Source organism: Acinetobacter sp. YH12140, from assembly GCF_013418475.1.
Classification (GTDB): domain Bacteria; phylum Pseudomonadota; class Gammaproteobacteria; order Pseudomonadales; family Moraxellaceae; genus Acinetobacter; species Acinetobacter amyesii.
Genome location: NZ_VPBZ01000002.1, coordinates 230,686 through 429,561, shown reverse-complemented (window position 1 = coordinate 429,561; position 198,876 = coordinate 230,686). Strand labels below are relative to the sequence as shown.

The following is a 198,876-nucleotide window of genomic DNA, read 5'->3' as shown; positions in this document are numbered from 1 at the left end:
TTACGTTCCGCTTCGTATTTACGCTTAGCATCACAACAATCAAGACAGCGGCATTTATGGTGCTGATAACCACTATTTGTGCCGTGAGTTAATCCTCTCATGCCGCCACCCCTTCACTCACTAGCTTAAGTTCACTTGCTTTTGCGTAAACAGAAGTGTCAGGCTCACCAATAGGTTGTAGTTCAATTGGATAAGGATCTGGATGAATAGAAATATCAAACCCAACAACCTTGTAGCGATGCCCTTTAATAAGTGTTTTGTAGGTTGTGCCATTGTGAGTAAAAGTGTCGTCAATTAAAGACTCGACAATGTCACCAAACTTTAAAGCTCTCATGCCGCTGCTCCTTTCTCTAACCATTTCGCAATGCGAGTAATAAGCTTCTGAGTCAACTTCACTTGCGTAAATACCTTTTCACCCGATTCAAATAATCGAGGTGCAGAAGTCACAACATGCACAAGCTTTTGATCAATAGACTTTTGATAGGCCTGAATTTTCGAAAAGTTGTCGCGATATACGACTTTGTGGTCCAGTAGGTATTGCGTTAATTGATTTTGACCAACCTTGAGAACTTTAGCGGCCTCACGAATCCCTAAAACATTAGTGCAGTCAGCAATGCGATCTAGGCCTTTTGCTTTTGGTTCGAGGATTGCGACTTGTCCCCGCAACTCAATATTTTCCTGCTCAGCTTGTAGGGCTAATTGGATTAGATCCATGCGGGATAATTCAGTTGGTTTTTGTGGTTGGTAAGCTTGAGCTTCAAGCTCCTGCCAACGATCAACAAGACGTGCAGTGAACTCTGGGCAGAGTTGAGCAACAACGATAATTGAATCGCGCTTGCCTTTTTCACCTGAAAAGATGTAAAAGCTGCTTGGACGGCCTGCTGTAGGCTTTTCCCCCATTGGGGGTAAAGTAATAACTCCACGCTCAGCTAGTCTTTCGATAGATTGCTTAACTTTGTCATGGCGCGAATCAACAAGTTCAGCTATTTCTTGGCTGTCCATGCTTTGATTTTGTGTTAAAATTTCCATGTATTTAATCCCCTAGATTATTTACACAAAGGCTCAGTAGTTCGCGCTACTGGGCTTTTTTCGTTTTCACACGATGTATTCACTGTATTCGTGGTATTACCGAATGCCTTGCTGAGATACTCATGTTGTTTCTTGAATTTCATGAGCTTTTCTATGGCAGCATCACGAATCCACTCTGAACGCTTTACATCATCCATGGCAGCCAAAGCGTCAATGGCTTGCAGTGCTTCATGTGTCATTCGCACCGATGTAGAATCGGTTTTCTTCCCGTTTATATCTAGAAAACCTAAATTTAAGGCTTCTTGCATTTCGTCGACTCCCACTGGTAAGACTCCCCTAGTCCTTGGTGCTTTTATTGGTTATGCCGTTAAGGCTTGTGGCTTCGTTTCAGAATCACGAAACGTTTTAAATCGTAAATTCAAGGCTGAACGATCTGCTTTAAGCACACCATTTGTTTGCACCTCGAAAGTTGCTTGTATTTGCGGAGGGATTCCGTTGTCTTCCCATTCAGTCATTGTTGAGCGGCCCACCTTTAGCTTTATCGCTAATTGGGATTTGTTTTTAACTCCGTAATGACTAATGAGATCTTGGATATTCATATTCAAAACCTTGAACAATTTCATTCAATTTATTGAACAACATGTTCAAGTAATTGTCGAATTAATTGTTCATAATTCTGAACATCAACAATAGAGTACTCCGCCATGCAGCAAACCGTTTTTGAAAGGATTCAACAGCGCATGCTTGAATTAAATTTATCTCAAGCTGATTTAATGCGAGCTACTGGGGCTGCAAGAGGCACAGTATCAGGATGGATTAATGGACCTAATAGCCCAAGCGCCAAATATTTAGACTCACTTGCAACTGCGTTAAGAACAACTTCAACATGGATATTGACAGGTAAAGATGACGACAAATCAGGTCGCCTAGATGGAAATGTATCATTAAGTCCAATTGCATCAGTAGGTTATGCACCATTAATATCGTGGGTGCAGGCAGGTAGTTGGACAGATATGGATTCTATTAATAATATCGAAGATTGTGAAATGCTTCCCCTTGTGCCGGGCGCAGGTAAAAGAAGTTTTTATTTAGAAGTTAGAGGTTTAAGCAACGCACCACACTTTGAAGAGGGTGAGAAAATTTGTATAGATCCTGATTGGGAGTTGGGAAATATTCAAACAGGTGAGATGGTTGTAGTTAAATGTGACGGTGAGGCAACATTTAAAGCTCTTATAGTTGAAACTAATGGTTATTACCTAAAACCATTAAACCCAAATTGGAGCGAGCAAGTCATCCCGCTCAAAGAAAATTGTGTATTAGTTGGTAAATATGTTGGATCGTTCAGACCCGCTAAGAAATTCAATCTAGTTTAATAAAATCATAATTTTAGCCCGCCATTGCGCGGGCTTTTTTATTCAAAAAAATAAATACATGTTCAGTTTTCTGAATTATTTTTTACTTTTTAGTGTTCAAAGTATTGACATTATAGTTCAATTATCTGAACATAAACCTCGTAATCAATAAAAAGCCCCGAACAATCTTGGCGGATGCGGGGCATGAACTACGGGGACCATTATGGATAGTAACAAGAAACAAATCAAGTTTGCTGGTAGTGCTCTTGCACTTGCAGCATTCATTGTTGGTGCATTTTCAATATCACCTGCCTCCACAACCGCACCGATTGACGACAATCAAGTTGTCGTTACAGGCGAAGTAAAGCTTAAGCAAAAACTTAAATTTTGTGCTGAGCAATGCCCTGCGCTAATTACTATCGGTGATTACGAAGTATTTGTTGAATATGGGCTTGATGGTGAGTCAATTCGCTACATGGAACCAATGAGCGTTTCCAAAGACGGTATCGAAGTAAATGCATACATCGATCAGGTGGATATTCAAAATATTAACGCTGCGATTTTGCGAGGTGATCAATGAACATCAAAGCAAATTTTGACTCTTTTTGTGTCGCTGCTGTTTTCCAAGATATGAAAGTGGTTTCTGGCATCGCAATTAAAGACGGCAAAGTGCAATTTTCTCTAATGCACAAGTCACATGCTTATAGCGATGCATTAATCGAATGTTCAATGCCAGTTTTGGCTTGCGACACATCTTTCAATGTGAATCAGACAACTGACCCACAGCAAGATCATTGGATTGACATTCCATCATGGAAAGCTATCGAAGGAGCCACTGCCACCATTATTAATGTTGAAAGTGTGTCAGCAATTGAAGGTCAGCCTTTTCACTTAACACCAGATCAACAACACCAGCTAAACACGCTTATCGAAGAATGGGCAGAAGAACATTTCAAAGATGAGTGTGAACAGCAAGCCACTTATGTTGCTGAGGATATGGCAGAGGAGATTTACGGATGAATAATCAAACTAACGAGTCGTTCTCTTTTCAAAAAGCTGAACGTAAAAAAGCAAAACTAAAGCTGAACTTAAACGGCCCAAGCGGTTCAGGCAAAACTTACTCGGCACTCCTAATGGCAAGCGGAATATCCTCTAAAATTGCTTTGATTGACACGGAAAATGAGTCAGCAAGTTTGTACGCAAACGATTTTAAGTTTGACACCTTGCCTTTGCGCCCCCCTTACACTCCTGAGCGTTTTGCAGGTGCTATTTTGGCAGCTTACAACATGGGGTATGAGGTTTTGATTATAGATAGCGCCTCGCATGAATGGATTGGTACCGGTGGATGCTTGGAAATTAATGACATGGCTGCCCGCACTAAATTTAAAGGCAATATATGGTCTGCTTGGTCAGATACCACCCCGCGGCACCGTCGTTTTATTGATGCAATCCTACAGACCGATATGCACATCATCACAACCACCCGTGCAAAAACCGAAACCGTACAAGGTGAAGGCAAAAAGATTGTGAAATTAGGGATGAAGGCTGAACAGCGTGATGGTTACGAGTATGAATTAACTGTTGCTCTTGATGTTGTTCATGACAATCACTTTGTTACACCAACCAAAGATCGAACCAAGCTATTCAACACCGATGGTGAAATTATCACGCGCGAAACTGGTGAAAAGCTTGTTGCTTGGCTAAATGATGGCAAGAGCCAAGAAGAGGCTCTGCAAGAGGCTTTTTCTGAAGCTCTATCTCGAATCAATTCAACAAACGACATTTCCGAACTTGGAATTATTTACTCGCAATTCAAGGGCACTGAGTGCGAGGCTGAAATCATAAGTGCTTGCAGCTCTCGTAAAACCAATCTCACTCAGCAACAAGGAACAGCATAATGACTACTTTATATGACTTCGGCTCTGCTCTTGGTGACACTGTTGAAAAAATCCAAGATCTATTGGATGAGGGTATTAGTGCTGATGATGAGCGTGTGCAAGAGCTTCTTGAGCAAATGGTTGCTCAAGAAGAAGATTGGGAGAACAAGGCAGTTAATGTTGCCAAGTACCTCAATCAATTGTCTAAAGATGAGGTGATGATTGACTCGGAAATTCTGCGCCTAACCAATAAGCGGAAAAATATTAGCAACGCCTATGCAAATCTATCTGGCTTATTGATGTGGCAGATGGAGAATTTTGGGAAGCTAGAAATTAAAGACTCTTTATTATCTGTAAAAATTCGTGAAAACCCTATCTCGGTTGTTGTTAAGGATGAGGATGCTATTCCTTCTCAATTCAAGGCCACGAAAACCACCATCACTGTGAATAAGAATGCGCTGAAATTAGCTTTTAAAGAAGGTGCAAAAATTGAAGGTGTGGAGTTTGTGCGCACTAAAAAGCTTGCGATTAAGTGAGGTGGCAGCATGAAATTCTTAAAAATTGGCAACACGATTCTTAATGTTTCACGGATTGAGTGCGTCACTGAAAACAAAGTGATTGTTGGTTATTCGGGTGCTGATGACTTGCCATTTGGTGATGAAATCAGGGAAGTGAAAGGCATTTCAGTTTTTATGATTGATGCAGCTAGTCATGGTGGTTGCTTTGTTTTTGAAAGCGAAACCATTGAATCATTTTATGAAAAAGTGGTGGCAGCATGAAACTACCAAACAGCATTTCACCCGCCTTTATCGAATGGCTAGATCGTGGCGGTCACAAAATTGAACTCAAGAAAAACGCCATGATTGTGAAAAAGCAATTTAGCGATGGTGTGAAACGCAGCGTGATTCCTTTCGAGCGTCACGAAATTAAAGAGTTTTACGAATTGGACGAATACCTATCTCAGCGTTATGAGCTTTTTCTAAAGCAGTATTTCAACAATGGGAAAGGTTTTATTCAGGATTTAAGACTAGCTATGGCGAGCAAGTATCGCAAGGCTGTGATGATGAACAATTTGGCAAAGGTGGCGTGATGAATATTAAAAAAGAAAGAGAAGCGTTTGAAAAACATGCCAGTAAATTTTTTACTGATTCTAAAGAAGCCTTCAAAACTAATGGTGATCAGTATTTGTATGATGAAGTTACCTGGATGTGGGATTGTTGGATAGAAAGAGCCAAAGCCCAAGCGGTGCCGGAAGTAGCACAACGTCAAGGTGGTTATTACATCCGCGACTTACGCAGTCAACTAGGTAACTGTATGAAGTTCTGGTATCAAGCAGGCTATGGTGCGAAACATAAAAACTTTTTTTGGTGTGCGACGCTAGAAGAAGCAAAAAAATACAAAGGTAGCTGTGACTGGTTTGAAATTTGGCATGCACCTTATATTGACTCGCTTGTTGAATACACTGTTGATTTTCAATTAGCAGATCGAGGTATCGGCTTAGTTGATTTAAAAGCACAGGAGCCAGCCAATGACTAATCTAATCAGTGGCAAAGAAGCGTTGATTGCTTTGGAGAATGGTGAGGATGTTGAATATCTTGAGGACGATAACAAGTGGAATTTGATAGATAAAGAGTTTGTTGTTATATCTGCTTTGATAGATTGTAAGCTTCGCCTAAAACCTCAAACAATCACGATTAATGGGATTGAGGTGCCTGCGCCTTTTGAGCCAAAAGATGGTGATGAAATATGGTTTTTGAATCCTGATTATGGCTGCGGATATGTATATGGAGATTACGATCCAGCGGAGTCTGTAATTCAATTTGGAGCATGGCGCACCGAAGAAGAAATCAGGCAAGTAGTCGCAGCGTTGCGTCAAATATTTGGGGGTGTGTGATGACTGAAATTCAATTAACAAAACCTCAATTCGCTCAGATCCAAATTGACAACTTAACTTCTAAAGACATGCCCTACTTTGAAAATTGGGATGCGCAGGAAGTTGAATTATTTAATGCGATTGTGAATGCAGTCGATTACGACAATGAGTTTACTTTTAATATGCGCGGTTGGTCACGTCAGTGTGTAATAAGCGGTACAGGCGGCATGATCGAAGTTAATGAAATGAATGCGGATGAGCTTTACCACTTGTTTAGTTGTTATTTGAGCGGGTTGCCTAGAAATGTTGTTGTAGCTTTGGGAGAGATTGCATGACAGCTAAAGTTTTAGATCCGTGTTGTGGTTCTCGCATGTTTCATTTTGATCGTGCGAATCTGAATGTGGTTTTTGGGGATATTCGCTCAGAAAGCCATATTTTATGTGATGGTCGATCGCTTGAAGTCTCGCCTGACATTGAGATGGATTTTCGCGATATGCCATTTAACGATGGCCAATTTAACTTAGTGGTATTTGATCCACCCCATTTGGTAAAGGCTGGCCCACTGAGTTGGTTGGCTTTGAAGTACGGAAAGTTGCATGAGAATTGGCGCGATGATATTCGCCAAGGTTTTTCAGAGTGTTTTCGCGTGTTGGCCAACAATGGTGTTTTAATTTTCAAATGGAATGAGACACAAATTAAGGTTGGTGAAATATTAGAATTCACAGATCAAAAGCCAGTGTTTGGTCATATTAGTGGTAAGCGTGCCAATACACATTGGATCACTTTTATGAAAGTGGAAAGTTTGAAGGAGGTGTCATGAATCTAATTGAACAGTTGGGTGGTTATTCACAAGCAAAAAACTGGCTAGATAAGAATGAGATTCATGTTAAGCATGGATATTTAGAGAAGTATAGACTGGAATTATTAGAACACCGCCGCGCCAATAATATTTTTGAAATGGGTGATTATATAATCCATGAAGATGAATTGATGGTTTTTGCAATGTGGTCTGAAAAAGTGAGTAATTGCGCTTACATTGGCTACGCTTATGCCGAAGATGGATTTTTAGTTAAGAATGATGAGTTTAGACACGCCACACCCGAAGAAATCAAAGCGGGTAAAAGATCGGAGGTGAAAAGTGAAAATTAAGCTAAATGAAATGTCGCAGCAAGATAAAGATATGCGTTTAGATCGCTTCCTTGCTGCATCAGACCAGCAGTTATTTCCGCAGGAAGATGTAGCAATTTACCTCTCCTGCTCTGTCCACACCTTGCAGCGCCTGCGCTGTGTGGGTGGTGGAATCCCTTACACTAAGGTAGGCCGATGTGTAACTTACAAGAAGTCGGATGTGCTGACCTACCAAGAGCGACAGACAGTAATGAATACAGCCCAACTTGCCTCTTAATCGAAGCAGTTGAGCTTACCTTGATACACGGCTTCAATGTCATTCATTGCAAGCCGTAATTTTTTGAGTGATACCTGCACATACCCACCAGTCACATCATTTTTAGCGCCGGAACGGTGGTTTAAAAGTCGCTTAATGGTGTATGGACCATAATCCAAATTGTTGCAGATCGTCGCAAAGGTTCGACGCAAATCATGCAATGAAATTTGAATACCGGTCTGCTCACCAATAGTTCTGAGCAAGCCCTGAGCGCCTGCAATATGTTTCGCATTTGATGTCATATTGGAGCCCGGAAAAACATAGTCATTTCTTCGCAGCTCGTAACGCTGTTTGATAATCTCAAAAAGATGGTCACCCATTGGTAATAAGTGGTCATCACCGTTCTTTGGATCCTTAAAGACAAATAAGCCCTTCTCAATATCTACATTTTCCCACTTCAGGGTTTGTGCTTCATTTCTGCGGCACCCGGTATACATGATGAATAGCACCAGATCACGTGTGGCATTCTTGGAGGCATCTTCATATAAAGAGCGCTCAGTGAAGTAATTCAGGACTGCATTGTAAAAAGTATGGATATTGCTTTCATCCAGGTGGCGTGTACGTGCTTTAGTTTTATTCCAGCCACGTTTTGCAGGAATCACATCAACCGGGTTTTGTTTGAGAATGGGATTTTCATCAGTTGAGCAATGGATTTGGGCGAAGCGCCAGATGGACCCAAGCATTTTTAAAGTAAGGTTGGCTTGAGTGGGGCTATATTCGGTCAGCTTAATGAACCGGTCAAATACATCCTTTTTATTGATTTCAAATATAGGCCGTTCTTTCCAGTCTGGAAGAAAGGTATTAATGCAGTGATTGTAGGTATTCACAGAAAGCGGTTTTAATTTTCTTTGCTTTAAGTACAGGTCGAACGCCTGACTTAATGTGATCTCATTATTTAAGGCATCTTTCTTTTTCTCAAAAACACCATTAGCAATATCAGCCAAAATGGACTGAGCCTTTTTTCTGGCTTCTGCAGGTGTAATCTCATTAGTCTTGCCTAGCGTCACACGGAACAGCTTCCCGGCATGTCTCCGCTCGACAATATAAGATTTGCTTTTTGTTGTAGCTCGGACTGCAAAACCAATCAAATCTGAGTCACGATAGATGGCTTGCCCTTTTTCAGTCAATGCAATAGCATCAACATTAGATTTGTTGAGTTTCATTTCAAGCTTAATTTACAAATTCGACACTTGCATTTTAAGCCTGAAATTACTCAACAGTCTACATATAGTCTACACGTTATTTTTTAGTGTAGATGTGATGTATAATAAATTAATATATAACAACAACTTAAATCACACTATATTTTCTGGCTACTAGAAGCGCCAGTTATAGAATAAGTCAATTGCACGCTCTAAAGACTGACTCGCTTCCAAGTACAAACGTTGATTCATTTGATAACGTAAGGTCAGTTTATTCACTGGTGTAAATACCCCGACGCCATAACGAATGAATAAGTCAGGTGTGATATAACCCGTCACAGAAACCTGAGTATCATCCCCTGTTCCTTGAGCATCCAATGCCAAACCACTCAAACCAAATGTACGACCAATTTGATTGGTCAATGCACGTGTACCACCCAAGCCCATACTAATACCGGCTGCAGCAATCGTGTTGTTCACATCAGAACGGAAACCTTCCGCCTGACTTAAACCTGAACTTCCTTCATTAATACGACCTGTAATTAAGGCATTTAAGGCTTCTTGTTCAGACAGACCTGCATCGTTATACACCTGAATTGCAGGACTTGATGCTGTACCCGTCACACGAACACCAACGGTACTGCCTTGTACGGCTTTATTGGCATCAATATCTAAAGTTGGGTTCGCCAATGGCCCATTAAAACGAGCAATCGCACGGTTCAAGTCCAGACTTTGACCATAAGCTTCGATTTTCACACGCTGAGAAACACCGATTGCACCATTGGCACGCATTGCTGTTTCTAATCCACGTTGTGTCAAATTCAAACGACCAATCAACGGAATTCGGCTATCAAAACCTTGGAAAATCACTTGATTACCAATATTTACCTGCACGTCAGCGCGAATATCCCAAGGACGTGCCGATTTTAAGATTTCAAGTTGGTTATCACCTTCATGTACCACACGTACATCTGAAGATACCCCAACCACTGTTGCAGAAGATTCCGGCATCGAAATCAATGCACGCGGCACATCAATTTTACCTTTTAAGGTTAATTTCTTACTGAAAGGCAGCACATCTAAAGATAAATCAGGCGTTACAACAGCGGTGATCAATGGTGCTTGACGGACCAACATTTCCTTACCCGTTAAATTCAACTGGATACGTGGATCATTTTTCCAGTCAATATTTCCGGTTAATTTGCCCACACCACGACCACTATTAAATGCACCATCAATCGTCGCGTGGTTTTGACGTACAGCAGAATACAACTGAATATTGGTCAAGTTCACAGGTAATGAAATCATGCTAATCGAGCCATTTTTCACTCGAATCTCACCATCCATTAAAGGCTGAGACAATGTTCCACTAATTTTTGCCGCATAAGACAACGTGCCGCCCATTGAACGGACATCTTGTATAAATGGTTTTAAGATTTTCAATTGAACTTGGTTAAAGGCCACTTCACCGCGAATCGGTTTATTGGCTTTATATGGATCAATAATAATATTGGCATAACCTGTACCAATATCAGGAGCTTTGGTATCGAGTCGAATTTGTAGCCCTTCAGCGACACTTTTCGCAATCAAACCTACTTCATCATATTTTAAAGTGGATGCTAAATACTGTGGATCTTCCGCTGCTAAACCGAGTAAACCGTCACGAGTCACTAATCGTGCATCAATTTTAGGTTTTGCACCTTTCGCCCAAGACGCTTTCGCATAACCATTCACTTTACCCGTAATCGCCAGGCCTTCAGGCATAAATGCTGCAAAATCATTTAAGTCTAGGTTCTTTGTCACAAAAGATACATTGCCGCGGTTTTTATTCACACGAATCGGCTGATCAAAACATAATTCACTTTGCTGACTCATCCAACAATGTGCGCCAACAAATAAGTCAGACTGTGCAGTGTTGTAAATAATCGATGCATTTTGACGCTGCACAAGACGTGTACGCAAGGAGTCAAAATCGCCTTTTTGAATCTGACCAAGCCAATTATTTTGTGCGTTAAAACCACCAGCTAACTGCACATAAAATTTTGTTAATTTATTTTCAGCACTGACTTTTAATAAATGCGCATTACGTGTACCGGCCAGTGAAATTTGACCTTTCACAATCTCACGGTTGTTACTGCGTAAATTATCCATCGTTGCCGTTAATAAACTTGGTGAAGTCGCAGAAGTTGGCAACTCGCCTTGCACCCGTATTTTTTTCACACTGAATAAATTATTAAAAGCAAAATCATCTATTGCGATATTGGCAGATGCTTGCAGTCGTGGCTGTGCTTGAACATTTAAGTAGCCATAAGCACGTCCACGTAGGCCTGCATAAATTTCATATAACGCTGGTGCATTAATTTTCAATTGTAAATTTTGTGCATTACCAGTGGCTTGAATTTGGTTATTGGCATAAGCCAACAGCAAATTATTCGCTTCAAACTGTTTTGGCATAAAGCCGGATTGATTTGAATTAATCACCATCGCCAAGTTACCTTGACCACGGACAGGTTTGTTATTGATCATACCTGCCAAATTCAGACGTTCAATTTGAATACGTTTTAGCGCATCTGACCACACACCACTGGTTTTTAAATTTCCAGATAATTCACCCCGTACATTTGAGGCAAAATAATGCGGCTTAAAATGCACCAGTGATGCATTGATATCCCAACCAATGGCTTTTTGCAGTAAAACCTGTCCATTGGCTGAAATCTTACCTGCCACGCCATCATGACGCAGTTCGGCTATTTTAATTAATTCAGGTGTGCCAGATACTTTGAAAATCAAACTGCCTTTACTTGCGGCAACTTGGCTTGCATTGAGGCCACCATCATAATTCACAGCAAAAGCTTTAAAGCCTCCACCTTGTTTCTCATCATGGAAAGTCAGCGCAGCAGTAGATTGACCTGTTAAATGAACCGTTTCATTTTGCTGTGCTAGTCGGCCTAATAAATCAATATTATTCAGCTGAATAATCTGTTGATTTGGTTTTGCATAACCATTGGCTTTTAATGACCCTGTAATTTGATCGACAGGCGCAGCAGCCACGATGGTTTGCGGATTGAACTGCTGTGCTTGTACATTGGCTTGCCATTTCAGCATGCGTTTTTGATCAGGTAATTCTACAACCGCGTTACCCTTGAGCTGACCTTTGTCGGCCACATAACTAAAGGCAGGGACATTAAGATTGTTATTTTTCAGATTCAGTTTGGCTTGATATTGGCCAGCAGGCAGAGCACCTTTTTCATGTCGTGACACGGTGGTCGCCACATTAATGTTTTGCTGACCTTCTGTAAGCGCCAATTGCACATTGCCCGAATCACTACTCAACCATCCAACATATGGCACTGCACGGTCTATATTTTTCCAAGACACATCCATCAGCATCGGCTGAGCTTTATTATTTTTAGCAGGCGCTTGATCGAGTTTTAAATTCCAAGTTTCATATTGATCAAAATCCACCAACGCCGTCAGGTGCATGCCTTTTTCAAGGGTACCTTTGGACGCAATATTACTATTTAAACTCACAGGTAGAAAATCTTGAACCACCTGCGGGATCAGCTTATGTTTTGGATTAATTTTATCTAAACGACCACTTACATCCCAAGTGACCTGATCTTTCCAACTCACCACGCCACCCAAGTTGACAGCGCCGCCCATCACTTGACCATTTAGGTTAGTAATATCGAGTTGGTTGACCAAGTCCGTACTCATGAGCGCAGTATATTTCCCCTCAGGAATATTGGCCCCGCTCAGGTCCGTGTCTAAATCTAAATTGAGACGCTGAATATCCCCTTTGAATTTTGCCAGACCATTTTTAGCAAAAAGCTTTTGCTCAGTCAGTAACGGTAAATGATAGTTTTTAAATTTGAGTGCACCAAACATTGGAACATGTGGACGCATTGGATGAACCACAGCCCAACCAGTTAAAAGATCTGGGGTATGAGTTGCCACACCAGCTTGAATCGTATCAAGAGATCCTTTAGCCACCACTTGAATATCATGAATGTTCAAGCTTTCACGTAGTGAAGGTAAATTGACAATACCCACAGCATTTAGCGGATACTTGCCTTCAAATTTCATATTCCCAGACGCTTGGCGCACAGATAAATAGCCCATATCCATACGGGTATCTTCAAATTTTAATTCCGTCCCTGACCAAAGCGCTTCATTTAATTCAATGTCATAAAAATCCACACCTGAACTATGGGTTTTAATCAGCATATGATCTAGATCTGCATGATCGACACGAAGTACGAACGGCAGACGGATTTCACTAAATGCAAAAGGTTTATCGCTAGGTGGGGTCTTGGTAATAATTTGCAGATTTTTAACATCTGCCTTATTTAAGTGAATTTCTTTATTAATAATGGCACGCCAACCGAGTGTAATATCGGCACGGTCAATCTTTACATCGACAGGTTTTAGCGTAACGAGAACATTTCGTAAAATAATGCCCCGCCACAGGTTACCACCTTCATATTCATAGTAAATGATTTGCTGACGTTCCAGAACACGGTCAAGTAAAAACTTACTGCCTTTGTCTGTAGAGAACATGACCGCTAATGCAGCCACCAAAAAGATAAGCACGAACACGAAGGTCAAAATGACACTTCGAAGAATACGACGCTTCTTCGGCAGTTGCTCTACCGGCGTTTCGTTTTCTGGTTCTTGCTGTTCTTGTTCAGTCATAAAAAACACATCACCTAAAAATTATAATTGTGAACCAATAAAGAAATGTAAACGAATTGGTTTGCTGTCGTCAGAAAGTCCGGTAGCGACATCTAAACGAATTGGGCCAATTGGAGAAGCCCAACGTATCCCCACACCTGCGCTATATGCAGTCGGTGTATTGAAGTCTTTATCGTACGCATTACCAAAGTCACTAAAGACCGCAGCACGCCAGCCTTCTTTAAATTGGTAGTTATATTCTAATGAACCCGTTGCCAAGACTTGACCACCAATTTTATAGCCATTTTCTTCGGCAGCTAAACTCTTATAGTCAAAGCCACGAATGGTTTGGTCACCACCGGTAAAGTAGCGTAAGTTATAAGGAACTTTATCAAAGTTCTCTGTCAGAATATAACCTACATCACTGCGCCCCACGAACTGGTGATTATCATTTTCACCCAATGAATAAATAAAGCGCCAGCCCGCATTCAAGATCGCCATATCAACATCCGAAAGTAAGCTTTCACTTCCGACTTCAACTTTATAGGTTTGCTTTATCCCTTTACTTGGATTCACACGTTTATCTGAGTCGGTTCGAGAAATTTCATAGCCAAACATCAAGGACTGCTGTTCATTATTGGTATTCACTAAGAACGCATCTGGAATATCATCACTAGGATTAAGTCCGTCATCAGTAATACGGTCCAAACGATAACGTAAACCAAAGGTATGCTGCCAACTACCACGGGGGTTTTTAATAATCCGGTCCACACCCGCTACAGCAGATTCAATGGAAAGATTAACACCTTGACCGACATCGTCACGTTCTTCACGTTCATAACCACCGACTAAGCTGACATAGTCATTTAATGGATGGTTATATGGAATGTTATAGCGACCATCAATCGATTGACGGATTTTGGATACTTCCATGTTGGCGTCAAAAGAATGACCACGTTTGTTTACAATGGCACGACGATACTGGCCACGAACACGTGTACCGGTGTCGGTACCAAAACCAGCACCAATTTCTGCACTATTCAACTTATCTGCATTTAGTGTCACGATCACAGGGACTTTTTTATCTTCACGTGCTTGCGCTTTTAAACGTTCTTGTTCTGCTTGTTTAGCATCTTGCGTATCTTGCAAACTGCGTAATTTAGAGGATTGCTCTGCATCATTCACCCCCGCAAATTGGTCTTCATCAACCACTTTTTGCGTGACTTCCTTATTCGACATCACTTCCGTTTTGTCTTTCACCACTTGTGAACTTTCAGACAACTGATTTTGATCGACCAAGGTCTGAATATCTGGTGGCAGTTCAAGCGGCTTTTCAATTGGGTCTGGACGAATCGCATCAACTAAGGTGTAGTTAAAATAGCGAGAGTTGGTCAGGTTATTGGCTAAACCATTTACACGCCAGAAAGTATAATCAGCACCGTCTTTCCACGTCACCAAACTTTCTAAAATATCGCGATCCAATGGAAATTCTGCATTAGGATCACTCATTCGAAATTCGACTTCGCCAAGCTTATAACGCTCACCCGTTTCAAATCGCAAATTTATATCGGCTGTATTTTGTGGTTGAGCCACTCTTACATCGTGCAAACGCCAGTACGAGTCGAAATAACCGTTATTAGTTGCTGCATCATTGATTCGGCTTTTCGTGGTTTCGTATTCACCATGATTAAGAATGTCACCTTCTTCCTGATCTGGTAATACACCAATCACCTGAAACTGAGCTTGGTTCGCCCCAGCCCCAGAAAATTCAACATTCTGTTTTTCAATTTGCACAGGCGTATTTGGTGTAACCAATACACGAACTTTACTATCAGACACTTTTTCAAACTTGAATTCTGACTGATAGAAACCCACAGCTTGTGCGGCTTGATTGGACAAGCTACGTAATTGAGGTAAAGCCGATGAAAAATCGCTAAAGGATTCTTGGGTAAAACTTGAAAGCTTGCCTTTAATATTGGCTTTGAGATCTTCCAGTGCCGCACCGTAGGCTTTACTCGACGTTTGACTGGTATTATGTGCTGATGTAATTTCAACATCCGCACTAATTCGTGGCACTTTTGCCGTGTTCATCTGACGTGGCGGACGTACTTTATATAATAAGCGCTTGAAAATACCCGGCTCTGCATCATCCTCAACTGTTGGGTTATGCAGCTCTTGCAGAGTATTGGCATTTTCATTTCGTGTCGCGGTAATTTCATTATCCGAACGAATTTCACCCATGAGCTGATCAATATTGACTGGCGCTTGGTTAATTTCCGTTAACTCTTTTTGGGTAATATCTGCAACAGCAACTTCTGTTTGCTGTGTTGCACGGTACTCCTGCGCTTGACGTTTGGCTTCTTCAGCAACTTGGAAGATTTCATTCGCCATGTTTTGATCAACAGGTGTCACGGGTAAGTTTTCTAAATCTTCAAACTCAATGGGTTTAAATTCTTGTAGTTGAGTTCCTGCTTGCTGCTGTTCTTGCAGCATTTTCATGCTATCAACAGATTCTTCTGGTTCATTTATATTTTCAATTTTTTCAATTGCTTCAGGCGTCGATAGCCCTTGCTTTACAGCCTCATCCTTGATTTCAGCAACAATCTCTGCTTTTGTATCGGTAGATGTTGGAACCGTTTCTGCGGGAGTTTGGGCGAAACTATGCTGAGCACACAAGGTCAAAAAGATGCTCATATATAGACTTTTATTGCTATGATGCTGTCGTATGCAGTGAGCCATACTGTGATGAAGCATTGTTTTTTTAAACTTGATTTTTGCAGGCATAGCAAACTCTAACAAATTTCATTATGTAATGGACTTAGTCAATCAGATGTAGAGCTAAAGATCTTATATCTATTGGTTTTTCGCCATCCCCAAACTCAAAAACATATTACATGATTTTTTTAGAGATTTTACCAATCACTCACATTTCTTAATAAAACTTAATGTAGCAAGACGCTTATGAATAACAACGAACATCTGCTAGGTACACGCCGTTTCCTGCCTATGTTTTTGACCCAATTTTTTGGGGCGCTCAATGACAATGTCTATAAACAGGCTTTACTACTCGTTATCACTTATGGACTAATTCAACAGCAAGCATTTCAAGTAAGTACGCTTACAAATCTAGCTCAACTACTTTTTATTTTACCCTACTTTATATTTTCAGCGACAGCGGGACAGATCGCAGATCGGTTTGAACGTTCACAACTTATCCGTGGTATCAAAATTTTAGAAATTATCATCATGATGATTGGGAGTTTGGGCTTCATTACAGGACATATTTGGTTATTGTTATTGGCACTCTTTATGATGGGAATCCATTCCACCTTCTTTGGTCCAATCAAATATGCCATTTTGCCTGAAATTTTAAAGCCAAATGAACTCATGTCTGGAAATGCCTTATTCCAATCTGGTACATCCATGGCAATTTTGATCGGTATGATTTTAGGTGGAACTGTCATTGCATCTTCAAATGGCAATCTCACTTGGATCAGCCTGACAGTCTTAAGCATTGCTATTTTGGGTTATATCTCAAGTCGTTTTATCCTTAAGCAAAATGTGACTGCCCCAGATTTAAAGATCGACTGGAATTTTTTTCGAACAAGTTATCAAACCATCAAATACGCTAAAAGCTTGCCTTTAGTCTTCACAATTTTACTCGGTAATTCATGGTATTGGTTTTATGGTGCGGCTTATCTAACTCAAATTCCTCAAATGACCCAGCAATACCTGCATGCTTCAGAAAATGTTGTGAGTCTGTTACTCACTTTCTTTTCTGTGGGTGTTGGCGTCGGCTCATTGCTATGTCGCAGACTTGGTGGAAGTCAGGTCAATATTAAAATGGTGCCGATTGGTGCTGTGGGTTTAACTGTTTTTGCACTTTATTTGGCTGCAAGCTTAAGTTTTGTACCCGAACATACAGGTCCATTAATCACCCTTTCTGAAGTTTTCAGTCAAGGTTGGAGTTATTACCATGTCATGATTGCAGTGACGCTATTGGGAATCAGTGGTGGTTTTTATATCGTTCCGCTCTATGCGATGATGCAAGCTTATTCACCTCGCTCACATCGTGCGCGAGTCGTTGCCGCTAATAACATCTTAAATGCGGTATTTATGGTATCTTCTGCTTTATTCTGTATTATTATTTTGAGCATATTACAGATTGATATTAAAATACTTTTCTGCACGACTGCTGTACTTAGCGCCATTTTCTGTATTTGGCTGTTAAAACGAATCAAACCTTTGCTTCAAACTACGCAAGTCTCTCTGGAGGATTAATCCATGCGTCAATTTACAGGTGTCGACAAACTTATTCACTCATTTGATCAAGCCTTACGTAGTTTAGTACCTGGGGCGACTGCCGCACATCGAGAAAACCCTGCTAACATTGAAGAAACACAATTAGCAGTGAGTGAAGCGCGTCATGTTGCAGGTTTAATGCGGGTCAATCATAGTGGTGAAGTATGTGCACAAGCGCTCTATCATGGGCAAGCACTGACAGCAAAACTACCGAATGTACGCCGTGAAATGGAACAAGCAGCGATTGAAGAACAAGACCATTTAGCATGGTGTGAAGACCGCTTAAAAGAATTAGACAGCCATACCAGTCTGCTCAACCCTGTTTGGTACGGCCTTTCTTTTGGGATGGGTGCATTAGCAGGTATTGCCGGTGATAAATACAGCCTAGGTTTTGTCGCTGAAACTGAGCGTCAAGTGAGCCTGCATTTAGAAGATCACATCCGCCAACTTCCAGAACAAGACGAACGTTCACGTAAAATCTTAGTGCAAATGAATGAAGATGAACTGCATCACCGTGATACAGCACTCAATGCAGGTGGTGTAGACCTTCCTGTTCCAGTTCGTATTGCCATGACTGGTATTTCAAAGCTGATGACCAAAACCAGTTATTACATTTAATGATTTTCTAATGATTGTCGCTAAGTTTTATAAATAGTGAACAAAAAGCCTGCAATGATGCAGGCTTTTTCATAAGTAATGTTTTGACTCTAATACAATAATTCCTTCGCCATCAAAACAGTTTATAGGCTGCCATCGACTTGGTGTAAACCAATCAAAATTCAAACTATAAAGTTGCTCAGTGGACGGATAACCTGATCCACCTAATTCAAGCAGCCATCCTGCCGGACAAATTTCCTTTTGGTTATTAATCACAACAGAATGATCATGTGCCAATTCCAGCAATAAATGACGATCCAGCTCAAATGCAATAACATCAAATCCAGCTATTTGAATAAGCTCTGGAAAACGAGCCGAAGTCAGACCTTGACGAATATCAGTCATCTGTTCAAGAGAATAGTTGGTTTCAAATGATCGGTTAATCCACGTGCCTTCAGGCAGTACAACCTCTCCAAAGTTTAAAGGTTCCTGCAACTGTATATGAATTTTCTTTTGATGCTGCAACTCTGCATAGTCAGAAATTAGATCTGAAATCACGAACAATCCAAGCGTTACTGCAACAAATAAAGGGAAAAACAATACGCCAGATAAACCAATTTTAAGTGCCGCATTTACTTTATATGGTCGATTTTTTTGCTTTTTATACCAATTATTCCAACTCAACCAAATCGCAATGACGATAAATAGCACCAAAATCGCAAAGCAAATAATAAGGAAACCTCCCGCACCCGCACCATAACCTAAGCCCATATTGCTCTCACTAAATATCCCTTTAAATCTTTTAATTATGTTTTGACGACTTTATCAGATCAAACACTTGCACTTTATCAATGTTGATGATGCTTACGCCACCACCTCAACACCGTATAGAGCACACGGAAGAATACGATACATAAAATAACGGCAATAACGATGTAAATATCTTGATGATAAGGCAGCATTTTCGCCCAAAATAGATGTAAATAATGACTGATTTGGAAGCCAATCGTTGCGACCAACATCGCCCAAATAAAACAGGCAACCAAATTAATCAGCACATATTTCCAAACAGGATAAGCACGCACACCGACTGCAATAGGTAAAATAGTTCTAAAACCCCAAGCAAAGCGCATAAATAAAATGGTCAAAATAGGATAACATTCAATAAACTGGCTCGCACGATCGAATTTTTGTGCAAATTCTGCATTCGACTGGATAAGTTTTTGCCCATAGCGAGCGCCCATTTGATAATAAAACTGATCGCCAATAAAACTGCCTAACATCGCCACCGCAATCAACATTGGAAAATGAAGTATGTGTTGATGTACGGCATAGGCGCCAATCAGCAGCACTGTTTTCCCCTCAAACAATGTGCCAATAAAATCGCAATATAGCCATAGTGCTGAATCAGATCCGTCCAGTTCATATCATTATTTTGAAACTAAAAAGATAATGTAATCCTGCGACAGCCTATACGCTAGCTCATACCATGACAAGATTTGAATATTTTTGTTATTGTTTATCTAGCGTATTTAGGTCAGTTTGAAATATCACTCATGTGCATTGAAAACATTTCGTTTCATTCGCTCAATCCACTAAAACTTTTTGGCAACTCACCATAGGAAATTGATGTGCTGGATGTTCAAACATCTCATTTTTCCAAATGTCCAACATTGGTATTTTAACATCGAGTGCTAAAGGCAGTTTTTTCGGATTAAACTGCATGTGCGCTAAGCTTTCGCCCCACGCGATCAGATCCAGATCCAAAGCGATATTATGAGACGGACGAACACGACCTGAGTCTGCTTCCATTTTTTTCAGTAAGGTGCTGATTTCATCTACAGATAAACTGCTTTTCACCAAACAAGCTGCATTCCAATAATCCGCCCCAATGCCATCACGACAAGGAATCACATAAATTTTGGAAAATTCAGCATGACCCAAAGCCTGAATTTGACGTAAAGCCTGTTGAAAATGCGGTTTGGGATTGAAATTACTCGCCAGAGCTAGGGCGAAAATCGTTTCGGTGGCGTTCAAGACGAATTCCTACAGAATTGGCTTGCGCGATAATGGCAGGCTTCCGGATGGTAATCATAATAGATTCAATGCTGTCATAGGTAGCAAAAAGTGCATCAATCACCAGTTTTGCTGCATGTTCGATCAATTTAGGTTGAGCAGTTTGAATGACTTTGGCTGATATTTCGCAAATTTCAGCATAATTCAAGGTATCTTCAAGCTCATCTGACTGAGCCGCCTGCGCTAAACTGGTTTGAATATTGAGGTCGAGCATCAAAGGCTGAATAATCTGACGCTCCCAATTGAAACAGCCGACGACAGTCTCAACTTTCAAACCTTCAATGATAATTGCGTCCATTCTTACACTCAAAATAAAATCTTAAACATCAATAAAATCCTCCTGTTTAAGCAAGAGGATTTTATTTATATCTTGCGGCTAAATTATTGCTTCAACAATAAATTAGGGTCCATAGTCTGCACCATTTGAATGCGCTGGTCTGCATAAATATCAGTATACGGCGCAAGGATGCGCATAAAGCGATCGAAGTACAACATTTGTTTGAATAATAAAGCGAAGTCACGTGGGAAGCGAATACCATGACGCTCTCCGACTTGTACCATATCCATCATAATGTCATTCAAATCGGCAGGATTTGAGGTTAATAATTCCTGTGGATCAGCCAAAAGCACACCGCTAAATAAGCGCTCTAAGTCGGCAGCTAAGACTTGTGTGTCAATTTTGACAGCCGTCATGCCCATTTTCAGCATATTTTCAGCCATCAAGTTGTAGTCAGTTTTTTGTAGGGCATCCATAAACGCAATACATGCTGTCCACACTTCAGGTTTCAACTGGCCCACGATACCAAAATCGATGAAGCCAACTCGACCATCTTCAAGCAGCATCAGGTTGCCTGCATGTAAGTCTGCATGGAAACTATTACATAACATCAAGCTGCCAAACCATGTATTCATCGCTGTTACCAAAACTTGCGATGGATCTTTAGCGACTTTCTTGACCACATCAAAATCAGTCAATGGTACGCCGTATAAACGTTCCATCGTTAAGACTCGACGTGTTGAATATTGGTGATAAACCTTTGGTGCTGTTGCGGCTTTGTTTTGAGTTACATTCAGATAATTCACAAAGTCGTCAAGATTTTGAGCTTCTTCAATAAAGTCCACCTCACGTACCATGCGAACTTTAATTTCTTCAACAATATCTGCAAGTGAGGCAAATTTAACTTTGGGTACAGCTTTTTCAACCAATTTAGTAGCCCAATGTAAGACGTTTAAATCTGTATAGAGAATCGTCTCGACACCCGGTTTTTGCACCTTAATAACAACATTTTCACCAGTGACCAATTTAGCGGCATGCACCTGTGCAATCGATGCAGAAGCTAAAGGCTTTTCATCAATTGAAGCAAATATTTCATCTAAATTACGACCAGCAAATTCTGAAGCCAATACCTGCTGCACATAACTAAACGGCAATGAAGGTGTCTGATCTAAACAGCCTTGGAACTCTTCGACATATTCACGTGGAAATAAAGAAGGTGTACTTGCAATAAATTGACCCAATTTAATATAGGTTGAACCCAGTGATTCAAAAGTTTCACGCATGAGTTTTGCGTTACTTGGTTTTTCAGTTGCATATTTAAAGCCGGCTTTTGCAGCAACGACTGCGGTCTCACCCATTCGGGCAACCGAGCGAATTCCATCTAACCAGATATTGTTTTTCATAATGTCTTAGAAAAAAATAATTAACGTGAGTGTAGCAAAAAAATAAGGGCTTGCTGCTTTATCTTGCCTGACAGATTGGACAATCGGGATCTATTTCAAAAGCGAGAATTTTTTGTTTCATTGACAGACCATCCCACAACAAAAGTTTTTGTTTCAATACTGTCTTTCCTAAACCCAAATAAAGCAAAGCATGATGAGCTTGCAAACTTGCCATAACATTTGGTGTGGTTGCAAGCACACCCGAGTCTGCACAGCGCAAACTTTCATTGGCTTGTTGTTCTTTTGGAAATAGACATTCATAACATGCCGCGTTTCCTTCGACCATAAACAGTTGCCCTTGGAAACCAATCGCTGAAGCACTAATCAGCGCCACATTATTTTCTACGCAGCTCACATTGACCAAATAACGCGTGCTGAAATTATCACAACCGTCGAGAACCAAATCTTGCTGTGAAATCAATGCCTTTGCGTTGCTTTCATCTAATTTTGTGGTATAGCTTTGCACTCGGATATGAGGGTTAATCGCTTGTAAGCGTTTAGCCAAAATTTCCGATTTATAAAAACCTACGTCATTTTTGGTATACGCGATTTGTCGTTGCAAATTACTGATTTCAATTCGATCTGCATCGATTAAAGTAATTTGTCCGACGCCTGCACGTGCCAATAATTCGGCTGTGATACACCCAATTCCACCACACCCTACGATGAGTACATTTGCAAGTTTTAGCTTCTCTTGTGCATCGATGTCCCATCCATCAAGCAATATTTGACGGCTGTATAAATGCATTTCATCATCACTTAATTCAAATTCAGATGTTGATTCATTCGATTTAAACGTAGACAAAGTATTTCCTTATTAAAATTCGTCAAGCATAAAAAATGGGCGAGTTTATATCGCAGGCAAAAGATTAAAAACACCGATATCCATCAAATGTTGTTCGAGTACAAACCCGAAACAGTGTAAAAACACCCTGCTATTTGAGCAAGACAATATACAGCTTAAAGTTAAAATAAATGCTCTGTAGACATGGTATTTTTCTTAGTTAGCGTATCTTCAATTACACTATTTAAAATACAGTATCTCAGACACCTTAGTATGTAGAAACATCATAGAGGTATAGCGTATACATGTTTTAAAAATAATAAATAAAAAATATAGTTATATTTTTAAACATATTTAGTTGCACTAGAGCTGCTTACATTAAATTCATTTTAATGATTCTTTTCTACCTTAGCCTCAAAAAATAAAACTTAATTCAAGACATTTTAAGCGTTTATGTATGCAAAGAGATTTAATCCGTAGGTATATGTATGAATTCAGTGAGAATTAAATTGCTGACATAATATGTTCGATAAACTTATGAGCTAACACACATTATTCAAATACTTTGTGCTCAGTCATATTTACCCCTTTACCCCAAAGTGATTACTTAAAAGTGGAGAATAAAAATGTCACAAGAATACGTTGAACAAGATCAGCGACAAAAATTATGGGAACTCATTAAAGACGTGCGTTTCACCATGATTAGCCATGTCACTGACAAGCAAGAAATTCATTCTCAACCTATGACCATGCTTAATTCTGATAAGATGAATGAGCATGAAAATATCTATTTTCTTATGAAAGAAAACAATGACCTTGTAGAGGCAGTCAATGCAGGTCGTAATCATCTTGGATTAGCATTCGCTAAACCTTCAGACGATATTTATGTATCAATTAGTGCTCATGGAGAAATCAGTACAGATGCGGCCCTAATCGATAAATTATGGAATCCTTGGGCTGAAAACTGGTTCGATGGCAAGACTGATCCTACTGTTCGCGTTTTGATAGCTAATGCTATTAGTGCAGAATTCTGGAATGTCAAAGACAATAAAGTCACCCATTTATTCAAAGTTTTGAAGGGCAATTTAACGGGTAAAACTCAAGAACTTGATACTGAACATAATACCCTGAACTTAGAATAAATGATTTTATTGATTCGAATTAATGCTTTAATTTTAGGTTAATTTGGATTGTCCCATAGTTAGTCAAGTGCATATATGATCTCGAATGAATGGTTTCACCAGCTCAAACATCAATTTAAAAAAGGCTGCATCAAGCAGCCTTTTTTGCGTATATAAATTGACTCAACTGACCTTTTGAATTAATTGCGCTTTGGCCACTTCTTGTTGCTTTAACAAGTTACGTTGGATTTTTCCACTCGATGTTTTAGGCAACCCATCTACAAATTCAATTTCTTTTGGATAAGCATGCTTGGATAAACGAGATCGTACATAGGCTTGTAGTTTATCCATGAGTTCTGAACTTGCTTGATATTGTGGTTTCAATACCACAAAAGCTTTAACCAATTCAGTTCGCTCAGGATCAGGCTTACCGACAACTGCCGACTCTAAAACCTCTTCACACTCTAATAATGTGCTTTCCACATCGAAAGGCCCTACACGATAGCCTGACGTTGTAATGACATCGTCTGCACGACCAACAAAATCAATGCCGCCTTCTTCGTTTAAACGAACGGTATCACCGGTTAAATAGTAGTTCCCGACAAAGGCTTTACGGTTATTGCCACCATAGCCTGTAAACCACATGAGTGGAGATTGCGACCAATCTAATGCCAATGTTCCAATGCCACCGCGTTCAATTTCTTGATAGTCTTTATTAAGCACCGCGAAACGATGGCCCGGTATAGCAAAACCGGCTGAACCCACTTTTTTGTAGTGTTCTAAAGCGTGATGATTTGCAATCACCATACCGAGTTCTGTTTGCCCATATTGGTCATAAATATTGACGTTTAAATCGTGATTAAACCATTGAATCACTTCGGGCGTTAGTGGCTCTCCTGCACTACTCACAACCCGTAAATGTGATTTTATGGATGCGTCAAATTTTTCTTTGAAGCCAAAGAACATACGAAAAGCCGTTGGAGAACCGGTCAAATTACTGACTTTATATTTTTTGATGACTTGAAGTGCATGATCAACACTAAAAGCCCGTTCATCCATAATAATGCTGTGTCCTAAACTTAATGGCCCTGCAATTCCATAGTACAAACCATAAGCCCAACCCGGATCTGCCAAATTCCAAAATGAATCTTCATCACGCAAATCAACCGCATGTGTCATATACCCTTTAAATGCCAACAACGCTTTGTGCGGCACAGGTACAGACTTGGCTAAACCGGTCGTTCCTGAGGTAAACATCATTAAAAATTCATCATCAAATGAACGAGGTACTGAGTTAAATGTGGTGTCATGCAGTTGCAGCTCTGACCAAAAGTCAGGATCTGTCTGAATCGCTTGATCAGCATGTACAGTTAAAATATGCGGTAAATCAATATAATTGAGTTTTGAGCGTTGCTCAGTGTTGGTTACAATCAGCTTTGTTCCCGCAGTTTGCACCCGATGTTCAATCGCTTTGGATTCAAATGCCGTAAACAACGGTTGATAAATTGCCCCTATACGCCATGTTGCCAATACGGTGATCAATAACTCTGCTGTGCGGGGTAATAGACCTGCAATGCAATCACCTGCTTTCAATCCAATGCGTTGATAATAATTTGCCAATTGTGCAGAAGCTAAATCTAATTGCTCAAAAGTCCATTGCTCAGATTCACCATTCTTGCCTTCCCAAATCAGCGCAGTTCGATTTTGCCCAACATAGCGCCCACAACATTCATCATAAGCATTGATTGAACTTGGCGTACCGACCAATTGTTCTGCAACCATTTTTTCAAAATTAAAATCACGATATGCTTGTTCTAGTGTCTTCATGACGACAATTCCTATCCTGTTCTCTATGATTCAAAGTGCAAGACTTTGAGGTTTATTGATCTTGTTGTTGTACCGCTGCGTACTAGTGACGATTCCTTTGCCACATCCGCTTTTACTGCTTTTCTATACACCGATTGCAATGTCGGTTTTTTAGTTTTGAAACATTTACTTTGTTAAACAATCTATTCTTAGACTGTCTATACCTAGATAACCATGTTTGGATATCCCCTGCAATTTCCATAACCATCAATACCATTGCAGGGTTTGAACATCGACCAAAGTCTATTTTTTAATCAATCATCCTTTGGTGACTTCACGTGCAATCACCAGACGTTGAATGTCCGATGCACCTTCATAGATTTGGCTGACACGTACATCACGATAAATACGTTCAACTGGGAAATCAGATACATAACCGTAGCCTCCATGGATTTGAATAGCATCTGAACACACCCGTTCAGCCATCGTCGATGCAAAAAGTTTAGCCATCGAGGCTTCTTTTAAGCATGGAAAACCTGCATCTTTTAACGTTGCTGCATGGAAAATTAACTGGCGTGCTGCCTCAATTTGGGTAGCCATATCCGCGAGGCGAAATGCCACGGCCTGATGCTGAACAATCTCCACCCCAAATGCCTTGCGTTCATTGGCATATTCAACGGCTGCATCTAATGCTGCTCGTGCCATACCCACAGACTGCGCTGCAATACCAATTCGACCTGACTCTAGGTTTGATAAGGCAATTTTATAGCCTTCACCCTCTTGGCCTAAAAGACTATCCGCAGGAATACGACAGTCATCTAAAACAATCGTTGCAGTATCGGAACAATGCTGACCCATTTTGTCTTCTAATCGCGATACGATATAACCCGGTGCATCCGTCGGTACTAAAAAGCACGAAATCCCTTTTTTACCTGCAGATTTATCCGTTACCGCAAAAACCAAGGCTACTTGTGCATGTTTTCCTGTAGTAATAAATTGCTTGGTGCCATTTAACACCCACTCATCACCATCACGCTCCGCTTTGCATTCCAACGCACTCGCATCTGAACCCACTTGTGGTTCTGTTAGGCAAAAACAACCTAACCATTCGCCAGTGGCTAATTTTTTTAAGTATTTTTCTTTTTGTGCTTCTGTACCATAACGTTGCGTAATGCCACATGGCAGTGAGTTTTGTACGCTGACAATCGTCGAAATCGCACCATCGCCAGCAGCAATTTCTTCTAAGGCAACAACCAAAGACACATAGTCTAAACCTGCACCACCCCATTCATCCGAAACCGTCATGCCTAAAGCACCTAGCTCACCCAGTTCCTTAAGTTCTTGTTCAGGAAATGCTGCCGTTTTGTCACGCTCAGCTGCCGTTGGTTTCAGTTTTTCTTGCGAATAGCTTCGCATCATGTCCTGAACCATTTTTTGTTCATCATTTAAAATCATGAGACTTCCTTTTCTAAATCTTTTATAGCGCGTATAGCTTTAAATTTTGGATAACTGCGGAATTAAAAATACTTTGGCTGTATAAAGCAAAGTTGGATACACGACGACGTCATTTGCAACTGTCTGAGGCAAGACGCCATTAATCTCTAATGTTTCTGTAACCTGTAAATCAATAAATATTTGATGACGAGTTTTGCAAATGACAATAGTTTGGTTACTTTTGCCGAAACAAAAGTAACGAGATGAACTACTGTCAACGAAGTTATTCTCGATATGACTCCGTCGTAGAAGCCTGAATAAGCAGTTTTAATAAATAACTATTTAGGCTGCATACGAATCGCGCCATCAAGACGAATCACTTCGCCATTGAGATAAGCATTTTCAAAAATATGCGTCACTAATTTTGCAAACTCTTGTGGTTTTGCTAAACGTGGAGGGAATGGCACCATTTGCCCCAAAGCATCTTGTACATTTTGTGCTAAGCCTTTGAGCATCGGCGTTTCCATAATGCCCGGAGCAATGGTCATCACACGGATTGATTCACGTGCAAGCTCACGTGCAAGAGGTAATGTCATTGCAACCACTGCCCCTTTGGATGCTGCATAAGCCGACTGACCAATTTGACCATCGAAAGCCGCAACCGACGCCGTATTCACAATCACCCCACGCTCTTCTTCACCCGCTTTTAATTCATATTTAGCAATCAGTTGTGCCGCATAGCGCAGCATATTGAATGTACCTGAAACATTAATATTTAATACTTTTTGGAACATCGCCAAATCATGTAATCCGTCACGACCTAAAACTTTTGCAGAGGGTGCGATACCTGCGCAGTTCACTAAGCCATTAAGTTGACCAAATTCCGCTTCAACTTGTGCAAAGAAAGCGCCTACCGCTTGTTCATCGGTAACATCCAATTGAACAAATTTAGCATGATCACCCAGTTGATGTTGCATTGCTTCGCCATGCTCATGATTCATATCCACAATAATCACTTTGGCACCCAAGCCAATCAGATGTGTTGCTGTCGCAGCGCCTAGTCCTGATGCACCACCTGTCACAACAAAAACTTTTCCTTTAATGTCCATAGCATTTCCCTATTTACGATATCTTGTTTTAAATTCGACTTAAGATGCAGAGTAAACAGAGAATTTATTCAGTACAATTTCCAAATGTTGCATCTTTTCTGATGTATTTGGACAATTCTGAACAAGGACCTATCCGCACATATGCCGAAGCATGGACTCGAATACAGTAAAGGGACGATTTCTATCGACTTGGTGCATGAAGCATTACACGATGCGCAAAAAAAGCACTTTGATATTTCTTCTATTTTACAAAAGTCTGGTATACCCTCAGAGTTACTGCTATCAAGTAAGACCAGAGTTTCCGTTTCACAATATGCGGCTTTATGGACTCATCTTGCAGATGTGATGGATGATGAATTTTTTGGCATGGATCGGCATGCCATGCGACGTGGTAGTTTTAAGCTACTGTCGAAAATGGTCATGCATAACAGTACCTTGGGTGATGCACTCAAGCAAATCCTACAATTTTTAAATCTGGTTTTAGATGACTTGCATAGTGATTTAATCATTGAAGATCACTTTGCTTATATCGTGATCTATGACCAACATGCGCCTAAACGCATGTTCAGCTATGCCACATATTTAATGCTTATCCATACGCTACTGTGCTGGCTAAGTGGTCAACGGATTTTATTAAACCAAATCCAATTTAAATGCGATGCACCACTTGATGATCACGACTATAAAGTCCGCTTCTGTGAAAATATTCATTACCAAGCCAGTCAAAACTATATACAGCTCGATGCCAGTTATTTAAGTCTACCAATCAAACAAGACACACGTTCGTGGTATCAATTCTTACAACAAACACCTGAAAACCTTTTGGTACGCTTTAAAAACCCGTATGCGCTCAGCAGCCAAATTCGTAAACAACTGTTAGACGTTTCTCCTGCTGAATGGTTAGAGTTTTATGAGTTGGCGGTCAAAATGAATATGTCGGAAGCCACGATGCATCGCCGTCTTAAAAGTGAAGGTGTGAGTTATCAACAACTCAAAAATGATATCCGACGAGATACCGCCATCGATTTTTTAACCCATACCGATAAAAGCTTACAAGATATCAGTGAAGAACTAAATTTTCATGATCCGAGTGCTTTCCATCGGGCTTTTAAAAAATGGACAGGCGTCAGTCCTGGTGCATATCGACAAAATAATGCGCCTGAATTCAAGGCCTAGAATTTGATATTCGCTATTTATAAATTGAATATTCATCTAATTAATAGAAAATCAATAACTTAAAAATATTCAATAAATAGACTGACCATTCATCCTTGAATGATTGCTACTTTAGTCTAATTAGGTTATTTTTCACTCAATTTAAAGCGTTTTGCTTATTTATTTTCCAATTCTCCTGCATCTCCTTGAAAGGCTTTCCTATGCTTAAGATGATTGATGTTCTTGAACAACAACTTGTTCAAAACTTTTCAGATTCTCTTTTCACTCAGATTGACGCAATTGATGACCTGTTTCATGAACAGCTTAAAACTGTCGCAGATATCGATTTGCAAAATTTAATCTCACAATTTTTTAGCACTGAAAATGCAGTTGAAGTTGCTCATGCGCTGGATATTCAAGCGGATGACATTGAAGCAATTCAAGCGGGTGCAAATCTAAAAGATGAAAATTTAGTGAGTGCAACTGCAAAAATTATTGCTTACTGTCTTGCAGTAGAAACAGCAGCTTTAGAACAAGTTGAAGTTTTCGATAGCTTACAAGATTACCCAATGTAAGTATTGATCACATATAAAAAGCAGCGAAAGCTGCTTTTTTATTGGAAAAGTTATTTTAAGTCTGTAATTCACTATAATTTTTGAATATTCTTTACACTAAAATATCTAAGCATTTTTCATGCAAGTTTACACATTAATTTATATAACGAAATTTCATCATAATTAAATCCAATAAAGTATTTTAAATCAAATACCTATATTTGATTTATACGCTTATCTCGATTTCTATTATTCTTAGCATTTATTCTGTTTTGTTTCTGAAATATTTCCGTCGTATCTATGTGCTCATAATTCAACACTTGATTGTGAACGATATAACTTCCCTATTTAAAAGCTCAAAACTAATTTTTTTCTACGCTGACATTCAGCCTATTCAGTAGCTCTATCTTTGCTGCTATTCCTTCGACACTCAAACTGGATTATGCCTACTATGCACCGACCAGTTTAGTGGTGAAGGAACAAAAACTCTTAGAAAAAGCTTTACCCAAGACACAAATTAAATGGGTCTTTAGCCAAGGCAGTAATCGCTCACTCGAATATCTCAATAGTGGCAGTGTGGATTTTGCCTCAACAGCAGGACTTGCAGCCGTTTTGAGTCGTGCCAATGGCAGTCCGATTAAAACCGTATATATACAGTCACAGCCTGAATGGACGGCATTGCTTGTGGCAAAAAACTCTCCGATTAAAAGTCTGAAAGACCTCAAAGGCAAAAAAATTGCAGCGACCAAAGGAACCGATCCATTCATGTTTACATTGCAGTCGTTGGAAACAGTCGGCCTCAATAAACGTGATGTGCAATTGGTACATTTACAACATCCTGATGGAAAAACAGCTTTAGAACGTGGTCAAGTCGATGCATGGGCGGGATTAGATCCACTCATGGCATCTGCACAGGTACAATCAGGCGCACGTTTGCTGTATAGAAATGTGGGTTTTAACAGCTATAGTGTTTTAAGTACCAAACAACAATTTAGCCAGCAAAGTCCTGAAGCCGTTGAAGCTGTGATTAAAGCCTATGAACAAGCACGACAATGGGCCAAAGCCAATCCAGATAAATTAGCCGAATTATTGGCACGTGAGTCTAAGCTTCCATTGGCTGTTGCCAAGCTCCAGTTAAGTCGTACCAACTTTGAGCAAAATATCCCAACAGCTAAACACATTGCGGCCTTAAAGAAATCTGGCACGATTTTGACTGAGGAAGATTTAGTTCGTAAAGGTACCAATGTCAATCAAGTCATTGACCATCTTTTTGATGCACGTTATGCGAAAAAGGTTGTGAAATAACATGTCATCATCAGTGACTCAACCCAAAATCGATACAGCGGTTTCGACCGCTTCCGATTCATCAAACCACATAAAACCCAAGTTGATCTTGATTTTAAAAGGTCTTGCTCTACCTGTGGTTTTATTGCTGCTATGTGAAATCTTGGTCAAAAATGGTGTTATCGAACCGTATCTACTCCCCGCTCCGAGTAGTCTTTGGCAGTCATTTATAGCGTTATCTGAAGGTGAACTTTGGCAGCATATCTGGACCAGTACTTGGCGGGTATTTTTAGGCTTTTTTATTGGTAGCGGACTTGCTCTGATTTTTGCACTCTTAGTCGGTTTGAACAAACAAACCGAAGCATTTTTGGAACCTACATTTTCAGCAATTAAATCTATCCCTAGTTTGGCATGGATTCCCTTACTGCTCTTATGGTTAGGTATTGATGAATCCTCAAAAATCACCCTCATTGCCATAGGTGCTTTTTTCCCGACCTATACCAATACCGTTGCAGCGATTCAAGGTGTAGACCGAAAACTCATTGAAGTTGCACAAGTTTATCGTTTGAAATATTTCAGGCAGATTCGTGAGATTATTTTACCTGCTGCATCGCCGGGTATACTTACAGGCTTACGCAATAGTTTAAGTTTGGCATGGATGTTTATGATTGCAGCAGAGCTGATTGCAGCCACGCAAGGTATTGGCTATTTGCTCAGTGATGGTCGTGAAACCTCACGTCCAGATATCGTAATTATTGCCATTATTCTATTGGCGTTCTTAGGGAAAATCACCGATAGCCTGATGAAATATCTAGAACAATATCTATTGCGTTGGCGTGATGTTGTGAAGTAACGTATTTTCCATACTTGCAAATGCACACATGCAAATATTCACATGTGAATTGAAAAACAAAAAAATAAAGCGCATTCAATGCGCTTTATTTTTGACTATTTCTCTAATACCAAATCAATGTTGCCACTGACCTAAGCTGACACGGTCATTGCCACCATAATCTTTTACAGTCCGAACATTTCGATACCCAGCTTGTAAGAACAAATGTCTGACCGCTTCACCTTGGTCATAACCATGTTCGAGCACCACCCAACCATTCACGGTTAAATGTTTTTTGGCTTGAAGAATGATTTGCTCAAGATCTGCAAGCCCATGATTGTCTGCAACCAAAGCACGTTCAGGCTCTGTCGCCAAATCCTTCATGTGTACATCATCAGCATCGATATACGGCGGATTTGACACAATTACATCAAAGAAAGCACGACCAAAGGGTTTCAACCAAGAACCTAAGACAAACTGCACATGTTCAAGATCATGCTTTTTGGCATTAAATTCAGCAACTTCCAATGTAGGTTCATAAATATCCGAAGCCACAATTGACCAATCTGGACGTTCACTGGCTAATGACAAGGCTACAGCACCAGTTCCTGTTCCTAAATCGACCACACGAGCATCTTCAGGAAGTTCTAAACGCAGTACAGTTTCAACAAGTACTTCCGTATCAGGACGTGGCACCAAAGTATCTTTAGTCACTTTTAAGTCTAGCGTCCAAAATGGCTGAGAACCTGTGACATAAGCCAAAGGCTCACCTGCTGCAATACGTGCAAGACTTTCAACATAGAGTTGTTCTTGCTCAGCTGTTAATTCTTGATCCTTTTTCATGATTAAATCAAAAGAATCAATCTTGGTGATATGCTCTAACAACCACGCATTTTCCTGACGTTCATAACTTTCAGGTTCCCCACGATAGGCCAAAGCCTGTGCAATATTCATTAGCCACCATTCTGCTGTGCTAATAACGCCAACTGATCGGCTTGATATTCACGATGCAAACTATCTAGCAATTCAGTCAAATCACCTTCCATCACTGCATCCAACTTATACAGTGTTAGGTTAATACGATGATCAGTCATACGGCCTTGTGGATAGTTATAGGTACGAATACGCTCAGAACGGTCACCAGAACCCACCAAGTCACGACGCATTTCAGACGTCGCGGCATCTGCCGCCGCACGTTTGGCATTTTCTAAACGAGAAACCAACAGCGCCATCGCTTTGGCTTTGTTTTTATGCTGTGAACGTTCATCCTGACATTCTACAACTGTACCCGTTGGAATATGGGTAATACGCACAGCAGAGTCAGTTTTGTTAATGTGCTGACCACCCGCACCAGATGCACGATAGGTATCGATACGTAATTCTGAAGGATTAATTTCAACACTAGTGTCTACATCAACTTCCGGCAAAATCGCAACAGTACATGCCGAAGTATGAACACGACCTTGTGACTCAGTTGCAGGCACACGCTGTACACGATGCGCGCCACTTTCAAATTTTAAGCGACCATATACACCTTCACCATTGATGAGGCAAATCACTTCTTTATAACCGCCGTGTTCGCCGTCATTTTCAGACAACACTTCAATACGCCAACCTTGTGATTCAGCATATTTACTGTACATGCGATACAAGTCACCCGAGAAAATTGCAGCTTCGTCACCACCTGTTCCGGCACGGATTTCTAAATAAGCAGAGTTCGCATCATTCGGATCTTTTGGAATCATCAGAATGTTTAAGTCTGCTTCAAGCTGACCGATCAAAGCTTTATTTTCTTTGATTTCCTCAACGGCCATCTCTTTAAAATCTGGATCCGTCATCATTACTTCAGCAGTCTCAATATCTTCTTCAGCTTGACGGTATTTTTTCCAAACTTCAGTGATTTCAGATAAATCACTATGCTCACGTGACAACTGACGGAAACGTTTGTTGTCTGAAATGACTTCTACATCTGCGAGTAATGCATTTAATTCTTCGTGACGGTCAGAGAGCTGATCTAATCGTAAACGTAACGATTCTTTCATTTTTCAAAAAATCTCAATACACAGGCTCTACCGCTAAACTTTCACGGATATGCCAAAATTCAAAATAATGGCGCTAGTGTACCGATAATGGGTCTGAAATGACATATATATTGTTTTCTGGCCTATCAATGACCCTAAATATCAAAGTGTGAACTTCATCACTCCTACCTTTCTCCACAAAGTCGTACAGATTTTCTGCATTCGACCATTTTTTTCACAATATTAATAAAACTTATACAAACTAGACACTCAAATCACCAAATAAAGAGAAAGCTCTCCATATTTATAGCGAATAGTTTTGTTACATTTACTGCCATCGAAATGATTAAGAAAAGTCCTCGCGTTTATGAAGGACATGGAGTGAACTATGAAACTGAATACTCTTTTAATGACAGCCACTCTAGCAACTGCTTCTATGTTCACTGTGTCTGCAAATGCAGATAGTACAACACGCGTTGCTGCAGCTAGTGCATTAGGTAGTGTTGCAGGTACTGCAATTGGTAAAAACATGGGCGGTAATACCGGCGCTACAATTGGTGCCGCTCTTGGTGGTGCTGGTGGTGCTGCGGTAGCAAGTAATAAACGCAACCGTACAGAATCTGCTATCGGCGGTGCTTTAGGTGGTGGTACAGGTTATACTGTTGGTAAAAGCATGGGCGGTACAAACGGTGGTTACATCGGCTCTGCACTAGGTGCTGCTGGTGGTGCTGCTCTAGGTAATAAAATCTCTAAAGATAAAGCTTACGACAAACACCAAGAACGTAAATACAAAAAACGTTACCGTCGTCGTCACTAATTCAAAATTAGTGAGTCCTTATTGAATAGTGAAAATAGCACCTTCGGGTGCTTTTTTTATGTATCGCCTTTTTTCAAATGATAAATACAACTTTATTTATTGCTCCTGATAAATATTTAGATTTGCCTTCCCTCCAACCAAGTCATCAATCATGTAGAAATAAAGTGCAAAATTTACATTGCAGCAACGGAACACGTATTTTATTTCACATCACGCTCCAAATATTCGCTATGTGTTTTCATATATTGATATCAACAGATAAACATCATGCTTCGTAAGGAGTTTAAAAATGAAAATTAATAAAATTCTATTCAGTGCAGCAATTGCCGCTTCAGCACTTACTATGACTGCAACACATGCAGGTAATAGCACCAATACTGCATTAACATCTGCTTTAGGTGGTGTTGTTGGTGCAGCAATCGGTAACCAAGTTGGCGGCCAAACTGGCGCAATGATTGGTTCAGCAATTGGTGGCGGTGCAGGTGCAGCAGTATCGGCAAACAAACGTGACCGTAATGGTGCCATCATTGGTGGCGCACTTGGTGGCGCGGGTGGTTATACCGTAGGTAAAAACATGGGCGGCACAAACGGTGGTTATATCGGTGCTGCACTTGGTTCAGCTGGTGGTTCTGCACTAGGTAAAAAAGTGTCTGAAGACCGTCGCTATGATGACCGCTATGATGATCGCTATGATCGTCGTTATAACAACCGTGGCTATCGTACCAATAATTATAGCTACAATGACCGAGGCTACCGTGGAGACAATGGTCGTCACTTAGGTTGGTACAAAAACGGTAAACGTTAATCGATATATTTCAATGGAAAAAAATCAGCACCTTCGGGTGCTTTTTTTGTATATAAAAAAAGTTTAGATATATCTAAAGTTGTCTTTTTACACCGCCCCACACCATATCGAATTTATTCGATATACATTCAGCTTTTTATATCGTATTATTTCGATATAAAGATCTCTGAGAGAAAACATGCGTACTCTAGCCGATACAAAATTTTCAATACTTGAACTCGCACCTGTTCGAGATGATAAAACCATCGAATTTTCACTCAAACATGCACTCCAGTTAGCACAAAAAGCGGAACAACTTGGCTATGAGCGTCTATGGTTAGCTGAACACCATAATATGGACGGCATAGCAAGTTCTGCAACTGCGGTTTTACTCGGTTATCTCTTAGCAAATACACAATCTATCAAGCTCGGTTCAGGTGGGATTATGTTGCCCAACCATGCGCCTTTAGTTGTCGCTGAACAATTTGGCACACTTGAAACGCTATATCCTGGCCGCATTGAACTCGGCTTAGGTCGGGCACCAGGTACTGACCAAACCACCATGCGCGCTTTACGCCGTGGCCGTCAGGAAACCGAAGATCAATTTCCACAAGATGTCCTTGAGATATTGCAATACTTTAAAGCACCTGAGCCACAGCAGCGCATCATTGCTACACCGGGACAAAATACACATGTTCCTGTATGGCTTTTAGGTTCAAGTCTGTTCAGTGCACAACTCGCTGCACGTTTAGGTCTACCCTATTCTTTTGCTTCACATTTCGCACCACGCATGCTTGGACAAGCGATTCAGCTCTATCGTGAGACTTTCCAAGCATCCGAATATTTAGATCAACCTTATGTGTCTATGGGCGTACCAACGGTTGTCGCCGAAACAAATGAAGAAGCAGAATATCTGGCAACGAGTGCTTATCAACGAGTTTTAGGTTTAATGCGCGGTCAAAGTTTAAAACTCAAGGCTCCAGTCGACAGTATGCAAGGCTTATGGTCTGCTGCAGAAAAAATGTCTGTTGATAATTTCTACGCTATGGGACAAGTCGGTTCAAATGCAACCGTTCGAGCAGGTTTAGAAAACCTACTCACTAAATATGACGTTGATGAATTTATTTTCACCTGCGACATTTACGATACCGATAAGCGCATTGAAAATTTCGAACGTTTAATGCAAATCAAAAATGATCTAGCTTAAGACTCTAAGCTTAATGATTTAATCCAAGCGTTTGATCCGTCTAAAGCCAGAATTGCGATTACGTCTTTTGTGGCTCTTTTAGACGGATACAACCGAGAACAATGCTTTGGCTAACATTTACTAAAGCTACACTTAAAAACCATCATTGCCTCAACGAAATAATTGCTTTACTCATTTTTATTGCTGTATAAATATTAAACATAAGCAAAACAAAGAGAAAAATAAGCAGATGAGCCAATATATTAATAAACCCACACCCGCATTTATCGCAGCAAGTTGGTGTGCACTGATCTTAGGCGCTGTGGTGTTTTGCATAGGTTTATTCAATGCAAATATAATGCTGAATGAAAAAGGCTTTTATCTCATTTTATTGCTCTATGGATTATTTTCATCGGTTTCACTACAAAAAATCATTCGTGACCGTTTAGAAGGAATGCATGTCACTGCAATCTACTTTGGACTCTGCTGGGCATCCGTCATTATTTGCCTCGTACTTCTTGCCATTGGCCTATGGAATGCTGAACTGGCATTAAGTGAAAAAGGGTTTTACATGATGGCTTTCCTAATGAGTTTGTTTGGTGCAGTTGCGGTACAAAAAAATATTCGTGATATGGACTATTTACGTACACATACCGACCAACCCGAACTTAAGCATTCAACCCCGAGTCAGCTTGACTATAACTCATCAGATGATGAACCACTTTAAAACTCACAAAATTTATAGATCTCAAAAGCTGTTCATGCAGGTCGCTCATTGTTTTATCGATCTGCTTGAGCGGTTAATGAACTACAACGCATAAAAAAATCAGTTCACTCCTAGAAATGTATAAATGACAAGGGCCAAGCAAATCAATTCTAGACAAATTGTATGACTCATCAGACTGAAAAAACGCTTTACCCCGACTGGCCCATCACAGAATATATTCCTATCTAAGACTCAACTAAAAAAACAAAAGACAAGGAATAAATATGGCCAACAAGCAGGATGCAACCCACCATATTTTTAATAATCATCTAGAGGATTTTGAACACTTTCGTGGAACGATCATCAGTTCAGAACAGATCAAAGATTATGACTTTAAGAAGCAAAAAATCGCAATTATTGGGATAGATCAGCATGTGGTTTCTGAACTACATCATCTATGTCAGGTTGCAGATAACATCATGGTCTATCAAATCAAACCGCAATTTGTCTTACCACGCACCGAACGTCTACTGAATAAATTAATCCAGCACCCACTGATTGCAAAAAATCGACGTTTATTTAGCAATCGTATTAAGAGTATTTTGGCGATTCGCTTTTTAGAAGATCAAGTGCCGAACCATTGGTTAAGACATTTACTCAGTCCAAATACCGCAATTCAAAATAAAACTTTTCTAAAATCTGATCATTATTATGCTGCATTACAGCAGCCCAACTGCATCTTAAACACTTGGCCGATTGCTAAAATTCAGAGTAATTCAATCACGGCTTTAGATGAACATGCGTTTGAGTGTGATGTCATTGTTCGCAGTGAATCTAACCAATCCAAAGAAAAGTAATGACATTGCAATTATTTTCACATGACATCTATTAAATTTTTGTGATTGATCAAAAATCACAATACCAAAAGCCATCTCTGGCGGCTTTTGGTAGCTCCCCTACTATATTGGATACTTCAATTCGATAAGGCTAAAAATTCTTATAAACTCATAAATGAAAAATAGCTTTATCAGCTCTATTGCATAAATCATGCATCAGCATTACGCCTGTAGATAGAGCGAGTTTATAGAGGTGTAACTTTGAAATAATTATGATCAATATAGCTATAAGAAGATTAGTCAAACCAATAATTTTTTCAGTGCTTATTTTTTTACACAGCTCTATTTACTCTTTAACTGTAAGTTGAAAAATTTATATTGATGCTTATGTTCAACCGATATTTACCTATATTGTTATCTATATTTAATAGGAAAATAACAGATTGAAATCCAGTTTAAATATCAATTTATATCGGAGTTTAGAGCCTGAATGTTATTAATTTGACTATTTTTCACCCACATCAATTAAATAAATGGTGCCATTTCTTTATATTTAGTATCCAAAAGCAACTGTTTGATTATTTTTTATTCTATTTTTTGCATATTTTTTTAGCAGTTAAATCAGTATTTTTTGAAAAGTTGATTAAATATTAAACTAAATCAGCTAAATCTTGTATTTACACAACTCATATCAAGTGGATTATTCAGGCTTAATTCATAGATAAAAATACAACAAAACACGGATTCTTTTAAAAGATTCATGCTGTCAATTTGGCGATATTTTATAAATTTTCATCCAAAGAAATTTATCGAATTGGTACACAAATGAATGCAAAAATTGCTTAAAATTTAAGTCTAAATATTGAGGAAAATTTTCATCAATATCTTAAATATTTATCATTCATTAAAAGTATGACAAACCAGAAATTAATACTATTTTTATATAATTTATACGGTAATTTATTATTATCAGAAGAGCCACCAAAGTGGCTCAATTTACACTTAACCAATGCGACGCTTCAGTCCGGTCATTTGTAAAACACGTGTTGAAATTTCTTCAATCGACATTTCTGACACGTTTAAGTATTTGATTCCTTCAGAAATATAAATACCTTCAATCGCACGTAGTTCCATTTGGCACTGACTAAAACTTGCATAACGACTATTGGCCTTACGCTCTGAACGAATTGCTACAAGGCGCTCTGCATCAATCATCAAGCCAAACAACTTATGTTTGTGCTCACGTAAAACTGCAGGTAAACGATTGTCATCCAAATCTTCTTCTGTCAAAGGATAGTTCGCTACACGAATACCAAATTGTAAAGAGAGATAGATTGAAGTTGGTGTTTTACCCGAACGTGATACTCCAATTAAAATCAAATCTGCTTTATCATAATGACGAGTACGTGCCCCATCATCGTTATCTAAAGCAAAATGCACCGCATCAATACGTGCTTTATAAGACTCAGAATCTGTTACTGCATGGGTTTGACCGACTAAAGTCGTAGGAGCCGTACCCAACTCGTCAGATAATTTACTAATAAGCCCTTCAAAAACATCAAGATTTATTGCATTTGCAGTATTAATAATGTCACGTACATACGGGTCTACAAGGGTATCAAACACCAAAGGCTTTTGACCGTCTTGCTGCGCTCTAAGATTGATCTCTGCAACCACATTTGTAGCCGCTTCTTCAGAGGTAATATAAGGAATAATATGAATGTCAAAATCTACATGAGGGAACTGGGCTAACAGTGAGTGACCAAGCGTTTCTGCGGTAATCGCGGTACCATCCGAAACAAAGAAAACACTACGCTGAATCTGTTTACCTTCTGACATTAAAATTCTCCTCCAAAATTTGTCTTAGTGCTATATAATCTTTATAGTAAACCATCTTACATGACTGTCACTTAGTAAATTTAGAATGCTAAGTAATTTGTTATAATTTCATGCCAAGATAGTGATTAATACTGCAAAAGTGGAGTAACAACTTTGGAAGCGCGCGTAATTGGTCTAGAAAAATTAGGGAAACACGACGTAGAACTCGTGGGCGGTAAAAACTCATCATTAGGTGAAATGATCAGCCATCTCGCAAATGCTGGTGTATCTGTTCCTGGTGGTTTTGCTACTACAGCTCAAGCATATCGTGAATTCCTCGAGCAAAGTGGCCTAAACGCTAAAATTAACGCTGAACTTGCTGCACTCAATGTTGACGATGTAAATGCACTTGCTGAAACTGGTGCAAAAATCCGTCAATGGATTGTAGACACTCCGCTGACTGCTGAACTTGAAAAAGAAATTCGTGAGGCTTTCACAGCTCTTTCAAACGGCAACCCTGATATCGCGGTTGCCGTTCGCTCATCTGCAACAGCAGAAGACTTACCAGATGCTTCATTTGCTGGCCAACAAGAAACTTTCTTGAACATCCGTGGTATCGACAACGTCCTTATTGCGATTAAAGAAGTATTTGCTTCACTTTATAACGACCGCGCAATTTCTTACCGTGTACACCAAAACTTCGCACATGACGTCGTTGCGTTATCTGCAGGTGTTCAACGCATGGTTCGCTCTGAAACAGGTGCAGCTGGTGTAATGTTTACACTAGATACAGAATCTGGTTTCCGCGACGCAGTTTTCATCACAGCTTCTTATGGCTTAGGTGAAATGGTTGTACAAGGTGCTGTAAACCCTGACGAATTCTATGTATCTAAACCACTTTTAAATGCAGGCAAACACGCTGTATTACGTCGTAACCTTGGTTCTAAACACCAAAAAATGATTTATGGTGAAGAAGGTGCTGCAGGTAAGTCAGTGGTTGTTGTAGACGTTGAAAAAGCAGATCGTCAACAATTCGCTTTAAATGACCACGAACTTCAAGAACTTGCTAAACAAGCATTGATCATTGAAAACCATTACGGTTCAGCAATGGACATCGAATGGGCGAAAGATGGCGATGATGGCCAAATCTATATCGTTCAAGCACGTCCTGAAACTGTGAAGAGCCGCCAAAACGTGGGCACAATGGAGCGTTACCTGCTTAAGCAAAAAGGTAATGTGATTTGTGAAGGTCGTTCAATCGGTCAACGTATTGGTTCTGGTCGCGTTCGTATCGTGACTTCGATCAAAGAAATGGACAAAGTTCAAGACGGCGACGTACTTGTATCTGACATGACTGACCCAGATTGGGAACCAGTAATGAAACGTGCAGCTGCGATTGTCACTAACCGTGGTGGCCGTACTTGTCACGCTGCGATTATTGCACGTGAGCTTGGTGTTCCTGCAATCGTAGGTTGTGGTAATGCGACTGAAGTATTGACTGACGGTCAAGAAGTGACTGTTTCTTGTGCTGAAGGTGACACAGGCTTTATTTACGAAGGTGCTTTGGACTTTGAAATCCAACGTAATTCTATCGAATCTATGCCTAAACTTCCGTTCAAAATTATGATGAACGTAGGTAACCCTGACCGCGCATTTGACTTTGCTCAAATTCCTAACGAAGGTGTTGGTCTTGCTCGTCTTGAGTTCATCATCAACCGTATGATCGGCGTACATCCTAAAGCATTGCTTAATATTGACAGCCTACCACGTGAAACTCGTGCTGCTGTAATGTCACGTACTGCGGGTTATGCATCTCCTATCGAATTCTATGTTGAAAAACTAGTTGAAGGTATTTCTACACTTGCTGCAGCGTTTGCTGACAAACCAGTGATTGTTCGTATGTCTGACTTTAAGTCAAACGAATATGCAAACTTAATCGGTGGTAAGTTATACGAACCTGAAGAAGAAAACCCAATGCTTGGCTTCCGTGGTGCAAGCCGTTATGTGTCTGACAATTTCCGTGACTGCTTCGAACTTGAATGCCGCGCACTGAAAAAAGCACGTGACGAAATGGGCTTAACTAACATTCAAATCATGATTCCTTTCGTACGTACTGTTGCTGAAGCGAAACGTGTTATTGAATTGTTAGCACTTAACGGCCTCAAACGTGGTGAAAACGGTCTTAAAGTGATCATGATGTGTGAACTTCCAACTAACGCATTATTGGCTGAACAGTTCCTTGAACACTTCGACGGTTTCTCTATCGGTTCTAACGACTTAACTCAGTTAACACTCGGTCTAGACCGTGACTCTGGTATCGTTTCTCACCTATTTGATGAACGTGATCCAGCCGTTAAAGCACTTCTTTCTATGGCAATCCATGCTTGTCGTAAAGCTGGCAAATACGTAGGTATTTGTGGTCAAGGCCCTTCAGATCACCCTGACCTAGCTAAATGGTTAATGGAACAAGGCATTGAGTCTGTTTCGCTTAACCCAGACTCAGTATTAGACACTTGGTTCTTCCTTTCTGAAGAAAAAGCTCAACAAGCTTAATAAACTGTGTTAAAAAAAGACCCACATGTGGGTCTTTTTTTTTATTTATACTTTTACAGACGTTTTTTGAGATTTTAGTTTTATGCAGATTTACTTGGCACGAAATAACCAACAAGCTGGTCCCTATACCTTAGAACAACTTAACCAAATGCTCGCGAGCCAACAAGTGTTACTCACGGACTTGGTTTGGCACCAAGGTATGACCGAATGGAAAGCTTTGGGTGAACTCACTCAAGGTCAGTTGGTTTATATGCCTGCAGGTTATATAGCACCGACAGCATTCGAATCAAATCAAACTACAACTACGCCATCAAATACCTACACACAACCTCAGGCTGTACAATTGCAAACTAGCCTAGCAAGTATTCCTAAACGTGTTTTGGCTAAGATCGTCGATTTACTGCTTTGGATACCGGCAACTTTTATCTTAACGGCATTTTTTAATCCAGGTGAAAAGACACAATTTGCCAATCTAAATGAACAGTTTATGGAAGCTGTGATGACCCCAAATGCTGACCCTAATGTTTTACAAGCACTACAAACACAAATGGTTGAGATGTTTCCCAACCAAGCTTGGATTGCAATGTTTGCTTACCTCTTCATTATGCTTTTCATTCAAGCGTATTTGATTGCTAAATCTGGTCAAAGTATTGGTAAAAAAATCACCAAAATTAAAATCGTAGATGCCGAAACCAGCCAACCTGTAAACCTCATGCGTGGCTTCACTTTACGTAGTGTTTTATTTATTTTTTTGAACTTTTTATCGATGCCTTTAAGCGCAATCATTGATTCCGTTTTTATTTTCGGTAAAAAGCGTCAAACTTTGCATGACAAGTTAGCAAAAACCAAGGTAATAAACCAATAACTTTCACTTTTATTGAGGGATGAATTTTTCATCCCTTTTTTGTGCATTACATTGAAATTAAAATAAAATTCAGATAAAAAAAACACAATCCCGACCAACAAAATAGGGTTTTAATACAGTCATTTAAAGCATCTTTATGTATAGCTTAGTTTGCCGATATCAGGCATAATGCCCTACAACGTAGCGGTGTCACATCATTGTGAACTTTTTTTCATATCTGAAAAATCACAATCATGCGACACTTTATTCGCTATCCCAATTTTAAAAATTAGGGAATGGGACTCTTCACCGAGGTTGTAAAATGAGACAAACAATTTTAGCTGTATTGTCTTTATCTGCGATCGCTGCACTCTTAACTGGGTGTGGTGGTGATATGGTACTTCTAAACTCAAAAGGTCCAGTTGCTGAAGGTCAGTCAAACCTCATGCTTACTGCGATCTACCTAATGTTGTTGGTAGTTATTCCATCAGCACTTATGGCTCTTTGGTTTGGTTGGAAATATCGCGCGTCAAATAAAGATGCAGACTATGCACCTACATGGGCACACTCGACTGCAATTGAAGTTGTAGTTTGGGGTATTCCCGTAATTATTATCGCTATTTTAGCTTGGTTAACTTGGTGGGGTTCCCACAAGTATGACCCTTACCGTCCACTCGAGTCAGATAAAGCTCCTTTAACTGTTCAAGTTATTGCTGAACAATTTAAATGGATCTTCATCTACCCTGAACAAGGCATCGCGACTGTAAACGAGATCCGCTTCCCTGAGAAAACTCCTGTAAGCCTTCGTTTAACATCTAACTTCACAATGAACTCATTTTTCATTCCGGCGTTAGGTGGTCAGATTTATGCTATGGCAGGTATGCAAACTCACTTGAACTTATTAGCTGATGAAACTAGTCCTGCTGAAGGCTTCCGTGGTTTCTCTTCTAACTATTCAGGTTATGGCTTCTCACAAATGCGCTTCCGTGCACATGCTGTGACTGATGCTCAGTTTGCTGAATGGGTTTCTGCTGTTAAAGCTGGTAATGGTTCTTCAGTTAATCCTGAAGCGGTTCAAAAAACTGTTTTAGACCAAGCTGAATTTGCAACCTTACGTGACGGCAACCGTTCTAAACACCAGATCGAAGTTTTAGTTGCCAAAGCAACTACTCCTGAAGAGAAGGCTCTAGCTGAAGCAATGAAGCCTTACCCTACTAAGCCACACCCAGTGACTTACTATTCTTCAGTTGAACCTAAATTGTTCGAATCAGTGATTAACAAATACATGAGCAACTACCATGGTGCTGATCATACAGCTACTGTTGGACACGAAGCTGCTGCTTCTGAAGCTCATGCAGGCGTTGAACATGCGACTGTTGCAGGGGAATAAGACATGAGCTTATTAGGTAAGTTAGGACCAGATGCAATTCCACACGACCCAATCGTGTTGGTTACTGTTGCAATGATGATCCTTGGCGGTATCGCAATTGTTGCTGGTATCACCTACTTTAAAAAATGGGGCTACTTGTGGAACGAATGGTTCACATCTGTAGACCATAAAAAAATTGGTATCATGTATATCCTCGTGTCAATTGTCATGCTTGTGCGTGGTTTTGCCGATGCGATTATGATGCGTCTTCAACTGTTCCTTGCAAAAGGTGGCGGTGAAGGTTACTTACACCCAGAACACTATGACCAGATCTTTACTGCCCATGGCGTAATCATGATCTTCTTCGTAGCAATGGGTCTAGTTGTTGGTTTAATGAACGTTGCTGTACCACTTCAAATTGGTGCACGTGACGTAGCATTCCCATTATTAAACTCTCTTAGCTTCTGGTTATTCGCCGGCGCTGCGGGCTTGATGATGGCTTCTCTTGCAATTGGTGAATTCGCTGCAACAGGTTGGATGGCTTACCCTCCACTTTCTGGCATCGAATACTCTCCAGGTGTAGGTGTAGACTACTATATCTGGGCACTTCAGGTTTCTGGTCTAGGTACGCTTCTTACTGGTGTTAACTTCTTCGTTACCATCATCAAAATGCGTGCGCCTGGCATGAAACTTATGGACATGCCTATTTTCACTTGGACTGCATTAGTTACTGTAGTGCTTATCGTTGCAACATTCCCAGTTTTGACTGCGACTATTGCAATGCTTTCACTTGACCGTTACTTCGGCTTCCATTTCTTTACAAATGACATGGGTGGTAGCCCAATGTTGTATGTAAACTTGATTTGGACTTGGGGTCACCCAGAAGTTTACATTTTGGTATTACCTGCTTTTGGTATTTACTCAGAAGTTACTGCTGTGTTCTCACGTAAAGCGTTGTTCGGCTATAAATCTATGGTGTACGCAACTGTAGCAATTGGTGTTCTTTCACTAGTTGTATGGGTTCACCACTTCTTTACAATGGGTGCTGGTGCCAACGTTAACGCTTTCTTCGGTATCATGACCATGATCATTGCGATCCCTACTGGTGTGAAAATCTTCTCTTGGTTATTCACCATGTACAAGGGCCGCATCACCTATACAACTCCAATGCTTTGGACACTTGGCTTCCTTGTGACTTTCGGTATTGGTGGTTTAACAGGCGTATTAATGGCAGTTCCACCAGCGGACTTCTTAGTACACAACTCTTTATTCCTTATTGCTCACTTCCATAACGTAATTATTGGTGGTGTAGTGTTCGCGATGTTCGCGGGTATCATTTTCTACTGGCCAAAAATGTTTGGTTGGAAATTGAATGAAACTTGGGGTAAAGCAGCGTTCTGGTTCTGGTTCTTCGGTTTCTACTTTGCATTCATGCCACTTTATATCCTTGGTTTCATGGGTATGACTCGTCGTTTGAATACATATGACAACCCTGAATGGGATCCGTACTTAGCGATCGCTTTATTTGGTTCTGTATTGGTTGCTATCGGTATCTTCTGTTTTGTTATGCAAATCGTTGTTGGTTTCCTTCAACGCAAAGACAACATGGACGTTACTGGCGATATCTGGGATGGTCGTACTCTTGAGTGGGCTACTTCATCTCCTTCACCATTCTATAACTTTGCTTATCTTCCAAAGATCAATGGTATTGATACTTTCTGGACTGACAAAGAAAATGGTGTTGCTTACGCTAAGCCAACTACATACGAAGACATCCATATGCCTACAAACCGTGCGGCAGGTTTCGTAATTGCAATGTTTATTACAGTTATGGGCTTCGCATTAATCTGGCATATCTGGTGGTTAGTCGTTGTAACTTTCATTGCTTCAATTATCAGCTTCATCGTTTCTTCTTTCACTAAGAAAGTTGACTACTATGTTCCAGCTGCAGAAGTTGAACGTATTGAAAATGAACGCTACGCGCTTCTTGAAAAACATTTGAAGAAGGACTAAGACAATGGCTGAAGTACTTCATCACGACAACCACGGACATGACGAACATCATCATCACGATGATACTGACATCACTGTCTTTGGTTTCTGGACTTACTTGATGAGTGACTTGGTTCTTTTCGGGACACTCTTCATCGCGTTCGCTGTATTAAGTAGCCACGTTCCAGTGGGTACGCCAAGTGCACAAGAGCTGTTTGGTGAATCTTTAGGTTTCGTTTTAACTGAAACTTTCGCCCTTCTTATCTCTTCTGTAACTTTTGGTTTTGCTGTTCTTGCAGCATACAAGAAAAATGTTGGTCAAGTTTTAACTTGGTTAGCAGTTACTTGGGTATTTGGTGCAGCCTTCATTGGCATGGAACTTTATGAGTTCAATCATTTAGTTCATGCTGGTCATGGCCCAAGCACAAGTGCGTTCTTATCTGCGTTCTTTACTTTAGTTGGTACGCACGGTATTCACGTAACTTCTGGTTTGGTATGGATGCTTGTGTTGATGTTCCAAATCAAGAAATATGGTTTGACACTTCCAAACACTCGTCGTCTTGCTTGCCTAAGCTTGTTCTGGCACTTCCTTGACATCGTTTGGATCTGTGTATTCAGCGTTGTTTACTTGATGGGAGTTATCTAATGAGTCACGATCATAACTCTGCTGGTGCAGCTCACGGTAACGTTAAACAATATACAATCGGTTTTATCCTTTCTGTTCTACTTACCGTAATTCCATTCGGTATGGTAATGGCAGGTGGTTTTAGCCGTGGTCTATTGGTTGCCGTAATCGCGATTACTGCGGTTGCTCAGGTTCTTATTCAGTTAGTTTACTTCCTGCATATGAACTCTTCTTCAGAGCAACGCTGGAACGTGATTGCATTTGTTTATACAATCCTCACAATTGCTATCCTTTTAGTAGGTTCTGTGTGGATTATGAACTACCTTCACTTCAACATGATGATCTAAACTGGTCGTCATGCTGAAAAAGTATTTATTCCTGACTAAACCAGGAATTCTCTTTGGTAACTTTGTTACCGCTTTGGGTGGCTACTTTGTAGCTGCCCAAGGTTCTGTAGATTTCCTTCTGTTGCTTCTTACCCTCTTAGGCACCCTCTTTGTGGTCGCTTCTGGATGTGTTGTCAATAACGTTATTGACCAAGACATCGACTCAAAAATGCAACGCACACAAAATCGTGCGATGGTTAAAAAATCAATCTCGATTCCTGTTGCTTTAGTTTTTGCTTTAGTTTTAGGTGTATTTGGTTTTAGCATTTTATGGTTCTGGGTAAATGCTTACGCTTTTCTTTTTGCTGTTATTGGTTTTGTCGTATACGTTGGTTTTTACAGCTTATGGACAAAACGAACAACAATTCATCAAACCATTATCGGCAGTCTTTCTGGCGCAGCGCCACCTGTAATCGGGTATACGGCTGTTGCAAACCAGTTTGATTTAGGTGCATTGCTGATTTTTATTGGTTATGCATTTTGGCAAATGCCTCATTCTTGGGGAATTGCAGTTTACCGATTTGATGACTACAAAAATGCAGGAATTCCAATTTTACCTGTAGCACGTTCAATTCACCGTACCAAGGTTGAATCTTTGGTTTACGTGATTTTGTTCTGCATCACCATGAACGGTTTATTCTTTTTTGGTTATGCGAATTGGATTTATATGATTGTCCTGAATGCCTTAAGTCTGTATTGGATTTATCTGACCATTCAAGGATTCAAAGCTGAAGATGATCAAATTTGGGCAAAACAATATTTCATGTTTTCAGTCAAATTGATCACAGTGATTAGTTTAATTTTTAGTTTCACTTCCACTGCTCCTCTAAAGCCAATTGTATTTTTTTAAAAAAGATAGAGTTTTACTCTATCTTTTTTTATTTCCAGGCATCTTCAATGCAAAGCAAAAATTTAAATCGAAATACTACTATACACACTAAAACTGTTTTAACGCTGATTCTCCCAATATCTACCCATGTACAATAGATTTCAGACAAGTACAAAAATATTTCATATTTGTATTAGGATTCAAATCGATATTTACAATCAAATATGACAAAAGATCTTTAAGTTAAATCAAATTTATATCATTACAACGTCTATATGATCGTAACTCATCAAATACAAGATAAGCTCCCCGCAATTAAAAACATATCTCCTATTTTACAATCTGCATCCGATTCTAGCTGTGTATTAAAGATAGTCATTAAACCACAAAATAATTAAGCCTTTTTAGGTGTATGCCTTGTATTTCAAACCTAAACGTTCTAAAATTCACGCTTCGCAATTATTGCGACACAACTTTGGTTGTGACTCCTTGCTTCAATCAATTAATGATTGGGGCTGCCTAAACCGTAAGGAGCTGACAATGCGTCACTACGAAATCGTACTATTGGTACATCCAGACCAAAGCGATCAAGTTGTGGGTATGGTAGAACGTTACCTAACTCACATCAAAGAAGCTGAAGGTCAAATCCACCGTCTTGAAGACTGGGGTCGTCGTCAATTGGCTTACCCAATCAACAAGATCCACAAAGCTCACTACATTCTTATGAATGTTGAGTGTGGTCAAACTACTCTTGATGAGCTAGAAGAATTGTTCCGTTATAACGATGCAATCATTCGTAGCCTTATCATCCGTCGTGAAAACGCTATCACTGAAGAGTCACTATTGGCTAAGAGTGCTGAAGAAAAACGTGCGCGTAAAGCTCAACGTGAAGAAGCACAACAAGCTCAAGACTCTGCTGAAGCATAAGGAGAACATAACATGGCACGTTTTTACCGTCGTCGCAAGTTCTGCCGCTTTACAGCTGAGAACGTTACGTACATCGACTACAAAGATATCGACACTTTAAAACAGTACATCACTGAAAACGGCAAGATTGTTCCTAGCCGTATTACAGGTACTAAAGCTCGTTACCAACGTCAATTAGCGCTTGCTATCAAACAAGCTCGCTACTTGTCTTTGATCCCTTACACTGACAATCATAAGTGAGGTTGAGCTGTGGATATTATCTTATTACAACGCATTAAAAACCTTGGTAAATTAGGCGATAAAGTTTCAGTTAAAGCTGGTTACGGCCGTAACTTCCTTATCCCTCAAGGTAAAGCAGTTGCTGCTACTGAAGCTAACACTGCTGCATTTGAAGCTCGTCGTGCTGAACTTGAGAAACAAGAAGCTGAAGTATTAGCTGCTGCTCAAGCACGTGCTGACCAATTGAACGAAGTTAACATCGTGATCACTGCTAAAGCTGGTGACGAAGGTAAACTATTCGGTTCTATCGGTACTCGTGACATCGCTGACGCGTTAACTAATGCTGGTCTTGTTGTAGACCGTGCAGAAGTTCGTTTACCAAATGGTGCGCTTCGCAACACTGGTGAATTCAACATCGCAATCCAATTGCATCATGATGTTGTTGCAGAAGTTCTAGTTACTATCGTAGCTGAGTAATTTCTTGCAAAGAAAAGAGCATGCTTACGCATGCTCTTTTTTTATCTGTAAAAAATAGTGCTCCAACTTTTTTATATTTTTAACTCTTCATTCAATTCAATGTATGACGAATTAATCGGAAATACTTGTTCGCATTTCTGTAGAAAACGCCTATCATTTCAGTTCAATGAAGAGTTGAAAAAACTGTAATTAGCACCCATTTCCATCACATTAAATGGTTTCAGCATCAGGGATTTTTATGTCACAGGCGAATGCCAGCAAGCCAAACTCTACGCCAACAGCAAAAACCACAGAACAAAGTTCGTTGAAAGAGTTTCGTACCCCACCCCATAACCTTGCGATTGAACAAGCCGTGCTTGCTGCACTGATGACCGTTGCAGAATCTTTTGAGCAAGTGGGTGATGTACTGACTGAAGCTGATTTTTATGCGACCCGTCATAAATATATTTTCCGTGCCATCGATCAACTGTCAAAAGATAGCTCACCTTATGATGCGGTCTTGGTCAATGACTGGCTGATTAAACAAAACTTGCTCGATGCTGCTGGTGGCGAAGAATATCTGATGCAACTCATGTCAGATTCACCTTCAAGTTTCTATAACCTTGAAACGTATGCTGCAAAAATTAAAGAATTTTCCACTTTACGCAGCATGATTAAAGTCAGCTCAGAAATTTTACAAAATGCCTATGACACCAAAGGTCGTACGGTCAGTGAAATTTTAGATCTCGCAGAAACCAATATTTTCTCGATTGCCGAGCAACACAACAACAACGCCAAAGCACAAGGCCCTAAAGCTATTAACTCTGTCGTTGCTAGTGTTTTTGATAAGTTGAATGAACTTTCACAAACTGAAGGCAGTATCACGGGTTTAACCACTGGATTTGTTGAACTAGATAATAAAACCTCAGGTATGCAAGCAGGCGATTTGATTATTGTGGCGGCCCGTCCATCGATGGGTAAAACCACTTTTGCCATGAACTTGGTTGAAAGTGTGCTGTTTAATAATAACCTGCCCGCTCTAGTTTACTCTATGGAGATGCCCGCGGACTCGATTGCGATGCGTTTGATATCCTCGTTCGGTCGTGTACATCAAGGGCATTTGCGTGCAGGTAAAATGGATGCTGATGAATGGTCAAAAGTGACCAGTACTATTGTGCATCTACAAGAAAAGAATTTGTATATCGATGACTCATCTGCACTACCGCCAACGGAAGTACGTGCCCGTGCTCGACGAATTGCCAAAATGCACGGCGGTAAACTTGGCTGTATCATGGTCGATTACTTGCAGCTTATGAAAGTACCCGGTATGGGCGATAACCGTGTTGGCGAGATCTCGGAAATTTCCCGAAGCTTAAAAGCACTGGCTAAAGAAATGCACTGCCCAGTAATTGCACTGTCACAGTTGAACCGATCACTGGAAAACCGTCCTAATAAACGCCCAGTGATGTCCGACTTACGTGAATCGGGTGCGATCGAGCAGGATGCCGATTTGATCATGTTTATTTACCGCGACGAGGTTTATAACAAAGAGTCTAAAGAAGCAGGTACTGCAGAAATTATTATTGGTAAACAGCGTAACGGTCCAATTGGTACTGTGCGTCTTGCCTTCGAAGGTCAATACACCAAATTTAGCAACCTCTCCCCTGAGTTTTATGCTCAGTATGATGATGAAGAGTAAAGACTCTTTATCATCCATTAATTCATCGACCCTGTAGGAGTATTTAGGGTGCGCCAAGCTACAGTTTATATTGATCAACAAGCACTTCAATATAATTTAAACCGTGTCAAACAACTTGCCCCAACCGCTAAAATTGTAAGTATGGTGAAAGCTAATGCTTATGGACATGGAGTTAAAGACTGCTTAGCAGCCTTAAAAGACAGCGATGCCTTTGGTGTTGCCTGCCTAGAAGAAGCATTAGAAATTCGCGAACTGGGTTATGAACAGCCAATTACACTCATTGAAGGGATTTTTTCAGATGATGAAATGCAAATTATCATCGATAAAAAAATTGAATGTGTGGTGCATCATCAGCAACAACTAGATTGGTTACGTGAGCATAAAGATGCCTATATCGCTCAAGGTCTGAAAGTTTGGGTTAAACTCAACAGCGGTATGAACCGTTTAGGCTTTAAAGTACCTGAAATTATTGATGTCATCAATGCATTAAAGGCGGAAGGTTTTACTTGCGTACTGGCTATGCATTTTGCCAATGCTGACGCAGAAAATCATCCACTAAATGACCAACAACGTGAACAATTTTTACACGTAAAAGAAGCTTGTGCGCCAATCATGGGTTCGTGCTGTAACTCAGCAGCGATTTTCAAATGGCCAGAACTGAATTTTGATTTTGTTCGTCCAGGCATCATGCTATATGGCGCTACACCTTTCGCAGACCGTTCTGTAGAAGCATTAGATCTTAAACCAGTGATGACCTTTACCGCTGAAGTGATTGCTCTAAATACCATTCAAGCTGGTGAATCTGTGGGTTATGGATCAACTTTCGTTGCAGAACAAGAAATGAATCTTGCGATTGTGTCGATTGGTTATGGTGACGGTTATCCACGTGCCTTTCCTAAACAAAACTATGTATCTATTCAAGGACAGAAAACACGTGTGATTGGTCGTGTTGCCATGGATATGATTGCGATTGATATCACTGGTATGAATGCACCAATAGGCACTGAAGTTGAGCTTTGGGGTAAAGACCGTTTAGTTGATGACGTTGCAGAAGCGAACGGAACCATTGGCTATGAATTATTATGCCGTATGAGCGGGCGCCCTGTACGTAAATTAGCTTAATTAGCCAAATCAAGAAGCCCAGATCAAATCTGGGCTTTTTTTATTCGCTTTTTAAATTGATCTATTCGTTGATCAAATCGTTATTGAAAATAGTCAGCTGTTGGTTTTGCCAATTCGACTAAGCCCTGACGCAATGCTTCTGACCAGCCTTTACTGATCATGGTGAAGTATGGGTCTTCTTCATAAATGCGCTTACCATTTGGTATTTCTAAACTGTCCTTTTTATAAACCAAAGCATCTAAAGGCATACCTACAGACACATTCGAACGTATCGTTGAATCAAAAGAAATTAAGCTACAACGCATTGCTTCATCGAGTGGCATATCGTAACGCAAAGTTCGGTCAAGTATCGGCTTACCATATTTACTTTCTCCAATTTGAAAATATGGGGTATCCGGTGTCGCACAAATAAAATTACCTTGCGGATAGATATTATATAGCTGCATATCAGCGCTACCAATTTGACCACCTACTAATAAACTACAGTAATAATTACTTTGTTCTAAAATATCAGAGGTGACATCAGAGATAACTTTTTTTAAGGTATGCCCGACCAATTCAGCCACTTCGAACATCGTATTTACACTATATAAATTCGGCTCTTGTTTGACTTCTAGTTTATTTTGTAAATGCCCGATGACCGCTTGTGTAGTAGCTAAATTCCCAGAGGTTTGGATGGTAATAAATCGCTCACCCGCAACACCAAAGGTATAAAGTTTACGAAAAACTGAAATATGGTCAACTCCTGCATTTGTACGTGTATCACTGACAAATACCATGCCATCTTTTAATCGTAATGCACAACAATAGGTCATTTTTATCCCTCTAAGATTAACAACTCAACACTTGTACAATTGAGCTCATAGACTCAATACCACCTTTATCACGAACACCTCGAACAGGAGCTACATCCCAGTAATCCCGCCCAATCGCGACATAAATATGTGATTGTGGTGTAAATAGCTGATTACTTACATCAAAACAATACCATTTATTTTCGATATAGACTTCTACCCAAGCGTGACTAGCAAGATGGCTACTATTCGGTACAAATAAATACCCAGAAATATATCGTGCAGGAATACCCAAATAGCGACACATTGCGATCATGACATGAGTATGATCCTGACATACCCCCTGCTTATAATGAAAAGCATCTATTGCAGAAGTATGTACAGATGTCTGATTCGAAACATAGGGAATATGCGCCAAGATCGCTTCAGCCAAACGAATTAGATTGACACGATTGATACGAGGGACATAACAATCGGCAAAACTTTTCATGTAAATGTCGCATGGCGTACTCGGCGTTGGCTGTAAAAATAGTTTCGGGTTTAAATCATCCGCATTTGAATCATTTGAACTCAAATTCATCTCTACGATGCCCTGCGCCATAATGGTCATTTGAAGATAAGGTTCGCTCTGCGTTGTGGTCAACCACACATTACCAAAAGTATCCAATTGCATATCACGTTGCCCCGGCACACTCACATCCCAATTTTGCACCTGTTGATGCGCATTAGTGGATGGGGTCATTTTGATATATTGAATGCTTCTGTTTACCACATCAGTGTAAACATAATGGGTCTGATGGTTGATCATGAGCCTCATACAGCCACCTCAAACATATTTTGGATATGATCACTGAAATGGTAGAAGTTTTGGCTATTCGGCTGCTGTTTAAGTGCCAACCATGCCTCTTGCACGCTTTCCCAGCCAAACTGAACCAAAGCGATTACGATATGTTCAATCTTCGCTAGGGTGTATTGAATCTCCTGCTGCATGCGCAACTGGCGATCAAGCTGCTCTATAGCTTGTCCTAAACTAAAAAATAAAAATACATCTTCAGATTCGGACTCTAAAACATCTTGGCAATCTGTTACCACGTCACAGATATAACCCGGGTTATCACTCGCATTACGAATTAAACGGCTGAGTTCCGCATAACTTTTTGCTGAAAGTACACCCCTTAAGTCCTGTATATTACTTTGCGCATATTTAAATTGGCTGTAAAATGACGCCGGTTGCTCTGCATTTAAAACCAATTCATTCATTGAGTCGACATCGAAGGCTGGTAAACAAAAAGCATGTGCATAGTTCAATGCCATATCGACATCTTGAAATGGAAAAATACTGCATAAATATTGAGTGCGTGCTAAATAACGTCCCAACCAAAAAATATGTTCTGCATTACTGTTTAATAAAATCATGTTTTGCTCCTTCACTGAAGTGCTATGAGCGTAAATCATCTACTACCCACGTATCTTTAATACCGCCGCCTTGCGAAGAATTCACTACCAATGAACCTGCTTGCATCGCGACACGAGTTAAGCCACCCGGTACAATTTCAGTTCGATATGGAGAACTCAGTATAAATGGACGCAAATCGATATGGCGTTCCGAAACACCGGCCTCACTTAGGGTTGGGCTGACAGATAATTTTAAAGTCGGCTGTGCAATATATAGATGTGGTGCTGCGGCCACTTTATCTTTAAAGCTATTTAATTCTTGTAAAGAGGCTTGCGGACCGATCAACATGCCGTATCCACCTGAACCCTGTGCTTCTTTTACCACCAATTTTTCGATAGTCGACAGCACATAGTCTAAGTCGTTCTGCTCACGACATTGATAGGTCGGCACATTTTTCAGAATCGCTTGTTCGCCTAAGTAGAAATGAATCATTTTATCCACATAAGGATAAATCGATTTATCATCTGCTACGCCTGTTCCCGGTGCATTTGCAATGACCACATTATGTTGCATATACGCTGACATGAGCCCTGCTACACCCAAAGTACTGTCAGGTTTGAAACATAATGGATCGAGGAAAGCATCATCCACACGACGATAAATTACATCAACCTGTTGTCGACCTTTGATGGTTTTCACATAAACCTTATCGTTTTCTACATAAAGGTCACGCGATGTCACTAAGGGTACATCCATCTCCCTTGCCAAAAAGGCATGTTCATAATACGCACTGTTAAAACGCCCTGGGGTTAAAACCACGATAAACGGGTTATCGACGTAGGCATTTTCTGCAAGAATTTCACGTAAAAGCTGCGGATACTGCTCAATCCCCATAATGTTGCTTTGCTGGCAAAGTTCAGGCATCAGTTTTTGACTGATCTTACGGCTTTCTAGCATATATGACACACCCGACGGTGTTCTAAGATTATCCTCAAGGACGTAAAATTCGCCTGATTGATCACGTATGATATCAATGCCACTGATTTGGCTATAAATTTTACCTTTTAGCCCATGCATATACATTTGTGGCAAATAGGCTTCATGCGTTAAGACTTGCAGTTCAGGAATAATTCCTGCTTTTAAAATATCTTGTTGATGGTAGACATCATGTAAAAACAGATTGAGAGCTTTCACGCGCTGTGCACAGCCCAGTGATAAATTATTCCATTCCTTTCGTGCAATCACACGAGGAATAAGATCATAAGGAATAGTGCGTTCAATGCCCTCATCTTCGCCATACACTGTAAAGGTAATACCCTCATAGATAAAATGTTGTTTTGCCACCTGATTTAGTTGTTTTAATTCATCAAGTGTATGCTGTGATAACCACTGCTCTATCCGTTGGCATGATTCTTTAGCTACCGTTTTACTGTCGCGCATTTCATTAAAAAAATTCGAATTAAATTGATTAAACAGCGCATGTCCTCGAGTAAGAGGTAAATTTTTTAATGTAGAGACAGAAGTATTGACCAACTTTGCCTCATAACCCTCAATTCCATTTGAAGTTGTATTACGATTTTCTTTCAGCATAGCAACTCCATGTTTTTGTTTTATATGAATTAGATAAAGCAATATATATACCATCAATACATATGTTGCTTCTCTTTGATTATTTATGCATCATTTTTGCAAAGCGGTACAGCATCTAACTGCTCAAGTTGTGTCAAATTGCGTTATTAAAATCATCTTAGTTTTTTTCAGATGAAGACTTGCTTAACGCAGGAAGATTTCTTATTGTGTCCCACAGCATCATTTTTATTTATTTAAGTTCAAGTTCAAGCACTAGATTATGTCTTCACAAGAAAAAGAAACGTCGAACAGCCTCTATCGTCAGTGGCAAATTCTTTCACGACTGTCCACAGGTAAGTGGATGGGTACGCGTGAATTACAAGAAATACTGAACCGTGAAGGCATTGATATCAGCCTACGCACCATTCAGCGTGACTTAAATCAAATTTCTCTGCGTTTCCCAATTGAGAGTAGTAAAACAACTCCACAAGGCTGGCGTTGGCGTTCTGATGCACCGATTCAAAGCTTGCCTCATATGACTAGCTCACAAGCGGTCACCTTTATGATGGTTGAGGAGCACTTAAAACATTTGCTTCCACCGAGCTTAATTGAAGAAATGAATCCTTGGTTTGATCTCGCACGTCGAAGTTTGTCGTCGCAAAATAATGTCCGTCAGTGGATTAACCGCGTGCGAATCGTGCCAGCTACTCAGCCATTGATTCCTCCTGTGGTTGAAAAAGCAGCACAGCAATCGATTTATGAAGGCTTACTACAAGACAAACAACTCGAATGTCTTTATCAAGGTCGTGGACAACAAAGTGAAGAAAAGACCTATATTTTAAATCCACTGGCTTTGGTCCAAAAAGGTGCTATTATCTATTTGGTTTGCACACGTCATGACAAAACAGACATCCAAACCTTTGCTTTACATCGTTTTAAATCTGCTACGGTCTTAAATTCACGTGCATTACACCCTGTCGATTTTGATATTGATGCCTATATTGACTCTGGAGCGCTTGGCTTCCGTGTGGACTTCAATAAGCCGACTGAAATGATTCAGCTCAAATTAACCATGTCTGAAGCAGAGGCGGTTTATTTTGAAGAAAGTCAGCTAAGTAAAGATCAAGTGATTCAAAAAACCGAAGATGGCTGGGTTGAAGTTAGTGCAACAGTACCTTTTACCTCTCAATTAACATGGTGGCTGCGTAGTTTTGGTAAAAAGATTCAGAAAATCGAACCAGAAGAAGTCGCTGTCGTTGTACAACAACGTAATGACTAAACTATTCTAAGGTTTCCTGCTACCTGAAATGTTAAATTTGAGGTAGCAACTTTTATTTCATAATAAATATTTAGCACTTAATTTTTTGCTTAGATTTTCACTTAAATTATCAACACATAAAAAAGTCCCAACGCTGGGACTGGATAATTTCTTAGAATATTTTTGTAATTTTAGTCGTTTAGGTCAAAGGAACTACAGCATAAGTATCTGCTGAATACCTTATGCCATAGCGCTAATTTCTCATGACTATAATCAATTACTGACATAGGCAGGCTAGGTCGGCATTATTATAACGAATAGATTTCATAGTCATATTCAGCACCTCATGTTTAGAAAGTAAAATCACTTTAACCTCCATTTTGCGTACTGTGAAATAACAAGAACCGCGCTACTTTTCACAAATTTTCTTAAAGAACATTCCTGCTTTTCTTATCTGATTTGGCTTTAAATGAAAAATTCATCCAACTTCAATGTTGTTTTTTATAAATGCTACACTGAATCAACAAATTAAAGCTTGAGCATTGTGCATAAACTCGGCAAATTATGAGCAAATGAGCTGAATAAGATTTTTCAAAATATGGCCAGTCCAGCGCAAACTATTCGCCACAAGCTACTAAATACTTTTTTTTCTCGGCATTCAATTTGGTTTGCTTGTATTTTTATCTTCCTACTCATTTCGAGTTTTCATTTAGGTTATTCCCCTCGTTATATTCAATATTTTATTCCACAAACCTTATTGAATAGTATCTGGGTCATTACTGGGCTTTTAAGCTTATTGGGTTTGTATGACGTCATACAAAACAAACATTCGATTTTAAAAAATTACCCTATCATGGGGCACTTTCGTTTTTTATTTGAAGAATTTCGACCTGAAATTCGCCAATATTTTATTGAATCTGATCAAGATGCATTGCCCTTTTCTCGTATGCAACGCAGCTTAGTCTATCAACGGGCAAAAAATCAAAATGCAGATAAACCATTTGGTTCAATTGTTGATGTTTACCAAAATGATTACCGCTTTATCAATCACTCTTTGTCGCCTTGTATTCCGGCCATTCCTGAAACTTTCCGCATCAATATCGGCAATGAGCAATGCAAGCAGCCGTATAGCGCATCGATATTAAACATCTCTGCGATGAGTTTTGGTAGCTTAAGTGCCAATGCCATTCGTGCCTTAAATTTAGGTGCAAAAATGGGCAAGTTCTACCATGACACTGGTGAAGGCAGTATCAGTCCTTATCACTTAGAAAATGGTGGTGATATTGTTTGGGAACTCGGTAGTGGTTACTTTGGCTGTCGTACCATTGATGGTCAATTCGACCCTGTACGTTTTGCTGAACAAGCCAAGCACCCTCAAGTCAAAATGATTGAGATCAAATTATCTCAAGGTGCAAAACCAGGCCATGGTGGCATTTTACCTAAAGACAAAATTTCCGAAGAGATTGCTCAAATCCGTGGTGTCAGCCGTGAACATGACTGTATCTCTCCATCTAGCCATCCTGCCTTTAGCACCCCTATTGAAATGATGCAATTTATTCAGCAATTGCGCGAACTGTCAGAAGGCAAACCTGTGGGTTTTAAACTGTGTATCGGGCAACCATGGCAATTTATGAGTATCGTAAAAGCCATGTTACATACAGGGATTACACCTGATTTTATCGTAGTGGATGGTTCTGAAGGTGGGACTGGCGCTGCGCCGATTGAATTGATCGATAATATGGGTACGCCACTGCGTGAAGGCCTACTCTTTGTTAATAACACCCTGATTGGTGCAGGCTTACGTTCAAAAATTAAAGTCGGTGCCAGTGGTAAAATTATTAGTGCTTTTGATATTGCCAGTACCATGGCAATTGGCGCAGATTGGGTCAACTCAGCTCGTGGCTTTATGTTTGCAGTTGGGTGTATTCAAGCTCAAAGCTGTCATACCAACCAATGTCCAGTTGGCGTTGCGACACAAGACAAAGACCGTCAAAAAGCCATCCATGTTCCGACCAAAGCAGAACGTGTTTTTAATTTCCACAAAAATACCTTGCATGGCTTATCTGAACTTATTGCCTCAGCAGGTTTACAACATCCATCCGATATCCGTGCGCACCATCTAGCGCAGCGGATTAATAACCGTGAAATTAAAAACTATGCACAGCTACATTTTTGGTTAAAAGATGGGGAGTTACTCAGCTGTGAAAATAAAGATGAGGAAAACTTCTATTTCCGTATGTGGAATATGGCTCATCTAGAAAAGTTCTGATTCCTCCACCCAAAAAAAAGAGGCGACTACGCCTCTTTTTTTTCGTCTAGATCCATCACACTGATTAAGGTAAGCTGTGCTCAATCGTCAATTAGTAACTGATGTTACGCGCGTAAAAGTAAATACGCATTTTTAAAATAATTTTTAAGCCTATTCGACGGAGTCTTACATCTAGGGCTTAAATAACGGGATTAGCCTTCGGCTGGAGGTACTCTTACGAAACGTTGTTTCTCATTTGGTAAAATGAGAAGCGTGCTTCGCAAGGAAACCATCTTGCGGTGCAATGCACCTCACCAACAAAACTCGTTCACTAGCGTCAAATTATTCAAAGTATTGCAAAAACATTTTTGATTAGGAGTAGTCCAGTCTCAAACACTTGCGGATGACCTTCCCGCGTATCGTACTTTTATTTGAATCAAATTACGCTCCTGATGTTAGTGCGTAACATCAGTTAGTAATAAGACTTGCTATTCGATTGAGCATGCAAGAATGCCGGGATCAAACCTGTTAATGCAGCACGAATATCGGCACGTTCATTAATCAGCTGATGCGAACCTTCTTCAAGCATGAGAAGCGTCTGTAAACGAAATTTACGACGTATAAACTCAATGTTATAACGCCAATCTACAGTTTGATCCTGTGCGCCTTGCGCTAACCACACCGGAATACGACACGCTGGGCGTTCCTCCATCTCCTGCATCCATTTTGACATGGCCAAAATCCAATCCATCCCCATCATTCGTGGTTGTAGAGGATCTTTTAAGCGGACAAAACGTAAAAACTCAGGATTATGATTATTCCGTCTAAAATGACGTGGCACTTCACGTTTAATACGACGAATAATGCCTAACCCTACCGAATTATGCCACCATGCCGTTTTTGCAGGGCGAATCAGCGGAGATAATAATAAAACCCGTTCGACATAAGGGTTTTTGCGATGTTCAGCAAAATCTAACAGATGATGCAGCCAAATCGCACCACCCGTGCTCTGTCCAATCCCTAACCATGGCGTCGGTAATTGAGCCGCATGTTTAACATAACGATATACCGCTTCCAAAACTTGTTGGTAATGGTCAAAGTTTTGAATACTGGCTGGCGATCCATTACTTAGACCATGCCCCGGTAAATCATAGGTTAAAACACTAAAACCTTGATCTAAGAGTTCACGAATAATCGGCTGATATATTCCACTATGCTCTAAATAACCATGCAATAAAAATACAGTGCCTTTAATGACATCCGTTTCAGTTTTCAGTTTCGGTTGAAATACTTGTACATGTAATTTGAACAAAGGCATTTCTACATAGCCTTGCCAATGTTCACAGTTCAAGGCATCTAAACCATAAAGTCGTCTATAAGACTGTATTTCAACACTAGGCTCAAAAGGTCGATTTAAATTTAGCGGTTCTAATACTTGTGGGGTTAATTCTCGACTTGGAACAGGAAGATCTAATTGTTTAAGGATCGAAGGATTAAGAAATGGGATATCTGACATTATGGGACCTCCCGACAGTCACTTGAGCCAAACCAAACATCACGTAAGGTGGCTAATAATTCATAATTAGCACGACGACTATGGTCATAATTTTTTTCACTTGGTCGCCATGTAGTTAATGTTGTTGGCATAGGTGCAACAACAGGAATGGTTTCGATACCATTTAATGCAAATAAACGACGTGTTCGAGGCATATGATATTGGTCAGTGATTAAAATAACCGTCGGTGCGCCGCCTTTTTTCTGTAAAAGCAACGAACTAAAACGCGAATTTTCGCATGTATTCATACTGCGGTCTTCAAGCAATTTCGCATCGACATCATATTGCTTTAACCATGCTTGCATATACGGTGCTTCTACACCACTCAGTACAATCGGTAACTTATTGGCTCGTTCAACATCGAGTGTTTTTTCCAGTCGAAGTCGTGTGTAGTCATTTACTACAATATCTTTATCATTTTTATCTAAGGTTAAACCACCACCTAACACCACAATCGCATACGGCTCTGCGGTTGGCTGCTTTAATGTTTTATCTTTCATTTTGGCAAGATCAAGATAAGTTTCATTATCGATCGGTTCCGCTTCTGAAGCCGCTTGCTCAATTTCATGGGTTTTTAAGAACTCTGTATATTGAGTCATCAGTCCTTTATTTTCCGCACTATTCAGCTCAAGCAGCTCTTTCATTTTTTGAGCAGGATTTTCCGCCAATGCTTCAGAAGAAGCCGCCTCGGACGCAGAAGGATTCAGCAGAGGTACTTTCGGTATGTCCTTTTGACTATCATTCTTTTCTTTTTCATGTTCTTCTTCAATGAGCTGCTGTAACGCCTTATAACGTGCTTGTATAAGGGTTAAATCTTGAGGCTCATCAGACTGTATGGCTTGCTCCATGAGTTTTAAATACGCTTGGCGCGCTATCCATAAGTCAGAACCCGGCTCATAGTTATCATCATCACTCAAGGCGCCGAGTTTTTGACTTTGCGCTGCGAGCTGATTGACTTCTACAGGAACGAAATAATTTAAACTTTTAACGATCAATTTAGAATAAAACGGCGTATAGATAAAAATCATTAGACAGCCCAAAAGTACAAATAGCACTGCGGCAATTTGTACTAAGCGAACCATCCAATGTGTTTTATGCATAAATCTAAAACCTATGTGTTTTTATTGATCTGCGTGAGATCGAATCAAGCCATTTGTATCAAATAATACAGGCTCAGGATGTAGTTCAATATTAAATTTTTCAAAAACATCATGTTGTACAGCTTTGTAAGTTGTACGTACATCTTGCAGCGTGGCGTCCTGATAATTGACCAACACCAAAGCTTGCTTATGGAACATACCCACTGAACCCACAGATTTCCCTTTCCAACCTGCTTGGTCAATTAACCAGCCCGCTGCCAGTTTTACCGCATTATTCGGTTGTGGGTAATGGGGTAAATTGGGAAATTGCAGCGCAATTTGGTCAAAGGCTTGCTGGCTAATCACAGGATTTTTAAAGAAACTTCCGACATTTGGAAATTCTTTTGGATCTGGGAGTTTGGTTTGACGAATATGAATGACTTGTTGTTGTAGGTTTTCTGCACTTAAGTCTTCACCCACTGCCTGCTTTAAATCACCATAATTTAATTTTAAATCTGCATGTTTTAAAAGTTTAAACGTGACATGCGTAATAATAAAACGCTCTGTCTCATCTTTAAAAATACTATGGCGATATGAAAAATGACAATCGGCAGCGCTAATACTACTTTGCTGTTCTGTTACTCGGTCATAGACCTGTACAGATTCAATAAACTCACCCGCTTCAACACCATAAGCTCCAATATTTTGCACAGGTGAAGCACCGACTAAACCGGGTATCAATGCTAAATTTTGTAAGCCATAAAACTGGTGTGCCGTCGTCCATAGCACAAAGTCATGCCACACTTGCCCAGCACCCACTTTTAAAGTCTGTGTATCGGCATCGTCTTGTACATATTCAATACCTTGAATATCCATGTGCATCACTAAAGCATGTATTTGCTCAGGCAACAGCATATTACTGCCTCCTGAAAGTACCAATACATTTAATTGCTCAGCTTTGGCAAAGTCGAGCGCTGCTTGGATATCTTCTACCGATTGAACACGTACATAATGAGATGCTACAGCATCGAGGCTTAATGTATTAAATGGCTTAAGCTGAACCTGTGTTTGAATTTGCATTCTTAAACCTTAATTTTTTTGCTGTGCTTGTAACTGAGTTTTTAAATAATTGACCCAAGCCTGACTGCTAGATTCGCATTGATCTAATACATGTTCAAACCCTGCATCACCACCATAGTACGGATCTGGTACTTCTTGTTGCGGATATTGGTGATCATGTTGACTCATCAAAGACACTTGTGCACGTAGTTGACCGAATTGTTGCTGCGCCTTTTGCATGAGGTTTTGAATATTGTCTAAATTTTCGTAGTCCATGGCCAAAATCAAATCAAATTCAATAAAATCATGAACCGTTAACTGACGTGCGCGTAATGCAGATAAGTTATAGCCACGTAATTTTGCATGCTGTTGGCTACGTAGATCAGGCGCTTTGCCCGGATGATAATTGCTCGTACCCGCAGAATCGACGTGAATATTGAGTTGCGCTTCATCACAAAAATGTCTGAGAACCACTTCAGCCGTAGGTGAACGGCAAATATTTCCTAAACAAACACACAACACCTTATATGGCGTGCTGGATGACATAACAACCTCAAGACTACTTTTATTTCAAGCGTCTTATGTTAAGTTATTTACAGGATGAATCCTATATCAACACTCAAGAATAATGTTTATTTGGATATAAAAAATTAGGGATAAGCCAATGAGTCAATTTCAGTTTCAAACCGTCAGCAATATTATTTCAGGCTTAGGCTCTATTTCCCAACTGAGAGAGGTCCTAGGCGACTTTCAAGCCAAACGTGTCATGCTTGTGACCGACCCCGGTATGTTGCAACAACAATTACATTTACCCATTTTGGATATTTTAGAAAGTATCCATCAAGACTATGTAATTTATTCCAGTATTCAAGCTGACCCTGCAGAACATATAGTTTTGGATGCAGTTCAATTTGCCAAGAATGAAAAAGTAGATTTGATTATTGGTTTTGGCGGTGGCAGTTCAATGGATGTGGCTAAAATTATCGCGATCTTGGCTCATCCTAAGCAAACACAACAGATCAGTGATTTATATGGTGTTGCTAATGCAAAACGACCACGCTTACCGCTCATTTTGATCCCGACAACGGCAGGGACCGGCTCTGAAGTCACACCAATCTCTATCGTCACTACAGGTGAAACCACCAAAACAGGTATCGTCTCCCCTGTACTGTATGCCGATGTCTGTATCCTCGATGCGAACTTTACATTAAATCTTCCCGCACACATTACCGCAGCAACCGGTATCGATGCCATGGTGCATGCCATTGAAGCCTATACATCAAAAATTAAAAAAAATCCGTATGCGGATATGCTTGCTAAACAAGCTTTGCGTTTATTAAATAAAAATTTAGCGCTGGTTTTACACGACGGACATAACCTCGAAGCGCGTCAGCACATGCTGGTCGGTTCAATGCTTGCAGGTCAGGCCTTTGCTAATGCGCCAGTTGCAGCGGTGCATGCACTCGCCTATCCACTCGGTGGACACTTTCATCTCTCGCATGGTCATACCAATGCACTGGTTCTCGCTGAAGTGTTAAAGTTTAATGCACCTCAGGCCAAGCAGCATTATGCAGAACTCATGAGTTGGCTAGACCCATACAGTACGGGCTGTACCGATGGTTTATGTGATTTATTTATTGATCATATGCAAAATCATTTAGATCAGAGCGGTTTGGTGCTTAAACTCAGTCAACTCAATGTGCCTGAAAATATGCTCGATCGTTTAGCAGAAGATGCGCTATTACAAACACGACTATTACAAAATAATCCGCGAGAACTGCAGTTTGAAGACGCTCGCCAGATTTATCAATCGATCTATGCCTAAAGTTTACTCATTTTGAAATAAAGAAAATACCAACGATGAAACCTGAAACTAAACGCCGCCAAAACTATCGATTTTTATTTCCAATCCAAACCCGTTGGGCAGACAACGATATGTATGGTCATGTCAATAATGTCACCTATTACAGCTATTTTGATACCGCTGCAAATGCACTCTTGATTCAACATGTCGGTTTTGATTTGCAAAATACCCCGATCATTGGTTTAGTGGTCGATTCAGCCTGCAGCTTTTTACAAGAACTGTCCTATCCTGAAATCATTGAAGTTGGAGTTGCGATTGAAAAAATTGGTAATTCTTCACTGCGCTATGACTTAGCCATTTTTAAACAAGGACAAAATGAGGCTGCAGCTCAAGGACATTTCGTGCATGTATTTGTTGACCGCCAAACACGAAAAAGCACCTCGATACCCGAAGATATGCGAGATGCTTTAACTCAGTTTTTACTTTAATTTTTATATCCAGCTTAAAACTTATTTGAGCTGGATATTTTGCAACTCACCATCAAAGCTTTTGAGTAAGTCTTTCACAACAGGCTCAGCATGTAATAACTCATTTGCACGTGCAAACGCTTTTTCTTTGCGGACATGTTGTAAAGCATACGGTGTAGTTTCTTCGACATCTTCAAAGCTGATATGGAAACGACATTTTGACCATTGCGTATGAATGGCTTGTTCCAATACATGCTGTAATTGAGTCACTAAAGCTTCGTATCGCTTTGGAATATGGAAAGTCGATTCACCGTCAATCGTACCGCGCATAATGCCATGCTGCGCCAACTCTTGTACCGCAGGTGAAAGTTGGCTATTTCGGAACCAATACTCCCACTTTTCGACCGTCCACTCACCTTCAAGGGTTTGAGGCTGTAAAGTCAAAATATCTTGTGGCATCAAGGTAGAAGATGAACCCGTTTGAATAGCATCCGAAGAAACGGAACTTTGCGTAACTTGTGGTGATGCTAGATCAAAACCATTGTCGCCTTGAGCACCCGAAACTGATTCATTCACCACATGTTGTGGTTCAATGGCATTGATCAAATGTGGCTGAGCTGTTTCAGGCTCTACACTTTTTGACTCTAAAGCTGTTGGTTCTAAAGGTGCAATATCTTCAAAATTTATAGCGCTCACATCAACTTCTTCAGTTTCAGTACTCGGCGTCGGATCTAAATCAAATAATGTATCTTCTGCCACGGCATCCATAACAAGCGTGTCATTTTGCTGTGTCGATACAGATTCAACCGGTGCAACCTCTTGCGTATCTAGAGTGCCATTTGCTGTAGATGCTGTAGATGCTGTAGAAGTTTGGCTTATTGCGTCTTCTTCAGGATCATCTAAAAAATCATCAGATGAAGGTTCATCGACTGTAGGTGCAGAAACATAGCCATCATCGTCATCATAATGTGAATCATCAAAATCATCGAAAGCTGGCGATGTGTCTACAGCGGGTACAGCTTCAGGCTGCTCAACAGTGGCAACCTGTGCAGCAGACTCAACAACGGTATTGGGTTGCTGCAAAGACTGTGTTTGAGTCGGCTGAACTGTTTCGGCCTGATTTTGAGCGAGCTGTGGCTGTGCGGCTGACTCTTGCTGTACGGCAGAGACCAACATTTCGTTTGGCTGTAATGGTCGGAATGCTAATAGACGCAGCACACACATCTCAAAACCTTGCTCTTGCGTGACTGCCAACTGCAAGTCTGCCCGACCTTTGCATGCGACTTGATAATACAACTGCAAATCTTGAGCTGAAATCAACTGCGACAATTGCATAATTTTTTGATTGATCTCAGCGCTATATTTCAACGCTAAGTCTGGCAAGTATTGTAATAATGCCAGTTCATGTAACGTTGAAATCAACTGATCTAATACCAGCGAAACATCCAGCGCTTGTTGACGGAATTGCATGAGTAAAGCACTCACGCGTTCACGCTGATTTTGATGAATGGCTAAAATCAAATCATAAATGATCGTACGGTCAATTAGGCCCAACATGTCTTTAACATCTTGGTGCTGAATTGAACCCTGACCATAGGCAATCGCTTGATCAGTTAGTGACAATGCATCACGCAGTGAACCTTGAGCCGATTCAGCAATTTGCCAAATCGCATCTTGCTCCGCTTGAATTTGTTCTTTTTGTAAGATATCTGTCAAATGCGATGTGATTTCATCCACCGCTAAAGGACGCAAAGTAAATTGCAGACAACGTGAAATTACAGTAATCGGTAATTTTTGTGGATCTGTAGTAGCAAATAAGAACTTCACATGCTCTGGCGGTTCTTCCAACGTCTTTAATAACGCATTAAATGAATGCGTAGAGAGCATATGCACTTCATCGATCAGATAAACCTTGAAGCGACCTTGGGTTGGTGCATAAGGAACGTTGTCGAGAAGTTCTCGGGTATCTTCAACTTTGGTCCGTGATGCCGCATCGATTTCAATTAAATCAATAAAACGACCTTCATTTACCGCTTTACACGTTGGGCAGACTTCACACGGCGTTGAGGTTACACCTGTTTCACAGTTCAGACATTTTGCCAAAATACGGGCAATGGTGGTTTTACCCACGCCACGAGTACCTGTAAATAAATACGCATGATGTAACCGACCACGTTCTAAGGCACTGGTAAGTGCGCGTGACACATGGTTTTGTCCCACGAGTTCAATAAAATTTCGTGGACGGTATTTTCGTGCAAGTACTTGATACATGTATGCTCCTTTTTACAGGTGTAAGCATACTGTTTTTTTGTCTAATAGTGAAATAAATGGCAGAGTTTGGACAATAAAAATCCGATCTTGAGCTATCACAATGATCAGGCAAATTTAATATAAATTACGAATGCTTAAACTGCTTTATTTAAAAGGAAATCACTCTGCATTTGATAGCGTTTCGCCGTCTGGTCTTCACGAATTTCTAGCAATTGCTGATCCAAATCTACATACAAAAGATTGCGCGTTTGCACATTCATGAGTTCTAGCTGCTGCTTTGATTCATCTTTAAAACGAATTACACCTTTTAGCACTTCTACTTCGTTATGACCACTTAGACTTTCACGAGTAAGTGTATAGGTTTGGTCTTCATGTAGCTCAAGAGCCACAGCCATACCGGGACAATCTTCACAACGAGAAAGACAGCCCATACACGGCGTTGTACCTTTAAAATCACCCACCCATGCAGCTTGCTGTTTTTCGGCAGTAATCGCTTCTATCTCTTTTGCTTTCGTTTGAGTTGAATCCTGACAACCCAACATTGCCGATGTTGCGACTAAGGGAATCAAAACAACTTTTTTCATAGGGATATCACAGCAGTCTAAAGCTGCGAGGGAAAATAGCATATTTTTCACATTTCCCCAATTTCTGTTCTATTCCGAAGTATCTTAAATCCAGCCTTTACGCCCTTTTAATACTTTATCTGCACAGCGTAAGGTTTCTTGAGTTAGGCCCCATAAGCGATAATCGCCGGTGATTGAACCCGTCGCAAAGTTATGTGTATAAGCAAAACTTAAATCACGCTGCGGATCACACCAAGCCCCAGAACCATTAAAACCAATATGTCCAAAACCTTGACTCGATTTGCCTAAAGTTAAAATTCGATGATATCCCAAACGCCAATTCATCGGTAAAGGCATAATACGATCACGCTTTTTATATTGAATTTTACTTAAAGATTCAAAAACTTGTGGTGTGATTAAGGTCTGTCCTTGCCACTGACCATGATTGGCTAGCATTGCATAGATTTTCGCTAAACTATTGGCACTAAATACGCCTGTTGCCGCAGGAATAATGGCTTGCAAACCCTCATCACTAAAAAATGAAAACTTGCGCATTCCTTTTGGAATCATACCATCTTGAAAGTCTTGCAAATTTTGTCCCGAAAGTTGCAGAAGCTGATCAAAGATTGATGGTTTTCGTGTCTCTGTCTTTTTTTTCGTTGTCTGCACTTGGGTATTCTCTTGTACAGTTGTATCTACAGCACGTTCTAATTTTTTCTTTTTCGGAATCAAGCGGGCAACCTCACTGAGTTGATGCTCTGGTACACCAAAAAAAGCATGATCCAACTCTAAAGGTTCAACCAAATACTGTTGCATCAATTCTGTAAGCGGTCGACCTGTAGCGTTTTCAAGTACACCACCGACTTGCCAACCAAAGGTTAACGGTTGATATGCTGCATCAGTTAATGGCTCAAAACGTGGCTTAGCTTGTGCGATGACTTTAAGCATATGTGGCCAATCAGCCATTTCAGATGCTGTTTCGATGATATTACGGATATCGTATAAACCACTCTGATGACTCAGCATGTGCCTTAATGTGATATCCGACTTACCATTTTGAGCAAACTCCGGCCAATATGTTGCAACGGGAGTATCGTAATCAAGAAAGCCTTCGCTCACTAAAATATGTGCAAGCGTTGCAAGTACGCCTTTACCCGTGGAATAACAGACTGAGGGTGTATTGGCCTGCCAAGCTTCTTCGGCTGACTTTTTACCAGTCCAAATATCCACGACTTTTTGACCTTTAAAATACACCACTAAGGCGGCTCCGCCTAAGTGAGTTCGAGCATCCTGCATACGGCTAAATTGCGCCGCCAAATCTTGAAACGCCTCGTCAACCGTACCTTGATAATTATTCTTCTGTGCAAATAGATATTCTTTGAGCGCCTGCATCATCATTCCTTTGAATATGAATCGCTTGAGATTAAAACAAAAAAGCCTAAACCGATATCGATTTAGGCTTAAGTCTTACAGTGCTTTCACACTTCCCGCGACATGCGGTTTTTTGTTTTTGCTATTTCGAATTGCAAACTCGGTATCTTGTCCAGTTTGAGCCGTTAAAAACTCAACTTGTGATGGGAGATACATCGGCAGTTTAAACCAGACATCTGCTTCATAGGCATCTGGCAAAGTTAAGCTCGACAAGGCTTTGGCTTTACTCCACATACCATGTGCAATGGCTTGTTTAAAACCAAACGCTTTAGCGGTTACAGCATGAATATGAATCAAGTTAAAGTCACCAGAAGTCAACGCATAACGGCGACCGGTATTTTCAGAAACATTCCATTCAGCTTGAACTTGCAACTCTGCTGGCTTTGTTTCGGTAGATTTTGCCGCAGCTTTGTTCTCAGTTTTTTGACGTGCTAAATACGTGGTTAATGATTCTACAACCACTTCATCGCCCACTTTTGCAGTGGTAATAAAGTCAAATTGCACGCCTTTATCATGTGGCTGTAATTCACCAAATTTGCATGACAATGACAGTGTTTCATTCACACCAACTTTGCGATATTGCTTCACTTGGTTACGAATATGTACCAAACCTAAGATCGCAAATGGAAAAGCTTCCGTAGTCATCATATGCATTTGCAAACTTTGAGAAAGCACAGCCAAATAAATCGCTGGGATATAACCATTGTTTTTAAAGCCACAGACTTCGTTATAAGCTTTTAAATGTTTTTGATCGACCTTAAATGAATCCACCACATATTCAACTTGCGGCAGCACTTTTTCAGCTTTAGGCTTTTTAAAAATCAAGCCTTGAATCACTTTTGGATAGGCTAAATAAGGTTTTGGAAGTTGACTAAAATGGTGAGTATTCATACTAAACCTTTGGAAGTTTTTATTTCAATGTTTTAAAAGCATCTTCTCTTGCGCCATATATAGCTCAAGGAGAAGGCTAGAATGAGGGTTAGACCCATTCATTTATAGCAAATTTTTACCTCTCCCTAGCCCTCTCCTAAAAGGAGAGGAAATTTTAAGAGGAATGTATTAAGCCCCTAACAAGCTTTGACCACACACACGTACCACGTTACCGTTCAAGCCAGTCGACGCAGTTGAAGCAAACATCGCAATCGTTTCTGCAACATCTACAGGTAAACCGCCTTGACTCATCGAGTTCATGCGACGACCTGCTTCACGGATTGCAAATGGAATCGCAGCAGTCATTTGCGTTTCAATAAAGCCTGGAGCAACCGCATTAATGGTTACACCATTTTTCAATAATGGAGCAGTAAATTTAACCACACCAATTACACCTGCTTTAGAAGCAGCATAGTTGGTTTGACCTAAGTTACCTGCAATACCTGAAATAGAAGATACGCAAACAATACGACCATTTGCATTGAAGCCATCATTTTCAAGAAGGTAATCATTTACACGCTCAATCGCAGACAAGTTAATGTTAATCACCAAATCCCAAAGCTCAGGCTTCATATTGGCCAAAGTTTTGTCACGGGTAATTCCGGCATTGTGCACGATGATATCCAAACCACCTTGAGCAGCTGCCGCAGCTTTGATTTTTTCACCGGCATCGCTTGCAGTAATATCAATCGCGAGCGTAGAACCGCCAATTTCACCTGCAACACGGTCAAGGTCAGCTTGCTGCTGTGGAACGTCTAAACAAATGACATGCGCGCCATCACGTGACAATACATGTGCAATTGCTTCACCAATACCACGGCTTGCACCTGTTACTACAGCTGTTTTGCCTGCAAGCGGTTTATTCCAGTCAACATCCACAACATCTGCTTTCGAAACACGAATCACCTGACCCGATACATAAGCTGAACGTGGTGAAATCACAAAACGTAATGCAGATTCTAAGTTTGCTTCAGCACCTTCGTCCACATAGACTAACTGTGCAGCAATCCCTTTCTTAAACTCTTTACCGACTGATTTTACAAAACCTTCTAGTGCACGTTGTGCAATGGCTTGTTTTACAGTTTTCGCAGTTTCTGGTGTTGTACCAACAACGACAACGCGACCAGACGCCTGAATTTGACGCGCGATTGGGTTAAAAAATGCATATAAGGCATGCAGTTGTTCTGAGTTTTGAATACCGGAAGCATCAAATACCACAACTTTAAACTTAGACTCTTTATCGCCTTCGTTAAATGCGCTTAAGTTTAGACCTGATTTTGCCGCAGCTTGTTGTAATTCAGCATTATTGCCTGCATAGCTATTGGCATGAATATTTGCCAAAACTTGTGCAATAGCACCAGACAATGTTGAAGCAGGCGCTGCACCGAATAAAACCGCACCTTTAACTACAGGTGTTGCAGACTCAAAACGCTCTAAAAAAGTCGGTGATGGTAAACCTAAATTTTTGATGACAAATTTACCAATAGGAGATTTTGCAAATGTTTGGTATTGATCAGTCATGTTTATTATCTCTCATACAGATTAATTTTTGATGGATTTGAAGATATCCCTTTAACTTCAAGATGATGTCAGATACTTATATTTCAATAGTTCCATCAGTTTCCATGGAATCATACTTGAGTTAAACCGCAGATGGCTTGACCTGAATGCTTTAGCGAATGTCATTTTAGTCAATTTACCCCTTTGGTGAATATGCTAATGTAGCCGTCAAGAAGATCATCAACATGCTTGGAAAAGCCTTATGAGCAAAACAACTCAAGAAAATCCAGCAGTCCAAAGTCCGACTACGGGAACTGTGTCAAATACATCAAAGAGTACGCCACGTACCGCTAAAAGTACGGGCACAGCAACCAAGTCTACAAGTGATGCCGCTAAAACGAGCCGTCCTCGTCGTGCATCTACGCGTACTAAAACACCCGCTTTAAACCCTAAAACAGCTTCAAAATCAACAACTCAAACGTCTGTTCAACAGGATAATACCATGAGTCAAAACACAGTTCGCCGCGTTGCTATTATCGGTGGTAATCGTATTCCTTTCGCTCGTTCTAACGGCGCTTACTTCACTGCATCAAACAGCGATATGTTCACCGCTGCATTAAATGGTCTTGTTGAACGTTTCAACCTTCAAGGTCAACGCCTTGGTGAAGTTGTTGCTGGTGCCGTGTTAAAACATAGTCGTGACTTTAACATGACCCGTGAGTGTGTACTCAATACCGAACTTGCTCCTGAAACACCTGCTTACGATATTCAACAAGCATGTGGTACAGGTTTACAAGCAGCTTTCTTGGTTGCTAATAAAATCGCATTGGGTCAAATCGAAGTGGGTGTTGCTGGTGGTGTAGATACAACCTCTGATGCACCTATCGCTTTTGGTGATGGTTTACGTAAAGCTTTACTTGAGTTGAACATTGCTAAAACGGGTAAAGACCGCCTAAAAGCATTAACTAAAATTAATGTTAAAGATTTGATGGATGCACCGAAGAACGGTGAACCACGTACAGGTCTTTCTATGGGTGACCATCAAGCGATTACGACACTTGAATGGGGTATCTCTCGTGAAGCGCAAGATGAACTTGCGGCATCTTCACATCAAAAAATGGCAGCTGCATATGAAGAAGGTTTCTTCGATGACCTGATTACGCCATTCCTAGGTTTAGAACGTGACAACAACTTACGTGCAGACTCTTCTGTAGAAAAACTTGCGAAGTTAAAACCAGCGTTTGGTAAAGGCGATGCGCGTACGATGACTGCGGGTAACTCGACTCCACTGACTGATGGTGCGTCATGTGTCCTTCTTGCCTCTGAAGAATGGGCAAAAGCAAACGGTCACGAAGTTCTTGCTTATTTAACTTTCCAAGAAACTGCGGCAGTTGACTTTGTAGAGAAAAAAGAAGGCTTATTGATGGCGCCTGCTTATGCAGTGCCTCGTATGCTTGAACGTGCAGGTATTACGCTTCAAGATTTCGATTACTATGAAATTCATGAAGCGTTTGCATCTCAAGTATTGTCTACACTAAAAGCATGGGAAGATCCTAAATTCTGTAAAGAACGTTTAGGCTTAGATGCACCATTGGGTTCAATTGATCGTTCTAAATTGAACGTGAAAGGTTCATCTCTTGCTGCAGGTCACCCATTTGCTGCAACTGGCGGTCGTATTATCGCAACTGCTGCAAAACTATTGAACCAAAAAGGTTCAGGCCGTGTACTTGTATCGATCTGTGCTGCGGGTGGTCAAGGCGTAACAGCGATTATTGAAAAATAAGTTTCTCAGATTTAAAAAAAGCACCTCAAATGAGGTGCTTTTTTTAATGCTTCAATGCTAAACATTATTTCGGTAATGGATTATTTTTAAAGTATTCATCCACCTTATTCCAAGGTGTTTTTGAAGCTATACCATTCAAAATGTTTTGGCTAATCCCTTGGCATAACTCTGAATCTGGACGTGTATGGAAGCTGTTTAAATTCGGATCCATATAAGGTAAAGAACCTGGCTGACGCTGGAAATAGAAATTTAAATTATCCATCATTGCTTCAAAGCCCCAGCCTTCCATTGCCCAAGCGCTATTATGTCCGCCCCAATGATGCCCGAATTCATGTGCAACAATTCGATAGCCAGATTGTCTATAATGACCGTAGTAAATCCATCCATCTACACCAAGTACCTGACCACCGCCAAGCCCACCACCCATGTTGGTAACACCGAGGCTAATCTGCCCACGGTTTAAAATACTATTATAAATATTTTTATAATCTTCTGCTTTGAAGTAGCCATTGGCCCCTTCTACACGGCCTGCATTACCAAAGAAGTCATGCCCCATTGCAGCCTTATGATTAAACCACAGTGTTTCAAACTCTGGGGTACTGATCATATAGGCAAAGTTAGTCATCATGATGACCCATTCACGCGCATACAACGGTGTAATACGGCACCACTTCGAATCGCTTTCAGGATTGTACGTACCAAAGGTCAGTTTCCACTGTGCTTTAATCGTATTTAGCTTCTGAACGTGTGTATCTGAATCTGAGGTGATTTTAACTTCTTCAAAGAGTTCAACAGGCACTTCACTAAAATTGCTTAGACCTTCAATACGTGCCGAACCAATTTTATTAACCAAATTAAATCCAGCATTTTTATCAATCGTCAAATTGAGTTTACTTGTAGAGAACGGTGTTAAACGATCCAGTGTCGCAATTTCAACCCATTGCTCACTTTGACGCAGCTTGCCAACAATTTTTAAATTATTCACTTCTGCAGCACTGTAGCTCTGCAAATGAATACCGCTACCTGTAAATGAAGCCGATAATATTTTATTGACAGGGATATTGCGCAAAGTGGTATTGGTTAATGTTGCCCAGCTTTCGCCGTCTTGCAGCATACGGGTTTGTTCAGTCGCTTTCGACTCGAGCAAGTTAGTTGATGCGACTGGTGTATCTGAGATCACTTGCTTAATTTTACGTAGCGGCAATGCAATTATTTTTTGATTAGACAGCGTATAAATCACATCGCCATATACCGTTATATCTAAAGATTTAGGTAAATTTTGACCATTCTGTCCCGCCAAACGGTACTGCTGTACATTATCTACTACGCTACTTGGCAACGCAGTCGTCAAGCTTGCTAGATTATTTTTTGAATAGCTGACAATTTTTCCACTCGGCTGCGCTGCATAAAGCAAGTTGTCCGTTGCACTGTGTACCACGGTTGCGACGGAGTTTTGCGTTTTATCTGGCTGAACAAGTGATTCTGTATCTAGGGCTTCATGAATATTTTTAATGTTATAGACATAGGTATGACCATTCGTTGTTGTGGCATATAACTGATCACCAATAATTTCTAAACGCGGTACACAACCTGAGCCACAGCTTGGCAATGCAAGGCGGCTAAACTTTCTTAAAGCAGCACTAGATTTGCCATTCACCGTTTCCTGAGTCCAGACATTGATACGGTTTAAGTTATACGCGATAAAAACATATTGATCATTTGCGATGACTGCACTTGGATAAGTCATCGCATAAAATGGCTGACCACCGCTTGTAGACCCTGTACCTACAGACCAGAAATAGGCAGGTGCAGTTCCTGAAATATCAAAAATATCTGCGCGATGGCTGCCTGATGACGATACATAAAGACGATTGCCTGCGATGTATATATCGCTAATATCCGCCCATAATTTTCCTGTATTGCCAAAAGCACTTGCTGCGGAAATTGAACTGAGCACTGTCATATTTTTTAAATCATAACGCAGAATTTCTACTGTCGGCTGATTGTTTGCAATATATAAAATGTCGCCGCCGCGCTGAATGGCTGTTGGACTCCATGATGCTAAAGAAAATGTTGAAGCATTTAACTCTGAAGCCACATCAGCTAAACGGATGCCGTTAGCTAAATTAATTTGACCTTGATTTTGTGTAGATTCTGTTAGAGCAGTTGATTGTCCAGACTCACCACCACCTCCACCACACCCCGTCATTATGAGTGCAACCACTACTGCTAATGCACGTGATTTCACCCAAACACCGCTAAAAAATAAAATACGAATAATCAATATCTTATAATTCAAAAAACAATATTTACCTAATCATTAAACTGGGATCAGCATCAATATAGCGTGATGCTATTAGTATATTTTTCACATTAACAACGCAGAGATGGTCATGTAATACATTTTTTATAGATAAAATTTTATTTATTTTCCCGATAATTAAACTTAAATAGAAATAATTCCTCAATGGAAGTAATACACCCACTGAAAAACAAAGACTAAAAGATTTTTTAACCTTTCCGACATAGGTTGCTGTACCTCAGTCCAAAGCAGAACTTATAAAAGGTTCTGGCCGCATACACATCTTGATCTGTATTGCTGATGGTCATGGACGAACAAGGATGATTAAATAATAAATACTTAAAGAAAAAAACCGCTCTTAAGAGCGGGTTTTTACGATTCAATCATTTTTTAGAAACGATACCCTACGCCTAAGTAAGTAATGATAGGATCAATATCGATCTTGGTCGTTGCATGAATTAATTGTTCACCCGTCGTTTGGTTAATCACATCAATCTTGGTTTTATTATTTAACTTTGCATAAGACACCGAAGCAACCGTAAACCAACTTGGGTTGAAGTCATAAGTAAATCCAAGTGTGACAATTGGAGCAATCGCATCATCCGCATCGACATCGACCACCATTTTTCCTGATGATTCTTTACCATCGAGTGCTGCACCCGCATTATTATCTTTAATGTTTTGAATCATATGACCTGCAGCAATTAAGTCAGATTCAATTCCTTTATTGAGTTCAATATCATTAAAATAAGCATACATGATCCCTGCACCCACATAAGGTCTAAACTTATTTACACCCGACTGACCAAATTGGTACTGTGCCTGAAATACCGGCGTCCAAGCTCTTGCACTCGCCGCTTTACCATAAGATGATAGATCCGTAATGGGTACTGCGTAATCTAGTGGTAAACCATCTGGGAATAACATACCGCCCAGACCACCTGGCTCTGCAAGACCAGATAATGGCGCGGTAATCATACCCTTACCTTTAATGTCCACCTTAGGTGGGATACCGCCAATTACTTGCAAAGAAACATTATCATTAATATGGTAGTTAAATGTTAAACCTAAAGTATCGACATCTTCTGCTTCAAGCCCCGTGCCTTCAGCTGACCAATTATCTAGTCCATTGATCGTTGCGATCCCTGCAATCTCTGACTTGATGTTGCCATCCTTATCTTTAATTAATCCTCCCAAAGGGCCATTCACAAGGTCGGTTAAAGTGTCCTTAAGATTCGCAGAATTACTCCCTTCATTATAAATTGCATTCGGATCAATCGCTTTTAGAAAACCTTCAGCACTAATTGTGCCTACTTTAGCCTGTGTGCCATTTGCCACAGCGGTATTAATATTAAAAGGATTCGCCTTACCTTGCGGCATCACATGCATCCAACCCGCAGATACAGAAAAACGTTTAAAGTTACCATCTGCAAATGTAAATTGTGTAAGCCCAAGTAAAACAACAGGTGTGACAATTTTTATCAATTTCATATGCTAACTCCTTGTCTTGCATATTTTTTTAATTAAATCCTAAAAACATTCTTTGTTCTTATATTTAAAAGTTATGTAATTAGTATAATTTTTTATAGTTATATTATGTTTTTATATATTGTTATTTGTAAATTTTTGCACTATTTTAATGCAAAAAAGGCCTGTACTTATCAATACAGGCCAATGTGATTTTCTTATTGAAATTTAACGATATTGTGGTTGGTAACCTAGGTACGCTTCGATCTGGTCATAGCACCATTGGAAAATAAATGTGTAGACTAAAATACACATGGTCATACTAAAATCGAGCAAAATCGCCTGCCATAAGGTCATATGCATGGCATAAGCCACCATTGGGATGGTTGCAAGCATTAAACCGCCCTCAAATCCAATTGCATGTAAAACACGTACACCAAAGGTTCTTTTTAACTTTCTTTTTGCTTCAAATTTTTCAAAATAATGATTAAAAATCATGTTCCAAATCACAGAAGTGACCGCCATTGCAATACCGAGCGTACCTGTCACCTCCATCGGAACTTTAAAAATAAAACTTAAAGCAATAGCAATGATCACCAATAGGATGATCTCATAGCTTAGCGCATGAATAATCCTTCTCTTGGAAATCGTCATTTTGAAACACTCTATTATTTGTAAAAAACTTATTTTATTTTTATATTATTGATTAATCGAGTTAGGTTCTTTCAATATTATTGAAAGGTTGTATTCCTTTTTTTTCTGTATGCACATGAATATTAATCAAGAACAACTGATGATTTTTAAAACAGTCATGGAAACAGGATCATTTTCCGCAGCTGCCAGACAACTCGGCAAAGTACCTTCGGCTGTCAGCATGTCCATTGCCAACTTCGAAATTGATCTCAACCTTAAACTGTTTGAGCGGGTTGGTCGTGAACCTGTGCCCACAGCTCAAGCGCTAAACCTGTATGAAAAAACTGAACAATTATTGATAGAAATCAATCAATGGAAACAGCATGCAATTGCACTGAGTCATGGTTTAGAGTCTTCACTGAATATCGTGGTGGTATCAGAACTGCTACATACACAGTGGACCGACTATATCTCTTTGCTAGAAACTCATTTTCCATCTTTGCAAATCAATATTTTTTCTGCGCCTCAAGAAGATGCCCAAAAGATGCTATTACAAGGTCAAGCACAGCTTGCTCTAATGTTTGAACGTGAACAGCTTGAGAGTTATGAACAATTTGTTGAATTAAAGCGTGAAGCACTGGTTCCAGTTGCGGCGAAAAAACATACCCTGTCGAAATTTAAGCAAGTCAGTTTTGAGCAAATTTTGCAAAATCGGCAAATCGTGGTCGCAAGTCGTGATAAAAGCATCAAACCAGAGTTGTTATTTTCCAAACACAGTTGGCGTACAGATAATCACCACTCTGCCTGTTCCATGATTATTCAACGTTTGGGGTGGGGTGTGCTTCCATTAGAGATGTTTAATGAAAATCCGACACTCAAAGATCAACTCAAAATCTTAAGCTTTCAAGATTTCACACCCAAATTTGAATATTTCGTCGACTTGGTCTGGAACCGTGAAAAACCACTCGGCTCGGCTGCTCATTTTTTGATTAATCACATCCGAAATTCACGAAAAACTACGATTTAGACCGCCTAATTGGGCAGTTTTTGGTTGGGTTCTAAACAGATTGTGTTATAAAAGTATGTACACCAAGAACATTAAGAACTAGATTTCAAATGACTCAAAATGCGTTAAACCAATTAAAAAGCCTAACAACGATTGTTGCTGACAGCAGTGATTTAGCTGCGATTAATACATTCCGTCCATTGGATGCGACTACAAATCCATCTTTAATTACAGCAGCGGCAAATCAACCTGAAAATAAAGAACTGATTGAAAGTGCTTTTGAACAAGCGCGTAAAGAAGGTTATCAAAACGATGAGCTGGTTGAGCGCACCATCGATATTCTTACGGTCAAATTTGGTGTTGAAATTTTAAAATTGATCGAAGGACGTGTATCTACAGAAGTCGATGCAGCCTTGTCTTATGATACTGATGCCACCATTGCAAAAGCTAAAGAGTTACTGGCTTTATATGCACAGTATGGTATCGATCAAAATCGTATCTTAATTAAAATTGCCTCAACGTGGGAAGGCATTCAAGCTGCTAAAGCCCTTGAAGCTGAAGGCATTCACTGTAATCTGACTCTGTTGTTTGGTTTGCATCAAGCTCAAGCCTGTGCAGATGCTCAAGTCACACTGATTTCACCATTTGTCGGCCGTATTTTAGATTGGTACAAAAAAGCTGAAAATGTGGATAGCTACCCGATTGAGAAAGATCCAGGCGTTTTATCAGTTAAGCAGATTTACCACTACTACAAACAACATGACATCAAAACTGAAATTATGGGTGCTAGCTTCCGTAGTATTGATCAAGTGCTTGGTTTAGCAGGATGTGATTTATTGACAGTTTCACCAAATTTATTGGCAGAACTGGAAAAAGATCTGCGTACCGTGGAAGTGCAACTGTCTAATCATCATGCGCATGCACACTGTCAACACGATGTACAAGTGCTCGACAAGCAAACTTTCAAAGCTGAAGTTGAAAAAGACTTAATGTCTTTCCAACTATTACAAGGCGGTATTGATGGTTTTATTAAAGCCCGTGAGCAATTAAGTAGCTTACTGCGTCAAACTTTTGGCTTAGATGCTGAAATAAAAGCATAAATTAGAAATTTTCAGTTTCATCTAGAACCGAAGTTGTATACTACAGCTTCGGTTTTTTATTTGAGTGTCTTCAGTGTTTGGAATCACAGACTTAACGACCTTTATTATTGGTACGATATTAATTGTGATTTTACCCGGGCCAAATTCACTTTATGTCATGTCTGTTGCTTCTCGCTATGGCATTAAGGTCGGCTATTTAGGTGCTTTTGGCGTTTATACTGGCGATTTGATCTTAATCTTACTCACTGCTCTCGGCGCTGCATCCTTACTTCATGCCTTCCCTTGGTTATTCTTATTATTAAAAATTGTGGGTGCGCTGTATTTAAGTTATTTAGGTATCAAACTTTTCAAGGCTGCCTACCAAACTTGGAATGCCGTTCAAACGCCAGAACAACTCGACACCAAACAACTGAGTTTGAGCGAACTGAAACCGTTTAAGACTGCATTAACCATCAGTATTTTAAACCCTAAAGCCATTCTTTTTTACTTATCGTTCTTTGTACAATTCGTCGATCCTGCATATCCATATCCTGCGATTACATTCACCGTACTCGCGATCGTATTGCAAATTATCAGTATGAGCTATTTAACGATTTTGATCTTTTCGGGTGCAAAACTGGCTACCTATTTTAGCCATCGCTATAAATTTACGGCATGCTGTGTAGCAGCAGTTGGTCTTCTATTTTGTGGATTTGGTCTAAAGCTTGCGACATCTACCATGTAACCGACATGGGCAAAGTATTTCTGTTTTTTTACTTAAAAATCTATATGCCTTTAAACTTTTGAATGGATGAAACATCCACAATGTTTTCGGTTCGTACTATTAAAGTGCCTTTTATTAAAGTGTCGTTCTTGAATAAATAAAGTATTTCCCTAACATCTTGTTAAGCACTTTTACTGTACAAGACTTGAGCGTATCATCCTGAAAAATGTCATCCTAAATCTGCGCCAACAATAGTCATAGCTCGATCATTATGCAAAAACTACTCCAAGACTTCTCCATTCCAGCTGCTTTTGCAGGTTTTATTACGTTCTTAGTCGGGATCAGTGTCTCGGCTGTTTTGGTGATCCAATCTGCACAAATGCTCGGTGCCAACACTGCAGAAATAACCTCTTGGTTTTGGGCTCTAGGTTTGGGTATCGGCTTAAGCGGGCTGATTCTGTCTTGGAAATTTAAATATCCCGTTGCGACTTCATGGTCCACTGCAGGACTGGCACTGATTTTAGCGACTGCGAATGGTTACAGCATGAATGCCGCCCTAGGTGCTTTCTTGGTCTGTGGCTTATTGACAGCAGTACTCGGATTTTTAGGCATTTTTGAAAAAATACTGCGCTATATCCCGCAATGTCTAACTAGTGCAATGTTGGCGGGTGTACTCCTTAAATTTGGTATTGAGCTATTTGTCAGTTTACAAAATGAATGGGCATTCGTTCTGGGTTTACTCGCGGCTTATGTCATCAGTAAACGACTGTTACCACGTTATAGCATTGTCATTACGGTGATCATTGGCATTATGCTTTGTCCATTGTTACTTGGCTTTCAATTACCGGCGCTTAATTTAGAACTCGCACAGCCGGTTTGGGTCACACCTGAATTTTCGATCTCAGCAATACTGGGTTTGGCGCTGCCCCTCTTTGTAATCAATATGGCCTCTCAGTACTTACCAGGTTTAGCCATGATTAAAAGTTATGGCTATCAACCCCACGTTAATCAACTGATCGGTTGGACTGGGACAGCCCAAACGCTACTCGCGCCATTTGGATGTTTTAGTGTCAATATTGCTGCGATTAGTGCTGCCATCAGTCTAGATGACCAAGCCCACCCCGATGAGAAAAAGCGCTATATCGCAGGTATGACCTGTGGCTTCTTTTATATTTTGATGGGCCTGTTTGCAGCCACTTTAGTGAGTTTCTTAACCGCTTTCCCATTGGTATTTATTACCGCTTTAGCAGGCATTGCCCTACTAGGCACCATTGGACACAACATCGTCATTGCTTTCCAAGAAGCGAGTGAACGTGACGCTGCTTTACTCACCTTCTTGTTTAGTGCATCGGGCGTACAGTTTTTTGGTATTGGCTCTGCATTTTGGGGTTTGGTCTTTGGTTTAGTCGTACATGCTATTTTCAAATATAAGAAAAATTAAGCCCTCAGTTAAATAATTTGCTTCAAATAAAAGAATGATACGCGGTAACGTCATCCGCATGTGTTTGAGATAGGACTATTTCTAATCAAAAATGTTTTTGCGGTGAGGAGCAATGCTCCGCAAGATGGTTTCCTTACGTAGCACGCTTCTCATTTTGCCGAATGAGAAACAACATTTCAAGAGTACCTCCAGCCGAAGGCTAATCCCTTTATTCAATCCCTAGATGTAAGACTCTGTCGAATAGACTTAAAAATCATTTTAAAAATGCGTAATTACTTTTACGTATGTAAAATCAGTTATTTAATCTATTTCACTCGATACGTTCGGGCGATTAATTCTTGTTTTAATAATTGGGTTTCGCTCTCATCTTCCACTTCTGTAAAAGCGGTGAGCCAAATACCATCGGCTGCATAACGAACAATTTTCAGTTCTATATCCGAATCTGTCTGATGATGACGCTCTAAACGTGAGTTCATCCATTCAATCCAATATTCATTAAAAGTTTTATCGGTCAGCATGGTCATCGAAATCGCGGACCATGACTGTTGCAAACCCATGATTTGTTTTTCTAAGGTAATTTCAATATAGGCTCGGGTAAAACGACCGTATGGCTCAGGGTCTTCGTCAATCAATCGGTCAACAACCTCGTCTAATTGAGCTAAAAGCATGACGATCATGGACTCTAAGAGCTTTTGCTTATTTGAGAAATGATGAAATACACCACCTTTTGTGACCCCCACTAAATCCGCAACGGCTTGAATCGACACTCCATTAACACCTTTATCTGCAGCAAGACGGATCGCATGCTGCAAAATACTTTGGCGTATCAGTTGAGGTTCTTTCTTGCGCTGATGCGGATTATCCATATTAGTGTCCAGCTGAAGTTGAAAACAGGTTGATCACGACCACACCTGAAACAATCAGGCCTATCCCTAACATGGCTGGGAGGTCTAAACTTTGACGAAAGATAAAGTAGCCAATTAGTGCAGTTAAAACAATACCAACGCCTGCCCAAATGGCATAAGCAATACCAAGTGGTATGACTTTAATCACCTGAGACAATAAATAAAATGCCAAACAGAATAAAACTGCGACAGCCAATGAAGGCGCAAGTTTGGTAAAGCCTTCTGACTTCACCAAAAATGTCGAACCAATTACTTCTGAGATAATCGCTAGTGACAGTAAGCCATAGGCCAATGTTACCGAATTCATTAATCATTCCAAAACAAACATACCAACTGGTAGGTATGTTATTAAGTTAAAGATTATTCTGCAAGCCTTTTAAGTCTGTTTTTAATTTTTGACGGTCTGTGTGTGTTGTTGCAAAAATTCTAAAGTACGATCAAAGGTCTGCTGGCTGGCCTTTTTACTCATCATAAATTGATATTCATGTACCAAAAATTCTTTCGAATCTGGATAAAATATCCGCTGTCACAGGTACATTATTTGCCTTCAATTTTTCTACAAAAGGCTCAGATTGCGTTTTGGTTAAAAAATCTTTATTACCACCGCTGATAAATACTGGCGGATAATTTACATTAATATTTGAGGCCGTTGAAATACGCGTTAAAAACTCGGCATCATCTTTTTTGTCTCCGGTATACGCCTGAACCAAGTTATAGACGCCCCACTCGATCAATCCAATCTCGTCGGGTGCTGTATTTACAAAGCTGTTTAAATCATAAATACCACAATGTAAAATCAGCCCTTTAAGCTGTGAAGGCTTTAATACTGGCTGAATCTTTGACGCTTGCGCAAAATCAGGATTCGTAACCAAGGCGGCATAATGACTGGCCATATTTGCACCTGCAGAATCCCCGGCCAAATACATATTTTGCGAATCAATGCCATATTGTGCCGCATGTAGATTCAAAAACGTCAGTGCTGTATCTATTTGGTTGAGCTGTGCAGGATAAATGGCTTCAGATGCAAACTGATATTGAACAGAAACCACGTTATAGCCTTGGGCTGCGAGCCGTTTAAAATATCCACCTGCATGCTCTTTTGAACCTGAGACCCAACCGCCCCCGTGGATCCAAACAATCGTTGGTCTTGGTGCAATCGCCATACTAGTTTCAGGTTGATAGATATCCAAGTTTAAATTTGGATTTTGTAGATATTGAATATTTGACTGCACAATAACATTGTCAGGTGCATGTAAGTTGATAAAGGTCTTTTGAACTTGTGTCGATAAGTTAAATGCGCCTGCAATCACTTTAGTACTGCTTTGTGTGTTTTGACAACCAGACAAATGCAACACTGAACACATGCTGAGTACAACCACCCCTACTTTATATGACATATCTAACTATCCAATCGCATCAATTCTGTTATAAATCTTAGATTTAAAACTGTATATAGTTTAGGCTTATTTTTATAAAGTTCAAATTGATCTTTTAGGCTAAAAACCCGAGAAAATTAGTCGATTTTATTTTAATAATTTTTGAGCAAAGTCCGAGTTTTCCCCTCAGATTTATTTGACGACTTATCGACATTAATTTATGTAATTTTATGAATTTACAATATTTTTTAGATTAATAAATTGAACCATGCACGACAATGTGTTATCAATAATCTATAGGGTTTAAAAGCAAAATTACAGGAGATTGTTCCATGTCATATCAAAACATTTTAGTACCTGTCGATGGTTCAGAAATCTCGTTTTCTGCAGTTAAAAAAGCTGCAATTATTGCCAAGGCGTTTAACAGCCAACTCACTTTAATCAGCCTTGTTGCTGAAGACCCATTTACCGATGCAGACTTTTATTATTCTTCATCAATCATGAAAGAATATTTCGTACAAGCTTATGCAAATGCAGAATCTGCATTAAAAGAAGCTGTACAAATTACAACTGAAGTGGGTGTAGAAGCACAAAGTAAGATTATTAAAGGTCAAGTTTCTGCTGAAGGTGTCGTAGAAGCAGCCAATGAAGTCAAAGCCGATTTGATTGTGATGGGTTCACATGGTCGCAAAGGATTTAAGAAAATGCTACTCGGCAGCTTCGCACAAGATGTACTCAGCAATACTGAATTACCCGTGTTGGTTGTAAAAGCTTAAAAATGACTAAGCCCACATGATGTGGGCTTTTTTGTATTCAGCACACCCTTCACCAAAAAGCTTACCCTTTTGTCTAATTCATACAATATCGTGAATAGAGCAAGATTAGATTGATAACATTTAAAATATTAAGGAAGCAGATATGAGTCAATATCAACAAATTTTAGTCCCTGTGGATGAATCTCCAATTTCATATTCTGCTGTTGAACATGCCCTCAGCTTGGCTAAAAGTCAAAATGCACAAGTGACCATTGTCAGTGTTGTTGCTGTTGATCCATTCGTTGGTGTCGATTTCTATGCTGTTGCACCTGCAATCACTGAATATTTTATGCAAGCTGAAAAAAGTGCTCAGCTGCGTTTAGAAGATATCAAACAAACCTTTGTACGTGATGGTATCGAAGTTAAAACTCGTTTGATTCATGGTGTATCGCCAACTGAAGGGATTTTACAAGTGGCTGATGAAATCTCTGCGGATTTAATCATCATGGGTTCACATGGACGCACAGGTTTGAAAAAAGCCATGCTAGGCAGCGTAGCACAAAATATTTTAACGCAGTGCCCAATTCCTGTTTTGATCATCAAGCAATAAACTAAGATTCAAAAAAAAGCCCTCAATTGAGGGCTTTTCTTCTTTTAGATCAATTAAAAACGTTGTTTAAATATACAATTCGTTCTGTAGTTTTCTGATTAAAGCATTTGGTATATTGCAACTCTTGATTTTGCGTATTCATCGCCTCATCCCAGTATTGCGAATGCTTTTGATAAGTCTCTTTTTCACTTTCATTTAATGAATAAACACTTTTTTGCGCAAGCACTTTACAATCGATATCACGCTTTTCAAACCAGTCTGCTTGATCTTGCTGTAACTGCGCCTTTTGTTCATCACTAAAACGATCCCAAGTCTGATTGAGACGGTCCACCACTTTGGCATTATCCTGATCAAGCTCTTTCTTACGAATATCCATCGCCTTTTGTGCAAGGCTCATTTGTTGAGATTGACTCTCCATCCCTTGCTGATAGGATTCTTCGTTTCGCTTATTTTGAGCACTATATGCCGCATATAGCACCGCATGACGTGTCACTGTTACAACGCTATCAATTACGTCATTTTGACTTGGGACACTTAAACTTAAACCATCTTTGTCCGTTTTAGTGATGCTATAGCTAAAGTTCCCTTTAAGCTGATCATTGTCCGTGCTTAAGCCTGACTCACCATCTTCGAGTGAATCATTCAAAGTATAATTACCACGTTCTTCACAGCCTTCATCACATGGTCGTTCAGCAAAGGCGTTTTCAGCACGCTTTTGTAATCCTTTCGGGAAAACCACCAACAATTGACTGCTACATTCCAATGTTTTGGCTTTATTAGGGTCTTCAGTTAAAGTCGTGACATTTTGAATGTTAAATTTTAGATTTTTTACAATCAGATCCATGAGTTGCTGATCGGCTTCATAATCTGACTGACGTATTTCTTTGTTTAATTCTTTGAGATATTCTTTTTTTAAATGATCTTGCAATTGGTCAATATTGGCTTGTGCAGTACAACTCCAATCTTCCAAAGCAGGCGCTTCCGTTTTGGCTTCTGTATCTTTTTTATTTTTAAAATTATCACAGCCGGATATTAATGCCGCAGACAACATGAGGCTCGTGATGACTATTTTTTTCATTGTATAAGTACCATTATGATTTTATTCTTCGGGCGTATTTTACTCAAAATTACAGCGCTTTGACGAGAAAAATCCCCGCATGTGCAGGGATTTTTTATATATCATCTCATTTAGTACGGTTTTAATTGGTCTTTTCAGTTACGCCTTCGCTGGTGACATCTCGTACTTTGCCATTCTCAGTATTTAAAACTTCAAACTCAATACGACGGTTTTTGAATTGACCTTCTTTGGTGCTGTTTTCTGCTACCGGTTTTTCTTGACCATAACCCACCGCTTGAAGCTGTGCAGGATCAACGCCTTTCGACACCAAATAATCCACCACAGCTTGTGCACGCTCTTGCGATAAAGCTTTATTCGCTTCCGCATTACCCACAGCGTCGGTATGACCTTGTACAGTCAGATGTACCTGTGTAGCGCGCTGCAGCAATGCTGCCGCCTGATCCAAAATCGATTTATTTACGTCAGGAATATCAGATGAACCTGTCGCAAAATTAATAATTTGTAAGTTCAGCGCAGTCGCAACATCTAGAGCACGAACTTGTTCAGGGTTAATACTCGCTAATGCTTTTTGTGCATCAGTAATACTGTTATCTACTGCAGTTTGTTCACTCACACCTTCTTGAACCAATACCGTCATATTTTTTGCTAAAGGCTTAATTTGATTGGCAAGGTTTTGAGCATCCGCAGGATTTTGCGACAAAATCGATAACTGATTTTCTGTCCAGGTTAAAGTGGTATTTGGCACACCTTTAAGTTTTTGCAGAACCGTTGGAATGGTATCTTGATCAATAAATTGCGTATGGTAACTGGCATCAGATGAAGCACCACAACCCGTATTAAAGTTAAAGATCTGTTTGACTTGTTGCTGCAAAATTTCAAGATAGTTTGAATCGCCTGTTTGAATTTGACAGTTGGTTAACTGCCCATCTGTACCGGTGCTAAATTGCAAATGTGCTGGCTGAGATGCAGCAGGCTGTGCAACCGTTGTTGCAGAGATGGTTGGTTCTTCTTTATTAGTACAAGACTTAAACCAAAATGCGATCAGACCCAATAATATAAGCAGCGCAATAATTGGCAATAACCAATTCGAGCGTTTTTCTTCAACGATAACAGGTGTTGGTTCAACAACAGGCGCTTGGTGTAATGTACGGCCAGCTGCAGTGTTTACCCCTAAACCTGCGAGTAAAGGCACTGCCCATTGTGGTAGTGCCGCCAAAATGCTATCTGCATGATTATCAAGTAAATGCGTGATTGCGACGGGATCAGATGAACCCGCTTCATTTTCAAGTGCCCCTAAAGTTGGAGCTATAGAGTGGTTTAAGGTTTGCTCTATTTCTGACGTTGGGGCCGTACCGCCACCGAGATGTTGCAAAAATTGTTCTTTTAATGTGGGATTTGCTGAAAATATATCACTAATACGAGGGTTTAACTGTTTTTGAAAGGCATCAATAAATTCAGGTTTGGATCGAAAAATATTCAACAGGACTGGAATAAACTGGCTAATGGCTGAATTTTTTTCAGCTAAGTGTTGTGTATCACCGTCCAGCACAATCGAGGAGACGTGCTGCTTAATCAGCGCTAATAAATCTATATTCATATTTGTACTCCATGCAGTTGTCATTATTTTCATGTGTACTTTAGTTTATATGCTTATTTTTTGATCAAATGTAATAATTTGTTCAGACTTGTCAGCGCGTTAATCTCTTTTTATTTTCAATTTATTAATTTCAATCCTCATAAAAAAAGCCAGCCGAAGCTGACTTTTAGATATCAAATTAAAATGCTAAGACTTAACATTTTCCATGTTGAGCTTCAGCTTAAACGGCATAAAAAGCTTGAAGCACTTTACCTTTAACGGTGTGCTGAATTAATGGTGTGTTCTTACCATTTGACACAATCGTGTCTTTATTAATGGTCCACTCAAGTTCTGGATCAACAAGCACCCAACCCGCTTCATCTTCCCAACGTTGTTGCATATTGGCTACTTTAGCAGGTGCGAGTGTGACTTTCTCAACCCATTCCAGTGGGCTTAATAGGCCTTCTTGAATCAGTTGAATACCAAAAGGCACATAAGTATCAAATGCGGTAAAACCGGGCTGTGTTTCAGCAAATGGCGCCATTTTCGCAGAGCTGCTTAATGGCTCATGATGCGTACAGATCGCGTCAATCACACCGTCTTTTACCGCTTGTCTGAGCAAGTCTCTATCTTGCTCAGAACGCAGCGGCGGACGCACATGCGCAAGTGAATTAAAGCCGTCGATCAACTGATCAGTTAAATGCAATTGGTGCATGGCTACATCGCAAGTCACCGGTAAGCCTTTCGCTTTAGCATGTTTAATCAATTCAACAGATGCGCCTGATGACAACAAACCAAAATGCGCACGCACTTTAGTGGCTTCAATCATCAGTAAATATTTTGCAATGGCTACGGTTTCCGCTAATGCAGGGATCATCGGTAAACCTTGACGAGATGCGACAAAGCCTTCATGCACACAGCCATCTTTGGCAATCTGCGGTTCTTCGGCATAGAATACAACGGTCATGTTCAGACCCGCAGCATATTCCAAGGTACGAATCACCACATCATCGTCCATAAATGGCGCATTAGCATTCGATACCGCAGTACAGCCACCTTTTTTCAAACCCGCCATATTCGCAGGCTGCTTGCCTAACAAGCCTAGAGTTTGCGCGCCAATCACCTGCAGATAAATACCGCCGTCCAGCATGGCTTTTTCTACAAGACCATGAATTAATGCACCATTGTCTTGCACAATCGGTTTAGAGTCAGGCGGGGTAAACACATGCAAAATACCATTCGCACGCGCAGCCTTACCTTCTGACTTTAAAGTGCCGTGCTGCTGCTGACCCGGCTCTCGTAAACGCGCGCAAAGGTCAACCATACTTGGCATCAGCCATTTGCCTTGACCATCAATGGTTTCAGCGGCATTGCTTTCGGCAACCAATCGGCCATTTTCAATATAAACTGTCTGTACGCTGTCAGTTTGATTGATTGGATCTAAGACACGTACATTTTCAACTTTAACAATACTCATGACTATCCCTTAAACCGCAATCGCTTCAATTAAACCTTTTTCTTGCAACTGACCTTGCATTGCCAAAGCCAGTACCGCCATACGTACCGCAATACCATTGGTCACCTGATGTAAAATCACTGACTGAGTGCCATCGGCAATACTTGAGTCAATTTCAACACCACGGTTCATTGGTCCCGGATGCATCACGATGCAGTCAGGTTTAGCCAAAGCCAAGCGCTCTTTATTCAAACCGTACATTTTGTAGAATTCAGCTTGAGATGACAGCGCAGGAGAATCAATACGTTCATTTTGAATACGCAAGGTAATAATCACGTCGCAGTCTTGAATACCGGCTTCCATGTTGTTGAACAGACGAACGCCTTCGCCATAGTCATCAAAACCGTAAGGCAGCAAGGTATTTGGCGCAATGACACGAATATCTTTACAGCCTAATGTTTGTAATGCAGCGACATCTGAGCGGGCAACACGCGAATGCTTAATATCGCCAATGATGGCAATGGAAATGTCTTCAAAATTCTTTTTGGTTTCACGGCGAATCGTCAACATATCCAACATGGCTTGCGTAGGATGCGCATGACGGCCATCGCCTGCATTGATGATTGCCACATGCGGACAAACATCTTTGGCAATAAAGTGCGGCGCGCCTGACGATGAATGACGAACCACAAAAATATCGGTCGCCATCGCTTCTAAATTCCACAAGGTATCACGCAGTGTCTCGCCTTTTGATGTACTTGAACGTGCAATATCAATGTTCAATACGTTTGCAGACAGACGTTTTGCTGCCGCTTCAAAAGTGGTACGGGTACGTGTTGAATTTTCAAAAAACAGGTTCATTACCGTACGACCTTCTAAAAGGTTGTTGGTAATCAGCTGATTTTGGTCATTAAAAAAGGACTGTGCAGTGTCCAATATTTTTGTGAGAGTTTCTTTAGAAAGGCCTTCGATGGTGAGGAAATGTTTTAAGTTACCATCTTGGTTGAGTTGAATCTGGCTCGGTGTATGCAATGCCGCCAAGTGCATGAGAGATTCCTTATCGTTAAGTTAACGCATTATACAGAGAATCTTGGCAAATGGCAGTTGAAGTTTTCAACGTTCAATGCAAACGCATGATGTTATTCAAAATGAATTTTCAAATTCCTATCTATCATTTCAATTAGATAAATTAAACGTTTTAAATTAAACTTCACCTTTCCCCTTTCAAAAAGCCTTCAAACAGGACTTCTATCTGTCCTTATTTTTGATTGAATTGAATACTTTCAAACAGATAAAGTTCAGCTATAAACAGCCGCCTTCTGCGCAGTTAAATAACTTGTGAAATAAAGAAAGAGAGTTGATACGTCAGGCTGCGTGCAGCAGGAAATTTATGCTGCTGCTCACAGCGGGATTGAATTAACGCAATGCGCCAATATAACGATGTGCAACCTGTGCTTTACAGATGTCTTCCGCAGTCGGTTCGCTCATTAATATTTCTGCCGTTTCAGGCTGTACTGAACTGTCCGTCAATTCCTCTGCTTCAGAAACGGCAGCTTCATGCAAATTCAACTCACTATATAAACGTGCAACTAAACGAGATAATTCAGGATCAGCCGTTTCCAAAGCCAAGTTAGAAACAAAGCGTGCATATTCGACATTCTCAACCACATATAATGCGTCAATAACCCGACCTGACACACGACGTAAACGCGCGTAAATTAAAGTGGCGATTGAAAATGCGTTTGATTGACTATTGATTGCCAGCCCTGTCATAAATACCCCTAATGATATCAATATTATAAAGATCGAATTTTGATCAGGGTTATAGCAATTTTTGTACCATTAAGTGATATTTCTCACAATGTACACAGAATAAATTTGATAAAGTCATTCAAATCTACCGATATTTCTCCCGTTTCAGCGCAATATCGTCCGCCCAAATCCCCGAAAATACGTTAAAATATGCGATTGCTTTTTTGCCTTTGGAAATTTACATGAATTCGAAACCGCGTCTTTCTACATATTGGGTTACCTGTGCAGATGGACTGGAAACCTTACTCCGCGAGGAAATTGAAGGTTTAGGTGTTCAAAATATTGAACAGTTCCCGGGTCGTCTTGTATTCAAAGGCACACTTGAAGATGCGTACCGTATTTGCATGTGGTCACGTTTGGCTTCACGTGTACTCACCCCCATTCATACACATGAATTAGAGTTCACACATGATGCACGCGATGTAGCGGAAGAGCTCTATGAAGGTGCAATAAACTTTGACTGGTCACTTATTTTTGCACCACAAAGTACATTTGCCGTTCGTTTACATATTGAACGTGACATCAAAGTCAATTCTCAGTTCGCAACTTTACGTGTCAAAGATGGTGTGGTCGATTCCTTTATGGAAGCTGTGGGCAAACGTCCAAGCATTGACATTAAGCAACCTGAAATTACGTTGTATGTATTAGCTGGCAAAACTGAACATACTTATTGCTTAGATTTATCAGGTGATTCTCTGCATAAACGCGGCTACCGTCGCTACATGACAGATGCGCCGATTAAAGAAAATCTAGCGGCTGCCATCTTACAGAAAGCCAAACTTAAACAGCATCAACCCGATATTATTTTGGACCCAATGTGTGGTTCAGGGACATTTATCATTGAATCATTAATGATTTTGACTGACCGCGCGCCAGGCCTTGTTCGTCGTTTTGGTTTTAATGGTTGGAATGGTCATGACCATGAACTTTGGATGTCAATTAAAGGCGAAGCGGCTGAGCGTCATAAAGCTGCACTTGAAAATCCTCTCCCACAATTCTATGCATTTGATGCAGACTGGGAAGCGGTAAAAGCGACCAAACAAAATATTATTGCTGCAGGTTTCGAATCTGTACTTGATCAAATTAAAATTGAAGAACGTACACTTGCAGACTGGCCAGAATTCCAAGCAACAGGTAAGAAAAGCTTTGTTGTCACTAATCCTCCATACGGCGAGCGTTTAGGTGATAAAGCCTCTAACCGCGCACTGTATTTAGGTCTATCGGCATTATTACAAAAGAACTTCCCAAATCAGCCTGCTGCAATTATTGCAGCACAAGTTGAACAGGCCGATGTCCTTGCCTTTAATGATCCGCAAATTTTGCGTTTGATGAATGGTAAGCTGCCAATTTACGTCCGTTTTGGTACAGTCAAACCTGCAGCAGTTCAAAAGCCTTTCCTCGAGCATTGGGAACCTCAACAATTTGAAAAAATTGAAGGTGCAGAAGACTTTACTAACCGTCTGCAAAAAAACATGCAGAATCTTAAAAAATGGGCAGTTAAAGAAAATATTTTCTGCCTACGTTTATATGATGCCGATTTGCCAGACTTTAATGTCGCGGTAGATTTGTATGGTGATCGTTTACACGTACAAGAATACGCACCACCGAAAAAAATTGACCCTGAAAAAGCAAAAAAACGCTTTAACTTAGCACTTCAAGCGATTCGTGCAGTGACAGGCTTAGGTCGTGATGCGATTTTCATTAAAACACGTGCTCGCCAAGAAGGTAAAAATCAGTACACCAAACAAAGTACTGCGTCTAAACGTTTTATCGTGCAAGAGGGCAAAGCAAAGATTTTGGTGAACCTAACAGACTACCTCGATACAGGTCTGTTCCTTGACCATCGTCAAATGCGTCTACGGATTGCCAAAGAAGCCAAAGGTAAACACTTCCTGAACTTATACAGCTATACCTCTACAGCGAGCTTACATGCAGCGCTTGGCGGTGCAGCAAGTACGACCAGTGTCGATTTGTCAAATACCTACCTAAACTGGTCTAAAGAGAACTTTGTACTGAATGGTTTGACTGTAGATCATGCAGATGAACAACATCAGTTCTTCTCTAGTGACTGTTTTGAATGGTTAAAAGAAGGTCACGAGCAATATGACCTGATCTTTATTGACCCACCAACCTTCTCAAACTCTAAAAAGTTCTATGGTACTTTTGATGTCCAACGCGACCATATGTCTTTACTTAAACGTGCCATGAACCGTTTAACCACTGACGGTACGCTTTACTTCTCAAACAACTACCGTGGTTTTGAGATGGACGATGTGATCATGGCAATGTTTGATGTTGAAGAAATCAGCAATGAAACCATTGGTCTAGACTTTAAACGTAACAGCAAAATTCATCGTGCATGGAAAATCACCCATCCACAAATCTAAGGTTTAACTTTAGCAATTCCTGATCTATGAAATGAAGCACGTCAGTGCTTCATTTCAACCACGACTCCATCTGGATACGTTACTCGAATATTTTCATGTCGCTCTTGCAGCACAATACGGTTAATCGGTGCGACTTCTGGAGATTGTATTAACCCGACCTGATCCGCTGCCCTTTTCTTTTGAAGCAAATAATCACTCATGGTTGAGCCTTCAAGCTGGGTTTCTTGAATGATCTTATTATTACGATTAGATTTATGATTTGAATTTTTCTGCTGCTCTTCTTTGGGTTTAGCTGCTTCACTCTCAATAATATCTAAGGTTTCTTCACTAAACTGTTTTTTACCTTGCGTTTCATTCGACAAACGTTGATCTGAAATTGACGTCCCCGCAAAAGCTATAGACTGAACAGCGATTAAAAAAATGCTACTAATAAGACTGTGTTTTACCCAAGAACATTTAGGCATGGATGAATGAATAAGTTTCCGTCTAAAAAAATAATCGTGTGACATGGTGTCTTTCCTATTGTTGTTTTGATTGGCTAGTTGCCCATTGACGCTAGCAACTTTTCAACTATTCAACAATGGCTAGGCCGCTGTGTTCCGATAAACTGAAAATCATAATTCTGTAGCCAAAAATACAAAACCGCCAATCTATGACGGTTTTATATTTTTTAAACTTAACTACTCACTACTGGTTGCTTATTTCTTTTGTATAGCTTGACCAAAAAGCTTTTGACCAAACTTATATTGCATACTCATGACCATATTATTGCCATCGCGCTTGCCTTGCCCTGATGTTTCAAAGCCTGCAAACATGACTTCGGCTTCCTGTCCTGACAAACTTTTGCCCTGTAATTGCAAAAAGTTATTCATGATTGCAGTCATCATATTTTTATCAAAACTTAAGTCTGCTTGAAAATCTAGTAAGCTCGGCACCATTTTAATAAAAGACTCCATTGAGGCATGGTGACCCGGCATGACTTTCCCCACGACATTTGCAGAGGCTTTACCTCCACCAATACTGATCGAGTTATCTTTAGATTCAAAATCAAAACCTTGGCTTGCGATTGCTAAGAATGCTTGAGTCATTTCTTCACTTGATTCACCCACTGCATCGCATGAATTTTCCACCTGATGCAAAAGTTCACTAAATGCACGAACTTTATCTAAATTAACTTTATGCAATGCCAAATTCAGTGCGAAATCTTTAGTGACCGGTGAACCAGGGAAATCCATTTCATCAGCTTTTAAGTAGCCTTCAAAGTCCACATCATGTTTATTTAGTTCGGTCTCCCAACGCAGTTGCATACCACGCATACCGCCTGAGAACTTTTGATCTAAACGTTTGATAGAACCCGCTTGAATTTCAACAAAACCATTTTCAAGATTTTTCTGATTTAGACCTTGATTGGTCTTCATCGAAAAATTTTGCACCAAGGTTTGCATTGGACCTTCACTCAACCGAACCACAGGTAAATGGATTGAAAGCTCAGAGACCTTAGTGGCCTGCCCCGGTAAACTATTAATTCGAATTTGCAATTGGCTTGCATCAGCTTGTACTGTTGCACCTTGTGCAGTCGTTTTAAATGCAGGAATCTTTAGATCTGTTTTACTTTGACCAATCCAATTGACCAAAGTTTTTGCCGTTAAGTCCGTATCAAAAAGCTTGGCATATTCGGACGTACTTTGTTGTTGAACAATCTTAAAGTTCGAGTTGATGTTATAACCTTTCAACCCACGTTGAATCTGATCGGTACCCTTCAATACGATCACTTCTTTGGGTTTACACGGGTCTGTTTTCAGAGTTAATACCCAATCGACCGTTCCGCCCATCAAGCCCATTTGATAATTGCTGTACTTCACATCAACATCTTGTACAGCAGCTGACCAATTATTCTGTGTATAAAATTGGGCAAGAGATTTATCTGCATATAAATTCCCTCCCACCACAGCTGCTGAAAGCACCACTAAACTGCCAATTCCCCACATCAATTTTGACATGTCTTTCTCATTCTGATTATTCTTTGCGCAGTATACTGAAGAACTCAGTTACATAAGTACACAATTAGAATGATTTTAAATGATTGATTTGGCAGTTTTAATTGATTTTTTGATGGCTATCACTTTAACTATATACGCCCAGCTTCAAAATAACTTATACGTTTACGATCAAAAGCTGCATATGGATTGCCTTTAAAACTATGAAAATAGTGCTTGGCTTTTAACACGTGAGAGGTGGTATTTTTCATCCATCCTATACGAGGGTCCTTCTCTGCCAGAGTGATGCAATAGGTTTCTTTGCCACGTCGCTTGGTCTGTTGCTTGGCATGAAAAACTAAACTTGCAAATACATCTAGATATTCAGGATGACATAGTGGACTATGCAGCATTAAATAATCGAAAGTTCCCTGAATTTTTGGCAGTGATAATACACCACGCACACTCGCATAGGCATTATAAAAAGGCTTCATCAACTTTAATGGACGTGAATAGTCGATCACACGAGTTTGTTTGAAACTCTTTTGATTCCATAATCCGTAGAGTCCAACCAACAGATTATGCTGATCATAAATCAAATAAAAATCGTCCAGATTTAAGCCTGCCCAAAATGGATTTTGACCATCAACCAACGCATTAAAATCATAGCTAGGTAAAAAATTATAATGGTCTTTCATTTTTAAAATGAAATCATTTGCTTCATCTACACGTTCAGCAGTCAGGGTTTTAAATTGATATTGATTGAAAGCTTTTGGTTTCACTGCTTGTGAAACAGTAAAGGTTCGGATTTCGTCATAAAAATATGGCAACGGAAAACCTGATCTTTCATGATGTAAAATACTAGCTGCGACAATATTGGCGTTTAAAACTACACTTTCAAAAATCGTATCTTGGGGGATTTCATCATGGACATAGTCCATTAATAATCGCATGACTTTAGCACCACGATACGCCGGATTCATTCTTAAATCGGCAACATAACGTATTAGGTCAGGCTGACCATTGATATAACAATAACGCCATCCCAAATTCATCATCGCAATCACAATAGATGGATCATTCACAGGGACAACCACTTTTAAATCTGGTCGATTATACTGGGCATGGCTAGCAGCCAAATAACTCGGGTGACGCTCATAAGATAAGGTAATGCCATTACTTGGCACACTCTCAGCACTAATTTTCATTAGTTGCTCATCATCTTCTACAGTCGCATTTCGAACCGCAAACTTAGTTTCATTCTTTGAATGATATAGCGCCGTTTCATCGAACGGTGCATCTAACACATCGATATCCATCTCAATACTCAATTATTTTTGTTTTCATTTTCTTAAGCGGCTCAGGCTTAATATTCCCTTCAATCATGCCATTGTTCATGGCTAGTGTTTTGTAGTAGTCCCAAGCATCTTGTACATGTACCACTTCAGGTTCATCCAACTGCCCTAGATCGCGTGCCAATTCATAATGAAAATTATGTTTAAGCAAACGGTCTAGTGCTTGAGCGGATGGTTGTTTATCTACATTGCCTTCACTGAGTAAAATATAGTGCGGTTTTTTAACAGAACATTGTTCGATACCCAAGATACTAATCGGCAAATAATCCGCTTGTTTAAACTCTGCAAGAACTTTAACTGCAGAATTGTGGTCGAGCTTTTCTCCGACCAAATCTACCGTCATTTTACGACCTAAAAATTTGAAACATGGCACTTGCTGATAAAAGTCGGTGACTTCTAATTCATCATCAATCACATAACGAATTAATCCTGAACCTGTCGTGATCACAGGACTAACGATATCGCCTATTTTCAGTTGCCACGATGGCACCACTTTTTGGCTGTCTTGCAAAATAAATTCATAAAAATGTGACTGATAACTTAAGGTAAAACGGTTTGCAAATGGAATCGTCACTACGCCTTCAGTTGCCCATAAACCTTTACCTTCAAATGCTACACCTGCAATTCGTTGCTGGAGTTGTACTGCCCACTGCTCTGCGCTCGCTGTATCCCAACTCGAAACCAGACTGAGTTTAGGCCACAGTTTTTTCCACGCCGATGCTTGGGTCAAATCCAAGTCTTGTAAGCGATAGCATTGTTGACAAGATTTAGGAACTTGCAGAAAACTCAATCCCTCACGTTGCCATTGTCCAGTTTTTAAGACCTGCACAATTTCAGCTTGATGTTCTTGAATGATATCCAACAATTGCAAAGCAAATGTAGGACTCCATACCGAAATCATGCCTAAATGCTTATCTGCAACGAGATACACCGCGGTTGCAAACATGGCATCTTCGGCTGAATTCGCCATCGCAATTTCAGTCGGTACCGACTGGGTAATTTTACTCAACACTCGCTTCGACAGATTAAGGAGCGCACTATCATCATTCAAATTACTATTTTCTAAAAGCTTTCGCTGGCTTTCAGGCAACCATGAAACCGACCAATAATGCGTTGAATTCTTCAGTTGTGGATGAGTTCGGTATAAATTGGTGAGCCATAACCCAATAGCTTCATCCAATTCATCTAAAAAAGCCTGAGTATAGGGAATGAATTTAATTGCTTCACTCGACCCACTGGTGGGTTGAAAACGGACAATTTTTTCAGGCCCCAAACAATTTTTGCCACTTTGTCTGGATTGTTCAATTTGGCTTTTCCAATTGCTATAACGCGATAGCGGATATTTTTTGGCAAATTGCTCATAGCTTAAATTTTGTGAAATGTGCTTCTTTAAAAAATAGCTTAATTTTTTACGTTGCACATTTTCCAGCTGATTTGCCTGCTGTGTATAGCGTTGAAATGCTTTACGGCAGGCAATATTCAAAACTTGATGTGCTGTAGTGAGAAGCAATCCCATTAGGCCACCTTCGAGTCTGAACCTGTCGCAATATGCAATGTACGTGACTTATAACGTAACTTGCTGTCATGTTTACTCACACTGGTGGTCTTGGTTAAGAATCGATTTACATAACGGTATAAATCGCTCCAACGTAATTCACCAATGCACGGTAGTTCAGTTCCATCGACCCACGTTGGGTTCTTATCTTCAAAAAAAGCAATCTTGGTATTGTTTTCGCGCATCTCATGGGTGATTGGCGCAACATCTGCTTTGAGTGGCTGGTAGTCTTCGCCAAAATTCAGAAGACCTGTTTCATGGTTATAGTATTCTGAGTAATATTCTTTACAGTACGATTCGACAAAGTCTTTGAGATGGGCATTTTTCTCACCATAATGTGGATAGTAGCTGTAGTAGTTATTGGCTAAGAGCAGATAAGTTTTAAAGCCTTTAGAGATTAAAATCCAATATACAGGGGTTCTTGGATGACGAAATTTAAAACTAATAATATAACGGAACATTGCTCGGGTTAATGCACGATTCCCCCAATACTCTTTCTCAATAATGGTATCACCACTGAAAAAAGCATGTCGGGCTTTACCATCAACAATAAAGTCACGCTCCATAACCGTCGAGAATCCGACAATTTGATTATTTTTCGGTTCAATAATGAAAAAAACACCGGTTTTTTCTAAGAAGTCGCGTTCAAAAATTTCATAACGGGTATTGGCATAATATTTTTGGTAAATACCATACATGCGTTTGAGTTCTTGAACAGTGATGTCATCTGTACGTTTATATAAACTATAAGGTTCTTTTTTGATCTGCCTAAGCAGTTTAAATTCCATCATAATCATAATTCCCTGTTGCCATTCATTCATGATGAACGAGCGATATTGTTTTTGTTTTACAGAACACAGTCATCTCGTTGGATGTGTGCGGACGTCATATTAGTGGGTGAAAATGATGAAATGCAATGAACTTTACGTATTTAAACGAAAATTACGACAAGCGTAAAATTAAAAAACCCGGCCTAAACCGGGTTTCTGTTTTTACAACTAGATGTAGCAGATTTGTGCTTTTTAGTTGAGTTTTAACTTTTCAAAAGTTAGGTGATCTCCTTCCGCTTGAACGACAATCGTATCGCCCGGTTGGAAAGCACCTGATAAGATTTTCTGTGCCAATGTATTTTCAACTTGTTGTTGGATAGCACGTTTCAGAGGACGTGCGCCATACACAGGGTCAAAACCAGCATCGATAAGTAATTCAAAGGCACTATCTTCAACCGCCAAACTCATATCTTTATCTGCCAAACGTGAACGTAAGCGATCCAACTGAATATCCGCAATGCCACGAATTTGCGCTTTTTGTAAAGAGTGGAAAACCACCAACTCATCAATACGGTTCACAAATTCAGGTCGGAAATGTTCAGATACCGCAGCCATAACCACAGCGCGAACTTCGTCTTTCGACGGGTTTTCACCTAATTCACGAACATCGGTTGAACCTAAGTTCGAGGTCATCACGATCACGGTGTTTTTGAAATCAATCACACGGCCTTGTGAGTCTGTTAATCGACCATCATCCAACACTTGAAGCAAGATGTTAAACACGTCTGGATGTGCTTTTTCAACCTCATCAAACAACACTACACTATAAGGTTTACGACGAACAGCCTCGGTTAACACACCACCTTCTTCATAACCCACATAGCCCGGAGGCGCACCTACTAAACGGCTCACAGAATGCTTTTCCATAAACTCTGACATGTCGATACGAATAATCGCATCATCACTGTCAAATAAGAAATTACCTAAAGCTTTGGTTAACTCAGTTTTACCTACACCTGTAGGCCCAAGGAATAAGAATGAACCGCTTGGGCGGTTTGGATCGGATAATCCTGCACGAGAACGACGCACCGCATTCGACACTGCTACGACAGCTTCATCTTGACCAACTACACGGTTATGTAAGAACTCCTCCATGTGTAAGAGTTTTTCACGTTCACCTTGCAGCATTTTCGCAACAGGAATACCTGTAGCCGCACTTACCACTTCAGCGATTTCATTTTCTGTGACTTTAGTACGAATCAATTTCGGTTCTTCGTTCACCTCGGCGACTTCTTCTTCATTCAAGCGTTTTTGCAACTCAGGAATAACACCATATTGCAAGCGGCTGGCTTCTGCTAAATCACCTTCACGTTGTGCTTTTTCAAAGGCAGTACGTGCTTTATCTAGCTCGATTTGAGCCTGATTCGTGCCGTCAACCAAACGTTTTTCCGCAATCCACACTTCTTCCAAATCACTATATTCTTTTTGAACTTCAGCAATTTGTTTCTCTAGGTGCTCAACTTCAGCTTTTGAGACTGAATCTGCATCTTTTTTCACCGCTTCTAACTGCATTTTCAATTGAATTAGGCGACGATCTAAACGGTCTAATGGCTCAGGTTTTGAGTCAATTTCCATTTTGATACGTGATGCAGCTTCATCAATCAAATCAATGGCTTTGTCTGGCAACTGACGGTCTGTGATGTAACGATGCGACATTTTTGCCGCAGCAATAATCGCAGAATCTAAAATTTGCACACCATGATGGGTTGCATATTTGTCTTTTAGACCACGTAAAATCGCAATGGTATCTTCCACACTCGGTTCATCAACGATCACTTTTTGGAAACGACGCTCTAGAGCCGCATCTTTCTCGATATATTGGCGGTACTCATCTAAAGTGGTTGCACCTACACAGCGTAGCTCACCACGCGCTAATGCAGGTTTAAGCATATTCCCTGCATCCATTGCACCATCACCTTTACCTGCGCCAACAAGCGTATGTAATTCGTCAATGAAGAGAATGATCTCGCCATCATATTTGGCCAAATCTTTTAGAACGGCTTTAAGACGTTCTTCAAATTCACCACGGTATTTTGCACCTGCAAGCAATGAACCAAGGTCGAGTGAAAGTACACGTTTACCTTTCAGACTTTCAGGAACTTCGCCATTGACGATACGCTGTGCTAAGCCCTCAACGATTGCAGTTTTACCCACACCCGGCTCACCAATCAGTACGGGGTTGTTTTTACTACGGCGTGATAAAACCTGAATGGTACGGCGAATCTCTTCGTCACGACCAATGACCGGATCTAGCTTACCTTCTAATGCACGTGCATTGAGGTCTAAGGTATATTTGTTGAGTGAATCACGTTGATCTTCGTGGTTATTACTCATGACTTGTTCACCGCCTCGTATTTGTTCAATTGCACTACGTAATTTATCTGTCGTTACGCCTACACTATTTAATAAGGTTTTGGTTTTACCCGTTTCAGCTAAACCGAGAATCACCCAATCTGTAGAAAGAAACTCATCTCCAGCTTTTTGCGCAAAACTATCGGCTAAATTTAGCGCTTTGACTGCTTCAGGATTTAGGTTGATGTCCCCTGTAGGCGTCGCAATGGTGGCGGTATCCTGTAGGGCTTGCTGAAGTTTGGTTTTTAACTCAGGAAGATTAGCACCTGCCTGTTGTAACAAGCTTTGGTTCGAAGGCTCTTCAAGCAATGTCGAAAGAATATGGATTCCTTCAATGGCTGTATGGTCTTTCCCCATTGCTAAAGATTGGGCATCGGATAATGCTTGCTGCAAACGGTTTGTGAATTTTTCGAATCGCATTCTTGTTATTCCTCACAACAAATTCTGTACTTGAAGCATATATGGGAGTCATATTTAAAATTTCAAATACATTTTTCAAATATTTTTCAATGAGTTAATTTTAAGATAAAGATAAATCTCAATTATAATATTGGTATAAATAGAATACTTTTCAAGTCATTTATTGAAGAATTTAGTACTTTATTATATTGTTTAAATACATATGTATTTTTAGGCAATTTTCTTGTCAACTCAACTGACTTTCTGACAATAAAATTCAATGATTTTCCATTTGCTTAAATAATACAAATGTCAAAAAAGCCCACATTTACATGCAGGCTTTTGCTTAATCCACTGAAAAGTTCAGCTTAAGGTGCAGGATTTGGCTGTTGGCGATGAATAGCTTCAATCCCTTTTAAAATGTCTTCTGATAAATTCACCTCAAAAGCATCAATATTTTCTTTCAACTGATCTAGATTTGTCGCACCAATAATTGTACTGGTGACAAAAAATTGCTGCTTAATAAATGCTAGTGCTAACTGTGTCAACGTTAAACCATGCTGTTCAGCCAATTGTGCATATTGTTCTGTTGCCCATTCACTCTCCGCATTTGAATAGCGGCTGAAGCGTGAAAATAGTGTCACTCGAGCATTGGCAGGACGTGCACCATGACGGAATTTACCTGTTAGATAACCAAATGCTAAAGGTGAATATGCCAATAAGCCCACGCCTTCGTAGTGTGCAATTTCAGATAAACCGATTTCATAAGTACGGTTCAATAAACTATATGGATTTTGCACACTGACAATTTTTTCTAAACCATGCTTTTCTGCAAGTTGTAGGAATTTTAAAGTTCCCCATGGCGTTTCATTAGATAGTCCAATTGAGCGAATTCGACCTTTTTTCACTTCATGACTTAAAGCAACCAATGTTTCTTCTAAATTGGTAATAGTTTGCGTATTGTTCGCTTCGGCATTGCCATAACCCAATTTACCAAAAAAGTTAGTTGGACGTTGCGGCCAATGAAGTTGGTATAAGTCAAGATAATCTGTCTGTAAGCGAAGAAGAGATTGATCTAGAGCAGACTCAATTTCCGAAGCAATAAATTTGGTTTGCCCGTCACGAATATGACTACCGCCTTGTGACGGTCCTGCAATTTTTGAAGCTAAGATTAATTTATCACGTCCACCGCGAGCTGCAATCCAGTTACCTATAATAGTTTCAGTTGAACCTTGGGTTTCAGGTTTCGGTGGGACAGGATACATTTCTGCAGTATCCCAAAAGTTAAGACCACGCTCTAAAGCATAATCCAGTTGCTCGAAAGCTTCTGCTTGGGTGTTTTGTTCACCAAACGTCATAGTGCCTAAACAAATTTCTGGAACTAAAATTCCGCTATGTGCCAATGGTTTAAATTGCATGCCACAAATTCCCTCTTTATTTTAAATATCAATATATAAGTCACGAAGTAGCTTACCTAAGATATCGGCTTTGTTTAAATCATAATTTTCTGTTTATTTGTCAAAAAATGTGAGAAAAGCTTGTTCAGATATAATAGTGAGAAATGAATAGACATAAAAAAAGCAAACCCCTGAGTTTGCTTTTTTTTATTTAGAAGAATGATTATTCTTCGTCGTCAAATTCGTCAGAAGCCAATTGACTTTTATCTTCAAGCGATGCATCAAAAATTAGAATCGCTTTACCATCAGTTTCGATCATGCCTTGCTCTTCAAGTGTTTTTAGAACACGACCAACCATTTCACGGGAACAACCCACGATACGACCAATCTCTTGACGAGTAATACGAATCTGACGACCATTCGGCAAAATCATTGCTTCAGGTTGTGAAGATAAATCAATTAAGCAACGTGCAATTCGACCTGACACGTCAATAAACGCAAGGTCAGTTACTTTACGCGTCGTATTTTTAAGACGGCGTACAAGCTGTGCAAATACCGCATAACTTAAGTCTGGGTATTGTTTGCTTAATTCATGAAAGTTTTCATAGGTAATCTCAGCAATTTCACATACATCACGCGTACGCACTTCTGCAGTACGCTGTGCATTTGCTTCGAATAGACCCATTTCCCCAAAAAAGTCACCCGCATTTAAGTACGCAACCACAATTTCACGCTCATCATCTTCGCGTAAAATGATAGATACTGAACCCTTAAGAATTAAATACAAAGATTTAGATTCTGAGCCCGCATCAACGATTGTTGTACGTTTTGGGTAACGATTGATATATGCACGTTTTAATAATGCCTTCACCGACTCAGGTAACTGCCCCGGAGATAGCGCATCTGTGCTAAGTTGTGAAAAGTTTGAAGTCATGCTAACAGTTTCCGAATATGGATAATTTATAGATCGCACAAGACCTAAAGTGAACTTGTCACACGTAAGAGTTGAAATTCCTTATCAACTCAATTTATGTTAGTGTACAGGTACTGCGTAAATTTATAGCTTTTTTTAGGGACTTGCAATGCAAACTAGTGTTCATTGGCTAGAGAATGTTGCTTTTGAAGCAAAAACTCAAAGTGGTCACACTGTTATGATGGATGGATCACAAGAATATGGCGGTGAAAACCGTGGTCCGCGCCCAATGGAACTGATTTTAACAGGACTTGGTGGTTGTGCATCTTTCGATATTGTGACGATTTTAAAGAAAGCACGCCAAGACATTACTGATGTTCGTTGTGAATTAAATGCAGAACGTGCCGACACTATTCCTGCTGTATTCACTAAAATTCATTTGCACTTTGTAGTCACTGGTCATGGCGTGAAGGAAAAGCAAGTTGCAAAAGCGGTTGAACTTTCTGCTGAAAAATACTGTTCTGCTAGTAAAATGCTGATGGATGGTGGTGTAGAAATTACCCATGACTTTGAAATTTTAGAAGCTGAAGCGGCATAATATATTTGCTCAATTAAAAGCCGCATAGAATGCGGCTCTTTTGTTTCAAACAATCCGCTAAAGCACACATTGTATAAAGCACTGCTATATAGTCATAAACGCAGAAATATGAGCCAAAGAAGTTTGGCTTAATCACTTAAACAATCAATATCCAAATTGATGTATTTGCACATAGATGCATTTACACCCAATTCCATCTCATGATGATTTTACGACTCAATCCATATGAATCTATTCAAGCCAAATACGATTGAAAACGATTGCGAAGAACACCTTACATATAAGTAGATTTGATTTAACTATAGTCTTAATAACACTTTAATTAGGGTGTGTTGACACTTTTAGCTTAAAAAAATAGCGAAGTAGTAAAATCAAATCGCCAAACCCAATTTTACTATTCGCTATGCCTCGTACCATGCTGACAGATCAACACTGGCAAAAGTTGAAAGTTATTCTGCGTAATTTATCCATTCACCACAACTCAAATTTACGCAATTTTATTGAAGCTATTCTCTATAGAATTAGAACAGGCTGTCCGTGGCGAGATATTCCTTCTTGTTTTGGTCATTCAAACTCTATTTTCAAACGTTTTAATCGTTGGTCAAGCAGCGGTAAGTTACTTAGATTATTCAAATTACTAGCCTCATGCCCCGATATGGAGTGGATTTTTATTGATGGCTCTCATGTACGTGCTCATCAACATTCTGCCGGCATAGCGAATCAATCTATTTCTAAAAGTGTAGGAGGAAACTCCTCAAAAATACATTTGATTGTTGATGCACATGGCAATCCTATTGATTTCATGATTACCGATGGAACCACACATGATGTTAAAGTTGCACATGATTTAATATCAACATTAGATTTAAAAGAGACAAAAGTGGTATGCGCAGATAAAGGCTATGATTCAGAATCACTGCGTGAACAGATCAGGAAAACAAGGACTAAAGCGAATATACCAAGGAAAACGAATAGCCAATCGAACAATGACCATATGGACTGGTATTTATATAAAATCAGGCATTTAGTTGAAAATATGTTTTGCAGATTAAAGGAATTTAGAGGAATAGCTACTCGATATGACAAGCTCAAAAGGAATTATCAAAGTTCTGTTGCTTTAGCCTGTATATTTTTATGGCTACCTTTATAGGGTTAATTATGAACAGTAAATGTCAACAGACCCTAATAATTTCAGATAAAAAAAAGCAGAATAATTTTGATTCTGCTTTTTGAATTTGGTAGGTTTAACCAGATTCGAACTGGTGACCTCTACGATGTCAAGGACAAGCTAATATATTAAATATCAATATTTTAATTTAATACTGACGCTAATTTGTCGCATATTCCATTTAATCCATTTATGCATTTTACTTCATACTTATAGTTTGTTCAGGATGATATTCACATTACATAATCATATACTCACATCATCTTAAGATACGGATGCTAACAATGATTGTCATGAAGAAAAATAAAAAGTATCTCTCCTATGTTAAACAAGAAGATGATTTGGATTATTGGGAATTATCAGAAGTGAATTTTGTAGATCAATCGGGTTGGCATTGGACCAATGATTATGAGAAAGCTAAATATTTTATGAGCGTTCGAGATGCTGATATTTTTTTAGCTAAGAAGAAAGGTGAATTCTGGGAGGGTGTGGAGATAGTTAATGAGTGATTTAGAGTAAATATCAGACTAGCAAAGTATGCAGCTTGGCATGTTCCTCTGCTAGCAACTTACGATAGCATTAATCCGATTTTAAAAATGCAATTACCGTTAATCGGTGGGTGGTAATATCCAATGATCTTCATTAAAAAAAGTGTTTTTTTGATGGAAATTATGATAAAACCCCAAAATCCAACTAATGTATGAACAATACAATTTCCTTTAAGATGAAGATTTTAAAATGTTTTTAGTTAAAAGTTGCTCTGCAAAATACAATGTCTGTAACTCTAAAACACTAAAAATAGGTACATTGCATGAGTATAGGGAGACTGAAAGCGAGCAGATTGCCGATAAGGAAGAAGGTTTTTTTAATATTATTTTTGATATTAATGATAAGTTTGTTGATAGAGACCTATTCAATCACTTAAATTACTCCCACAACAGTAATTTAAAGGCGTATATAGAAAATCTAACGATAAAATATCCATTTGAAAATTTTATAAGAATTGATTATAAAGCGAGATACAATTGGGTTAATAATAATCGATTCATATTCTGCATATCCAAGCTTGAGAATCATGAAGATTCTGTTTCTATTTTTCCAGATTATGATGATTACTGGTATGTGAGTCTATTTAAGAAGGAGCTATTTGTTAAAGCTCTTGAGGAGGCTTTATTTAATAAAATTGTAGAAGATTTAGTAGATGGTAAGCAGGTATTTCATAAGCCTATTGTTGATATAAGTAAGCTCAAAATCAAAAGTCACTATCAAGACATTTTATATAAAGATAGAGATCTATATTTAGATAATCATAATATAGACACAATGAAGAATGATTTAATCGGAATATTTAATGATATTAAATATATAAAGCCCGATATATTTAAAGATGAATATGAGTTTAGAATTGTATTTGATTTTTATGAAGACGGTTGTTTGTTAAATCCAATCGTAAAAAGTATCATAATCCCTGACAATATTTCACACATTATAAAACAACCTAATGTCTGTCTTTGATTTAAAAAAATCCCCCCTATTTGAGAGCCTCTAATTCACACACTGTACGCATACAGTGACATGAAGTTTTGTAGAGATTGAATGTGCTGTGCCGCCTGAAGCAGGATGCACAGCAATAAAATATTAAGCGCCTTTTTCATGTTCAATAATAACTTGAGCTACTGCTTTGGCTGCTGACCAATACTTTGAGTTAAATGCAGCGAGTTCCGTATCATTCGAAATAAATCCGAGTTCTACGATCAAGCCACCAGCATTGATAAATCCAAGTTTTCCACGGGCTGACTGTGATTGATCAATCCAACCCTTATCACCACGTAAGCGACTGCCAAACACATCAGCAACGGCTTTAGATAACTTTTGCGCTAAGATTTTATCTTTGGGTAGCGCAATTGTCTCAATGCCGTTTGCTTGTTTCGATGCAGCAGCATTCATATGGAATTCAATTGCGATCGATGCACCTTTTGCCAACGCGATAGCATTTGTAAGCGGGAGATTAATTGTTCCTGCCCCATCGGTTTTATAAGACAGACCTGCAGCTGCAAGATAGTGAGCGACAGCATTTCGGAATTGTCGCACTAATTCAGCCTCTTTGTATTTGCCGTTTACAGCTCCTGGATCTGAATTACTATGCCCTGCTGTAATCGTCACAAATTGATTTACATCGTGTAGTTCAGGTTGCTTTTTCAGGCGGGCAAGAACCATGGCCACACCAACAAACATACCAACCCACTCTACAATGTTTTCAGGAATCTTGTTTTTTAGTTCCTGTGGAATAACATTCCAAATATTTAAAAACTGCTCTGAGAATAAAATCAAGGCATAAAAAAAGGCGCTTAATGCGCCCACTTGTATTGACTTGAGTTTCCAAGCCTGTTTCCAGTTATCGATTAGTTTCATTTACCACCTCTGTTTTACACTCGTTATTTAATTTTCGCTTTGTGAGCTCGTGAATTTCTTTTTCGCGCTGATTTCGTTGCCATGAGAAATAAACATTAATGAGCAAGCCCAGCACAGCAACACCTATACCTACCCATCCCATCCAATCAATGCCCATAAAAAAACCGGCAAAGCTTGCTGCTCCACCGGTCACTGTTGCTTTTGAACCCAAAGCTGCAGCTGATGTTTCTGCCACCGCTGCTGTCGTTTCAGACATGTTGCCCCCTATTTTTGGCAATAAAAAAGCACCTTTCGGTGTATTAAATAGCTTGTATCTGCGATGCGTATGCCGACCAGTTATCCGCTGCTTGATATGCAGCAACAGAAGCTGCGGGAACTTTAAAAATGCATCCTGTTTTTAAACCGGTGAATGTTGTGGTAGTAATTGTTGGTGGTTCGATTGAATGCATAATAATTTGATTACAAGCAGACCATCCCCCGCATCCACTACTCCCAATACTTGTCACTGTAGAGCTGAATTCAGCTGTCAATAATTGAGTCCATCCAAAAAAGCAGTTCCCAGGTATTGCTGCCACATTCGATAAAACTTTAAGATATTTAGCTGTAGACCACCCCTGAAATGCAGAATTTCCTAGTGTTAAATTAACCCCAGCATTAAGTTCCAAGCCAGCCGCAGCTGTCCAGTTATTGAAGCAAAATGCACCAACATCTATAGCCGCACCTTTGATAACTAATGATTGAGCAAGAGTCCAACTATTACAGGCACTGTAACCAAGAGCGGTTACCTCTGCATTGATTACCAATCCTGTTGCACGTTTCCAAATTGAATTTGCATTCCCATGTGGTGAAAATGCGTAATCACCGATCGCCCCATTAATTTCGTTAAGTGTGACAACACCAATATTTGCTGGAAAATTTTCTAAAGTTCCAGAAAACTGTATTACACCACCGCCTGTTGTATCGCTCGGAGCAAAAAGTTCAATAGACTGTGAAGCACCATCCTTTTCAGCAGTCACTGTCACTTTTTGCCCGCTTGTGTACGAAGCTGAAAAAGGGACTATAAAGTCCCCATTTGCATCCGCTGTGCCAGTATATATTGTCATTTTCAATCCTCAATTTCGATGGTAATAACTGAGCCAGCTTGAGCTTTGCCGTTAATCCGAGTTCCGTCGAACCTCATATTTGCTTTTAGTGACTCATCAAGATTTACTGAAATGTTTGCTGCTGGCAATGTTGAGCCGATAACTTTATCTTTTGATGCTGTGGCTGTAAGAGCCAAACTCACAGATTCAACAAAGAAGTTGTGTTCAAAGATTTGGTAGCTTTCAAACCCGTCACGTACAGACCAAAGCTTTAATTTGTGCGCTTTATTCTGCAGAAGTGCTGACGCTGGGATGGTGTAATTATCCAAACCAATATTGATTTCACTGTGAATAATTCCATCTTGAACTGTTGATAATTCAAGCGAATATGTAACCCCATTTTCTAGAGTCACACTGCCATCAAACCAACCAATAATTTCTCCGCCAGTTTGCTGTAAACGATTTCGATGCGCCCAAGTCAACAAAATATCGTTAGAAATAACGTGAGTTTCTGGAAAATAATTTCCATTAAATCTCACATTTGCGGGCGGGTATGGTTTGAATGCGCGTGCATTCATTTCAATAGCAATTGAGCCTTCCTGTTCCAACATGCCTGACGGGGTTGTAGTTAGTGCTGAGACAAAAACTTCTTCGCCAGAAATGTACTCAGTTTGATCGTATGCAACATCATTTCCACAGAAATAAAGTTTTGTTCCTACTCCCCAAGCCTGCGGCAATGAATCCAGCACACCACGTTTTACATTCACAACACCTGTATGTGGATCAACACCCTGAAAGACCATCCATTCGCCTGGAGTTCCAATCCAGTCACTACCACACTTAATTAGAGTACCGATTGACACACTTGCGATAACAGTGCTGTCTTTAACAACAAAACTTGTTGAGGTTCTTGAAATAATCTGATCAAGTTCAGCAGCAGGCTCGTAGTTAATTGTCGCAGCACGAAGCCATTCCTCACCTTCTGTGCCGTCGTGCGTCATCATCACAGCATAAAGAGAATTGGATTGTGGCTGTTGAGCTACAACACCAACTATGCCAAAGTTATTTTCATAATTTAACTCTTCATCAACTTGACGTTGACCGAGTGCCATCACTGCCAAATAATATGGCATTTCAAATGGTTCGTATGGACATGCTAAAGGCGGCTGTACACCAACATCAATTGGCTCATCAATAGTCACATCAGACCACAACTGACTTGAATAAGGCACTACCTCAATAAAATCAATCAACACCTCAGCACCCGTACCAAGATTAATTTTCATAATCCGAACTGTAATTTCGCCCTGCCATTTTCGCGGCCAAGCCAATTTTAGAAGATCATAACGATTCCACTTTCGCGCATTGTACTCAGCTGTTGTGAAAGAGCCTTTCCACACTGGCGCTGACATCTGCTTCAATTTCCATTGAGCAACAACAGCAGCATTGCGCTGATTCATAAAATATGGAAAATCAACATCCTCAGCATTTACGCGCCCGTTTAAATTGCGAATTGATGCATTTTCAGCGATTGAAAAGGATGAATCTTTAATTGCATCGCGGTTGTAATAACTCACATTGAGCTGATTAATCGCCTCATCTGCATTTGCAACTTCAAGCGACATGCTTTTGATTTTATTGACTGCAAGCGTATGAATTTCATCATCACTAAACCAATCGTCACGAAATAAAACCACTTCATACAATCCAGTTTGACGGTTTACACGCACACCAGCCTCAATGTGTCCGCATAATTCCTCAATTGCTTCTAAGCATGATTTTTCAGTAATTGACCATGAGATTCCTAGCCCTTCATCCCAAATTCGATCTGCCGCTTTCATAAAGTTTATGTCATTTACATCGGACTCAGGCTTATTCATCGCTGTATCGTCTGTGAGAATTTCACGAATTTTGTGGATTGGATTGATATCACCGCTATCACTTATATAACGCGAAGAAACTCTTGCATTTTCGAGAACTACAGACACAACAAGAGATGTATCCCCTGTGTTGTATTGTCCATACGTGCTTGCTTTTATTTGAAGACTTGGGTTTACATAAACATCCCATGTGCCACTATATGTTTTAATCAGGCGGCTTTCACTTCTTTCAATAGAAATTAAACGCCCCACATTAAATTCAATACCTAGACCTTCCTCTGTATTTGTTCTAATGCTAAAAGTTAGATCAAACTCCAGATTATTCTTACTGCACGTGATCAATTGTTGAGTAAAACTAAGTTTTTTCCCACTTCCATTTGTTCCTGCTCCTGGACTATGGCTAAAACTATAGATTGTTTCTTTTTCATCTATTTTTGTTTTACATGGAATTGTATATTTTTGAGGTGGATGTGCGTTTGCTCTAAACATCGACTCTTGGTCGCGGTAGAAATTAAACTCAATGTTTTTTTGAATTTGCTCTAAATACGCGATTGAGGATGCTGTTGGAATCTCAGCTTTCTCGTCATACCACTGCTCACGACCATCATTTCGCACATGAATACGCTTTGGCCAAAGCAACATCTCTTTCATGTAGCCAGAGTTGCCGAGGTAAAAATCTTTAAATGCTAGGTATGATTGATACGGATACGCAAGCGCTGGCAGATCATTTTTAGCTAAATGGTTGCTGTAGAAATCTACAGGCTGAGGGTTTTCAGTGCCATAACGCGCATGAATTTTCCCCGCAACACCGCCTTCATTTTCGCCATATAGGTTTGGTAGTTTAACTTCGCCAATGCTTAATGGATTTTTTTGCTCATCAATGAGTGGAGTTTGCCAGCCACGTTTATCAAAATTAATACCGAGAACTTTTTCAATTGGATTGCCAATAAATAAAAGAAAATTGGCAAAATAGCGATACCCTGTTACTTGCTTACTGCTTCCGCCCATTTGCCACCTCTACAACCTGCATTGCCATTGCGTCATTCGTATTAATAAAGTCCTGAGCATCACGCCCATTCTTCAGAAAATCCTGCCAATCCCAACCCCGAGCCAAAAAAAATGCCCGCGATCCGCGAGCACACATTTTGGCCTTTCGTAAATCCGAGATATAAATTTTCATTTCTTCCCGCCTTTGCTTTTAATCGCAGTGGTTTTTTTACCCCAAATGTGTGTGATGTTCCCATACATGTGAGGGCTCCCTGCGATATCACTAAATGAAGTACCTTCATCTGCAATTGTTCCATCCAGTTGATTTGGTTTTTGCTGGTTTTTTTTCTGCTGCTTTCGCATTTGCAGATATGTGTAAACGCCGACCGCAATTGATACTACTGCTGAAACAATCATCCCAATAATTAGCGGCGCCAGGGCTTTTGTGTGCTGAATCTGGGAAACATCGTAATGAGCAATAATCTGTTGTATTTCCATACTCAACTCACTTAATCAATTGGGTTTCTAACGGGTTTTCTGCAGGCATGTTTGGATGCCCGGCAAAGCGAATATGGTTGTTAAACTTTTCATGGCAGGTTTTTAACGATTGATCGCAACCAGGTGCTACACGCACCACATCACCGACTTTTAAACCGACGTGCTGACGATAAAGGTTTAGAGAACTCCCACCGCCCGACGTAATTGTGGTGTAAACACCATCTTTCACTAACAGGCCTAAATTCAACCATCCAGCAGGATATGCTTTAGTTTCCATGACTGGTGCACCATCTTCATAAGTCGGATTGCCTTGACCATCTAAAACAGGTTGACCCAGCTCATCCACAACAGGGATTTGCTCAAAAATCGGATTACCTTCTTCATCAATCATTTGTGTAGGCACAACAGCAAAGCTCACTGTCAAGCCATTGATCGCAGTCACTGTGACTTCAAAAGACCATTTATTAAAATTCAGGCCACACCAACGGTCATAGATTGAATTCGGACACGAAGACTGAAATTTGCGCGTCAAAATATTGCGGTTTAAGTACGATTCACCTGTTTCACATACCAGTGTCAGCGTGTCTGCATCTTCATCAAATTTCGGCTGCGTCACACGGCCTTTATGTAATACCAAGGTTTCGTTTTGATACAATTCAAGGATTGTGACAGTTACCCCGCCATAGAAGATTTTCCCCGCAAATACTGCAGCAAGGTTGTCACCTTCAGCATTTAATAAGCTCATTTGCGGAAGTGTCACTTCCGTATCACATTTATCAATACTTTCATCTTCAATAGCGGTCCGTTGTAGGCCACGGATCGGTAGATACTCAATTCCTGCATGTGTGATTGCTTTACGCTGATTGGTGAAATACCACGTGCGAGTACCGTGCTTAAATTGATAGAGTTCCGCTCTCGTTTTCATGATGAAAGCTCCACGATTGGCACAGTGACTTGCGTTTTATGTGCACCTAAAAATTGAAATTCAATCTGGTCAGCATCAAGCCGATGCAAGCCTAAATAGCAAATGGTTTGGATGTTGCTGCGTTGAGCATTGATTGCTGGCGATACAGTGAGTGAACCGCCTGTTTTCGCAGTAATCGTGTGCGCTGTCCAAGTGCCATCTTTGCGTTTCACAGCAATGTGTTTACGATCCGCTTCAAGCAGATACTTTGTATTTGTACTGAGTGAAGTTGTGATGTTTCCAGTATTGAGAATATTCAAATGCTTCTCATACAATGGCATCCAAAAGGCTTGAAATCGTCCCATACGACGAAACAAAAACTTGCGATACTCCGTGTATTGGTTCCAGTCACTCAGTAACGACTTAAATGGTTTTAAATATCGTGGCTTGGCCCAATGCGTAAAATCTTGAAAGCCACCAACATCACCATCGACAATGTTTTGATGCTGCGTCAGTGTCATTTCTAATGAGCTACCATCCAACAACAAAGGCCTGAAGTAAATATCATCACCAAGGAATTGCTCAGGCACATCAGCTTCAAATTCAGGCGAATCCTCTGCAATCACGCGAAAAACTACACTTGAGTTGGACCAAAATCCTCCAGTATTGATTGATGCATCGCCATCAATAATGCAGATCCGTAGCGGCATGATTGCTGCATTGGTTGCTGTCACATTGGCTGCAAGTCGGAAGCCATCCTGATACTCGGTAATCAATTCTTGAATGATTTCTTGCGTTTCAGGATCTTGAATTTCTTCTTGCACAATGATGTAACGACCTATGCTCACGATCTCAACTACTTGAGAGCCTTCAGAACTTTCAAGCAAAATAAAACCGACTCTAAGGTCGGCTTGATGTGCTGTCGTGTCCATTACAATGAAATCACTATCTTCTAGATCTGGAATGAGCTGTCGAAATTGCGGCAGTGGAATACCCCACTGTTTACGCAAATTTGCATAGAGCATGTGGAACATATCACCCATGGCTTTACGCATATTCACATAGTTGAAGCTCAAGACTTGACGTGGTGCATCACGCTGAATGTATCGAATTTCACTACCATCAAACGATTCATGCACCTCGGTTTTAAACTCAAGTCGTTCAGTAGAATCAAGCAGAGGGCAATTTGTTAATACGTGCACTTCGCCATATTTGGTTTGTATTTTCATTTTGTCCTCTAGTGTTTTGCTATAAATCAGGTCGATTTTTCTTAAAGAACTTCACAAAAGCTTTTGTGCCATCAGGACTGAATAAGTAATCACTCAGACTTTCACGCTCATCTACGAGCACGAATTTTGGCTCACTTTGGACTTTGGGCTTTTTCAAAAAGCAGCCCAACGCAACACCTGCACTAAATATCAGTAATTTTTTCATTTCTCTAATTCCTAAAAATAACTCTGAGTTATACACCCAAGGCTGAACGGTTTCGTTTAAAGAATTTCACAAAAGCTTTGGTTCCATCTGGACTGAATAAATAGTCACTCAGACTTTCACGCTCATCAACAATTACAAAGTTCGGGCTTAGATTGACGTTTGCCTGAGCCACCTGAGGTGAACCCAAATATTTCGGTGTTGCTGCCATTCTAGGACTTTCCAATTTGGGAGCATCAAGCACCAAACCACCATCTGCAAAGCCATTTTTAATAGACTGACGTAAAGCATAAAAGCCAGCTGGACCACCCAAAGCAGCAATCTCCTCTTGAGTTAAAACACCTTCACCACGGTGAACGATACCCGCTGGATCATACTTACCACCATGCCCTGTATAACCGCCAGATGCGTAGCCTACTGGGCTTAATGCAGATACTGCAGCCTGAAGTAAACCCGTCTCCATGGTGGCAATACCGACTGCAGGCAAGTTATACGGAAATGGTGCAGATGCCCAAGCAGCTGAAATAGCTGCGTAGCTATTCATGGCAGTTGAAAATAAAGCTGCGCCTTTTTGGATACCACCAAGAATGGCATAAGCTGAGCTTGAAGAATCGACTAAGCCCATCATCATGCCCGCAAAATCAGCACCATACTGAGCACCATAAGCCATTTGCATTCCTAAGCGCTGCTGCTGATATTCTTCTTCAGTAATCAACATTTGTGCACGTGCTTCTGCAAGCAAATCTATATCTTGCTGATATGGAGACTTTTCAAGCCCCATCATGGACTGATAATCACCCCAAACCTGTTCACGCTTGGAGTTTTCTTCTACACCTTGCTGAATATTCGCCTGCTTTACCAGCGCATTTTTCATCTCTGGTGAATATTCTGCTGTATTGAGAATTTCTTCACGCACTAAAGCATAATATTCACGGGCATAGTCTTCAGCAGACATATATGCCTTCTTGGTTTCAAGAAGCTGCTTTTGCTCTTTGAGCTGGGCTTCCTTCTTCTCCAAAGCATATTGTTGATTAAGCGAAGCTATTTTCAATTTTCTTTGATCATCACTAAGCTTCTTGTCTGCAATAATTTCTTGACGTTTGATTTTAAACGTGTTTTCAAGCTTCTGTTGATCCGTTAAATTATGCTGAACAAGGTCATAATCATTCTGCATGGAAATGAGCTTTTTCTCTTGCTCAAAGCGGGTTTTAGCTGCAGTAAAATATTCCTGACTTACACCTGCCTTAGTTAGCCTCTGAACCTCTTTTTGATAATCGAGCAGACGCTGATCATCACTAGAAGCGTAGTCATATTTAATCCGCTCACGCTCTTCTAGAACCTTGTTATATTCACGTTCAGCTTTTGATAACGCTGATGTTGCTTTAGAACTTTTTTCTTTAGCTTTAGCATTATCTTCAGCCTGTTTAGTATTTACTTTCAAGCCTGCACTATTTTGCTGAGATGTTGCTGTGGTTTTCAAAATCGCTTGCGTCAGTTTATTTTGCGCACTTGCAGTTCCAGCAAAAGCATCTATCGCTTTTTTCCCGCTGTCTAAAGCAGTATCTGCAATAGCTGACCATGACTGCTTTACAACACCCGCACCATTTTTAAGAGCATCAACTGCCCCACTAAATGAACCTGCTGTCACTACACCATATAGTGTTGAACCAACATTAATCAGTTGGACCATAGACTCGCGAGAAATCACAAACAATGTTTTTAATACACCCGCAGCAGTAACTACAACTCCAGCAAATGCATTCATGCCAATGCTTACAATAGATACCCCACTATCCAAGCCAACCGCTGAATTTGTGGTATCAACAAACAATCCCATTAAGTTAGATACTGCTGGCATCACAGCACTTACAAGTTGATTTTTCATACCTTGGAATTGAATATCAAGAACTTGCGTTTGTGCTGCTAACAGTCGTGATTGCTCAATACTTTCTTTTGTTTTAAGTACGCCAGCCTCTTCAAGTGCTCTTCCGTACTCTTCTAATAATTGCCCATTTTCGGCAAACAAAGGAGCCAGGTTTCCCAAATCAGACGCCAAACTTTCAAAAACAAAGCGACGTTCTTGGCTTGTTACACCCAATTCATCCATTTTATTATTTAGAAGCTGGATAGCTTCAACACCATCTTTGCCTTGTAATGTTTTTGCAAATGATCTGATTTGATCCTCAGTCATCTTGGTATTATTTTTCAATGCATCAAAAAAGTCCGCAGCACCACCACCTTCTGTTGCACTAAACTCACCTAATTTTTCCTGAACATCTGCAAGAATAGAGCCGAGCTGATCTTGTGAAACACCAAAACCTAAAGATGCTTGTTCTAAAATTTGAAAATTTTGCACACTGGTGTTAGCACGGTCTGCCAGCATTTGTAACTGTGCATCTGCTTTGGCTGTCTCTATCGACATCTGTATCAATGCACCGGCACCAATTAAAGCTCCACCAACAGCCATACCAGCCAATGCACCACTTGCAGCAACAACCCCACCACGCAAGCCATTTACTTTACCCAATACACTATCAAGGGCAGAACCAAATTGAGTGCCACCCAATGATTGATTCATTTGATCTTTAAAGTTAGAGAAGGCCTTGCCCATTTTATCTGTCGATTCTTTGGCTTTACGCTCAGCTCTGTTCATCGGCTCGACAAACTGACCGATCTGCGCTACTAAATCTAAGGTTAATCGACCCAATGAAGCTGTAGCCATATTTTTCTCCAGACATAAAAAAACCGCCCGAAGGCGGATCGTGTTTTGATAATCTATTTTGTGCAGTACTTGTTCCACTTTTCAGCGAATGACTTTGCATTCACTCCGCCTTCAATGTACAACGTTTGGTCTTTTTCTACAGCTACGAATCCTTTAAACCCAGTATATGCACCAAAAGAATTTTTTGCATTGTATTCTCCGCAAGCAACTGCACCAGAATCGGTGTTTTCATGGATTTGTTCACCCCTAAACTGTACCGATTCAGGATCTTTTGCATTTTGCTTAATTTGCTGTTGTGAATAAAACAACAAAACACCTGCTTTATTTTCTTTTTCAGTGACTGGCTGTGTATTTTCAGAATTATCTTCACCTGAAAGCAGCCCGATGATTACCATAAATAGCATTAAGCCTGCAAAAATAAGCGCTATTTTTGATGTTTTCTTTGGCTGTTTTGCACCACATTGTGGACAAGTAGGCGCTTTATCACTTACTGGAGAACCGCATTCTTTACAAGGTTTAATCGCCATTCTAACCCCCTATACTTATAAGAGGTTAGAATATAAACAGTTTAACTCTCTTAGTTCAAGTGACTTTGCATGAGCTGTTTAAGCCAAATAGAGCCTTTCATCAATCAGCTTCATTCGATTATTTAAGCTTTTTTGCAAAACTATTCCCCACTATACTGCTGCATTGCCTCTTCAAAACTAATTTCAGGCGCATCATGGTTCGGTAAAAAGTCATATTCATCTTCCACCTGAAAGCCTTTTGCCTTGGCATACATAAATTTCAATCCTGCCAAGGCCTCTTCAAACCTCAGTCCAAAGTTTAAGCTTCCTCTGCGCTTTCTGTACTGCCACCAGTAGATGTATTCTCTGTGACTAAGGCTTCGCTTGGCTTCGGCAATGGTTCTGCCTCCAATGCCGTTGAGGACAAGCTCTGCCCAGAATTCTTCTCCTTCAAATTCGGCTTCGCTGTAGCCTTTCCCAAGAAGTTCTTCTTCAGAATTTCTTCCCAAACTGCATCAATCAATGGCTTGCTAAAGTGCTGACGAATTTCATCTTCTGTAAATTCAGGTTCACCTTTTTCACTCACAATACAATCCGCTAGAATACTGGCCAAAGCCTCTTTCTTTTCCTGATTGGCTTGCATCTGTGCGATGGCAGTTGAATAGTCCATAATTTTAATATGGGTTTCAAATTCGCAAGGTTCACCATTCACCATAATTTCTACGGTTATCTTTTCGGGTGTATCTATTAAAATGCCTGCTTTAATATCGGCTAAGCTCAATTTTTTTTTCATGGTTTAATCCAAAAAATTAGCCCCTTTCGGGGCTAGGGTTTAAGCAGTTTCACGAATCCATTCAACTTTGGTGCTACGCTGAATAGTGACTGTAGTTTTCACTACGGTATTGGCATCAATATCCATCGGGAAAGAATCGATATAACCCGTGAATTTATTCCAACTACGACCATCAGGTAAGGTCACTGCACCTGTTGCAGCTTCCACTGTTGGTACAATACTTTTTGCCTCACCTTTATTTTTACCGGCCCATCCCACAATAAAAGTACGCTCCTTGCCTGAAACTTCTAAATCGTATAAACGACCATGTGAAGCCTCTTTCGGATCTGCATTTAACTCAAAAGTTGCTTGGCCGGTATCTTTTAAGCCACCTCCTTCCATGTATTTCTTACTTTCTTCTTCATCCAAAGGTGTTACTTCGATACGTTCCTTTGAATCAGTACCAGGCTTAAAATTCAAAGCCCCAACAACTTTTACAAGCTCAAATTCGCCTGGTGTGGATTTAGATTCATCAACTACCCAGATGTCGGTACCCTGTGTACGTCGTGCCATAATTTTCTCCATAAAAAAACCACCTATTTGGTGGCTTTCATTTAGTTAAGGTTCTTCTAACCATCGGCTTTCAATCCGAATACGGTACAAATTGACTTCTGGCTCCAACTCGCAGCCAGTAAAATCCTCAATAGAACAATTTTCTTCAATAACTTTGCGTACTAACTTGGCAATTTTCCGTGTAGTACCTTTATCTTTGGCATAAATATCAATTTGCACATATAACGCATCCATATCTGATACCCCAGATAAATACTGCTCTGGATCTGCACTGATAATCTGCCAACATACATAAGGTGCATCATTCATGTTGATGGCATCAAACTCACCAACTTTTAAGCCAACACCATCAGAAAGCAATGTTGCCAATTCCGTATCGACTGCACATAAATCATATAGCGGGATAATAAGCATTATTTAATATCCCTCATCAAATCAGCTTGTAACTTTTCAGCAAAGGCATCTGTCGCATTTTGAATATTAGATTCCAATGCTGGGCGCATATATGGCTGTGCTTTGGTTTTCGATGTCCCAACCTCCACTAGCCAAAAATGTTTGGTGTCATTTTCCACAGGGGTGTAATGCGGATTTGGCTGTCGTGGCTTGCCTTTACGTTGCACATTTTCATTACTACGCCAAAACTCACCACCGCCCTTTACACCAATACGCACTTTGGCAGAATTTTTATCACTGGTTTTACCTGCACGTACTACCAAATTTTTAGAAATATCAGCACTGGTTTTAGGATCATCAATTTTTTTAGCATTGTCCTTGGCAGATTGTAAAACTGGCTTTGCAGCTGCTCGAAGTGCTTTTTTTACATGTTTTTTGGCTACATTTTTGGTCATTTCATCCATTTTTTTAAGGGCATCTTCTAAACCCTCAATTACAAATCCTGCCATGTATATGCCCCTAATTCACATGCCAAAGTGATATATTCACGCCCAGTTTTATTATCACGTAATGGTGCAATAATGCGGTAATACAACCCATCACAAAGCAAACGACACTTGGTCCAGTCGGTATTCGGCTCAATATCATCCTGACGTAACACAACGCGAGTTGCTATAACCTTTTGTTCTTTACGTGCAGAAATAAAATCGCGAACTGAAGCATCTGCAATACGGCCATAAATAGGAAAGATGGTAGTCCATACTGTTTCACGGTCACCACTACCATCGGTTTTTAAAACGAGTTGTTGACTTTGGACTTCAATGTATTGGTTTAAGCTTCCTGATTGCATGTCATTCCCCTATTTCATGGATGCCAGCTGTCCAATCAAGTGATTCTTTAAGATGATGCTCAATCTCTGCGAGAAGTTCTTTAATACAGTTCGTTGAAACAGGAACCGTGCCTTCTTTCATCTTTTCTTGAAAAACTAAAACCTTTTTCAGAGCATCTTCTTGAGCAATAATTGAAAGCATCGCTGCTTTTTTTATTAAACGTTTTGACATTTAGACCCCCATTTTTCGGTATGGCAACATGTACATTTCAACTGCTTGGTTAACGTATAAATTGACTTCAGTTTGAGCTGCTCGGTTCTCGTACATATCTGTAATGATCAACAAGGCTGCAATCGTCAAATCTTCATGCAATTCACCATTGACCGTCACTTCTTCAAGTGGTCGATCTAAGAAATTTTGAATATGTTTGAGAGCTGCTTTTGTGAGTAATCCGATGTAATCATCATCACGATCATGTAGAACACGTAACTGTTTTTTGACAATGTTGGGGTCAATTAAATCACTCATAAAAATAGCCTTTTTGCGACACGAAAAGAGTTAAAAAAAGCCCCTGAATAGGGGCTCTCTTTTAAAGTTTTATTATGCTGGACCGACCACATCCACAGCTTCAGAAACCGCTGCGCCAAGTACTGCAATGACCTTCGCTTCCTCAGCTGCGGCCAATGGATTTGGTTCGATACTCCAATCACCAGTGGCATCAGCAACTGTTGATGCTTTTGCTATGCTGCCAACACGTACAATAATGACGCTATTTGGTTCAGCGGTACCGCTGAGTTCTGCAACAGTATTCACAACAATCACAGGCGCATCAATTTCTTCAATTGCTGGCAGATATCCAGCAACGCAAGCATCAGGAATTGAAACACCTGAAGCTGCACGCATTTCTGCACGTACCGTACACAAGTTTTTACGGAAGTTATCACCATCTTCAGTGGATAGCTCAACTGCGACTTCTTCACGAATGTATGCTGAAACACCTAAGGTAATATTACCCGTCCAGTAACCACCCACTGGCATTGCAGCAGTCAAAATCACAGGCAAATTCCAAAGCACTGGCTGAACTGCTGCACCTGGTGCACCAAATACATAGTGACCGTCAGTGCCTTTAATACGTTCAATTGCACCCCATGATTCAGGATTCAATAAAATGTATTCTGGCAGAATCCCGGCTGCACCCGCTTTATATTTACTGCGGTTTAGTACATCAATTGCCGTGTCCGTATCCTTTACAGCAACAGTTAAATGCGTACCATCTTCGATTAGACCAATGAATGAACGAGCACCGGACACACGACCATCACCGCGAACAATTTTCGCTTCAAGTTTAAGGCGTACACCGTAAGCCATACGGCCTTCAATATATGCTGCAAGCGCTGGCATATCAGAAATAAGCTGAATCGATACTTTGATCCAGTGTGCAATCGTACCTGTTTTAAGGTCAACTACACCAAATTCCAAATTTGATTCTGGCTTTTCTGCAGCTTCAGCAACTTCATCCGCCATGATGTCAAATGCCGATTCACGGAATAGCGGTACAAGCTCATTTTGAACCGGGGTAAACGCGATGAGATCCAATAAAGTCAGAGCACGCTCTGGTGTCGGAATGGAGGTCTGTGCAAATTGTGCTGTATCACCTAGCCCCGCCAAAGTTACGATATTTCGTGCATGCAGATCATCAAACTGGAATTTGCCTTTGGCGCGGGTAATTGCTTGAGCTTGGTCTACAATATTCTTATTGCGAATTAGAATACCCGCAACAGAATCTGGATTTGCACCACGCTGTTGCACACCATCTACCAATTTTTGTTGTAGATCTTCAATTTCACCAGATAACTTCTTAATGTCATTAGAGCGTGCTTCTAAGTCATTTTTAATATTGTCAGGTAAATCATCTAATTTTTTGATGCCATCCTGATAACGAGTAATCAAATCATCAAGCTGTTTTTTTCGCACAGCCAGATCGGCACAAGCTTGTTCAAAGTCCTTGCCAGTTTTGGTATCACGTGGATTTAACCCCAAAAATGGTGATTGAGGTTGAGACTGTTGAGCAGCGATTGAAGCCATAGCCAATGCTACTGTTTGTTTCGAAAGTGCTTTCATACTGTTTTTCCATGCATAGAAAATGAAAAACCCGCCTTTTAAAGCGGGTCATTGTTTAAACAATTTTTATTAAGAATCTAACCAAGCCAAAGGATCTTTTTTCGGTTCAGTTTTTGGTGGTGGATTTTCTTTTGGCTTATGCACATCGGTTAAACGTGCAATCAGTTTTTTTGAGTAATCCCCAGCTAAGCCCAGCGAACGCAAAAGTTCTTCAGCATCATCTTCTGATTCAATCGCTTCAATGGTCTGATCATTGATCACACGCGCTGAATCATCTGATGGCTCATCAACAACACTGATTTCATAAATGTCAGCTCGACGAATCTCAATATGAGTGCCTTTATCGTCATAATCCAAATCACCGATTGGGAAAAATGCAATTGAGAATCCATCTACCGTGCCATGTTGGACCATGGCAGTCACATCACTGGCAATGGCTAAGCGTGGTGTAAATTCAAGTTCAACATAAAGACCGACTTCATCTTCTTTAAGAACTGTATATTTACCAATACGCATGGCTAGCTGTGCATCGACATACCAAAGTCGCCAACCATGGTTGTAATACGCATGAATTTTCTTGGTTCCAGCAGCAAATGCAGCACAAACTTCAGCAAATGCACCACGAATGAATTTTTCACCGTGATAATTGATTGAATCCCATTTCACCGCATAACCGCTGATCTTCACGATGCCAGTTTTTTCGTCCTTGTTGATAAATCGTAAGTTATCCGCAACGACAGGCATTCGACGGCATTGCACTTTTGGCATGTTTGGCGAAAACTTATTCCGCACATGCAGTTTATTTTTCATCAGCTTTCGCTCCATAAATACCTTTTTTCATACGTTCAGCAGTGGTCATATTCACTGGAACCAATAAGAAATCACCATTTGCATCGGGTGCATCACCCTCTTCACGACGGATCTCGTTAGGCGATGCCTGACCGCTAAGAATTCGATCTTTATTCGAGGCAATTCGTTGCAGATAAGACGCTCTCAACAAATCTTTGGTCTTGAACTCAAATTCGTAATCATCCCAATCTTCACGCGGAAGCAAATGAATACGGATACTTTCTTCGATACGTTCCAAATATGGGCGTAAACCAAATTTGTAAAATCCATCGATAATTTGCTCAATACCACTGCCCCATGCGGTTGCACCTTCAGTCAAATACACCAGAATTGGTGGCACACCAAAGTATCGGCAAGCTTCTTCAACTGACATTTTTCGAATTTGAATTAATTCTAGATCCGCTGGTGTTAGACTGATTTTCTCAAATCGCATATCACCTTCGAGTACAGGCATTGATCCATCATCACCATTTACGAGAATATCCATCTCGTCACGAATTTCGTTTCTTTGCTCTTTTTTCAACCACTTTGGTGTCAAAATCGCGCCTGTTGGCTTAGCACCATTGGACATCAGACGAGTAGTTTTCTCATTACCAGCTAGACCCACACCAATGGACTGAGCTCCATAAGCAATGGGTGACATTCCCATCAATCCCGTGCCAAAAAGTTTGACATGCCAAATATCCTTTTCAGAATATTCGACTTTCTGACCATTGATTTGACACTGATAAATCGGATTGCCTTTATCGTCTAACTTCAGATCTACTGATCCAGAGTTAATAATTTGAATACTGGTGAGCTTTTTTCCGATGTAATCACGCTTGCCAAAGCTATTGCCTGCGACAAGGTTCAGCATCAGCTGTTCAAAAAACTCAACACGGGTCTGATAACGGTTCGGCTTGTTGTTCAGCAATCGAATCAAGTCATGATCTTTAATTTGTGTTCGCGTTCCATCCTTATTGATCTTGAACATTTGCAAAGGCAACGTGGCCACTGACTCAACAAGAATCTTAACGCAAGCAAAAACAGCACTGAGCGTCATCGCACTATCAAAGTTGACAGGCTTAGCCGTTCTCAAAGTAGAAAGGGGACGATCATGTAATGTCGCCCCCCTTTTGTCTTGCTTTGGTCCCGTTCCGCGAACCTTCAGCTTATCGCGATTTGTTTTATCACGAATTTTCACTTTATCGCGCTTTTTACTCATCGCTTCGCTACCTTAATCATGTCATTCAACCAGTCATCAATGTTTCCATCTTCTTCACCTGGTACCAAGTCGAAAACGTCCAATTTATCCCAAAGCATTGCCCGTGTAGCACCAATAATGGCAGCCACACCAGCATCAATTTTTCGTGCCTTGTCAGGCTTACGTGGGAAAATGTTGCTGTTGTTGTCTTCTTTAACTTCAATATTGCACATACACCAATGCAGCACTGGATTGCCATCATGATGAAGCCTTCCATCACGGATCAACTCTTCCATCCAACGCATGCCGATACTCAACGGATTGACCTTTTGAGGAACTTCAATTGCTTCTAAACCATCGGCAATCAAATCCTGCCCGAATTGCGCTGCATTCCATGGGTCAAAACCAATTTCATACATATTGGCTTGCAAATGACTTTCGATCACATCTTTATAAATCTGTGAAAAGTCAGTGACGTTCCCTGGCGTTTCAATCAGATGACCGCTTTCGACCCAATCCAAATATTCATCTGGACGTTTCTGACCGTCCATTGCACGTCTTTGATTTACCACGTTGGAGTTGATGTACTGATGCGCAAAAATATACCAATGCACACGCCCATCAATCAGTTTTGGGAACCATTTCACATAACCGGCCAAGTCCATTTTGCTTGCCAAGTCTAAGCCACCAAACGAAATACATCCTTTAAAATCATCTTCAGTGACGCTCGGATCTGCAATCAACTCCCATTCACTCGAAGCAATCCAACTGTCTGCACCTTGCACCCATTCATTCAAACTTTTCTGTCTGAATCGGCTTTCCTCAGCAGCGGTTTTGATCTTTTTATATTTGCCTTGCAGGTAATTCGTGTCAAAAGCAACGCCCATACTTGGATTGGCTTTTGGCCAAACCGCAGGATTTCGCCAGTCATCACCCTTATCGATGGTAAAAATGATGCCGAAATAACGTTCTAAATTATCTTTACCATACAAAATATCGACAACTTTACAGCGTTCACGCCAACAGACCCCGATTTTATTGCTGCCTGCTGTGGTAATACCCAAAACCAAAGGCTCACGACGAGCAATGACACCATCTGCCATGATGTCGTAAGTTTCAGAATCCTTATGTGCATGAATTTCGTCAAGAATGGCACAATGGACGTTTTTACCGTCCTTACTGCCTTCTTTGTCTGTCGCAATCGGACGGAAAATACTGTTGTCGTTGCCAGTGGTCGAACGGATCTCATACTGAGTCGTTTCAATACCAAATGTTGCTCTTAATTCAGCATTCAGCAGTACCATCTGCTTGGCATCCTGCCACACAATTTTTGCTTGGTCATAATTGGCAGCTGCTGCATAAACTTCCGCACCCGCTTCACCATCACCACATAACATGTACAAACCGATGGCAGCAGCAAGGGTCGATTTCCCATTTTTCTTGGAAATTTCGACATAAGCATCAGTAAAACGTCTGATACCGTCCTCATCTTCCCAGCCGAAAATGTTGCCTACAACAAAAACTTGCCATGGATCTAAGATGAAATGCTTACGTGCTAAAGCACCTTTCCAGTGATGCAAGTTTTCAATGAACGAGCACACATGATTCATGCGCTCTTCACTGAATGAATATGGAAAATCGTGGTCGTTTTCTTGGCGTTTTAAATCATTTAGAAAACGTTTTACTGCTAATTTTTCAAACTTTCCCGCAATTCGTACACCTGTTTGCACGTCTTTGCAGTACTGGTGCATGATTTCTAAATAATTTCTTTCGCTCATGATCGTCTACGCACTGTAAATGCACTCTCTGGTTTAGTTGGTTCAGGCGTTTCAAACCCAAGACCCAATTGCTGACTCTTATCCGTCTGAGCACCACGCATACCACTTCGAGAAGCTGGAGTCAGACCAAATTCTTTGGACAGTCGCAAAATGTCATCATGCAGTCGGTTTCTTAATGTGAACCACACTGATTGGACCTTAAATTTATTTGGTGTCTCATCCACGAAGTCATCAACGGTCTGTAACTTGGCCAAGACAGCCTCATAGTCAGAAATATTTCGGCAGAGCAATGTAAACGCTGCTCCATCCACTTCACTTAGCAGACCAACTTCAACAAGTTTTGGTCCTAACTCTTCCCAAACTGCATTTGCAACTTTGGTCAAGCCTGCAGGCTTAGGCGGGATTTTTGCCTTTACTGCAACTTTCGGTTGCAGTAGTTCAGATCCAGCTTGGAATGTGAAATCTTTATCAGTCATAAATCACCTCTGATACCCCCCTCCCTTTCGATTTTTTCTCACGGAGAGAAAATTTCATGGGGGGGCGGTCTTTATCGGGAGGTCGCTTTTGACTTTTGACCCCATATCCCCTATTTATAAAATTTTTGCCAACTGAAGACCTATAGCAATCCCAATACAAATCCCAAAGAACCAAAGACACCAATCAAATGACAGTGAATCATCTTGAGAATCTTCACTACCGATCCATTTGATTGGAGGACTTGGAACATCGGGTGGCACTGGTCTATGGCAAGGTTGATAACCACTGCCATTCTTTCCATTAAATTCTTTGCAAGCTATACAATTTCCACATGGTTTTGAGTCAGTCATAATCAGCATCCCGAATCACACGACTCTGGGCATCAACTTCATCAAGTCGAGCAGGTCGTAGACGTTCATAGATTTCAGTACGTGATTTGCTTTCACCACTCCACATAACTTTGAAGTTATTGATGCATGACTCAGTCACTACACCAACATCATCGAATCCTTTGATGTCATCACGGTAGACAACAGAGTCACCAAGTAAAATGATTTCTCTCATTGATCAACTCGCTTGAAATGTGTGAAGTGGAGTTGCTGTATCTTCATACCGTTGGATACTTCAAGAATCTTTTCATTGAGCACATCGAGCACTTCCCATTGATCCTGATCAGTACAACCAAGACGACTAAGGATCACATCGTTTGTAATCGTTAATACATCACCGACTTTAAATGGACTCTTACGATCTGGATCATTCACTGCTTTGATAATCACTGGCATCCAAGCACCACGATCTTCAGATGCAGTCTTGATGTTATGGTGTGTTTCACATAACGGTTGCCAATTTGATTTGTTCCAGAACAGATCCTTATCGCCCTTGTGTGGAATGATGTGATCGACCACCGTTGCAGGCATCACGTAACCCTTGCGACGACACTCAACACACAGCGGATGTTCCAACAAGAATTGATCACGATGTTTTTTCCACTCGGCATCATAGCCACGCTGATGTGCAGTCCCGCGATCACGATCACGTTGCTTCACTCGGCTCTGATGTTTGTCGCAATATCCTTTGTTCGATGCAAAGTCTTTACAGCCCGATGATAGACATGGGCGCTTAGCTTTCTGTGGTGCTTTGTTCATGTTTCACCGGAGTAACTTTGATGGAACGTTTAATAATTAATTCACGCAGGTTCTGTGTTGCTTTCAGTTGAATGATCTTGTCCACTGCATGAAGCGCTGTGAGCAATACCATTCGACGTTTAGGCATCTGAACTGAGATGCGAACGATCATCTGATTGTTTGCCATGCGGTCATCCTTAAAAAAAAAACTGTATGCCCTGCACACGCCTGACATACAGCCATAAAAAAAGAGCCTCTGGGGAGAGACTCTTAAGAACTTACAGCGCTTTAAATACAGTTTTGCATTGTGGTAAAAACTAACTCAAATTTGTTTCATTGTCAAATATTAACTAAAAGTTAGTTTTATTGAGCTGAAAAAAGACTTTTTCGCTTGCAATAGCATATTCCTTCTCAAAATCTTCAAATACAGTATTAATTGAATCGTTGAGATAACGATGAATAAACACGTAATTCAATCCAGAAATCACACCACGATTTCGAACACTATTGCTATAACCAGCTGGCACCATACAAAACTCGACTAATGCTGTGCGGATCACTGGCTCATGATATTCGCTAGATACATTCTTGGCAGAAAGAACATTACTGTACTTTTGCATCAGGTGTTTACCAAGTAACTCAATATTGTCTAGCGTGTTTGCACCTAGGCACTTCATGCGCACCAAATTATCTTGGAGTGGTGTGAGTTTGGCATAACTCATTGCCACACATACATCCTGAGCTGTGATTGAACCATGACTACCACCACCAATTGCATCAAAATTTGTAGTTTTAGGATTTAACAAGCGTAAATATTTTTCCATTATCTTTAACCTTGTTGACTTTTTAACCATTGTTACGGGTACATACTTGAATGTTACGGGTATGTTACGGCTACACACTTAAAAAATATTAATAAAATCAAGTGTTGTTACGAGTGTTACGAGTGTTACGGGGTAAATCACCTCACGCGAGGAAATATTCAATAGATATAGAATTGAATAAATATAAGCGAATAAAAATTTTTCTCCCGTGCGCGCGCGCGCATAAGCCCGTAACAGCCGTAACAGGGTGTCTGTAATGTAGGTGGGATAAGGCGTTGACAGTGTTACGGGGTAGCGAAAAAGCCCGTAACAGACCCGTAACACCCGTAACACCCGTAACACCCGTAACAATTATTGATATTTTATAGTACGTTAGGGACATCATGGTCTCCTTTTAACTTAGCACGAAATTCTTTCACTTGTCCACTCAGCCAATCTGCTCTTTTTACGCCTTCAGGTGGATTCGCAGTAAATACCATGCGCCTTTGCACCTCTTTGCGCTTTTCCTGATAACCACCACCAGTAACAACATCCTCATAGATCCGTCCATGCCCTTTGGCCACGACACGCTCTGATGCAATCAAGTTTAAGAACTTGTTAGATGGAATCGCTTTTTCTCCATTCTTATGGCACCACTGCCGGTATGCCATGTACAAATCATCTGAGAGACAACAAACAAATGGATGCTCTAATAGTCCCGCTCGCCAATCATCTAAGAATAATTTCCAGCCTGGTAAACCAAACTGAATGATTTCTTGTTTGGCTTTGGTCATTGGTGGCTCTGTGTATGGAGTGAAGTCAGTCAGATCTATCGACAACAAGTAGGTATAGAAAGCACTGATTGCTTTGCTGTCAGGTTCAAGACAGTTTTCAATCAATCCTTTTAGGTCATCACCTAATTTTTGATTTGGCTCGAGTACCAAGAATCGACGGTCACGTTCTTCAATAGCCAATGGTTGTACTTCATTGGATAAGAACACACAGTTGATGTGGTTATTCTGCGAATAGCCTGACATAAACTTTTTCTCGATACGGATCTTTTCACCCGTGATCATGTGTTTGATCAGACCCATCATGCCGAACTTAGACTTATTGTTAAATATTTCTTCAAATAAGCAATACAGCTTACGTTCAGCCCAATCTGTATAAATGGATTCAAGACCATTTTGACCCAATGTAACAGAGTAAACTTCACCATAAATCCTTGTCATGATCTTTTCAAAAAATAAAGACTTACCTGAGCCTTGAACCTTACTACACAGTAAAACTGAGGTATTCATTTTTGCACCTGGATGCTGAAGCGGATAGGCCAACCATTTCATCAGCCATTCATAAGCAGTCGTTTCACGACCACATAAAAACTTGACCAAGTTAATAATTGGAATGCACAACTCAAATGCATCAGACTGTTGAATAATCTGATTTTTATCATCCAATATGGGTGAAATATCCATACCCTCATAAGTATTGATCTGGCCTTTACCGATATGCATGCTGGGCACAAAAACCAAATCTTCATGCCAAATCATGCGTTTTTCTCTGGACTTAGCCCATACATCATAAGCACCTGCCCAGTTTTCTTTCATAACATCCGTGCCGACAAGCTCACGACGAAATGTATCCCAACATGCTTTTTTACCTTCAAGCATGATAAATCTCTCGATCATCTCTTTTGCTTTGAGATGACCTTCATCCGTTGCACGCCCAGCTGCATCATCTGATGAAATGGTTTTACGTTTTGGATGTGAATTCCACTGATCAAAGACTTTCTTGCCACCCAACATGGTCTGAAATGCGGTTTTTTTCCAAATCTTTTTGCCGTAATCATCCCAAACGTTGGTTTCACCTTCGATCAAGCAGAAACGGGCAATCCATTTTTCCATTTGATTTTCAGGTGAAGGCTCAGAGTGAGCAGTATTTTCCTGCGAAATACCCGCGCCCCCACTTTGTTCAACAACATCGGTTTGCCCAAAATCGGGATCTTGCCCCCAAAAATTGTTGGTTGCATTACTAGGGGGTTCGGGGGAAATCTGAATAGAAGAAATAGCTGAACGGATCTGCTTTCCGACTTCGTCGAGTCCACAAGTGACATGCAAATCGTTGAAGTCTGTATAGACCTTAGAATTCATGCAACGGACTCCTTAATTTGAGTGAAATCAGGCAGTACAATGATGCCACCTGTTATGGCTTGTGCTTCTTGGGCGTACTTCAAGCCTGTATCTTGTTTAGCTGAATCATCATCAGCGCAGTAGACAAACACGGCATTTGGATATTTTTGGCGCAATACTGCACCTACTTTTGGTAGATTATTTGCTACAAATGAAATCGCTACTGGATGCCCTGTCGCCATATGAATAGACATGCCTGTTGCATAACCTTCAGCAATGCAGATGACATGACTATCGTATAGATCTGGTTGAACTTCACCAATCATGAAGCCCAAACTACCCATTCGGCCACCGCCTGTTTGCCATTCACCCGCATCATTTGTATCTCCTTTGATGAAATACTTGGTGCCATCAGGCTCAATAGTCTGCAAGTTCCATATTTTTCCATCCATAAAGTCGATAGCTGGAATTAAAAGGTTGCCATGCCAATCAATTTTAACTTTTGGATCTTTATCCACTTGCTTATCTGCAAGGTAAAGACTTGCATCACCTTGATGAACATTGCGAAACATACCTTCAGCTTTTCGGGCAATTTGTTCCTGGCGTTTACGTTCTATTTCGAGTTGTTTCTTTTTACGATCTTCCGCTTCAAATCTTAATCTTTCGCGGTCTTCATCCGTAAAAGTACTTTCTTCACTCAAACCCAAAATATGAGCAACTTCTTGAATAACCTCGGGGAATGAGCGATCTGTTACACGCTGGATCAAATCTAGCCCATCTCCAGCCCCATGCTGTTGACAGAAGTAATCGCCATTTTCATGCTTGTCGTCATACCAAAAACGATCAGTTCCTGGTGGATTACATGCTGGGCAAGGTGTTTTCTTTTTAAACTGCACTTTTATGCCAAAACTTGGAAAAATTAGATTTTCCCAACGTCCACGGGCAGCAAATTTAATGTCTTCAGCCTGTATTTTCTTCTTAGCCATCAAATCACCTGCTCATGTTGCTGCTCTACCATTGCCAATAGTGTTAGTGCCACTCTAATGAGATCCATGACATATTTTTGAATAATGGCTAATTCATCTTTACTAACTACCCCATCACCAATTGCAGCTGCAATTGACTGTGATAAATCCCCCTGTTCACGTGCTAACTTTCCGATTTTCATCACAAAATCAGCTATATTTAGATTTTCATGTTTCGGCAATTCAAACCAAGCAGCATTGCCATGAATAGCACAAATGCTATCCATAATTCGCGCATCTTGAGTTTCCGACAAAACCGCTTCTAAATGATAAATATTAGCTTTATGCGTAGGTGTCGTTGGATTTAACGAACTGCGAAATGTATTAATATTAAAACCATTCTTTTCAGCAATAATTGCCATGATTGAATCATCATTTTGGCGATACACTGCTGCTTTCAATGCCATAGACAATGACAGTACTGTACGTTCTAAACGCTGAGTGCTTGTAAGTTGCATGTTTAAAATTTCCCAATTCATTCATTTTTTTAGTTATTTGCATGAGCTACATTTTGCTTAGGTTCTTTAATACCTAAAGGTTTTCGCCCGGTAGCAAGCTCTCTAATCTGATACTCACGGAATGATGGGATATGAACATCATCTCCCCAACGTGCTACTGCTGCTGTGGTGATTCCTAATTTTTCTGCTAACTCAGAATAAGAGCAGTTCAATAATTTAATTGCTTCTTGACGTGTCATAGCACACCCAAAACTAACTCAAGTTAGTTTATTTAATGTGATTAACAGTAGTTAGTCAATAGTTAACATAGATTAGTTTTTTAAATATGGAGCTGTCATGGAAACAATAGGCACTCGAATCAAACAGTTACGTAAACAAAAAAAATTTACCCAAAAACACTTAGGCAAGTTAATCAGTGTTTCAGATGTATCTGTTCTAAAATGGGAGAATGAAACAAATACCCCTAAATTAGAAAACATACATGAACTTGCCGTTGTTCTTGATACTACTGTTGAATATTTACTTCATGGCAAAGACCCGTCGACCAACAATGTCACTGACTTCAGACCCGTAACTAGAATGCTACCCGTGCTTTCAGACGTACAAGCTGGTAATTGGACCAATGTACAAGCTGTTAGTAAACTCGATATTAATCAATGGCTCCCAGCCCCTCCAAACGCTGGGAAAAATAGTTTTTATATGATTGTTCGCGGTGTTAGCAATTTTCCACACTTTAAAGATGGTGACTATGTTTGCATTGACCCCGATGTCGACATTGAGCATGTGCAAACTGGTGAAATGATCGTTGCTCAATGTGATGGTGAAGCAACATTCAAAGCATTAGTCAAAGATTATAATAGAATGTATTTACAAGCACTTAACCCAAATTTCCAACCAAATATTCTTGAATTAAAAGAAAACTGTGAATACAAAGGTAAGTATGTTGGTAAATTTGAAGCCAGTAAAAAATTCATTTAGATTCAATAATAAAAAACACAAAACTAACTTTAGGTAATTTTTCAATTGACGAAATACCTAACTTAGATTAGCTTAATAACACAAGCTAACCAGAGTTAGGTATTTTATGAAAAGTTCAAATCCTCAAAAAAATGATCAATTCGATCAAATCATTTTAAGTCGTCTACTCGCAGACGACTTTGCCCAACCACAAATTAAAGACTTTGATTTCTACAAAGAACGTGCTGTATCACAGATACAGACTGCTATTCACGGCATCTACAAATCAAACAATCAACACGAATTTACAATCGCAATTGCACAAGCAAATGCATTCATTGATGCTGCGATCAATTTCGAATTTATTGACTTAACTGAAAAAGCTAAATGGCTTGATGACGTTGCAAAGGCTATGCGTGCTCAATTGATTGAGGAGTATGTATGAACCTATCCATCACCCCTGAAAGCATCGTACCTGAGCAATCAATCATTGATTCATGGCCAAAACTGCATCGAAAAAAAGGTGGACATGCTTGCCAAGGGAAATGTCCAAATTATACGGACGAACAATGCTGTCATTGTTTGATTCATGACACTCCAGCTGCTCTATCTGATGAAGACAAGCACCTTAACAATGCTGTGGACGCTGTGGGGTATGTGCCATGAATTTAGAAAGTAATATGCTTACTGGCATCGCAAATATTTCACGACTTTGTATGACCAAATCAGGTACTGATTTTGAAATCAATATGTCGCTCTACCCGACTAAAAACGAACTGAATATTTATGTTTTTAAAGGCGGTTATGCGCATGCATGGCGTAATCCCAAAAAACGTATTGAAAAAATTCGTATCGATTTACGTGATCCAAAACTTGCAGCAATGCATATGCTCGATGCTTTTACTCATATCGAAAATATGGCCAACGGATTTCGTAAGGAGATGAACTAATGAATTTACATTATGGCCATGTTGCCGTGTTCATTTTTATTGTTTGTCCCGCTGTTTTGGCTGCCTCAATTTTTTTCAGCTTGATGATTAATCATGCTGGTGAACTGAAGGCGCAAGCAATGCAATATAAAACAAAAATTGGAGAATAAGACATGCTTCAGTTTACTGATTTGAATAATGCAGAACATACGATCCATTTAGCAAACATGACAAATGCGGTCTACCGCAAAACCAATGATGCACATGTCATCACCTTTCATATGCTGGGAAACCATATCGTTCCTGCGACTGTTGACAGTGTTACTGCAGCGCGTTTGATTCAAGAATTGGGAGAGCATCAATGAACTCGAATCTTGCACATGATGTTTACATCAATCAGGGCAAAGCTATTGCCCTTGCCAACCAAGTCGACGACTTTCTTAAGGCTAAGGGCAAAGTGAAACAAATCCCTTTTGGCCAATCGGGTGTTAGTCGATCGAAACCTGAGTCATATACAACAAGTCAGGAAACTATGCGGAAGATGATGACACGTTCAGTGAGTGTTAATCGTCCAGTATTGAAAACTATTGAAAAGAAACTGACAAAAGAACAGCAACGTCACAAATTTAACTTTGATGCCAAAACCAAAGCTCTAGATGCCGGTCAAAACTATTTTGAGGGTAAATGTGATTTACATGGTTTAACTGTATACAAAGTATATAAAAGCGGAAAGTGCCACTGCGTTGAATGCCGTGAACGCACTAAGCAATTGAGAAAGGAAGCATCAGCATGAAAAATAAATTAATGATTGATTGTGAAACCTTAGATATTGGTGAGCGCCCTGTTCTACTTAGCATTGGTGCAGTTGTTTTTAATGATCATCAAATCTTACATTATTTTGATGCTGGTATTAGTACGGAATCGACCACTGATTTTGATGTGAGCCAAGACACTTTAGACTGGTGGTCTGAACAAAGTTTGGCTGCTCGTGAGCAAGCATTTTCAGGTACTGAGAACATAAAAGATGCATTGATCAGATTAGTCAATTTTTACACTCAACATGAATGCACTGAAATTTGGTTGAAGGGTGCCTTAGCTGATATTCGCTGGATCAATAACGCATTAGACCATTTTGACATTGAACGACCTTGGAAATTTTACAAAGAATTTTGCTTTAGAACGCTACTGAAGTCAGTACCACCGTTTGAAATTCCTTTCACTGGTACGCCACACAGTGCACTTGATGATGCAGTTCACCAGGCTAAACAGTTTATTCATATCAAGACCATCCAAAGCAAACAGGCTCAGATCCTGATTGAACAGGGTCAACGTTTTAATGTAATGGCTCAAAAAGTAGCGGATTTAGAATTTAAGCTGCTTCAGAAGGAGGCAGTGTGATGGATATTCAGAAAGAAAAGCACAACTACTTGGCTATGCTTGTGGCTGAAGATGCAATCACTCAAGAGCAATGTAGCAACTTGAGTTTATACAATGGGGGTAACTACTTTCATTCCGATTTTTTAGCTTCTTCAAAAGTTGATTGTATTAATTGGGGTTGGTCTGCATGGTTGAAAGCCAAAGCCCAATCAGTGCCGGAAGGAAAAGGTCGATCAGATTTTGAAATTATCGATCAAACAATTGAATTGGTTGATTTGATTGCTAGTTCAAATCGCTTCCAACGCGACAAATCCAAGCCGTTTCCATTTGAGTCTAATAATCCTAGAAATATCGAATGGTGGAGATTGGCTTGTAAAATTCAGGAGTTGTTGACTGATACAGATCCAGACAATTGTGACTTTGAGGAATACAAAGCCATGATCGAAGCACAGGAGCCACAAATAACAGAATTGAAAGTTGAATGGGCTTCTGATTGCTTTAAGTGCGGACATCACGAAGCAATTATTTACTCCACTGCTGCCGAAGCTTCTACAAAGGGTTGGTTTCATGATGGCGATGAAGCGAAGTGCACAGGATGCGGCAATACCGTTGAAATGGATGCACAGGGTGAAGACAGCAACATTTTGTGGAATGACGATGAGGAGGACGCTAAAAATGCCTGAATTCATCGTTACCATTGAAGCTGAATCAGCACCACAAATCGTGATAGGTCAGCGTATTTTCGGTGGTATGGTCACTGCATTAAAACTGGAAAAGCGCAAGCTGGTATCTGTCTCTGAACTTGTCGCAAAATATGGCTTGTCCGATGAAACTATTCGCACAAAATGTATTTCAATCAATCAAGGCAGCAATGGCAAACATCTTTATGATCCAGATGCCGCAGATGCAATTTTAAAGAATTCGAAGGTCCGACGTGGACCTAAACGTAAAAACTAATAAAATGCCCGGTTTAAGCCGGGCTTATTTTTACCCATTAAAAGCCGCAACTAGATCATCAGCATTAGGGTTATAGTAAGTATTCACCAGCACATCAATTTTCTTGTGGCCAGTAATCTTGGCCAGAACTTCAACCGGCAATTTCCGTACCCTAACCATTCGTGTAATCGCTTCGTGCCGTGTATCGTGAAAGTGCAAATTTGGCAATCCAATGGCTAACTTTCTTTTTTCCCACATCAAACGGAATGCGTTCTCAGATTGAGGAATAATTCTACGACCATCATGCTTAATTAACTGCAGCAATGCCTTTGCTTCCTCAGAAAGCGGAACATTACGTGGCTCTCCATTCTTTGTTTTTGGCAAATGCACATATCCGTCATAAATATCTTTCTTTTCCATTGCCAATATTTCACCGCGACGCATAGCTGTTTCAATAGCAAATAAAAAGCCCCAGGCAACATAGTGCTGCGACAGCACCGGTTCAGTCCCCATCTCATAATCTAAAGCTTTCAACATTAAGTTGATTTCTGATTGATGTATACGACGAGCCCTAGCCTTCGGTTTTTTGGGTTTTGAAATTTGCATCCAAGTATTTTCATCAAGTAAGAAAAGTTCTTTTTGAGCAAATGTGAACATCGCGCTGTAGTGGGATATTTCTTTTAAAACTGTATTTTCTCCAACCTCTTTAAGCCGCTTATTGCGCCAATTCGTTAAATCTTTTGGTGTAATGTCATAAATAGATTTCTGAGCCAACGCACCAAATTTTAATTCGAAATTCTTATACTGCCCTTTCATCCAAGCACGTGATGATTTTGATGCATTCAATTGACCAACGTCTGTATAGTATTTTTCATTCAGATCACGGAACAAGAATTTCGGCTTAAGCTCACCAGTTTCGATTTTTGTTTGGGCTTTAAGTTCTAATAATTTTAGAGCAGCCCACTGCTCACATTCTTTTTCAGTGTCGCGTGTGCAGTAATATCTTTTTCCCTGGTAAGAGACAGTGACTGTATAAGTGTCACCCCGTTTTCTTGGTTTTGGCAGCTTCATGTTGTCGCAGATTTGTCGCAAATGGCTAGGAAATATTGCCATTTTTTACCAATTTAGCCAACTATGCCAAGTTCAAAATGCGACAAATAGGCAAAAAAAATGACTTATAAACATTTGATTTGCTTATAAGTCATTGAAAAATATATGGTAGGTATAAGCAGACTCGAACTGCTGACCTCTACGATGTCAACGTAGCGCTCTAACCAACTGAGCTATAAACCTAGAATGCGTAGAATCATATTCATTTTTATTTTTTATGACAAGCCCTTTTCTGACTTTTTTAAACTTTGCGTACAAGTTTTAAGCAAAGCCTTAAAATATTGAATATCATGAGAACTTAGCGCGGTACCTACATAAATTTCCTGCTCAAATAACGTAATAACTTGTTCAAATACCGCCCTTTCCTGTTCAGGTATATTTTCAGCCAAACGTTGTAACCAATGCCTAAAACTTTCTGAAGCCACTTTTTGCTGGCTCAAGGGTAAATTCTTAGCAAACTTGGCAATTTCTCTTTCAAGAGAGCTTAGGCTTTTTCTTTTTTTCCGCAAAATCCATATAAAATATAATGCTACAATGCCACCAATACTCAAAATAAGAATTAAAACACCTGCATAAGCAGAATTTGTACCGAGCTTTTTAAACCATTGTTGTTGAGATTGAGCATTATAGCCCACCACTTTGCTTTGCCATTGGTAACTCGCATAATCACTCCATACACGGACTTTTTTCAACATCGAAAATTGTTGATAGGCCCAAGTAGACTGCTGGCTCCCAAAAATTGTCCGATCTTGTTCCATATAATCCTGCATCCCACCATCGATACGCTGAGGTGCGATCATGGCTGTAGGATCAATTCGACGCCAATGTTGATTGACATAAACCTCTGTCCACGCATGTGCATCGAGCTGACGAACCTCCCAACTTTTCCCATCTGGTGCTAATTGACCACCTTGATATCCCACAACAATACGCGATGGAACACCCACATAGCGCATCAACATTGCAAAACTCGATGCAAAATGTTCGCAAAACCCCTTTCTTGATCCAAATAAAAAATCATCTATCCGATTTTGCCCCAATACACCTGGGCTTAAGGTATATGCAAAGCGATTTTGTTTATACCATTGCAAAACTTCGGCAATATAACGCTCAGGATTTTGACGACTTCGCTGCCATAAAGTTTGGGCCAATTGTTGTGATTGAACATCCAAGTTTTCAACATAGCGAGTGTTTAATTTTTCAAGTAAAGCTACATTTTTTATTTGAGGAGGCTCTGCACTTCCTAACCATTTCAGTTGAATCGGCTCTGTACGTGCTGTTAATCGGTAGGGTGTAATTCGACCATCTTGACCTAATGCAAAACGTGCTTCATTGGGAACGGATTGCTCCAACGACATAATCCACATCACACTTGGGTCGGCAGCCAAATATTGATAATTCAATGTCCGCTTGGGTTTTAAATCAGCTGGATTCAGCTGTATAACGTTCTGGTTAAAAAAATGACTGGTCCATTTAGAACCATCATATTCATCTAATGCCATCGCCCGCCAATACAGCTCTGTACGTGGTGGCAAGGCTTGAATATCTCCAATTATACGAAAAGCCAAACTACTCGACTGTGATAACTCAGCAATATCGCCCGGAGACATGCTATCACTTATCCCTGTTGTGGCTTTATTTTCAGGAATAGGAATGTGCCATAGCGGTGGCAGGCGTGGAAAAAAGAGAAACAGTAAAATAAAAAATGGAACAGCTAAGCCAATAAATTTTCCCACATGCCCAATATCTTGTTTAATCGCCTGTATTTCACCGCCTGAGTTTTGGCTAAAACCAACGGTCTGTAAACGATATAATCCAATAAAGCAGCTCAACAACGCCAATAAAATAACCAAAGCCATGGCAAAAGACTGGCTAAACAAAAAACTACTGGCAATCACAAACATCGCAAAGTTAAATAAAATAATTACATCACGACGTGTTTTTGTTTCTAAAGATTTAGCAAATAAAAATGTACTAAGTACTGTAACCCCTGCATCAACACCAATAAAGGTTTTATGGCTTATATAAATGCTAAATAAAGCTATCAATGTCAGCACATAGGTTAAAATTTTAGAAAATGGTTTTTTACTGGCGCGGGTATTGAGTAATAAAAAAAGCCAAATGACTAAAAATACTAATGATGTCACCACTGGTATATAAAGCATTTGCGCAATGAGCACTAAAGCTAACGTTAGTAGTATGGAGCGGCGTATGGTATTTTCAATCATCTCTTAAGCCTGCGCCAATAACCGTTTTGCTTCGGAAAAATGCAGTGCTCCAGTGCCTGATGCTAACTCAGCATTAGGTAAATACAGTGCATATTGATCGTGATTTTTTTCAGCCTGCTCGACCAAACCCATCATGAGGCTAAGTTTTTCTTCATGACTTTGAGCTGGCATATGGTGATAATGAATCTCCAATTTCTTTAGATCTTCATATTGCTCAAAAACTTTGACATACAAGCCTTGTCCTCGTGCTGCTTGTTTCCATGACACCGCATGAAGTGAATCCCCCGTCTGAAAACTCCGTAATTCGCGAAATTCATCAAGATCAGGTTCAAAATTTTGCTGTTGTTGCTTATTTTCCACGGAATGCAAACTGGCTTGTGGCGCAACCCACGCGGGGTGTTGTGCATACAAATACGTCCAGGCCCGAACTAAACCAAAAGGATAAACACTATAAATGTGTATTGGCGGAATCTGAAAAACACCGCGTTGACTGGTTGTAAAATTTAATTGAAAGCATTGCTGTTGTGTATTGAACAGTAATTTATGTAGCTGATTTTCTGTTTTAATCCACAAATATCGCGCCTGTTCAACCTCTTGTTTAAAATAAATTTCGACCGAAAGTAATTCCCCAGCTTGCGGGATATCAACAACATTTATTTGAATCTGCAACGCATGAAGCTGTTTAAAAGTAATATAGAAACTAATACACAATACGGCGCTAATTAAAAAGCAAAAGCCTAAAATCAAATTATTGGCATAATTCACACCTGCAATAAAAGTGATGAAAATTAATACCAAATACAAGTAGCCTTGCTGATAGATAAAGATCAAGACATCTTTTTGAGTCAGCTGCTTGTGCTGATCGATTTTAAATCGACGTTCAATCCATTGCTGCCACATTGAAGCCAAGGTTCAACTCCTTTATTGGATCGAAACTTGTTCTAAAAGCTTAAAGGCTTCAAGATCTGACAACCCAATTCGATGAGATACCACAGCTGTAAAAACGGCTTGTACATCGTCAGGATTCACATAATTTCGCTGCTCAATCAGCGCATAGGCTTGCGCAGCTTTCTTTAAGGCTAAAACACCACGAGTAGAAAGACCATGTCTCCCCTTACGTGTCTCAGCAGCAAGATCCAAAATGTAATCCATTAAACGATCACTCAGATGTATCTGCTCGACAAACCCTTGTAGTTGTAAAATTTCTGCTTCATTAAAGATATGTGCTAATGCCGCAATCAGATCATGGCGTGAAGTTTGTTGGAGCAATAATTTCTCTGCCTGACGCGATGGATAACCTAAAGACAAACGCATTAAAAACCGGTCCAACTGGGACTCAGGTAAGGCATAAGTACCACTTTGAAATAAAGGGTTTTGTGTCGCAATCACCCAAAATGGTTGAGGCAAAGCATAGCGCACACCATCAACCGTCACATACCCCTCTTCCATCGCTTCCAATAAAGCACTTTGGGTCTTTGGACTACAACGGTTGATTTCATCTGCCAATAAAATTTGGGTAAAAATCGGCCCAGATTTAAACTCAAAATGATGTTCTTTTTGATTAAACATATTTACCCCAATCACATCGCTGGCCAGCATGTCATTGGTAAATTGAATCCGTTGAAACTTTAATCCCGCCAAATGTGACAAGGCGCTAGATAATGTCGTTTTTCCTAAACCAGGTAAGTCTTCAAATAGCACATGCCCGCCTGCCAATAGACAAGCTAAAGCCAATTTGGTTTGCTGATTTTTATCCAAAATAATTTGGTTAATTTGTTCGAGGAATGTATTTATTTTCGGGTAAAAAGGCGCAAGGCTCTCCTCACTTAAAAGCGTTGATGTATTATTTTGTTGGCTTTTCTCTGATACCCAAAACACCTTTTATTCCCCAATAAAAAAGTTAAATGAATGACTAACATACAGGGTTTTATTTAAAAATACAGTGTTTATCTCCAATCTATACCCAGTTCAATACTTTAAATACATACGCTTGATATTTATTGAGTATACAAAAGCGTTGTTATCGCTTCGACTGATCACAAATCAGTAATAAAAAAAGCGTCCCGAAGAACGCTTTTTTTATTGGATTTTTAGCACAAGTCAAAGCATTAGCAAGGACACTTCTTCATGTCACCACCAGCTGATGGATAACGTGCATCTACACAGTGACGATAAAATGTTTTTGCATCCATCGCTTCCAAATCAGGATGATGTTTTGCCATATGTTCCAAATAGTTTTGGTAATCTGGCACACCCACCATCAGGCGGAAGCTTTGCTGTAAACGTTGCCACAACGTCGCTATACGTGACCAATTTTTCGGGTTCAGAATTAGATCCTTCTGCGACATAATGGTCATTTTAATGATTTTATAAATCACCGTTTTTCCACTTTTTGCAAACTTCAGGTTCATTCATATTCCCCTATTAATGTGCTGAATTTGACGGATTAATTTCAGCTGGGTCACGGTAAATCGCTTCTGCTTCATTCACCGATGGATTTGGATTTGCCAAGGCACGACGCACCACACCAATCGCTGCAAATAACATCACAAATGCCACGATCATAAAGAATGCACAAAGACCAGCATTGATTTGATTCGACAATGCAACCGTATGCATTTCAGCCATGGTTTTTGCAGGTGCCAACAATTCATTTTTCGCAATTGCTGCGTTAAAACGATCTGCCTGAGCCAAGAAACCAATCTTTGGATTTTCGTGGAAAATCTTCTGCCAACCAGCGGTCATAGAAGTGATAAACAAGAATACTGTTGGGATAATCGTCACCCAAACATACTTTTGTTTTTTCATCTTGAATAAAATCACTGTACCCAAAATCAATGCCATCGCAGCAAGAATTTGGTTACCAATACCAAATAGCGGCCATAAGCTATTAATACCACCAAGTGGGTCAACCACACCTTGGTAAACGAAGAAGCCCCAACCTGCGACAGCCACAGCGGTACCCAACAGATTTCCGAAGAAATTATGTGAGTTTTTAACCGCAGGAACTACGATACCCACTGTATCTTGCACCATGAAACGACATGCACGCGTACCTGCATCCACAGCAGTTAAAATGAAGAGTGCTTCGAATAAAATCGCAAAGTGATACCAGAACGCCATCATTGAACGGTTATTGAAAATTTCCGTAATAATGTGAGCCATACCAATCGCAAATGTTGGCGCACCACCTGTACGAGACAGAATTGAGTTTTCACCCACTTCTTGTGCAAGTAAGGTCAATGCTTCAGGTGTTACCACGAAGCCTAGTGTACGTACTGCTTCCGCAGCGGACTCAACCGTTGTACCAATTACCGCTGCTGGTGCATTAATCGCAAAATACACACCTGGCTCAAGAATCGTTGCACAGACCAAAGCCATAATCGCAACAAAAGACTCCATCAACATGCCGCCATAACCGATCATGCGAATATCTTTTTCATTATTCACAAGCTTCGGTGTCGTTCCTGAAGAAACGAGCGCATGGAAACCTGAAATTGCACCACAGGCAATGGTAATAAACAAGAATGGGAACATTGAGCCTGCAAATACAGGACCTGTACCATCAATAAAATGCGTCACCGCTGGCATTTTCATTTCAGGTAAAGCAAACATGATACCGATTGCCAAACCTGCAATAACACCAATTTTCAAGAAAGTAGATAGGTAATCACGTGGTGCGAGCAGTAACCATACGGGTAACACAGATGCTACGAAACCATAACCGATCAGCCACCAAGTCAGTTCAGTACCTGAAAGTGTAAAGAATGGCCCCCAATAAGGATGCTGTGCAATGTCGCCACCATAGATAATCCCTGCCATCATCAGCACAAAACCAATGATTGAAACTTCTGCAATTTTACCCGGACGGATAAAGCGCATATAGATACCCATGAAAATCGCAATCGGTACAGTGGCCGCGATACTGAAAACACCCCACGGACTGTTGGTCAACGCTTTTACAACTACCAAAGCAAGTACCGCTAGAATGATGATCATCACGCCAAGTGCGCCAAGCATCACGATGATTCCGGCAAATGAGCCAAGTTCTTGTTTTGCCATTTCACCGAGTGAACGACCATCACGACGCGTCGAGATGAACAAGACTAAAAAGTCTTGAACCGCACCCGCAAGAACGACACCCACTAAGAGCCAAATTGTTCCCGGCAAATAACCCATTTGCGCAGCAAGGATCGGTCCGACTAATGGGCCTGCACCTGCAATCGCGGCAAAGTGGTGACCAAATAGAACGCTTTTATTGGTCGGCACATAATCCAAACCGTCAGCTAAGCGATGAGCAGGCGTTAAACGTCGCTCATTCAGTTCAAAGACTTTATTGGCAATAAATAAACTATAAAAACGATATGCAATGCTATACACACAGATTGCTGCAAGGATCAGCCAAACTGCATTGACATGCTCGCCTCGACTGAGTGCTAGTATGCCGAATGAAACGGCACCTAGAATGGCTACAAACAGCCAGATAATCTTTGAAGCCATTCCTGACTTCGGTTGAATGGTTTCCATCTCAATCCCTCATAAATGTTGAAATAAATCAGCTTGATTTTTCTTGTTCGAGGTACTGCTGTTTCTTCCCTTGAAACTCTACTCCTGTTATGGGCTTTTTCATCTAATACTTTGGAATAAAAATTTAAACCAATAGGTATAAAAAAAGGGATGAATCACTTCATCCCTTTCGATAATAGTCTATTTTTAAACCATTATGCACGTTCTAAATAGTCACCAGTACGAGTGTCTACACGAACGCTTTCTTCTTGCTGTACGAATAATGGAACACGTACAACTGCACCAGTTTCAAGCTTAGCCGGTTTACCGCCACCGCCTGAAGTATCACCACGTACACCTGGATCAGTTTCAACGATTTTTAATACAACGAAGTTGGGCGCGCTCACAGTTAAAGGAACACCGTTCCAAAGCATGATTGTGCAAAGTTCATTTGAGTCATCTTTCAACCATTTAGCCGCGTCACCCATAGCAACTTTATCAGCAGCGATTTGTTCGAAAGATTCTGGATCCATGAAGTTCCACATTTCACCGTCGTTATACAAGTAGTTCATTTCAACTTCTTGGATGTCAGCAGCTTCTAGTGAATCACCAGATTTGAAAGTTTTTTCTAAAACTTTACCAGTTTTAAGGTTACGTAATTTTACGCGGTTAAAAGCTTGGCCTTTACCTGGTTTTACGTATTCGTTTTCCATGATTGAACATGGGTTACCGTCAAGCATGACCTTAAGGCCTGACTTGAAATCATTCGTAGAATAATAGGCCATGACTGGCTCACTCCAAACTTACTAACTTTAATCTATAGATGCTATGGGCTGTAACATGTCATTTAGCAAGTACTGACTGTAACATTGGCTGCCACATGCACATTAATGTGATATTGCGTATTCTAAATGACCAATGCACCATGTCGCAACGAAAAAATCCCCATTAAAGGGGTCAAGCTGCTTAACTTACACTCAGACATTAAAGAACTTTGTTTATACAATGCCCACAAACAGGTAAAATTGCTGTTTACTGAAACTTAATAAATGTTTCGTAGGCTTCATCCGTTCTAAGCTTTATCGGAATTTTTTCAGCTTAAACATCAAAGTTCGACGCATTAATTTCAGCAATATTCCCTACTCACCTTTCTGCATTTTTTAAACAATCGGCATGATAAACTATTTATTTCAAGAGCAAAACTGGCAAACCCAATTGAGTGATTTGATAACAAATCCTCAAGAATTACTCGATGTATTAGAACTTTCGCATGATCAGTTATTATCGGGTGCTCAGTTCGCAGCAGATGAGTTTCGCCTACGTGTGCCGCGAGCTTTTGTTGAAAAAATGCAAAAAGGTAATCCGCTCGATCCGCTTTTACTGCAAGTCCTACCGCATCATTTGGAACTTGAAGAACACGCCGGTTTTGTCACCGACCCTTTAGGTGAAGAGCAGGCTAACCAACAGCCAGGCGTATTACATAAGTACAAGTCTCGTTTTTTACTGACTTTAACCGGTGCCTGCGCGGTCCATTGCCGTTATTGTTTCCGCCGCCATTTTCCATACCAAGAAAACCTGCCTAAAAATGACGATTGGCCAAACATTAAAGGATATATTGAACAACAACCCGATATTAATGAAGTGATTTTAAGTGGTGGAGACCCGCTCACACTATCAAATCGTAAACTTCAAGTGTGGATTGAACGTTTATCGACTTTGCCACAAATTAAATTTTTGAGAATTCATTCACGAGTTCCTATCGTAATCCCCAACCGTGTCGATGAAGAGCTGGTTTCTATTTTAAAAAACAGTAGGCTACGCATTATTCTAGTGGTACACTCAAATCATCCATCAGAGCTAGATGACTTCACGTGCAGCCAGCTTCAACAGCTTGTCAAACAAGGAATCACCGTGCTGAACCAAGCAGTCTTATTAAAAGGGGTTAATGATTCTGCAGAAGTATTGGTCGATTTGAGTTACCGCTTATTCGACGCAGGTGTAATGCCATATTATTTGCATGTTCTGGATAAAGTAAAAGGTGCTCATCATTTTGATACACCAGCTCAGGATATTGATTTAATTTATAAAAAAGTTTTAGAGAACCTACCTGGTTATTTGGTTCCTAAACTTGTACGGGAAATAGCGGGCGAAAAAAACAAGACACCGCTTTTTGGGGCTTCAACTTTTTGAGTTAAATAATAAAGATGACCACGCATACTTCAGATACGTTTTACAATCCGACTGAATTAAAGCTGGATAAATTAAGCTTTTGTCCGACCAATGCTAAAGGTCTGCAAGAGTGGTTAAACGGTATTTCAATTTTACAATTGGGTACCTCATCTAAAGCTTTATTCAATGCCTTACTTGAAATCTCCGAGCTGAAATGCCAAGAGATGTTACGTTTTGATTTGGTTCAAATTTTACATCCAACTATGGAAAGTGTGCTCACAAGCTTAGAAAAACACTTTACCAATCAAAGCCTCATTACCACGGATCGTAATGATCAAATCATTGAATTGGCGATGCTTTTACGTAGTCACTTTGCCAAAATCTATATTGATATTGCCAAACGATGTAATCAGCAGCTCAATCAACAAAAGTTTTCGATTTTTTCATTCGGCCATAAAAAAAGCTTACAAACCGCTCGAATTGCATCAATCTACTATGCGTTGCAACAACTGACACTGTTGTTGTATCAACAAAATATGTTGTATGCCACACCGACTGCAGGTCAATGGATTGCGGCACATCAACTGATTGAATGTGCCATTGAACACGATTTCTATCAAAGTAATGTCAATCAGTTGCTGGGTACTCAACATCAAATTGCAAATATTGCTCAAGCTTATGCACAATTAATCTTATTAGATATTTTCAATAATCATCAGATTCGCCCTGCTGAAATCCAAGGTTTGTATTTATGTAGCTTTGACTGGGCAAAATTGGTTCAAATCCTACCGAAAGAAACCACGCTTTCACGCTATATTGTAGACACGAAAAAAGATCGCCCACCGATTTATAACTCAAAACAAGATCGGTCTTATCAAGCCAATGTATACATTTCAACGCAAAACTTGCTCGATCATTTGACCGAAACGCAAACTAGAAATGCCAATTATTTATCTAAAAATGAAAAGTTATTTTTAACTCCAGCGCTATATTTCCATATTCATAATATTTTGACCAACAACACTGAACGCCGTCATGAACGTTATGAATATTCTGCGCAAATTAATATTTGCTTTAGCTTAATGGTAGCGCATTTCTATCTCTCTAAAGGTAAAAACTTCCACGAAACTTTAGATTTGGAAGGCAATTATCAATTCCACAATGAAGCCTCATTTGTCAATTCGCATGATTCAAATATGCCAACAGGCATGACTAATGCGAAAGCGCTAGATCGTGAAGCAAAACAGATTCATACCGCTGACGTATTAGATATTAGTGTGAATGGTTATCGCATTAAATGGACTGGCCCTACCCCAGCCAATTTAAAAACCGGCGAATTTATTTTGATCCAAGAAAATGCTCAAAGCCAATGGCGTGGCGGTGTTGTTCGTTGGATCAAACAATCGACTGAAAAAAGTTTGGAATTGGGTCTCGAAGTACTGGCTCAAGATTTGTATCCATGTTCAGCCCATATCCGTACCGACCGCAATACAACAAATCATCAACCTGCTTTATTGGTACAGACCACACAACTTGATCAAGTGTCTACGACCTTAATTTTACCTGGGGCAAATCTCTTCCGAGAGAAACAAACGATCCACCTTCGCTTAGGCAAAGAAGACATCAAAGTCTATCTCACCAAAGCGCAGTTGGTGACGCAAAGCTTTATTCGCTTTGAATATGAATTATTGAATGAAGAGCAAGAAAATGTCGTTAAAGACTTTATTGCGAAACAGAGCAATGAGATCAAAAATAACGACTTATGGGAAGCATTAAAGTGAGAAATCCATTACTATCCAAAAAACTAAAACGTACGGAAACTCGATTACTCATTATTGATGATAATCAAATACGTTTTAACCAGATACGTGATTTATTGACAGACAGCGAACATCAAGTTCATGCCATATTACTTGATGATTTACAAAATTTCGAAAAACAGCTGAATCTCAATTGGGACTTGATCATTTTTGGACGTGCTTATGATTTAAAATATGAACAAGCTTTAAGTTTAGTTCAACTATCGAGCCAACCGAATTTACCGATTATTTTACTTAAACCCGAAGACTATCAAGCAGAACAATATGCAAGTTTAGTCAAAAAAGGGATTTATGACATTGTCGATATTGCTGAACCTGAGAGTTTCTATTTTGGTTTAATCCGTGCTTTATCCTTTAGTCGCCTACAACAATCGCAGCAACATTTAATGGAAGAGCTCGAAACAGCTCAAATCCAAACCCAGTCTTTAGTTGAAGATAGTCGTAAAGCGGTTGCCGTGATTCAAGAAGGCATTCACATTCAAGCCAATGCTGAATATCTCACTTTGTTTGGTCTAAAAAATGAAGATGATGTAATTGGTCTGCCTTTACTCGATCTATTACATCCTACTGACCTCAACGACTTTAAACAACGCTTTAAAAAAATTAGCCAAGGGCAGCTCGATTTAGGACGTTTTGATCTCGTTTCACAAAATATCGCAGTGGCTGGGCAAAACCCACTAAAACTCGAATTTATTGCCGCGGCTGAAGAAGATGCTTTACAGCTCGCAATTGAAATTGGCAGTCAAAGCAGCAATGCTGTAAGCAATGCTCAAGTTGAAGCTAGCCCACAAAAACCAAAAGCATTTCAACAACTCAACCGTACCATTGCTCAGCAACCTGCTAATGTAAATGCAGTAGTTCTATTTACATTGGCTTCTTGCTCAGATGCGATTTTTCAAAAAGATTGGAATACTTATAAGAGCTATTTCACCAATATTAAAGACTTCTTGAAAGATCAGACTCATGCTCCATTATTTAGTTTAGATAATGGTGCAATCGTTGCCTTATTCCAAGCGGATAATCAACTCAAACTTGAGTCTAAATTGATTGGTCTTAATACCCTGAGCAAACCTCAATTACTCAGTGTAAACAATGAAACTTATCCATTAAATTTACGCATAGGATACAGTGTTTTAGACAGCGATATTCGTGATGAAGTACATTTTGATACATTTATTGCGAAAGCCTTTAATACTGCGCTACCAACCAACCAACAAGTACCTGAAATCGATTTAACGATTCCATTAGAAATTGACATACCAAGTTTGGATTTTGGTAAACCAGAAGCACAAATTGCGCCGATTGTCGTTAGTGATGAAGCTCCTGTTATCAAGGCCCTTCGCAACTGCTTAGAACGCGGTGAAATTCATCTTAAATATCAGCAACTGTATGATAAAGAAGATACACATCTTTATACTTATGAAGTAACCAGCGGCTTTATTTTTGAAAATAAATGGAAAGATATCGCCCAACTTCGTGAATTGGCTGAAGACTCAGAGCTATCCATTAAATTGGATCGTTGGATCTTGGTTGAATCGTGTAAACAACTACACAACTTCATCACTCAGTTCCCTGAAGCGAAATTAATCGTTAACCTGAACAAAGAAGTGCTATATAACGACCGCACCTTCCCTGAGTTTATTTCGAAACTGATTACGATTATTCGTAGTAAATTGAAAAATCCGATAATTTTACAATTTGCAGAAGAAGACATTCAGCTCAATATCGATGCCGCTCAAAAAGCATTTGTTGAACTTCGTAAAAATGGTGCCGAACTGGCTTTACGTAATTTTGGTCATTCGATGTTTAGTGAATCATTATTACGTCAAATGGATGTTCACTGCTTAACATTAGATTCAAGCTTGACCCAAATGCTTGCAAACGACAAGTCATGCCAAGAGCTGCAAGAAAAAATTACCACTTATCATGAAATCAAAACTGTTGAAATCATGCTACGTGAATTAAATGACATGACACTGTTTGCCAATGCTTGGAATGTAGAAGCTCGTTTTATTCAAGGTGATTATTTCCAAAAGAAACTCGATCATCTCATCGATGTTCAGGACCAATAAGGTTCTGAACATTGCCGATTTAAGGTTTATCTTTTTATCGGCACAAAAAAAAACGGGCATAAAGCCCGTTTTTTTCGTTTTGGATATTAACGTTTGATAGAACGTGACATACCAGCAAAACGTTGTTTGAATTTGTCGATACGACCGCCAGTGTCAACGCTTTTCTGTTTACCAGTGTAGAATGGGTGACAAGCAGAACATACGTCTAAGTAAATAGTTTCTTTACCAAGAGCTGAACGAGTTTCAATTACGTTACCACATGAACATGTAGCAACTAAAGTTTCATATTTTGGGTGAATATCGGCGCGCATCGTCGATTACTCCTAAGATTTAAGAAGGTTTAGCTGTCATCGCAATTGATCACTCTTGCATCACTACAAGGAAGGCTTAAAAAAGCAGACCAACACCATAACAGACCATTCTTTTGGCCCACCGAGACGGATACCGCCAGAGCTAAGCACAACAAGTTGGGGCAAATTATAGCTGATTTTTTATTGTTAATAAATAGATATTCAAGGCTGAATCGCTCTACTCTTTAGGTTGAGCTTGCTCTAAATATTTTTGATATTGTAATTCGACTATACGCTGAAATTGGGCTTGATCAAAATGATTTAATCTTTCAATAAATGCAGGACAAAACGTCGCTGCATTTACTGGCTGTAATGATTTGCTCATGCCCTCTAACATGCCTTGAAGCTGCTGTTTAAATTGTGCATCGACTGGCTGATCAACATCTTTTGCTTTTAATGGCTCTACACCATTAAAACGGACAGCCTGAACCGCAGCAATTAATTTTAGCTTGGCAGCTTGATAAGCCTGATCTAATTCCGTATTCATCTGTGGTTGTCGATCACGACAAAAATCCAACATGGGCTGTAGGCTGATGAGCGGCATTTTTTCAATGACATCACGGTTACTATTTAAAGATAAATCCTCTTGAGCATGAACGACTGTGTTCATACCGAAGAATAAAATGAAGAAACCTGTTTTAATTTTCACGATTTTTTTCTTTTCATCTATATAAGGTATTTTAAAAGGACCTTTTCATCTCGCCCTTACTCTTGCCCACGGCTCTGTTTTGCCCAAAGGTTGGCAATCACACCACAGACCATCAACTGAATTTGGTGAAAGATCATAATTGGTAAAACTATCATCCCCATCGGCTGACCAATAAAGAGAATTTGTGCCATGGGCACACCACTCGCCAAGGTTTTTTTAGAGCCACAAAAGAAAATCGTCTTTTGATCAGCTCGACTAAAGCCCAACCAACGCGGTACGTATAGCGCCAATAACATAATGATCGTTAACAAGACAGAGCACGCCACAATCAACAGGAATAAGGTTATACCACTTACTTGATGCCATAGCCCTGCCACCACTGCACTACTGAATGCACCATAGACCACCATCAAAATTGAGCCCTGATCAAATACCTTCACAATTTTTGGCATTTTCTTCATATAAGGAAACACCCAAGGACGGAGGAGCTGCCCTAAAATGAAGGGAATCAGTAATAACAGCGTAATTTGAATAATAGATGCAGTCGGATCGTAGTTATGTTGTGACTGACCGAGAATAAAATAGGCCACCATCACTGGGGTAATAAACATCCCAATAATATTTGAAAATGATGCACTACAGACTGCGCCAGCAACATTACCCTGTGCTACCGAAGTAAATGCAATAGAAGACTGTACTGTCGAGGGTAAAAAGCACATAAACAAAAAGCCCCAATACAACTCTTGCCCTAACATCGGCACGAGAATTGGTTTCGCCATTAAACCCAATAATGGAAATAATGCAAAGGTAAAACCAAAAACTAAAGCATGTAACTTCCAGTGCATTATGCCTTCAACCACAGCCTCACGAGATAACTTTGCACCATGGAGAAAAAATAAAATGGCAATTGCAGCCGTGGTAATATAGCCAAAGATTTCTGCAGCTTGACCACTAACAGGCAAAAAAGTCGCAAGTATGACCATTACAAAAAGTAGAATGGTAAAACGATCCAAAGCCAACATTTTCAGCATAACAACATCCTGTACAAATTTCCCTTTAAAGCTGATCGGCACAAAAATGCCCAATAAGCTAAATTTACCATTGAGTAAATTTCATCTTACTGGGCCATATAAATAAAGCCAGCTTTTCTCCGATATATTCATTATTTTAAACGTTGATAGTGAGCTCAACGCAAAAAAATTTATAAATAAGAATATTCAGAATTACAGATGACTTTATATTAATGATTGCACATTAATTATTTCGTGCATTTGAGTCTTGTTGGATCAACTCAATTTTATAGCCATCGGGATCTTCAACAAAGGCAATGACGGTCACACCACCTTTCATTGGTCCTGCTTCACGTACAACGTTTCCGCCACGTACTTTAATTTCTTCACAAGCCTTGTAGGCGTCATCTACAGCAATAGCGATATGGCCATACGCATTACCCAATTCATAACCATCTGTATCCCAGTTATGCGTTAACTCAAGTACAGTATGATTTTCTTCATCACCATAGCCCACAAATGCCAAAGTAAAACGACCTTCTTCATAATCACGCTTACGAAGCAAAGTCATACCGAGTACTTCAGTATAGAACGCCAATGAACGCTCTAAATTGCCTACACGTAACATGGTATGCAGCATGCGCATAATCGAGTTTCCTAAATCTATCATTATGTTTGAATACTATAGGGATTTAACATACAAAGTTCAATTTAAGTCTAGAATGCATATACCCGCTTATTTCAAATATCCTTGTCTAAAATCACAGATATACTTAGGCTATTTAGTAGCTTAGAATAAAAAAGCCCACTCAAACTGAATAGGCTTTTTCAAGTTAAATTGAATTATGAATTGGATTTTTGTTCATGTTCTCTCAATAGTTTGGCAACCCACACCACTAAAATTAAAATCGGAATACCAATTAAAGTCGTCATCAAGAAAAAGTTTGGATAACCGATATTGGTCACAATCGTACCAGAGTAACCGCCTAAAATTTTAGGGGTTAAGGTCATTAATGAACTAAAGATGGCATATTGAACAGCTGTGAAAGAAACACTGGTTAAGCTCGATAAAAATGCAATAAATGCCGCACCAGCAAGACCAGAAGCCAAGTTATCAACAATAATCGCGAAATATAACCACAGCGAACTATAAGGCTTAATGACCTTACCTTTGATGTCCACATTCTGTTCAGCACTTGCTAAGTTAATCGGTTGAATATCAATACCAAGCACACCTGACATATTGGCTGATGTATTCACTTGATATGTTAAATCGACACTCTTTTTCACCACATCATTTTCTAGTAGTTGAGCCGTTAATGTTTTTTGCTTTGCTGTTTCGAGCGCTTGACCTGGAATTGCAGCACTAAAAACACCAGTTTTATCAAGCTTCGCGTCGAATGGTTTAGCATCCAAAATAATTTGAATTTTTTGATTTTCTTTTAATTCGCCTGCCAAGTATTGTCCACGGACCACAATACTATTTGCAGTCTCTTGAGCTGAAATCGTGTTATCTGAAGTCACTGGCAGCAACATCATTGCTGAGTTTGAAAAAGCATTATTCAGATACGGCAAACTCACCTGTACTGGATGTTGATTCTTAGACTGATAATCCGCACTGACTTTAATATTTTGATCTGCAGCCAAGACTGCTTTTGGAATTTTAACTACCCAAGCACCCGTGTCATCCGGCGTCGCTGTATATTGCTGCCCTGCTACATTTACAGTGACATCGCTTAATGGCTGACCTGATTTGACCAGACCGATAAAAATCAAGTTTGTTGAACTTGCTAAAATCGCACCAACAAACATCAATTTCATAATGTTCATGCGCTGCGCTAGCAAACCGCCAAGGAAGCCGCCAACCAAGCTAAAAATCACACCATAGACTTTTACAGCTTCAGCAATCTGCTCTTTGGTGAAGTTTAAATCTTGATAAAACACATTAGAAATGACGCCGGCGATAATATCGGAAATACGGTAAAAACCAATAAGTAACAACAGCACTAAAGCCAGTTTTAGACCATAACGCTTAAAAAAATCTGCAACTGGATTAACCCAAGTTTCAAATGCCATCTGCTTATTTACAGCACCTGATTTCACTAAAACAGAACCGACACCAAAAGCAACCATAGCTGAACCAATAAAGCGTACAGCCTCTAAACAGAACAATGCAAATGAGTCTGAAATTTGCCACTGCTCTTTCAAGCTTTCAACCGCAACACCTGAATAGATATAACTCAAAACAAAAGCAACCACCGCAGCAAAGAATACCGCGACTAAACGATAATAGTCGGTCCGTTTATAATGCTTTTGTACACGGTCAACCTGCGGCTCACGTATCGATAAAGTTGTGATAATACCGATAACCATTACAGCAGCCATTGCAAGGTAAGTATATTTCCAAGCTTCATAAATATAGTTACCTTTGGCCGTGCCTAAATATGCAGCCAAAAATAACGCCCCTGCACCTGCCACGATCATGCCGATACGATAACCTGCATTATAGGTCGAAGCTAAAACGGTCTGCATTTCAGTTTCTGCCAACTCAATACGATAGGCATCGATCACAATGTCTTGCGTTGCGGCAGAAAAACCAAGTAGTACGGCTCCAGCGGCCATTTGGTAAATATAGCTTTGTCCTAAAGCAGGATCTGAAAATGCCATGATACAAATTGCACAGATAATGAGAACCTGAGCGATCAATAACCATGCTCGGCGACGTCCAAGTTGTTTAGTTAAAAATGGCACAGGTAACTCATCAATTAATGGCGCCCAAACAAACTTAAACGAATAGCCAAGCGCTGCCCAGCTAAAAAAAGTCACTGCACTTTTATCAATTCCTGCTTCACCTAACCAAAGCGATAAACTGGAAAAGATCAGTAAAATTGGGATGCCGGCCGAAAAGCCAAGAAAAAGCATAATCAGCGCACGTCGGTCTAAAAATGCAGTAAAAGCAGATTTCCATCCTGAAGCTTGTGTTGTCATGACTCAGTTATTTTTGTCAAAATCGAATGTTGCTATTCAAGCGCTTAATGACAACGGTTTCAACAACATTTATGAAATCATTGTTTTATTTTATCGATATTTCGCATGCTGTTGCTTGATCTTTGGCATTAAACCTGTATACCTTAATTACATATCTCTATTCTTTAGTTTTTTGGATTCAACAGTGACCCAGCGACTTGAACAAATTCACTCTTCTTTATCAACCACCATTAATGAACCCAACACAAAAAACTTAGCAGAAACAGTAACGACACTAAAGAGCGCTTTTGATCAACCCGAAATACAGAATACTTTAACTAAAACCCAGTTGCAGCCACTTCAGCTGACGCATACACCTGAGCTAAAAAAAATACCAACGTCTACCAAGCGGATCAAACCACTTAATGACTTTTTAGGACAAGATCGTGCCCGAGCTTCGGTCGAGGCTGGCATTGCATTACCCTATTCAGGCTATAACATTTTTGCTGTAGGTACCGCAGGCTTAGGTAAGCGCACCATGATTAAGCGCTTATTACAACAACACGCTAAAAATATGCCAACGCCTTCAGACTGGGTCTATGTCAATAATTTTAAGTTTCCGCGTGAACCGATTGCGCTGAAACTTCCTTCTGGTCAAGCGACAAAATTCCAAGCGTTATTACATCAAAGTTGGCAAACTATATTAAAACAGCTTGAACGTCGTTTCACCGCAGAAACCTATCACAATCGCATTGAAATGATTCGCCAACATGCTGGTGATGAACAACATCTTGCTTTAGTTGAATTAACGCGAGAAGGTGAAGAGCTCGATCTTAAACTGATTTCTCAGGATGATGATCATTGTTTCGTTCCGATGCACTTAGTAGATAACAAATACCAAGAAATGTCGAAAGAAGACATCAATGCTTTAAGCAGCAAACAACGTGCTGAAATTGCATCAAACGTCCGTTATATGGATAAAAAACTTGAACGCCTTGGTCTACATCTTGGTGATCTTGAAGATGACGCACGCGATAAAGTTCAGGTTTTAAACCGTGAAATTGCTAAACAAGTTGTAATGCCGCGTATTGATCTAATTCAAAATAAATTCAGCATGGTTGAAGGCTTGGAAGATTATCTGAAGCAATATGCAGATGACATCATTCAAAATGTTGAGTTTGTGCTTGAGCAAGAAGAAGATGACTTTACACCTGGCCTATTTAACCGCGTGCCATCTCGCTACCAAGCTAACATCATCGCCACACACAAACCAAATGCTGGTGCGCCCGTTATTTTTGAAGATTTCCCAACCCATTACAATTTGCTAGGTCATGTCGAACAACTGACCCAAAATGGCACCATCACCACAGACTTTACGTTAATCCGTCCTGGTGCATTGCATAAGGCCAATGGTGGATTCCTCATCTTGGAAGCTGAACAACTTTTAGAGCAGCCTTATGCATGGCAAGGTCTAAAACGTGCATTAAAGTCAGGACATTTAAAGCTGTCTTCACTTGAACATATGCTTACATTGACAGGCAGTATTTCGATTGAGCCTGAAGCTATTGATTTAAATATCAAAGTGATCCTGCTTGCTGAACCTGATATTTATTACGATATTTTAGAACTCGAACCAGAACTGGGCAGTGTCTTTAAAATTCGTGCCGATTTTACCGATACATTACAACGTAATGACATTAATGAGCAGGCATATATGCAGCTGATTGCTGACTATGTGCAAACAGACAAACTTCTGCCATTTGACCGTACAGCACTTGCTGCACTGTTAACTGATTCAAGTCGTCAAGCTGAAGATCAAAGCTCTTTGTCATTACATGCCCTCACCTTAGGTGATTTGATTCGTGAAGCACATCATCATGCAGCACTTGCTGGCGATAAAATGGTGACAGAAACACATATCAACACCGCTCTTGATCATCGTAAATACCGTCTAGGCTACTTACGTGAATTATATTGGCAAGATCTCACTCGCGGTACACAGTTAATCGAAACCAAAGGTCATCGATTCGGGCAGATTAACGCCCTCTCTGTGATTCAATATGCTGATGTTGAATTTGGTTTACCGTCACGTTTAACGGCTTCGGTTTATCAAGGTGGCGGCGATATTTTAGATATCGAGCGTAGTGTAGAACTCGGTGGTTCTTTACATGCCAAAGGCGTCCTGCTGATGTCGAGTTTCTTAAAGGCACACTTTGGTCGTGAACAAATTTTACATTTTTCTGCTGCCCTTGCCTTTGAGCAAAGCTATGGCCAAGTAGATGGCGACAGCGCAACTGTTGCAGAGCTTTCAGCTCTTATTTCCGCTATTAGCCAATTACCGATCGATCAATCATGGGCAATCACTGGCTCAATGAACCAATTGGGTCAAGTTCAACCGATTGGTGGTGTAAATGCCAAGATTGAAGGCTTCTATGATGCATGTAAATTACAAGGGCTAACAGGCAAGCAAGGTGTTATTATTCCACGCCAAAATATGCAGCACTTAATGTTACGCAAAGATGTGATTGAAGCTGTGCAACAAGGTCAATTCCATATTCACGCCATAGATACCATTGACCAAGCTCTAGAAATTTTGATGGCGCGTCCAGTAGGCACTCTTGATAAAAAAGGTCGTTATAGCAAAGGCTCAATCTACGCTGCTGTCATGGAGCAACTTGAATACTGGCAAGCGATTGAAGATGGTGCTGAGTTTGAGGAAGAAGAGCCAAAGAAAAAGAAAAAAAAGAAGAAGTCAAAAAAGAATAAAGATAAAAAGGCAAAGAAGTCTGAAGCTCAAGACAGTACTGCTAAAAATGGGACTGCTGAAAACGAGCAACGTGTTGAAGAAAGTCCGACTGAAGACAATCCGTCATAAATGTTCGATTAGATTATTCATTTGTTGATTTTTCCACCATTCATTGCACTTTAAATGCCTTTGAAATGGTGGAAAAACGCATAAACCACGACTTTTTTGATAAATAAGTCATAAAAAAAGCGCCTTTAAGGCGCTATTTTTATCTGTATCCAATGATCAAAATCATCAAATACACATCCAATTAAGCTTCAGGAGCTGGGCTATATTGTTCAACTAAAGGTTGTAATTCACCTTTTTGGAACATATCAAGCATAATGTCGCTACCACCGATCAACTCACCATTGATCCATAATTGTGGGAAAGTCGGCCAGTTTGCAATTTGTGGAAGAGTTGCGCGAATATCTTGATTTTCAAGAATATTTACATAAGCAAACGGACGACCAATTTGACTGAGCGCTTCTACTGCACGCGCAGAGAAACCACACTGTGGAAACTGTGGAGTGCCTTTCATGTAAAGTAGAACTGCGTGTTTAGCAATTTGGTCACGAATTAACGCTTCTGTATCGCGTGCTTGTTCAGTCATTGATATATCCTCAATAAATCTGCTTCGCATTATACCCAAAACTGAGTAAAACAATATGACTAAAGCAATATTTCACGTTTTATTTACATTTCAGCTTTTCAAGTGAGTCATATTTTGCTTATATAGACCTCTTGATGCTCATATATATATGGCGTCTCCTCTATATTATTTCAATCACCTGACAAATTAGAGTTAGTCATGAATAACATTACCCTTGCCCCAGTACAAACTGATCAACCATCGCACTTGATGCCAGTATTTGGCCGCCAACCGATCAGCTTTGTCCGAGGTCAAGGTGCTCACCTGTATACCGCAGATGGCACAGAATACTTAGACGCACTGACAGGGATCGCTGTTTGTGGTTTAGGTCACTCACATCCTGCAATTACAGCTGCAATTGCTGAACAGGCAGCGACCCTCATTCATACCAGTAACTTATTTGAAGTGCCTTGGCAAACGGCTGCTGCGCAAAAATTAGCTGAAGTTGCGGGTATGGAAGAAGTTTTCTTCTCAAATAGTGGTGCAGAATCAAATGAAGGTGCAATCAAAATTGCACGTAAATTTGGTCATATGCAAGGTGTTGCAAGCCCTAAAATTATTGTTGCTGATCATTCATTCCATGGTCGTACCATGGCAACGTTATCTGCGACAGGTAACAAAAAAGTTCAAGAAGGCTTTGGCCCATTGGTTGAAGGTTTTATTCGTGTACCTTTTGGTGATATCGAAGCAATTGAAGAAGCTGCAATTCACCACCCTGACATCGTAGCGATTTTGGTTGAGCCGATCCAAGGTGAAGGTGGTGTAAATACTGCACCTCAAGGTTTTAGCTATTTAGAAGATATTCGTCGTATCTGTAACCAACACAACTGGTTAATGATGCTTGATGAAGTGCAAACAGGTAACGGCCGTACTGGTAAATACTTTGCGTATCAACACACCAATATTGTTCCTGATGTGCTAACTACAGCTAAAGGTCTAGGTAATGGTTTCCCTATTGGCGCAGTCATGACTCAAGGTCGTGGTGTAGGCGTTTTAACAGCGGGTAACCACGGTTCAACTTATAGCGGTACAGCATTAGGTTCACGTGTGGTTTATACCGTGATTGATACCATTCAAAAGGAAAACCTTGTTGAAAACGCTGCAAATATGGGTGCGTATCTTGTTGAGCAATTCACAGAGCAACTTGCAGAGCAAAACGTGACTGTTCGTGGTTTTGGTTTAATGGTCGGCATTGAATTACCAAAAGCATGTGGCGAACTTGTGAATATTGCACGTGATGAGCATCACTTGATTATTAACGTAACAGCAGGCTCTGTGATTCGTTTATTACCTACGCTGAACATCAATAAAGAACAAGCGGATATCTTAATTGAACGCATTGTTAAAATGGTGAAAAACTTTCTAGCGTAATTTGTGCCGAAAGTAAAAAAAGCCGCTGATTGCGGCTTTTTTTATATCTTTTTAAACCTTTTTTGTTTTTATGAGGCTTCTTGGTATACACGTCCGCCTGGTAATTGACTGAAATACAATTTTAATGCATCTAGGCAACGATGAATCTTGGTAGGCTGTTGATCACGTTTAGACATCACCGCATATAGAGTAAATGATGGTAAACGCCATTCTGGTAAAACTTCAACAAGAGAACCGTTTAATAAGTCTTTTTGCGTATCTAGATATAATATTCTTGCAATGCCATGTCCTTGTTGACACATTGCTTTTGCAGCAAATACATTATTTGTTGTAAATCGGGAGTGCACATCCAATGCAACCTGCTCTTTAGTCACTGCATTTTCAAATGCAAAATGCTGAAAGTTTCTAACCAAATTTATTTGAACCATATCATGATTTTGTAAATCTTCTGGTCGTGTAATTAAACTGGTTTGGTTGATATAGCTTGGTGCTGCAACGAGAACTTGTTCAACATGTGCCAATGGCACCACATGAAACTGTTGATCATCAATTTTTGAACTCATTCGTAGCGCAATATCAATGCGGCCATCAATTAAGTCGATATATTGATTATCTGCTTCTAGATGAACGGATAAACCGCGATGTGCCGACATCCAATGTGACAACGCAGGAATCACATGATTCGCACAAAGTTCTGGTGTTGATGCAATACGTAATTCACCGACTAAGTCGTCACGAAGTTCATTGATACGAATTTTGCCGCGCTCTGCGGCAGATAGCATCTCTTGGCAACTATGAAAAAAAGCTTGTCCAGCTTCTGTCAAACTTAACTTACGTGTTGAACGATGTAAAAGAATGACTTCCATATCCTGCTCTAGTGAGCGGATTTGCTGACTCACGGCACTCGTGGTAATACCTAACTCACGAGCAGCACCGCTAAACGAATTTTTTTCCACAACGCAAGCAAAGACACCCATTGCTCGAAGTTGATCTAACATAAATTTCCCTCATAAACTTATGAGAAGCTTCATCTTTCGATAAAAGCAACTCATTGTATTATACGGGGATATTTTGCTTTTGCATTATATATTTAATTATTTGGTAAAACTGAAGTTGGATTGATTGGTTTACCATCTAAACGCACTTGGAACTCAAGCATCGTGCGGCTGGTACCCGATGAACCCATCTCACCAATTTGCTGCCCTGCTTTCACAGTATCGCCACTTTTGACATTCATTTTACTGTTATGTGCATATGCAGTGATATAGCCATTAATATGCTTCACCAAAATTAAATTGCCGTACTCTTTAAGACCATCGGCGGCATAGACCACTTGACCATCAGCTGCTGCAAAAATAGGATCACCTGTATTACCTGCGTAACGTGTTCCTTTCACATTCGATGCTAAGTTATAGCCTTGTAATACCGTAGGACGCGATACTGGACTCACCCAACGTAAACTTGAAGAACTGACCACTGGCGTTGGAACTGTAGTTCGCGTCACTGTCGATGGAGTGGTTGAAGCTTGAGTCACGGGCGCTGTTTGTGTTGGCATTGCAATCGTTTGGCGTTGAATTGGTGCCGCTTGAGTCATGGCTTGTGTAGACGTCGTACGACGAGAGCCACTATTTTTAAGGCGAATGGATTGTCCAACATAGATGCGATAAGGCTGGGCAATATCGTTCATTTCTGCGATGCTGACATAGCTCAAGCCATAGCGAGCTGCAATGCCACTTAAAGTATCTCCCGAACGAACTGTATAATAATCCGGAGCAGTCGCATAACGGGTCGCATTATTAATTTGTGGTTTTGACGCACAGCCAGTCATGACCAAAGTTGTAACCACAGCAGCAGATAAAACAAGGGTCTTAAATAATGCTGCAGGAGCGGTAATAACGCGATATTGTGACACCAGGGACATCATCTTCCTCACTAATAATTCAAATATAGTCATTATGAATGGGCTAAGATTAGCAAAAATCCAGTCTAAAAAAGTTGCGGCATAACCATTTTCACAAAGTTATAACACTAATACTTAAATTTTAGATAACTCTGCGTGTAAGTTATTCAAAATCTCATAGTTTGTAGCATCCATTTGTATAGGCGTTACACTGACATAACCATTTGCCACGGCAAAGAAATCTGACTCGATATCGGTTAAGCCTTTCTTAGGCTCTGCCACTGCCTCGCCTGCCAATCCAATCCAATAGACTTGACGACCACGCGGGTCTACATGACTGGTAATCGGTTTGGACTGTAAACGTCTTCCTTGATAGGTCACTTTGGTGCCTTGAAGTTCAGCAACATCTGGAATATTGATATTAAAAATATGTCGTGCAGGTAGCGCAGGTAAGCCATTGGCAATAAAGTCATGCACCCATTGTGCAGCTACGGCATAATCTTCAGGGTTGTTATAACTACGCACATTCGGCCCAGCCAAAGACACGGCTAGCGCAGGTTGTTTCATTAGACGACCTTCAAATGCGGCACCGACCGTCCCTGAATACAGCACATCATCACCCAGATTTGCGCCGCTATTGATCCCACTCACCACCAAATCAAATTCAAAATCGAACAGACCATTCATTGATAAATACACACAGTCCGCAGGTGTGCCATTTACCGCCCACATATTTGGTGCAATTTCGACAGGTCGTAATGGTCGATCTAAAGTCAGTGCACTTGAAAAACCGCTGCGTTCACTTTCAGGTGCAACAATCACCACACGACCGAGAGGACGCAATGCATGTGCTAAAGCTTGGATACCGGGAGCAAAAACGCCATCATCATTGGCAATTAATATATTCACAACTAAATTTCCATTACTAAAAAATTAAAAATGACTCGCAAGAACATTTTATTGAAATATATGAATAATTATATATATTTACATTTCAACATCCAGCATAAATGTGTGTGTACAAAATGAATAAAACCGTAGCACTTCGTGGTTTATTAGGCTTTGCTCTAGCAGCTTGCATGACTCAAACTGTGGTCGCAGACAATGACTTCACTCAAGAAGAAGCCAATACCATCGTAAAAGAAGATATTGCATCTGCACAAGTCATGTTAGAAGTATGCCCTGCGATTATTGGTCAAAATGCAAAATTTGATGCCAACATTCAAGCACTCACTAAAACATATCTTGCTGATTATTCTGATAAATCAATGACATTAGAAAAATTACAGTCTGACAGCGAATATAAATCAGTTCTTGAAGAAGCGCGTCAAGCTGCTAAAGAAACTGATAAAGTTGAGCAAAAATCAGTTTGTGATGACGTTTTAAGTTATGAAGGTTAATTGATGATTCAGCTTTGGACGTCCTCTAAATAGGTTAGTCCTTATTGCATCAAACCTGCCAAAAAAAGGATGAAGCCTTATAGCCTCATCCTTTTTTCTTTCACAATGTATTGATTTTTAAACAGCTTCAATACAATTTTCTACTGATCTCTACCAGAAATACGATTAAGCTAAGCAAATAAATTTTAGCTATTTGATATCTTTTAGGTTATTTAACAGGTTATTTAAATGAAAAACTCTTTTGTAAAATCTCTTTGTGCCCTTAGCCTTTCTGCTTTTGCTTTCACTACCATGTCTGCACATGCCGCAGATGAAAAAATTGAAGTCACCCCTACACCTCAAGTGACTAGTCAAGAACTTGCAGCTATCTATGTACTATCTGAAGTCTGTCCAAAACTTGTGAATGACAAAGATCAGCCGAAGTTTGAAGCGGGTTATGCAAAATTAGCCAAAGAATATATGCCGAATGAAAAGAACCCAGTAAATGCTTTACAGCAACTCAGCAAACAAAAAAGTTTTAAAGACGCTTTAAAAGAAGCGCAGTCTGATGCGAAGAAAGCTGGCGATAAGAAAAATGGTGCGATTTGCAAAGAATTGACTGCTTACAGCAAATAATACCAATTGGTTACAATACTTTTAAAATAAGCGCTTGCACCCCATAGCAGTCCGCCTAGCTTTGTCCTAAAATGCTAGGCTCTTTGTGCTTATACCTAAGTTATTGGAACCACCCAGAATGACCCGAAAAACCGCCCTTGCCGCATTACTACTTGCACCTAGTTTTTCATTCGCGGCAACTGTCCTTTCTGCACCACCTGAATTAAATAATAAATCTTATGTGCTGATGGACTATGAGACAGGGCAAATCCTTGCTTCTAAAAATGAAAACGAAAAATTAGCTCCTGCTTCAATGACAAAAATGATGACCAGTTACATCATTGAACAAAAGTTATTAAGCGGTGAACTAACTGAAAATGAAAAAGTACGTATGAATGAGTCGGCTTGGTGTCGCGGCAGCAGCACTGAGTCATGTATGTACGTTCCGCTCAACGGTACTGCAACTGCATTAGAAATGTTACGTGGCATTATCATTCAGTCGGGTAACGATGCTTCTAAAGCTATGGCAGAACATATTGCTGGCAATGAAGGCACCTTTGCCCACATGATGAACCAAGAAGCGAAACGTATTGGCATGGTGAATACTCAATTCATCAATGCGACAGGTATGCCAGCTGAAGGTCATTTCTCGACTGCCAAAGATATGGCGACTCTTGCGCAACATATCATTCATGACAGTTCAAAATACTATCCGATCTACTCTGAAAAAGAATTTACGTTCAATGGCATTAAGCAAGGCAACCGTAATGCCCTGCTTTATACTGACCCAAGTGTAGATGGTTTAAAAACTGGTCATACTGAAGAAGCTGGCTACTGCTTAACGACTTCAGCTAAACGTGGTCCTTTACGTTTAATTTCAGTGATCTTTGGTGCGCCAAGCATGAACGAACGTGCATCTCAAACACGTGAAATTTTAGCTTGGGGTTATGCAAACTTTGAAACTGTAAAAGTCCAACCTGCTAAACAAGTACTTGCAAAAGCAAAAGTTTGGTACGGTAAAGACAATGAAGTTCAAGTAGGTCTAGCTGAAAACTTTAACGTGACGATGCCTAAAGGCGAAGCGAACGCCATTAAAACTCAATTGGTTGTTCAACCAAAATTAACTGCTCCTTTAAAACAAGGTCAAGTGGTTGGTAAATACGTTGCAACGCTTAATGGTAAAGTCATTGCTGAAAAACCACTTGTAGCTCTACAAAATGTTGAAGAAGCTGGTTTCTTTGCAAAAATGATTGATCACATCAAACAATTCTTTAGCAACTTATTCTAAGTTTGATGAAAACTCGATATTAAGACTAAAGTGAAAGCATCTAGATTTCGGTCTAGGTGCTTTTTTATTTTATACTGCCTAAAAACCTGTAGATGACTTTCCTATGAGCCAAAACATTCGCCCTTATTTAGACACTGTTCCACGTATTGCTGACTCTTGCTATATCGATGAAATGTCAGTGGTGATTGGCGATGTTGTATTGGCTGAAAATGTCTCTGTTTGGCCATTTGCTGTGATTCGTGGTGATGTAAACCATATTCGTATTGGTAAAAACTCTAATGTGCAAGATCACTCAATGTTGCATGTGAGTCATAAAAAAGCCGATAAACCTGAGGGTTCTCCACTGATTATTGGTGAAGATGTGACAATTGGTCATCATGTGAAATTACACGGTTGTACCATTGGTAATCGTGTTTTGGTGGGTATAGGTACGATTATTTTGGATGATGTAGTTGTTGAAGATGATGTGATGATAGGCGCGGGTTCACTTGTTCCACCTAATAAGGTTCTAGAAAGTGGTTATTTATATGTTGGTAGTCCCGTTAAGAAAGTTCGACCTTTAACAGATAAAGAAAAAACGTTCTTGCCTTATTCAGCGCAGAATTATGTGAAGGTGTCGGGGAATTATAAATAAAATAGATTTTGCATAAGATTTTTATGTAAAAAAATGAAAACTCAGGTAGGTCTAGCATTACTTGCTATTGTAGCAACTAATGAAAATATTTAGAGAAATGCAAGTGTTCTAAATTTAATAGAAAAAAACTTAAAAATAGAAAATGAAGTCTGTAATAAAAAAATTGTAAAAAGTCAGTTTAATCAAGAAAATTTCATCTTTAATTAAAGTTGAAATGCAAATGGGATATGAAGCCAAATTAGATGGCGGAATAATTTATCCAAATCCAAGATTTACAACACATACATTCACATTAACTTCGGCTGCTAGACGTATTTCATGAAAAAATATCTAATTTTAACTATTCTTTTTAGTACAGTTTTCACTATAACTGGATGCTCTAATGCACAAGAGATTCCAAAGAAAAATGAAGTTGTAGAAGAACAAAAAATATCCCTATCAGATGATATTATCATCCAAAAATACAGAACATTAATGAATGATATAGACATTCATAACCCTAAATCTAAAGAAAAATTAAAAAATATTTTATTAGATGTAAAAAAAATCCAAGCTCAAAATGAGCGAGAAAAAATAGAAATGAATATTTATCTCTCTTTAGAAATGTATCAAGAGGCTTATGAATTAAATAAGAAACAACTCAATGAGAGACCAACTCAAGCTAAATTATTTAAGCACTGTGAACTAATGCAAATTTTGAAGTATCCGCAAAATGACCTGCGATCTTGTCAGAGTAAAGTAGCAGAAGGTATAAGGAATGAATTAAATACTATCCCCAAGGATGATCCAGCTTATCCGTATGCTAAATGGGGATATTTATTAGCTATGTATAAATCAGGACATGGTGAGTATAAAGAACAAATGGAAAAATTCATTAACTCGACTACAGATGAAACAATGAAGTTCCAATTTCAGGGTTCTTATGAAATGGCAATTGAAAGTAACAATTGAAATAGTGCATGTATTAATTATTTTTTAATATTAGTCATATCCATATTACAAAAAAAGCCTATATCAACTGTTCAGGGCTTTTTATGATTCATTGTTTCCAACCCCATTTATGAAACAGTGTTCCATAAATTTCTACGCTAAAAAATATCTCTCTCCAAAGAATTCACCTCCCATCATAGCCACCGCTCCCTAAATTTTGTAGAATAGCGTTTTTACCCCATGGTGCTTTTCTATGACCGCTTGGACTGCTCACGTCACTGTTGCGACAGTCGTTGAAAAAGACGGAAAATTCCTATTTGTTGAAGAACATACAGAAGGTGTTACCCATACTGTATTTAATCAACCTGCAGGCCATGTCGAAGCTGGCGAAACCATTATTGAAGCAGCCATTCGAGAAACCATGGAAGAAACAGGTCACGATGTAGAAATCACGAACCTTCTAGGCATGTATACTTATACTCCCCCGATGTTCCCTGATCGTACTTATTTCCGTTTCTGTTTCTTAGCTAAGGACATTCAGTACCATTCCGATGCACAGTTAGACACAGGTATTGTCGGTGCAGTATGGATGACGCTTGATGAACTCATTGAGTCTGCCCGTGCGCGCAGTCCATTAGTCATCAAAGCTGTACAAGATGCTCTTTCAGGTCAAAAATTTCCTTTATCGCTCATTTACGAGCACCAAAATTCTCCCTTAATTTCAAATTTGGATGCTTAATCCTATGCAACAACGTGTCATCGTCGGTATGTCTGGTGGTGTAGATTCTTCTGTATCTGCAGCACTTTTACTTCAACAAGGTTATCAAGTTGAAGGTCTTTTCATGAAAAACTGGGAAGAAGATGACGGCACGGAATACTGTACGGCAATGGAAGATCTTGCCGATGCTCAAGCTGTTTGTGACAAAATTGGTATCAAACTTCATACCGCAAACTTTGCGATGGAATATTGGGACCGTGTCTTTGAGCATTTTTTAGAAGAATATGCCGCTGGTCGTACACCAAATCCAGATATTCTCTGCAATAAAGAAATTAAATTCCGTGCATTTCTTGACCATGCTGTGAACTTAGGTGCTGACTTTATTGCGACAGGCCATTATTGCCGTCGTGGTGAAACGCTAAAAAATTCACGTGGTGAAGAGTATGCACCTCTACTGCGTGGCCTAGACAACAATAAAGACCAAACCTATTTCCTACATGCAGTGCATGGTCGTGAAATTAACAAAACTTTGTTCCCTGTAGGTGAAATTGAAAAACCACAAGTGCGTAAAATCGCTGAAGAACTTGGTTTAGCCACTGCGAAGAAAAAAGACTCTACTGGCATCTGCTTTATTGGCGAACGTCGATTTAATGACTTCTTAAAGCAATATTTACCTGCTCAACCCGGAAAAATCGTCTTAGACACGGGTAAAGAGGTTGGTGAACATCACGGCTTAATGTACTATACGCTCGGCCAACGTGGTGGCATCGGTCTTGGTGGTCTAAAAGGTGCTGAAGAAGGCGCTTGGTTTGTACTTCACAAAGACATTGAGGGTAACCGCCTAGTCGTTGGTCAAGGTCATGAACATCCACTCATGCAAAGCACCATTTTATGGTCTGAAGCGATTGATTGGGTGGCTGGTGAACAAGAGATTCCTGAATCAGGTTTCCGCTGCACAGCGAAAACTCGTTATCGTCAGCCTGACCAAGACTGTACATTATTTAAAGACTCTACAGCGCCAAATGGTGTGCGTGTCGAATTCGATGAGCCACAACGTGCTGTTACACCGGGTCAAAGTGTGGTGTTCTACACCGGTGAAGTTTGTTTAGGTGGCGGTGTGATTCATCATACCAATGCGCCTAAACCGGATTTTATTGTATAAGGATTGTTTCGGATGACAGAGTTACCGTTTCAACAGCCTCAGACTCTGAATACTCGCCAAAATCGTGCATTGGCGTTAGCTGCTGTTTTTCAAGCGACGCAGCTAACCCATATGACCGCATTGACGGGTACGCAAAGTATTGGTGAAAGCGGTAACTTTTATTTTGAACATCTCATTAAAGCCAGTTTAAATATCCGTCCCAAGTCGAATCAGTCTAGTCAGACGCTCGATTTTTTTAGTGGTTTGGCGGATATTTCACTGGGTTTAAAGACCTTAGAAAGTAGCATTACTCAACCCTTCAATACATCTCCCAAATCTAGACTTCCTAAACTTGCCAATACCAAGCTACCCATGACGTATGCGATGGCGTTATTGCAGTTAGAAAAGAAAGTCTACAGCAATCCCAAATTTGTCGAAATCATTGAACAATCCCAACAAAAAATCCTAAGACAGCTTTCCTTTTTCGATAATAATTATTTACATCCAAGTATCATTGCCAATTTAGCGCAAACCTATATTGAAACTGCTGGCCAAATTAATCCACGTATTATGGTTCGTGGTAATGCCGAAGCATTTAAAGACACCTCTCATACCAATCGCATTCGCGCCACCTTATTTACCGGCTTACAAATGGCACATTTATGGCGTCAGCTCGGTGGTAGCTCATGGGGTATGATTTTAAGTAAGCGTAAGCTGCTCCAAGATATTCAAGATCTTGCCCGTTTACAGTATCAGGTGGTTTAACTGATGCAGTACGGGCTTTTTGTTTTACGTTTAATTCCAAAATTTAAGGAATCGCTATGAACGCTTTAACCGCACTTTCTCCATTAGATGGACGTTACGCAAGCAAATGTGATGCTCTACGTCCCTTCCTCTCTGAGTTTGGTTTAATCCATGCTCGTGTGACTGTTGAAGTGCGTTGGTTACAAGCGCTTGCAAACCGTCCTGAAATCACTGAAGTTCCAGCATTCAGTGCTGAAACGAATGCTGCACTTGACGCAATCGTTGCAAATTTCTCTGAAGACAATGCAAACCGCATTAAAGAAATTGAACGTACAACAAACCATGACGTAAAAGCCGTTGAGTACTTCTTAAAAGAGCAAATCGCACATATCGATGAGCTTAAAAATGCAGGCGAATTTATTCACTTTGCATGTACATCAGAAGACATCAACAACTTGTCTCACGCTTTAATGCTTAAAAATGGCCGTGAAGTTTTAGTTGCAGCAATGCAGCAAATCATCGATTCAATCGTTGCTTTGGCTGAACAACACGCTGAACAACCAATGTTGTCTCGTACACACGGTCAAACTGCAAGCCCAACAACTTTGGGTAAAGAAATGGCGAACGTGGCTTACCGCCTTGCACGTCAAATCAAACAATTCAAACAAGTTGAATTACTTGGTAAAATCAATGGTGCAGTAGGTAACTACAACGCGCACTACTCTGCTTACCCTGAAATTAACTGGCCTGCTCATTCACAAGCATTTGTTGAATCTTTAGGCTTAAAATTTAACCCGTACACCACTCAAATCGAACCACATGACTACATGGCGGAACTTTTTGATGCGCTACGTCGTTTCAACACCATTTTGATCGACTTTAACCGTGACGTTTGGGGCTACATCTCACTTGGTTTCTTCAAACAACGTTTGAAAGAAGGTGAAGTTGGTTCTTCAACGATGCCGCATAAAGTAAACCCAATTGACTTCGAAAACTCTGAAGGTAACTTGGGTATTGCGAATGCGGTATTGGCTCACCTTGGTGAAAAACTTCCTGTATCTCGCTGGCAGCGTGACTTAACTGACTCTACTGTTCTTCGTAACATGGGCGTTGGTTTCGCACAAAGCTTGATCGCATTTGAAGCTTGCTCTAAAGGTATTGGCAAACTTGAATTGAATGCTCAACGTATTCTTGAAGACCTTGACCATGCTCAAGAAGTTCTTGCTGAACCAATTCAAACTGTTATGCGTCGTTATGCAGTTGAAAAACCATACGAAAAACTTAAAGCCCTCACTCGTGGTCAAGCAATGACTCGCGATATGATGGTTGATTTCGTAAATGGTAATGAGCTTGAAGCTGTTCCTGCTGCTGACCGTGCGCGTCTTGCAGAAATGACACCTGCAACATATACAGGTAATGCATCAACTCAAGCAGCAAACATTAAAGATCTTATTTCTAAAATCTAATTTTAGATAGATCAAAAAAACGAGGCTTCATGCCTCGTTTTTTATTTATAATACTTCTTCTCTCTTTGAGATAAGGAGCATGCTCCGCAAGGAGATAGAAAATTTAGACGTAATTTTATTCTGCAGGGCAATATTTTGCCCAATCATCTTTCATCCGTTGTAATTCACAGCCTGTTAAAACATCTGAATAATAAACATAATATGTGGCATCGGGATATTGAATCTCATGGCGAAACATCATGCCGCGCAAAGACACAGAGAGCTCTTCTGGAAAATCATCTGTTAAATTAAGTTCTTCAAACTCATAGTTAAAATAACAATTTTGAGTCGCAATAAATGCCTCAACAACGGCCATAGTTACTTCCAAATACATAAACTTCGATATACATCTGAGTTTAATACAATCTTTTTGAAAATACTTATCCCTAGTAGCGAACTGATGACATTTGAAAAAATAATGCACAAATTCTAGCGCCGTCTAACTAACACTTTTCATCGCATTATGGCTATACTTGCCGCGAATTATAACCACTGCACACCGATAAAAATTTTGAGCTTTGCCTTTTCATGATTGATTTCAAATTAAAACTTAAGCACATCTTAGCTTTTGCGTTATTAACGCTTGCCATTGTGATCGCCAGTATCCAACCTTTAGAAATGGAAGCGTATATCCTCCATCAAATCGGCACAGCGTTTATGCTGATCGTTTTGCTCGTTTTCCTCTATAAAATAGGGCTAACTTTCACAACAGTTTGTCTGTATCTTGGCTTTTTACTGATTCATGTCATTGGTGCCCATTATTTATATTCTTATGTGCCTTATTCTGAATGGACACAAGCTCTCCTCGGTTTCAACCTTGACCAAAGCATGGGATGGACTCGGAATATGTATGATCGGCTTGTACATCTTGCCTATGGTTTGCTGCTCTACCCGTTCTTTTATCGCATATTTCAAATCTGGCTACCGCAGTTAAAAGCCGGAACACTCTTTTTATTGGTCGTACAATTCGTCATGGCGACCAGTTTATTTTATGAATGGATCGAATGGCTGATTGCCATTGGCTTATCACCAGAGGACGCTGAAAATTACAATGGGCAACAAGGTGATATTTGGGATGCGCATAAAGATATGCTGCTTGCAACATTTGGTGCGATGATCACTGGCGGCCTTTTATATTTCAATCTGAAAAAATCTTAAATAAAAAAGCACTCATCCGAGTGCTTTTTTATCGCTATATTCATGAATGGATGTATTAATAATTAATAGAGTGGTAGCACATTTAAGGATTGATCTAACGGATCTAATGTGCCCCATGCTGTTTGGAACGCTGCATTCGAAACTGCTGTCCCACCCGATACAGGATTGATAGACGGATATAAATAAGATGAATCATCTGATATTTCATCAAGAGCATTGTTTGGCTCTTGATTGCTCAATAAGCCGTTCAAATCGATTTGATCATCAGAAATAAAAGAGCTTGTTTCATTTAAGCCAAAGCTCGAAACACTGTGCTGCGCAAGTACATCAAACACAGTATTATCATCTGTTAACAGTGATGCCTGATCATGTAATTCAACCGAAGCCTGTTCTTCTGACATCAAGAATAAACTCGCTTTGGCAACTGTCATCGCTTCAACGGTAAAATCAAATGCAGAGCTTTTGGCACTGGTATTTCCAGCCGCATCCGTTTGGGTAAAACTATAGCTATACTTACCTGCCGCTAAGTCAGATTCTGGTGTATACAACCATTTTCCACTGGTATCTGCTTTGACCGTTGCCACTGCGACGCCATTTTTATAAATGGTGATCGTGGCATTTGCCTCACCTTTGCCTTCAAAACTTGGGGTTGAATCTTGAGTGCTCTCCCCCTGTTTAATGGTGAGCTTTGTTGTCTCGCGATCATCATACACAGTCGTCAATGTCGGCGCGGATGGCGCAATGGTGTCCTTTGTACCAATCACTTGCGTGCTCTTTGAGCTATTGCCAGCGGCATCTGTCGCAGTCACTTGGACAACATTATTATCTGTTACTGCGCTGCTTAATTTCACCGTATAGCGACCATCGTCACCTACAGTTGCGGTACCAAGCGTATTTCCTGCACTGTTTTTAATGGTAATTTTGGCACCAATTTCAGCGCTTCCCGACACCTCTGTACCATCAGTATTGATTATTGCTGTTGGTGCAACGGGTGCCGTATTATCCGTTCCAGCAGTGACATTTAAAGGTAACGATTGATTCCCTGCTGCATCAACCACAATAATAGTTGTCTTATTACTATCCGACAGTGCTGGGGACAATGTCAGTTTAAATTGACCATTGGCATCTACCGTAGTGGTAGCAATGACTTGTAAATTTGCATCTAATATTTGAATGGTGCTATTGGCTTCGGCAGTACCAACCAGTTCAGTTCCGGCTTTATTCACTTCAATCTTAGGTTGATCAGGTCGAAGCGTATCTTTGCCCATCTCAACTGACTGCACTTCAGATTTGTTGCCGGCTTTATCTTCTACAATGACTTTAGCCGTCTCACCTGCTTGTAAAGTATTACTTAATGCAATGGAGAAATTGCCATCACTTGCCGCAGTCACAGGCCCACCTAAAAGCGTTGTGCCATCTGCAGCATAAACATAAACTTTTGCACCCGCTTCGGCAAAACCAGAGACAAACTTACCGCTTTCATCCACTTGTGCATTTGCCGCGTCCGGCGAAATTGTATCTTTATTACCCGTCAATATCGTCGATTGTGAACTATTTCCCGCCTTGTCTTTAGCGTACAAAATTACGCGATTGCCGTCTGTAATCGCGTCATCTAAAGTAATTTTATAGTTGCCATCGGCATCTACTTTAGATTGACCAATCGTATTGCCTTTCGCATCTACGATATAAACCGTTGCACCCACTTCCGCCTTACCGGACACGACTTTTCCGTCACTATCAAAACTTCCAGTTGGCGTACTTGGCGCTGTTTTGTCATTGCTAGAGGATTTATCATCTTCTTTGTCAAATGCCAGCAGATATACCGCTTCTGCACCTAAGATCGCCAATCCCGCCTTAAGTAGCGATGGTGAACCATCATCCTCACTTGCAACTTCTGTAGCTTGAGCTGGTGTTGTCGCCTGATTTAATTGAGTCGATGCAGCTAAAGGTTGCATAAATTCATTCACAGAACGATAGCTAATTGTTTTGCCATCGACATCCATTTCAACCAATTCAAATTGCTCTGGCCCACTATGCACGAGCAAAGAATTATCAGAGCCAAAGTCATCTGTATAAAAATCATCAATCACAATTTTTTGACCATTTTTCAGGGTAATCACACATTGATTACCTACCCTATGGATCGACTGAATATCGGCTGGCTTGAGTTCTAACTGAATAACGGACGGTTGAGATATTTGTATTTTTGTGGCCTGAGTTTCTTTTAAAATCGTTTGATCTTTCTTTGATATCACGACAATTTTTGTCATTTCGCCCTCAGTGTTATTATGTAATAAACATCTAATAAATAATTAGTTAAGTACCTTATCAAATTGGTGCTGAACAGACAAACCATTCTGGATGTAAATTCATCAGAATTATATTTATTTAATTTTTCACCTTAAATTCTACGCCAATAACAGCGGTTTCTATGGTTCTATCCATTTTAATATTTTAGATTCAGCCAAGTTTGGATAATCAAAATTATCAAAGTATTTATAAATGATTGCTGTTTATTAGCCGCGCTTGCTGCAATTTTCAAAGTAGCGTCATTTAGAATAAAAAAAGCTCACCGAAGTGAGCTTTAAAGACATCATAACAAAAACGATTTTAGAGTTTAGGATCACGCAACTGCACGAGACTCGAATTGGCTTTGCTCAATGACTCCATCACTTTAGACATGACTGCAGGAACCAAGGAATCCGCAATTTGTGCTGCTTGTAAGCCCAACTTCTCACCAAGTGTTGGCTTTTTGCGGGTTTCAATCATATATACATCATGTTGTGGCATGAGACTTAACAGATATTCATCTGACGTTTGGAGCTTATCGACTAGATTAAGATCAATGGCATCTTGACCATACCAATGCTCACCTGTTGCAACTTTATCGACATTAAGCTGAGGACGGTATTTTTCAACAAAGTGTTTAAACAAGTTATGCGTTTGCTGCAACTCTTCTTCAAATTTGGCTTTACCTTCAGCCGTATTTTCACCAAACATAGTGACGGTACGTTTGAACTGACCTGCTGTATACAGTTCAAAATCAATATGTTTTTCTTTCAATAAACGGTTAAAGTTTGGCACTTGTGCAACCACGCCAATCGATCCCACAACTGCAAATGGAGCTGAAACAATTTCATTTGCAATGCAGGCCATCATATAGCCACCACTTGCAGCAACTTTGTCCACACAAATGGTTAAGTTAAATCCAGCATCACGTAAACGTACCAATTGTGCTGCAGCCAGACCATAGCCATGCACCATCCCGCCTGGACTTTCTAAACGTAAAACTACGCGGTCGCGCCCAGCTTTTGCTGTCGCTAAGATTAGGGTAATTTCTTCACGAAGGCTTGTCACCGCCGATGCAGCGGTATCACCATTAAAATCAATCACATAAATTTTTTGGTTATTCTTTTTACGAGCGCGCGCTTCTTTTGATAATTGTTGGCTTAGTTGCAGCAGCTCAAGTTTAGATGCAGTGGTTTGCGCAATTTTTTTTCGTTGTTCATTAATACGTGCATTTAAGTGACTTACACGAATTTCCGCAGGCAACTTGGGATTATGAAATAGCATAAAATTGAAACTCATTTAATTCATATTTATGTCGTATAACATGTGGGCTGCATCACAAAAATTCAATCTATTTTTTGAAAATAATTCTCATTGAGCCAAATTGAGTATTTTATTTCTACTAAGCTTTTTCTACCTAATCATAAAGTCCATAAAAAAAGAGCCTTTCGGCTCTATTTTTAAACCGATTAGATTAACCAAAACGCCCGGTAATATACGCTTCAGTCAATTGATGATCCGGTTGAGTAAAGACTTTTTCAGTGGAATTCACTTCAATCAAATCACCCAAATGGAAATATGCGGTACGGTCAGATACACGCGCTGCTTGTTGCATCGAATGCGTCACAATCGCAATAGTATATTGCGCGGATAGCTCGGTGATGAGTTCTTCCACTTTTGCTGTTGCAATCGGATCGAGTGCTGAACAAGGCTCATCCATCAAAATCACATCAGGACTGACAGCTATGGTTCGCGCAATACATAAACGTTGCTGCTGACCACCTGAAAGTCCCGTACCCGGTTGGTTTAAACGATCTTTCACTTCATCCCAAAGACCTGCTTTACGCAGACTATTTTCAACAATTTCTTCCATATCGTATTTGTCACGTGCCAATCCATGCAGTTTAGGACCATAAGCGACATTGTCAAAAATTGACTTAGGGAATGGGTTCGGCTTTTGGAATACCATGCCAACTTGAGCACGCAGTAATACCACATCAAGATTTGGATCATAGATGTCTTGATTATCCATGAGCACTTGTCCTGTCACACGACAAGTATCAATCGTGTCATTCATACGGTTGAGCGTACGCAGGAAAGTTGACTTACCACAACCAGACGGACCAATAAAGGCAATCACTTCATTTTCATAAATGTTCAGATCAATGCCTTTGATCGCTTCAGATTCGCCATAGTACACATGCACATCATTGGTACTGATTTTCACATTGCTCGATTTCGCATCTTTTTTCGCGCTAGATTGCGTATCGAATTGTGACACAAACGCAGTATTGGTTTGTTTTTGGCTGCCCTGAGCAGAGGTAAATTGTGTTTGTTCTGGATTCACGGACTTATCCTGATATAAGGAATTCTTTTCAGTTGTAACGACGCTATTCATATAATGCCCTCAATTACCAGCGTACTTCAAATTTCTTACGTAACCAGATGGCTAAACTGTTTAAGCCGATCATGAGAGCAAGAAGTACAATGATTGCTGCTGCGGTACGTCCTTCAAAGAAGTTACGTAGCTCATTACCTTGCCAAAGGAAAATTTGTACAGGTAATGCAGTGGATTGATCTAAAGGAGTGGCTGGTACACTTGCTACAAAGGCACTCATACCAATCAATAATAATGGAGCAGTTTCTCCTAGGGCTTGCGCAACACCAATAATGGCACCAGTTAAGATACCTGGTAATGCCAGTGGCAAGACGTGGTGAAATACAGTTTGTAAACGTGATGCCCCCAAACCTAAAGCGGCTTGGCGGATCGATGGAGGAACAGCTTTTAGTGAAGCACGTGTGGTAATAATGACCGTTGGCAAAGTCATCAAACTTAAGACTAAACCACCAACCACAGGAGCCGAAAGCGGCATATGCATCCAACCAATAAAGATCGCTGCACCAAGCAAACCAAAGACAATCGAAGGAACCGCTGCTAGATTGTTAATATTGACTTCGACAACATCGGTAATCCAGTTTTTAGGTGCAAATTCTTCTAAGTAAATTGCGGATGCTACACCGATTGGAATCGAAATAATGATCACGATCAGCATCATAAATAACGACCCCATAAACGCCCCAGCTAAACCTGAAGTTGCAGGTGAGCTACGAGAGTCTGGATTCTTAAATATTTCAGTATTAAATGAGTTAGTAATAACACCGTCAGCTTTGAGTTTATCTGCGAGTTGGCGTACTTCTGGGCTCAATTGTTGCTGTTCATCAGGCAAACTACGGTCAATATTACCTGCTAACCAGACATCGACATTAGCATCTGCAAGGATTTTAAAATCTTGTTTTTGACCGATCAATGACGGATCTGCCATAACCATATCACGTAAGCGATAAGCTTCTGAACTGGTATATAAACTGTTGAGATCATCACGTTGAGAGGCAATCGCTGGATCTTTTGCAATGATCCCATTTACGATGAGCGCATCCCAATCCACCATGCCCATTTCAGTTTGCCAAGCAATGTAACGCTCTTGGAACTGTGCAGGTGATTCACCTTCTTTTTGAATTGGTTTCGCACCAACTTTGACAATGTTTGGATCAAAAAATACAGGTACCGTCATTGAGCTTTGCCAAAATGCAGGTAAACCTTTGGCTAAAATACTACTAAACAATAGCACGACGAAAAATAAACCAGTCACTACTGCACTAAAGCCCAAGACACGGAAGGTCTTTTCTTTACGATGTCTTTTCGCCAAAGAGTTTTCAATGATTTTCTTACGTTTTTCACGAAGCTCAGCGGCTGCATATGAATCAAATTTTTGATCCATGTTTGATGTATTCGTCGTACTCATTCGTATTGCTCACGGTATTTACGCACAATGTACAGTGCAACAATATTCAGCCCTAAGGTAATCACAAACAGTGTTAAACCGAGTGCAAAAGCAACCAATGCTTGAGGACTCGCAAAGTCTGTATCACCTGTTAATTGGTTTACGATGGTAATGGTGACTGTCGACACTGCTTCGAGCGGATTAATGTGTAGTAAAGGACTGTTCCCTGCTGCAAGTACCACAATCATGGTTTCACCAATTGCACGAGATGCTGCCAATAAGAATGCACCGATAATGCCCGGCAAAGCTGCAGGTATCACTACTTGGCGAATCGTTTCTGATTTTGTTGCACCCAAACCGAGTGAACCGTCACGAAGCGCGCGAGGAACTTGAGTAATGATGTCATCAGATAATGATGAAACGAATGGGATAATCATAATCCCCATCACAAAGCCTGCTGTTAGAGCACTGGTTGCATTAATATCGAGTCCAATATATGCGCCAAGCTGTTTTGCAAAGGGTCCAATAATCATTAAGGCAAATACACCGTAAACGATGGTTGGAATACCTGCGAGAACTTCTATGGCAGGTTTTGCCCAAGCACGGAAACTTGGCTTTGCATATTCAGCCAAGTAAATAGCAATCATCAAACCAACAGGAACAGCAACCAATAGCGCAATACCACTGACCATGAGTGTGCCCCAAAGAAGTGGCAGCAAACCATAACTACCTTCGGCATTCCCTGACGTACTAAAACCGGGGTTCCATTCAGTGCCTAAGAAGAAATCGAGTGGACTGACAAAACTAAAGAAACGCATGGCTTCACTGAACATCGACATCACAATGCCAACTGTTGTCAGGATGGCGACCCCCGAACACAGTGCCAATGCGATATTAATAACTTTTTCGACTTGGTTACGTGCACGATATTTTTCTGCGATGCGGCGTTTAGCCATGACTAAACCAATCAATGCCGCACAAATCACAACGGCCAATTTTGCATATGAGCCGATGCTTTCAATTTTCTTTAACTGTTCTGCTGCTGCAAGTTCATATGCAGCTGGCGTATCACTTACTCCAAAACCAGAAGCAATCGCTTGAACGCGGTCAACCATTACGCTTGTGCTTGCAGGATCTAAATCTAAACGAATATTTTCTGGGACATTATTTAAAATAACGTGTTGAAAAATACTCGGTTCAACCAAGTTCCAAACAATCAAGATTAAAAAAGCGGGAATCCCACACCATAAAGCGACCAAAACACCATAATAGCCCGGTCGAGAATGCAGCATTGCTGAGTTATTCCCTTTACCTGCAAGTTTGCGACTTTTGGTCAGTCCAACTTGATAAGCGATTGCAATAATTGCGAGCAACACACCAATAAGTAGCAGATTCATGTAATCTCCACTGTTTTTTCAAAAGCCCTTCTTGAAAAAACTGTTTCTTTGCAAAAAGCCAATGGCAGGTCAATCCTGCCATTGGCTGTTTCAATCCAATTATTTAACTGCTTTACCAGCTTTAAAGTTTGCAAGAACTGCAGCGCGCTCTTTATCAGACATTGAAATTAAGCCTGCTTTTTCTAGCTTAGAACCTTTACCTGATACTTTTTTACTGAGGAAGAATTCTGTGAACTCTTTTAAGCCTTTAATTGATTTTAAGTGCTCGCCTTTTACGTAGAAGAACAATGGACGAGATACTGGGTATGAACCATTTAAAATCGTCTTCTCAGAAGGTGCAACGTTGTTTACTGTTGCCACACGTAGCTTGTCACGGTTTTGGTCATAGAAACCTAGACCGAATACACCAACCGCATTAGGAGATGTTTTTAAACGTGCCAATGTTTCTGTATAGTCGCCTGCAATTTCAATCACACGACCATCTTTACGGAAAGTTGAACATGCTTTTTTCTGAGCATCTTTATCTAATTTTGCGAAAGCTTCATAAGTTTCACAGCCAGCATCGACCATTTTTTCTTGGAACACTTCACGTGTACCGTGGTTTGATGCAGGAATAACTAAAGTGATTGCTTCGTTTGGTAATGTTGGGTCGATTTGATTCCAACGTGTGTATGGGTTTGGAACCAATTTACCTTTTGATGGTAGTTCAGCAGCGAGTGCAGCAAATACGTGCTGTGGGCGAAGTTTGAATGCCGCTTTTTTCGCATTTGACGCAAATACGATACCGTCATATCCAACTTTAATTTCTAAGATTTGGTTAACGCCGGCTTTTTTACATGCAGCCAATTCAGTATCTTTAATTTTACGAGATGCGTTTGCAACGTCAATTGTGTTGTCGCCTACACCATTACAGAATTGTTTCAAACCACCTGAAGTACCGCCTGAACCTACGACAGGTGCTTTAAATTGTGGGAATGTATTACCAAACTCTTCTGCAACAATACTTGCATAAGGCAGTACAGTTGAAGAACCAGCAATTTGGATCGTGTCACGAGCTGCATTTGCAGTTGTAGCGACTGTTGCCCCAGTAGTGAGTACCATAGCAAGTGCGATATGATTTAAGCGCATTCTCATCTCTCTTAATTGATGCATTTATTGGAGTACGCCACTTTTGTTTTAAAGTCTTGTACTTTTTCGATATCTGCATTTTGATTTTAGAGTATGACAGTTAGGTTACATCTTTATGACGCTTTTATGATAATTGATGATTGCACATTGATTTAAATATAATTCTTTATTTTTCAATATGTAATGAAATTTATCAAAGTATTGGTCTTAGTTATTTCTACTTTGATATTCGTAAGAATTCATGTCCTTGTCATCTTTTGTCTTATTTTCTTTTTTCAAATTCCACTCTTTTTCTGAATGTTGCACATTTGCATGTTCGATTTTTTATTCCCTCATATTCCAATAATTGAAATTTCATTACCTTTTTAGTTCGCTCAATATGCAAGTTTACATAAAAACAGAGCCTAAAATGACCAGTAAAGCCATTGCGAGATTTAATCCGAACTTGCCTGTGCATATGACTTTTGAAGAACATGACTGGCACTTACTTGCAGAATATTGATATCCCATTGCACTCGCTCGAGACATTACAGAACAGCCTTATGGCACCATGCTTTTAGATATGCCGCTCGTCATTTATAAAATGGGAGATGAACTGATTGTCGCTAAAGATGCTTGCCCACACCGTGGCGTACCACTGAGTTTAGGCAAAAATGATGGTCAAGGCGTAGTCTGCCGCTATCATGGCTTACGCTTTGGTGAACACGGTCATTGCAACCGCATCCCTGCACATCCTGAGCACAAAATTTCACCTCGTTTCAACTTGCGTACTTATGCTGCTGTTGAGCGTTATGGACTGATATGGTGCTCACTTACTGCCGCTAAAGATACTGCGCCGAATATCCCTGCAATGCCATATTGGGATGAAGCCGAGTTTCAGCAATTGGTGTGCCCAACGGTCGATTTTCAATGTTTTGCAGGCCGGCAGCTTGAAGGCTTTATTGATGTCGCGCATTTTGCTTGGGTACATCCCGATACCTTTGGTGACCCTGAAAATGTAGAAGTCCCAGACTACAAAACCATTGAGACTGAAACAGGATTTAATGCAGACTATTGGAGCAGTGTTGGGCGCTACCCGATTGGTTTAGAACAGCGCGGACAAGAGGGTTTCCAATGGCTGCGCCATTTTGAAATTCATCTGCCGTTTACCGCAACGCTGACGATTCATTTTCCAAATGACAGCAAGCAAGTGATTATGAATGCGGCTTCACCGATGACTGCTCGTTCTACCCGTCTATTTGCACCGATTTGCCGTAACTATGACAAAGACCTGCCTGTAGAAGATGCTTACGACTTTAACCTGAAAATATTTGAGGAAGACCGTCTCGTGTCGGAATCGCAAAAGCCTGAATATTTGCCTTTGGATTTAAGCATTGAAGCACATTTCCCAGCTGACCGTAGTTCGAGTATGTACCGCAAACTGCTGCGTAAGAAAGGTTTTAGTCCATTGTTTGCAGCATAACATCAATATCGTATTGCATTCACCTCACCCTAACCCTCTCCTACAAGGAGAGGGAAACTCCTTTACAAGCCTTATATTGGTTATAAATATTGTGGTATCTCATTCATCAAATGATAAACATCAATGACTATCGTGACTGGCGACAGGGATGTCGCTGTAAGGTAAAGGTCACATGGATGTACCTTTTGCCTGAGAAGGATTTTAGTTACTTTGATCCGTCAAAGTAAAAATCTGCCTACACAGTAAACTATCATCACTCAATGAAAAATTGTGGTGATGTAATAAATTAAGCACCTTTTCATTTTTTTAAAAAAAAGAGCTCTTACGAGCCCCCTTCTTCTACAATTACAAAATGACAATTAGTCAATTGCAGGTGTATATGTACCATCAGCGATTGGACCTTTGATACGATCAGCCTCAGCTAGCACAAGTGCAAGTAAGTTCTTCACGTTGTCTAAAGTCGCTACTGGGCTTAAAGTCGTCATTTTCAAAGATTGAACCTGACCTACTTTAGTAACACCAATATTCGCTTCACCACGTGCAAACAATTCGTCTGCTACGTTTTGGTTCAATGTGTCGAGTAATTCTGTTGGGTAACCTTCAGGAATTACACGGAACAATACAGAGGCGAATTGTGGATCAACCAACATTTCTAGACCATCAGTTGCATCAATATATGCTGCAACATCACGTGTTAACCCCACACCGTGATCGATCATCGAACCGTAAAGCTCTTCACCTAGCGCTTCAACCGTCATCCACAATTTCAACGCATCAAAACGACGTGTTGTTTGCAGCGACTTAGACACTAAGTTAGGAACACCGTGCTCTTCATCATAAGCAGAGTTTAAGTACTCCGCTTCATAATGCATGAAACGATAGTTCGCTTCATCTTTCAGCAAGAATGCGCCACATGAAATCGTTTGGAAATAATGCTTATGGAAATCCAGCGTGACTGAGTCTGAAAGCTCGATACCATCTAGCATAGAACGATAGTCATTCGAAAGAATGAGTGCACCACCCCAAGCTGCATCGATATGCATCCACGCGCCATATTTGTTGGTGATTTCACGAACTTCTTTCAATGGGTCAATTGCGCCTGCATCGGTTGTACCCGCAGTTGCAACTACACATGCCACGATTTTGCCTTCAGCTTGAAGGTGCGCCATGGTTTTCTCAAGCGCGTCCATGTCCATGCGTGCATTTGCATCTACAGGAACAGTGACAACAGATTGGAAGCCCATACCCATCATGGCCATATTCTTTTGCACAGAAAAGTGTGCATTTTCAGAACAGATCACTTTTACGTTACGCATTGCTTCCGCAGGTACGCCATCACGCTGAACAGACCACGGGTTACCGTTTTCGTCTTTCCAGTTTTTAGCAATACATGCATCACGTGCAAGCAAAACACCCATTAAGTTAGACTGCGTACCGCCAGAGGTGAATACACCTGCTTGACCTGCACCATAGCCAACTTTTTGGCGAAGCCAGTCAATTAACTGAACTTCCATCAATGAACCTGCAGGGCTTTGATCCCATGAGTCCATAGATTGGTTAGTCGCGTTGATCAGCACTTCAGCGATTTGGCTTGTCACCATTGTTGGGCAATGCAAATGCGCTAAAGAATGTGGGTGATGTACTTTTAAGCTTTTGTTTAAGAACAGCTCAACCATACGGTCTAGTGATTTTTGTACACCCATACCTTCTTTAGAAGGATTGAATGCAATTGCACTACGAAGCTCTTTAATGCTACCGCCTGTGTACATTTTGTCATTTTGCAACCATGCAGATACAGCTTTTACAGCTGAATCCATTGCTGACTGGTAGTCAGCAATGGATTGTGCATCATTGCAGAATAACGCTTTACGATGTTCTGCAAAATCAACCATTATTACGCGCCTCGAGTTGCAACAAGTGCTTCAGCAAGTGCTTTCTTGAAGCGAACGATCACTTCTTCACATTCAGCTTGATTGATGATCAATGGGCAAAGTAAACGAATGACTGTACCGTTACGACCACCTTTTTCTAACAACAATTTATTGTTGAAACATGCTGCTTGAATTGCTGCTGCCAATTGAGAATCACCTGGTAAAGAACCCATGTGATCTGCTTTTTGACGTTCATCAACAATTTCAACACCAATCATCAAACCACGGCCACGTACGTTACCGATACATGGGAATTCTACCGCTAATTTTTTAATTTCAGCTTGTAAGAAGTCGCCACGCTCTTGCGCGTTTTGAGCCAAGTTTTGCTCTTTGATGGTTTTGATTGTTGCAAGACCCGTACCCATAGCCAATTGGTTACCACGGAAAGTACCCGTATGACCTGCAGGCTGCCAAGCATCAAACTTACGTTTAATACCAAGTACTGCAAGTGGTAAGCTACCACCAACCGCTTTAGACATTACAACAACATCAGGTTCGATACCCGCATGTTCAAAGGCAAACATTTTACCTGAACGTGCAAAGCCCGCTTGAACTTCGTCAAGAATTAACACAATATTGTGCTTTTCAGTCACTTCACGGATTTTTTTCAACCACTTCACAGGTGCAGTTACCACACCGCCTTCACCTTGGATCGCTTCCAAAATGACAGCTGCTGGCTTAGTTACACCGCTTTCTACGTCTTCAATGAAGTTTTCGAAATAATACGTTAATGCGTCTACACCCGCTTCACCACCAATGCCTAATGGGCAACGGTATTCATGCGGATACGGCATAAATTGAACACCTGGCATCAAGCCATTCACAGCATTCTTCGCAGACAAGTTACCTGTCATTGCTAAAGAACCGTGCGTCATACCGTGATAGCCACCAGAGAAGCTAATCACTGAGCTACGACCAGTGTATGTTTTTGCTAACTTAATTGCTGCTTCTGTACCATCTGCACCAGACGGACCACAGAACTGTAGGCAATACTCTTCCTTACCACCTGGTAATTGCTCAAGTAAAGCTTCAGTGAAAGCATCTTTTAAAGGTGTTGTTAAATCCAAAGTATGCAATGGCAAGCCGCTTGCAAGTGTGTCTTGGATACTTTGAATGACCGCAGGGTGATTATGGCCTAGTGCCAATGTACCTGCCCCAGCTAAACAATCAAGGTACTCTGTACCTTCAACATCGGTAACCCAACAGCCCAAAGCTTTTGCTATCGCAAGTGGAAGTTTACGTGGATAGCTACGAACATTCGATTCCATTTGACTTTGGCGAGTTAAATAGTATTCGTTAGTAGAATTAGGGGCAGGATTTACTGAAGAAACGCTCATATCGAATTACCATCTCTGATATGGGTTAAAAGAAATAAGTCGGGTGACTTGCGGTCCTTTGACTCGGTGCTTTATGAGTTCCAGTTAGTTTTAAGAGCTCTCTATATAATGGCTAACTAGAGGGCGGATGATACAGAATTTTTCAGGAAAATAAATAACTTTTATGACCAAATCATAGCATCAAGCACTGAAAAAACAGATCAATCCGATTGATAGCCTGAATTATCATCTTACAGTGTGACATAACAAAGAAAACCTTTTTATTTTATGCTTTTTTACAACTTATGAATGATTATTGTAATCTTCAATTAATTAAACAACTAAGCACTGATTATTTAAATAAATATTCATCAAGCACTACATTTATTTTTCTTGAAAGATTTACAATCCCACCACAGATTTTCCTTTAATCCATCACAATCCCCTTTTAAGATAACAGCATAAGCTAAATTAGTCATTCTGAAAGAAGAATAGGTCATAACAATGCGTAAAATTATCTTATCCACTGTTTTATTAGCATCCGGTCTAGGTTTGGCAGCAGCAACTCAAGCAGCTGACCCACTCAATTACAACATCGTGAATATTCAGGCGGATGCTACTCGCCAAGTGTCGAACGACCAAATGTATGCCGTTTTATATATTGAAAAATCAAATAAACAGCCGGCTGAACTTGCTACCCAAATCAACCAATTGATGACCCAAGCGGTGAACACCGCCCGTAAATACCCATCGGTAAAAATTGAAACAGGTTCACAAACTACTTATCCTATCTATGACAATGACAGCCGTAAACTTAAAGAATGGCGTGGTCGTGCCGAATTACGTTTAGAAAGTACAGACTTTAAAGCAGCTAGCCAATTGGTGAGCGAGTTACAACAAAATTTCCAAACTCAATCCATCAGCTTTAGTGTGTCAGATGCACAGCGTAAAAAAGTTGAAAATGAACTGATGGTTGAAGCATCCAAAAACTTTCAACAACGTGCCCAAGCGCTCGCTCAGGCATGGAATAAATCAGGCTACAACTTAGTTAATATTAATTTAAATACCAGCAATTATGGTGGTCAGCCAGTTCCGCGTATGGCGATGATGAAAGCTGCGGCAGCTGATGCTATTCCTGAGCAAGAAATGGCAGGTGGTGAATCTAAAATCACGGTCAGTGCAAATGGCTCTATCCAGTTCAAATAATTAAATTCATTTTAAGAAACCGTGCTTTAGCGCGGTTTTTTTAATTATAAAATCCATCTAATCTTTATTTAAACCAAACAGTATTTCATCCGTTCATCAGATGCAACCGGTGGTAAATATATTGGTCAGCCACGTACCTTCTTCTTACAAACTTCATTCGACTTTTAAACTGGTCTAAATATAAAGATCCCACCAAGTGTGGGATTTTTATTGAATAATATATATGGACATCCATATATTCATATGTAAAGATATATGAAAATCCATATATACAGATAAACATGGAACAGACTGAATTTTTCAAATTACTTGCAGATGAGACTCGTCTGAACATCATCATGCTGTTGGCTTGTAAAGGTGAACTCTGCGTCTGCGAACTCACTGAGTCCCTTGAATTGAGCCAACCTAAAATTTCGCGTCATTTGGCATTACTGCGTTCATCAGGTGTGCTGAGTGATCAACGTAAAGGTCAATGGGTCTATTACTCCATTCACCCTGCACTGCCTACTTGGTGTACACAAATACTCGATGTCATGCGTCACCAAGAACGATTTAAAGACCTCGATTTAAACTCCCCGAAAGGCACTACCACATTGTGTGAAACGCTATGAATTTTTTATTTCTATGTACTGGCAATAGCTGCCGCAGCATTTTATCCGAAGTACTTTTTAACCAGCGTGCCCCTGAAGGTTTCCGTGCTTATAGCGCAGGCAGTAAACCTTCAGGACAAGTCCACCCATTTACCTTAAAAACCCTACATAACCTCAATCTACCGACTGAGGGCTTGTCGAGTAAAACCATCACAGCATGTGAACAATACCAACCCGATGTGGTAATTACTGTCTGTGGTTCTGCAGCTCAAGAAGCTTGCCCAATTTACTTAGGCTCTGCCATCAAAGCACACTGGGGTTTAGAAGACCCTTCCCATTTAGAGCTTGCAGATGACGTAAAACTTGCAGCTTTTCTTGATACCGTGGCGCATATTAACCGCCGTTTAGATGCTTTATTTGCACTCGATTTTAAGCAATTAAGTCGTGAAGAGCTTAACAAAGAAATCCAAAAAATTTCAGAGATTCAATAATGGCTGCTGCAAAACTGTCATTTCTAGACCGCAATCTAACGCTATGGATTTTTATCGCAATGGGGCTAGGCATTGCGATTGGCGTGTATATTCCAAGTGCTTCAAGGGCTTTAAATCAACTCAATATCGGTGATGTCAATATTGCGATTGCCATTGGTTTAATCCTGATGATGTATCCGCCTTTGGTTAAAGTGGATTACAAAGCGCTGCCTGAAGTGTTTAAAGATAAACGTACCTTATACCTTTCACTACTTCAAAACTGGTTAATCGCACCTTGCCTGATGTTTATTTTGGCGATCGTTTTTTTACAACACTACCCTGAATACATGACCGGTTTGATTCTGATTGGTTTAGCACGTTGTATTGCGATGGTTCTGGTTTGGAATGATTTAGCTTGTGGGGATAACCAATACGTTGCGGCTTTAGTGGCATTTAACAGTATTTTCCAAATTGCATTTTTTAGTACCTACGCATGGTTCTTTTTGAGTTTTTTACCGCCATATTTTGGTATCGAAGCACAAGTGATCCAAGTCAGCTTTTGGACCATCACACATGCAGTATTGGTGTATCTAGGCATTCCCTTCCTGCTCGGTTTCCTAACGCGTGCCATATTGGTAAAACAAAAAGGTCTGGATTGGTATAAAAATCAATTTATACCCAAAATCAGCCCCATCAGTTTAATCGCATTACTCTTTACTATTGTGATGATGTTTAGCCTCAAAGGTGCAGATGTCGTGAGCCTTCCGATGGATGTACTGCGTATTGCCATCCCCCTCACGATCTACTTTGTGGTGATGTTTTTCATTAGCTTTTTGATGAGCAAATGGATGGGCAATAACTACGCCAAAACCACTGCGATATCCTTTACAGCAGCAGGTAATAATTTTGAACTTGCCCTCGCTGTTGCCATCGCCACCTTTGGCATTGCATCTCCGATTGCATTTACCACGATTATTGGCCCATTGGTTGAAGTGCCTGTGCTTATTGCATTAGTGAGTGTATCGCTCTGGCTAAAACGCAAATGGTATAAAGAGAACTAAAATGAAGCTCCCCAATATTCAACTAGATTTACTTGAAACACCGCGTTTTGAACAAGTTCAAGCTAAAGCACTTGAACATCCGCCACGCATTCTGCTGCTATATGGCTCTAACCGTGAACGCTCATTTAGCCGCCTAACGGTATTGGAGGCGGGTCGAATCCTTGAACATTTTGGTGCAGAAGTCAAAATTTTTCATCCTAAAGGTCTTCCACTGCCTGAAGATGCTGAAACTTCACATCCCAAAGTTCAGGAATTACATGAATTACTTGCATGGTCTGAAGGCATGGTTTGGTGTTCGCCAGAACGACATGGTGCGATGAGCTCTATATTGAAAGCACAAATTGATTGGATTCCTTTAGCCGCAGGTGCCATTCGTGCTACTCAAGGTAAAACGCTGGCGTTAATGCAAGTCAGTGGTGGTTCGCAATCTTTTAATGCTGTTAACCAAATGCGCATCCTTGGGCGTTGGATGCGGATGATCACGATTCCAAATCAATCTTCCGTTGCAAAAGCATTTTTAGAGTTTGATGAAAATGATCGCATGAAACCTTCCTCCTATTACACTCGCATTGTCGATGTGATGGAGGAATTATATAAATTTACCCTACTCACACGTGGTCAATCTGCCTACCTCACAGATCGCTATTCTGAACGAGTTGAAAGTGCGGAAGAACTCTCTAAACGAGTTAATCAAAAGAACCTTTAATGAAAAACTCCTGCATCTGTGCAGGAGTTTTGGTCTAAAATATCTATCCGTTTCAACTTAAACTAATAATTTATAAAATAATGTCGTTGAATCTATTGTACCTGTATGGCTCAATGCAAATTGCGGGATGATCCCAGCTTTTATAAAGTTAAATTTTTCATATAGCTTTTCAGAGACATCGCCTGTACGCGTATCAAGTACAAGTAATTTCAAGTTCAAGTGTTTTGCTTGATCTTCTGCAAGTGTGAATAGTTGGTGAGCAATGCCTTGCTGACGTACCTTTGGATGCACCATAAGTTTTTCAATCTCAGCACGATGCAGTGCATTGGCTTTGGTGGCACGAACCAATTGTACTGTGCCCACAATTTCACCGCTTTGTAGCGCCGCCCACAAAAAGGTTTTATGCTTTTGAATATCCTTTGCCACAGCAGACCAATATTCATCATAGTGCGACTTAGATTCTTTAGCTAAAAAACCCAGTGATGCACCATCTTGCACACATTGTGCCAATAATTCACACAGTTGAGCCTGCTCATCTTTTAGATCTTGAATGTTTAAATATTGAATTTCGCTCATCTTCTTTTCCTCTTATTTCTATTTTTATCGTTATATTCAAATGGCATGCCATAAAAAATCCCGCTCGGAAGCAGGATTTTGATTTTCAATTTAGTAAATCGACATATGATTGCGATCTACTTTAAATAACACTCAAAAACATTAAGCCAAAAATTAATCATAAGTTATTATTTTAAATATATATTATTGAATTCCACCATCTTAACAATTACCATCAACAACACCCCAAAACCACTTACCAAGTAGTTAAGTTGGTAGTTAAATTTTAATAGATAAGATATATATGCTCACCGTAAAGCAAATTGAAGCTGTTCAGCCTCTTGACGATAAAACTGTTAAAAATTTTGATAGTGAATTGCTATATCTCTTCACTTCCACGACCGGTCGTAAAGTTTGGAAAGTCATTTACACTTTTAATGGAAAGAAAAACACAACCACACTGGGTGAATACCCGATATTTTCAGCTAAGGAGGCTCGCCTAAAACGTGATGAAATAAAAAAACAAATTGCTGAAGGGATTGACCCAAACCAAAAGAAAAAAGAAGATCGAGTCCAAAAGTTATCTGCTATATCTTTCGCAGAATTGATTAAAAAGTACATTCACGATATTGCCCCAACTATGAAAGGAGGAAATAAAACAGCTTCAAGGCTTAAAAAGTTAGTGAATGACTATCCAAAATTAATGAAGAAATCTATTACTGATTTAGATCAATTAGATATGATTGAAATTCGGAATGATCGTTTATCCAAGGTTTCTACCTCTACTGTAAAATGTGACCTAGGAGCACTTGGAAGTGTATTTAAATATGCACGTCAAGAATTGCGTATATTAAATACCAGTCCATTAATAGATGTTGCAAAACCAACTCAGGCCCCTCACCGAGAACGTCGAATCACTCAAGAAGAAGTTAATACTATCCTTCTCGGTTTTAATTATGATGCGACATATCAACCACTCACTAAACGCCAACAAGTTGCTTGGGCATTTTTATTTGCCCTAGAAACCGCAATGCGAGCAAGTGAAATCACTAATATGCAATGGTGTAATGTGTACGAAGATCACGTACTTCTACCTGATACGAAAAATGGTACGGCAAGAAAAGTTCCGCTTTCTAGACGTGCTATTCAACTACTCGAATTAATGAAAGGATTAGATGAAGATAAAGTTTTAACCATCTCAGACAGATCAAATGCACTATCGCACGATTTTTGGCTTGTTGTGAGCAATAGATTGGGCATCACTGATTTAAACTTTCACGATACAAGGCATGAAGCTACTACCCGCCTTGCGAATAAACTTCCAATTCAAGATTTAGCAAAAGTTACCGGTCATAAAGATTTAAAAATGCTTATGCGTTATTACAATCCAACAGTACAAGAACTTGCGCAAAAACTTAATGAATTGGATGACCCCAACATTATCCCATTTAAGCAAAAAGTCATTTAAACACCATGAACTACACCGTAACTCAAGCAATTAAAAAATTTTCAACCCACAACATACCAAATGAATACTTCAAATTATGTCGATTGATACGTGATGGCATAATTCATACTTGCTTTGATGTATATGGTGTAGCGACTGCTGTAGTTAAAGAAAGTAATAAGCCCTTGCCTAATAAAGAAGTTGTTGGAATTCGATTTCTAAAGGAAAACGAAAACTTAATAGTTAGCCCTAATCAATGCTATAGCGATGCTATTTGTGATCTCATATTAGATAAGATTGACAAAGTTGATATTCCATTAGTAAAAGACAGTATTTCCAATAAATATGATTATGTTTTATTAAAAGGTGTTAAAACCAACAACATTCATTTAATTACAACCCAACTAAAAGATTGGCACATTGTTGTAGAAAATCCTCTTAATCTTTCGGAAGACACCTATACACAAAGACAAACAACAGTCAGAGACCTAGAAGAATTTAATATATTCGCATCGTTCACTCTTACAAAATTAAGCCTCTTAATCACAAAACAATCTTTAGATACATATTTAGAAATATTAAATGTTAATAAAACTAAAAAGAAAACTGTCAGTGATAGCTATCTCGAAGCTAAAAAATTAGTAGAAGAGCTTTCAAATAAGTGCTGGCAAGCCGATTCGAATGGAATCCTAACAAAATCGCTAATAGCCGGAAAAATCAAAAAAAAATTAAAAGACACCAAATATGAAGATGAATTACCGGAAAAATTGGGGACGTTAGAAAAAAAATGGATTACGTCTCGACCGGAATCACTAAAAGAAAGAATCGGAAGACCCTCTTTAGAAGAAAAAGCTCAGGGAAATATTCTTATAAACCGAGTTTTGGAACTAGATGATCATAATTAATACGGACTCAACAAGTTTAACCCTATTAACTTATTTTTATTAAAAACCACATAACAATAATAGAACACCATTAGCTCGTAGCTAATCAGAAATGAAACTTAGCAACTCTGATGGTGTTCAACATGAATCTTCCTAAATACATCCAAGAAAAAGTAATCACTTCGGCGCCCGCCTCTCCGGAAAAAATCCATATTTGCAAGACCGGAAAATCAGCAGGACAAATCCGTAAATTTAAAGCAAAACCCGCTCGCCGAGGCTTACTTCCAATTACAAGCAAAACTCTTCGTTTATGGGTCAAACAAAATAAATTCCCTCAACCATTTTCTCTCAATGGGTTAACAGTTTGGGAATCCCAAACTGTGCTTGATTGGATTGAAGCACATAAGCATAAGGCTTCTAAAAATGCCAAGTGAAATGTTTTTAACCCAAAGTGAATCAGCCAATTTCCTATCTTTAAATTTAGGAAAGTCTAAGAAGTATTGGTACAGAAGACTTACCAAAAATCTATACCGTCCAAGTCTCTCACATGGTTACAGAATCACTGTCCATGTGTTGGATGGCAAACCAATGTACACGTTACCTGCTCTCCGTGAGTTTTTACGTGTTAATCAATCATCAACATCAAAAGGACAGAAAAATGCAAAATGTGAATTCTGCTAATCAGCAACTTAATGCAGATAAAGCAAAAGCACGCTCATTAATGCTTAACACTATTAAAAATATGATTTCAAAAGGAAATCCATATTTTAATATTCATAGAGAGCATCGAATTGACAACGCTATTGCATACTTCAATGAACATTTCATGTTCAACGGATTAGACTGTACTGAACAAGAATTGGAGCAAGCATTTTTAGAGCGCGTAAAACTAATGGAGGAATTCAATGCAATGCACCTTAATTAGTTTCGAAGATGTTGCGGCCATTCTTTTGTCTAGCAGCCAAGTGACGATGGTAGATCAAAGTGAAACATCTATGATCTACAGCATTGAACGTAATGGTAAGAAGTTAATTGTTATCAACACTCCCAATGAAAATTACTTAATTCAGTAATACTCCACCAATCACAAAAAGGGCAGTTATTTAACTGCCTTTTTATTTCTTTTCTTACTGAGAAAACTTATGGAACATCTAACACACCATCAATTTGAAACCCTAGTTCGGAATGGACAAGATCCATATGATAATGAGTTACGTGAATTCTTACTCGAATTAGAAATCGAAGAAATTCTAGAAGAGACTGAAAAAAACTCTCCATATGAACAAAGTTATTTCGACTTATGTACAAGATACGCTGACAATGTAAAGCAAGCAGATAAACTTGAAACAGTTATCTTCTCTGATATCCATTGCTATGATTTCAAAGCAATGAATATCCAAATCAAAGCTCAAGTCGATTTCATTGATTTATACTTTGAAATTAGTAAAACAAGTACACGACACGACATTAAGAAATTTCTGACAGAGAAAACTGGGGTTACTCATTACATCTCAGAATACGAAGCAGGTTTTATTATTAGATTGCACGACATGAATTCCTTGAGTGTACTACGGCGCCGTATCACCCACATGAGACATTTTGAATACAAGATTGATAGCTTTAAAATCATGGAGGTTGAACTAGCAATTGACTTCTACAATTTCAAGCATAGAAGCCTCACTACAGCCCTTTTTAAATCAATCCGACTACCTAGTACCGTAGAAAATTTACGTGTTTATAACGGCCAATTAGGCGTGTTTACGCCTATCCCAAGCACGCCGCACTCAATGTTAAGAAAGTTAGAAAATAGCTATAATATTGGTATTAATCATAGAGATGCGGATGAATATTGGCATTTGTATGTAAAGACTACAGACTGCAACAAACAACCTCTACCGGTAAACGAGTGGCGCATCCGTGCGGAAAAGAATATCAAGATCAATGTTCTTAATCAGATGGATAACCGACTTACAAATATCAAAAGAGTCTTGTTAGATGGATTCAAAGGGCTTAGTTTTACACGGTTGACAGCTAACGCTTCCAAACATTTAACTGATGAATATAAAAATACTGTTAGAGCTTTTGGAACAGAGATCCCAACTTACTATGACAAAAATCGGCATAAGAACAATTTGCCTGAATCCACGAAAAAACATGGCGAACTTAATCAACTTGTTTCGAGCGCCGTGCATAACTTAGTTCGCAATTTTACTATCAGTAAGTTATAGCGTGGCTAATGCCGTAACACTTATAGCTTAAGCTTTACGGCAATTTTTACCAACTTCATCTGCCTAATAACTTATTAAACTAATATAAACCTATAAGGCTTAGTTTAAAACTTAACAATAACTTCACCCTAACTTACCTCAATAGCGTAAAAGAGCGAAGTCTTAGAAAAACTTCGAACTAATCTATGGAGACCATTCATAAAAATTAGAAGGTTTGGACTCTTCTTATACTTCTAGATAATATTGAATAATGGATAACTACAGTTAAACTCTAAGTCACCTTATCAATGAATAATGAGCATGATTTTAGAATATTTATATTTTCAAAATTTTCTGAATAATTGGGCAAAAAACACCTTAATTGAAGAAAATATTTCCTTTAAAAACGATGAAGAAACCATTCCGTATTTTATACAACTACTTAACCATAAATCTAAACTGATTAAACCAATCCCAAGAAATGTAAGCTTTTCTAGAAATTTCCAAATTTCTCCTGATAATCAAGAAGGTTTTAATCAGTTATTAACGTGTATAAAAAACGGAATTAATGTAAATCCCTATTTAAGCAAAATATCTCTTGATGGAGGTAAAGTCGATGGCCTCCTTGATAACTATGGTCTCAAACATTTTCACTTAGGAAAAGAAGAGGAAGAGAATTCTAATTTTATACAACGAACCGGAGAATTAGCTTTAGCATTTATAACTAATGATGAGGTTTTCTTTGTAGCCTCTAAAATGCATGGCAGAGGCCATGGATTGATATGGTATGAAAAAGATGTGCTTGAAATATTACATCAAGAAAGACCAGATCTCATTAGTAATTTTAAAGTTGAAAATTTCACTGATATTTCCCCAACAATCACTGAGGCACTAGACATAAAAAGACTTCGAGATAAGCAAATAAACACTTATATTACTTTAAGCGATGGAGCTGTATATGGACCTATTAACCTAGGACAAAGTACAGCCGGTTATAGTATCACTCACTCTTTTGAGTTAATTAATACATCTAAAGCAATGTGGAAAGATTATCTAGAAGTGCATAATTTGATAAGTAAAGATTACGAAATTAAAGGTGCACGAGTAAAAGACTTTGAGATGAACTCATCTCTTACAGAATTAATTGGAAATTACGAATTTACTGTCCAAGATGAAGATAGAACTGCTTCAACTCTTGTCCCCTTTAAATTAATAAAAGGAAATAGCAGGTAATTTACCTGCTTATTTCCCAAATTGTGAATATTAAATACTTTTAGCTTCTGAATTTTTTGCAGTATTTTCATCAAAAGTTATTGTTCTTTCTTGATACTTCTGAGCTGTTCTACCACTTTTATCTCTCGGAATATGCAACAAAGTTATCGGGATATAGCGAAC

Annotated in this window: 198 protein-coding genes, 1 tRNA gene and 4 pseudogenes (1 of these 203 only partly in view); 92 read left to right on the top strand and 111 right to left on the bottom strand. The window is 39.9% G+C overall.

The features are described from left to right. Positions 1–97: 97 nt before the first annotated feature. From FTU75_RS03650 to FTU75_RS03635, 4 genes are read right to left on the bottom strand one after another with little or no spacing between them, the layout of a single operon-like run. Positions 98–334, bottom strand: coding sequence for a hypothetical protein (locus tag FTU75_RS03650; RefSeq protein ID WP_180115160.1), 237 nt, complete (start codon positions 332–334; stop codon positions 98–100). Next, a complete protein-coding gene (locus tag FTU75_RS03645; protein ID WP_180115159.1) occupies positions 331–1,029 on the bottom strand; it encodes a phage antirepressor KilAC domain-containing protein in 699 nt (232 codons plus the stop codon). Before FTU75_RS03645 ends, FTU75_RS03650 begins: the two co-directional genes overlap by 4 nt. Positions 1,030–1,046: 17 nt before the next feature. Further along, the gene (locus FTU75_RS03640) at positions 1,047–1,337 is read right to left on the bottom strand and encodes a ribbon-helix-helix domain-containing protein (RefSeq protein ID WP_180115158.1); all 291 of its coding nucleotides are present in this window, start codon (positions 1,335–1,337) and stop codon (positions 1,047–1,049) included. Positions 1,338–1,388: 51 nt separating this feature from the next. Next, a complete protein-coding gene (locus tag FTU75_RS03635; protein WP_180110125.1) occupies positions 1,389–1,628 on the bottom strand; it encodes a helix-turn-helix domain-containing protein in 240 nt (79 codons plus the stop codon). Between the two features lie 105 nt (positions 1,629–1,733). On the opposite strand from FTU75_RS03635, the gene FTU75_RS03630 reads away from it, so the two are divergent. The 13 genes from FTU75_RS03630 to FTU75_RS03570 all read left to right on the top strand — a co-directional run bounded on the left by FTU75_RS03630 (position 1,734) and on the right by FTU75_RS03570 (position 7,536). Next, positions 1,734–2,402 (top strand): LexA family transcriptional regulator, encoded by a 669-nt coding sequence (locus FTU75_RS03630; RefSeq protein WP_180110126.1) that lies wholly within the window; start codon positions 1,734–1,736, stop codon positions 2,400–2,402. Positions 2,403–2,604: 202 nt separating this feature from the next. After that, positions 2,605–2,961: a hypothetical protein gene (locus tag FTU75_RS03625; protein ID WP_180115157.1), complete on the top strand. Its 357-nt coding sequence runs from the start codon at positions 2,605–2,607 to the stop codon at positions 2,959–2,961. Beyond that, a complete protein-coding gene (locus FTU75_RS03620; RefSeq protein ID WP_180115156.1) occupies positions 2,958–3,401 on the top strand; it encodes a hypothetical protein in 444 nt (147 codons plus the stop codon). Before FTU75_RS03625 ends, FTU75_RS03620 begins: the two co-directional genes overlap by 4 nt. After that, complete coding sequence (locus tag FTU75_RS03615) at positions 3,398–4,279, top strand: ATP-binding protein (RefSeq protein ID WP_180115155.1); 882 nt, start codon at positions 3,398–3,400, stop codon at positions 4,277–4,279. The genes FTU75_RS03620 and FTU75_RS03615 overlap by 4 nt, the downstream gene beginning before the upstream one ends. Then, positions 4,279–4,794, top strand: coding sequence for a siphovirus Gp157 family protein (locus FTU75_RS03610; RefSeq protein WP_180115154.1), 516 nt, complete (start codon positions 4,279–4,281; stop codon positions 4,792–4,794). The genes FTU75_RS03615 and FTU75_RS03610 overlap by 1 nt, the downstream gene beginning before the upstream one ends. Before the next feature lie 9 nt (positions 4,795–4,803). Continuing rightward, a complete protein-coding gene (locus FTU75_RS03605; protein WP_180115153.1) occupies positions 4,804–5,037 on the top strand; it encodes a hypothetical protein in 234 nt (77 codons plus the stop codon). Next, positions 5,034–5,348: a hypothetical protein gene (locus tag FTU75_RS03600; RefSeq protein WP_180115152.1), complete on the top strand. Its 315-nt coding sequence runs from the start codon at positions 5,034–5,036 to the stop codon at positions 5,346–5,348. Before FTU75_RS03605 ends, FTU75_RS03600 begins: the two co-directional genes overlap by 4 nt. Further along, positions 5,348–5,794 carry a hypothetical protein gene (locus FTU75_RS03595; protein WP_180115151.1) on the top strand — a complete coding sequence of 149 codons (447 nt, stop codon included), beginning with the start codon at positions 5,348–5,350 and terminating at the stop codon, positions 5,792–5,794. Before FTU75_RS03600 ends, FTU75_RS03595 begins: the two co-directional genes overlap by 1 nt. Beyond that, the gene (locus FTU75_RS03590) at positions 5,787–6,152 is read left to right on the top strand and encodes a hypothetical protein (protein ID WP_180115150.1); all 366 of its coding nucleotides are present in this window, start codon (positions 5,787–5,789) and stop codon (positions 6,150–6,152) included. The genes FTU75_RS03595 and FTU75_RS03590 overlap by 8 nt, the downstream gene beginning before the upstream one ends. Next, positions 6,152–6,466 carry a hypothetical protein gene (locus FTU75_RS03585; RefSeq protein ID WP_180115149.1) on the top strand — a complete coding sequence of 105 codons (315 nt, stop codon included), beginning with the start codon at positions 6,152–6,154 and terminating at the stop codon, positions 6,464–6,466. The genes FTU75_RS03590 and FTU75_RS03585 overlap by 1 nt, the downstream gene beginning before the upstream one ends. Then, positions 6,463–6,951: a class I SAM-dependent methyltransferase gene (locus FTU75_RS03580; RefSeq protein ID WP_180115148.1), complete on the top strand. Its 489-nt coding sequence runs from the start codon at positions 6,463–6,465 to the stop codon at positions 6,949–6,951. Before FTU75_RS03585 ends, FTU75_RS03580 begins: the two co-directional genes overlap by 4 nt. Beyond that, entirely contained in the window at positions 6,948–7,280 is a 333-nt protein-coding gene (locus FTU75_RS18340; protein WP_257223702.1) for a hypothetical protein, read from the top strand. The genes FTU75_RS03580 and FTU75_RS18340 overlap by 4 nt, the downstream gene beginning before the upstream one ends. Beyond that, the gene (locus tag FTU75_RS03570; protein ID WP_373685842.1) at positions 7,270–7,536 is read left to right on the top strand and encodes a helix-turn-helix domain-containing protein; all 267 of its coding nucleotides are present in this window, start codon (positions 7,270–7,272) and stop codon (positions 7,534–7,536) included. Before FTU75_RS18340 ends, FTU75_RS03570 begins: the two co-directional genes overlap by 11 nt. Here FTU75_RS03570 and FTU75_RS03565 read toward each other — a convergent pair. The 3 genes from FTU75_RS03565 to FTU75_RS03555 form a co-directional block, all read right to left on the bottom strand. Continuing rightward, on the bottom strand, positions 7,533–8,738 hold the full coding sequence (locus FTU75_RS03565) for an integrase family protein (protein WP_180115147.1): 1,206 nt from the start codon (positions 8,736–8,738) through the stop codon (positions 7,533–7,535). The two genes, FTU75_RS03570 and FTU75_RS03565, sit on opposite strands and share 4 nt — an antisense overlap. A gap of 153 nt (positions 8,739–8,891) precedes the next feature. Next, entirely contained in the window at positions 8,892–13,412 is a 4,521-nt protein-coding gene (locus tag FTU75_RS03560; RefSeq protein ID WP_180115146.1) for a translocation/assembly module TamB domain-containing protein, read from the bottom strand. A 21-nt stretch (positions 13,413–13,433) separates the two neighbouring features. Continuing rightward, on the bottom strand, positions 13,434–16,175 hold the full coding sequence (locus FTU75_RS03555) for an autotransporter assembly complex family protein (protein WP_180115145.1): 2,742 nt from the start codon (positions 16,173–16,175) through the stop codon (positions 13,434–13,436). A gap of 177 nt (positions 16,176–16,352) precedes the next feature. Here FTU75_RS03555 and FTU75_RS03550 point away from each other — a divergent pair, with 177 nt between their 5' ends. Next, on the top strand, positions 16,353–17,672 hold the full coding sequence (locus FTU75_RS03550) for an MFS transporter (protein WP_180115144.1): 1,320 nt from the start codon (positions 16,353–16,355) through the stop codon (positions 17,670–17,672). Positions 17,673–17,675: 3 nt separating this feature from the next. Next, positions 17,676–18,311 (top strand): 2-polyprenyl-3-methyl-6-methoxy-1,4-benzoquinone monooxygenase, encoded by a 636-nt coding sequence (gene coq7 / locus FTU75_RS03545; RefSeq protein WP_180023519.1) that lies wholly within the window; start codon positions 17,676–17,678, stop codon positions 18,309–18,311. A gap of 69 nt (positions 18,312–18,380) precedes the next feature. On the opposite strand, the gene FTU75_RS03540 is transcribed toward coq7, so the two are convergent. From FTU75_RS03540 to FTU75_RS03515, 6 genes are all read right to left on the bottom strand, one after another. After that, a complete protein-coding gene (locus tag FTU75_RS03540) occupies positions 18,381–19,061 on the bottom strand; it encodes a hypothetical protein (protein ID WP_180115143.1) in 681 nt (226 codons plus the stop codon). A 77-nt stretch (positions 19,062–19,138) separates the two neighbouring features. Then, positions 19,139–19,642: a DedA family protein gene (locus tag FTU75_RS03535; RefSeq protein WP_373685841.1), complete on the bottom strand. Its 504-nt coding sequence runs from the start codon at positions 19,640–19,642 to the stop codon at positions 19,139–19,141. 235 nt (positions 19,643–19,877) lie between these two features. Beyond that, entirely contained in the window at positions 19,878–20,327 is a 450-nt protein-coding gene (locus FTU75_RS03530) for a 2-amino-4-hydroxy-6-hydroxymethyldihydropteridine diphosphokinase (protein WP_180115142.1), read from the bottom strand. Beyond that, positions 20,284–20,664 carry a dihydroneopterin aldolase gene (gene folB / locus FTU75_RS03525; RefSeq protein WP_111884985.1) on the bottom strand — a complete coding sequence of 127 codons (381 nt, stop codon included), beginning with the start codon at positions 20,662–20,664 and terminating at the stop codon, positions 20,284–20,286. Before folB ends, FTU75_RS03530 begins: the two co-directional genes overlap by 44 nt. An 83-nt stretch (positions 20,665–20,747) precedes the next feature. Further along, entirely contained in the window at positions 20,748–22,046 is a 1,299-nt protein-coding gene (locus tag FTU75_RS03520) for an AarF/ABC1/UbiB kinase family protein (protein WP_180040380.1), read from the bottom strand. Positions 22,047–22,104: 58 nt separating this feature from the next. Then, entirely contained in the window at positions 22,105–22,833 is a 729-nt protein-coding gene (locus FTU75_RS03515; RefSeq protein WP_180115170.1) for a HesA/MoeB/ThiF family protein, read from the bottom strand. A gap of 662 nt (positions 22,834–23,495) precedes the next feature. Here FTU75_RS03515 and FTU75_RS03510 point away from each other — a divergent pair. Then, the gene (locus FTU75_RS03510; RefSeq protein ID WP_180035261.1) at positions 23,496–24,011 is read left to right on the top strand and encodes a pyridoxamine 5'-phosphate oxidase family protein; all 516 of its coding nucleotides are present in this window, start codon (positions 23,496–23,498) and stop codon (positions 24,009–24,011) included. 162 nt (positions 24,012–24,173) lie between these two features. On the opposite strand, the gene FTU75_RS03505 is transcribed toward FTU75_RS03510, so the two are convergent. The 3 genes from FTU75_RS03505 to FTU75_RS03495 form a co-directional block, all read right to left on the bottom strand. Further along, on the bottom strand, positions 24,174–25,817 hold the full coding sequence (locus FTU75_RS03505) for an AMP-binding protein (RefSeq protein WP_180115141.1): 1,644 nt from the start codon (positions 25,815–25,817) through the stop codon (positions 24,174–24,176). Positions 25,818–26,114: 297 nt separating this feature from the next. Then, the gene (locus tag FTU75_RS03500) at positions 26,115–27,251 is read right to left on the bottom strand and encodes an acyl-CoA dehydrogenase family protein (protein ID WP_168377726.1); all 1,137 of its coding nucleotides are present in this window, start codon (positions 27,249–27,251) and stop codon (positions 26,115–26,117) included. 317 nt (positions 27,252–27,568) lie between these two features. After that, a complete protein-coding gene (locus FTU75_RS03495; RefSeq protein ID WP_180115140.1) occupies positions 27,569–28,339 on the bottom strand; it encodes a 3-hydroxyacyl-CoA dehydrogenase in 771 nt (256 codons plus the stop codon). A 141-nt stretch (positions 28,340–28,480) separates the two neighbouring features. Between FTU75_RS03495 and FTU75_RS03490 the strand changes: the two genes are divergently transcribed. The 4 genes from FTU75_RS03490 to FTU75_RS03475 all read left to right on the top strand — a co-directional run bounded on the left by FTU75_RS03490 (position 28,481) and on the right by FTU75_RS03475 (position 32,185). Next, positions 28,481–29,515: an AraC family transcriptional regulator gene (locus FTU75_RS03490; protein ID WP_180115139.1), complete on the top strand. Its 1,035-nt coding sequence runs from the start codon at positions 28,481–28,483 to the stop codon at positions 29,513–29,515. A gap of 200 nt (positions 29,516–29,715) precedes the next feature. After that, complete coding sequence (locus tag FTU75_RS03485) at positions 29,716–30,069, top strand: hypothetical protein (protein ID WP_111884287.1); 354 nt, start codon at positions 29,716–29,718, stop codon at positions 30,067–30,069. Positions 30,070–30,426: 357 nt separating this feature from the next. After that, positions 30,427–31,353 (top strand): aliphatic sulfonate ABC transporter substrate-binding protein, encoded by a 927-nt coding sequence (locus tag FTU75_RS03480; RefSeq protein WP_180115169.1) that lies wholly within the window; start codon positions 30,427–30,429, stop codon positions 31,351–31,353. Between the two features lies 1 nt (position 31,354). Next, positions 31,355–32,185 (top strand): ABC transporter permease, encoded by an 831-nt coding sequence (locus FTU75_RS03475; RefSeq protein ID WP_180115138.1) that lies wholly within the window; start codon positions 31,355–31,357, stop codon positions 32,183–32,185. A 114-nt stretch (positions 32,186–32,299) separates the two neighbouring features. Here the strand turns inward: FTU75_RS03475 and prmC are convergent, their stop codons facing one another. Together prmC and prfA are read right to left on the bottom strand one after the other, a co-directional pair. Beyond that, entirely contained in the window at positions 32,300–33,118 is an 819-nt protein-coding gene (prmC, locus tag FTU75_RS03470; RefSeq protein ID WP_180115137.1) for a peptide chain release factor N(5)-glutamine methyltransferase, read from the bottom strand. Beyond that, positions 33,118–34,206 (bottom strand): peptide chain release factor 1, encoded by a 1,089-nt coding sequence (gene prfA / locus FTU75_RS03465; RefSeq protein ID WP_078193958.1) that lies wholly within the window; start codon positions 34,204–34,206, stop codon positions 33,118–33,120. Before prfA ends, prmC begins: the two co-directional genes overlap by 1 nt. 367 nt (positions 34,207–34,573) lie before the next feature. Here prfA and FTU75_RS03460 point away from each other — a divergent pair, with 367 nt between their 5' ends. The 5 genes from FTU75_RS03460 (at position 34,574) to FTU75_RS03440 (ending at position 38,535) form a co-directional block, all read left to right on the top strand. Then, positions 34,574–35,002, top strand: coding sequence for a glycine zipper domain-containing protein (locus FTU75_RS03460; RefSeq protein WP_078193959.1), 429 nt, complete (start codon positions 34,574–34,576; stop codon positions 35,000–35,002). 289 nt (positions 35,003–35,291) lie between these two features. Next, positions 35,292–35,807 carry a YMGG-like glycine zipper-containing protein gene (locus FTU75_RS03455; RefSeq protein WP_180115136.1) on the top strand — a complete coding sequence of 172 codons (516 nt, stop codon included), beginning with the start codon at positions 35,292–35,294 and terminating at the stop codon, positions 35,805–35,807. 178 nt (positions 35,808–35,985) lie between these two features. Next, positions 35,986–36,993, top strand: coding sequence for an LLM class flavin-dependent oxidoreductase (locus FTU75_RS03450; protein ID WP_180115135.1), 1,008 nt, complete (start codon positions 35,986–35,988; stop codon positions 36,991–36,993). A gap of 229 nt (positions 36,994–37,222) precedes the next feature. After that, positions 37,223–37,699 carry an inner membrane protein YiaA gene (gene yiaA, locus FTU75_RS03445; protein WP_180115134.1) on the top strand — a complete coding sequence of 159 codons (477 nt, stop codon included), beginning with the start codon at positions 37,223–37,225 and terminating at the stop codon, positions 37,697–37,699. 263 nt (positions 37,700–37,962) lie between these two features. Continuing rightward, positions 37,963–38,535 (top strand): flavoprotein, encoded by a 573-nt coding sequence (locus tag FTU75_RS03440; RefSeq protein WP_180115133.1) that lies wholly within the window; start codon positions 37,963–37,965, stop codon positions 38,533–38,535. A 981-nt stretch (positions 38,536–39,516) separates the two neighbouring features. Here FTU75_RS03440 and FTU75_RS03435 read toward each other — a convergent pair. Beyond that, positions 39,517–40,353, bottom strand: coding sequence for a pyruvate, water dikinase regulatory protein (locus FTU75_RS03435; protein ID WP_078193964.1), 837 nt, complete (start codon positions 40,351–40,353; stop codon positions 39,517–39,519). Positions 40,354–40,506: 153 nt separating this feature from the next. On the opposite strand from FTU75_RS03435, the gene ppsA reads away from it, so the two are divergent. The 12 genes from ppsA (at position 40,507) to alr (ending at position 53,353) form a co-directional block, all read left to right on the top strand. Continuing rightward, positions 40,507–42,885: a phosphoenolpyruvate synthase gene (ppsA, locus tag FTU75_RS03430; RefSeq protein WP_078193965.1), complete on the top strand. Its 2,379-nt coding sequence runs from the start codon at positions 40,507–40,509 to the stop codon at positions 42,883–42,885. An 82-nt stretch (positions 42,886–42,967) separates the two neighbouring features. Then, positions 42,968–43,750, top strand: a complete 783-nt coding sequence (locus FTU75_RS03425; RefSeq protein ID WP_180115132.1) for an RDD family protein — start codon at positions 42,968–42,970, stop codon at positions 43,748–43,750. A gap of 301 nt (positions 43,751–44,051) precedes the next feature. Continuing rightward, positions 44,052–45,119 carry a ubiquinol oxidase subunit II gene (cyoA, locus tag FTU75_RS03420; RefSeq protein ID WP_078193967.1) on the top strand — a complete coding sequence of 356 codons (1,068 nt, stop codon included), beginning with the start codon at positions 44,052–44,054 and terminating at the stop codon, positions 45,117–45,119. A 3-nt stretch (positions 45,120–45,122) separates the two neighbouring features. Further along, entirely contained in the window at positions 45,123–47,111 is a 1,989-nt protein-coding gene (gene cyoB, locus FTU75_RS03415; protein WP_078193968.1) for a cytochrome o ubiquinol oxidase subunit I, read from the top strand. 4 nt (positions 47,112–47,115) lie between these two features. After that, the gene (gene cyoC, locus FTU75_RS03410) at positions 47,116–47,736 is read left to right on the top strand and encodes a cytochrome o ubiquinol oxidase subunit III (RefSeq protein ID WP_078188581.1); all 621 of its coding nucleotides are present in this window, start codon (positions 47,116–47,118) and stop codon (positions 47,734–47,736) included. Further along, a complete protein-coding gene (locus tag FTU75_RS03405) occupies positions 47,736–48,062 on the top strand; it encodes a cytochrome o ubiquinol oxidase subunit IV (RefSeq protein ID WP_078188582.1) in 327 nt (108 codons plus the stop codon). Before cyoC ends, FTU75_RS03405 begins: the two co-directional genes overlap by 1 nt. A gap of 10 nt (positions 48,063–48,072) precedes the next feature. Beyond that, a complete protein-coding gene (gene cyoE, locus FTU75_RS03400) occupies positions 48,073–48,951 on the top strand; it encodes a heme o synthase (protein WP_180107476.1) in 879 nt (292 codons plus the stop codon). 519 nt (positions 48,952–49,470) lie between these two features. After that, on the top strand, positions 49,471–49,857 hold the full coding sequence (gene rpsF / locus FTU75_RS03395) for a 30S ribosomal protein S6 (protein ID WP_004696436.1): 387 nt from the start codon (positions 49,471–49,473) through the stop codon (positions 49,855–49,857). Between the two features lie 12 nt (positions 49,858–49,869). Further along, a complete protein-coding gene (gene rpsR / locus FTU75_RS03390; RefSeq protein ID WP_004278792.1) occupies positions 49,870–50,097 on the top strand; it encodes a 30S ribosomal protein S18 in 228 nt (75 codons plus the stop codon). Positions 50,098–50,106: 9 nt separating this feature from the next. Continuing rightward, complete coding sequence (rplI, locus tag FTU75_RS03385) at positions 50,107–50,553, top strand: 50S ribosomal protein L9 (RefSeq protein WP_078188585.1); 447 nt, start codon at positions 50,107–50,109, stop codon at positions 50,551–50,553. Between the two features lie 238 nt (positions 50,554–50,791). After that, positions 50,792–52,231: a replicative DNA helicase gene (gene dnaB, locus FTU75_RS03380; protein WP_078188586.1), complete on the top strand. Its 1,440-nt coding sequence runs from the start codon at positions 50,792–50,794 to the stop codon at positions 52,229–52,231. A gap of 48 nt (positions 52,232–52,279) precedes the next feature. Beyond that, positions 52,280–53,353, top strand: a complete 1,074-nt coding sequence (gene alr, locus FTU75_RS03375; protein WP_180115131.1) for an alanine racemase — start codon at positions 52,280–52,282, stop codon at positions 53,351–53,353. Between the two features lie 80 nt (positions 53,354–53,433). Here the strand turns inward: alr and FTU75_RS03370 are convergent, their stop codons facing one another. The 4 genes and pseudogenes from FTU75_RS03370 to FTU75_RS03355 form a co-directional block, all read right to left on the bottom strand. Then, on the bottom strand, positions 53,434–54,168 hold the full coding sequence (locus FTU75_RS03370) for a proteasome-type protease (protein ID WP_180115130.1): 735 nt from the start codon (positions 54,166–54,168) through the stop codon (positions 53,434–53,436). 16 nt (positions 54,169–54,184) lie between these two features. Further along, positions 54,185–54,964 (bottom strand): transglutaminase family protein, encoded by a 780-nt coding sequence (locus FTU75_RS03365; RefSeq protein WP_180115129.1) that lies wholly within the window; start codon positions 54,962–54,964, stop codon positions 54,185–54,187. Next, positions 54,961–55,563 carry a hypothetical protein gene (locus tag FTU75_RS03360; protein WP_180115128.1) on the bottom strand — a complete coding sequence of 201 codons (603 nt, stop codon included), beginning with the start codon at positions 55,561–55,563 and terminating at the stop codon, positions 54,961–54,963. The genes FTU75_RS03365 and FTU75_RS03360 overlap by 4 nt, the downstream gene beginning before the upstream one ends. Positions 55,564–55,585: 22 nt before the next feature. Beyond that, positions 55,586–57,019 (bottom strand): annotated as a pseudogene (locus tag FTU75_RS03355) (circularly permuted type 2 ATP-grasp protein); the annotation flags it as partial. A 373-nt stretch (positions 57,020–57,392) separates the two neighbouring features. Here FTU75_RS03355 and FTU75_RS03350 point away from each other — a divergent pair. Continuing rightward, positions 57,393–58,391: a YafY family protein gene (locus tag FTU75_RS03350; protein WP_180115126.1), complete on the top strand. Its 999-nt coding sequence runs from the start codon at positions 57,393–57,395 to the stop codon at positions 58,389–58,391. Positions 58,392–58,968: 577 nt separating this feature from the next. Next, positions 58,969–60,639 (top strand): FMN-binding glutamate synthase family protein, encoded by a 1,671-nt coding sequence (locus FTU75_RS03345; protein ID WP_078193977.1) that lies wholly within the window; start codon positions 58,969–58,971, stop codon positions 60,637–60,639. A 451-nt stretch (positions 60,640–61,090) separates the two neighbouring features. Here the strand turns inward: FTU75_RS03345 and FTU75_RS03340 are convergent, their stop codons facing one another. From FTU75_RS03340 to FTU75_RS03325, 4 genes are read right to left on the bottom strand one after another with little or no spacing between them, the layout of a single operon-like run. Next, positions 61,091–62,134 (bottom strand): alpha/beta hydrolase, encoded by a 1,044-nt coding sequence (locus tag FTU75_RS03340; protein WP_111884274.1) that lies wholly within the window; start codon positions 62,132–62,134, stop codon positions 61,091–61,093. Then, a complete protein-coding gene (locus FTU75_RS03335; RefSeq protein WP_180115125.1) occupies positions 62,134–63,273 on the bottom strand; it encodes a YdcF family protein in 1,140 nt (379 codons plus the stop codon). The genes FTU75_RS03340 and FTU75_RS03335 overlap by 1 nt, the downstream gene beginning before the upstream one ends. Before the next feature lie 21 nt (positions 63,274–63,294). Next, on the bottom strand, positions 63,295–64,332 hold the full coding sequence (gene murB / locus FTU75_RS03330; protein ID WP_180023495.1) for a UDP-N-acetylmuramate dehydrogenase: 1,038 nt from the start codon (positions 64,330–64,332) through the stop codon (positions 63,295–63,297). A 9-nt stretch (positions 64,333–64,341) separates the two neighbouring features. Then, positions 64,342–64,857: a low molecular weight protein-tyrosine-phosphatase gene (locus FTU75_RS03325; RefSeq protein WP_111884272.1), complete on the bottom strand. Its 516-nt coding sequence runs from the start codon at positions 64,855–64,857 to the stop codon at positions 64,342–64,344. A 118-nt stretch (positions 64,858–64,975) separates the two neighbouring features. Between FTU75_RS03325 and FTU75_RS03320 the strand changes: the two genes are divergently transcribed. Further along, positions 64,976–66,136 carry an iron-containing alcohol dehydrogenase gene (locus tag FTU75_RS03320; protein WP_078193982.1) on the top strand — a complete coding sequence of 387 codons (1,161 nt, stop codon included), beginning with the start codon at positions 64,976–64,978 and terminating at the stop codon, positions 66,134–66,136. 35 nt (positions 66,137–66,171) lie between these two features. Then, positions 66,172–66,603, top strand: a complete 432-nt coding sequence (locus tag FTU75_RS03315; RefSeq protein ID WP_180023494.1) for a thioesterase family protein — start codon at positions 66,172–66,174, stop codon at positions 66,601–66,603. 21 nt (positions 66,604–66,624) lie between these two features. On the opposite strand, the gene dnaX is transcribed toward FTU75_RS03315, so the two are convergent. From dnaX to FTU75_RS03290, 5 genes are all read right to left on the bottom strand, one after another. After that, positions 66,625–68,853, bottom strand: a complete 2,229-nt coding sequence (gene dnaX, locus FTU75_RS03310; protein WP_180115124.1) for a DNA polymerase III subunit gamma/tau — start codon at positions 68,851–68,853, stop codon at positions 66,625–66,627. A 134-nt stretch (positions 68,854–68,987) separates the two neighbouring features. Beyond that, a complete protein-coding gene (locus tag FTU75_RS03305) occupies positions 68,988–69,437 on the bottom strand; it encodes a copper resistance protein NlpE N-terminal domain-containing protein (protein ID WP_180023492.1) in 450 nt (149 codons plus the stop codon). 84 nt (positions 69,438–69,521) lie between these two features. After that, entirely contained in the window at positions 69,522–70,808 is a 1,287-nt protein-coding gene (locus FTU75_RS03300; protein ID WP_180093553.1) for a serine hydrolase, read from the bottom strand. A gap of 75 nt (positions 70,809–70,883) precedes the next feature. Continuing rightward, the gene (locus FTU75_RS03295) at positions 70,884–71,738 is read right to left on the bottom strand and encodes a MaoC/PaaZ C-terminal domain-containing protein (RefSeq protein WP_180023490.1); all 855 of its coding nucleotides are present in this window, start codon (positions 71,736–71,738) and stop codon (positions 70,884–70,886) included. 168 nt (positions 71,739–71,906) lie between these two features. Continuing rightward, positions 71,907–73,298: a 3-oxoacyl-ACP reductase gene (locus FTU75_RS03290; protein WP_180007894.1), complete on the bottom strand. Its 1,392-nt coding sequence runs from the start codon at positions 73,296–73,298 to the stop codon at positions 71,907–71,909. Between the two features lie 241 nt (positions 73,299–73,539). Here FTU75_RS03290 and FTU75_RS03285 point away from each other — a divergent pair, with 241 nt between their 5' ends. Further along, the gene (locus FTU75_RS03285; RefSeq protein WP_180115123.1) at positions 73,540–75,060 is read left to right on the top strand and encodes an acetyl-CoA C-acetyltransferase; all 1,521 of its coding nucleotides are present in this window, start codon (positions 73,540–73,542) and stop codon (positions 75,058–75,060) included. A 64-nt stretch (positions 75,061–75,124) separates the two neighbouring features. On the opposite strand, the gene FTU75_RS03280 is transcribed toward FTU75_RS03285, so the two are convergent. The 3 genes from FTU75_RS03280 to aceI all read right to left on the bottom strand — a co-directional run bounded on the left by FTU75_RS03280 (position 75,125) and on the right by aceI (position 79,483). Then, the gene (locus tag FTU75_RS03280) at positions 75,125–77,359 is read right to left on the bottom strand and encodes a hypothetical protein (protein ID WP_257223701.1); all 2,235 of its coding nucleotides are present in this window, start codon (positions 77,357–77,359) and stop codon (positions 75,125–75,127) included. Between the two features lie 393 nt (positions 77,360–77,752). Beyond that, entirely contained in the window at positions 77,753–78,853 is a 1,101-nt protein-coding gene (locus FTU75_RS03275) for an OmpW family protein (protein WP_180023488.1), read from the bottom strand. A 204-nt stretch (positions 78,854–79,057) separates the two neighbouring features. After that, positions 79,058–79,483, bottom strand: a complete 426-nt coding sequence (gene aceI / locus FTU75_RS03270; protein WP_078191799.1) for a chlorhexidine efflux PACE transporter AceI — start codon at positions 79,481–79,483, stop codon at positions 79,058–79,060. A gap of 115 nt (positions 79,484–79,598) precedes the next feature. Between aceI and FTU75_RS03265 the strand changes: the two genes are divergently transcribed. The 4 genes from FTU75_RS03265 (at position 79,599) to FTU75_RS03250 (ending at position 83,712) form a co-directional block, all read left to right on the top strand. Then, complete coding sequence (locus tag FTU75_RS03265) at positions 79,599–80,489, top strand: LysR family transcriptional regulator (protein WP_180115122.1); 891 nt, start codon at positions 79,599–79,601, stop codon at positions 80,487–80,489. Between the two features lie 89 nt (positions 80,490–80,578). After that, positions 80,579–81,568 carry a transaldolase gene (tal, locus tag FTU75_RS03260; protein WP_180026434.1) on the top strand — a complete coding sequence of 330 codons (990 nt, stop codon included), beginning with the start codon at positions 80,579–80,581 and terminating at the stop codon, positions 81,566–81,568. A 73-nt stretch (positions 81,569–81,641) separates the two neighbouring features. Then, positions 81,642–82,292 carry a leucine efflux protein LeuE gene (gene leuE, locus FTU75_RS03255; protein ID WP_180026435.1) on the top strand — a complete coding sequence of 217 codons (651 nt, stop codon included), beginning with the start codon at positions 81,642–81,644 and terminating at the stop codon, positions 82,290–82,292. Positions 82,293–82,542: 250 nt separating this feature from the next. After that, positions 82,543–83,712, top strand: a complete 1,170-nt coding sequence (locus tag FTU75_RS03250; RefSeq protein WP_180115121.1) for a benzoate/H(+) symporter BenE family transporter — start codon at positions 82,543–82,545, stop codon at positions 83,710–83,712. Positions 83,713–84,017: 305 nt separating this feature from the next. On the opposite strand, the gene FTU75_RS03245 is transcribed toward FTU75_RS03250, so the two are convergent. The 3 genes and pseudogenes from FTU75_RS03245 to FTU75_RS03235 form a co-directional block, all read right to left on the bottom strand. After that, positions 84,018–84,578, bottom strand: coding sequence for a TetR/AcrR family transcriptional regulator (locus tag FTU75_RS03245; RefSeq protein ID WP_180115120.1), 561 nt, complete (start codon positions 84,576–84,578; stop codon positions 84,018–84,020). Between the two features lies 1 nt (position 84,579). Continuing rightward, positions 84,580–84,924: an SMR family transporter gene (locus FTU75_RS03240; protein WP_078188613.1), complete on the bottom strand. Its 345-nt coding sequence runs from the start codon at positions 84,922–84,924 to the stop codon at positions 84,580–84,582. A gap of 81 nt (positions 84,925–85,005) precedes the next feature. Beyond that, a pseudogene (locus FTU75_RS03235) lies at positions 85,006–86,014 on the bottom strand (alpha/beta hydrolase). A 311-nt stretch (positions 86,015–86,325) separates the two neighbouring features. Between FTU75_RS03235 and FTU75_RS03230 the strand changes: the two are divergent. Together FTU75_RS03230 and FTU75_RS03225 are read left to right on the top strand one after the other, a co-directional pair. Continuing rightward, positions 86,326–86,769: a universal stress protein gene (locus FTU75_RS03230; RefSeq protein WP_078191806.1), complete on the top strand. Its 444-nt coding sequence runs from the start codon at positions 86,326–86,328 to the stop codon at positions 86,767–86,769. A gap of 142 nt (positions 86,770–86,911) precedes the next feature. Continuing rightward, the gene (locus FTU75_RS03225) at positions 86,912–87,358 is read left to right on the top strand and encodes a universal stress protein (RefSeq protein ID WP_078188616.1); all 447 of its coding nucleotides are present in this window, start codon (positions 86,912–86,914) and stop codon (positions 87,356–87,358) included. 49 nt (positions 87,359–87,407) lie between these two features. Here FTU75_RS03225 and FTU75_RS03220 read toward each other — a convergent pair whose 3' ends face one another. The 5 genes from FTU75_RS03220 to FTU75_RS03200 form a co-directional block, all read right to left on the bottom strand. Beyond that, on the bottom strand, positions 87,408–88,436 hold the full coding sequence (locus FTU75_RS03220) for a DUF1311 domain-containing protein (RefSeq protein WP_180115119.1): 1,029 nt from the start codon (positions 88,434–88,436) through the stop codon (positions 87,408–87,410). A 121-nt stretch (positions 88,437–88,557) separates the two neighbouring features. Beyond that, the gene (locus tag FTU75_RS03215) at positions 88,558–90,033 is read right to left on the bottom strand and encodes an OmpA family protein (protein ID WP_180115118.1); all 1,476 of its coding nucleotides are present in this window, start codon (positions 90,031–90,033) and stop codon (positions 88,558–88,560) included. Between the two features lie 220 nt (positions 90,034–90,253). Next, positions 90,254–91,489 (bottom strand): dihydroorotase, encoded by a 1,236-nt coding sequence (locus FTU75_RS03210; RefSeq protein ID WP_180115117.1) that lies wholly within the window; start codon positions 91,487–91,489, stop codon positions 90,254–90,256. A gap of 9 nt (positions 91,490–91,498) precedes the next feature. Then, positions 91,499–92,515, bottom strand: coding sequence for an aspartate carbamoyltransferase catalytic subunit (locus tag FTU75_RS03205; protein ID WP_180115116.1), 1,017 nt, complete (start codon positions 92,513–92,515; stop codon positions 91,499–91,501). Between the two features lie 369 nt (positions 92,516–92,884). Beyond that, positions 92,885–93,241 (bottom strand): hypothetical protein, encoded by a 357-nt coding sequence (locus FTU75_RS03200; protein ID WP_180026441.1) that lies wholly within the window; start codon positions 93,239–93,241, stop codon positions 92,885–92,887. A 221-nt stretch (positions 93,242–93,462) separates the two neighbouring features. Here FTU75_RS03200 and rlmKL point away from each other — a divergent pair, with 221 nt between their 5' ends. Next, on the top strand, positions 93,463–95,667 hold the full coding sequence (gene rlmKL / locus FTU75_RS03195; RefSeq protein ID WP_180115115.1) for a bifunctional 23S rRNA (guanine(2069)-N(7))-methyltransferase RlmK/23S rRNA (guanine(2445)-N(2))-methyltransferase RlmL: 2,205 nt from the start codon (positions 93,463–93,465) through the stop codon (positions 95,665–95,667). Between the two features lie 41 nt (positions 95,668–95,708). On the opposite strand, the gene FTU75_RS03190 is transcribed toward rlmKL, so the two are convergent. The 8 genes from FTU75_RS03190 to crp all read right to left on the bottom strand — a co-directional run bounded on the left by FTU75_RS03190 (position 95,709) and on the right by crp (position 106,465). After that, positions 95,709–96,131 carry a hypothetical protein gene (locus tag FTU75_RS03190; protein ID WP_180115114.1) on the bottom strand — a complete coding sequence of 141 codons (423 nt, stop codon included), beginning with the start codon at positions 96,129–96,131 and terminating at the stop codon, positions 95,709–95,711. A 234-nt stretch (positions 96,132–96,365) separates the two neighbouring features. Then, positions 96,366–97,667 (bottom strand): DUF945 family protein, encoded by a 1,302-nt coding sequence (locus FTU75_RS03185; protein ID WP_180115113.1) that lies wholly within the window; start codon positions 97,665–97,667, stop codon positions 96,366–96,368. Positions 97,668–97,795: 128 nt separating this feature from the next. Beyond that, on the bottom strand, positions 97,796–98,962 hold the full coding sequence (locus FTU75_RS03180) for a GNAT family N-acetyltransferase (RefSeq protein ID WP_180115112.1): 1,167 nt from the start codon (positions 98,960–98,962) through the stop codon (positions 97,796–97,798). 1 nt (position 98,963) lies between these two features. Continuing rightward, positions 98,964–100,514, bottom strand: a complete 1,551-nt coding sequence (locus FTU75_RS03175) for a GH3 auxin-responsive promoter family protein (protein ID WP_180115111.1) — start codon at positions 100,512–100,514, stop codon at positions 98,964–98,966. Then, positions 100,514–101,344: a hypothetical protein gene (locus FTU75_RS03170; protein ID WP_180107507.1), complete on the bottom strand. Its 831-nt coding sequence runs from the start codon at positions 101,342–101,344 to the stop codon at positions 100,514–100,516. Before FTU75_RS03170 ends, FTU75_RS03175 begins: the two co-directional genes overlap by 1 nt. A gap of 231 nt (positions 101,345–101,575) precedes the next feature. Then, entirely contained in the window at positions 101,576–104,155 is a 2,580-nt protein-coding gene (clpB, locus tag FTU75_RS03165; protein WP_180105573.1) for an ATP-dependent chaperone ClpB, read from the bottom strand. A gap of 347 nt (positions 104,156–104,502) precedes the next feature. After that, positions 104,503–105,552 carry an NADP(H)-dependent aldo-keto reductase gene (locus FTU75_RS03160; protein ID WP_180115110.1) on the bottom strand — a complete coding sequence of 350 codons (1,050 nt, stop codon included), beginning with the start codon at positions 105,550–105,552 and terminating at the stop codon, positions 104,503–104,505. A 202-nt stretch (positions 105,553–105,754) separates the two neighbouring features. Further along, a complete protein-coding gene (crp, locus tag FTU75_RS03155; protein ID WP_168377778.1) occupies positions 105,755–106,465 on the bottom strand; it encodes a cAMP-activated global transcriptional regulator CRP in 711 nt (236 codons plus the stop codon). A 148-nt stretch (positions 106,466–106,613) separates the two neighbouring features. Between crp and FTU75_RS03150 the strand changes: the two genes are divergently transcribed. From FTU75_RS03150 to FTU75_RS03135, 4 genes are all read left to right on the top strand, one after another. Continuing rightward, positions 106,614–107,042, top strand: coding sequence for an OsmC family protein (locus FTU75_RS03150; RefSeq protein ID WP_078188630.1), 429 nt, complete (start codon positions 106,614–106,616; stop codon positions 107,040–107,042). Positions 107,043–107,445: 403 nt separating this feature from the next. Continuing rightward, positions 107,446–108,192 (top strand): IS5 family transposase, encoded by a 747-nt coding sequence (locus FTU75_RS03145; RefSeq protein ID WP_168377779.1) that lies wholly within the window; start codon positions 107,446–107,448, stop codon positions 108,190–108,192. 302 nt (positions 108,193–108,494) lie between these two features. Then, positions 108,495–108,719 carry a hypothetical protein gene (locus tag FTU75_RS03140; RefSeq protein ID WP_180115109.1) on the top strand — a complete coding sequence of 75 codons (225 nt, stop codon included), beginning with the start codon at positions 108,495–108,497 and terminating at the stop codon, positions 108,717–108,719. 229 nt (positions 108,720–108,948) lie between these two features. Then, on the top strand, positions 108,949–109,725 hold the full coding sequence (locus FTU75_RS03135; protein ID WP_180115108.1) for a hypothetical protein: 777 nt from the start codon (positions 108,949–108,951) through the stop codon (positions 109,723–109,725). A 123-nt stretch (positions 109,726–109,848) separates the two neighbouring features. Here the strand turns inward: FTU75_RS03135 and FTU75_RS03130 are convergent, their stop codons facing one another. The 32 genes from FTU75_RS03130 to FTU75_RS02980 form a co-directional block, all read right to left on the bottom strand. Then, positions 109,849–110,622, bottom strand: a complete 774-nt coding sequence (locus FTU75_RS03130) for an N-acetylmuramoyl-L-alanine amidase (protein ID WP_180115107.1) — start codon at positions 110,620–110,622, stop codon at positions 109,849–109,851. Continuing rightward, a complete protein-coding gene (locus FTU75_RS03125; RefSeq protein ID WP_180115106.1) occupies positions 110,606–110,878 on the bottom strand; it encodes a holin in 273 nt (90 codons plus the stop codon). Before FTU75_RS03125 ends, FTU75_RS03130 begins: the two co-directional genes overlap by 17 nt. Before the next feature lie 43 nt (positions 110,879–110,921). Beyond that, positions 110,922–111,725: a leucine-rich repeat protein gene (locus FTU75_RS03120; protein WP_180115105.1), complete on the bottom strand. Its 804-nt coding sequence runs from the start codon at positions 111,723–111,725 to the stop codon at positions 110,922–110,924. Positions 111,726–111,727: 2 nt separating this feature from the next. Continuing rightward, on the bottom strand, positions 111,728–114,592 hold the full coding sequence (locus tag FTU75_RS03115; protein WP_180115104.1) for a phage tail protein: 2,865 nt from the start codon (positions 114,590–114,592) through the stop codon (positions 111,728–111,730). Beyond that, complete coding sequence (locus tag FTU75_RS03110) at positions 114,576–114,764, bottom strand: hypothetical protein (protein ID WP_180115103.1); 189 nt, start codon at positions 114,762–114,764, stop codon at positions 114,576–114,578. Before FTU75_RS03110 ends, FTU75_RS03115 begins: the two co-directional genes overlap by 17 nt. Continuing rightward, complete coding sequence (locus tag FTU75_RS03105) at positions 114,761–115,069, bottom strand: hypothetical protein (protein ID WP_257223699.1); 309 nt, start codon at positions 115,067–115,069, stop codon at positions 114,761–114,763. Before FTU75_RS03105 ends, FTU75_RS03110 begins: the two co-directional genes overlap by 4 nt. 7 nt (positions 115,070–115,076) lie before the next feature. Beyond that, positions 115,077–115,994, bottom strand: a complete 918-nt coding sequence (locus FTU75_RS03100) for a phage BR0599 family protein (RefSeq protein ID WP_180115102.1) — start codon at positions 115,992–115,994, stop codon at positions 115,077–115,079. Continuing rightward, a complete protein-coding gene (locus FTU75_RS03095) occupies positions 115,991–117,202 on the bottom strand; it encodes a hypothetical protein (protein ID WP_180115101.1) in 1,212 nt (403 codons plus the stop codon). The genes FTU75_RS03100 and FTU75_RS03095 overlap by 4 nt, the downstream gene beginning before the upstream one ends. Positions 117,203–117,221: 19 nt before the next feature. Next, complete coding sequence (locus FTU75_RS03090) at positions 117,222–117,407, bottom strand: hypothetical protein (RefSeq protein ID WP_180115100.1); 186 nt, start codon at positions 117,405–117,407, stop codon at positions 117,222–117,224. Positions 117,408–117,435: 28 nt separating this feature from the next. Continuing rightward, complete coding sequence (locus FTU75_RS03085) at positions 117,436–120,126, bottom strand: phage tail tape measure protein (RefSeq protein WP_180115099.1); 2,691 nt, start codon at positions 120,124–120,126, stop codon at positions 117,436–117,438. 53 nt (positions 120,127–120,179) lie between these two features. Beyond that, entirely contained in the window at positions 120,180–120,653 is a 474-nt protein-coding gene (locus FTU75_RS18335; RefSeq protein ID WP_257223698.1) for a hypothetical protein, read from the bottom strand. Positions 120,654–120,951: 298 nt separating this feature from the next. Beyond that, complete coding sequence (locus tag FTU75_RS03075; RefSeq protein ID WP_180115098.1) at positions 120,952–121,425, bottom strand: phage tail assembly chaperone family protein, TAC; 474 nt, start codon at positions 121,423–121,425, stop codon at positions 120,952–120,954. A gap of 39 nt (positions 121,426–121,464) precedes the next feature. Beyond that, positions 121,465–121,977 carry a phage tail tube protein gene (locus FTU75_RS03070; protein ID WP_180110524.1) on the bottom strand — a complete coding sequence of 171 codons (513 nt, stop codon included), beginning with the start codon at positions 121,975–121,977 and terminating at the stop codon, positions 121,465–121,467. A gap of 45 nt (positions 121,978–122,022) precedes the next feature. Next, complete coding sequence (locus FTU75_RS03065; protein ID WP_179997226.1) at positions 122,023–122,391, bottom strand: DUF3168 domain-containing protein; 369 nt, start codon at positions 122,389–122,391, stop codon at positions 122,023–122,025. Next, positions 122,391–122,879 (bottom strand): HK97-gp10 family putative phage morphogenesis protein, encoded by a 489-nt coding sequence (locus tag FTU75_RS03060; protein WP_180115097.1) that lies wholly within the window; start codon positions 122,877–122,879, stop codon positions 122,391–122,393. Before FTU75_RS03060 ends, FTU75_RS03065 begins: the two co-directional genes overlap by 1 nt. Continuing rightward, positions 122,864–123,220, bottom strand: coding sequence for a head-tail adaptor protein (locus FTU75_RS03055; protein WP_180115096.1), 357 nt, complete (start codon positions 123,218–123,220; stop codon positions 122,864–122,866). Before FTU75_RS03055 ends, FTU75_RS03060 begins: the two co-directional genes overlap by 16 nt. Position 123,221: 1 nt before the next feature. Continuing rightward, positions 123,222–123,431 (bottom strand): hypothetical protein, encoded by a 210-nt coding sequence (locus FTU75_RS03050; protein ID WP_180110528.1) that lies wholly within the window; start codon positions 123,429–123,431, stop codon positions 123,222–123,224. Then, a complete protein-coding gene (locus tag FTU75_RS03045) occupies positions 123,432–123,728 on the bottom strand; it encodes a head-tail connector protein (RefSeq protein ID WP_180115095.1) in 297 nt (98 codons plus the stop codon). A 72-nt stretch (positions 123,729–123,800) separates the two neighbouring features. Then, positions 123,801–125,321 carry a phage major capsid protein gene (locus FTU75_RS03040; RefSeq protein ID WP_180115094.1) on the bottom strand — a complete coding sequence of 507 codons (1,521 nt, stop codon included), beginning with the start codon at positions 125,319–125,321 and terminating at the stop codon, positions 123,801–123,803. Positions 125,322–125,390: 69 nt separating this feature from the next. Continuing rightward, positions 125,391–126,131: an HK97 family phage prohead protease gene (locus FTU75_RS03035; RefSeq protein WP_180115093.1), complete on the bottom strand. Its 741-nt coding sequence runs from the start codon at positions 126,129–126,131 to the stop codon at positions 125,391–125,393. Next, positions 126,121–127,374 (bottom strand): phage portal protein, encoded by a 1,254-nt coding sequence (locus FTU75_RS03030; RefSeq protein ID WP_180115092.1) that lies wholly within the window; start codon positions 127,372–127,374, stop codon positions 126,121–126,123. The genes FTU75_RS03035 and FTU75_RS03030 overlap by 11 nt, the downstream gene beginning before the upstream one ends. Further along, entirely contained in the window at positions 127,371–129,131 is a 1,761-nt protein-coding gene (locus FTU75_RS03025; RefSeq protein ID WP_180115091.1) for a terminase large subunit, read from the bottom strand. Before FTU75_RS03025 ends, FTU75_RS03030 begins: the two co-directional genes overlap by 4 nt. Then, positions 129,128–129,607, bottom strand: coding sequence for a P27 family phage terminase small subunit (locus tag FTU75_RS03020; RefSeq protein WP_075167502.1), 480 nt, complete (start codon positions 129,605–129,607; stop codon positions 129,128–129,130). The genes FTU75_RS03025 and FTU75_RS03020 overlap by 4 nt, the downstream gene beginning before the upstream one ends. 114 nt (positions 129,608–129,721) lie before the next feature. Further along, positions 129,722–129,958, bottom strand: a complete 237-nt coding sequence (locus tag FTU75_RS03015) for a hypothetical protein (RefSeq protein WP_180115090.1) — start codon at positions 129,956–129,958, stop codon at positions 129,722–129,724. Beyond that, complete coding sequence (locus tag FTU75_RS03010) at positions 129,951–130,172, bottom strand: phosphohistidine phosphatase (RefSeq protein WP_180115089.1); 222 nt, start codon at positions 130,170–130,172, stop codon at positions 129,951–129,953. The genes FTU75_RS03015 and FTU75_RS03010 overlap by 8 nt, the downstream gene beginning before the upstream one ends. Then, positions 130,169–130,756, bottom strand: coding sequence for an HNH endonuclease (locus tag FTU75_RS03005; RefSeq protein ID WP_180115088.1), 588 nt, complete (start codon positions 130,754–130,756; stop codon positions 130,169–130,171). Before FTU75_RS03005 ends, FTU75_RS03010 begins: the two co-directional genes overlap by 4 nt. Further along, a complete protein-coding gene (locus tag FTU75_RS03000; protein WP_180115087.1) occupies positions 130,731–130,922 on the bottom strand; it encodes a hypothetical protein in 192 nt (63 codons plus the stop codon). Before FTU75_RS03000 ends, FTU75_RS03005 begins: the two co-directional genes overlap by 26 nt. Before the next feature lie 163 nt (positions 130,923–131,085). Continuing rightward, positions 131,086–131,559 carry a hypothetical protein gene (locus tag FTU75_RS02995; RefSeq protein ID WP_180115086.1) on the bottom strand — a complete coding sequence of 158 codons (474 nt, stop codon included), beginning with the start codon at positions 131,557–131,559 and terminating at the stop codon, positions 131,086–131,088. Between the two features lie 362 nt (positions 131,560–131,921). Further along, entirely contained in the window at positions 131,922–133,688 is a 1,767-nt protein-coding gene (locus FTU75_RS18330; protein WP_257223697.1) for a DUF5906 domain-containing protein, read from the bottom strand. Then, positions 133,685–134,653, bottom strand: coding sequence for a primase-helicase zinc-binding domain-containing protein (locus FTU75_RS18325; RefSeq protein WP_257223696.1), 969 nt, complete (start codon positions 134,651–134,653; stop codon positions 133,685–133,687). Before FTU75_RS18325 ends, FTU75_RS18330 begins: the two co-directional genes overlap by 4 nt. Continuing rightward, complete coding sequence (locus tag FTU75_RS02985) at positions 134,653–135,150, bottom strand: phage regulatory CII family protein (protein WP_180115085.1); 498 nt, start codon at positions 135,148–135,150, stop codon at positions 134,653–134,655. The genes FTU75_RS18325 and FTU75_RS02985 overlap by 1 nt, the downstream gene beginning before the upstream one ends. Positions 135,151–135,179: 29 nt before the next feature. Continuing rightward, positions 135,180–135,389: a ribonuclease D gene (locus FTU75_RS02980; protein WP_180045015.1), complete on the bottom strand. Its 210-nt coding sequence runs from the start codon at positions 135,387–135,389 to the stop codon at positions 135,180–135,182. Positions 135,390–135,486: 97 nt separating this feature from the next. Between FTU75_RS02980 and FTU75_RS02975 the strand changes: the two genes are divergently transcribed. The 10 genes from FTU75_RS02975 (at position 135,487) to FTU75_RS02930 (ending at position 139,370) form a co-directional block, all read left to right on the top strand. After that, a complete protein-coding gene (locus FTU75_RS02975) occupies positions 135,487–136,128 on the top strand; it encodes a LexA family transcriptional regulator (protein WP_180045014.1) in 642 nt (213 codons plus the stop codon). A gap of 106 nt (positions 136,129–136,234) precedes the next feature. Beyond that, positions 136,235–136,552 (top strand): hypothetical protein, encoded by a 318-nt coding sequence (locus tag FTU75_RS02970; protein WP_180110537.1) that lies wholly within the window; start codon positions 136,235–136,237, stop codon positions 136,550–136,552. After that, a complete protein-coding gene (locus FTU75_RS02965; protein ID WP_180114876.1) occupies positions 136,549–136,773 on the top strand; it encodes a hypothetical protein in 225 nt (74 codons plus the stop codon). The genes FTU75_RS02970 and FTU75_RS02965 overlap by 4 nt, the downstream gene beginning before the upstream one ends. Beyond that, on the top strand, positions 136,770–137,057 hold the full coding sequence (locus FTU75_RS02960) for a hypothetical protein (protein WP_180115084.1): 288 nt from the start codon (positions 136,770–136,772) through the stop codon (positions 137,055–137,057). Before FTU75_RS02965 ends, FTU75_RS02960 begins: the two co-directional genes overlap by 4 nt. Beyond that, positions 137,057–137,206, top strand: coding sequence for a hypothetical protein (locus FTU75_RS02955; protein WP_180115083.1), 150 nt, complete (start codon positions 137,057–137,059; stop codon positions 137,204–137,206). The genes FTU75_RS02960 and FTU75_RS02955 overlap by 1 nt, the downstream gene beginning before the upstream one ends. Positions 137,207–137,209: 3 nt before the next feature. Continuing rightward, positions 137,210–137,401: a hypothetical protein gene (locus FTU75_RS02950; protein ID WP_180115082.1), complete on the top strand. Its 192-nt coding sequence runs from the start codon at positions 137,210–137,212 to the stop codon at positions 137,399–137,401. Beyond that, on the top strand, positions 137,398–137,829 hold the full coding sequence (locus FTU75_RS02945; protein ID WP_180115081.1) for a hypothetical protein: 432 nt from the start codon (positions 137,398–137,400) through the stop codon (positions 137,827–137,829). Before FTU75_RS02950 ends, FTU75_RS02945 begins: the two co-directional genes overlap by 4 nt. Beyond that, complete coding sequence (locus FTU75_RS02940; RefSeq protein ID WP_180115080.1) at positions 137,826–138,434, top strand: 3'-5' exonuclease; 609 nt, start codon at positions 137,826–137,828, stop codon at positions 138,432–138,434. The genes FTU75_RS02945 and FTU75_RS02940 overlap by 4 nt, the downstream gene beginning before the upstream one ends. Further along, entirely contained in the window at positions 138,434–139,096 is a 663-nt protein-coding gene (locus FTU75_RS18320; protein WP_257223692.1) for a hypothetical protein, read from the top strand. Before FTU75_RS02940 ends, FTU75_RS18320 begins: the two co-directional genes overlap by 1 nt. After that, positions 139,089–139,370 (top strand): DNA-binding protein, encoded by a 282-nt coding sequence (locus tag FTU75_RS02930; RefSeq protein WP_178962184.1) that lies wholly within the window; start codon positions 139,089–139,091, stop codon positions 139,368–139,370. The genes FTU75_RS18320 and FTU75_RS02930 overlap by 8 nt, the downstream gene beginning before the upstream one ends. A 30-nt stretch (positions 139,371–139,400) precedes the next feature. On the opposite strand, the gene FTU75_RS02925 is transcribed toward FTU75_RS02930, so the two are convergent. From FTU75_RS02925 to efp, 8 genes are all read right to left on the bottom strand, one after another. Beyond that, positions 139,401–140,420: a site-specific integrase gene (locus tag FTU75_RS02925; RefSeq protein ID WP_180115079.1), complete on the bottom strand. Its 1,020-nt coding sequence runs from the start codon at positions 140,418–140,420 to the stop codon at positions 139,401–139,403. Between the two features lie 145 nt (positions 140,421–140,565). After that, positions 140,566–140,642: transfer RNA gene (locus FTU75_RS02920), tRNA-Val, on the bottom strand. A gap of 32 nt (positions 140,643–140,674) precedes the next feature. Then, the gene (locus FTU75_RS02915) at positions 140,675–142,687 is read right to left on the bottom strand and encodes a DUF3488 and transglutaminase-like domain-containing protein (protein WP_180115078.1); all 2,013 of its coding nucleotides are present in this window, start codon (positions 142,685–142,687) and stop codon (positions 140,675–140,677) included. Between the two features lie 3 nt (positions 142,688–142,690). Further along, complete coding sequence (locus FTU75_RS02910) at positions 142,691–143,596, bottom strand: DUF58 domain-containing protein (protein ID WP_180115077.1); 906 nt, start codon at positions 143,594–143,596, stop codon at positions 142,691–142,693. 12 nt (positions 143,597–143,608) lie between these two features. After that, positions 143,609–144,565 carry an AAA family ATPase gene (locus FTU75_RS02905; RefSeq protein WP_180115076.1) on the bottom strand — a complete coding sequence of 319 codons (957 nt, stop codon included), beginning with the start codon at positions 144,563–144,565 and terminating at the stop codon, positions 143,609–143,611. Positions 144,566–144,795: 230 nt separating this feature from the next. Then, positions 144,796–145,098, bottom strand: a complete 303-nt coding sequence (locus FTU75_RS02900) for a YbdD/YjiX family protein (RefSeq protein ID WP_078190160.1) — start codon at positions 145,096–145,098, stop codon at positions 144,796–144,798. A 13-nt stretch (positions 145,099–145,111) separates the two neighbouring features. After that, on the bottom strand, positions 145,112–147,214 hold the full coding sequence (locus FTU75_RS02895) for a carbon starvation CstA family protein (RefSeq protein WP_078190161.1): 2,103 nt from the start codon (positions 147,212–147,214) through the stop codon (positions 145,112–145,114). 194 nt (positions 147,215–147,408) lie between these two features. Next, the gene (gene efp / locus FTU75_RS02890) at positions 147,409–147,978 is read right to left on the bottom strand and encodes an elongation factor P (protein ID WP_067762759.1); all 570 of its coding nucleotides are present in this window, start codon (positions 147,976–147,978) and stop codon (positions 147,409–147,411) included. Between the two features lie 388 nt (positions 147,979–148,366). Between efp and epmB the strand changes: the two genes are divergently transcribed. Genes epmB through FTU75_RS02875 form a run of 3 tightly spaced genes read left to right on the top strand, consistent with a single transcriptional unit; the run spans position 148,367 to position 153,254 of the window. Then, positions 148,367–149,383 carry an EF-P beta-lysylation protein EpmB gene (epmB, locus tag FTU75_RS02885; protein ID WP_180076959.1) on the top strand — a complete coding sequence of 339 codons (1,017 nt, stop codon included), beginning with the start codon at positions 148,367–148,369 and terminating at the stop codon, positions 149,381–149,383. Between the two features lie 14 nt (positions 149,384–149,397). Next, positions 149,398–151,143, top strand: coding sequence for a GTPase (locus FTU75_RS02880; protein ID WP_180115075.1), 1,746 nt, complete (start codon positions 149,398–149,400; stop codon positions 151,141–151,143). Further along, the gene (locus tag FTU75_RS02875) at positions 151,125–153,254 is read left to right on the top strand and encodes an EAL domain-containing protein (protein WP_180115074.1); all 2,130 of its coding nucleotides are present in this window, start codon (positions 151,125–151,127) and stop codon (positions 153,252–153,254) included. The genes FTU75_RS02880 and FTU75_RS02875 overlap by 19 nt, the downstream gene beginning before the upstream one ends. Before the next feature lie 86 nt (positions 153,255–153,340). Here FTU75_RS02875 and rpmE read toward each other — a convergent pair whose 3' ends face one another. From rpmE to FTU75_RS02850, 5 genes are all read right to left on the bottom strand, one after another. Continuing rightward, positions 153,341–153,565: a 50S ribosomal protein L31 gene (rpmE, locus tag FTU75_RS02870; protein ID WP_078190165.1), complete on the bottom strand. Its 225-nt coding sequence runs from the start codon at positions 153,563–153,565 to the stop codon at positions 153,341–153,343. A gap of 217 nt (positions 153,566–153,782) precedes the next feature. After that, positions 153,783–154,253 (bottom strand): hypothetical protein, encoded by a 471-nt coding sequence (locus FTU75_RS02865; RefSeq protein ID WP_180115073.1) that lies wholly within the window; start codon positions 154,251–154,253, stop codon positions 153,783–153,785. Between the two features lie 56 nt (positions 154,254–154,309). Beyond that, on the bottom strand, positions 154,310–155,284 hold the full coding sequence (locus FTU75_RS02860; RefSeq protein WP_180101881.1) for a bile acid:sodium symporter family protein: 975 nt from the start codon (positions 155,282–155,284) through the stop codon (positions 154,310–154,312). A gap of 223 nt (positions 155,285–155,507) precedes the next feature. Continuing rightward, positions 155,508–155,909, bottom strand: coding sequence for a lactoylglutathione lyase (gene gloA, locus FTU75_RS02855; RefSeq protein ID WP_180101882.1), 402 nt, complete (start codon positions 155,907–155,909; stop codon positions 155,508–155,510). A gap of 197 nt (positions 155,910–156,106) precedes the next feature. Next, positions 156,107–158,251 carry an MFS transporter gene (locus FTU75_RS02850; protein ID WP_180115072.1) on the bottom strand — a complete coding sequence of 715 codons (2,145 nt, stop codon included), beginning with the start codon at positions 158,249–158,251 and terminating at the stop codon, positions 156,107–156,109. A gap of 184 nt (positions 158,252–158,435) precedes the next feature. Here FTU75_RS02850 and FTU75_RS02845 point away from each other — a divergent pair, with 184 nt between their 5' ends. After that, on the top strand, positions 158,436–161,105 hold the full coding sequence (locus FTU75_RS02845; protein WP_180115071.1) for an ATP-binding protein: 2,670 nt from the start codon (positions 158,436–158,438) through the stop codon (positions 161,103–161,105). 181 nt (positions 161,106–161,286) lie between these two features. Here FTU75_RS02845 and grxD read toward each other — a convergent pair whose 3' ends face one another. After that, entirely contained in the window at positions 161,287–161,628 is a 342-nt protein-coding gene (grxD, locus tag FTU75_RS02840) for a Grx4 family monothiol glutaredoxin (RefSeq protein ID WP_067762767.1), read from the bottom strand. A 198-nt stretch (positions 161,629–161,826) separates the two neighbouring features. Between grxD and FTU75_RS02835 the strand changes: the two genes are divergently transcribed. Next, entirely contained in the window at positions 161,827–163,038 is a 1,212-nt protein-coding gene (locus FTU75_RS02835) for an aspartate aminotransferase family protein (protein WP_180115070.1), read from the top strand. Positions 163,039–163,106: 68 nt separating this feature from the next. Here the strand turns inward: FTU75_RS02835 and FTU75_RS02830 are convergent, their stop codons facing one another. The 3 genes from FTU75_RS02830 to surE all read right to left on the bottom strand — a co-directional run bounded on the left by FTU75_RS02830 (position 163,107) and on the right by surE (position 165,847). Continuing rightward, a complete protein-coding gene (locus tag FTU75_RS02830; RefSeq protein ID WP_111884224.1) occupies positions 163,107–164,036 on the bottom strand; it encodes a LysR family transcriptional regulator in 930 nt (309 codons plus the stop codon). 92 nt (positions 164,037–164,128) lie between these two features. Beyond that, the gene (locus tag FTU75_RS02825; RefSeq protein WP_180115166.1) at positions 164,129–164,959 is read right to left on the bottom strand and encodes a peptidoglycan DD-metalloendopeptidase family protein; all 831 of its coding nucleotides are present in this window, start codon (positions 164,957–164,959) and stop codon (positions 164,129–164,131) included. Positions 164,960–165,073: 114 nt separating this feature from the next. Continuing rightward, entirely contained in the window at positions 165,074–165,847 is a 774-nt protein-coding gene (gene surE / locus FTU75_RS02820; protein ID WP_111884223.1) for a 5'/3'-nucleotidase SurE, read from the bottom strand. Positions 165,848–165,963: 116 nt separating this feature from the next. Here surE and FTU75_RS02815 point away from each other — a divergent pair, with 116 nt between their 5' ends. The 9 genes from FTU75_RS02815 to purB all read left to right on the top strand — a co-directional run bounded on the left by FTU75_RS02815 (position 165,964) and on the right by purB (position 173,853). Further along, on the top strand, positions 165,964–166,338 hold the full coding sequence (locus FTU75_RS02815) for an MCR_0457 family protein (protein ID WP_180115069.1): 375 nt from the start codon (positions 165,964–165,966) through the stop codon (positions 166,336–166,338). A gap of 228 nt (positions 166,339–166,566) precedes the next feature. Continuing rightward, the gene (locus FTU75_RS02810) at positions 166,567–166,953 is read left to right on the top strand and encodes an MCR_0457 family protein (protein ID WP_111884221.1); all 387 of its coding nucleotides are present in this window, start codon (positions 166,567–166,569) and stop codon (positions 166,951–166,953) included. Positions 166,954–167,071: 118 nt separating this feature from the next. Continuing rightward, complete coding sequence (gene dacC / locus FTU75_RS02805) at positions 167,072–168,220, top strand: D-alanyl-D-alanine carboxypeptidase PBP5/6 (protein ID WP_078191838.1); 1,149 nt, start codon at positions 167,072–167,074, stop codon at positions 168,218–168,220. Between the two features lie 103 nt (positions 168,221–168,323). Next, complete coding sequence (locus FTU75_RS02800) at positions 168,324–168,854, top strand: gamma carbonic anhydrase family protein (RefSeq protein ID WP_180115068.1); 531 nt, start codon at positions 168,324–168,326, stop codon at positions 168,852–168,854. A gap of 318 nt (positions 168,855–169,172) precedes the next feature. After that, on the top strand, positions 169,173–169,805 hold the full coding sequence (locus tag FTU75_RS02795) for a hypothetical protein (RefSeq protein ID WP_180023459.1): 633 nt from the start codon (positions 169,173–169,175) through the stop codon (positions 169,803–169,805). Between the two features lie 232 nt (positions 169,806–170,037). Next, positions 170,038–170,523: an NUDIX hydrolase gene (locus FTU75_RS02790; protein ID WP_180010414.1), complete on the top strand. Its 486-nt coding sequence runs from the start codon at positions 170,038–170,040 to the stop codon at positions 170,521–170,523. Between the two features lie 4 nt (positions 170,524–170,527). Then, on the top strand, positions 170,528–171,664 hold the full coding sequence (gene mnmA / locus FTU75_RS02785; RefSeq protein WP_180093502.1) for a tRNA 2-thiouridine(34) synthase MnmA: 1,137 nt from the start codon (positions 170,528–170,530) through the stop codon (positions 171,662–171,664). A gap of 12 nt (positions 171,665–171,676) precedes the next feature. Next, positions 171,677–172,408, top strand: coding sequence for a high frequency lysogenization protein HflD (gene hflD / locus FTU75_RS02780; RefSeq protein WP_218948314.1), 732 nt, complete (start codon positions 171,677–171,679; stop codon positions 172,406–172,408). Between the two features lie 56 nt (positions 172,409–172,464). Further along, positions 172,465–173,853, top strand: coding sequence for an adenylosuccinate lyase (gene purB / locus FTU75_RS02775; protein ID WP_180115066.1), 1,389 nt, complete (start codon positions 172,465–172,467; stop codon positions 173,851–173,853). A gap of 115 nt (positions 173,854–173,968) precedes the next feature. On the opposite strand, the gene FTU75_RS02770 is transcribed toward purB, so the two are convergent. After that, positions 173,969–174,208: a hypothetical protein gene (locus FTU75_RS02770; RefSeq protein ID WP_180023455.1), complete on the bottom strand. Its 240-nt coding sequence runs from the start codon at positions 174,206–174,208 to the stop codon at positions 173,969–173,971. A 212-nt stretch (positions 174,209–174,420) separates the two neighbouring features. Between FTU75_RS02770 and FTU75_RS02765 the strand changes: the two genes are divergently transcribed. Beyond that, entirely contained in the window at positions 174,421–175,050 is a 630-nt protein-coding gene (locus tag FTU75_RS02765) for a DUF2238 domain-containing protein (protein ID WP_180115065.1), read from the top strand. Between the two features lie 62 nt (positions 175,051–175,112). Here FTU75_RS02765 and FTU75_RS02760 read toward each other — a convergent pair whose 3' ends face one another. The 6 genes from FTU75_RS02760 to FTU75_RS02735 form a co-directional block, all read right to left on the bottom strand. After that, positions 175,113–177,320 carry an Ig-like domain-containing protein gene (locus FTU75_RS02760; protein ID WP_180115064.1) on the bottom strand — a complete coding sequence of 736 codons (2,208 nt, stop codon included), beginning with the start codon at positions 177,318–177,320 and terminating at the stop codon, positions 175,113–175,115. Between the two features lie 340 nt (positions 177,321–177,660). Continuing rightward, the gene (gene sohB / locus FTU75_RS02755) at positions 177,661–178,623 is read right to left on the bottom strand and encodes a protease SohB (protein WP_078190186.1); all 963 of its coding nucleotides are present in this window, start codon (positions 178,621–178,623) and stop codon (positions 177,661–177,663) included. Positions 178,624–178,813: 190 nt separating this feature from the next. Further along, positions 178,814–179,737, bottom strand: a complete 924-nt coding sequence (gene pstB, locus FTU75_RS02750; RefSeq protein WP_218948313.1) for a phosphate ABC transporter ATP-binding protein PstB — start codon at positions 179,735–179,737, stop codon at positions 178,814–178,816. A gap of 13 nt (positions 179,738–179,750) precedes the next feature. Beyond that, complete coding sequence (pstA, locus tag FTU75_RS02745) at positions 179,751–181,142, bottom strand: phosphate ABC transporter permease PstA (protein WP_180115063.1); 1,392 nt, start codon at positions 181,140–181,142, stop codon at positions 179,751–179,753. Further along, positions 181,139–182,518 carry a phosphate ABC transporter permease subunit PstC gene (gene pstC, locus FTU75_RS02740; protein ID WP_180115062.1) on the bottom strand — a complete coding sequence of 460 codons (1,380 nt, stop codon included), beginning with the start codon at positions 182,516–182,518 and terminating at the stop codon, positions 181,139–181,141. The genes pstA and pstC overlap by 4 nt, the downstream gene beginning before the upstream one ends. A 99-nt stretch (positions 182,519–182,617) precedes the next feature. Then, a complete protein-coding gene (locus FTU75_RS02735; RefSeq protein WP_078190190.1) occupies positions 182,618–183,646 on the bottom strand; it encodes a substrate-binding domain-containing protein in 1,029 nt (342 codons plus the stop codon). Positions 183,647–184,055: 409 nt separating this feature from the next. On the opposite strand from FTU75_RS02735, the pseudogene FTU75_RS02730 reads away from it, so the two are divergent. Then, positions 184,056–185,108 (top strand): annotated as a pseudogene (locus FTU75_RS02730) (Rieske 2Fe-2S domain-containing protein). A gap of 359 nt (positions 185,109–185,467) precedes the next feature. On the opposite strand, the gene FTU75_RS02725 reads toward FTU75_RS02730, so the two are convergent. Further along, positions 185,468–187,000: an aspartate aminotransferase family protein gene (locus tag FTU75_RS02725; protein ID WP_180115061.1), complete on the bottom strand. Its 1,533-nt coding sequence runs from the start codon at positions 186,998–187,000 to the stop codon at positions 185,468–185,470. A 2-nt stretch (positions 187,001–187,002) separates the two neighbouring features. Next, positions 187,003–188,376, bottom strand: coding sequence for a diaminobutyrate--2-oxoglutarate transaminase (locus FTU75_RS02720; RefSeq protein WP_180040630.1), 1,374 nt, complete (start codon positions 188,374–188,376; stop codon positions 187,003–187,005). Positions 188,377–188,859: 483 nt separating this feature from the next. Here FTU75_RS02720 and FTU75_RS02715 point away from each other — a divergent pair, with 483 nt between their 5' ends. From FTU75_RS02715 to arsH, 6 genes and pseudogenes are all read left to right on the top strand, one after another. After that, complete coding sequence (locus FTU75_RS02715) at positions 188,860–189,561, top strand: SIMPL domain-containing protein (RefSeq protein ID WP_180115060.1); 702 nt, start codon at positions 188,860–188,862, stop codon at positions 189,559–189,561. A gap of 75 nt (positions 189,562–189,636) precedes the next feature. Continuing rightward, positions 189,637–189,729: pseudogene (locus FTU75_RS18640) on the top strand (hypothetical protein); the annotation flags it as partial. A 113-nt stretch (positions 189,730–189,842) separates the two neighbouring features. Beyond that, positions 189,843–190,172 carry a metalloregulator ArsR/SmtB family transcription factor gene (locus tag FTU75_RS02710; protein ID WP_078191857.1) on the top strand — a complete coding sequence of 110 codons (330 nt, stop codon included), beginning with the start codon at positions 189,843–189,845 and terminating at the stop codon, positions 190,170–190,172. Beyond that, positions 190,169–190,642 (top strand): arsenate reductase ArsC, encoded by a 474-nt coding sequence (locus tag FTU75_RS02705; RefSeq protein ID WP_078191858.1) that lies wholly within the window; start codon positions 190,169–190,171, stop codon positions 190,640–190,642. Before FTU75_RS02710 ends, FTU75_RS02705 begins: the two co-directional genes overlap by 4 nt. Then, on the top strand, positions 190,642–191,682 hold the full coding sequence (arsB, locus tag FTU75_RS02700) for an ACR3 family arsenite efflux transporter (protein WP_180115059.1): 1,041 nt from the start codon (positions 190,642–190,644) through the stop codon (positions 191,680–191,682). The genes FTU75_RS02705 and arsB overlap by 1 nt, the downstream gene beginning before the upstream one ends. Position 191,683: 1 nt before the next feature. Continuing rightward, complete coding sequence (gene arsH, locus FTU75_RS02695) at positions 191,684–192,388, top strand: arsenical resistance protein ArsH (protein ID WP_078191860.1); 705 nt, start codon at positions 191,684–191,686, stop codon at positions 192,386–192,388. 57 nt (positions 192,389–192,445) lie between these two features. Here arsH and FTU75_RS02690 read toward each other — a convergent pair whose 3' ends face one another. Further along, positions 192,446–192,964, bottom strand: coding sequence for a GNAT family N-acetyltransferase (locus FTU75_RS02690; protein WP_180115058.1), 519 nt, complete (start codon positions 192,962–192,964; stop codon positions 192,446–192,448). A 283-nt stretch (positions 192,965–193,247) separates the two neighbouring features. On the opposite strand from FTU75_RS02690, the gene FTU75_RS02685 reads away from it, so the two are divergent. The 7 genes from FTU75_RS02685 to FTU75_RS02655 all read left to right on the top strand — a co-directional run bounded on the left by FTU75_RS02685 (position 193,248) and on the right by FTU75_RS02655 (position 198,714). After that, positions 193,248–194,411, top strand: coding sequence for a site-specific integrase (locus FTU75_RS02685; protein ID WP_180115057.1), 1,164 nt, complete (start codon positions 193,248–193,250; stop codon positions 194,409–194,411). Positions 194,412–194,416: 5 nt separating this feature from the next. Beyond that, positions 194,417–195,295, top strand: coding sequence for a hypothetical protein (locus FTU75_RS02680; protein ID WP_180115056.1), 879 nt, complete (start codon positions 194,417–194,419; stop codon positions 195,293–195,295). Positions 195,296–195,417: 122 nt separating this feature from the next. Further along, entirely contained in the window at positions 195,418–195,708 is a 291-nt protein-coding gene (locus tag FTU75_RS02675) for an AlpA family transcriptional regulator (protein ID WP_180115055.1), read from the top strand. A gap of 224 nt (positions 195,709–195,932) precedes the next feature. Continuing rightward, a complete protein-coding gene (locus FTU75_RS02670) occupies positions 195,933–196,199 on the top strand; it encodes a hypothetical protein (RefSeq protein ID WP_180115054.1) in 267 nt (88 codons plus the stop codon). Further along, positions 196,180–196,347, top strand: coding sequence for a hypothetical protein (locus FTU75_RS02665; RefSeq protein WP_180115053.1), 168 nt, complete (start codon positions 196,180–196,182; stop codon positions 196,345–196,347). The genes FTU75_RS02670 and FTU75_RS02665 overlap by 20 nt, the downstream gene beginning before the upstream one ends. A 69-nt stretch (positions 196,348–196,416) precedes the next feature. Beyond that, entirely contained in the window at positions 196,417–197,502 is a 1,086-nt protein-coding gene (locus FTU75_RS02660; protein ID WP_180115052.1) for a hypothetical protein, read from the top strand. Between the two features lie 300 nt (positions 197,503–197,802). Then, positions 197,803–198,714, top strand: a complete 912-nt coding sequence (locus FTU75_RS02655) for a hypothetical protein (protein WP_180115051.1) — start codon at positions 197,803–197,805, stop codon at positions 198,712–198,714. Between the two features lie 30 nt (positions 198,715–198,744). On the opposite strand, the gene FTU75_RS02650 is transcribed toward FTU75_RS02655, so the two are convergent. Beyond that, positions 198,745–198,876 carry the 3' end of a hypothetical protein gene (locus FTU75_RS02650; RefSeq protein ID WP_180115050.1) on the bottom strand. It continues 576 nt past the right edge of the window, so only the last 132 of its 708 coding nucleotides appear in the window; its start codon lies off the right edge, out of view; the stop codon is at positions 198,745–198,747.

Coding starts and splice junctions, on each gene's coding strand:
- FTU75_RS03650 (WP_180115160.1), bottom strand. CDS start 334: ATGAGAGCTTTAAAGTTTGGTGACATTGTCGAGTCTTTAATTGACGAC.
- FTU75_RS03645 (WP_180115159.1), bottom strand. CDS start 1,029: ATGGAAATTTTAACACAAAATCAAAGCATGGACAGCCAAGAAATAGCT.
- FTU75_RS03640 (WP_180115158.1), bottom strand. CDS start 1,337: ATGCAAGAAGCCTTAAATTTAGGTTTTCTAGATATAAACGGGAAGAAA.
- FTU75_RS03635 (WP_180110125.1), bottom strand. CDS start 1,628: ATGAATATCCAAGATCTCATTAGTCATTACGGAGTTAAAAACAAATCC.
- FTU75_RS03630 (WP_180110126.1), top strand. CDS start 1,734: ATGCAGCAAACCGTTTTTGAAAGGATTCAACAGCGCATGCTTGAATTA.
- FTU75_RS03625 (WP_180115157.1), top strand. CDS start 2,605: ATGGATAGTAACAAGAAACAAATCAAGTTTGCTGGTAGTGCTCTTGCA.
- FTU75_RS03620 (WP_180115156.1), top strand. CDS start 2,958: ATGAACATCAAAGCAAATTTTGACTCTTTTTGTGTCGCTGCTGTTTTC.
- FTU75_RS03615 (WP_180115155.1), top strand. CDS start 3,398: ATGAATAATCAAACTAACGAGTCGTTCTCTTTTCAAAAAGCTGAACGT.
- FTU75_RS03610 (WP_180115154.1), top strand. CDS start 4,279: ATGACTACTTTATATGACTTCGGCTCTGCTCTTGGTGACACTGTTGAA.
- FTU75_RS03605 (WP_180115153.1), top strand. CDS start 4,804: ATGAAATTCTTAAAAATTGGCAACACGATTCTTAATGTTTCACGGATT.
- FTU75_RS03600 (WP_180115152.1), top strand. CDS start 5,034: ATGAAACTACCAAACAGCATTTCACCCGCCTTTATCGAATGGCTAGAT.
- FTU75_RS03595 (WP_180115151.1), top strand. CDS start 5,348: ATGAATATTAAAAAAGAAAGAGAAGCGTTTGAAAAACATGCCAGTAAA.
- FTU75_RS03590 (WP_180115150.1), top strand. CDS start 5,787: ATGACTAATCTAATCAGTGGCAAAGAAGCGTTGATTGCTTTGGAGAAT.
- FTU75_RS03585 (WP_180115149.1), top strand. CDS start 6,152: ATGACTGAAATTCAATTAACAAAACCTCAATTCGCTCAGATCCAAATT.
- FTU75_RS03580 (WP_180115148.1), top strand. CDS start 6,463: ATGACAGCTAAAGTTTTAGATCCGTGTTGTGGTTCTCGCATGTTTCAT.
- FTU75_RS18340 (WP_257223702.1), top strand. CDS start 6,948: ATGAATCTAATTGAACAGTTGGGTGGTTATTCACAAGCAAAAAACTGG.
- FTU75_RS03565 (WP_180115147.1), bottom strand. CDS start 8,738: ATGAAACTCAACAAATCTAATGTTGATGCTATTGCATTGACTGAAAAA.
- FTU75_RS03560 (WP_180115146.1), bottom strand. CDS start 13,412: ATGACTGAACAAGAACAGCAAGAACCAGAAAACGAAACGCCGGTAGAG.
- FTU75_RS03555 (WP_180115145.1), bottom strand. CDS start 16,175: ATGCCTGCAAAAATCAAGTTTAAAAAAACAATGCTTCATCACAGTATG.
- FTU75_RS03550 (WP_180115144.1), top strand. CDS start 16,353: ATGAATAACAACGAACATCTGCTAGGTACACGCCGTTTCCTGCCTATG.
- coq7 (WP_180023519.1), top strand. CDS start 17,676: ATGCGTCAATTTACAGGTGTCGACAAACTTATTCACTCATTTGATCAA.
- FTU75_RS03540 (WP_180115143.1), bottom strand. CDS start 19,061: ATGGGCTTAGGTTATGGTGCGGGTGCGGGAGGTTTCCTTATTATTTGC.
- folB (WP_111884985.1), bottom strand. CDS start 20,664: ATGGACGCAATTATCATTGAAGGTTTGAAAGTTGAGACTGTCGTCGGC.
- FTU75_RS03520 (WP_180040380.1), bottom strand. CDS start 22,046: ATGAAAAACAATATCTGGTTAGATGGAATTCGCTCGGTTGCCCGAATG.
- FTU75_RS03515 (WP_180115170.1), bottom strand. CDS start 22,833: ATGCATTTATACAGCCGTCAAATATTGCTTGATGGATGGGACATCGAT.
- FTU75_RS03510 (WP_180035261.1), top strand. CDS start 23,496: ATGTCACAAGAATACGTTGAACAAGATCAGCGACAAAAATTATGGGAA.
- FTU75_RS03505 (WP_180115141.1), bottom strand. CDS start 25,817: ATGAAGACACTAGAACAAGCATATCGTGATTTTAATTTTGAAAAAATG.
- FTU75_RS03500 (WP_168377726.1), bottom strand. CDS start 27,251: ATGATTTTAAATGATGAACAAAAAATGGTTCAGGACATGATGCGAAGC.
- FTU75_RS03495 (WP_180115140.1), bottom strand. CDS start 28,339: ATGGACATTAAAGGAAAAGTTTTTGTTGTGACAGGTGGTGCATCAGGA.
- FTU75_RS03490 (WP_180115139.1), top strand. CDS start 28,481: ATGCCGAAGCATGGACTCGAATACAGTAAAGGGACGATTTCTATCGAC.
- FTU75_RS03485 (WP_111884287.1), top strand. CDS start 29,716: ATGCTTAAGATGATTGATGTTCTTGAACAACAACTTGTTCAAAACTTT.
- FTU75_RS03475 (WP_180115138.1), top strand. CDS start 31,355: ATGTCATCATCAGTGACTCAACCCAAAATCGATACAGCGGTTTCGACC.
- prmC (WP_180115137.1), bottom strand. CDS start 33,118: ATGAATATTGCACAGGCTTTGGCCTATCGTGGGGAACCTGAAAGTTAT.
- prfA (WP_078193958.1), bottom strand. CDS start 34,206: ATGAAAGAATCGTTACGTTTACGATTAGATCAGCTCTCTGACCGTCAC.
- FTU75_RS03460 (WP_078193959.1), top strand. CDS start 34,574: ATGAAACTGAATACTCTTTTAATGACAGCCACTCTAGCAACTGCTTCT.
- FTU75_RS03455 (WP_180115136.1), top strand. CDS start 35,292: ATGAAAATTAATAAAATTCTATTCAGTGCAGCAATTGCCGCTTCAGCA.
- FTU75_RS03450 (WP_180115135.1), top strand. CDS start 35,986: ATGCGTACTCTAGCCGATACAAAATTTTCAATACTTGAACTCGCACCT.
- yiaA (WP_180115134.1), top strand. CDS start 37,223: ATGAGCCAATATATTAATAAACCCACACCCGCATTTATCGCAGCAAGT.
- FTU75_RS03440 (WP_180115133.1), top strand. CDS start 37,963: ATGGCCAACAAGCAGGATGCAACCCACCATATTTTTAATAATCATCTA.
- FTU75_RS03435 (WP_078193964.1), bottom strand. CDS start 40,353: ATGTCAGAAGGTAAACAGATTCAGCGTAGTGTTTTCTTTGTTTCGGAT.
- FTU75_RS03425 (WP_180115132.1), top strand. CDS start 42,968: ATGCAGATTTACTTGGCACGAAATAACCAACAAGCTGGTCCCTATACC.
- cyoA (WP_078193967.1), top strand. CDS start 44,052: ATGAGACAAACAATTTTAGCTGTATTGTCTTTATCTGCGATCGCTGCA.
- cyoB (WP_078193968.1), top strand. CDS start 45,123: ATGAGCTTATTAGGTAAGTTAGGACCAGATGCAATTCCACACGACCCA.
- cyoC (WP_078188581.1), top strand. CDS start 47,116: ATGGCTGAAGTACTTCATCACGACAACCACGGACATGACGAACATCAT.
- FTU75_RS03405 (WP_078188582.1), top strand. CDS start 47,736: ATGAGTCACGATCATAACTCTGCTGGTGCAGCTCACGGTAACGTTAAA.
- cyoE (WP_180107476.1), top strand. CDS start 48,073: ATGCTGAAAAAGTATTTATTCCTGACTAAACCAGGAATTCTCTTTGGT.
- rpsF (WP_004696436.1), top strand. CDS start 49,471: ATGCGTCACTACGAAATCGTACTATTGGTACATCCAGACCAAAGCGAT.
- rpsR (WP_004278792.1), top strand. CDS start 49,870: ATGGCACGTTTTTACCGTCGTCGCAAGTTCTGCCGCTTTACAGCTGAG.
- dnaB (WP_078188586.1), top strand. CDS start 50,792: ATGTCACAGGCGAATGCCAGCAAGCCAAACTCTACGCCAACAGCAAAA.
- FTU75_RS03370 (WP_180115130.1), bottom strand. CDS start 54,168: ATGACCTATTGTTGTGCATTACGATTAAAAGATGGCATGGTATTTGTC.
- FTU75_RS03365 (WP_180115129.1), bottom strand. CDS start 54,964: ATGAGGCTCATGATCAACCATCAGACCCATTATGTTTACACTGATGTG.
- FTU75_RS03360 (WP_180115128.1), bottom strand. CDS start 55,563: ATGATTTTATTAAACAGTAATGCAGAACATATTTTTTGGTTGGGACGT.
- FTU75_RS03350 (WP_180115126.1), top strand. CDS start 57,393: ATGTCTTCACAAGAAAAAGAAACGTCGAACAGCCTCTATCGTCAGTGG.
- FTU75_RS03345 (WP_078193977.1), top strand. CDS start 58,969: ATGGCCAGTCCAGCGCAAACTATTCGCCACAAGCTACTAAATACTTTT.
- FTU75_RS03340 (WP_111884274.1), bottom strand. CDS start 62,134: ATGTCAGATATCCCATTTCTTAATCCTTCGATCCTTAAACAATTAGAT.
- FTU75_RS03335 (WP_180115125.1), bottom strand. CDS start 63,273: ATGCATAAAACACATTGGATGGTTCGCTTAGTACAAATTGCCGCAGTG.
- murB (WP_180023495.1), bottom strand. CDS start 64,332: ATGCAAATTCAAACACAGGTTCAGCTTAAGCCATTTAATACATTAAGC.
- FTU75_RS03325 (WP_111884272.1), bottom strand. CDS start 64,857: ATGTCATCCAGCACGCCATATAAGGTGTTGTGTGTTTGTTTAGGAAAT.
- FTU75_RS03320 (WP_078193982.1), top strand. CDS start 64,976: ATGAGTCAATTTCAGTTTCAAACCGTCAGCAATATTATTTCAGGCTTA.
- FTU75_RS03315 (WP_180023494.1), top strand. CDS start 66,172: ATGAAACCTGAAACTAAACGCCGCCAAAACTATCGATTTTTATTTCCA.
- dnaX (WP_180115124.1), bottom strand. CDS start 68,853: ATGTATCAAGTACTTGCACGAAAATACCGTCCACGAAATTTTATTGAA.
- FTU75_RS03305 (WP_180023492.1), bottom strand. CDS start 69,437: ATGAAAAAAGTTGTTTTGATTCCCTTAGTCGCAACATCGGCAATGTTG.
- FTU75_RS03300 (WP_180093553.1), bottom strand. CDS start 70,808: ATGCAGGCGCTCAAAGAATATCTATTTGCACAGAAGAATAATTATCAA.
- FTU75_RS03295 (WP_180023490.1), bottom strand. CDS start 71,738: ATGAATACTCACCATTTTAGTCAACTTCCAAAACCTTATTTAGCCTAT.
- FTU75_RS03290 (WP_180007894.1), bottom strand. CDS start 73,298: ATGACTGATCAATACCAAACATTTGCAAAATCTCCTATTGGTAAATTT.
- FTU75_RS03285 (WP_180115123.1), top strand. CDS start 73,540: ATGAGCAAAACAACTCAAGAAAATCCAGCAGTCCAAAGTCCGACTACG.
- FTU75_RS03275 (WP_180023488.1), bottom strand. CDS start 78,853: ATGAAATTGATAAAAATTGTCACACCTGTTGTTTTACTTGGGCTTACA.
- aceI (WP_078191799.1), bottom strand. CDS start 79,483: ATGACGATTTCCAAGAGAAGGATTATTCATGCGCTAAGCTATGAGATC.
- FTU75_RS03265 (WP_180115122.1), top strand. CDS start 79,599: ATGAATATTAATCAAGAACAACTGATGATTTTTAAAACAGTCATGGAA.
- tal (WP_180026434.1), top strand. CDS start 80,579: ATGACTCAAAATGCGTTAAACCAATTAAAAAGCCTAACAACGATTGTT.
- FTU75_RS03250 (WP_180115121.1), top strand. CDS start 82,543: ATGCAAAAACTACTCCAAGACTTCTCCATTCCAGCTGCTTTTGCAGGT.
- FTU75_RS03245 (WP_180115120.1), bottom strand. CDS start 84,578: ATGGATAATCCGCATCAGCGCAAGAAAGAACCTCAACTGATACGCCAA.
- FTU75_RS03240 (WP_078188613.1), bottom strand. CDS start 84,924: ATGAATTCGGTAACATTGGCCTATGGCTTACTGTCACTAGCGATTATC.
- FTU75_RS03230 (WP_078191806.1), top strand. CDS start 86,326: ATGTCATATCAAAACATTTTAGTACCTGTCGATGGTTCAGAAATCTCG.
- FTU75_RS03225 (WP_078188616.1), top strand. CDS start 86,912: ATGAGTCAATATCAACAAATTTTAGTCCCTGTGGATGAATCTCCAATT.
- FTU75_RS03220 (WP_180115119.1), bottom strand. CDS start 88,436: ATGAAAAAAATAGTCATCACGAGCCTCATGTTGTCTGCGGCATTAATA.
- FTU75_RS03215 (WP_180115118.1), bottom strand. CDS start 90,033: ATGAATATAGATTTATTAGCGCTGATTAAGCAGCACGTCTCCTCGATT.
- FTU75_RS03210 (WP_180115117.1), bottom strand. CDS start 91,489: ATGAGTATTGTTAAAGTTGAAAATGTACGTGTCTTAGATCCAATCAAT.
- FTU75_RS03205 (WP_180115116.1), bottom strand. CDS start 92,515: ATGCACTTGGCGGCATTGCATACACCGAGCCAGATTCAACTCAACCAA.
- FTU75_RS03200 (WP_180026441.1), bottom strand. CDS start 93,241: ATGACAGGGCTGGCAATCAATAGTCAATCAAACGCATTTTCAATCGCC.
- rlmKL (WP_180115115.1), top strand. CDS start 93,463: ATGAATTCGAAACCGCGTCTTTCTACATATTGGGTTACCTGTGCAGAT.
- FTU75_RS03190 (WP_180115114.1), bottom strand. CDS start 96,131: ATGCCTAAATGTTCTTGGGTAAAACACAGTCTTATTAGTAGCATTTTT.
- FTU75_RS03185 (WP_180115113.1), bottom strand. CDS start 97,667: ATGTCAAAATTGATGTGGGGAATTGGCAGTTTAGTGGTGCTTTCAGCA.
- FTU75_RS03180 (WP_180115112.1), bottom strand. CDS start 98,962: ATGGATATCGATGTGTTAGATGCACCGTTCGATGAAACGGCGCTATAT.
- FTU75_RS03175 (WP_180115111.1), bottom strand. CDS start 100,514: ATGGGATTGCTTCTCACTACAGCACATCAAGTTTTGAATATTGCCTGC.
- FTU75_RS03170 (WP_180107507.1), bottom strand. CDS start 101,344: ATGATGGAATTTAAACTGCTTAGGCAGATCAAAAAAGAACCTTATAGT.
- clpB (WP_180105573.1), bottom strand. CDS start 104,155: ATGCGATTCGAAAAATTCACAAACCGTTTGCAGCAAGCATTATCCGAT.
- FTU75_RS03160 (WP_180115110.1), bottom strand. CDS start 105,552: ATGCAATTTAAACCATTGGCACATAGCGGAATTTTAGTTCCAGAAATT.
- crp (WP_168377778.1), bottom strand. CDS start 106,465: ATGACTTCAAACTTTTCACAACTTAGCACAGATGCGCTATCTCCGGGG.
- FTU75_RS03150 (WP_078188630.1), top strand. CDS start 106,614: ATGCAAACTAGTGTTCATTGGCTAGAGAATGTTGCTTTTGAAGCAAAA.
- FTU75_RS03145 (WP_168377779.1), top strand. CDS start 107,446: ATGCCTCGTACCATGCTGACAGATCAACACTGGCAAAAGTTGAAAGTT.
- FTU75_RS03140 (WP_180115109.1), top strand. CDS start 108,495: ATGATTGTCATGAAGAAAAATAAAAAGTATCTCTCCTATGTTAAACAA.
- FTU75_RS03135 (WP_180115108.1), top strand. CDS start 108,949: ATGTTTTTAGTTAAAAGTTGCTCTGCAAAATACAATGTCTGTAACTCT.
- FTU75_RS03130 (WP_180115107.1), bottom strand. CDS start 110,622: ATGAAACTAATCGATAACTGGAAACAGGCTTGGAAACTCAAGTCAATA.
- FTU75_RS03125 (WP_180115106.1), bottom strand. CDS start 110,878: ATGTCTGAAACGACAGCAGCGGTGGCAGAAACATCAGCTGCAGCTTTG.
- FTU75_RS03120 (WP_180115105.1), bottom strand. CDS start 111,725: ATGACAATATATACTGGCACAGCGGATGCAAATGGGGACTTTATAGTC.
- FTU75_RS03115 (WP_180115104.1), bottom strand. CDS start 114,592: ATGGGCGGAAGCAGTAAGCAAGTAACAGGGTATCGCTATTTTGCCAAT.
- FTU75_RS03110 (WP_180115103.1), bottom strand. CDS start 114,764: ATGAAAATTTATATCTCGGATTTACGAAAGGCCAAAATGTGTGCTCGC.
- FTU75_RS03105 (WP_257223699.1), bottom strand. CDS start 115,069: ATGGAAATACAACAGATTATTGCTCATTACGATGTTTCCCAGATTCAG.
- FTU75_RS03100 (WP_180115102.1), bottom strand. CDS start 115,994: ATGAAAACGAGAGCGGAACTCTATCAATTTAAGCACGGTACTCGCACG.
- FTU75_RS03095 (WP_180115101.1), bottom strand. CDS start 117,202: ATGAAAATACAAACCAAATATGGCGAAGTGCACGTATTAACAAATTGC.
- FTU75_RS03090 (WP_180115100.1), bottom strand. CDS start 117,407: ATGAAAAAATTACTGATATTTAGTGCAGGTGTTGCGTTGGGCTGCTTT.
- FTU75_RS03085 (WP_180115099.1), bottom strand. CDS start 120,126: ATGGCTACAGCTTCATTGGGTCGATTAACCTTAGATTTAGTAGCGCAG.
- FTU75_RS18335 (WP_257223698.1), bottom strand. CDS start 120,653: ATGGCGATTAAACCTTGTAAAGAATGCGGTTCTCCAGTAAGTGATAAA.
- FTU75_RS03075 (WP_180115098.1), bottom strand. CDS start 121,425: ATGAAAAAAAAATTGAGCTTAGCCGATATTAAAGCAGGCATTTTAATA.
- FTU75_RS03070 (WP_180110524.1), bottom strand. CDS start 121,977: ATGGCACGACGTACACAGGGTACCGACATCTGGGTAGTTGATGAATCT.
- FTU75_RS03065 (WP_179997226.1), bottom strand. CDS start 122,391: ATGCTTATTATCCCGCTATATGATTTATGTGCAGTCGATACGGAATTG.
- FTU75_RS03060 (WP_180115097.1), bottom strand. CDS start 122,879: ATGGCAGGATTTGTAATTGAGGGTTTAGAAGATGCCCTTAAAAAAATG.
- FTU75_RS03055 (WP_180115096.1), bottom strand. CDS start 123,220: ATGCAATCAGGAAGCTTAAACCAATACATTGAAGTCCAAAGTCAACAA.
- FTU75_RS03050 (WP_180110528.1), bottom strand. CDS start 123,431: ATGTCAAAACGTTTAATAAAAAAAGCAGCGATGCTTTCAATTATTGCT.
- FTU75_RS03045 (WP_180115095.1), bottom strand. CDS start 123,728: ATGAGTGATTTAATTGACCCCAACATTGTCAAAAAACAGTTACGTGTT.
- FTU75_RS03040 (WP_180115094.1), bottom strand. CDS start 125,321: ATGAAAGCACTTTCGAAACAAACAGTAGCATTGGCTATGGCTTCAATC.
- FTU75_RS03035 (WP_180115093.1), bottom strand. CDS start 126,131: ATGAAAAATAAACTGCATGTGCGGAATAAGTTTTCGCCAAACATGCCA.
- FTU75_RS03030 (WP_180115092.1), bottom strand. CDS start 127,374: ATGAGTAAAAAGCGCGATAAAGTGAAAATTCGTGATAAAACAAATCGC.
- FTU75_RS03025 (WP_180115091.1), bottom strand. CDS start 129,131: ATGAGCGAAAGAAATTATTTAGAAATCATGCACCAGTACTGCAAAGAC.
- FTU75_RS03020 (WP_075167502.1), bottom strand. CDS start 129,607: ATGACTGATAAAGATTTCACATTCCAAGCTGGATCTGAACTACTGCAA.
- FTU75_RS03015 (WP_180115090.1), bottom strand. CDS start 129,958: ATGACTGACTCAAAACCATGTGGAAATTGTATAGCTTGCAAAGAATTT.
- FTU75_RS03010 (WP_180115089.1), bottom strand. CDS start 130,172: ATGAGAGAAATCATTTTACTTGGTGACTCTGTTGTCTACCGTGATGAC.
- FTU75_RS03005 (WP_180115088.1), bottom strand. CDS start 130,756: ATGAACAAAGCACCACAGAAAGCTAAGCGCCCATGTCTATCATCGGGC.
- FTU75_RS03000 (WP_180115087.1), bottom strand. CDS start 130,922: ATGGCAAACAATCAGATGATCGTTCGCATCTCAGTTCAGATGCCTAAA.
- FTU75_RS02995 (WP_180115086.1), bottom strand. CDS start 131,559: ATGGAAAAATATTTACGCTTGTTAAATCCTAAAACTACAAATTTTGAT.
- FTU75_RS18330 (WP_257223697.1), bottom strand. CDS start 133,688: ATGAATTCTAAGGTCTATACAGACTTCAACGATTTGCATGTCACTTGT.
- FTU75_RS18325 (WP_257223696.1), bottom strand. CDS start 134,653: ATGGCTAAGAAGAAAATACAGGCTGAAGACATTAAATTTGCTGCCCGT.
- FTU75_RS02985 (WP_180115085.1), bottom strand. CDS start 135,150: ATGCAACTTACAAGCACTCAGCGTTTAGAACGTACAGTACTGTCATTG.
- FTU75_RS02980 (WP_180045015.1), bottom strand. CDS start 135,389: ATGACACGTCAAGAAGCAATTAAATTATTGAACTGCTCTTATTCTGAG.
- FTU75_RS02975 (WP_180045014.1), top strand. CDS start 135,487: ATGGAAACAATAGGCACTCGAATCAAACAGTTACGTAAACAAAAAAAA.
- FTU75_RS02970 (WP_180110537.1), top strand. CDS start 136,235: ATGAAAAGTTCAAATCCTCAAAAAAATGATCAATTCGATCAAATCATT.
- FTU75_RS02965 (WP_180114876.1), top strand. CDS start 136,549: ATGAACCTATCCATCACCCCTGAAAGCATCGTACCTGAGCAATCAATC.
- FTU75_RS02960 (WP_180115084.1), top strand. CDS start 136,770: ATGAATTTAGAAAGTAATATGCTTACTGGCATCGCAAATATTTCACGA.
- FTU75_RS02955 (WP_180115083.1), top strand. CDS start 137,057: ATGAATTTACATTATGGCCATGTTGCCGTGTTCATTTTTATTGTTTGT.
- FTU75_RS02950 (WP_180115082.1), top strand. CDS start 137,210: ATGCTTCAGTTTACTGATTTGAATAATGCAGAACATACGATCCATTTA.
- FTU75_RS02945 (WP_180115081.1), top strand. CDS start 137,398: ATGAACTCGAATCTTGCACATGATGTTTACATCAATCAGGGCAAAGCT.
- FTU75_RS02940 (WP_180115080.1), top strand. CDS start 137,826: ATGAAAAATAAATTAATGATTGATTGTGAAACCTTAGATATTGGTGAG.
- FTU75_RS18320 (WP_257223692.1), top strand. CDS start 138,434: ATGGATATTCAGAAAGAAAAGCACAACTACTTGGCTATGCTTGTGGCT.
- FTU75_RS02930 (WP_178962184.1), top strand. CDS start 139,089: ATGCCTGAATTCATCGTTACCATTGAAGCTGAATCAGCACCACAAATC.
- FTU75_RS02925 (WP_180115079.1), bottom strand. CDS start 140,420: ATGAAGCTGCCAAAACCAAGAAAACGGGGTGACACTTATACAGTCACT.
- FTU75_RS02915 (WP_180115078.1), bottom strand. CDS start 142,687: ATGATTGAAAATACCATACGCCGCTCCATACTACTAACGTTAGCTTTA.
- FTU75_RS02900 (WP_078190160.1), bottom strand. CDS start 145,098: ATGAACCTGAAGTTTGCAAAAAGTGGAAAAACGGTGATTTATAAAATC.
- FTU75_RS02895 (WP_078190161.1), bottom strand. CDS start 147,214: ATGGAAACCATTCAACCGAAGTCAGGAATGGCTTCAAAGATTATCTGG.
- efp (WP_067762759.1), bottom strand. CDS start 147,978: ATGGCCTATTATTCTACGAATGATTTCAAGTCAGGCCTTAAGGTCATG.
- epmB (WP_180076959.1), top strand. CDS start 148,367: ATGATAAACTATTTATTTCAAGAGCAAAACTGGCAAACCCAATTGAGT.
- FTU75_RS02880 (WP_180115075.1), top strand. CDS start 149,398: ATGACCACGCATACTTCAGATACGTTTTACAATCCGACTGAATTAAAG.
- FTU75_RS02875 (WP_180115074.1), top strand. CDS start 151,125: ATGGGAAGCATTAAAGTGAGAAATCCATTACTATCCAAAAAACTAAAA.
- rpmE (WP_078190165.1), bottom strand. CDS start 153,565: ATGCGCGCCGATATTCACCCAAAATATGAAACTTTAGTTGCTACATGT.
- FTU75_RS02860 (WP_180101881.1), bottom strand. CDS start 155,284: ATGCTGAAAATGTTGGCTTTGGATCGTTTTACCATTCTACTTTTTGTA.
- gloA (WP_180101882.1), bottom strand. CDS start 155,909: ATGCGCATGCTGCATACCATGTTACGTGTAGGCAATTTAGAGCGTTCA.
- FTU75_RS02850 (WP_180115072.1), bottom strand. CDS start 158,251: ATGACAACACAAGCTTCAGGATGGAAATCTGCTTTTACTGCATTTTTA.
- grxD (WP_067762767.1), bottom strand. CDS start 161,628: ATGACTGAACAAGCACGCGATACAGAAGCGTTAATTCGTGACCAAATT.
- FTU75_RS02835 (WP_180115070.1), top strand. CDS start 161,827: ATGAATAACATTACCCTTGCCCCAGTACAAACTGATCAACCATCGCAC.
- FTU75_RS02830 (WP_111884224.1), bottom strand. CDS start 164,036: ATGTTAGATCAACTTCGAGCAATGGGTGTCTTTGCTTGCGTTGTGGAA.
- FTU75_RS02825 (WP_180115166.1), bottom strand. CDS start 164,959: ATGTCCCTGGTGTCACAATATCGCGTTATTACCGCTCCTGCAGCATTA.
- FTU75_RS02815 (WP_180115069.1), top strand. CDS start 165,964: ATGAATAAAACCGTAGCACTTCGTGGTTTATTAGGCTTTGCTCTAGCA.
- FTU75_RS02810 (WP_111884221.1), top strand. CDS start 166,567: ATGAAAAACTCTTTTGTAAAATCTCTTTGTGCCCTTAGCCTTTCTGCT.
- dacC (WP_078191838.1), top strand. CDS start 167,072: ATGACCCGAAAAACCGCCCTTGCCGCATTACTACTTGCACCTAGTTTT.
- FTU75_RS02800 (WP_180115068.1), top strand. CDS start 168,324: ATGAGCCAAAACATTCGCCCTTATTTAGACACTGTTCCACGTATTGCT.
- FTU75_RS02795 (WP_180023459.1), top strand. CDS start 169,173: ATGAAAAAATATCTAATTTTAACTATTCTTTTTAGTACAGTTTTCACT.
- FTU75_RS02790 (WP_180010414.1), top strand. CDS start 170,038: ATGACCGCTTGGACTGCTCACGTCACTGTTGCGACAGTCGTTGAAAAA.
- mnmA (WP_180093502.1), top strand. CDS start 170,528: ATGCAACAACGTGTCATCGTCGGTATGTCTGGTGGTGTAGATTCTTCT.
- hflD (WP_218948314.1), top strand. CDS start 171,677: ATGACAGAGTTACCGTTTCAACAGCCTCAGACTCTGAATACTCGCCAA.
- purB (WP_180115066.1), top strand. CDS start 172,465: ATGAACGCTTTAACCGCACTTTCTCCATTAGATGGACGTTACGCAAGC.
- FTU75_RS02770 (WP_180023455.1), bottom strand. CDS start 174,208: ATGGCCGTTGTTGAGGCATTTATTGCGACTCAAAATTGTTATTTTAAC.
- FTU75_RS02765 (WP_180115065.1), top strand. CDS start 174,421: ATGATTGATTTCAAATTAAAACTTAAGCACATCTTAGCTTTTGCGTTA.
- FTU75_RS02760 (WP_180115064.1), bottom strand. CDS start 177,320: ATGACAAAAATTGTCGTGATATCAAAGAAAGATCAAACGATTTTAAAA.
- sohB (WP_078190186.1), bottom strand. CDS start 178,623: ATGCTATTTCATAATCCCAAGTTGCCTGCGGAAATTCGTGTAAGTCAC.
- pstB (WP_218948313.1), bottom strand. CDS start 179,737: ATGAATAGCGTCGTTACAACTGAAAAGAATTCCTTATATCAGGATAAG.
- pstA (WP_180115063.1), bottom strand. CDS start 181,142: ATGAGTACGACGAATACATCAAACATGGATCAAAAATTTGATTCATAT.
- pstC (WP_180115062.1), bottom strand. CDS start 182,518: ATGAATCTGCTACTTATTGGTGTGTTGCTCGCAATTATTGCAATCGCT.
- FTU75_RS02735 (WP_078190190.1), bottom strand. CDS start 183,646: ATGCGCTTAAATCATATCGCACTTGCTATGGTACTCACTACTGGGGCA.
- FTU75_RS02725 (WP_180115061.1), bottom strand. CDS start 187,000: ATGGTTGATTTTGCAGAACATCGTAAAGCGTTATTCTGCAATGATGCA.
- FTU75_RS02720 (WP_180040630.1), bottom strand. CDS start 188,376: ATGAGCGTTTCTTCAGTAAATCCTGCCCCTAATTCTACTAACGAATAC.
- FTU75_RS02715 (WP_180115060.1), top strand. CDS start 188,860: ATGCGTAAAATTATCTTATCCACTGTTTTATTAGCATCCGGTCTAGGT.
- FTU75_RS02710 (WP_078191857.1), top strand. CDS start 189,843: ATGGAACAGACTGAATTTTTCAAATTACTTGCAGATGAGACTCGTCTG.
- FTU75_RS02705 (WP_078191858.1), top strand. CDS start 190,169: ATGAATTTTTTATTTCTATGTACTGGCAATAGCTGCCGCAGCATTTTA.
- arsB (WP_180115059.1), top strand. CDS start 190,642: ATGGCTGCTGCAAAACTGTCATTTCTAGACCGCAATCTAACGCTATGG.
- arsH (WP_078191860.1), top strand. CDS start 191,684: ATGAAGCTCCCCAATATTCAACTAGATTTACTTGAAACACCGCGTTTT.
- FTU75_RS02690 (WP_180115058.1), bottom strand. CDS start 192,964: ATGAGCGAAATTCAATATTTAAACATTCAAGATCTAAAAGATGAGCAG.
- FTU75_RS02685 (WP_180115057.1), top strand. CDS start 193,248: ATGCTCACCGTAAAGCAAATTGAAGCTGTTCAGCCTCTTGACGATAAA.
- FTU75_RS02680 (WP_180115056.1), top strand. CDS start 194,417: ATGAACTACACCGTAACTCAAGCAATTAAAAAATTTTCAACCCACAAC.
- FTU75_RS02675 (WP_180115055.1), top strand. CDS start 195,418: ATGAATCTTCCTAAATACATCCAAGAAAAAGTAATCACTTCGGCGCCC.
- FTU75_RS02670 (WP_180115054.1), top strand. CDS start 195,933: ATGCAAAATGTGAATTCTGCTAATCAGCAACTTAATGCAGATAAAGCA.
- FTU75_RS02665 (WP_180115053.1), top strand. CDS start 196,180: ATGCAATGCACCTTAATTAGTTTCGAAGATGTTGCGGCCATTCTTTTG.
- FTU75_RS02660 (WP_180115052.1), top strand. CDS start 196,417: ATGGAACATCTAACACACCATCAATTTGAAACCCTAGTTCGGAATGGA.
- FTU75_RS02655 (WP_180115051.1), top strand. CDS start 197,803: ATGATTTTAGAATATTTATATTTTCAAAATTTTCTGAATAATTGGGCA.